Origin of the sequence: Mucilaginibacter lacusdianchii (genome assembly GCF_009770985.1) — a bacterium.
GTDB lineage: Bacteria > Bacteroidota > Bacteroidia > Sphingobacteriales > Sphingobacteriaceae > Mucilaginibacter > Mucilaginibacter lacusdianchii.
This window is the reverse complement of record NZ_WSRW01000001.1, coordinates 749,033-979,718: the sequence shown is the minus strand read 5'-3', so window position 1 is coordinate 979,718 and position 230,686 is coordinate 749,033. Positions and strand designations below refer to the sequence as shown.

Here is a 230,686-nt window from a genome sequence, read left to right as displayed (position 1 = left end):
TCAAGCTCCTGGTTTTTAAACTGGTTCTTAAAATCCTTGGAACGAATTTTATCGATGGCCAAATTTCGGGCGATGTTAAGCATCCAGGTAAACAAGCGGCCTTTGTCGGCACTGTATGAGCCGGCAGAATTCCATATTTTTACGAATACCTCTTGCAGTACGTCTTCGGCGGTAGTGGTGTCATTCACAATACGGAAAATAACGCCGTATAACGAGGCCGAATACATATCATACAAGGCTTCGGCCGCCACTTTTTCATGACGGCGCAAAGCTGATATCAGTTCATCTTCCGAAAGGTTTATTTTATGCTTCTTAGCCAACGTTGTAAATATATAGAATATTATGTTACAACTTATATTTCAAATAAGTGTTTTTCAGCATGATACGAAGAACGTACCAGCGGACCGCTTTCTACATATTTAAAGCCCATGTTTAAGCCAACTTCTTTGTAATAGTTAAACTGATCGGGCGTAATCCAGTCAATCACCGGATGGTGGTTGCGGGTTGGTTGCAGGTATTGACCTAGTGTTAAAATATGCACGCCTGCATTCAGCAAGTCTTGCATAGCTTCCAGCACATCCTCTTCGCGCTCGCCTAAACCCAGCATAATGCCCGATTTAGTGCGTAAACCCGATTCTGAAATATGCTTTAAGCATTCCAAACTACGATCGTATTTGGCTTGGATACGTACCTCACGTGTAAGGCGGCGTACGGTTTCCAGGTTATGTGAAACTACTTCGGGGCGTACAGCTAATACGCGGGCCAGGTTGTCCCAATTGCCTTTAAAGTCGGGCAATAAAGTTTCTAAAGTAGTTTCCGGGCTTTCGCGGCGGATAGCATTGATGGTTTCGGCCCAAATGGTAGAACCGCCATCTTTCAGGTCGTCACGGTCAACCGAGGTAATTACGCAGTGTTTTACCTGCATCAATTTTACCGAGGTAGCCACGCGGTTAGGCTCGTCCATATCTACGGCCAGCGGGCGGCCGGTGGCCACCGCACAGAATGAGCAGGAGCGCGTACAGATGTTACCCAAAATCATGAAAGTTGCCGTACCGGCCCCCCAGCACTCGCCCATGTTAGGGCAATTACCACTCTCGCATATAGTGTGTAGCTTGTGGGTATCCACCAAACTGCGCACATGTGCATATTCTTTACCCACAGGAAGTTTTACCCTTAACCAATCAGGCTTACGCTGAACCTGGTTAGCGGGAATTACCGGCAAATCTATCATGATACAAAAATAGGTATTTTAAAAGTAGAACCAAGAAACAAGCGCCAGGAGTCAAGACTTTTTACATTACAATCATGTACAAACTGTCCAAGTCAGTCTTGGCTCTTGGTGCCTGGCTCTAAAAGATTAAGCTATTACTTCCAGCGTTTCTTCAACCGAAATAGCGCCGTGCGATTGGTCTAATACGCACTCACCGTCTTTAATCAGCAGCAATTGTGGTGATTCATGGTGTACCTGAAAATCACTGGCAATCTGGTTTGACAGATCGCGGTTCTTGATCAGGTCCAAAAAGTATAAGGGCATATCGGCAGGCAGTTTATCCCAATCCAACTCAAAGCGGCGTTTAGCCATCATACTGATTGAGCAACGGGTGCTGTGCTTAAAAATTAAGCTATAGCCCGGTTGTTGTTTAATCTCACTTAACTGATCTGCCGAATTTAATGCGGTCCAATTCATATAAAAAATACAAAGTTATATCCCAAAATTACACTTAACGATTGAGATAGGTTTTGCTGATTTTATAAAATGACACTTTAATTAGCGTCCGCGGCGAGGGTAAGAGCCGTAAGCCGGGCACAGTTTGTTAGAACATGATGCAAAGCTGCTAAGCAGTGCGGCTACCAAACCAATGTAAATCACTTTTTTCATCTGTTGTTAATACTTGATGCTGTTTTCTCTTCTTTAACTCAATTTCAATTGTTTTGCAAAGTCAGCCATCTTGATTGCAGTAACAGCAGCTTCAACTCCTTTGTTCCCATGCTTCCCTCCGGCTCTGTCTATTGCTTGTTGCTCATTATCAGTGGTTAACACACCAAAGATAACGGGTTTCTCGTATTTTAACGAAACATTGCTTATTCCATTGGCAACAGCCTGGCAAATAAAATCAAAATGCCTGGTTTCACCTTGTATCACGCAACCAAGGCATATTACGGCATCCAGTTCTTTATGTTTCAATAAAATATCAGCTGCTGAAATTAATTCGTAGCTGCCGGCTACGCTATAGGTAAAAATGTTATCAACCAGTACACCGTTATCAACCAGGCTTTGGTAAGCACCTTCGTATAGTGCGCCGGTAATTTTGGCATTCCACTCGGCTACAACAATGCCAAAGCGGTAAGGTGCAGCATCTGGTATGGTAGTATTCGAAAAGTCGGAAAGGTTTTTAAGTTGGGTAGCCATAATGTGTTAAAAGTTTTATAAGAGGCAAGTATTATAAAAAGGCAAAAGCCAGCTTTTATAGGCTGGCTTCTGCACGTGAAATGTATTCGTCAATGTTTTGTGCTTCGGCACTTTCCGGATATTCATCCTTTATTTTCTTGTAGCTTTCGGCGGCCGATTTGTTGTCCTTCCTGGCCTCGTAAACCAGTCCTAATTTTTTCAGGTAAAACGGAGAAAGGAATTTATTTTGTGCTTTATCTACCGCTTTTTTAAAGTAGGTTTCCGCTTTATCGTAGTCTTTTAATTCTACATAGGCATCACCGGTGCTGCCTAATGCTTCTGCCGCAACCATATTATCATCGCCGCGGTAGTTGGTCAGGTTTTCAATAGCTTTACGGTACTCGCCTTTATTCAGGTAAGCAGTACCGGCATAATAGTAAGCCAGGTTTGCAGCTTTGGTATTGCTGTATTTATCAATGATGGTTTCAAAGCCAGGGTAGCTGCCGTCGCCTTTTAATGCTTTATCCCAATCCTTATTTTTCCACGATTCCTGCGCAACATGCATCTGGTCGGCTGCTTCAACTTCGCGCGGAGCCAAGTAAAGTTTCTGGTAAGCAATATAGATTACTACAAGTGCAACAATGGCCGCACCAATAAATAAAAGGCTTTTTTGGTTCTCTTTTACAAAGCCGCCTGTTTGCCCATAAATCTTTTGCTCGGCTGCAACTTTTGTATTCTCCTCTGTCTTTGACATTTCCATGCTAAAATTAAGTTTGCAAAAATACAATTTTCAAAATGTTTTAACAATTGTAAAATTTTAAAATATTTCGGCTGCTTTTAAATTCACAATGTTAATAAATGCACGCCGCTAAGTGCTAACTTTGAACCCGCTTTATGTATCTGCAACAGCTATCCATTATCAATTTTAAAAATTACACCGAGGCCGAACTGGTTTTTAGCGATGGCGTAAACGCCTTTACCGGTAATAATGGCGCAGGCAAAACCAATTTGTTGGATGCTATACACTATCTGTCGCTGTGCAAAAGCTATTTTAATACGGTAGATAGTCAGCAGATAAAGCAGGGGACCGACTTTTTTATTCTCAACGGTACGTTTGATAAAAACGACGTTCGTGAAACAGTAGCGTGTTCCGTAAAGCGTGCCCAGAAAAAGATTTTTAAGCGTAATAAAAAAGAATATCAGCGCCTGGCCGACCATATTGGTCTGTTCCCGCTAGTAATGGTATCTCCGTACGATGTAAGCATTATCATGGAGGGTAGCGAAGAGCGGCGTAAGTTTATCGATAACGTAATCTCGCAAACCGATAATCATTACCTCGACGAGCTGATTGCTTATAATAAGATACTAGGCAACCGTAACGCCCTGCTTAAAAGTATTGCTGATACCGGTCGCTTTGATCCCGGATTGCTGGAGGTGCTGGATGAACAGCTAGTAGCATCAGGCAATGTAATATTTGAAAAGCGCCGGGCTTTTATGGAAAGTTTTACCGGTACTTTTAATAAATACTACCAATTTATTACCGAAGAAGCCGAGCGCGTAGAACTGGTTTATGAATCGCAGTTGCTGCAAGGTAGCTTTGCGTCATGGTTGACTAAAACTACTGAAAAAGACCGTGTGCTGGAGCGTACCACCGCTGGTATACACCGCGATGATCTGGTATTCAGCATCCACGGTATGCCGCTTAAAAAGTTTGGTTCGCAAGGGCAGCAAAAATCTTTTTTGATTGCTTTGAAGCTGGCGCAATACAGTTATTTGCAACAGCAAAAGGGATTTAAGCCGCTGTTGTTGCTGGATGATATTTTTGATAAATTAGATGAAAGGCGTATTACTAAACTGATGCAAATGGTATCGGCCCATGAGTTTGGGCAGGTGTTTATTACCGATGCCAGCATCAGCAGGGTAGAAACCATATTTAACCAGATACAAGTAGACGTAAAATTATTTAAAGTAACCGGAGGGGAAGTAGATGCGCAAGCCGAACGATAAGACCATGAAAGAAGCTATTGAGCAAATGCTCAACGTTTATAAAATTAAACGCCGGTTTGATGAAACAGGTATCATAGCCGCCTGGCCCGATATTGTGGGCAAACCTGTAGCTAACCGTACCAGCGAGCTTTTCATCAGCAACAAAAAGATGTTTCTGCGTATCGAGTCGTCTATTGTTAAAAACGAGCTGCTGATGATGCGTTCGCAAATCATCGAAAAAATAAACGCTGAAGCCGGCGATAAATTGGTTGAGGAAATTATTTTTCTTTAACGTGAGCACGCATAGCCCGCAAAGCGCTCAAATGATGTGGCCTGGCAAACAGATCATCATATATTACGGCATATAAAACAATTAAAACGCCGGGAATATAAAAAACGAATTGCACTTCGGGGTGTGCTTTAATTAAAGCAAAGCTGCCTAAAACGAATAATACGATAGTAACGGAATATAAGAAATACTTTAACGCGGGTTTCATATAGCTAATATACCTTATTAGCTAGTGGAGATAAAATATTAAGCCAGTTTTAGAGCAAAAAGCGCTCAAAATTATCTATAGGCTAAAAATGGCTTGCGCTAAAGCTAAAAGATGCCAGAAACAGCTAAGTCCAGCTAAGTGACACTGCTTCTGACATCAAAGAAGTTACAATTAGAATTTTTCGAAAGCTGAGAAGAAGAAGCTGCCTTCGATAGCTGCATTCTCGTCAGAATCTGAACCGTGAACGGCGTTTGCGTCAATTGATTTGGCAAACAGCGCACGGATAGTGCCTGCCTCAGCTTTGCTTGGGTCAGTAGCACCAATCAGTGTACGAAAATCAGCTACTGCATTTTCTTTTTCCAGTATAGCTGCCACAATAGGACCTGATGACATGAATTTAACCAAATCAGCGTAAAAAGGACGCTCTTTATGCACTGCATAAAATTCGCCGGCTTTTTCTGGGCTTAAATAAGTGTATTTCAGAGCCGTGATTTTGAACCCGCCTTTAGTGATGTGGTCAAGTATTGCACCGATGTGGCCGTTGGCAACAGCATCAGGCTTAATCATGGTAAAAGTTTTGTTGGTTTCCATTTTTCTTAAAGTTGCCGCAAAAATAAGTTTTGTTACTGAAACTTAAAGCTTTTTACAGAAATTACATGATTTGTATTTCAGTAATTTAATTAAATTTGCCACTTCTTTTTTTAGTTGATGTTAGATACAGCCGCGCTTAATCAGTTATTAAACCAGCCCCAAAAAATAGTAATTACCACGCATCATAAGCCAGATGGCGATGCATTGGGATCATCATTGGGTTTATATAACTACCTGATTCAGCAGGGCCATCACGCCAAAGTGATTGCACCTACTGATTATCCTGAATTTTTGGCTTGGATGCCCGGAAACGAGGAAGTGCTTATTTATACCGAGCAAACAGAGCAGGCTGCCAGCCTGGTAGCCGGGGCTGACATAATTTTTTGCCTGGATTTTAACAACCTGAGCCGTATTAACCAAATGGGCGAACTGGTGCGTCAAAGCAGTGCCGTTAAAGTGATGATTGACCATCACCTGGAGCCAGAGGATTTTGACGATTACCGCTATTGGAACATCAATGCCTGTGCTACTGCGCAATTGGTGTACACTTTCATCGCTACAGAGCTTAATCGACCTGATCTGATTAATGCTGATGTAGCTACCTGTCTTTACACTGGTATCATGACTGATTCGGCATCGTTTCGTCTGCCCAACACCACATCAGCCGTGCACCGTATTGTAGCCGATTTGATTGATGCCGGCGCTGTAAACTGGCGTATTCACGAGTTGGTATACAATAATTCGTCCGAAATGCGTTTACGCTTTTTAGGCCACTGCTTAGCTAATAAGCTGGAAGTGCTGCCTGAATACAATACCGCTATCATTACCGTTACGCACGAAGAACTGAAAAAGTATGAAGTAATTACCGGCGATACCGAAGGAATTGTAAATTATGCACTTTCTATAACAGGTATACGGCTGGCCGGCTTTTTTGTAGAGCGGCCCGATCGCGTAAAACTTTCGTTGCGTTCAAAAGGTGAGTTTCCGGCTAACGATATTTGCAAGCGCTATTTTAACGGTGGCGGTCACCGCAATGCGGCCGGTGGACATTCGGACGCAGGCTTGCAGGAAACCGTACAGAAATTTAAAGACATATTACCCGAATATAAAACACTATTAATACAGTAAAAATGAAAAAAAACTTAATGTTTTTGGCTGTTGCGGCTATTGGACTGGCCAGTTGCAACAGTGGACTTAAAAAAGGTGAAGGCGGCATGCTGTACAGCATCCATGAAGATAAAGAAGGCCCTACTGTTAAAGAAGGCGACTTTGTAGCCGTTAACCTGATTGCTAAAAACGATGCAGATTCGGTATTGATCAATACTTACGATAACGGACAAGCAAGCCCAAGCCTGATGCCTAAGCCGCAATATAAAGGTGATATTTATTCAGGTATAGCGATGCTGAGCGAAGGCGATAGCGCTACCTTTAAAATCAGTGCCGATACTATGTTTGCACACATGGGCCAGCGTCCACCAAACTTCAAAGGCAAATATGTAATTTATGAAGTTAAAGTAGCTAAAGTAATTGCTAAAGGAAAACTGAGCAATGAGGTGTTTCAAGGCCGTATTACTGATTACTTTACCGCTGAGAAAACCCGTATGAAAAATGCTGAGTCAGGTAAAATGGCTAAATACGCATCTGATAAAGGTTTGAAACTGACTAAAACCGCTTCTGGCTTAATGTACGAGATCAAAACACAAGGTTCTGGTCCTAAAATTATGCCTGGCGATAGCGCGGTAATTAATTATACTGGCCAGTTATTAACCGGAAAAGTGTTTGATAGCAGCGTTAAAGACGTGGCTCAGAAAAACAAAATTTTCAACCCAATGCGTCCTTACGGCCCAATTCACATTGCGGTAGGTGCCGGTGCGGTAATTCCGGGTTGGGATGAAGGTGTGCAGTTGCTGAACAAAGGTTCAAAAGCTACGTTGGTTATTCCATCTAAGCTGGCTTATGGCGAGCGTGGTGCGCCAAACACAATTCCGCCGTTTGCGCCAATTGCTTTTGATATTGAGTTGGTTGACATTATCCATGCTAACCCTAATGCGCCAAAACCTGCAGCGCCACAACTGCCGCAGGCCGCGCCTCAGCAATAATACTGATAAGGCCTTCTGCATTACTACAGAAGGCCTTTTTACTGATACAATATGAATAAACTAATTGCTTCTGTAATCTTGTTTTCTGCTGTAGCGCTGAGCGCAAAAGCACAAACAGATTTTGCACAGACACCTAAAGGTGCCCGTTATCGCATTATTACTCATGGCAACGGTGCCAAAATCAAGCAGGATGATATCATTACTTTCCAGTTCACTGTAAAAACTGATAAAGATTCGGTGTTGGAAAGTTCGTACCAAGCTGGTCGGCCGGCGCAAACCAAAGTGCGCCCGTCACAAAATGTGATGGATTTAATGGAGGTTTTTCCGCAGTTAAGCGTAAAAGACAGTGCGCTGATCAGGATACCCGCTGATAGCTTGTTTGCCAAACAGGAAGACCGTCGCCCGCCATTTTTTCCAAAGGGAAGCTTTTTGAATTTTGTGGTAAAAATTGAAAGAGTACAAACCCTTAACGAGGTAATTGCCGAAAACAATGCCGCCATGGCAAAAATGCGTGGCAATGATTCAACATCACGACTTAAATACATTGCCGATAACAAACTGGCACCTAAAACCACCACTACCGGTTTGCAATACGTAGTTACCCGTGCTTCGGCTGGCCGTAAACCTATGGCTGGCGACAGTGTGTGGGTAAACTATACCGGCAAATTGCTGAACGGTACCGTGTTTGATACCAGTGTAGAGCCGGTTGCCAAAACATCGGGCGTATATCAGGCTGGTCGTAAATATGAACCTATTGCGCTGGCCGTTGGCATGGGGCAGGTTATACCCGGCTGGGATGAAGGTTTACAGTTGCTGAATGAAGGTTCTAAAGCAACATTCATTATTCCGTACAAATTGGCTTATGGCGAGCGTGGTACGCCCGATGGTAGTATACCGCCGTTCAGTTCGCTGGTTTTTGATGTAGAAGTAGTGAAAGTTAAACCCATGAATAAAGCGGTAGCTAAAACTGCAAAGCCGGCCACTAAAAAGGTTGTGCGCAAAGCGCCGGTGAAAAAGAAAGTCACACATAAATAATTTTATCAAAAAGCCTTCTGCCAGCAACAGAAGGCTTTTTATTTTCGCAGCATGGTACTAACCGACACACATACCCACCAGTATTATGAATCTGACCCGGCAAAGAAAGCTGAACTGATGCAACGCTGCCTAGATAACGGGGTAAGCCGCCTGTTTTTACCGAATGTAGATTCGGGCACGATAGCCCTGATTGAGGGCATGGTTAATACTTATCCGCAAAACTGTTTTGCCATGTTGGGGTTACATCCTTGTGATGTTAAAGAAAGCTGGCAGCAAGAGCTAGACACAATATATGCAGCTTTGCAGCGTACTAAGGTATACGCCATTGGTGAGATAGGTATTGACCTGTATTGGGATAAAACCTTTATTGCCGAGCAGCAGCAGGCTTTCAGGCAGCAAATAGCCTGGGCTAAGGCAGCCGATTTACCTATCGTAATACATTGCCGCGAAGCTTTTACCGAGGTGTATGAAATATTACAGCAAGAACAAGATGAAAAGCTGCGAGGCATATTCCATTGCTTTTCGGGTACGCTGGAGCAAGCCCAACAGGTAATTGATTTAGGTTTTGTGCTGGGCATTGGCGGGGTAGTTACCTATAAAAATGCTGGTTTGGATAAAGTAGTACAGCAAATTGATTTAAAGCATCTGGTTTTAGAAACAGATTCTCCTTATCTTACGCCTGTGCCTTATCGCGGAAAGCCTAACGAAAGCTCGTATTTGGTACACATCGCGCAAAAAGTAGCCGATTTGCATCAAACCAGTTTGGAAGAGGTGGCCCGCATAACTACTGCAAACTCTAAGCTGGTTTTTGGCGTATAAGCACAAACCTGATAAACACGATTTTTAATTTATAGCTTAACCAATTATATAATACATGTGCCAGATACTGATCATTTATACCGGGGGGACAATCGGTATGATGAGCGATCCCAAAACTAAAGCGCTCGTACCTATCAACTTTGATCAGATTATGGAAAACGTTCCGGAGCTGGAACGCCTTAATTGCCGTATCAAAGTACACTCTTTCGACGAAGTTATTGATTCATCTAATATGAGTCCGGAGATATGGGGACGTTTAGCTGGATTAATAGAAAGTAATTATGACGAAGTAGACGGTTTTGTGGTTTTACACGGATCGGATACAATGGCCTTTTCGGCATCAGCTTTAAGCTTTATGCTCGAAAATTTAGCCAAGCCGGTTATCTTCACCGGATCCCAATTACCCATCAGCGCTATCCGTACGGATGCCAAAGAAAACCTGATGACGGCTATTGAAATTGCCAAAGCCAAAAAGAACGATAAAGTGCGCGTGCCCGAAGTTTGTATTTATTTTGATTACAAGCTCTTCCGCGGTAACCGTGCGTTCAAATATAATTCTTCTAAATTCGAAGCTTTCCGCTCGCCAAACTATCCGGTGCTGGCCGAGTCAGGCGTGCATCTTCGCTTTAGTATCAATGATATTCGCCAGCCAGGCGATGATCCGCTGATTGTGCATAAGGGCATGCAAAATGATATTGCGGTATTGAAGCTTTATCCGGGCATTAGTCCAAAAGTGGTAGAAACCATTGTTAATTCCGACGTGCGTGGCATTGTGATGGAAACTTTTGGTTCGGGCAATACTACAACCGACCAGTGGTTTACCGACCTGTTAAAAGGCGCTATTGATAGCGGAAAGGTAATTGTCGATATTTCGCAATGTAAAGTAGGTACCGTAGAGCTGGGCCGATATGAAACCAGTAAACAGTTAAAAGATATCGGCGTAGCCAATGGTTACGACATGACTTTTGAGGCCGCTGTTACCAAAACTATGTACCTGCTCAACATGTTCGATGATCCGAATGAGGTACGGAGATGGATTGAAACAGATATTCGTGGCGAGCTAACGGTATCTTAAAAAAGGATTACAAACTTCATCTAATAAAAAAGGCTGGTATCATAGTACCAGCCTTTTTTATATTCGTTTTTCGGTAACTTATCTAACTACTTGTTGGCTTACATTCCAACCGCCAACTGTAATAATTGGTGTTTGGTTGCCGATTTTCGCTACCGGGGCACTTACCGTTAATGTAGTGGTTTCTTTAGGCGCAAGGGTAATATAACTGGCAGTCCAGTAACTTGGTCGCACCTCATCGTTTTTTATTACTAATTGCGGGCGCACAAAAAATGCCAGCTGATTACTAGTGTTAGTGATCTTGATAGTCCAGCTGTTTTCAGTTTTGCCTTTAGTAGTTTTAACTAATGCGGTTTGTAACTGGGCTTTGGGCATGGTGTTCAATGCGGTATAATCATTACCAGGCGCTGTCCAGTAAGCGTTGCGGGAGATGATATTGCCTTTGGTGTGTTTCAAATTTAATACCACAAAACTTAGCTCTTTTAATGGTTTCAGCACATAAGCCAAAGGAATAACATTTTTCACACCTTCATCTGTAAAGTTGGCGGTTGCTTCCTGGTGGAATACCCGCTTGGTATGGATGTCGTAAACATCTGCCTGCAACATTAAAGTACCGGTTGGTTTATGAGTGCGGTTCAATACAGCTACAGTGGAGTCGTTTAAGTTAAATTGAATATGAACTGGTTCCACGGCATTTTGCATGGCATAGAAACCGGCATTAGGTTGCAGGTACCAGTCATATATTTGCCAGATAACGCTTGGGAAGGCAGCATTTAATTTCCATAGCATTACCCCGCCGGTTTCAGTCAGTTTATGACCGGCGGCTTCAAAAATGCCCTGATAGCCGGTTGCATTCATCAACTGCATTTTATTTGAGAAATCGCGACGGGTACTAGGCTTGCCATAACGGCTTACCATATCTTTATAATACTCATCATATTTGCCTGCACCGGTGGCGGCATCGTGGTAGCCCCACATATGGTTTAACGGAAACGGTAGGCTTTTATCCCAGGTAGTATCCGGAATGTTTTTAGCTAAAGTATTGTATGGCGGCTGCGACGGTATACCGGTTTCATCTTTAAATACCCAGTCTTTACCGGCATCGGCCAGTTTATAATATTCTTTCGGATCTTTCCAAGCATAAGGGCCGCCGCTGTAAACGCCACTAGGCTTGTTGTCAGGCCATGAACCTTCCCATCCAGCAGGCAATTTGGCAAAACCCGATGAACTTGGAATGAATGGGCGAGTACCGTCAAGTGTGATAATACTATTGCGCATCACATCGTACAACTCTTTACGGGCATGGCCTTCGTTGCCGCCGGTCCATACCAGTAAGCTTGGGTGGTTACGGATACGATAGATGGTGCTGATGACATTGCGGGTAAACACATTACCTTCCAACGGATAATCGGGCGAGCCTTTAAATTCCCCTTGGGTATCACCGGTAATCCAGAAATCCGACCATACCATCAAGCCATATTTATCACAAGCATTCCAAAAATGATCGGGAGGGGTAACGCCACCACCCCAAATACGAACCAAGTTTACATTGGCATTGCGGCACAGGTGTAATTCATAATCATACCGTGCCGAATCGCGGTTTACCATCATATCGGGTACCCAGGCACCGCCGTTCAAGTGAACGCGTTTGCCATTTACATAAAACTCGCGGCGGGTAAAGCCATTTACATCAGTTGCACGGCTGCTTACCTTGCGTACACCAAATACAAAAGTCGTGTCATCAGTAATGCTATTGCCATTGGCATATTGTAAACGGATACGGTACAGGTTGGCACGGCCATAGCCATTGGGCCACCATAATTTAGGATTGCGCAGGTATAATTCGCTTACTTGCGCGGGAGTTAGTTTAACATCTTTGGCTTCGCCCGGATTGACATCAATTGGGCGGCTAAATTGTACTGCGGCACCGGTAAAATTTTCAGGTTTGATACTTACCGTTAATTTACCTTTAGTGGTTGTAGCACTATGATTAGATAGCGTTAAATTTAAAGAAACGCTAGCAGTACTGGTATCAGGTAGCGCTAAGTCGGTCACCAACTTTGGGCGACCAATAGTTACTGCACCTGTGGTACGCAAGTAAACCGGTTGCCAAATACCCATGTTTCGGTCGCGCACGGGCGGCATCCAATCCCAGCCCACAGAACATAGCATGGTTACGTTTTTACCAATGTCGCCGGTTGGGCCACCGTTCAAAAAGAATGAACCCAAAGCCTCTAATTGTTCTTTATCAGGTAAACCAGGATAATCTAATGGATAAATTTTTACGGCCAGCACGTTTTGTCCGCCGGCTACAATTTGTTTAGATACCTTCAAACTGTATTCGGCAAACATACCAGCCATTTGGGTCGAATCGGCAATGCGTTTGCCGTTCAGCCAAACTTCGGCCCGGTAATTTATACCTTTAAATATGAGTTGGAATATCTTGCCCTTATCAGCTGCAGGCACATTGAAGGTAGTGCGGTACCAGTAAGGCTTTTCCCAAGGGTTAACTTTACCGGGCAAGTGGCTGAATTTATTTAAATCATATTGCTTATTAAACTCGTCTGATGCATCTGGAATGCGCATGTTGTTCAGTGCCTGGTAAGGGTCAGGATAAACCTTGTTAGCTACCAAACCTGTTAATACAGTTGATGGTACTCGTACGGGATACCATTTGCCGGTTGAGCGATAGCTTTTGCTGGATAATTGCTGTCCGCCGGTTTTAACAATAGCAGATGACTGTAGTTGGAACTGTGAAAGCTGCACCTGTTTCACTGTGCCGCTTTGCGCTTTCAGGTAAGTTGGAAGCGCTAATGCAACTAATGCGGTCAGTGCGGTAGCACGTAACATTTTCTTCATAAACAAAACTAATAATATATCGATACAAAGCTTATGAAGACAGGTTTTTGTGGTGGCTATATTATTGCAAAGCTTTTTTGGTTTAATACTGTTTTTAACTACTACTCCTTGTTTCTTGGTGGATATTTTTTTAACGGCGATTCATTCATCTGCACTATTTTGTATAGTCAATAAAAAAATTCTGAACTTAGCACCTTCAATAAAATAGATCGTGATTCATAAACTTATTGCATCCTGGTTCGGGATTGGTTACATAAAAGGTGGCGGTACCATTGCAGCGATAGTTACTTGTATATTAATATACTTACTGCAAAACGGACACTTATTAGACAGTACCTGGATGTTGCCGGTGCTAGCAGGGATAATAACGCTTATTGGTATTTATGTAGGGAACCAGGTGGAGCCCGATTGGGGGGAAGATAGCTACCGGGTAGTGATAGATGAGGTGTCCGGCCAAATGATAGCCCTGTTATTTGTGCCTATAACTCCCGTTTTTTTAATAGCCGCACTGATTTTTTTTCGTTTTTTTGATATCCTGAAGCCGTTGTATATCCGCAGGATGGAGAAGTTGCCGGCAGGTACCGGGGTAATGATGGATGATGTGCTGGCGGGTGTTTATGCTAATATTTGTATGCAGGTATTAGTGGTATTAAACAACCAATATCATTGGGCTTAATTATGCGGCTAACTGCGTCTCAATTTTTTCCAGCAGATAACTAATATCAAACGGTTTAGGTATAAAACCGTCGGCCTTGTCGTATGAAGATGACGCAAACTGGTAATGTGCCGATATCAGGATAACAGGAATGTGGCTGGTTTCGGGCATGGCTTTTAGTGCCGAGCATATTACAGTGCCGTCCAAACCGCCCAGCATAATATCCAGTAAAATTAAATCGGGCTGGTACGCTTTAATAGTTTTAAAAACTTCTTCTGCACGAGCAAGGGTTTGCACCTCGTAATCATACTCGGTTAACACCGTTTCTATAGCATCGCGTATACCGGCGTCATCATCCACAACTAATATCTTCTTTATCATAGCAAATATAAATAAGTATAAGCAATCAATATGCCACTCGAAAGCAAGCGGGTTAATTTATGTGAAATAAGTGATATGTAAAATATTATTTTTAACAAAAAAGCCGCTAGTTTAACGCAAGCGGCTTTTAAGTACAAATAGTTTAATAATTATATGCGGATAAATAAGTCATCGGCTGGCTTACGCACTTTAGCAAAATGAGCATAAGCATCATCTTCTGCACGGAAACCTATACAAGCAATTACTGAAGTAGTTAAACCTTTTTCTTTCAAGCCTAATATTTCATCAAACTTACCAGCGTTAAAGCCTTCCATCGGGCAGTTGTCAATGCCCATTTCAGATGCAGCACTCATTAAAACGCCTAAGGCAATGTAAGCTTGTTTATGTGCCCAGGCAATCTTTTGATCCTCAGTGTAACGACCAACAGCACCCAACATACTTTCTTCAAACGGACGTAGTTGTTCACGCTCTACACCACGCACGCGGGCTACTTCATCAACATATTTTTCTACATACGCTTCGTTGATTTCTGTTTCGGCAGCAAACACAATTATTTGTGAAGCATCAGTCAACTGAGTTTGCCCGTAAGCGGCTTCGCGTAATTGCTCGCGAACAGCGGCATTTTCTACAACCAATATTTCATAATGTTGTAAGCCGTATGACGATGGGGATAAACGTACAGTTTCCAGTAATTCGTTTAACTGCTCATTGCTTAGCTTTTTGTTAGCATCAAATTTTTTGGTAGCGTAACGCCACTCTAGCGATTGTTTTAGTGACATAGAATTATTTTTGATGTAAAATTACATGTTTAAACATGTAATTGTGTAACGGGTGTGTCAAGTTTAACCTAAACCTCTGTCATGCAAAGCTTTCAGGCGTTCTTTCTCTAAGCGCTTTTGTTCTCTGCGGGCTTCACGTTCGCGTTTACGATTAGCTTTGGCCGAGTCGTCGGGAGATGCTTGCACTTTAGAGGTGTCTTTCTTTCCAAACAAACGCTGGAAAAATCCGGGTTCTTTAGGCGCTTCGGTAACACCTGGCGGTACTACTTGTTCATCACCCTCTGCAGCATCGGGGTTGGCCAGTATGCTGTCGGCCACGGCTGTATCAACAGGCGCTATGCGTTGCCTTAGTCCTTCGCGCAGGCGTACGTTGTAAAACCCATAAGCGTTAGTATCGCGTTGCGCCCAGCCTCGGCTGGCCATCAGGTTGCCTATCAGCCTGAAATAACCATGTAAACGGTAGCGTAGCGTGCCATCGGGCTCAAAGGCATATAAGCCTGCTTTAGGGTTAGGTACTATGCTAGCCAGATATATACTTTCGCCAATAGTTAAATCGGATGGTGATTTCCCGAAATAGAAGTGAGATGCCTCACCAATGCCATAAATATTGCGGCCCCATTCAATGATGTTAAAGTACACCTCCAGCATGCGTCTTTTGCTCATCAAACGGGTGTTTTCTATCATCCATACAATAATAGCTTCTTCCACCTTGCGCACCAGCGTTTTTTTACGGCTTAAAAAAGTGTTTTTCACCAGCTGCATAGATATGGTACTGCCACCACGCTTAAACTTCTTCTCTTTTAAGTTGGTAGCAATTGATCTGCGCAACGATTCCTGAACAAAGCCGTGGTGGGTATAAAAAGATGGATCCTCGGCTGTCATTACTGCATGTTGCAGTTCTGGTGCTATTTGATCAATAGGGGTGAAGTTCGGGTTGCTTGGCCCAATAAAACGTGCCGGCATGGGCTTGCCCTTTTCATATGGCACATAAGTAAAGGGCTTGTTTAGCTTATCAAAATCAGTCTTTCCAAACTGCACAATCCGGAAGCCCTGCTGCGCCATGCCCGATTCAAACTGTACGTCATCGGGGCGCGAAGTATCTAAAAATAGATGCAGGTTATAGCGTACTTTACCGGTTACCTTTATACCTTCAAGCGTAGTAAATAAGCCTTGCGGAAAGGAGTCAAATACATCTTGCGCTGGCAACCAGTCGGTATGCATTTTAACCGCAAATATTTTGGTAGGGCGCATGGTATATTTCACATATGGATGCGCAGTAATCTTTTTTAAGTGGATAACCGACGAACTATCCAACGAAACATAACGGCCACCTACAAACAGGTTGGCATCAATAGACCCTACCGGTACAGTTACATTGCTGTCGGAAAGAGCCGGGTGATTGATAAGCAGGTTGCGAACGGCTAAGTAGGTGTATATCTGTGTTTCGTCGTTACCGTGCTCTACTTTATTTAGCCGGGTGGTTAATGTGTCAAAGTTCAGCTTCAGCTTAAATTTGCTTTCCAGAAAAGGCAGTTCAAATTTGCGGCCCTGGGCATACAGCTTTACGTCAATCTCTTTATCAGAAGGGTTTAGCTTGCCGGCCAGGTGCCAAGTGGCATAATTATCGTTCACTACAATGGTCGACATCAAATCGCCATCTTTAATAATAGCCGAGCGCGTAAATAACTTTACCTGATTGCTGTCGTCGGTAAAAGTAGTATTGAAATTAGTCAGGTTTAAATTGTCCGGAATTTTATAAAGCACCTGGTTAATCAGGTTATCGGCCAAATCATTCAATCCTGTTGTTGATTTTTTATTACTGTTCTTCTTCTTTTTAAACAAGAAATCGAAATTGCGCACACCGTTTTTGCTCACCAGGTTTAAATGCCCGTCGTGCAAACCTACATCAGCCAGTTTAATATCCCCAATAATAAGCGGCATCAGCTTAACGCTTATCACAAAATAGCGAATACTCAACAGGCTGTCGCGCTGCTCGGGCACTACACTTATATTACTGAAAGCCACGGTGCTTAGACCTGTAAAATGAGCTTGACCTATTTTTACATCTAAATTATACTCCGCTTTCGCTTTTGCTTTAGCTTTGTTAATGGCCGACTGCAATATGGCTTCGCGTTTAGAATAAGCCAGATAGCCACCAATAAGAGTAATCAAGAGAAGAATGCCCAGGACGATACTGGCAATACGTATATACTTAGGATTAAGGCGATGCATGTGTAAATTTCTCCAAAACTAAATCTTATCGGCTATAAAACGTTTCCGCAAAGTAAATTATTTCTCTAACAAAAGCATTGCGCGCCTGTTTTTGTAATTTTGCACTCACCCTATTATTATGCAACTAAATAAAGAACAAGTATTACAAGCCCTGAGCAACGTTGAGGAACCTGACTTGAAAAAAGACCTGGTTACCTTGAACATGATACAGGATATACATATTGAAGGTAATAAACTGAGCTTTTCGGTTATACTAACCACACCGGCCTGCCCATTAAAAGGTTTAATTGAAAATGCCTGCCGCAATGCCATCAGCCATTTTATCAGTCCGGATGTGGAAGTGAGTATCAATATGACATCGCGCGTAACAACACAAAAAAACACTGGTGTTCCGGGTGTTAAAAATATTATTGCTGTGGCATCAGGTAAAGGTGGCGTGGGTAAATCTACCGTGGCAGCTAACCTGGCGTTAGGCTTAGCCGCTACTGGCGCAAGCGTAGGTTTAATTGATGCGGATATTTATGGCCCATCGGTTCCTATCATGTTTGGATTGGAAGGTGCCCGCCCGCAGGCCAGCCAGGTAAATGGCAAAACCCGTATCGAGCCTATTGAAAAATATGGCATCAAGTTGCTATCTATCGGTTTCTTTACCGACCCTAACCAGCCAGTGCCATGGCGTGGGCCAATGGTTTCTACAGCCGTAAAACAACTATTCAACGATGCCGACTGGGGCGAACTGGATTACTTAGTGGTGGATTTGCCGCCAGGTACTGGTGATATACACATTACGGTTACCCAAAGCTTCCCGATTGCCGGTGCGGTTGTTGTAACTACACCGCAGGATGTTGCTTTGGCCGATGCCAAAAAAGGGGTTGGCATGTTTATGATGGATGCCATTAATGTACCTGTACTGGGGGTGATTGAAAATATGTCGTACTTCACACCGGCCGAATTGCCCGAAAACAAATATTACATTTTTGGACAGGGTGGTGGCTTAAAACTGGCGCAAATGATTGATGCACCCTTCTTGGGCGAAATACCTCTGGTGAAAAGTATCAGCGAATCGGGCGATGCAGGTAAGCCGGTGGTACTATCAGAAGATGGCATTATGAACAAGGCTTTTATGCATATTGCCGAGCGGGTGGCACAACAGGTTTCCATCTTTAACGCCAAGGCACCCGATGGCGTGAATGTGGTAAATCACTAAAAAAAATTAATATCTTTACGTAACTAAAATTATAAACATGAGTTTGTTTGAGCAGGTTGAAGCAGCATTAGATACCATCAGGCCGTATCTGGAAGCTGACGGTGGGAATGTTTCAATTGAAGAGATTACGCCAGATAATGTGGTGAAATTGAAGCTGCTGGGTTCATGCGGCTCATGCCCAATGAGTATTATGACCCTAAAGGCCGGTATTGAGCAAGCCATTATGAAAGCCGTGCCCGAGGTAAGCGCTGTTGAGGCACTTAACCTGACTGATATGGACGACCCTAATGCGGTTTTGCCGGCCAACATGCGCTAATGTTAAGTAATGTTAAATATTAGCGTATATCAGCACCTTAGCATATTTTTATCTCGTTAAAACCTTTTTAATTATAGCCGGGTAAATACAGTTACAACTGTTTAGAGCTAATGATGAAGCGTGTAGTTGGATTATTATTTTTTTTGTTTGCCACAGTAGTTGCTTTCGGACAGCAGCAGGAAAAACCTTTGCTGCAATTTTCGGGAATCACGGTAAATGCTGATAGTAACAAGGTAATTGTCCCTTACGTTTCTATTGCCAATGCAAACAGTAAAAAAACAGTTAATATATCTAATTACAAAGGCTACTTCTCATTCGTGGTTCACGAACAGGATACCTTGCTGTTTACCGCAGTGGGTTTCGCGCCGCAGGAGATTGTTATTCCGGCTAATACCAATAAAAGCTATACCGTTCATGTGAAAATGAAACCGCAGGTTATCAACCTGCCTGCTTTCCATGTGTTTCCGTGGGCTACTACGGATGAATTCAGGAAAGATTTTTTGACGATGAAAGTGGCTAGTGACGACCTGGAAAATGCCCGTAAAAATTTGAGCAAAAGTTCGTTAGCTGCGGCTAACAGTACATTGGCACGTGATGCCGGTGAAATACAATCGGCTATAGGGCAGGATATGCATACGCGTATACTGAATTCACATTCATTAATTCCGAACCCGCTGCTTAACCCTATAGCCTGGGGATCGCTTATTAAATCTATTGCTGCCGGCGATAAAAGCCGGAGCAGCAATGATTAATAATTATGAGCGGCCTTTTTTAGCTGCCGGGAATTTCATTTTATAATCTACTTTCACTACCCCGCGCGAAATATCATTCAGTCTTTTTTCAATTAAACGCTTGCGTAGCGGACCTAATTTGTCGGTAAACAGCTTGCCTTCAATATGGTCATACTCGTGCTGAATAACCCGTGCAGCCAAACCTTTAAAGGTATCCTCGTGATGTTGCATGTTTTCATCATAATAGGATATACGCACGGTAGGCTTGCGGTAAACATCCTCGCGAATGTCCGGAATGCTCAAACAACCTTCATTAAAAGGCCATTCTTCACCGGTTTCTTCCAGTATCTGGGCGTTGATAAATACTTTTTTAAAGTCTTTCAGTTCCGGTTCATCGTCATCAAACGGAGATGCATCGATTACAAACAAACGTAAAGATTTACCCACTTGCGGAGCTGCCAAACCTACGCCACGGGCAGCATACATGGTTTCAAACATGTTTTCCACCAATTCTTTTAAGTCGGGTTGTTCTTCAGGTATAATGTCAACCGCCTTTTTTCTCAAAACCGGGTCGCCGTAGGCTACAATGGGTAGTTTCATAGCTGCAAAATTACGAATTTAACTTTTGTTAAAAAAAATGCGGCTTAGTTCCCTTGTCATGAATGAGCCATATCAAAATCTGCTTCGGTATAATCAACTTTGTAAAAAATCGAAATTAAAAGTTCGAAATCCGAAATCATATTCTACTTTTGCTGCATAATTTCTTAAGGGGTGCCTTGCTTTGAGCAATCAAACTGAAAGACAGGCTGAGATCATACCCATGGAGAAGTGTTGTTAGTTATCTGTTGTCGGTTATGTGAAATTATTATTCACAACGATCAACCCGCCACTCACAGCACACTCCTACACCTGATCCGGGTAATGCCGGCGTAGGGACAGAGGTAATAAGTTAAGTGTACTGCACGCAATTTACACCCTTAGCGGGCAGATGGTTTAACATAATGTTCTATTCATCATTTTGAAAAATTTACTTTCGGCACTTGTTGCCCTGCTGTTGCCATTTTGGGCAGCGGCCCAGTTCTCCGTATCTGGAAAAATTGTTGATCAGCAAACAGGTCAGCCTTTACCCGGTACTACTGTTATTTTACAGGGGTTACAGGTGTCGCCCAGTACGGTTACCACTAATAGCGGTACCTATCAGTTTAACAATGTAAAAGCCGGTAGCTATGTATTAAAAGTAAGCTACATCGGTTATCAAAACGCACAAAAGGCATTCAGCCTCAGCAGCAATCAAACTATTAATCTGAGCCTTACTGCCAGTACATTACAAGCAGAAGAAGTTACGGTAAGTGCCACCCGCGCGTCTAATAACTCGCCAACAGCCTTTACTAATCTGCGCCGTAAGGACATTCAAAAAAATAATCTGGGTCAGGATTTGCCGCTTTTACTGAACCAAACTCCTTCAGTGGTAACTACATCTGATGCCGGCGCGGGCGTGGGTTATACCGGTATCCGCATCCGTGGATCGGACGGTACGCGTATCAACGTAACCATCAACGGTATTCCGTATAATGATGCCGAAAGCCAAGGTTCATTCTTTGTGGATATGCCCGATTTTGCTTCATCAGTAGATAATATACAGATACAACGTGGTGTGGGCACATCTACCAATGGCGCCGGTGCTTTTGGGGGTAGCATCAATATATCTACTACCACCCGCCGGGATAGTGCTTACGCGGAGTTGAACAATTCAGCCGGTTCATATGGTACGGTAAAAAATACGGTACAATTAGGTACAGGTTTGTTGGGCGGTAAGTTTACGTTTGATGGCCGCTTGTCGCGCATTGCGTCAGACGGGTACATTGATATGGCTTCATCCAATTTGCAATCGTATTTTCTAAGCGGTGCTTACTACGGCAAAACCAATGTGATTCGTGCCAATGTATTTGCCGGGCACGAGCGTACTTATCAAGCATGGAACGGTGTTCCGGATAATATCATCGGCGATCCGGACTATGCAGCGTCAATTGGCGAAAACCCTCGTCGTTACAATGAACTGGGTATTATGCCGAATGGCGACCGTTACCGAGACCAGGTAGATGATTATACACAGAAGCATTACCAGTTGTTGTATGACCAGACTATTTCCCGTGTGCTGTCTTTCAGCGGAGCCTTGCATTATACCAAAGGTTCTGGCTATTATGAAGAATATCGTGAAGACGATGATTTGCAGAATACTTATGGTATAAAGCCGGTAACTATTGGCGGTACCACCATTAAGAATACTAATCTGGCTCGTCGCCGCTGGCTGGATAATGATTTTTATGGCGTAACGTACTCCCTAAAATATCACCCCAGCAAACTAAACCTGATTATTGGTGGTGCATATAATAAATACGATGGCGACCATTTTGGTAATGTATTATACACTGAGCAAAGTGCCGGCATCATTCCGAACTACGAGTACTACCGCAACAACGCTAAAAAGAACGACTTTAACATTTATAGCCGTGCCGAGTATCAGTTGGGTAAACTGTTATTGTATGGCGATTTGCAGTACCGCCATGTGTACTACAATATTTTCGGCTTGGAGAACAAGATGCAGCAGATTAACAATCAGGCAACCTTTAATTTCTTTAATCCCAAAGCCGGTATTACTTACGAGATTGACGCTAACAATAATGTATATGCCTCATTTGCTATTGGTAACCGCGAGCCTAATCGTAATGACTTTACCGACCGTGTGGCCGGTCAGCCGCTGCCTAAATCAGAAAATCTGAAAGATATCGAGTTGGGCTACCGCATCAATCAGGCTAACTTTAATGGAAGCATCAATGGCTTTTACATGATTTATAAAAACCAGCTGGTACTAACCGGGCAGTTGAATGATGTAGGCTCACAAGTGCGTACTAATGTAAAAGACAGCTACCGTGCCGGTATAGAAGCCGAAGGGCGCGTGCGTATTACCCGTGCATTAACGTGGGGTGCCAATGCTACTTTAAGTACCAATAAGGTAAAGAACTTTGTTCAGACGTTAAATGCATCAGATGAGAATTATGATCCGCTGCCGTCTGTGGTGCAAACCCTGGCAAAATCAGATTTGGCTTTTTCGCCATCGTTGATTGCAGGTAGTGAGATTACTTTTTCGCCGGTCAAAAATGGCAGTATTGCGTTTTTAAGTAAGTATGTAAGCAAGCAGTACCTGGATAATACATCCAATATCAACCCAACTGGTGTAACTACCTCGCCGGATGTAGCGGCTAACCCTTATGCTGTTAACCGTTACCTGAAATCGTACTTTGTGAACGATGTTCGCCTAAATTACAATTTTGCCATTAAAGGGGTTAAAAACATTGGTGTTACTTTATTGGTAAATAACATCTTCAGCAAAAAGTATGAAGCCAACGGTGCTACTTACCCGGATGTAGAAAGTGGCTACTTGGTAAATTACAATTATTATTTTCCGCAGGCTACCCGCAACTTCCTGGCTTCTGTTAACCTGAGATTTTAATAAGTTATGCAGCAGTGGCTTGATTTATTAATAACGCAAATACGGCAAACTACTCCTTTGGAGTGGTTGGCCGTATTTTTTGGCATGTCCGAAGTATTGCTGGCCCGTAAAAACAAGGTATGGTTGTACCCTGCAGGTATCGCCGGCTCGGCTATCACCATATTTCTGCTACTTAAGGCGGGCCTATATGCCGATTCGGCCCTAAACGCCTACTATGTAGGCATGAGTATTTATGGCTGGATGTTATGGGTACGCCGTAAAAATGCAGCACCAGTGCAAATTGCCTATGCCACAAAGCAGGAGTGGGTTATTACCATACTGATTGCATTTGTTGGCTGGGGAGTAATTTTTGTACTGCTTAAGTATTTTACCGATTCAACCGTGCCGGTTTGGGATGCCTGGGTGTCGTCATCGGCTTGGGCAGGTACCTGGTTACTGGCACGCAGGCGGATAGAAAACTGGGTGGTGCTTAACGTTTCCAATCTATTTGCTATTCCGCTGTTGTTCCATAAGCACTTGCCGCTATTTGCGCTGCTAACTGCGTTTTTATTTATAGTGGCCATTTTTGGCTATTTTGACTGGCGTAAGCTATACCGGCAAAGCCAGTTAAAACCTCAATTGAACTAATATGCTTGCCATACCTCATCCTTCTGTTCTATTGCAGCCTGAATGGGTAACTGTTATCCGCAAAAATGCTTTTGCTGCCGAGCAAGCAGGATTATTGCAATCTGCACAGCTTGAGCTTATTTATGAGCAGCAATGGTTTAAGCTATTAATACCTGCCGCTTATGGTGGTGTGGAAATGCCTTTGCCAGATCTAGTTCGCTTGGAAGAAGCATTGGCTTGGGCTGATGGCAGCCTGGGCTGGGTAGTTACCTTATGTGCCGGAGCAGGCTGGTTTGGCGGCTTTATAGCGCCCGAAGCAGCTCAATCGATATTTGCCGACCCTAGGGTTTGCCTGGCAGGTAGTGGTGCTGATTCGGGTACGGCTACTATAACTGATGACGGTTATGTGCTTAATGGTAGCTGGAAATATGCCAGCGGCGTTCGGCATGCAACCCACTTTACGGCCAGCTGTCAGATTATTGATAATAATAAACCAGTAATGGATTCCAGCGGTAAGCCAATGATATTATCGTTTGTGATTGATAAAGACGCTGCTAGCTTGGTACCTGCTTGGAAATATATAGGTATGATGGGTACCGGTAGTCATGCTTTTACACTGCACGATGCTGGGGTAAGTGCCAACCGAAGTTTTAAAATCAATGCAGAAGATACCTTAATTGACGGACCTTTATACCGCTATCCATTCCTGCAACTGGCCGAAGCTACCCTGGCTGCTAACCTTTCGGGGATGGCTATACATTTTGCTGATTTATGCGAGCCTATATTTCATGAGAAATTAAAACAGAAGCGTTTAACCGATGTACACCGCGAAGTGTTACTGAATACACTGCAAGGGGTAAGAGAGAATATACAGGCCATGCGCGATAATTTTTATCAGGCACTTGACGCTTCCTGGCAGGCCATGGAAACAAGTCATCATATTGAAGATGTGCAGCTACAAGCTGTTAGCCGCGCTAGTCGTTTGTTAGCCCAGATTGCACGCGAAAGTGTCGATACTTTATATCCATACTGTGGCTTACAAGCTGCTTCGCCCGATACGGAGATTAACCAGGTATGGCGGGATTTGCATACGGCTGGTCAGCATGCTTTGTTGACGTTTAGTGAATAGGAGAGCGTCTTGTGTTTTTTTGTGCTTTGACTTTAGGTTGTGCCTTGTTAGGATAAGGATGTTGTTTGACCACTGCCTGTGGAAGTCACTTTTTTTCGTATTGTTTAATTGTTTTTATAGGCACTCAAGAGGGCTTCGCCGTTCTTTTTTACCGCAAAAAAGAAAAGTAACCAAAAGAAAACTTAGCGTTAGCGATCTCATGAACACCGTTAAAAAACTAACATTAAGTGAATAACGCTCTCGGCCGCACCTTCTTTCTACTTAGGTCAGTACTTATACTTAAGTTAGAAGCTACCGAAAGAAGCTGAATGCCGATTCTTTTTTTAAGCTCGTTCTGGTAGTGCTTTACGTTGAAGTTAACTCCTGCGAGATAGATATATGAGAAGCGCAGTGGCCCGCTGTTGCGCCCGGGCCAGCGACGGCCTTGCGGGCAGACAGGTGATCGCAACAGCTAGGCTTTTTTGGTTCTTTTGTAGCTATGACAAAAGAACTAGCCCCTGCGGCAATGAGCAGACGAAGTAGGTTTAAAAACACTAAAGGATGTTAAAAACGCATTAGCTAATTAGAAAAGCACAAATTTAAAAGCATAGCCTAAAGCATAAAACCCTATTTTCTTCATTCCATAACAAAAAAATCACACTGCCTTTTATTTACATTGCTGATATTTGCCCCCTTAATATAACAGCTATAATGAAATTTAAGAACTGGGTATTAATAGGCATGGCAGTAATGCCAATGCTTTCATCAGCACAAAAAGCTAAAACTCCCGTAACAAATGCTACAACCTTGCCTCGTCCTAAACTGGTGGTGGGTATTGTGGTTGACCAAATGCGTTGGGATTATTTGTATCGTTTTTACGACCGTTACCAAACCGGCGGTTTTAAACGGATGTTAAACGAGGGTTTTACTTGTGAAAATACCCATATCGATTACCTGCCTACCGAAACCGCGCCCGGCCATAGTTGTATTTACACCGGCTCGGTACCGGCCATTCATGGTATTGCGGCTAATTCATTCTTTATACAGGCAACCGGCCGGTATACCTATTGTACCGAAGATACCACCGTACAAACGGTAGGAAGTCCGTCAAAAGCCGGACAAATGTCACCACGTAATTTACTGGCCAGCACTATTACAGATGAATTGAAACTGGCAACCAATTTCCGTTCAAAGGTAATTGGTATTGCTTTAAAAGACCGGGGCAGTATTTTGCCTGCCGGCCATACACCTAATGGTGCTTACTGGTTTGACGATGCCAGTGGCCGTTGGATTACCAGTACCTACTACATGGGTGATTTGCCTGCTTGGGTAAAACAGTTTAACGATCAAGGGTTGGTAAATAAGTATTTGAGCCAGCCTTGGAATACGTTATATCCAATTGAAAGCTATGTGCAAAGCGCACCGGATAATTCTCCGGCCGAAACATCATCAAGAGGTGAAAAAGCACCGGTGTTTCCGCATGATTTGCCAACTATAAAAGGTAGTGATTTTGGTGCCATTCGGGCTACGCCTTTCGGTAATACATTAACACTGGAATTTGCCAAAACAGCTTTAGATGCCGAACAGTTAGGCAAGGGGCCCGTTACTGATTTTCTGGCGGTTAGCCTTTCATCAACCGATTATGTAGGTCATCAGTTTGGCCCTAATTCCGTTGAAGCAGAAGATGTGTACCTGCGCTTGGATAAAGATCTGGCAGCCTTCTTTTCATATCTGGATGCTAAAGTAGGTAAAGGTAATTACACTGCTTTTTTAACAGCCGATCATGGTGCTGCTCATAATGCAACTTTTGCCAAAAGTCATAATATTCCGTCCGGTCTTTGGGATTCAGGTGCAGCTACTAAAGCTTTAAATAATTTATTGGAAGATAAATACAAAATCAGCCCATTAATCAGAGGCATCGATAGCTATCAGATAAATTTGAACAATAAAGCCATTGCGCAGAAAAATCTTAATAAAGAGGCCATCAAAAAGGATTGCATAGACTGGCTGACGCAGCAACTCGGTGTATTATATGCCGTGGATATGCAAAAAGTGCAACTGGCCAGCGTGCCTGCCGAATTGCGCGAGCGTATTATTAACGGTTACAATGCCGATCGTAGCGGCGAAATTCAAGTAATACTACAGCCCGGATGGTATGCAGGCCGTTCGGCAACCGGCGCTTCGCATGGGGTAAGTTCGCCGTACGATACGCACATTCCATTTGTATTGATGGGATGGGGCATACAGCACGGTAGCCTAAACCGCGATACGCATATGACGGATATTTCGGCCACTTTAGCTGGCTTATTGCACATTCAAATGCCAAGTGGCTGTATAGGTAAAGTAGTACAGGAAGCTCTGAAAAAGTAATAATAAATAAGGCCTGCGCAAAAATGCAGGCCTTATTTATTTAATAACCAATTTTTAATCTTTTTAAAGATGTCTTCCTTTCGCGGCTTAGGTAAGCCATCGTGCGTGAGCTGGTTTTGATAATGATATTCTAGTTGTGCAGCGTAAGTTTGTTGCTCAGGCGTTCCTTGTAATAGTGCTGTAATATAAGGTTCCACACGGTTTTGCAACATGCTGTTGCCCGATATGGTATAATATGCACTGCGTATGGCGTTCGGCTGATTGTTGTTAATGGTACCCTGACCATTTTCGGCAAAGTAGTCGACATGGAAAATTTGAGGATTTAATTTTTTGAGACGCTTGGTGCCCCGCCTTTCGTTACGCCAGGGATGTTCCCCTTTATGTAATTGTTGAATCAAAAAATCTTTATTCCATAACGTAACCTGGTGCGACATCAGATAATCTGATGCTTGGTTATCGAGCAGCGTTACATTGAACCCTTCTATATAATAAGGTGTAGGCTGCGTTTTGTACAAACTGGCGCTTCCTAATTTTATCTGTTGCCAGTTGTTGGCTTGTGCCAGCGCAAACAGTTTGTTAAAAAAGCTTCCGCTGGTAGGTTGGTTTAACCACATATCTTCCTGAAAGTATAGTACATACTGTTCTCGAATAATATGTTCCAATAAATAACGTAACCGGTCGGCCCACTCACCATTGCCCGACTTGATATTGGTGAAATGTGGTAAAGCCGTTTCTGCTTCTTCGGTAGCGAAATAATAGTTGCAATGTGCCCCAAAATCCCAGTATTTGTCAAAAAAGTAACTAAAGCCCGGATACAAAAAGCGATACCGGTCGCAAGTATGTACCAGTAAGGCAAATTGATTTTGTTGGCTATCGTTATTATTCATTATACCTTTGTATAAGTGGGCTATGAAAGTGAATTAACACTTTTGCAAACATACTACTTGAGTATGAAATGCGGTCTAGCAAACCAATTAAATTATGTCGTCACATCATATTGTTCGCGAAAAGCAGGAACCGGCTTTATTAATATTAGGCCTGGATCAATTTACAGACGAAGAGCTAGGGCAATTGCTGGAATGGAGCCCAACAGTGATAGCCGTTTCTGCCATGGCCGAACAGTTGGCCATTTATGATATTAAGGTAGATTACATAATAGGTGATGAAGGCTTTAGTATTGCACAATCTGATGTGAAAACTCTTAAGAGTGCAGGTAAGCCGCTTTTGAATGCGGCACTTGAATTTTTAATAGAGCAGGGTTATCCAGCTGTAAATATCGTTACCAGTGGGTTTGATTTTAAAACGTATCAAGCTTATGTTGGTAAAATTGATTGGGTGGTTTTTTGTAATCAGCAAAAAATATATCCAATCATGTCGGGTTTCAGCAAATGGAAGCCAGCTGGTGAATTAATTGAAATACTAGGGCCATCTATTGAGTTGTTGGAAGAAGGTCTGGCACCGTTAACGCATAATCAATATTCAACTACCAATGATGGGTTTTTTAAATTGACTTTTAAAGAGCCTTATTTGATGATAGCAGAAAGATATTAATGATATATTTAAGACGGAGGACAATCAAACTTTAATTAACTGTCATACGCTAGCCTTTAATTCTAGTATATAATCTAATCTTTTAATGTCAGGCAATAAGCAATGCCAGTTGCTTACTTACTTGCTGATCTTCAATACCAGTATTGCATTTTGCTTCAACCTTATCTTTTACAACCAATGGTTGTAAATAAATGTAACAAGTTTTTTACATTTTAATATTAAATCTATATTTTAGGCCATGAATGGTATTCCAATCCATTTCATCTAAAAAAAACAGCCACTTTTTCTAGGAATTCTTTTATCTGCATTCGTTTTCTAGCGAAATGAGGTTTTTTGTGGCGTAAAAATCCGATTATCTCAAATTAATTAATCAAAATGATGCTATTAGGGTAAATTGTTTAGTATTTATAAAATAAATTAAAAAATATGACCGATTATTTAATAAAAAATCATCATTTAGTACTTTGAAGTAAATATTTATTATAAATTGCCCTTAATTAATCAAACTATTAGCGAATGAAAAAAGTTCTACTCAATTTTTTATGGGTTTTGCTCCTGCTAAGCACGCAAGTTTATGCGCAAACCCGCACAGTAACCGGAAAAGTAACCGGAAAAGATGACGGATTAGGTCTTCCAGGTGTAAGTGTTATGGTTCAGGGCTCAAAATCCGGCACGCAAACAGGTCCCGATGGTTCTTATTCCATTAAAATAGCTTCAGGTCAGGTATTAACATTCAGTTTTGTTGGGTTTACCTCGCAAAGTATTACACCAACAGGTGATAGGGTGGATGTGGTGATGTCTGGAACTGCCAGTACATTAAACGATGTGGTAGTAGTAGGTTACGGCACGCAGGTTAGACGTGATGTGGTTGGTAGTATTGGCACTGTAAAAGGAACAGATATTGCTCAGCAACCAGTGCAAAACATTCAGCAGGCTTTAGGTGGACGTGTAGCTGGTGCTCAGGTAAACATTCCGACAGGTGTGTTAAACTCAACTCCGGTAATCCGTATTCGCGGTACCAATTCGATTAATGGTAGTTCTCAACCTTTGTATGTGATTGATGGTGTGCCAAGCTTTAGCGGTAATCAAAATGGCGGTACAGCTGCTGCCGGCGATGCTTTGGCTAATATCAATCCGGAAGATATAGAAAGTATAGATGTCGGAAAAGATGCTGCAGCAACAGCTATTTATGGTAGCCGTGCCGCCAATGGCGTAATATTCGTTACCACTAAAAAAGGTAAAAAAGGTAAAACGGTTGTTACTTTAGATAGCTGGATTGGTATGAACAAGCCTTATCGTTTACCCAAATTGTTAAATGCAGCTGATTACACCATCATCAAAAACGAAGGCTTAGTAAATGCTGGTACTTATCGCAGAACAGGTGCTACTAATGATTTGTATTACGAAAACACTTTGGATGCTAACGGTAATATTGTTAATACCAATTGGTTTGACTATATATACAGAACTGCAACCTCTTACAATAGCACTATGAGTTTATCTGGTGCCAATGAAAACACTAGCTACTATTTATCGGCAAACTGGAGTAAACAGGAAGGTTTAATTCAAAAAAACGGTTTTGAAAGAAAGCAGATGTTGGCCAATTTTGATCATAAGGCCAGCAAAATCATAACTGTAGGCGGAAAACTATCATACAGCAATAGTTTAAACACTGCTGCCACCAGTTCTGGTTCACAAGAAGGTGAGGCATTTGGTATCACTGGTTTAGGTCGTATCGGTTTAGTATTGCCCCCCAATATCAGCCCTTACAATGCAAACGGTACTTATAACATCAACGGTAATACCCTAGGCTTAGGCGCAAACAAAGGCTTGGGTATTGGTTACTACAACATTGTTCCACTATTGGATTTGAACCGCTCAAGTAATGAGATAAACCAAGTTTCATCAAATTTGTATGTACAAATCAAGCCATTATCTTGGGTTACTTTTAAATCACAGTACGGTATTGATTATTTGTATCGGAATATTGATACTTATCAAAACCCTATACAGGGCGATGGTAATCCCACAGCCTCGGCAACAGGTACTTTCTATAAAAATCAAAGATGGGTTTGGGATAATACCTTGCAGTTTGACCGCACTTTTGCGGCCAAACATAGCGTAAGCTTGTTGTTGGGCAACGAGCAGCAACGTACCGCAAGCCGTGGTTTTGGTATAAACCGTACTGTAATATCTGATCCGGCATTTGATGTTGTACAGGCTGGCTATGCAACCAATGTCCCTTCAGGTATGGCTTATTCTGAAGATTACCTAGTATCGTTCTTTGGTCGTTTGAATTATGATTTTGATAAAAAATATTATATCAGCGGTACTTTAAGAAGGGATGAGTTCTCGGCATTTGGTGCTAATAATAAAGCTGGTTACTTTCCGGGCGGTGCAGTTGCTTATGAAATTGCACGAGAAAAATTCTGGAACTCTATAAATGCAGACAAAATTTTTAGCAGCTTCAGATTACGTGCCAGCTATGGTCGTGTAGGTAATGCCAACAATATAGGTGCATATGATTCATATGGTTTATATGCAACAGGCTTATATAATACCGCAGGTTCTTTATACTTCAACCAGACCGGAAATCCTAATTTGCAATGGGAAACGATAAGTAAATTAGATTTAGGCGCTAATTTTGGCGTCTTAAATGACAGGGTTACTGCCGAAGTTACCTACTATAAAAGTAATATTACAGATTTGATTCTTCCGGTAGAGACTGCTCCATCAGCGGGTTTACCATCAAGACCGGTAATTAACATCGGTTCAATGTTTAACAAAGGCGTAGAAATTGGCTTGAATGCTGAAGCTATCCGCTCAAAAGATTTCAGCTGGAACTCTTCATTCAATATTTCATTCAACCGCAACCAGTTGGTGAGCTTGGCAGAGGGGCAAACCAGAATAACCTCTACTACATCAGGTAGCGAAACTGCAAGTATCAGCGAAGTTGGGCATTCAATAGGTAGCTTATACATTGTACGTACAGCCGGTGTAGATCCAGCATCCGGACGCCGGATATTTTTAAATGCGGCAGGTCGCGAAGTTTTATATAGCCATGTTCCGGCAACAGGTCGCTTCCAATGGGAATATACCGATGGTACACGTGCACCGGCAATCACACAAAGCGCCGATGCTGTTAACTACAAGCAAACAGCACCTAAAGCGTTTGGTGGCTTCAGTAACACGTTCCGTTATAAAAGTTTTGATCTAAATGTATTACTTACTTATCAGTTGGGTGGTTATACCTATTATGGTACTAACGCAGGGTTGCACGATCAGCGTTTTTGGAATAATAATGTAGATATCTTAAACCGTTGGACTACCCCAGGCCAGGTTACCAATATCCCTCGTGTGGTGGCTAATGATAACGTATCTAATGGCTCAACATTGCCTATGTCTGCCAACGTGTTTAAAAGTGACTTTTTAAAAGTGAAAAGCTTTAATTTTGGATATGCTTTACCGAAGCCACTATTAAGTAAAGTAGGCTTATCTAATTTGCGCTTTTATGTAAGTGGTTACAACTTATTTGTCTTTACAAAATATCCGGGTTCAGATCCTGAGGTTTCTTCAAATGGTGCTGGTTCTGCTGGTAACACTACGCAAGGTATCGACAGGAATTCAGCTGCTAACCAGCGCACCCTTACTGCCGGCTTTACTGCTAAATTTTAATGCTTGATTTAAATTAGAATGAAAAAGAAACTTTTAACTATCATATTAGGCGTTGGAGTAGTGCTAAGCTCCTGCCAAAAAAACTTATTAACGCCCGAAAATCAAACACAGGTTGCGGATGCCGATGGGCAGCCATTTAGTACCGCGGGGCGTATTCAGAGTCAGGTGCTAGCCTTGTATGCACAAGGCTTAAGAGGCAATTCCTCTGGTTTTTTGAGCGGTAGATATCAGATTTACAATGATGTAAAGGCAGAGAACTGGCTTAATCTATCAAATAATGGCTTTACCGCTTACAATACATGGTCGCAAAATGTAACGCCAACTACCGATGAAGTTATTAACGTATGGCGGCAGGCCTATTATGCCATTAATAGCGTAAACTTGTTTTTGGAAGGTATGGAAGCTACTGGTAAAGCAACTTTGAATAATCCGGTACTGGCTGAAAGCTATATTGGCGAAGCTAAATTTGTTCGGGCGCTGAGTTATTATTGTTTATTGCAACTGTATGCACGTCCGTATACCGAAAATAATGGCACAAGCCCTGGTTTGCCATTGCGTTTAACCGGAAATTCCTCTTACGAAAACTTTGATATGGTCAGAAGTACTGTGGCTCAGGTTTATAACCAAATTTTAAAAGATTTGAATGAAGCTGAAATGCAAGTTCCTTTGGCATACACTACTGCGGCTGATAATACAACCCGTGCTCATCGCAATACTATTATCGCTTTAAAAACACGAGTTTACTTAACCATGGGCCGTTACGCAGATGTAATTACTGAAGCTAACAAAATGGTAGGCGGTACTACCTTTACCGCTGCTGCTGGTTCTGGTCCTGCTGGTAGGGTGGCCAACGCTTTACAGTCAAATATTGTTAATGTATTCAGAGCGCCGTATACTACAACAGAATCTATATTTTCAATGCCATTTGTTGCAGGTACCGAAAATCCCGGAACGCAAAATCAGTTAGCTTACTATTTTTATCAGAATGCAAGTACACAGGGTGCGGCTGAATATTACTTAAATCCAACAGGTGTGCTGGCCGATCCAAACTGGAAAGCAACGGATGCCAGAAAAACGGGTTTGTTGTTTACCAATGCGTCAACCGGACGGGTTTATATTACGAAGTATAACCAGCCAAGTCCATACCCGGACTGGGCCCCTGTAATGCGCTATGCTGAAGTATTATTAAACTTGGCAGAAGCACGGGCACGTACGCAAGGCATAGATGCACAAGCTATTGCATTGTTAAATGCAGTACGTGGTCGCTCCGATGCAAGCACCGTTTTTACAGCTGCTAATTTTGCAGATGGTACGGCTTTAATAAATGCTATTTTACAGGAAAGAAACATTGAATTTTTGGGAGAAGGTTTACGTAATATCGACTTGATGCGTACACAGCAAACTATCCCGGCTAAAACCAGTGGTAATACGGTGTTAGTACAGGCTATTGCGCCATCTGATCCAAGATACATTTGGCCAATTTCAAATAATGAGCTGTTGTATAATAAGCTTATAACCAATAATTAAGTATTGGTGCTTTCGTAAAAAGCCCAAAAGGATATCCTTTCGGGCTTTTTACGTTTTTGGATTTGCTAGCTGTATGTTATGTTCATATCAGTGGTAGTTATTTGCAAATTTACCTCTTTCCCAAAAAGCATTGCCCAATTATCGGCCACATGGCCAGCCGGAAAATTAAAACAAACCGGGTAATCAAATTCATCCACTACACTACGGATAATTTCTTCCGCTGTTTGTCCGAACGGAATGTCGTTATCTTTGATATCTGTAAAGCCACCTACAATTAAACCAGCCAGGTTTTTGAGTTTGCCAGCTCGTTTAAGCATACGCATCATTCGGTCAATTGCATACAGGTATTCACCTACATCTTCAATAAACAATATCTTACCATCGTAATCATAATCAGATACCGAGCCGGCTACTGACACCAAAATGGCCAGGTTACCGCCTATAAGTGTGCCTTGTGCAAAGCCTAGGCGGTTTAAAGGATGTGGTACAGGTTGGTAACTTAAAGTTTCGCCAAATAATACTTGTCGTAAAGTTTCTACCGAAGCAGCTGTGCCATCAGGAATATTGATGGGCATTTGTCCGTGTATGGAGCATATTTGCAATGTGGTGTATAAATGAGCGTGCAATACGGTTATATCGCTAAACCCGACGATCCATTTAGGATTGGTGGTCAATCGGTTGAAATTAACCCTGTCTATAATACGTACGGTGCCATAGCCACCTCGGGCGGCAAATATGGCCTTAATACTGTCGTCGTTAACAAAGCGTTGCAAATCGGCCGCACGTAAAGCATCGTCCCCGGCAAATTGGTAGTAATCGGCCGTTACCGTGTCGCCTAAAATTACTTCCAATCCCCAGCTTTGTAATAGCCTTACGGCATCATCCATGGGCTTGGGTAATTTTTTTGCCGGACATATAATCGCCACGCGATCACCTTTTTGAAGATATGGGGGAGTTATGCTCATATTGACTTATCTTTGCCAAAATAAACAAAGCTGATTGATATTTTGGAAGCTCAAAAATATAAACGATATACCATAACTGCGGCATTACCTTATGCCAACGGCCCCAAACACATTGGTCATTTAGCCGGTGCCTATATTCCGGCCGATTTATATGTGCGCTATCTGCGCCTTAAACGTCGTGATGTAGTGTTTGTCTGCGGATCAGACGAACATGGAACCGCCATTGCCAACCAGGCCATGAAAGAAGGTACCACACCACGCGCCATTATTGATAAATATCATGAGCTGATTAAGTACTGCTTTGAAAAATTAAGCATCTCGTTTGATATCTATCATCGTACCAGTGAACCTATTCACCATCAAACAGCACAAGACTTTTTCACGGTACTGAATGATAAAGGCGATTTCATCGAAAAAGAATCAGAACAATATTTTGACGAGCAAGCCGGCGTTTTCCTGGCCGACCGTTACATAGTGGGAACCTGCCCGGTTTGCGCTAACGAGAATGCGTATGGCGATCAGTGTGAAAAATGCGGAACATCATTAAGTCCTGAAGAATTGATTAATCCCCGCTCTACCCTAAGCGGAAACCAACCAATATTGCGCCCTACCAAACACTGGTATTTGCCGTTGGATAAGTATGAAAACTGGTTGCGTGAGTGGATATTGCAAGGGCATTCACATGATTGGAAAACTAACGTGTACGGCCAATGCAAAAGCTGGATTGACGGTGGCTTGCAGCCCCGTGCTGTAACCCGCGATTTAGATTGGGGTATTAAAGTTCCGGTTGCCGGAGCCGAAGGTAAAGTGTTATATGTTTGGTTTGATGCGCCTATAGGCTATATATCGGCTACCAAGCAGTGGGCTTTAGATCATAACAAAGACTGGAAGTTATACTGGCAAGATCAGGAAACCAAACTGGTGCACTTTATTGGTAAAGATAATATAGTATTCCATTGTATCGTGTTCCCGGCTATGCTTAAAGCGCATGGCGAATTTGTGCTGCCCGAAAATGTACCGGCCAATGAATTCATGAATCTGGAAGGCGATAAAATGTCGACCAGCCGGGGATGGAGCATTGAAATGCACGAGTACCTGGAAGACTTTCCGGATAGGGTAGATGAGCTGCGTTACTACCTGACCGCCATTGCACCAGAAACCAGCGATAGTGAATTTACCTGGAAAGATTATCAGGCACGAGTAAATAACGAGTTGGTGGCCATTTTGGGCAACTTGGTAAATAGGGTAATGATATTAATGCACAAGTTTTTTGGTGGTAAAGTAGAAATTAGTGCAGATAAAATAACGCTGACAGATGAAAACGTTAAAACGGAGCTAGGCAGGTTATATGAAGAACTGGAACAAAGTTTCGAAAGCTATAAATTCCGCCAGGCGCAACAGGTAGTAATGGATATGGCCCGTTTAGGCAACCGTTACTTAACTGAAAAAGAGCCTTGGAAAACTATCAAAACCGATCCTGAAGCTGCACGCGACGCTCTGCACAACTGTTTAGTGCTGATTGGCCATATCGCCACTGGTTTGCAGCCATTTTTACCTAATACGGTTAACAAGATCTTAAATATGTTAAACTGGCCTGCCCAAACTATTCATTTTGATGAAGAGATTGTGTTTGCCAACGGACATCAATTAAACGCTGCTTCGTTGTTGTTTGAAAAACTGGAAGATGAAGTAATTGAAAAGCAGATTCAAAAATTAATTAACAAAAAACAGGCTATTGAAGCGCCTGCCGAAGAAGTTGAAGTATCAGCTCCGGCAGTTTTACCGGCTAAAGAAAACATCAACTTTGAGCAGTTCGCTGCTATGGATATCCGCATCGGTACCATATTAACTGCCGAGAAAGTGACCAAAACTAAAAAGCTGCTAAAGCTTACTATTGATACCGGTATAGATCAGCGTACGGTAGTGTCAGGTATTGCCGAGCATTTTGAGCCCGAAGCTATTATTGGCAAACAGGTATCTATGCTGGTAAACCTGGAACCGCGTGAAATTAAAGGCATTCTTTCGCAGGGTATGATTTTAATGGCCGAAAACGCCGAAGGTAAACTCACCTTTGTATCGCCCGGAGAGGGGATGCACAATGGCTCGGTAGTACGATGAAAAAAGTTGGCTGGTGTTTAAACCTTTAGTTATATTAGTAGTCTAAATAAACACCAGTCAACCTTTACATTAATTAAACCGAGTTTCACAAATGAAAAAGTACATCTTACCTTTTGCCAGCATATTGTGCTTATTGGCATCTTGCAGTCGTTACCAGGCCAGTACTATCAGCAGTACTAATATTACTAAAGATGAGCGTACAGGAACATTTAATATGGAAAATGATTCTGTAAAAATATCTTACTCATTTTATGGTATCAACGCCCCGGTTGAAATTCAGGTTTATAACAAATTAGATAAGCCTTTATATATAGATTGGCAAAAGTCGGCCGTAATTGTTGGCGATAATGCGGTAAGTTATGCCGGTAAAGATGTACACATAAACGGTGATATCAGCACAAGCGGATACCGGTTTGGTTCTGTAAGTTCAACATCCGGTAACCTTAATGCTGTGGCAACATTACCTACAGATGTCACTTTTTTGCCACCTCATTCGCGTATAAGCAATGTGCCACTTACGGTAGTAAGCGGATTGTTAAACGTTCCAGACAGTGCATTGGCTGTTACACAGGTGTATTACGTTGATGCAGACAACGGCAGTTCAATGGCTGTGAGAGCTAAACAGGCCAAATTTACGGCAGAAACGTCTCCTTTAAAGTTTAAGAGTTATTTAACCCTATATACAACCGAAGGCGAAAGCAAAAAAGTACAAACTTACCAGCAAAACTTTTTTGTATCGCAACTCATCAGCACAATGACCAACCCTAAAAATTGGGAAACCTATCGGGACAAGCGGGGCGATGTATTTATCACTGCAAAAAATATGAGCACTGCGTCAACCATCAGTAGTGCATCTGGTTCTTCGTCGGATGATGATAATTAACATTTAAGCCTATTTTTAGGGAACCTGCAATATTTATCTGCTTGATTGCTACTATGCCTTTAATTTTGCATTTTTGCAAAACATCAGGCCCTGTAGTTCAACGGATAGAATAGAAGTTTCCTAAACTTTAGATATGGGTTCGATTCCCGTCGGGGCTACTTATAAAATGGTTTTTCTATAATATAGAAAAGCCATTTTTTGTTTGTGTTGATTTGAATGCATCGTAGGCTATAAGAAACACATCGCTATTGTGCGTTTTAAATGATATAAGCTATAAAATTGATTTCTTTTGCTGAGGTTGTCTCAATGAGGCTCTGATGTATCTTTTTTCGCTTACAGGTTTCTCTTTACATTCAAAGTAAGCAAATGAAGTAAACTTATACTACAAATCGGAGTAAGGTCGTGCAAACAGAAGGGCTGGTTGTGAGTTTACTGTTAAGTTTGCTTAGCAAAGCAGAAAAACAAACAGTTTTTAAAGTTACATCAAACTTATAGTGCCAAATTTTACCCTATCTTCTGCTGATATTTCTCCCTTTTATTCTTTTTGGATGGCGGGTTATGAATGTTCAGATAAATTGAACATTCACCGTAAGCGTGTTGATCTGCTTTCAGAAACAGGCCATTTACAACAAATAGATGCCGACTATGATCTTCTAAAACCTTTTGGCATAAAAACAGTGCGCGAGGGTATCAGATGGAGTGTGGTTGAAACTCAACCTTACTGTTATGATTGGTCGGCCGTAAAGCACATGCTACAGAGCGGTAAAAAGCAGGACATTCAGCAAATTTGGGACATCTGTCACTTTGGTTTTCCGGATGACTTAGATCCGTTCAGTCCTGAATTTACAGACCGGTTCGTTGCTTTGTGTTGCGCTTTTGTGCGGTTTTACCGTTCACAGTTGCCGGATGATACGCTAATAGTAACGCCTATTAACGAAGTAAGCTACCTGTCGTGGTTAGGGGGCGAGTGTGCCGGTACGGCACCTTACTGTAAGGGAAAAGGCTGGGATGTTAAGTATCACCTGATGAAGGCTTATATAAAAGGTGTTGCTGCCATGCGCGAACTGGATCCGTCTATACGCATTTTAACCACAGAGCCACTAGTAAACATGGTGCCTCCCTTGAATCCTACATCAGCGGAAAGTGAAGAGGCAATTCAAGAGCATGAACTGCAATACCAATCGGTAGATATGCTTTGTGGTAAAATTTGTCCTGAATTAGGTGGCAAGCCGGAATATGTTGACATACTAGGATTTAATTTTTATTATAATAACCAATGGGTAATTGGGCAGCAAGGATTTTTACCCTGGGCTAACTTGGAACCCGATCCCAGATGGCGATCTTTAAGCAGTTTGTTGAAAGAGGCTTATAAACGATACCAACGACCAATGGTTATTACAGAAACCAGTCACTCGGGTATCGACCGCCCTAACTGGATAAGCTTCATTGCAAAAGAATGTCAATTATTATTGGAAACTGAATTTCCATTGTGGGGTGTATGCCTTTATCCAATTATTGATCGTCCGGATTGGGACGATTTAAATTATTGGCACCATTCTGGTTTATGGGATCAGCTATCTGATAAAAAGGGGTTGCATCAACGCATATTGCATGTGCCTTATGCCGATGCTTTGCAAAGGGCTATAGAATTAACAAACGCGGCTACTGCAAGTAGTAATGATTCAATTTAAAACGCTAGTTATTAATACTTATCTTAACATTTACTTTACCTGCGTTACCAAATCTTAACATAAACTTAACTAACCTTTTTTCGGCTGCCTAAAAACGTAGCTTACCTTTGTAGGCGTTATGAATTCCGCGTTGGCTACTCCCGTAATTGATTTGCAGCAGTTTGAGTGTGTGTTTAAGGAGCATTATTCGTCATTGTTCCGGTATGTTAAATCTATAGTTAAAGATTCCGATTTAGCTAAAGACGTGCTATCTGATTTGTTTCTGAATTTATGGATGCAAAAAGATAAACTGGATATTCATAATTTGAAGTCCTATCTTTTTCGTTCTGCGCGCAATGGTGCCGTTAAAGCCATCAGCGCACAATCATCCACACCACTATCCGAAAGTTTTTTGGATATATCCGAAGAGTCTTTCAATCCCTTTGAGCGCATTGTGGCCAAAGAATCAATCAAAATTGTAGAACAGCTGATGCAAAAGTTGCCGGCCGTTCGCAAAGAGATGATTCAGCTGCGTTTGCACGGGTTAAAAAACCATGAAATTGCTCGTATACTGGATGTTACCGAAAAAAAGGTAGAATACCACATGCGTGAAGCCATTGAGCAGTTAAGCTATTACATGAACCAGAGTAACTTTGACCGCGCTACCATAGCCGGTGGTTTGATGTTGGTTAATATAATCTTAACAGTTTTTTAACCTTTTGTTTTGGGGGTTTAGCCGGTTCAGTTACTCTTCTTTAAAAGTATATCCTTCAAAATTTATATATGGCTAACAGAAGAGATTTTATTAAAAACCTGGGTTTAACAGGAGCGGTGCTCACCGTTCCGTCGGTAGTACTGGCGGCTGATACTTATGCTGAATCAGCTAAGGCAGATATTGCTAATATTACGCTTAAAGGCCGGGTGCTGGCCAATGGCACAGGCGTTGCTCATGTGGCCGTTACCGATGGCTTTAACATAGTGTATACTGATAAAGGCGGTAATTACCAGTTGTTAAGTAACAAAACCGCTCAGTTTGTATACATCAGTGTTCCGGCCGGATATGAGTTCCCGCACAACCAGGGTATTGCCGAGTTTTACAAAACTATTCAAAAAGGTAAACCCGTTTTTACTGCAGATTTCAAACTAACCAAATTAAAAGGAGATGACCGGAATCACACGTTCGTAGTTTGGGCCGATCCGCAAATGATTTCTAAAAAAGATACTCAAATATTAATAGAGCAATCAGCGCCCGATCTGCGTAATCTGGTAAGCACTTATCCTGCAGGTTCGCTGATACACGCCATTGGCTGTGGCGATTTAGTGTGGGATCATTTTGAGTTATATGAAGATTATAAAAAAGCGGTAAGCATTAGCGGTATTCCGTTTTTCAACGTGATAGGTAACCACGATATGGACCTTACCGCCCGTACCGACGATTACTCGGCGCAAACCTTTAAAAGTCATTTCGGTCCTACTTATTACTCTTACAATCGTGGTAATATTCATTATGTAGTACTGGATGATGTGTTTTTTATCGGTACGGCTAAAAAGTACATCGGTTATTTAACCGAAACACAGCTGCAATGGCTAGAGCAGGATTTAGCTCATGTAAAACCAGGCAGCACCGTGGTTGTAGCGTTGCATATACCTACCAACACCGGCTCTATGCGTCGTAACAAACTAAAGGAAGAAGAGTTGGGTGGCACGGTATCTAACCGCGAACAACTATATAAAATCTTGGCGCCTTATAAAGTGCATATTATGTCGGGCCACACCCATATGAATGAAAAATGGGAAGACGGTAACGTTATAGAACACGTGCATGGCACAGTTTGCGGCGCCTGGTGGACGGGCCCCATTTGCAGCGACGGTACGCCCGAAGGTTACGCCGTATATGATGTAAAAGGCAATGACATTAGCTGGTATTACAAATCAACCGGTAAGCCTAAAGATTACCAGTTGAAGATTTATCCAAAAGGTTACTTGAAAACATCGCCCGATGAGGTTGTAGCCAATGTTTGGAACTGGGATAAAACCTGGAAGGTACAATGGTTTGAGGATGGCAATGCCAAAGGTGAAATGGAGCAACGTGTTGATTTCGACCCTTGGTCTGTTGAATTATATGAAGGCCCGCAGTTGCCTAAAAAGCATAAGTTTGTTGACCCTACTTTAACTGATCATCTGTTTTTTGCCAAGCCCTCGGCAGGTGCAAAAGCGATCAAGGTAGTGGCTACCGACAGGTTCGGTAAACAGTACTCGCAAGAAATCAGTCTGTAAAAAAAGCACTCAGGATATATCACAAAAGCCGCTTGTTCAAACCAAGCGGCTTTTGCGCTTTAAAATCTGGGGGTGTTAACATAATCTTCATAAACACTTAACGATTTCTTTTGGTGGAAAACGGGTTGGCAAACCTCTTCCAGTAAATAATCACACGAGTGAACTGGGAGATTTTAACCAAATACATTGTTAACGAAACTACCCCCGGGCAAAATGCCGAGGTAGAGAAATGGCTGGAAGAAAAGCCCGCCAATAAACTATTGCTTAAGCAACTGCAGGAAAAGCATGAGCAGCTGAATCAGCCGCTTAAAGACGAAGCCGTACACAACGAATGGACCAAGCTGCTTGATCGTATTTTAGAAACCCCTAAGCCAGAAACCATCAATAAATCGGTACGCATGTTTTGGGGGCTGGGCATTGCAGCAACTCTTTTGCTGGCCAGCTTGCTAACCTGGCTCTCTTTAAGATCTTCAGTTGGCATTAACCAAGAATATACCGTTTTAAAAACATCGGCCCACCAGCGCCGCGAATTTAAATTGCCTGATGGTTCTGTGGCTTACCTGGGGCCTAAATCTATTTTAAAGGTAAGTGGCCAGTATGGCCAAGGTACCCGTAAAGTTAGCCTTACAGGCGAAGCCTTTTTTGATGTGCAACATCATGCGCACGTACCTTTCACGGTAACTACAGCTAATAACGCCGTTGTGCATGTGCTGGGTACTTCCTTCAATGTACTTACCCAAAAAGAAAAAAATGAAGAGATTAAGGTAGCTACCGGTTTGGTTGGTGTGGTTGTTAATGGTAAAACGCACTACATCAAAGCCGGTAACGAGTTGAGCTATCAGGTTGCCGGCCAAAAGCTGCATATACAGCGGGTGGATGTACGCGAAGCATCAGCCTTACAAAACGGCACACTGTATTTTCATGACAGCCCGGTAGATGAAATAGCCCTTAAAATACAGCGCTATTATAATGTGGAGGTAGAGGTATTGCCTTCAGCTTATCAGCATGCCCGTTTCAGCGGCGAAATGAAAGACACCGGTATCAGCAACCTGCTCGACGGCCTGGCTTATGCCACCGGCATTCAATACCGATTTAAAAACGAAAATAAAATCATCTTATACTAATTCCATTTAAATTATGTACTCAAAACCTCTACTAAACTTGTGTAAGCTGTGTTTGGGTGTGCTGTTAAGTTTGAGCCTTGTGCCTGCTTACGCACAAAGCCAAAGCAATACCACAGTAACGTTTAGCAGCAAACAAGTGCTTATAGCCGATATTATAGACCGGCTGCAATCTGTGTACAAATTCAAAGTATCGTATGATGCAGATTTAAACACGGCACGTTCCATTACATTGCCGTCTACCAGTTTAAGCTTGTCTGATTTACTTAAACAGATAGAACGGCAGGCATCAGTAGGTATCCGCAACAATAATGGCAACTTAATCATCAAAAGGCTACAATCGGTGGTATTAAGCGGCACCTTGGTGTCTGCCGATGATAACCAGCCTTTGGCCGGCGTTACTATTACCGATAGCAAGAAACGCAATTATGGCGTAACCAGTGTAAACGGCAATTTTTCGGTACGGGTAGAGCAGGGCGAAACCATTAGCTTTTCAATGGTAGGCTACGATAGTTTTACTCGCCCTGCCAGCAGAAACGAATCGGGTATTATCATTAAGCTGCAACCTTCTAATACATCATTAAACGAAGTAGTGGTGACCGCTTTAGGTATTAAGCGCGAAGAAAAAGCTTTGGGTTATGCCGTAACTAAAATTAAAAGCGAGCAACTCACCAATGCGCCTTCCAACAACTGGACCGACGCCCTTTCGGGTAAAGTGGCCGGTTTAAACCTTATCCGCTCTAATGGTGGCCCGGATGGTTCTAACCGCATTATATTACGGGGCGAGAGCAACCTTACCGGCGAAAATGATGCGTTAATTGTGGTTGATGGTGTGGTAATTAACCACGGTAGCGGCCGCAGGGTAAGTAACGGCAACAATGCTTACTTAGATGGCGAATCGCCGGTTGATTTTGGTAGTGGCTTAAACGACTTGAATCCCGAAGATATTGAAGATGTAACGGTACTGAAAGGTCCGGCTGCTGCGGCTTTGTACGGGCAGCGTGGTGCCAACGGTGCTTTGGTTATCACCACCAAATCGGGCAGGGTACGCAAGGGTATTGGTGTAACCATCAATTCCAACACCAGCATCGAACAAATATCACGCTGGCCCGATTATCAATATGAGTACGGGCAGGGCGCAGCCGGCGAAAATTATTATTCATTTGGCAACACGGCCGATGGCGCCAGCACCCGCAGCACCAGTTCGGCATGGGGGCCAAAGTTCGACGGGCAATCCTTTTTTCAGTATGATCCGGTTACGCACACCGGAGGTACTACCCGTACGCCTTGGGTTGCTTATCCCAACGCTCGCAAAAACTTTTTTGAAACCGGTAAAACGTTTACCAACAGCGTAACGCTGGATGGTGGAACTGATAAAACCAGCGTTCGCTTTTCGGCCACTAACCTGAAAAATACCTGGATTATTCCTAATACAGGTTACACCCGTAACAGCATAGCTTTATCGGCCAATCAAAAAACAACCGATAAGCTGCAAATTTCGGCAAAAGTAAACTACACTAACCGTTCAAGCGATAACCTGCCGTCTACCGGTTATAATAACCAGTCGCTCATGTACTGGAATATGTTTTGGGTGCCCAACGGTAATAGTGAGTGGTTGAAAGATTACTGGCTGCCAGGTAAAGAAAATATTTCTCAAAGTTATCCTTTCAGTAGTTTTCCGGACAATCCGTATTTAATTACCTACCAGATGCTCAACAAATCAAACCGGAATGATTTGGTGGGTAACGTACAGGCCACTTACAACTTTACAAAAGATTTTAGTTTTATGGTGCGTACTGCATTAACCATGTCATATGATCAGCGCTCGCAACAACGGCCTTACGATACGGAAAAGTTTAGAAAAGGCATGTTCCGTACGCAAAACATTTTTTCGCAGGAGATTAACAACGATTTCTTATTGCGTTATAACAAAAAGGTAACTAAAGATTTTACGGCCACCATATCAGCCGGTGGTAGTATGCTGGCAAATAACTATAATCAGGATGAAACCCGTGCCGACTCGTTGCTTTACCCTGGTGTGTTCACTTTAGCCAATTCGGCTGGTGTGCTGGTGGCTCTACCCAATAAGCAGAAATATAAGATCAACAGCTTTTATGGCTTGTTTAGCGCCAACTATAAAGATTACCTGTTTTTAGATGTAACCGCCCGTAATGATTGGAGCAGTATTCTGGCTAGTCCAACATCAACAGGTAACGTGTCTTTCTTTTACCCTTCGGCAAGTGTGAGCGCTATTATATCAGATATGGTTCATCTGCCTAAATTTATAACGTTTGCTAAACTGCGCGGTTCAATTGCCGGTGTAGGCAGCGGCGATCAAACACCGTATTTAACGTCTTACACCTATAGCAAACCAACTACCCCGTTTCCGGGTGGTTTGGTAAATCCAACTCTGGTAGCTAACCCCGATTTAAGGCCATTATTTACCAAGAGTTATGAAATTGGTGCCGATTTACGCTTTTTTGGCAGCCGCCTAGGTATAGATATTGCCTTATATAAAAGCAACACCAAAGACCAGATTCTGCGCAACGGCGTAGACCCTTCGAGCGGTTACAACGAGGCTGTGATCAATGCCGGTAATGTTGAAAACCGTGGTATCGAAATACAAGCCAATGGTACACCAATTAAAACCCGCAACGGCTTAAGCTGGACCATCAACGGCACTTTTTCGGCCAACCAAAACAAAGTCATTTCCTTGCCCGATAATATGCCGCTGATATTGCAAGGCGGCCCGGCCAACCGCGGTTTGGTAATAGCACAGGTAGGCGGCAGTATGGGATCGATGTATGGCTTAGGTTATAAACGTTCGCCCGACGGTCAGATTGTTTATGAAAACGGCCTGCCTAAATTAACCGATACCAGTATTTATATTGGAAACACTATCCCAAAATGGAAAGCTAGTTTAGGTAACCAATTCCGTTACAAACAATTTAGCTTCAGCTTTTTGGTAGATGCACAATATGGTGCTGTAGGATATTCCTTAACGGCAGCAGTATTGGCCGAGCAAGGCAAAACCAAAAATACTTTGCCTGGCCGTTACAATGGTATCATCGGCAATGGTGTAATTCAAAACCCCGACGGAAGCTTCCGTCCTAATGATGTGGTAGCACAGGATGTTTGGAGTTACTACACAGCGCATTATGGCCGTGATAACGTAGAGGGCGCAACCTACTCAACCGATTTTATTAAACTTCGCGAATCCAGGCTGGATTACACCCTGCCAACCCGCTTGGCCAACAAGCTGGGTATGCAAAGATTAACCGTAGGTGTTTACGGCCGCGATTTATTAATCATCACCAAATGGCCTGCCTTTGATCCGGAGTTTGGTACCATCACACTTAACAGCCAGGGCAATTCTACTATAGCGCGTGGGTTTGAACTGGGGCAGTTCCCATCTACCCGAACCTTTGGCTTTAACTTAACTATAGGTCTTTAATCTGACAACGATGAAAGCAAAAAGATACATAACTTATTTAACAGCAATAACATTAACCGTTTCGGCATCCTCTTGTAAAAAAGGATTTGAAAAGCTGGCGGTTAACCCCAATACCAGTGATCATGCTTTGCCACAAGCCTTGCTGGCACCGGCTATTACCAATATTGTAAGCGCCAACATGAACCGTAGCCAGCGTATTCAGAATGAGCTGATGCAGGTAACCGTAAACATGGGCGATGTAGAAGGTAAAATATTCAGGTACGAAATACGCCGGTCGGAGTCAGAATACTTATACCGTAACTGGTATCTGCAACTCACCAATATTAACGATGTGTATAATGGCGGTGTAGAAACGGCCAATAACACCTATCAGGGCATTGCTTTAATTTGCCGTTCGTGGGTATTTTCACTACTGACGGATACTTATGGTGATGTGCCATACTTTGAAGCCAATAAAGGTAAAGAGGGAGAATATACCCCGGCGTTTGATAAACAGCAGGTTATTTACACCGAACTGTTCAAGCAACTAGAGCTGGCCAATACCTTACTTAAAACAGGCACCAACGTAGCCTCATCGAGCGATCCTATTTACGGCGGCGATGCTGCCAAATGGCGCAAGTTCGGTAACTCGCTATATTTGAGGTTACTGTTAAGGGTTTCGGCAAAAGCCGAAACTAATGCAGCTGCCAAGATCAAGGAGATGATTGACACTAATCCGGCTAACTATCCTATCATCGCCAATAACAGCGAGTCGGCTATCTTAAAATGGTCGGGTACGGCACCTTATGTATCACCGTTTGCTACCTGGCGTCCGGCCGATTGGTATACACCAAAACTGGGTAGCTTTTTTGTGGATAACCTGAACGAGATGAGCGATCCGCGCATTGGCCGCTGGGCTACGCAATATCAGGGCGAGTATGGCGGCGTACCTAGTGGTTACCTGCCTGGTCAACCGCCCGAGGCAAGATCAACCTTATTAACCTCATTGCAGGTTGAGCCGCTTTTAGGTAACGTAATGAATTATGCTGAGGTTCAGCTTATCCTGGCCGAAGCGGCTGCTAAAGGTTGGATTGCCAGCTCTGGACGGGGGTATTATGAATCCGGCGTAAGCAATGCCATTACTTTATGGGGTCTTACTGTTCCGTCGGGCTATCTGAGTTATCAGATGGTAAAATGGGATGACAATTATACGCTTGACCAGAAAATGGAGCTGATACACCGTCAAAAATATTACGCCCTATTTTTTACTGATTTGGAACAATGGTTTGAGTATCGCCGCACCGGGCATCCTATATTGCCGAAAGGTCCGGGCTTGGATAATAATGGTATGATTCCGGCACGGTTAGCCTACCCAACCTATGTACAATCAACCAACACTCAGAATTACAACGCCGCTGTTGCCGCACAAGGTACCGACGATATTAACACACTGGTTTGGTGGCAAAAACCATAAGCATTCATTTTCATTAAGGCATACATACATGAAAAAGATATTTCTATTAGTTTCAGTTTTAGGTGTAGCCCTGCTATGGGCCGCCTGTAAAAAGCACAATTTTGCCGATGGGCAGTTGAGCCCTATTATGGCTATTGGTGATGTGCGCGCCATTTACAAAGGCACAGACGTGACCTTAAACCAGCAAAATATGCTGGGTGCACATCAAATTATTGGTACTGTAATTTCCAACCCCGATTCGGGCAATGCGCCTTCGGGCTTTGTGGTGTTGCAAAACACCCGTAATGGAAAATCGCGCGGTATTTTACTGCCGCTGGGGGCAACAGCAGTTAACTATCATGCAGGTGATTCACTGGTGGTAAATGTAGAAGGTGGGGTACTGAAACGTCAGGATGGCGCTTTGCAAATCACCGGGGTAACAGAATCGGCTATTAAAAAGGTATCAACTGGTAACGCGGTTAAACCGGTGAGTGTTTCCAGTTACTCTATCAAACAAAATCCTGATTTGTATGAAAGCACGCTGGTACAGGTTAAAACGGCTACCGTAGCACCCGCTCCTAAATTTGGCGACTCATATGCTGGCGAAAAGTACCTGGTTAACGGCGCTGACAGTATTGTGCTGCATGTAGAGCCAACTGCGCATTTTGCAACGGCTGCCGTACCCGCAACAGCAACTTTTGCCGGAATTTTAGTAGTTAAACAAAACACCGGCGGTAACCGCTCATTGCAGGTTTGGCCACGCGTGTTATCAGATATCAGCGAAATTACTGCTCCACTTGATCCTAACGCAGCAGCGTTGCAAACAGGGGATATCATTATTACAGGTATTATAAACGATACCAAAGGCGGCGACGGTAACTATGAATATTTCCAGTTTAGAGCTACCCGCGATATAGATTTTTCTAAAACGCCGGCGGCTGTGGTAACTTGTACCAACGCAGGCAGTGCCGAGCCTAATCCGGGCGATGCACCGGGTGCCGGTTGGGTAACGGGCGGTGGCCGTACGTATAAGTTTAACCTTACATCGGGAATTGTTAACAAAGGTGAATTCTTTTATGTAGGTGGCAGCAATAAAAAAATTAACGGACCTAACTCAACAGACATCAGCTCGGCTAAATGGATCAGGGCAATTGCTTATGTAACTAATGATGGTGATGGCTTTGGTAATAAAACCTCTGGCTTACTGCCTAACAGTGGTAATGCCGGTGGGGTGGCTGTGTTCTCGGGCATTGTACTGGAAGAAAAATCAGTGCCAATGGATGCCGTGTTTTTTGGAGGCACAGGTGTAACTACCCTATACAATGCTACAAAAGGCACTGGTTACCGTATCCCGAATAACGATCATTATAGCATTACTGATGCCACTACCGGTACAGCGCAGCCATTTTTTAGACAGGGAACCAATAATTATATCATTCCGCATCAAGCAGTAGCCGATTTAGGTAACTTTATGAGACTTGGTGGTGAGTTTAATACTACAACCAAAAGTTGGGTTACTCCACGTGGTAATAGTTTTATAATTCTTATCATGACATCTACGTTGGCCGATATTGAAACCGGTTCGGATGTAACAAAGTTGTCTAACTAGATAATAAAAACTGTGTATACGTAACCTCGCCGCATTATAGCGGCGAGGTTATTTTAATTTAACACAAAGTTCACATTTAATAATTCCTTTTGTAAAAAAAGGATAGCCAAGGGATATGCATAAAATAACGGCAATATTGTTGACAGTAGGTTTTGGGGCCTTACAAACTTTAAACGCAATGGCGCAAACCACATTTGATAAGCAAGGCCACCGAGGCTGTCGCGGACTGATGCCTGAGAATACTATTCCGGCGATGAAAAAGGCTATTGATTTGGGTGTAACTTTGGAGCTGGATATTTCTTTTAGCAAAGAAAAACTACCTATTGTATCGCACGACCAGGTACTGCTGTCTAAAATTGCGTTAAAGCCTAATGGCGATACCATCAGTAAAGCTGAAGAAAAAACTTTGTTGCTGTATTGTATGCCTTATGCCCAGATCAGGCAATATGATGTGGGTAAAAAGTTTAATCCATCGTTCCCGACGCAGCAAAAAATGGCTGCTTATATTCCGCTGTTAGCCGAATTGATAGATAGTGCAGAAACCTACGCCAAGCAAAAAGGTGTTGCCTTGCCACATTATAATATCGAAACTAAAACTACGCCCCAAGGCGATGGTATAGAACACCCGGCTCCGGCCGAATTTGTAAAGCTGCTGATGCAGGTGATCAACAAAAAGAAGATTCAGAATCGTGTAATCATCCAGTCGTTCGATCCACGCACGCTAGAAATTGTGCATCACAATTATTCTGAGATGCCTACGGCCTTACTGGTATCCAATAAAGATGATTTGCAAAAGAACCTAGCTGTGCTCTCTTTCAAACCAACCATTTTCAGTCCCGACCATAAAATGGTTAATCCAGGTATGGTTGCCGCTTGTCACGAGGCGGGTATCAAAGTAATCCCGTGGACGGTAAACGATCCGCGCCAAATTGCAAAAATGAAACAACTAGGTGTGGATGGTATCATTTCCGATTATCCCGACCGGCTCTAATGTTTTTCATCACTCAAATTAATTAGACATTAACTTTTTGCTTATGAAAAAGCGCTACTTTATTTCACTAATGTTACTGGGCCTTGTACTTGGTGCAAAGGCGCAAACGCCTGGTATGGGTACCGGGCAGGTAACTAACCTGTCGCAGCCTTTTCTGTTTTCGGTAAATACCCTAACTGCCGAAAACCCACAATGGAATTTAAACTACTCGGGCAGCTATGGTGAGCGGGTAGCCGGTCCCTTTGGTTATAGTGGGGTTGACCAGCAATTTGCCGTCAAAGGTTATTTGGGTAATCGTTTTACACTGTATGCCAATGCGGCGTTCGGCTTTGCTAATTCGGGCGGTGTTACCAGCTCACAACAGGCCGAAGTGATTCGCAATTTTATTGGCGGTAAACAGTGGTTTGGCCCTGCTATAGGTGTGGGCCTGGGGGTAAGCAGAGACATGAGCAATGTGAAAGCGATATTTAGCCGGGTAACGGCCTTTTACAATAAAGCCCAATGGCGTATTGGTGGCAATATGCGTTTCGAAAAAGCATTTGCCAGCTCGCGCGATGATATTGATTTGGTAACCAGCGTTGGTTTTCATCATCGCGTATGGGGCAGTTTGTACGCTGGAGTAGAAGCTGTAGGGCAGGATTTGGAAGGCTTTTGGGAGGCAGATGAAGCTGAAGGTGGTGCACGGTTACTGGTTGGTCCATCACTGAATTATGTACCTATCCGTTCCCGGTTTGCGTTTTCGGTAAGTGGCGGTCCGGTTTTTTATGCCACCCGTAGTACGGTTATACCTTCGGCTGCTATTCGTGACATTGGTACTGTGGCTTCACAAAACGGGTGGACACTTAGAGCCATGGCTACTTTTAATCTGCATCGATAAAAATCTGTCTATGAAAAATAAATTTATAAAGCTATATGTATTGCCAATTGCTATAGGTATTTTCTATAGTGTGGAGAGTAAGGCGCAAGTGCCCGGCAAACTAAAGCCAACTGGGCAAATACTGCTACCTAATGGCTGGAAGTTGAGTCCGGCCGGGCGCTCACTACAGTTGGGCGATTTGCCGTTGAATATGCAGTTAAGCCCGTCGGGTAAGCTGCTGGCTGTTAGCAATAACGGGCAAAGCACACAGTCTATTCAACTCATCGATCCGCAACGCGAAAAGTTGCTTGATGAAAAAGAAACCGGCAAAGCATGGTACGGGTTAGCTTTCAGTAATGATGAAAAGCATTTATATGCATCGGGCGGTAATGATAACTGCATTTTGGATTTTGATTTGAAAGGGAATAAGCTAAAGACGCCGGATACCATTTCATTAGGAAAGCCCTGGCCTGATGCAAAAATCAGTCCGGCGGGTATGGTGGTAAGTAAAGACAACAGCCGCCTATACACCGTTACTAAAGAGGATAGTTGTATTTATGTGATTGATCTGAAAACGCGCAAAGCCATCAGCAAAACGCAGTTGACAACTATAGCTTATAGCTGTGTGTTGTCGCTCGATGAAAAAACACTGTATGTATCCTTATGGGGAGGTAACCAGGTGGCTGCATTTAATACAGCCAGTCAAACTATAACAGCAACCATTACTACCGGTAGCCACCCCAATGAGCTGCTGCTAAATAAAAAAGGAAGCTTGTTGTATGTGGCCAATGCTAATGATAATACAGTTTCGGTGGTTAATACCACAACCAATAAAGTAATTGAAACGTTATCAACCACTTTGTACCCAACTAATCTGACTGGCTCTACCACCAACGGACTAGCCTTGTCGGATAACGAGAAGACGCTTTATATAGCTAATGCTGATAATAATTGCTTGTCGGTTTTTGATGTGTCAAAACCGGGAAACAGTCAAAGTCAGGGTTTTATTCCGGTGGGTTGGTATCCAACCAATGTGAAAGTATTGGGTAAAAAAATATTGGTTACCAACGGTAAGGGTACCACATCATTGCCCAATCCCGAAGGGCCGCAACCCATATCCAAGTTTGATGATAGCGGCATCCACATGGGTAGCACAGCCAACAGCCGTTTGCAATATATTGCAGGTTTGTTTAAGGGTACCCTGTCGTTCATCGAAACACCCGACGAATTGCAGCTAAAAGCATATACCAAACAGGTGTACAGCAATACCCCGTTTACCGATAAAAGGGCTGCTTTGGCAGATGGGGAAGACGGAAATCCAATACCGCGTAAGGTGGGTGATAAGTCGCCTATCAAGCATGTGTTCTACATCATCAAAGAAAACCGTACTTACGACCAGGTGCTGGGCGATATGTCAAAAGGTAATGGCGATAAATCATTGTGCTTGTTTGGTAGCGAGGTTACACCTAACCATCATGCCTTAGCCAATGATTTTGTGTTACTAGATAATTTTTATGTAGATGCCGAAGTAAGCGCCGATGGGCACAACTGGAGTATGGCCGCCTACGCTACCGATGTGGTGGAGAAGACATGGCCTACCAGCTATGGCCGCCGCTTTGGTACCACCAGCTATGAAGGTGGCCGACCGGCTACTTACCCGCGCGATGGTTTTATATGGGATTACTGCCAACGTGCCGGTTTAACCTATCGTAGTTATGGCGAGTTTGGCGAGTACAACAACGCCCATCTTAAATCTTTAAAAGGGCATATGGGGCCGCACTCGCCGGGCTTTGATATGGATATTAAAGACCAGGTGCGTGCCGATGCCTGGATGCATGATTTTGATTCGCTACTGGCTATTAAGGCCGTGCCGCAACTGAGCACCATCCGTATATCTAACGATCATACCAGCGGCCAGCGCAAAGGTGCGTATACCCCAATGGCTGCTGTTGCGGATAACGATTTGGCTATAGGCCGGATGATACAACACTTGTCCGAAAGTCCGATTTGGAAAGAATCGGTGGTGTTTATTCTGGAAGATGATGCCCAAAACGGGCCCGACCATGTGGATGCGCATCGCTCGCCTGCATTTGTAGTGGGGCCGTATGTAAAACGCAATGCAGTGGTGCATAGCATGTATTCTACATCAAGCATGTTGCGTACTATTGAATTGATATTAGGTTTACCGCCCATGAGCCAGTACGATGCTGCTGCTTTGCCCATGTACGAGTGCTTTACCAACAAGGCCGATGTAGCACCGTATCAGTTTAAGGCCGCCCGGGTAGATATCAACAAACGGAATATAGCAGTTAACAAAAGCAGTAAGATTTCTGAAACCTTCAATTTTAAAAAGGAAGATGCCGCCCCCGATTTGGTGCTTAATGAAGTGGTTTGGAAATCCATCAAAGGCGAAGATTCGGTAATGCCAGCACCTAAGCGAAGTGCATTCGTTATTTTGGAAAAGAAAAAGAAAGACGATGATGATTAATTAAAAAAATATTGTTTCATAAAAAAAGCAGCACCAAGTAAGTGCTGCTTTTTTTATTTATAGAGATGCAGTACCATCTTTTGTTGGAAAATTAAGATAGTAAGTTATCCGGATTTGGAATTAGATTCAAGAATGCCTGGAATTTGGAGTAATAATTTTTCATATCCAGCTGGTAATAAAAGGCTCCCCGTTTGGATGATGCTTTATCTTTATAAGATAACTTGATCAATAAGCCGGTTGCCAGCAATCGCTTACTAAAATTCCGTTTATCTAAAGTTGCATTAAACACACTTTCGTACAAAGCCTGCAACTGCGGTATGGTAAATTTGCTGGGTAAAAGCTCGAATAAAATTGGATGCAGGGCAGCTTTGTATTGTAGCCTTTTTTGGGCTTCCAGCACCATGCGCTCGTGGTCAAAAACTAATTTAGGCGCTTTCTTGAGTGAAAACCATTCAGCGTGATAATCTTCATTCAATTGCGCTTCGTATTTATTGATATCTATGAGTGCAAAGTAAGCGATGGAAACGGTACGTTCAAATGGGTCGCGTTTGGGGTCGGAGTAAGTATGGAGTTGTTCCAAATAAACGCCCTCTAAGCCGGTCAGTTCTTTTAAAATCCGGTTAGAAGCTTGTTCTGCGCTCTCATCTGGCTGTACAAATCCCCCCATCAAGCTCCAGTTGTTTTGTTCGGGTTTAAAGCCGCGTTTAATGAGCAGAATTTTTAATGATTCGCCGTCAAAACCAAAAACTATACAGTCTATTGCCAGTAAGAGTCGGGTTTGTTTTGAATATCTGTTCATCTGAATGTTATGTGCAGCCTTAAGAGGCAGGTAAATATAGGTGATTGTGTACACAATGCCATAAGGGTACTCTGCTGCATCAGCTAAAACAATTATACAACCGTAACCCTGTTTTATGCGTTAAATATTTCATATTTGAATGTATGTATACCATATTGCTGGTTGAGGATGAAGAAAAAGTATCGGCCTTTATACGTTGGGGGCTCGAAGAGCATAATTATGCTGTAGTGATTGCCCATGACGGCGCCGAGGCTCGTTCTTTGTTCACCACACAAAAGTTTGACCTGATTATACTGGACGTGATGCTTCCGGACGCTACCGGGCTGGAACTGTGCGACGAAATAAGGCAGGTAAATAATCGTGTGCCTATTTTAATGTTAACTGCCCTCGGTGAGGTGGAAAATAAAGTGGCCGGACTGCAAGCCGGTGCTGATGATTACCTGGTAAAGCCTTTTCATTTTATGGAGCTGACAGCGCGTCTTAAAGCTTTATTGCGGCGGAATCAGCCCAAACAGGTAGAAAGCCATGTACTGAGCTATGCCGATTTGAAGCTAGACCTGTGGACTAAAACTGCCGAGCGTGCTGGCCAGCAAATTGTATTAACTGCAAAAGAGTATGGCTTGCTGGAGCTTTTTTTGCGCAACCCCAACAAAACGCTCTCTCGCGATTATATTGCCGAAAAGGTATGGGGTATTGAATTTGATACCGGTACTAATTTTATTGATGTGTATGTAAACTATCTGCGTAATAAAGTTGAAAAAGGCTTTCCAACAAAGCTGATACATACGGTAATTGGTATGGGGTACATTCTTAAAGCTGAGAAAATAGCATGAAGATTAAAGACCGTCTGTCGATGAATTTTACGCTAATTAGCTCGGCAGTGATGCTGGTGCTGATGGCGGCTATTTACATTACATTCGGCGTATATTTTCGGGAAGATTTTTATGACCGCCTGGGTGACCGTGCTAAAGTAGCCGCTCAGCTATATCTGAAAGCCGATGAAGTAAGTCCAGATTCCTTGAGTAATATTCGCGAACGCTACCTGCAGCGCTTACCTCAAGAAGTAATCCGGATTTATAACAATAGAAACGATGCCTCTTTCATTAAAGACAATCAGCAATACTGGCCTGATAACACCATCGAAACCGTTCGGCGCAAAAAATATATTGAACTGGCAGAGGGTGACCGGCAAACGGTAGGTATTTACTTTAAAGATAACCAGGGCAACTTTGTTATTCTTACCTCGGCTTTTGATATGCAGGCACAACGGCGTCTGCACACCTTATCTGTTATTATGCTGATACTTTTTGTAGTGGTATCGGCTGCATTGTATTTCATCAGTAAATGGTTTGCGGCTAAATCATTAGAGCCTATCCAAGTTGTTATTAGTCAAATGCAAAACATCAGGGCCAGTAGCCTAAGCCAGCGGGTAGACGAGGGGAGTGGTAAAGACGAAATCAGTGAACTGGCTACGAACTTCAACAAGCTGCTGGAGCATTTGGAAAATGCTTTCGATTTGCAGCACGCTTTTGTGATCAATGCCTCGCACGAGTTGCGCACACCGGTTACCAGCCTGATGGGCGATATTGAGGTTGCCCTGCAGCATCAGCGCAGCCAGCAAGAGTATGAGCAGATATTACACCGCCTGCTGCATGATTCTAAGCGCTTGCGCGATACGGTGAATATTTTGATGGAGATAGCCCGTGCCGACCGCGATTATACCCGCGCCAATTTGAGTTCGGTTGCTATTGACGAGCTGCTTTGGGAGCTGCAAGCACAATGGACTGCCGAAATAGGTAAAGGTGCTTTAAAGCTTGACTTTAAACAGTTGCCCGAAAATCAGGAGCATTTATTAATCAATGCCAATAAGTCGTTGCTGATTATAGCCATCAACAATATTATTAGCAATGCCTTTAAATTTTCGGATAACCGGCTGGTAACCTGTACGCTTCTTGCAGATGATAAGCAGGTGCAATTGGAGATCCAAGATCAGGGTATTGGTATATCATCGCAAGAGCAAGCCAAAATATTCAATTCTTTTTATCGTGCGCCTGGCGCTAAAGCTTATCCGGGTAGCGGCATAGGTTTATATGTCACCGAAAAAATAGTTCGGCTGTTTAACGGCACTATTCGTTTGCAGTCTGAGCCCGGCAAAGGCACCACTTTTATCATCGTATTTGCTCATTAAAAACACATTAATAAATCCTAATCTGCTTCTAATGTGAGCCTAATTTGGCTCTAATGCTGCCACTATAGCTTTGTGTTAGATAATTCACATAAAGCTATGTATACAAAAGTTATTCGAGCATTAATTTATACCCTGCTGCCCGCAGTATGTATAATAGTGGGCGGTGCGGCACAAGCACAAACCGTAAATGCCGATACGCTGCAAGTTACGCTGCCACAGGCAGAAGATCTTTTTCTGAAAAATAACTTAAGCTTAATTGCGCAGCGCTATAATATTGCCGATGCGCAGGCCCAAGTAATAACCGCCAAATTATTTAACAACCCGCAGATTGAATTACAACACGGTTTATATAATGGTGATAGTAAAAAGTTTTTTGACACCAGCCACCAGGGTCAGGAATATGAAGCTGATTTTTCGCAGCTGATTACTACAGCAGGCAAGCGTAACAAAAATATTCAACTGGCTAACCTGAATGTTCAACTGGCACAATACCAGTTTTTTGACTTGCTGCGCACCTTGCGCTATACCCTGCGTACCGATTTCTTTCAGATTTATTTCCAGCAGCAATCAGTCAAAGTTTATGCTGAAGAAATTAATTCGCTAAGCAAAACGCTAAAAGCATTTCAGCAACAATATGCCAAAGGCAACATCGCCCAAAAAGAAGTACTGCGCATACAATCGCAACTATACTCGTTACAAACCGAGCAGGCTAACCTGCAAAACCGTATCGACGATATACAAAGTGAATTTAAGCTGCTGTTAAAAACTGATCCAAAAGTTTATGTGGCAGCGGTTTATCAGCCTGATGGGTCTACAGCCGATACACTGCAAAAATATCCATATCAGCAATTACTTGATTCGGCTTATACCAACCGTGCCGACTTAAAAGCCCCGCACCGCAGTTGATTATAGCAATACAAACCTGAAACTGCAAAAAGCCAACGCCGTGCCTGATATTACGCTGGAAGCTGGTTATGATAAACAGGGTAACTACATCCGTAATTACAATTATGTAGGTATATCTATGCCGCTGCCATTTTTTAACCGTAACCAGGGCGCTATTAAACAAGCCCGCATTGCGGTTGATGCAAGCAAAACTCAACTGGAGTTACAGCAAGATCAGGTGCAAAGCCAGTTAGCTAACAGCTATCAAAGCGCAACTCGTTTGGATAGACTGGCCAATAGTTTTGACCCCGCTTTTAAAGGCGACTTTAACCACCTGATTGAAGAAGTAGCCAAAAACTATCAGCGTCGCAATATTAGTTTACTGGAGTTTTTAGACTTCTACGATTCATATAAAAACAATACCCTTCAAATTAATGCCCTACAGCAAGATCGCTTAAACGCCTTAGAGCAATTGAACTACGTAACCGGAACATCATTCTTTAACAAATAATATTCACCCGTCATGAATACAAAATATAAATTTTCATACCCTGTTTTAGTGGCTGTATTTGGGCTGGGTATTGGTGCCCTGAGTGCCTGCACGTCACACCCTGCTGAAGCACCTAAAAGTGACAAATTTGAGGTAACCGATACCTTACTGAATAGCCTGCTGATTGATACGGTAAAAGACGGCAGTGCACTGGCCGAAACCAACCTGAGCGGTAAAATTACGGCTGATGACAGCAAGATCGCTAAAATATTCCCGATGGTAAGCGGCGTTACCCAGAATGTGCACGTGCAGTTGGGCGATTATGTAAACAAAGGCCAGTTGTTGGGCACCATGCGAAGTGTGGAAATGGCCGGCTTTTCAAAAGATGTAATTGCGGCCGATGCTGACGTACGCAATGCCAAACGCAGCTTACAGGTAGCACAGGATTTGTACAAAAGCGGTTTGGCTGCCGAAAAGGATGTAGAGGCAGCACGTAGCGACTATCAAAAAGCACAAGCTGAAGCCAGCCGTTCGCATACGGTTTTAAATATCAATAAAGGTAACGCGGGTGGGTATGATATCATTTCGCCAATTGCAGGTACCGTAATTGAAAAGAATGTTACCAGTAATTCTGAAGTTCGGGCAGACAACAACCAAGCTATGTTTACCGTGGCCGACTTGTCGTCTGTTTGGGCAATGATTAATATTTATGAGTCGGATGTTGCCAGTATTCACACCGGTGATAATGTAAATATTACCACCTTGTCTTATCCTGATAAAGTATTTAAAGGGCATATAGATAAAATCTATAGCACTATAGATCCTGATAATAAAGTAATGCAGGCTCGTGTGGTTATCAACAATGCCGGTAATTTATTAAAGCCCGAAATGTTTGCCAACGTACAGGTGCAATCGCACAGCGGCGAAACTTTGCCTAAAGTAAACACCCGCAGCCTAGTGTTTGATAACGATCGCTACTATGTGGTGCTGGTGGATGGTAAAGCTCATGCCCGCATTCAGCCCATAACCATTGCTAAAAAGATTGATGATTATGCTTACATCAGCAATGGTTTAAAACCCGGCGACAAGGTAGTGGCTTCACGTCAGGTATTCCTGTACGAGTCGTTAAAAGACTGATTTTTTTACGCCCTTAGAAATTGAACAATGAACAAGATTATCAAATCCGTTCTGGCGTTTGCCTTAAAAAATAAATTCTTTATATTTTTTGTTACGCTGTTGCTGGCTGTAGCCGGTTATGTCAGCTTCAAAAATATAGCCATTGATGCTTTTCCGGATGTGACTAACACTTCGGTTACCATCATCACTCAATGGCCAGGTCGTAGCGGCGAGGAAGTGGAAAAATTCGTAACCCGTCCGCTCGAAATTGCCATGAATCCTGCCGAGCGCAAAGTTAGTATCCGCTCATCATCGTTATTCGGTTTATCGGTAGTGAAAATTACCTTCGATGATGATGTGGATTACAACTTTGCCCGCGTGCAGGTGAATAACCATATAGTAGATGCCGATTTACCTGATGGTGTAAAACCCGACATTTTACCACCATACGGCCCAACCGGCGAAATTTATCGCTTTACCCTAACCAGTAACCGCAAATCTGTTCGGGAACTGAAAACCATTATGGATTGGGTGGTTGATCGCGAAATTCGCTCTGTTCCTGGTGTTGCCGACATAAACAGCTTTGGCGGCGAGGTAAAAACTTACCAGATTACCGTTGACCCACGCCGTGCTTTGCAATACAATGTAACACCGCTAGAAGTGTACAATGCCGTATCTAAAAGTAACATCAACGTAGGCGGAGATGTAATTAAGCAAAGCGGTCAGGCATATGTGGTGCGCGGTATTGGTTTGTTAAATGATATCAACGATATCAAAAACATCATTGTTGATAACATCAACGGCACACCTATTTATGTAAAAAACATTGCCGACGTGGATGAAAGCAGTTTGCCACGCCTAGGCCAGGTTGGTCGTGATTTAGACCCTGATGTGGTTGAAGGCATTGTAGTAATGCGCAAAGGCGAAAACCCAAGCGTGGTTATCAGCGCCTTAAAAGATAAAATCAAGGAACTGAACACTTCCATATTGCCCGACGATGTAAAAATCAAAACCTTTTATGATCGCGAAAAGCTGGTTGATTTTGCTACCCACACCGTATTGCATAATATGTGCGAGGGTATCATCTTCGTAACCGTTATTGTGTTTCTGTTTATGGCTGATTGGCGTACTACCTTAATTGTATCGCTCATTATTCCGCTGGCTCTGCTGTTTGCCTTTATCTGCCTAAAATTAAAAGGTATGGCGGCCAATCTGCTATCCATGGGTGCTATCGACTTTGGTATTATCATAGATGGGGCGGTGGTAATGGTCGAAGGTATTTTCGTTGTGCTAGATCATCGAGCCAAAGAGGTAGGGATGGAGAAATTCAACCGCCTGAGCAAATTGGGTATGATTAAAGAGGCCTGCTTAACCAACGGTAAAGGTATCTTCTTCGCCAAGCTGATTATCATCACCGGTTTGTTACCTATTTTTAGTTTCGAAAAGGTGGAAGGTAAAATGTTCTCGCCGCTGGCCTGGACGTTGGGCTTTGCCCTGCTGGGTGCCTTACTGCTTACCTTTACTTTTGTACCGGCTATGGCCAGCGTGTTGCTGAAAAAAGATGTTCGCGAAAAACACAATAAGTTTTTAGAGGCCATTATTCGTAACGCCATGCGCATTTATGCGTTTTGCTTTAAAGCTAAGCGCCGTGTACTGCCGGTAGCCTTAATTGCATTGGTAGCAGGTTTGTTCTGTTTTAAATTTTTAGGTACCGAGTTTTTGCCAGAGTTGAATGAAGGTTCCATTTATGTACGGGCAACTGGTCCGCTGAGTACGTCACTGGATGAATCGGTTAAGATGGCTAATGAAATGCGCCGCATATTCCTGAGCTTTGACGAGGTAAAGCAAGTGTTGTCGCAAACCGGTCGGCCTAACGATGGTACCGATGCTACCGGCTTTTACAATATCGAGTTTCAGGTAGATATCTATCCACAATCAGAATGGAAACGCAAAGAAACCAAAGAGCAGTTGATTGAGCGTATGCAGGAAAAGCTGAAGCGTTTTCCTGGGCTGGATCTGAATTTTTCTCAGCCTATATCAGATAACGTAGAAGAAGCAGTATCCGGTGTGAAAGGCTCCATCGTGGTAAAACTGTTTGGTGATGATTTTCATTTCATCGAAAATAAAGAAGAGTCTATCTACAAAATCCTGAAAGGTGTTAATGGTATTACCGATTTGGGCATACTACGCAATTTAGGTCAGCCTGAACTGCAGATTAATCTGGATGAAAGTAAAATGGCCGTATACGGTGTAACCACTGCCGATGCCAATGCTGTAATTGAAATGGCGCTGGGCGGTAAAGCCGCTACTCAGATTTACGAAGGCGAACGCAAGTTTGATCTGCGCATCCGCTACCCCGAAGATTTCCGTAACAACGAAGAGTCTATTGGCGATTTGCGGGTGCCAACTCTTAACGGTAGTCGGGTACCACTGCGTGAAATATCCAGCATTCGTAAAATTATAGGTCCAAGTTTAATTTATCGTGATAATCATGAGCGTTATGGTGCTATCAAATTCTCTATCCGTGGTCGCGATATGGGTAGCACTATTCAAGAAGCGCAGCAAAAAGTAAATGCACAAATAAAACTGCCAAAAGGCTATCACCTGCAATGGGCCGGCGATTTTGAGAACCAGCAACGCGCTACTAAACGTTTAGCTCAGGTAGTGCCTATCAGCTTGTTAATTATCTTTTTCATCCTGTTCATATTGTTTGGCAACTTTCGTGATTCCTTACTGGTATTAAACAATGTGCCGTTTGCCATTGTGGGTGGTATATTGTCGCTGTTGATTACCGGTATCAACTTTAATATTTCGGCAGGTATTGGCTTTATTGCCTTGTTTGGTATTTGTGTGCAAAACGGGGTGATCTTAATTACCAAATTCAAATCTAACATGAAAGAGATGAGGCATCACCCCGAGCGCATGACTTTTGCCCAGGCCCTGTATCAAAGTGTGGAAGACCGTATGCGCGCCGTAATTATGACAGCCATGATGGCAGCCATTGGTTTATTACCTGCGGCGGTATCATCAGGCATCGGTTCCGAAGCCTCAAAACCTTTAGCTATTGTGGTGATAGGCGGTTTAATCACCAATACCATTTTCAACCTGTTTGTATTCCCAATAGTGTTTTATTGGGCGTATAAAAAACGAGTAGAAAGCGGCGTAGCTATACGCTAATATTTGTGTGGATATTAGCAAAGCCGGTACCTGCGGGTATCGGCTTTCTTTTAAAATAAAGTGTTTTTACAGAGTGGTTAATCGGAGGTTTCTCCTAGGTTAATTAGCAATTAAAATCATCAATTATAACTAAAGGGTGTAATAAGTTTATTTTATATTTGCCGAAAACAGTATCTTACGTTCTTATAAATCAATCTTAAATGCCACAAGCAGCTGAAGTTTTTAAAAATAAGCAAAGCGTTATTCTCGAATTATGGATGAAAAACCAATTATCTGATATTGGTTTACGTGACGATCTGATGAGCAATGAGGATTTGCGTGTTCAGTCGGAAGAATTAGTAGATGTTTTAGTAAGTAACCTTACAGAAGCAAATCTAAATGACCCACAGTCAATGGACTTTGAGCCGGTGCTGGAAATTTTAGCTGGAATATCGGTATCTCGGGCTAAGCAAGGCTTTAGTCCGCGCGAAACCGGTGCTTTTGTATTCAGTTTGAAAGAAGCTTTGTTTGAAGTTTTGCAGAATGAATTACAAAATGATGTGGCTACTTTGTATGAGCAAACTTTAAAGATCAGCCGTTTGGTTGATAACTTCAGTACTGTGACGTTCGAAACTTTTATCAGAGGACGTGAAGAAGTAATTTTGCGTCAAACTGACGAGATTGCTGAAATATCGACGCCGGTAATTCGTGTTTGGGATGGCATCTTGGCCTTACCTATCATTGGTACCTTAGATAGTGCCCGTACACAAGTTGTGATGGAAAGCCTGTTGCAGGAAATTGTAGAAACCAGCAGTAGTATTGCTATTCTGGATATTTCTGGCGTTCCGGCAGTTGATTCATTAGTGGCTCAGCATTTAATTAAAGCCGTAAGCGCTACCCGCCTCATGGGTGCCGAGTGTATCATCAGCGGTATCCGTCCTGAAATTGCCCAAACCATTGTGCATTTGGGTATCGATTTATCTAACATAGTTACCAAAGCCTCTTTAGCTAGTGCCTTGAAGTTTGCCTTCAATACTATGCGCCTGGAAGTGAGAAAAAAAGCTGGAGTAAGCGCTGAAAAATAATTTTAATGGACAGAATTCCTATCTTAAAAATGGGTCACTTTCTGTTGGTGACCATACAAGTTGATTTATATGACCGTTTGGCTATGGATCTGGAATCAGATTTGATTCGGATGGTTAATAAAACTGGAGCCAAAGGGGTATTAATCGATATATCTGCTGTAAGCATCGTCGATTCTTTCATGGGCCGCATTATAGGTAACATCGCCAGCATGTCTAAATTGCTGGACGCCGAAACCGTGGTGGTAGGTATGCAGCCGGCTGTAGCCATTACACTGGTTGAGTTAGGTTTGGATTTACCCGGCGTACATACTGCACTTAACGTAGAAAAAGGTATGGACTTATTAAAGGGAATGATTGTTGCCGATGATGTGGAAGAACTAGAAGAAGATGACGATACTGCCCTTAGCTAAGGACATATTAAAGGTTTATAAAGAACAGGATGTGGTTTTGCTGCGCAACCGGGTAAAAGAGCGTGCCGTAAAAATTAAAATGGGATTGGTAAACCAAACCAAGCTTATTACGGCAGCTAGTGAACTGGTGCGCAACATGCTAAGATATGGGGGCGGCGGTGAAGTTGTTGTTGAAGTGATTACCCGTGGCCGCGATAATGGTGTAAGGCTGGTATTTAAAGACCAGGGGCCTGGTATACCAGACATTAAAAAAGCAATGGCTGACGGTTTTTCGACCGGTAGAAGCTTAGGCTTGGGGTTGCCCGGAACTAAAAGGCTGGTAAACGAGTTTGACTTGAAAAGTGAAGTTGGTAAAGGTACTACGGTTACCATAATTAAATGGGCAAATGGTTGACGCTACACATATCAGCTATCCGGCTGATGATAGAAGTTACTACTCTTTATTAAAAAAAGAAATTCATAACAAGGCACAGGAAGCAGGCTTCAGCGAAAAAAAGTTGAATACACTTGATTTGGTACTGGCCGAAATGACATCAAACCTGCACAAGTATACCATTGGTGGCGAAATATTAGCCGGCATTTTAACGGATGCACAAGGCGATTACATGGAGCTGATTTGCATGGATAGCGGACCTGGTATTGCCGATATCAACAAAATGATGGTAGATGGCTTTTCAACTACCAACACTTTAGGTAATGGGCTTGGCAGTATAAAGCGGTTATCAGATAAGTTCGATATATTTTCTGTAAAAGGTTGGGGTACCATTGTATTAAGCCGCGTTTATAAAACTGAAGTTATTAATAAAAGATCTGGCGGTACCAATAATTTAGAGATCAGACCGCTGGTGATTGCCAAAACAGGTGAGCAAGTAAGCGGTGATGCCGTATTCTATCGGGCATCGGGCAAAAATTTGAAACTAATGCTTGCAGATGGCTTAGGGCATGGCAAGGAGGCTAACCAGGCTGTAAATGGAGCCGTCCAGGCCTTTATAGAATCTTACCAAGACAATCCGATTGAGCAGCTTCGTTACATTCACCAAAAAATTCGTAAAACCAGGGGGATGGTAGGCACGGTTGTTAATTTTAATCTGGAAAGTAAAACTCTGGAAATTGCCGGTATTGGAAACATCTCTGCAAAATTTTTAGGTTTAGGTGGCGATAGTAAAAATCATATTTCTTATAATGGTATTATAGGGCACAATATTCCCAATACCATGAATAGTCAGCAAATAACATTTTCAGATTATAATTTGCTGATTTTGTGTTCAGACGGAATCAAATCCAGATGGGATATTGCTAAATACCAGGGTATACATAAATGCGATTCTTCTATATTAGCCGCTGCCATTTATAAAGATTATTCCCGCCGGACAGATGATACATCGGTGGTTGTAGTAAAATTGAAATAAACATGCTCGAAATATCAAGTATAACCCTGGATAATGAAATGGATTTGCCGCTTACGCACAAAAGAGCGGTGAGTATAGGCCAATATCTGGGGTTGTCTATATCAACTCAAACCACGTTTGCTACATCTGTTGCCGAAGTTTGCCGGGTAGTGTTGGAAAAAACGTTTGATAATGTTTTATCTTTTTATCTTGAATCAGATTCGGTTCGCTGGTTTTTGATTGCTTCTATCAAGTCAGCCGACCAAAGTATAACCGAAAGAAGTGAAGAGCTGAAATATGCCCGACGCCTTATTCCTGTATTAAATGTAAGCACAGCCGGAGAGCATACGGTGATAGAACTTCGATTAGGCATGCCGCGTAATTTACAAATTAGCAGAACAAAAGCTAATCAACTCATTCAATACATGAAAGAGGCAATGCCGGTATCGCCCTATGAAGATATTAAACAACGTAACCAGGAATTATCTAACCTGGCCGAAGAACGTGAAGAGCAGTTGCGCTTATCTACTATCTTAAATAATAAAAAGTCAGAATTCTTATCCATTGCCAGTCATGAACTGCGCACACCGCTTACCGTAATCAAGGCTTATGCTCAGGTTGCCAAATCTTTGCAAAATAAAGACCCGGAGCGTTTGAGTGAGTATCTGGATAAAATTAGTCAGCAGGCCAGTAAGGTTAATGTGCTGATACAGCAATTGATGGATTTATCCAAAATTGAAAATGATAAGGTAGATTACCGGATGGAAAATGTAGAATTTAATAAATTCTTGTCTGATGTGTTGTCTACTATTGAGTTTTCTTATCCTAATCATTCCATTGCACTGCATTCTTCTAATCCTATTTATCTATCACTCGATAAACTCCGTATCGAGCAGGTAATTATTAACCTAGTTGGTAACGCTGCCAAATATTCGGCTGCTGGTAAAAGCATTACTATTAATGTTGATATAAGTGTACCTAATAAAGTTACCGTATCTGTTGCCGACGAAGGGATGGGTATTTCTAAAAAAGATTTAGCTAAAATATTTGATAAGTTTTTCCGGTCTGATGATGTTACCCAAAAAGTAGCTGGTTTAGGCATGGGGCTTTACATTACCACAGGGATTATCAAAGAGCATAAAGGAAAAATTTGGGCCGATAGCGTAGAAGGGCAGGGCTCAACCTTTTATTTTTCATTGCCATTGGCCGGATAAGGCCAGTTTTTAACCACTTTACACATACAGGTAATACATTGTAAGTGTGTATGTTTTAAGTGTATTAATTTATCTTTACGAAAGGAACAAAGTGTTTTGTTTTTCGTATAAGGCAAAAATACGCTTAGTTAACAATCCATTATACATCATTATAATAAAAGCTTGTATGATAAAAATTTTACATTACATTGCTGTAGGGTATCAGCAATATTCCGAACATCTTACTGAAGCAAACTCCTTTTGCTGTAACAACTAGTTGTGCTTTTTAACTATTAGTTACGCTTAATACATAGCCATATAATAAGCTTGTGCCCCGTAATAATCGTTGGTCACAGCATGCAACTGTAACTTCAGGATATGATAAAAAACTACTTACTTAAGGTAGCCTTATTGCTTGCTTTATTATTGCAAGTATTTACCAAAGCATCCGCACAGTATGCCATTGGCGGATCGGCTGGTCCAAACCTATATAATTCCGTTTACTGGCTTACTTGGGACAAAAATTTAACCGGCTCTACACTGATATCATCACCCGATGGGGCAGATGCTCAGCATGTGTTGGAAGGAAAGTATGTATGGCAGTTTTCGCCCACAGTACGCATTACAGCAACCATTAGTAATTTAACAACTACTAATGGCCCCATGATGTCCTATACTCCCGGCGACTACTACGCCGACGGACTGGATTTAATTTATTCCGGTAACAACAAGCCCAAACCTGATTCCAGAGGTGTTCCTGCCTCCGGACTGGCTGCAAGCTATGGCGGTACCACCAATTTTAACATTGATATTATTGTTGAAATTTATATCAACAACCAGTGGACGAATGTCTCATATCCAGGTATGATCATTGCCGACGCGGAGTCGATTGATATTGGCGGCGAATACATCACAGGTACCACCCCTAATCCTATTGCCTGGCAATTGCTGAATAAAAGAACGCAAAACATGTCGGGTGATGACCATTATAAAATGGAACTGTCTAACGGTGGCAAAACGTTCAGATTGTTTGCTGATCTGGCTCCGGGTAACTTTGGGGTGCAGGCCGTAATGTTTGCGCGCGGTGCACATACTTTAAACAATGTAGGTATGAAGGGATCGGGTCTTACAGCAATGGCTATTGGCTTTGTATTACCTTTTGATTTGGGCGATGATCCGTTGGGCTATGGTATAACAGGCAACTACATCGACGATTTTCAAATGACGGATTACTTTGCTGGTGATGGCATTTACCCGGTTGTAACCTATAATACCACCGATTTGATACCCAAAGCCAATGTATACATCGGCGCCAATAATCTGGATCCCGACGGGCAACCGGTAGGTACAGAGAGTGCCAATAATGATGACACTGTTGGCAATAATGACGAAAGTACGCTTACCCCAACTACTTTACCTACTGTAAAGGTAAACCAGGCTGGCGATATTGTATTAAGATTGCCGGTTACCAATAATAAATCGGTACCGGCCACACTATATAGTTGGCTTGATTTTAATGGCGATGGCATATTTTCAATTGATGAAGCGCTGCAATATACTGTTCCTGCTAATACAGTTAACCAAACTATTACAGTAACTTACCCTAATGCCCGCTTTGCCGGTAAAATAAAGGTTGGCACGTTATATACACGTTTCCGCATCACTACTACACCTTTGCTGGATAACCCGACAACAGCTGCCGACGAGCGCAGCACTTCATTTGCTGCCGATGGCGAAACGGAAGATTATCGTTTTAAAGATATTACTGGCATAACTATTTCCGGTACTGTAGTAAACGACGGTAATGGTGCGTCTGATGGTGCTATTGCCGGCACAGGTATTCAGGCTGTTGCAGGTGCACCTTTATATGCCTATCTGGTAGATAACACCGGATTGGTTATTGCTCAGGTACCTGTTGGAACTGATGGTACTTATGCATTTCCAAATGTTAACAATGGTAACTATACCGTAGCTATATCTACCAATAACGCACCTGTGGGTAGCCCGTTATCAGCAGTAGCGGCAAATTTACCAAACGGTTGGCAACCATCGGGGGCAAGTTATGGCGTTAACAACGCTGGTCATACCGGTATTCAGGCCGGAACACCAAACTTGCAGGTTCAGGTATCTACACCAGGTACTAGTTTAGATATAAGCGGCATAACTTTGGGCGTGGCGCAAGGGCCAACAGCAAAATCAGATACTGCAACCACTGCCGTTGGCAGGCCAGTGGTAATTAACGTGCCGGCCAATGATACCGATGCCGACGGTAGCATTAACGTAACTACCGTACAACTGGTTGACCCTGCTGACAATGCAAAGAAAAATTCGGTAACCATCCCTAACCAGGGAACATACACCGTAAATACAACTACCGGCCAGGTAACCTTTACACCGTTACCAACCTTTGTCGGTAAAACTACGCCGATAGCTTATACTGTTAAAGATAATTTAGGCAATGAAAGCTTAAATACATTGATTTATGTAAACGTAAGACCAGCTGGTGTGAACGACAGCGGTATTACACCACTAGACGTACCCATAACTACTACTGTTAAAGCAAATGACGGTGTAAGTGCAAACGGCACCACGGTTACTGCAACTGCAGGAGCACATGGTACCACAGCGGTAAATGCTACCGGTCAGCTGGTTTATACACCGTCACTTGGTTATGTGGGTTTAGATACTTATACCTATACGCTTACTACTGCCGATGGATTGGTATCAGATCCTATCACCGTAAACATCACCGTGAAGCCGGTTGGTGCAAATGATATTGAAACCACACCTATTAATACGCCCGTTACCACTACTGTAAAAACAAACGATGGGCCAAGCGCAACAGGTGCAACAGTTACAGCAACCCCCGGTACGCATGGCACAGTTGTAGTTGATGCTACAGGCCGTATCACTTACACGCCAAACCCTACTTATATTGGTAAAGACATTTACACTTATGTGTTAACCACCCCGGATGGTGCTGTGTCGGATCCCATCACGGTAACGGTAAACATTAAGCCGGTTGGGGTGAATGATCAAATAAGTACCTTGGTTAACACACCTGTTACTACCGAGGTAAAGAACAACGATGGGCCAAGCGGCATTGGTACTGTTGTTACACCAACACGAGGTGCGCATGGTGCTACAACAGTTGATGCCTCAGGACATGTAATCTACACGCCAGATGCTGGTTATACCGGTATAGATACGTATACTTATACCCTGACTACACCCGATGGCGTAGTGTCTGATCCTATCACGGTAACGGTAAATATTTATTCTTCAACACTAAGCTTAACCAAGGTAGCTACCAATGGTGTCAGTAAAGCGGGTGATATAATAAATTATAACCTGGTGGTAAGAAACACCGGCAGTGTAGTGTTAACAAATGTATCAGTAACCGATATTGGTGCCGATGCCGGCTCTATTACACCTGCCACAATAGCCACTTTGCAACCGGGGGCCAGTACAACGGTTACCGCCAGGCACACTGTTACCCAAGCCGACGTAAATGCAGGTAGCTTTAGTAACCAAGCCAGCGTAAGCGGCCGCGATCCGAACGGTAATGTTGTTACTAAAAACAAATCGGATAACCCTGCTACCACAGCGGTTGATGATCCAACGGTGGTGGTTATCACTACTCCAGGCGCTATAAGCTTAACCAAAACCAGTGTGTTTAATGCGTATTATATTACGTATACCTTCACCATTAAAAATACCGGTAACTCGGTTTTAAATACGGTTTTACTTACCGACGCCAAACTGGGGATGAATAACTTTCCGGTAACTATACCGGCCAGCGGTTTGCAGCCGGGTGCTACGGTTAGTCTTACATCCAACTATACCCTTACTCAGGCCGATAAAGATGCGGGTACTGTAGTTAACACCGCATCTGTAACCAGTGTGGATGCGGGTGGTAACACCGTTGGCAATACAGCGGGCACTACTACTACCTTTGCCAAATCGCCAACTGCTGGTAATGATGCGGCATTTACCAGCGTAAACAAATCAGTTGTTATTCCAGTGCTCACAAATGATAATTCGGGCAACAGTAATTTCGATTTGACGGGCATTGAAATCATTACGCAGCCTGCACATGGTACTATTACCACCAATGTTAACGGAACGGTTATTTATACGCCTAATCCGGGTTATTCTGGTGCCGATATCTTTACTTACCGCGTAAAAGATTTATATGGTTTTTACACCAATGTGGCTACCGGTACCATTACTATCAACTCGGTATCATTGCTGAATGTGCCTACATTGTTTACACCAAACGGTGATGGCGCTAACGATACTTTCGAAATTAGGGGGCTGGAACAGTTTTCGGAAAACGAGTTGGTGATTGTAAACCGCTGGGGTAACGAGGTATACCATTCTACCAATTACAAAAACAACTGGACAGGTGAAGGCCTCAACGAAGGCACTTACTATTACATCTTAAAAGTTAAAGAAAACGACTGGCAAGTAATAAAAGGTTATATAACACTATTGAGAACGGTAAAAAGATAAACGATGATGCTTTTCAATTGGTGCGATAAATACAACTATATGAAACGGATTTTAACACTGGTTATCCTGATGCTGAGCGCCCGGATGCTGTATGCACAGCAGGATGTGCAACAAAGCCAGTATATGTTCAACGGCATTTATATCAATCCGGCTTATGCGGGTTATAAGCAAAATTTGAACCTACACAGCTTTTACCGTTCACAGTGGACGGGTATGCCCGGCGCTCCGGTAAGCATGTCATTGGCGGTAGATGCTATTGCCAATGATGGTAACGTGGGTTTGGCCCTGCAACTGGCCAGCGACAAATTGGGTGCCCAAAACTTTTTTACAGCTTACGGTAACTATGCCTACCGCCTGCGCATGAATGCCGATGGCAGTTCGCGCCTGGCGCTGGGTTTTGGCGTAGGTGTGATGCAGGTAGGCATAGATGGCTCTTTGCTTACTACCAATGATCCGGAACCTTACCAACCTACTAACACACAAAGCAAGTTATTGCCCGATGCGCGCCTGGGGGTTTACTATTCGGACGATAAGTACTATGCTGGCCTATCGGCCGATAATTTGGTGGCGCAGTTTATTGATGTACGCATCAACAGCTATTTAGCACAGCCTAAGCCACATTTTTATTTAACGGCAGGTATGCTGGTACCCCTTTCGGAAGATATCTTGATTAAGCCCAGTGTTTTGTTGAAAGATGACCGCGGCGGGCCAACCAGTTTAGATTTGAACGCTTTTTTATTGTTTGGGCAAAAGCTTTGGCTGGGTGCATCATACCGCACGGGCGTAAAATTGTATAGCAAAGATTACTTACAGCGCGATTTAAGCAACCTCAATTCAATAGTTGGAGCCGTAGAGTTGTTTCCGCTCGAAAATTTGCGGGTAGGTTACGGCTACGATGTATCTATAGGGCCATTGAAAGGATATAGCGGTGGTACGCACGAAATATCAGTAGGCTTTTATCTGAAATCGCCTAAAACCCGTATGTTGACCCCTCGATATTTTTAACCCGACGCTTTAATAAGTGAACAGAACAACATGAAGAAGCTTTTTACTACATCTGCCATTGCCTTAAGCTGCGTGTTATTGAGTGTAAGTAGCCGGGCACAGTATGCGTTAAAACAGGCCGATGAGCAATATAACCTATTTAATTATACCAAAGCTGCAGAGCTGTACACCGAGGCCTATAAAAAGAACCCAACCCTGCATGCCGCCGAACAACTGGCCAACAGCTACCGTTTGATGCATGATTATTTGAATGCCGAAAAATGGTTTGCCACTACCGTGGGTATAACAGGCAGTAAGCCCGAAAATCATTTTAAATATGCTGAGGCGCTTAAAAATAACCTAAAATATGCCGAAGCCAGGGCCGAGTATACCAAGTACTATACCTTAAGCCGACCTACCGATACCGCAAAGCTGCATTATTGGACATCATCGTGCGACTCGGCATTGAAGTGGATGAAAAATCCGGTTCCTGCTGATGTTAAAAATGAAGCGGCTTACAATACCGCACAGTCTGATTGGGGAGCTATGCCTTTGGGTAATGGCATTGTTTTTACATCCGACCGCGGTAGTAAAGCAGGTGAGGAGCAAGGGAAACGGAATAAACCATTTTTACGCTTTGATCATGGCGTTGTGCCCGACAAGGAAGTGTATGGTTGGACGGGCCGTACCTATTTGAAGTTGTATCAAACGGCAGCAGGCACGAACGCAGCAACGCTTTTTCCGGTGGATGCACCAACAGATTACCACGTAGGCACCGCCTCTTTTTCGGCAGATGGTAATGAGATGTATTTTACACTCACCCGCATTCCATCTAAATGGGCCGGTAAAAGGGATACTGTTAAAACCGTAAATATCGAGATATATAGTAGTCGCAAAGATGTAGGCAGCCAAAAGTGGCAAAAGCCAGTTCCATTTAAATATAACAATGTTCAGCAATGGTCGGTAGGTGATCCGTTCATTACTGCCGACGGGCAAACCTTATACTTTGTATCTGATATGCCGGGTGGCCTGGGCGGCACTGATATATGGTATTGCACCCGGGCAACCAACGGCGAATGGGGACAACCGGTTAATTTGACCGAATTAAATACCTCAGGCAACGAACGTACGCCTTTTATGGATGCTAATAACTACCTGTATTATTCCAGCGATGGTGCAAAAGGTATGGGCGGATTGGATGTGTTTAGGGCCGTGCGCCGAAGCAAAGGCTATCAGAAGCAAAACCTGGGTTATCCGTTCAATTCTCCGCAAGATGATTTTGCTTTCGTAGCGTTAAAAGATGATGCATCGGGTTATTTATCATCAAACCGTAGCGGTGGTTCGGGTAGCGACGATATTTATAGTTTTAGTTATAAACCTGCACCTGCATATGTTTTGGCGGGTATTGTATATGATAAAACAACTCGTCAGCCCGTTACCAACAGTACAGTAACTTTAACGCAGTTGAATGGCCGTGATATTAAGGCGAAAACTGATGCAGCCGGTGCTTTTCGCTTTACGTTGTATGATAAGGCAACGTATCGCCTTAGGGGCGAAAAAGAAGGTTATTTGAGCGATAATGACGAAAAAGCAATTACCACAGCCGGCCTTGCGCCTGATCAGGTGGTTCGAAAAGATCTTTACCTGGACAAGATTGTGCTGAAAAAGGCTATCCGGTTAGAAAATATTTATTATGATCTGGATAAATCTGACATTCGTCCTGATGCCGCTGTGGAACTAGATAAGCTGGTTAAGATTTTGAAAGATAATCCTACCATCATGATTGAGCTGGGCTCGCATACTGATAGCCGTGGTGATGATGATTATAACAAAGCGCTATCTGAACGGCGGGCTAATGCGGCAGTTGACTATATTACCACAGTTGGCGAAATTGACGACTATCGGATCATAGCACGCGGATATGGCGAAACCCGTCTGTTGAACCGCTGTGCCAACGGTGTAAAATGTTCCGAAGCCGATCATCAACTTAATAGGCGTACCGAATTTACTATCATCAAATATTAACCTAACTAAGGTTATACCCACCATCTGCATAATGTTCCACTAGGCTGCCACTGCAACAAGCGCCAATTTTAATTGTATATAACATAGCAAATTAAAGTTGGCGCATGAATTGGATTGACTTGTTGTTAGTGTTAGTAGTACTGGTATCGGTTTGGGCAAGTGTACAACGGGGTTTCATTATTTCGTTGTTGGAGCTGCTTGCTTGGGTGGGCAGCCTGCTTATTGGTTTTGTAGCCTACCAGCCGCTGGCTACACTGCTGCAAAGGTTTATTCCGTCGCTGGGTATTTGGGCGTCTCCTTTGTCATTCATCATCATTGTTACTATAGTCAGATACTTGCTCACCGCGCTGGCTAATCGTATTATAGTGGATGTGCCCGATCGGGTACACGACAGTTCAGTTAACAAATTATTAGGCATTATTCCGGGGTTGGTAAATGGGGCTATATGGGCTGCCTTGGTAGGAACGCTTTTACTTTTGCTGCCTATTACCAATCCGTCATTTAATAAATCGCGCGATAGTAAGCTGGCTAATCAACTGGTAGGAGGCGTTACCTGGATGGAAAATAAGTTATCACCTATATTTAGCGAAGCCCTAAGCCATACTGCGCCCAAAATAACCGCCGAGGTAAACAATGAAAAGTCGGTAAGCCTGCCTTATAGCGTTAAAGATGCAAAAGTTCGTGAAGATTTGGAAGTACAAATGTTGGATCTGGTTAATCAGGAACGGATAACGCGCGGGTTAACCGCCCTGCAGCCTGATCCTGAATTAGCTGCGGTGGCTCGCAAGCATTCAGTTGATATGTTTGCCCGCAGTTATTTTTCGCATTATACACCCGAAGGGTTGGACCCCTTTGATCGTATGCATAAAGATCATATCCGGTTTTTAACCGCCGGCGAGAATCTAGCGCTGGCCCAAACATTATCCATTGCACATACTGGGTTAATGAACTCGCCGGGGCATAGGGCCAATATCTTGAACCCAGCTTATGGAAGGGTGGGCATCGGTGTGCTGGACGGTGGTATTTATGGCTTAATGATTACCCAGAATTTTAGAAATTAAGCTACAGGTAAAACAGCGCGTAACGCTTAAATTTGCTGGTATAAATCCTTTAACGTACTTACCAATAGTTCCAGATTGATGGGTTTGGATATATAATTATCCATGCCCGCTCGCAGACAGTTTTCTTTGTCCTCGGTCATGGCATTAGCTGTCATGGCCAAAATGAGCGGTTTGGCACCGTAGGTGTTTCTGATGATGCGTGTAGTTTCTAACCCGTCTAACTGCGGCATTTGCACATCCATCAAAATAAGATTATAAGCTTTTTCGGCCATCATATCCAACACCTCACGACCATCGTTGGCTATATCAGGCTGGTAGCCCAGCTTGTTTAGTACACGCATGATCAGCTTCTGGTTCATCAGGTTATCTTCGGCAACTAACAAGCTAAACGGATATTCAGAAGCGAAGTCGTCTGATAGTACGTTCTTTCGTTGGGTAGCAGCAGCCGGCTCTTCTCTAAGGGCCGATTCTATCACCTTAAACATCTGCTGTTGCTTAACGGGCTTGGTAAGCATTGCACTAAATAAATGCGCACCGTCGCGTTTGCTTTCATTACCGATAGAACTAAGCAGAATGATAGGAAGTAACGGATGAACACCTTTAATGCTGGTGCCCAGTTCAATACCATTCATGTCGGGCATCTTCATATCAGTAATTACCAAATGGTAATCAGGTCGGTCTTTTAATAATGATAACGCTTCTTGACCGGATGTAGCTACCGAAACTTCTATATTGCGTTTGTGAAGTTGAGCCTGTAAAATGCGCAGATTAGTAGCATTGTCATCTACCAGTAGCACTTTCTTACCTGCCCATATGGCGGCGTCAATAGCTAAATTGTTAGGGTGTACATCTTTCCCACTTCTGCAAAGAATGGAAAAGCTAAAAGCACTTCCTTCTCCTTCCTTACTTTCAACAGATATACCGCCACCCAGCATCTTGGTAAGCCGTTCACAAATTACCAAGCCTAATCCCGAGCCGCCATATCTGCGGGTGATAGAGGAGTCAATCTGATTAAAGGCTTTAAATAAGTTTTCAAGTTTATCTTCGGCAATTCCGATGCCGGTATCTTTTACTTCAAACTGCAGTTCCAGTTGCCCATCAGCAGCAGGTTTGCAGGTAACACCTACGAATACTTCGCCCTGGTGCGTAAACTTAGTGGCATTTCCAACCAGGTTAAGTAATATCTGGCGCAACCTTAACTCATCCGAATATATATAAGCCGGCACATCGTCATCAATATGGTAAATAAGGTTTATGCCAGTTTGCGCTGCTTTAGCGGCAAATAGTTCCAATACATCTTCTATACTTTTATGCAGCTCAAAATCATGACAGTCAAGCTCCATATTGCCCGATTCAATTTTCGAAAAATCGAGCACATCGTTAATTACATTCAGTAATGATTCGCCGCTATTTAAAATTGCTTCAGTATATTCCCGTTGTTCAAAGTCCAGTTGGGTTTCAGACAATAAAGAAGCCATCCCCAGCACACCATTCATGGGCGTGCGTATTTCGTGACTCATGGTAGCTAAAAAGGTACTTTTAGCCTGATTGGCCCGGTCGGCTTCCTTGCGGGCTTTTTCTGCTTCTAAACGTGCTTGTTGCTCATCGGCTTTCTGTTTTTCTAATTGCGCATTTAGTAATTCAAGATCGGCAGTCTTTAGCCATAACTCTTCCGATTGTGCCTGCATTTCTTCGGCCTGCGATTGTAGTTCTTCTGATTGTACCTGTAACTCTTCAGCTTGAGATTGCAGTTCATTATTAAGTTCACGCAAGGCTTCTGCTTGTTCAGTTATTTCCTGAGTACGGTCCCAAACCATTCTTCTCAGTTTAACACGTTGCTTGTGCAGTAACCTTACCCGGTATCGGTAGAATGCGTAAAAAGTAGCAGAGATGATAAGAACTAACCCCAGGCGGAACCACCAGGTCATCCAATAAGGTGGCTTAATGGTAATTTTAAGAGTAGTGACATTATTGTTCCAAACACCATCATTATTGGCCGCTTTTACTTTAAACGTATATACGCCCGGATCCAGGTTGGTATAAGTAGCCTTGCGCTGGGTGCCAACATAACGCCAATTGTCATCAAAACCTTCTAATTGGTACGCATAAAGGTTCATTTCGGGCACGGTATAATCCAGTGCTGCAAATGAAATGGTAAATACCGATTGACTATGGTTTAAACGGATCTCTTTACTGGTTAAAATATTTTGTTTAAGAGGAGAGCCTGATGCCCCAACAATAACCGGTTTGTTGAAAAGCTCAAAATCAGTAAGTACAACATTCGGCTTGTTAGGGTTGAAAGATATTTTATCCGGATCAAAAATATTGGCACCATTGATACTGCCTAAGGCAATTTCTCCGCTATGTAATGTAATACCAGAGCCAATATTAAATTCTAGTGTTTTTAGCCCGTTGTAGAAGCCCAGATTTTTTAACGTTTTTTTCTTTGGATTAAAGCAAATAATACCTTGATTGGTAGTTAGCCATAAACAGCCTTTTTTATCACTTAATATGGAATGAATGGTATTGTCGGGTAAACCATTTTCTTCTGTAAGAGCAGTAAAAGTTTTTGTTTTTGTATGATAGCAGTTAAGCCCGCCTTCCATGGTTCCTATCCAAATGTCGCCGTTGGTGTCTTCATAAAAATCACTGATTACATTGCTGGTTAGGCGGCTGTTTTGGGTGTTAAGCTGCGTAAATTTTTGTGTTACAGGGTTAAAAATGCTGATACCTTTAGAGTATGTACCAATCCATATATCGCCATTTTTAGATTGCGAAAGGGTCTGTATGGTATTATCGCATGTAGAATTATTATTTTTAGGATCGTTCAGGTATTTAGTAATAATGCCCGTTGATGGATTAATAACATTAATACCACCATTATTGGTACCAACCCATATATTGCCATTTGTATCTTCCATTAGTACACCAATAGAACTGCTGTTCAGTTGGGTAGCACTGTTTCCTTTTATAAAATGTTTGAAAATGCCTGTTTCAGGATCCAGGCAATCTACACCGCTACCTGATGTACTTACCCAAACTTTTCCTGTTTTTCTACCGACAATAACGTCGGTAGTGTAGTTGTTCACTAAACTTGTGGATACCGCATTATTGTGCTGGAAAGTGGTGTGTTTACCGCTGTTTCTGTTAAAGTAAACCAACCCTGCATCGGTAGCCAGATAAAGGTTGCCCTTATGGTCTTCTGCTAACGAACGGATAATGTTTTCGGCAGATGGCAGTGTTGTTGTTGCTGCATTATATGAAGGAATGTAGGGTAGATTTTCATCATATTTTAAAATACCCTGGCTGGATGTGCCAATCCATAATATGTCTGTTTTGTCTTGCAGTATTGAATAAATAGCATCATTAGGCATCACATTATGGTCAACTGTTTTTTCACTAACAGGTACCAGCCGCTTTTGCTGCGGATCAAAAAGTTGTAGTGTAGTGTTGGTGCCCAGCCAAAAAAGATGGTTGCTGGCTTGGGTTATGCAAAAAACGGGGTTGGCTCCGTTGCTCGAATTTTTATCCGGAGCAACTGCGAAAGATTCAAAGGTGCCGTTATGGGAATCGAGGCAGGTTAGCCCTTTGTTAGTTCCCATCCATAAATTATGCTGTAAATCTTCTGTAATGGTCCAAATCGCTTTTCCCGAAGAATTATTATTACCTGTTTTGTTCAGGAAATGAGAAAAGCTGGTATTTTTTGGATTGAATAAATTCAATCCATTGTTGGTACCTACCCATAAGCGGTGGTTGCTATCTTGAAAAATAGAATATACCGAAGGATGACTTAAGCCATTGCCTGCATCATCTAAAAAGTGTTTAAACTTACCGCTTGTATTATCAAGCAAATTCAGTCCATTATCTGTTCCTATCCATAGCCGCCTTTGTTGATCCAGGTAAATATAATTGACGTTGTTATTGCTTAAAGATGTGTTATCACTATCGGTATGCTTATAGTTGGTAAAACAGTCGAGCTTAGGATCATATTTACTTAGGCCGCCAAGACGGGTGCCTACCCACAAGTTGCCATCAGCGTCTTCACAAATGGTGGCTATATAATTAGCCGGAAGTGATTTGTTGTTATTGTTGCGATGTTTGTAAACCGTTATTTTGTAACCGTTATACTTATTCAACCCATCCTGGGTACCAAACCACATAAAGCCATAATGGTCTTTATAACATACATTTATAGAATTTTGCGACAGCCCATTGGTACTATTAAGTGTAGTAAACCTGATTGGCGCATACTGGGCAAACGTATAATAATTGTGAGCAAAAATAAAGGCAGCACAAAGCGATATGAATTTGTTAATCTTGCTCATTTAGTGTGTCGAATGTGCTTATACGTTAGGCACCATATAAATGTTTAAACACTATGTAATCTGTTACATAATATAAATAAACAAAAGGCAATTAAATTTACCTGAAATTATTATCGTTAAACGCTGGTTACAATTGCTCTTGTAAGCAAACCTATCAAATTAAATAATATCAGTTAACAAATTATGTTGTTTAAAATAAAACTAAATAAAGGTTTAGTGAAGTTTAAGGGAAGTCAACTTAAAAGCGCTTCAGCTTGGTTATAACATAAAAAGCCGCCCTTGATTACTCATAGAGCGGCTTCTAAAAACACACTACAATATATAACACACAACCCGTTTCCCGGGATGAAACGGTTGTTTTGAAGGGCTGTCATCTTTGATTACTAACCCATTTTTTAAAGCAATTCTTACAAAATTTCATCTATTAGTGTGGCATCAGGCGGTGTGGTAGCCTGCACCTCTAACGGAAGACAACTTACTTTCACTATCGGTACCTGAGCGCGATTAACCAGTAACGAAGGCGGTATGCTGTTTTTAGCTAGTTGATGATACTTGTAATTTTCAAACATCACAATATTGTCTACACTGTTAGCTTCTAAAAAATTATTAAAAACGGCCAGCGTACTACCGTAAAAAAATTCAAGCCGCATATCGGCAATTTGCGGATAGCTTTGTTTCAGCAACGCACAAGCCTGGTGAAACTCATCCGATATCATCCGGTATTCGCTCGAGCGTCTGGACAGCATCATCAATTCTTGTATCGAATCGGTAATTTTTAGCATGTGCACTAAAATAATGTTAACCCGATTAGGTTGATACTGTTGCAGCAAACGATGCAGGGCCGGCAGACATGATAGTTTAAAGTCTGTTGGGATGAGCAGCGTTTTCATAACTTACTAATTAATGCATTTTCACCTCTGTTATTAATTACAAGAATAACCTGCACTTATTAGTAACTTTTAAGAAACTTATTAAAAAAATGTTAGAATTTAGCTTTGGCCCATAGGGAGAGAAACTTGTATTTCGGTACCTGTATTTTCTTCCGACCGGATGTTGATGGTTCCACTATGTAAACGGATGATGTTAAGTGTTAAAGGTAACCCTACGCCGTGCCCTACATAGTTATACGTGTTGGAGGCCCGGAAAAAAGGCTCAAATATATGTTGTAATTCGGTGGAGGGAATGCCGATACCATGATCAGTAATAGCTGTAATAATGGTTTTATGCTGGATGAACAGCTTGACATTAACAAGTTGATTTTGCGAATATTTGCAGGCATTATTAATGAGGTTGGTAAGCGCCAAGCAAAGTAGGTTGTTGTTACCAAAAGTTATCAGCTGAGTTTCGTCATCGGGTAAAGCGGCAAAATCAACTTGAATATTACTATCAGGCTGAATTTTTTTAACCGATTCAATGGCCTGCCAAATTAATTCATCTACCCGTACGGGTTGCCAGTTTTGCTTTTTGCCGTCATATCCCGATTGTGCCAGGGTAAGCAAACTGTTCAATATTTGTGTAAGCTTATCAGCTTCGGCTGATATAGTGCTTAATACCTGCCGGGTTTCATCGCGCAGGTTATCTTTATGCAGAGCCAGTTCCACCTCGCTGTTGATAACAGTAAGCGGGGTCCGTAATTCGTGCGAGGCATTGCTTACAAAATTGGTTTGCGTTTCAAATGCTGTTTCCAGCCGCGTAAGCATGTTGTTAAAAGTATATGTTAATTCTGCAATCTCGTCTTTACCTTTCGGGTCGTCCAGGCGCATGTGCAGGTTATTAGATGTGATGCTTTTTACTTTTTCGGTAAGCTTACGTACCGGCATAAATGTATAATACGAAAATACTTTACCTACAAAAAATACCACAATCAACGAACCCACCAAGCCAAACAGCATCAGCCGCTGCAATTCCTGTAATTCACTAAAACCATAAGGGTTTAACGCGGTAACAATAACTAAATAATCCTGACCTGCGGCATTAACTACTTTACCGGCAAAAAATTTATTCCCCATCTTAAAACGGGCCCGCCCATTAGCAAACAAATCCTGGTAAAATTCCTGTGGCAGGCCTGTGGTGTTAAACCGGCCTTGCGCATCAGCCCTGATAATTTGTTCGTTCTCTTCTTCCAGCTTTTCCAGGTATTTGGTACGAACTTCCTGATATGCCCTGCTTCTTTCACCCGGAAACAAGCGGGTTTGAGCGGTGAGATTAACGCGGGCCTCTAAGCGTTTAAAAAAATCTTCATAGGCAAAGCGGTAATCAAAGTACAAAATAAAGGCATTCAGCAACAGCAGTATACCTGCCGTTATACAAACAAACAACAAAGTTATTTTGCGCTGAATGGTCATTTAGTCGGCCTCTTTCATCATGTAGCCCATCCCAAAAACGGTGTGTATAAGTTTAACATTCCCGGCTTTATCCAGCTTTTTACGCAGATAGTTAATGTATACATCAACCACATTGGTGCCCATATTAAAGTCAATGTCCCAAACATTTTCCAGTATCTGTATGCGCGATAACACTTTACGCTGATTTTTAATGAAATATTCCAGCAAGCGATACTCTGTGGCCGATAAATTAAGCGGCGTTTTGTTACGGGCAGCTGTTTTGGCATCGGTATTCACCTCCAGATCGGCAATGGTGTAAATGTTTTTGATTGAAGCTGCATCAGGGCTGCGGCGTCTTAAAAGCGTTCGTAAACGGGCCGCAAGCTCTGCTATCTTAAAAGGTTTAACTAAATAATCATCAGCGCCGCTATCTAATCCCATCACTACATTCTCGGTAGAATTAAGGGCTGTTAGCATCAAAATAGGAATATTAGGATTTTGCTCTCTAATGCGTTTACAAACCTGTATACCATCCATGTGCGGCAGCATTACATCTAAAATAATGATATCGAACGGCTGTTCTGTAGCCATTTGTAAGCCGGTAAGGCCATTGGTGGCTGTACTGCTTTCAAAGCCATACTCGGTTAAGCCGCGCTTTAAAACCGATACCACGTTAGGTTCGTCTTCAACAATTAATACTGCCATAAGCCAGATAAGTATTAGTCAATAAGCGTAAATATAGTATGGTTATGGTGTGCTTGTCTCAGATTTTATAAAAATTCTAATTGTAGGATTGTTATTTAACTTTAAAGAAAACTAATCAATTAGTGTACTGTTACCAATTATAAATCCGCGGGGCTTTCTTTGCTTCTACCTTTCATACTTGCTGTTCAGCGAAAATATTTGTTTAATTAGGTTAAGCTCATTGTATATCAATCAGCTAAGCTATAACTAATTATTTTTTATACCTATGAATCAATTTATTTCAACCAAAATGCATGGAGTTGCCGATTATCTGGCAGGTATCGTTATTACTGCCTCGCCCTGGCTGTTTGGCTTTTCAGATACTAACACTGGTGGAGCCGCTTTATTTTTTCCGGTAGTATTGGGCGTATTGCTTACGCTCATGACCATTTTTACCCGACATGAACTGGGGCTTATCCAAGTTTTGCCATTACAATTGCATTTAGTATTGGATATGATTGCTGGCTTTTTGCTGCTGGTGTCGCCATTTTTGTATGATTTTTACCCAAAAGTATGGTTGCCGCATGTGTTGCTGGGAGCACTCTTATTTGGCAGTGCTTTATTTACAAAAGGTTCGCCGTTTACCGGCCCGCTTGATTTGTTGGATGAGCGTGGAATGCTTAAAACCGGTTTTTAACATACATACCGAACAGCACTTATAAAAGTCAAATCAACTATCAATTGTAATAGTAGCCAAACAGGGCAAACGCGCGAACAAGTATTAAGTAAAATACGGTTTACCAATGCCCATGGTATACTTACCATTGCCCTGTTGTATAAAGAAACTGATAACCTGCTTTTGCACACAGGTGGTGCTTACTGGAACCCAGACTTGTGTTACGGATATTACGACCGCTTTTAGACGTATTATAACAACTGGTACCCAGCGTTGTACGCACCAGGCTATTACGACGAACGACGGGTATATAGCTTGGAAACCATACAACTGCATCCAGGTAATTTCAATTTGCACTAATGCAAAAAGCCTGATAGTGAATACTACCAGGCTTTTGAATTTATGGTTTATAATTATATTGGTTTAACTGATGGATCTTTTTCGGACGAAAACTTTTCGCCTGTAAAATCACTGTTGCGGCCTAAAAGCGTAAAGTTTTCGGCCAATATTTCTGTAGTGTATTTCTTGACGCCGTTTTTGTCTTCAAATTGGCGGGTTCGAAGCTTACCTTCTAGGTAAATGAGTTTGCCCTTACTTAAATATTTGATAGCAACTTCGGCTAACCCGCGCCACATTACAATATTATGCCACTCTGTTTGCTCCTCACGAACACCTTTATTGTTAATTATTTCAGAGGTAGCCAGCGGAAAGCTCACTACAGCTACTTGATTTTCTAATTGCCTAAATTCAGGATCTTTGCCTAAATGCCCTACTAAAACAACCTTATTAATTCCCGACATATCCATAATTAGTATCTACACCTTCCATTGCGGCAGATATAAGTTATAATGTACCACAAATATGGAGGAATATTAAAACGTACTTATAAGTATTAATACGTATTATAGGTTGGGTTTATACGTAATTTTCATTTAATTAAATGACATAAGCAATAAAACCGGTATAAAGCCAAATGGCCCATACCGGTTTAAGTACAAAAATAAAATCAACAATTGCTTATATAAGTTAACCCCAAAAGTTGTAAACCGTTTTAAGCAGTAACATTTAATGTGTTGCCATTAACGGTAACTGTATATTTTTTTAGCGCAGTAGTTGCTGGTCCTAATAAAACAGCACCCGTTGTACTGAACTGGCTGCCGTGGTTGGGGCATATAAACTTGCCTTGTGCATTGTTGTAGTTAACAGCGGTGCCTTGGTGGGTACAGGCTACCTGCACTGCTGTAAAAGCATCAGCAGTGTTACCTGTTGCCAGTCTTACTATAATAATACCGCTAGCTACTTTAAAGTCGCCTGTGCTTTTTAACTCGCTGTTTAAGTCAGCACTTAACAAACTTCCGTTAGGCGGATTGTTGTTATCATTATCTGACGGGGTAGGGTCATCTTTAGGCGAACTGCCGCATGAGGCAATGCCACAGCCTGCACATACAGCGGCCATGCTAATGCCAAATTTGGTTAAAAACTCTTGTCTGTTCATAATAGTATGATTATGGGTTGGTTAATAGGTGCTTTTTTGTTTTTTGTTAAAACTAAATACCCGGCTAATAGTGAAACCTAAACGGTACTGACCTTTACCCCAGCCGGAGGTAGTTCCACTCAAGTAATTGATGGGTGATATGGCTTGTGAATTAGAGAAGTTGATGGTAAATACGTGTCCGCCGGTTTCTATTTCTATCCCTACGCCTAGTGGGTCATAAAACTTGGGGCTGTCGCTGTTATTCCGAAAGCTGGAAAACGGGTGGGCATAATCAACCACAATGCCCATACGCTTACTAAATTTAAGACGGCCTGCGGCAGATAGTGCAAAGAAGTTCCGTTCATTGCCCGCCAGGTAAGGGAAGGGTAAGTTGTTGCGCAAGTACGATGGCGAAATTTGTAAGGACAGTGCCGACGAAAATTTACGTGCTATTATAAGTTGCGCAAAGTAATTGAGCCTGTTGGTGTAATCGTCAAAAACATTAGTACTAACACTGTAAGGTTTTAAACCGGTTTTACCTATCACCGTTAATGCTACCGGAATGCGATCATCGGCTGTTTGGTGTAAAAAGTTATATTTTAAACCCAGTTCCAGCAATTGCTCATATTTGCTTCGGCCAAAATCTATATCCAGGTTGTTGGTAAGTCCGTATTCAAAACCAATATAGATGTCTGAGGAGTTATCTAATCCCCAAAATGTTTTGCCGCCACCATCTGCACCTGCAATATCCCCAAAACGGTGAATTACCATAAAGTTCAAATTGTTCTTTTTGATAGTTTCCGAGGTTTCAGATAAAATAAGCCGGGTAGATTTGAAGGTAGCCATTACAGGGTCTGACTTGCTACTTGCCGAAAGGCTATTAAGCAACGAATCTGTATTGGTGCTGTCACGAGTAGTAGTTTGCTGGGCTATGGTAGTGCCTCCGGCCAACAGCAGAAGGCTTAAAAACAAGGCTTTTTTAATCATGATTATAAGGTTATAAGAAATTGGATGCTATTTTTTGTATGCTGCATAAGTAGCCGCTACTTTGATCTGTATGCTCTCGGCAATCTTTTTAAATACCAGCTGCGGTATATCAATACGATGATCTTTGCATTGCACCATAAAGTCTGACGCCATGCTTACGGTGCCTTTATTTATGGTGATAGTGCCTTTAATACTGCGGTTTTGCTTTACGCCGTGTACATCCAGCACGCCATTAACATTTACGGGATAAGTGCCGTCTTTTTCGGTGTCTATCTTCTCCTGTATGCGTCCTTTAAAAGTAGCGTTGGGGTACTTGTCGCTTTCCATATAGTTTTCATTGAAATGCTCTTGCATCATCGATTTTTGAAACTGAAGGGAACGAATAGGTAAGCTAAAGGCTAAATCGCCGGTGGTGGCATTGTAAACGGATGTTCCCTGGGTAGAGGTAGCATCAATATCCTCCAATGGCGCTTTAGAGAAAAGGCTGATTTTAGCGTTTTTACAGACATAGGTTTCCTGTTTTGCCTGGTTATTACCTAACCAGACAAGTAAAATAAGGGCGATATATTTCATATGGCTATTTTGGTTTTCCGAAAGGATTGATATTAAAACTGGCACCCACTGCAACCCCGGCCGACCGTAAATCTACTCTGCCATTACCTATACCGGTAAGGGGCAGTTTGTAATAAGGCTGTACCAAAAGATTAAAGCGGTTGTTTAGTTGCCGTTGATAAGTCACGTTTAAGTTGAGTACGCCAAACCAGTGCCGGCTGCCGTTGGTGATATTCAAATTAAAAGGTTGCATTTCAGGGTTTAAAGCGTAATCAAACCGGTAACGCTCACGCAGCATCAGGTATGATGATAAACCTGTGCCTACCGTAAAAGCATCTCTGCCACGCGAAAACAGCTGGTAGGAAACATTTACCGGTATATCCAAAACCTTGCAGTTGGCTGCAATATTGGTAGGCGGAACGCTTGGCTGAAAACTGCTGTTGTAATCGGCATTGTAAGTGTCGTATGGTTTTATAGCGTAGGCTACCCCCGTGCTAATAGCCAGTTTTTTAGTTAATTGCACACCTGCTAATACACCAAAATTAGTACCTACCTGGCTGCGCCCAAATGATCCGACACCGTTAACATCAGGCGCTGCCAATATGCTCAGTGTAACCTGCGGACGAGAATGAACAATAGGTTTTAGCTTTTTCTTTTCCGTTTCTTTAGGCATCGGCTTGTTCGCCATAGCTGCGGCTGTATCCTTATGCGGAGTATGAGCACTGTCGGCAATTGCAGGTTTGGTAATAGCTAAGAGTATCGGCTCTTGCTTTTTGTGGATACTATCTGAAAAAGTAGCCTGCACAGAATCTGTGATACCGGCACTACCACTTTTAGGCAATTTGTTATGATAACGACCTATCCGGGCAGCAGATAAGGATAAGAACGGATTGCTGTTTCGGCTAAGTACACGTTGGCCTCCTGGCACTTTTCGGTTAGCCGAAAGTGATGCAGCAGGGTTTGGTAATTGCTGCCCGGATGGGTCGTTATTTGTTTCGAGTTTATAATTGTTGTTTGGCGTGATTTTTTGTTTAACAATTTTAGGTGGTTGCGTTGACGGCTTATTTTTACGAATCAACAAAAACATGCCAACAGCCAGTAATAGCATAGCCGCAATACCGGATGCATAATACATCCACCTAAAAGCAATTACTTTTCTTTCCGGCTTTTTGTCCAGTAGCTTTTCCATAGCCTGCCAGTCATCCTCACGAAAAGGAACATGGTTTTCAGAGCCGGTTAAACCGTCTTTGAATAACTTGTCCAGTTTGTTTTCGTCAGGCCGTTTCATTGCATTATGGTATTAATTAAAACAGTAACCCCGATACTTACTGCCGATATGGTTACAATTCTAAAATCACCTTCACCAGGTTTTATATCTGCGCGGCTTTCGGCATTCATGATCATGCCTTTCAGCTTTTCGCGGGCTTTAAACAAATTTGATTTAGAGGTACCAATACTAATACCCAGCATCTCTGCAATTTCTTCGTGCGAGTAACCCTCAACAGCAAACAGATTAAAAACTGTTCGGTATGCATTGGGTAAGCGTTGTATCATGTCAATTAAATCGTTGTACTTCAGTTTTTGATCAGGCAAATCATCATGGGCTATATTATCCGCCAGTTCCAGCTCACCGGTACGGTTGGCCTTCAAGTTACTCCGGTAGTAATCAACCGATGTATTCATCATAATGCGTCCAATCCAGGCAGCAAAGGGGCGGTCGGCATTATACTTTTCCAGGTTGGTAAAAACCTTTAAAAACCCTTGGTTCATAATTTCGGCAGCCTCATAGCGGTTGCCGGCATAGCGCAGGCAAATGCTCATGGCAAATCCGTAAAACGCTTTATACAGCATTTTTTGATCGTGCCTGTTCTGCTGCAAGCAGCCTGAAATAAGCCGGTGTAACTCTGCTTCTCCCATATACGGGCCTCCGCTTCCTTAATTATTTGTCCTTATCTGTGTGTATCACGTTGGGTTGCGCTTATAGGTTGCCTGTGTGCGAAAAAAAATTTAAAGATTATTTTATTTAACTGATTAGGGATAGTTTTATCATTCATTATCAATGCAATAAAGGCTATCACTGTAAAAATACAATTTAGAAATACATATCAAAAAAGAAAGGCCCCAGCTGTATAAGCCAGAGCCTTAGATATATATGATGGAGTTAATGAGCTTAAAAATCGAACTTCACGTAAGTACGTATACCCCACTCCGGAGCGTTTGGATGATCGAGGTATGAAAAACGTCTTACCAGATCAACACGTAGTAATTTAAAGATATTGGCTACCCCAACGCTGCCTTCCATATAAGCGCCATTGTTTAATGAGTAGGTAGTAGCTAAACCTTGCGTATTGGTTGGGAAACGCAGTAATGACGCATCATTGGTTGGGTTGTTTTCGCTACGTACGCCACCCCAGATACTTTTAAAGTTTACCACCTCGCGCCATTTTAGCTTTTTCAGTAACGGTACTTTGTTAAACAAAAAGCCATTGAAGTTATGGTCGATAGTTATGCTCGCATAATGGTCGCTCACAAATTCCTGGAAATTCATCATGTTAAATGACTGGAACTGGAAAGCGTAGCTTTGGTTGGCACGGTGAATATCAAGCAATGGAAAAGGCACCCGGCCAAACAGGTAACCACCTTCGGTGCTTACATCGGTAAAGCCCAACTGTGAGGCATAAAAGCGCTTGCTGATGTTAGCGGTTACATTTTGGTAATTGTAATCGCCGCCCAGCAGGCCTTTAATGCCCTGGTTGTAGCGTAAGGTAAATATAGGGTACTTGTCTGGAATAGGTGTGCGGTATAATTTGCCCTGATAGAACTTCTCTTTCGGCGCATAACGTAGCTCTAACGATACCTCGCTGGTACGGATCCAGTTTACATTGTTTAAGGTTCCGTTAGGCAACAAGTTTTGGAATACCAGTGAACCAGCAGGGCTTTGGTTCCATTTTTTGAATCCAACTCTGTATGAAAAATGGTTCAGATACTCTTTTACATAATCTAACCTGAAAATGTCATTGTACAACCACTGGTCATTTTCGCCACGTTTAAAGGATAGCAAAAAATTGTCTTCCTGTACAAACTGCAGTTCCTGACCCGGAACTTTGGTGTCGTGCTGAAAGCTGGCCCGGATATAGTTTTGTGGGAACGAGTATATAGATTTGTTGTTCAGTGAATACGTAGAGCTTAAGAAATATTTGAACTTTTGGTCGCGTGTGCCGTAGGCTCCGTATGTTTCAAAGTAATACCGTTTGCTTAAAGACGGTGTAGTACGCCCACCTAAACGGCCACGGAAACCTTCAACCGGGTTAAAGCTGTAAAAGGTATTTACCGGGCCCATTTCAAACGGCCCAAAGTTTTTGTATCCGGCAATAAACAGTGTAGCTATATCCATCGTTCTTTTAAAAGATGGGATAGTTTGCAAGCTATCAATGTTTTTGTAAATACCTGCAGAAGATGCATCCAATGTATCTGGGCGGCTGCGTAGCCAGTAATCGTCATCTTTACCGTCAGAATTGTTGGCATATACCAAAGATGCGCCTTCATAAGTTTGCTTAGGCCTTGGCGAGTTGATGACATAGTTGGTAATAGTTACCAACCGTTCGCCGTATACGCCACCACCGTGTCCGTCTTTATTTAGGCCAAACTCCATTTTAAGATCACTTTGGCTTAGGTGATAACGGCCGTCAGCATTTTTATCGAATGATAAAGCCGCCTGCATCTGGCGCACAAAGTTAAGGTTGATGTTTTTATTAACCGTAAGCAATGCGTTTTGAACGGCGTAGTTGCCATCCATGGTAATGTATATCTTACCCTCAAACAACATATCGGTAGTGTTGCGCGGGGTAAAGCTCAGCTCAATCAGTTGCGGCGATTGATCTTTGATGGTATCGGTAATAAAAAATTTATAAAAAGTTGGTGCACCATCTGCAATAGGGCTTAGCAACTGGTTGCTCAACAACGATACATTGTTATCGTAGATATTGATATCCTGATACATGCGGTTAAAGTATACATTCAAACCTTGGTTGTCTACAAAGTTTTCATCATATTTAACCTGCTTGTGGGCTTCAATAACCTGCTTTTTAGTAAAAGGTGCTTTGCGAAAATAGTTTTCCGAAAGCTTCTCTTCCTGATATATAGGCAGCATATTTTTACCACCCATAGCGGTTGTGTCTTGCTGTTGGCGAAATAAAAACTGGTAGTTTTTAAAGATGCGCTTGTTTCTAAACTTGTCCGACAGGTTGCTTAGTGCTACATTCATGCGTTCGTACTGGCGGTACTCGGCAAAATTGTAGTTCTCCATCTGGTTTTGCTTTTTATGGGCAATTACCTGGCGAATCAGTTCAACAGCGGGGTTGTTTTTGTTAGTGTATTTTTTCTTTTTAGCACTTTTTACCACTACATCGCTCAGTATCTGGTTGTCGGCGGTTAGGGCCACATTAATTACCTGTTCGGTACCTGGGGTAATGTTGCGAACTACGGATCTGTAGCCTACAAATGATACCTTGATTTGGGTATAGCTGCCGGTGGTGGTCAAGCTATAACGGCCCTGATCGTTAGTGTTGGTGCCTTGAGTGCTGTTTACAAAGGAAACGGTTACATAGGGTAAGGTTTCTTTAGTTTTAGCATCTGTAACCGTACCTTTTACAACAGTATTTTGGGCATACAGTAAATTAAAAGCGCTGGTAAGCAGAACTAGTAATATGGAAAATTTCTTAAACGTCTTCATTGTCTTGTGAGCAAAAGTGATAGTGCAAAGGTGGGGCTATGACCAGCAGCCATCCATTAACATATATCAAGAAGTGCTATTGACGTTTGTCAAGCTTACCTGTTACAGGGGCAGGTAAATTAATATATGAATGGGCTTAGATAAGTACAGCCTTTTTTTGAACACGTCAAAGTTGCATCAAACAAAAAAATAGTACAATATCAAACTATTGGAATTACAATTCGCTTATAATACTATTACATTAAGCTTACAATTATGGCGAGCCTTTTTAAGGCGTTTAATTTTTAATATAATTTTTAAATTATTGAGTATTGAAGTAGCCCGGCAAAAAATTGTGTTAATGCTAAGTGGCGGCACGTTTTCTAGTAAGGTTGAGATTAATTATTGGATTTATCATCCTTATTAGTTCGGCTTATGCGCAACAGACAGTGGTGTTGCCTATGTTGGTGGTTATTGCGGCAACTTAGTTAATCATCAGGCCATTAAGGCTAATAAAATCACTCATCATTGTATGCTTCTGCCGATGTTTACAAAAGCTAGCTGTATCATGAATATTATAAATACAGGGATTCGGTATTTGTAAAAGCTTAGCGCTCCATTTTATCTGTAAGTGGTCTAACTTCTTGACTAGTTTGTATTTTTTTTCCGGATAGATCATACCAGTCATTCAGGCACCGGTTGCAAAAGTATCTGCGTATAGGTATAAAAAACAGGATGTATTTTGTAAAGAAGCCTCTGGGGATACGGGAGTAATCTGCTGCTGTGCAATGAGGACAAATTATGCTAGGCATAGATGCTACATTAATATTAGGTGAAGTTGTTTAACCAATTTGAAAATAATTTGTTTTCTTATATTAAAAAGTTGCGTAGTGTTTGGTGTAACGCAGTTTTTTGTAAATTACATCAAAAATGAAAAGGGAGCGTTTATAAAACACCCCCTTTTTATTTACCACTGGTTGTACGGACGTACAGACAGCGATGAGTTATAATACCGGTTATCGCCGGTTACTTCCTCGGTTATCCAGGGTGGAAATTGTATTTCTTCGTCTTCACTGTGCAATTCAATTTCGGCTACAATAAGGCCTTGATTGTCGCCGGCAAATTCATCTACTTCCCAAACCTTACCCATAAATGGAAAACGCACACGGGTTTTCTCTATGCACTTGTCGGCAAAGTTGTCTAATAACTCAGCTGCTTCGGCCACAGGTATTTCATACTCATACTCTTTGCGCGAAAAGCCTTCTGTTGCGCCTTTGATGGTAATGTAACCTTTAATGCCAGCCACCCGTACTCGCACCGTTTTTTGCGGGCTACTCAACAAGTAGCCTTGCCGGTAAGGTACGGCTTTCGGCTTTTCGGCCCGATGCCATAGGTTGTGGTCCACTAAAAATTTACGCTCAATTTCTACACCCATTATCGTTTATTTTTGATTGGCTTGCTGCTTCTCTTCTTTTGGTTTTTTCGGTTCAGGAGCGGTTACTTTAGCCCTGAAATTTTCAACCAAAGATGTAATTTCTTTTCGCAGTTGCTGATCGGTACGGTTTAATTTACTTAATATCGCTTTATTTTGGGCTTGCTCGGTTTTAAATAATTCTATAGCCAAAATGTTATCATGCCAACGGCCAATGCTATCTTGTAACTGATTTAGGTAGGTATGGTTAAGCTGCAGCTTTTTGGGTAAAGCCTTACCTGCTATTTTCTGATTATACATCAGCAGCTTTATTTTTTTACGGCAGTCATGCAGGCTTTCATCAAACACAATATTTTCAAAAAAAGCTTCGATGGCATCCAGGTTGTTCACATAAAATTGACGGATGGCTTTATTGTCCAGCCGATGAACATCACGATTAATTTGCGTGTGCGACCGCTTTATCTTTTTAATATGCTTAAAGCCTTTGGCTTTAAACTCTTCGGTGCCATTTTGCATTATCTGCTGCTGATGTTGCTCAAAGTCGGCGCTTTTTAAATGATATTGTTCGCTTAGCTGCAGGTTTACGTAGGCATTGCGAATATCACCGGCCTCGCGGAAAATTTGCTTTACCGGTTTAAAATCTTTCATTAATTTATGGTTTTTATTGCCGCATTGCAGCATTTGTATTAAAGCTTTTAGCTTTTTAACCTGTACCCTAAATTGATGCAACTCTTCCTGGTCAGCTGATTTTAAGAAACATTTTACATGCGCTTTCAATCCCTTCCACTTTTTATTAATCTGCTTCTTCTCTTCCTTCTTTTTCATGTAAAGCTATGTTATTCCGTTCCGCTCCTAAATTTAAGCAGATAACGGTAGTGATATAGGAAAATTAATTATTATGTAATAAACAAATGTTTGTGATGGGGTATTTGTTTAAGTATTAGTATCTTCAATTTATAAACCACCTAATAAACCTTACCGTATGAAACCTTCTGTTTGTAATAAATATACCAGTTATATAACTAACGCTGGAAGTATAGCATTACTTTTTATGCTGTTGCTTTGCAATAACAGCATGGCGCAAATGCAAAAAAACATGCTATATGGTGCTCCGGTTATGAGTGCCGAAAAAGCAACCAGCAGTTATGAGAACTGGCTTTTTTATGAAAGCCACTATCTAAATTTATCACCCAACTTTTTGCCTCTTGATGTTGACTACCAGATTATTTCAAAAACGAAATTTTTAAAGCAATTAATGACACGGCAGTATTTGCCGCTTAAGCTAAACCCGGCCAACGGTAGAGTTACCTATCAGTTAGTGCAATTAAAACCTAAGGTGGGCAATGGCTACCGGGCAGTTATAAAGCAACTGGCTGAGCAAGAATATCATGATCATGTACAGGCTTTCAGAAAAATGCCTGCTTTTAATTTTGTAGATGTTAACGGCAAGGTGTATAACAGCGAAACTACCAAAGGCAAGATATTAGTATTGAAAACCTGGTTTATAAAATGTGAAGCTTGCGTAGATGAAATGCCCAACTTAAATGAGCTGGTAAACCGATATCATAACCGGAAAGACATACTTTTTTTAAGTCTGGCGTTGGATTCTAAGAAAGATTTGCAGGCGTTTTTAAAAAATACACAGTTTAATTATGCTGTTGTACCTAATCAGGAAAATTATATTCAGAAACAACTTTCTGTGAATGAGTATCCAACGCATTTGCTCGTAAACAAGCAGGGGGTAATCACTAAAGTAACTAACTATATAGGTCCGCTCGAAGCCGCTTTGAAAGGCGAGCTAAGCCGGTAGTAATTTGATTAGACACACCTAACCACACAAACTCATATTCTGCTTGTTTAATTGCGATATGCGCCGGTTACTGCAAAAGCTTTTTTCTAAGCCGCTTATTCGGCTGGCCGATAAATATTCATCGCGGCCAGATAAACAGCGGGTGCATGATGCGCTTTCTGAGTTGTATCAAAAAGTTAATAATAAGCCCGGTGATAGGGGTGTGGTTATTCCGTTTCAACCAGAGAAAGATAAATTTATCATCTTATCTGATCAGCACAAGGGCGCTCGTGATTACTCTGATGATTTTACTTTGTCTGAAAAGAACTATCTGGCTGCTTTAGATTATTACAATCAGCAGCAATACCATTACATCAATTTAGGAGACAGTGAAGAGTTATGGGAGAATGGCCTTTCCTCTGTTATAAAACATAATCGAAATACTTTTGATAAAGAACGGCAGTTTTTAGAGCGAAGTGCCTTTATTAAAATATTTGGTAACCATGATTTGTACTGGGATAACGACCCGCTGGCCGCATTAAACTTAAAATTAATTTACAAAACCAACGTGAAAATTTATGAGGCCGTTGTTTTGCAAACTAATGTAAATGGCGCACCCTTATCAATTTTTTTAACCCACGGCCATCAGGGTGATTTGCAAAGCGATGGTAATTGGTTTAGCAAGTGGTTTGTGGCCAACGTATGGGGCCCTGTGCAATCCTACTTACGCATTAATCCAAACACACCGTCCTCCAATGATCATCTAAAAACAGTGCATAACCAGATTATGTACGATTGGAGCAGTTGCCAGCATAATTTGCTGCTGATTACCGGACACACGCACCAGCCCGTATTTCAGTCTTTAACACACTTAGAACGGCTGTACATTGATTTAGATAAAGCTAATAAGGCAAACGATCAAGCTAAAATAGAGCAGTTACGTAAGCAGATTAGTGTGCTGAATGAGAAAGGTGAGAACAAATTCAATTTTCCGGGCTATCAGCCAACCTATTTTAATACCGGCTGCTGCTGTTTTGATGACGGCGATATTACCGGTATTGAAATAGCTGATGGATACATGCGCCTTATTAAATGGGAATATAACTTACAAGGCGCATCAGAAAGGATAATTTTGGATGAAGCCCGACTGACAGATATTGCCGCCGGTTTAACCACGGAGGTTAACCCTCCAGCAAAAATACAAACAGTTCTTTAGGTCCGTGGGCGCCCATTACCAGTGTTTTTTCGATGTCGGCAGTGCGGCTTGGTCCGGTTACTGTAGTAACCATGCTAGGCAACCTGTTTTGGTATTTGTCTTTCAATACTTTAAACCCGTCTTTTAAATCCATAACCAGTTGCGAGGTGTAAGCCAGTACAATATGCACAGGTGGGTAAATGCTTAACCGTCTACCTGCCATACCAGCGTTAGATAACAGGATACTGCCATTACGTGCTATTAACGCTTCGCATAGTGTGAAACCAACATCGGCCAAATCAAAGTCTTTGTCAGTTTGATAGTAAGGATATTCGTATTGGTCTAGCAATTGTTGCAGGCCGCTTTCCCAGCAATATATTTTATGCCATTTGCGTTCTTCAGCAAGGTTTAGCAACGATTCAATAAATTGTATTTCATCTTCACAAAAAACAAACTGCCCGCCGGTAGCAATAAAGGCTTCAGCAAACATTACTTCCGGAATGTCGTCCTCTGTAGGTGCAGGGTATAAGGGCTGTTCCTCTAAATTTGGGTAAGGATTATCGCGACGTTCCAGTAAAGCTTTACGTACTTTTTTTAGTAATCTTTCTTTGGGCGTAGTGTTGTCTTTCATGGATAAAAATAAAAAGCCACTATGTTAATAGTGGCTTTAAAGATAAAAAGAATTATTTTCTTGATTGATTATTCTGCTGATTTGCCTTCAATGCGGGCAGTTTCAGGGTTCGTCAAGCTCTCCGGAATAGCATTGTTGTCAGTTTCCGGATTTAGCGCTGCTTCGCCGTTTACAAATTTATCATATGTAGTACGGTTATCAAACGGACGTTTACCCAACAGTTCTTCCAAATCGTGTTGGAATAATACTTCTTTTTCCAGCAATTTGGCAGCTAACAATTCTAAGCCTGCACGTTTCTCGTTCAGCAGGTTTTTGGTGCGCTGGTAAACATCGTCAATCAACTTGCGTACTTCAGCGTCAATCAGCTCAGCAGTAGTGTCAGAATAAGGTTTGTTAAACTGGTACTCGCCTTGCGGATCGTAGAATGACAGGTTACCTACCTTTTCGTTCATACCGTATATTTTTACCATGGCATAAGCAAGTTTGGTAATACGTTCCAAATCGCTTAACGCTCCGGTTGATATTCGGCCAAATACGATATCCTCAGCTACACGGCCACCCATAGATACTACCATTTCATCGTGTAACTGCTCAGTTGTATGTAAGAACTGCTCACGGGGCAGATATTGGGCGTAACCCAAAGCAGCAACACCACGCGGTACAATAGATACCTTAACCAGTGGATCAGCATGTTCCAGGAACCAGCCCGCAATAGCATGACCGGCTTCGTGGTAAGCCACAATCCGTTTTTCTTCTGGTGATATGATTTTGTTTTTCTTTTCCAAACCACCAATTACACGGTCAATGGCGTCTTGGAAATCTTGCATATCAACTGCCGCTTTGTCACGGCGGGCAGCAATCAGGGCAGCCTCGTTACAAACGTTGGCGATTTCGGCACCGGCAAAGCCAGGAGTTTGGGCAGATAATTTTTTTGCATCTACACCTTCGGCCAGTTTTAACGGACCTAAGTGTACTTTAAATATTTGCTCACGACCAATTAAATCCGGTTTGTCGATAGAAATCTGTCTGTCAAAACGACCTGGACGCAGCAATGCAGAGTCTAATACGTCCGGGCGGTTGGTAGCAGCCATGATGATGATACCCGAGTCGGTACCGAAACCATCCATTTCAACCAGCAACTGGTTCAAGGTGTTTTCGCGCTCATCATTACCACCTACAATATTGTTTTTACCACGGGCACGGCCAATCGCGTCAATCTCATCAATAAAGATGATACATGGCGCTTTGTCTTTAGCCTGACGGAACAAGTCACGTACACGTGAAGCACCAACACCCACAAACATCTCCACAAAGTCAGAACCTGAAAGGGAGAAGAATGGTACTTGTGCTTCACCGGCAACGGCTTTCGCCATCAGGGTTTTACCGGTACCCGGCGAACCTACCAACAGGGCACCTTTCGGAATTTTACCACCCAAGTTGGTGTATTTTTTAGGGTTTTTCAGGAAATCTACAATCTCCATCACCTCTTCTTTAGCCTCCTGTAAGCCAGCTACGTCATTAAAGGTAACGTTGATTTGTGCTTCTTTATCAAACAGCGTAGCCTTTGATTTACCGATGTTGAATATCTGACCGCCAGGGCCACCAGCACCACCGCCCGACATGCGGCGCATGATAAACAACCACAAACCTGCAAAAAGCACAACCATGATTACACACTGTACTAAAGTGTTTGACCAGATGTTTTCATGTGTTCCGGCGTACTCAACACCTACTTTCTGATTTTCTGGTATATCTTTTTGTGCAACTGCCAGCGATTGCTTTAAGCTTTCAAAAGAAGCATCGGTAAAGGTATACTGCGGACCGTCAGACGATACGTTGATTGTACGCTGCTGTTTCAGGTCGTTGTATTGCGATTTTTTTAAGCTATCTTTTTTAATATATACCTCAGCCACAACCCGGTCGCCGTCTTTGTAAGCAACCAGTTTATTTACGTCGCCACTGCGCAGCATATTTACAAAGCGCGGGTTAAAGTCAATTGGCTTACCGCCGCCACCGCCCCAAATAACGGGCACTACTAGAAGGGCCAAAATTACAATGGCATACAGCCACATAAAATTGAACCTGGGCGGGCGTGGACTTGATTTTCTGTTCGGGATCCGTCGGAAGGATCTCGGTCTATCTGGTTTACTATCTTTCATTTTACAAGCTCAAACTTATTATCTTATTGTTATATTTTTGCGGCTGCTAATTAAGCAAAATTAAGCGCTTTGGTAGTACTTAATTTCCGCATCGCCCCACAAATCTTCCACTCCATAAAATTCGCGCTTGTCAGTTCTAAATATATGAACCACTACGTCGATGTAGTCTAAGAGTATCCATTCGCTGTTTTGTAAGCCTTCCTTGCGCCAGGGCTCGGCGTTGGTAGCTTTAAAAATTTCCTCTTCCACACTATTGGCAATGGCCTTTACCTGCGTGCTGGAGTCAGCATGGCAGATGACAAAATAGTCGGATACGGAACTATTGATATTACGGAGGTCTAACCTTACAATTTCATTTCCCTTTTTTTCCTGAATACCGTGTATAGCTAGTTCAGAAATATAAGCGGATTCATTTAACACTTTGTTTTTTACCATTAAAAACTTTTAATTTTGAACGATTGATTATATAATCTTAGTACACTTTGCAAAATAACATTTTTTCAGGAGTATTTGTTGGACAAAATTTAGTTACCCTAAAAGAAGTTGACTCTACAAATACATTCCTTAAAAATATATTGGCAAAATCTGAGCCAGTATCCGAAGGAACGGTCATTATGGCAGAAAGCCAGATAGCCGGTCGCGGGCAGCAGCAAAATCGCTGGTACAGTTCAACTGGCGAAAGTTTGGCTTTCAGCATTCTGCTCAATCCCACTTTTTTGAAACCCGATCAGCAGTTTGACCTTACACGCGCCATAAGTTTGGGCGTGTATCAGGCACTTAACCCGCTGTTGGGAACGTCTCTTCGTATCAAATGGCCAAATGATATTTATATTGATAAACGTAAATTGGGCGGAATTCTTATTGAGAACCAAATACAGGGCAGCATCATCAAAAACAGCGTTATAGGTATCGGACTAAATATTAATCAGGCAAGTTTTCCAGAGTGGGTGCCTAATGCCGTGTCGCTGAAGCAAATCTTACATACAGATTATGATTTGAAAGCGATATTGTTTGAAATTTGCCGCGGTATAGCATACTGGTATGTTAAACTAAAAGCAGGTGAAATAAGTCTGATACGAGAGCAATACCTTAAAGCGCTTTACCGTTTTAATGAACCTGGCAAGTTTAAGGCGAATAGCGTAGAATTTGAAGGGACTATAAAGTCAGTACAGCCTAATGGATTGCTTGAAGTTTGGCATAACGATGAGCCCAAGCTTTATAATTTAAAAGAAATTGAATTTTTAAACAAATAACCTTTATGAAGAAATTACTATCCGTAGCTGTGGCGTTATTTTTTACCGTAGCAGCATTTGCACAAATTGAAACGCCGGTAAAATGGGCCTACGCTGCTAAAAAGATAAGTGCAACAGAAGCGGTTGTGTTTGTAAAAGCAACCATTGATGAAGGTTGGCATGTATACTCACAGCATGTGAAAGAAGACGGCCCATCGGCAACGGTAATCACTTTTGCTCCATCTAGTACTTATACGTTAATTGGTAAGCCTGCCGAGCCAAAGCCTATTACTAAATTCGAAAAAAGCTTTGGTATGAATGTGGGTTACTTTGAAAAATCGGTTGTTTTTCAGCAAAAAGTTAAATTGAAATCGCCAGGCCAAACTACCGTTAAAGGTAAAGTGGAATTTATGACCTGTAACGACCACAAATGTTTACCGCCCGACGATGTTGAATTTGCTGTTGCCGTTAAATAACTATACCACTGATGAAAACATGGCATAGCCGCACAGCGGTTAGATTTCTTTTTGTTCTGATACTTTGTATTTCGGCTTTTACACTGGTTGGTACGCAAACTGCCTGGGCGCAATCGTCAACAGCAGATACGCTGTTACCTACCAATGACGTTGATTTTACACCGGCTACCCCAAGTGGGCAAGAAACAGACGTAAAACCAACAGTAACCAAGCCTACCGAAAAAAAGGCTGTGGCCGCTACCGTAGTTAAAGCCACCGAACAGCCTAAAACCTTATGGCAAATATTCATCAAAGGTTTATTGGGAGGATTTGCGGCACTGATAATGCCTTGTATTTATCCTTTACTGCCATTAACGGTTAGCTTTTTTACCAAAAAAGCAGGTAGCCGCAATAAGGCGGTGCTGCATTCTTTGATATACGGTTTGTCTATCATTGTTATTTATGTGGCGCTGGGCTTTATTATCACTTTGTTGTTTGGGTCGGATGCCTTGAATTCATTAGCTACAAACGGCATATTTAACTTCTTTTTCTTTTTGCTATTGGTTGTATTCGGTGCATCATTTTTGGGCGCTTTTGAATTGGTACTGCCTAGCTCGTTAGCCAATAAGCTCGATGAAAATTCGGATAAAGGCGGCATGGCTGGTATCTTCTTTATGGCGGCTACATTAGTGGTGGTTTCCTTTTCATGTACCGGACCCATTATTGGTACATTGCTGGTTGACGCAGCATCTAAAGGCGAGCGTTTAGGTCCGGCTATTGGTATGCTGGGCTTTTCTGCAGCTTTAGCTATTCCGTTTACTGTATTTGCGTTATTTCCTTCAATGCTGAAAAGTCTGCCTAAATCTGGTGGTTGGTTAAATAGTGTTAAGGTGTTTCTGGGATTTCTGGAACTGGGCTTTTCACTTAAATTTTTATCCAACGTAGATTTGGCTTACCATTGGAACTGGCTGGATCGTGAAGTGTTCCTGTCTGTATGGATTGCGCTGGGTATTCTGTTAGGATTATATCTGATAGGCAAAATCAAATTCTCTCATGATAGTGATGTAGCCTACTTAACCGTTCCGCGTACTTTCTTTGCCATAGGCGTTTTTGCTTTTGTAGCTTATATGATTCCGGGCTTGTGGGGTGCTCCGTTAAAAGTGTTAAGCGGATTTTTGCCACCGCCTGCCACACAGGATTTTTATTTAAGTAATGCTGGTGGCGGTGCCGATGCGGCGCCTGTTCAGAAGGTTTCTATCAAAGAAAAGAAATACGAAGATGTGTTTTTACGGGGTAAACATCCTGGTTTAAACGAATGGTACGACTATGAGCAGGCTTTACAAGTTTCAAAAGAACTAAACAAGCCTGTTTTGATCGACTTTACTGGCTGGGTATGTGCCAACTGCCGAAAAATGGAGAATGAAGTTTGGAATGATCCGCAAGTTCATAAACGATTAGCTAACGACTACATAATGCTTGAGTTGTATGTTGATGAAAAAAAAGAACTTCCAGCTAATGAACAATACGTGTCTGACTTCAGCAAAAAGAAGATCAAAACGATAGGGAATAAAAACAGTGATTATGAAGCTAAGAATTTTAATGTAAATTCGCAGCCGTATTATGTCATTATCAACGCCAAGGGAGATGTATTGGTACCACCCCAGGGCGCCAATTATGATGTAAGTAATTACATAAAATTTTTAGACAGCGGCAAAGCCGCCTATCAAAATAACAATGGCCGAAATTAAAAATATTGGAGTTTATACTTCGGGAGGTGACTCACCCGGAATGAATGCTGCCATACGTGCCGTAGTGCGTACAGCTTTATATTATAATCTGGAAGTAACCGGTATCCGCCGTGGATATGCTGGTATGATCAGCGGTGATTTGTTTCCGATGGATCGCAAATCGGTAGCTAACATTGTGCAACGTGGTGGTACTATTCTTAAAACTGCCCGTAGCGAAGAGTTTCGTACACCCGAAGGCCGTCAGCAGGCTTACCGTCAGTTAAAACGCTATGGTATTGATGCCTTGGTAGGTATTGGTGGTGATGGTACTTTTACCGGCGCCAAAATTTTCAGCAACGAGTTTGATATTCCAATTGTAGGCTTACCTGGTACTATTGATAACGATTTGCAGGGAACCGATTTTACCATCGGTTATGATACTGCTATTAATACTGTTGTTGAAGCAGTAGATAAAATACGTGACACTGCCGAATCGCACGACCGTTTGTTTATCGTTGAGGTAATGGGTCGTGATTCTGGCTTGATTGCCTTACGTACCGGTATTGCATCAGGTGCCGAAGCTATTTTGATTCCGGAAACTAAAAACAACCTCGAAGCGCTGTATGAGCGTTTAGATCATGGCCGTCGTGATAAATCATCAAAAATTTTGATTGTGGCTGAAGGTGATGAAGCTGGTGGCGCATTTGAGATTGGTCGTTTGGTAAAAGAAAAATATCCTAACTACGATACTCGTGTATCTGTACTGGGCCACATGCAGCGTGGTGGTCATCCAAGCTGTATGGACCGCGTACTGGCCAGTCGCGTAGGTGTTGCCGCCGTTGAAGCGCTGATGCAAGGCCACAGTCATGAAATGATTGGTATCATCAACAACGAAATATCTTATACTCCGTTTGAAAGTGCTATTAAACACACTACCGAAGTGGATAATAACCTGATGAAAATTGTAGAGATTTTGTCTCTGTAATTTAATAAATAATAAACGAAAAGCCTGCAGCATTATCGCTTGCAGGCTTTGTTATTTTTACGGTATCCTAAATTTGGATACCGTAAAATAGCTGAATTGATTAGTTTATTCTTTCTAAATTTTTAAGTGCAGATGTTGGCACAGAATGGATGTCCATAATGTTCAACTCGGATGCTTGAGCAGTGTTTGTATTTTGCTGTAAGCTTTCATTAACAGCCAAATCGTTAATCTTGTACATAGCGCCACTAGCCGGATCAATAATGAGCATGCCAATTAAACCGCCAAGTAAAATATTGCCAAAATACCAGCCGTTAAGCTTGCTATTTAAAGTAACCACGCGGTCTTCATAGCCGTTCATGTGAAATTTAACCTGGTACTGGCCTTTAGCAAAGTAACCCGAGCTTGATTTTAGCTTAACTGTAGCGGGAGTGTTTCCCTGATAAACGGTCACGCCTTTTTTGTCTGTAATGGTAATGCTTGAACCAACAGGATTGCTATTAATAGCGACACTGTAATTGCTGCGACCAAAAATAGTAGCACAGCTTGAATTTAACACAGCAATAGCCATGAGCACGCACGAGATGCGTGAGAAGGATTTAATCATGATAAAGTTTAAATTATTCTACAAAGATAATTAGTTTTTTAAAAAGTGAAATAGCTGCTATAGTGGCTGTTAACTATTTAATTGTTATTGCTTGAGATATATTTAATTGTTTAAATATTTTCTTATCTTTGCGTCCCCGCAGAAGAAGCTCCGGGGGAATGTTGAATACATAACAAGCTAAAGAAAAAGAATGGCAACTAAAATCAGATTGCAAAGACACGGTAAAAAAGGTAAACCTTTTTACTACATTGTAGTGGCAGATGCCCGTGCACCACGTGATGGTCGTTTTATTGAGCGTTTAGGTTCATATAACCCAAACACTAATCCTGCTACTATCGACATTAACTTCGATAAAACTTTTGAATGGGTAAACAACGGTGCTCAGCCTACTGACACTTGCCGTGCTATCCTGTCATACAAAGGTGTACTTTACAAAAAACACTTACAAGGTGGTGTTAAAAAAGGCGCTTTAACGCAAGAACAAGCAGACGCTAAATTTGCTGAGTGGGTTGATCAAAAAGAAGGTAAGATTACCGGTAAAAAATCAAACTTAACCAGCGCTAAAGACGAAGCTCGTAAAGCTGCTTTGGCTGCCGAAGCTAAACGTAACGAGGACAGAGCTGCTGCTATAGCTGCTAAAAATACACCTCCTGCTGAAGAGGAAGCTCCAGCTGCTGAAGAAACAACTGAAACTGAATCAGCTGAGTAATCAGATACTATTTTACATCAATAGCGAAACAACTTTAACCAGTGTTTCGCTATTGTTATTTAAAGGCATTTGCAATACATGAAATCTGAAGAATATTTCAAAATAGGAACCATCCTGAAAACCCGCGGACTTAAAGGTGAACTGCAGCTTTATGTTGATTTTGATGGGTTGGAAAAAATAAAATACAATACTGTTTTTATTGACGTCGCCGGCAAACTGGTTCCTTACTTTGTAACCTCGGTTAAATATCCGCAAGCCAACACGGCTTACCTGTTTCTGGAAGAGGTGGATCATGTGGATAAAACCGCCCAGTTGGTTAAAAAAGAAGTGTACCTGCCTAATAAGCTGAAGCCTAAAAAGAAAAAGGAAGAGTTTTCACTGAGTGACCTAAAAGGCTTTATTGCTATAGACGAAACGCATGGCGAATTAGGCGAAATTACAGATGTAATTGAATACCCGCAGCAAACCATTGCTTCTGTACATTACCAGCACCGGGAGGTATTGTTTCCGCTTAATGCAGCCTTTATAAAAGGCATTGATGTAGAAGGCGGCGAGATATACCTTGATTTGCCCGAAGGGTTGCTGGATGTTTATTTGGGTTCTTAATATGGGTGTGTAACAGATAAACGAAAAGTCTGTATTCTTGATTTTTATATTCTATACTTTAACCAAATGCGTTTCGATATTCTAACTGTACTACCTGGCTTGCTCGAAAGCCCTTTTGCGCATTCTATATTACAAAGGGCGCAAAAAAAAGGCATCGCCGAAATACACGTGCATAACCTGCGCGATTATTCATCCAGCAAACATAAAAATGTGGATGATTACCCTTACGGCGGTGGTAGCGGTATGGTGATGATGATTGAACCGTTTGCAGCTTGTATCGAGAAACTGAAAAGTGAACGGGAGTACGACGAGATTATCTTTATGTCGCCCGATGGTGTAACGCTTAACCAGTCGATAGCTAACGAACTATCCATTAAAAAAAATATTATCATTTTGTGCGGGCATTACAAGGGGATCGATCAGCGCATTCGCGACTTGTATGTAACGCGAGAAATATCGATAGGTGATTATGTACTGTCGGGTGGCGAACTGCCGGCAGCAGTGTTGGTAGATGCCGTAGTAAGGTTAATACCCGGTGTGCTGTCTGACGAAACCTCGGCCTTGTCAGACTCCTTTCAGGGCGAATTACTGGATGCGCCAGTGTACACCCGCCCGGCCGATTGGAACGGACACAAGGTGCCCGCCATATTACTAAGCGGCAACACGCCCAAGATTGAAAAATGGCGTTTTGAGCAAGCCTTGGAGCGCACCCGCAAACGCCGGCCAGACTTGCTTGAATAGTGCTGAAAATAAATGTGGAAAAAAATAAAATACACTTTTAAAAATCAAATAAAATCCCTATTATTGCAATCCGATTTTTACGGGCTAAAAATCGCTTTAAGAGCTAAAAATCATGGATTTAGTAAAATTTGTTGAAGAGCAATCGGTAGTTAAAAAAGAAGTTCCTGCGTTTAAAGCTGGTGATACTGTAACCGTACATTATAAAATCAGAGAGGGTAACAAAGAGCGTATCCAGCTGTATCAAGGTGTAGTTATCCAACGTAACAGCGCTGGTAGTACTGAAACTTTTACCGTGCGCAAAATGTCAAACGGTATAGGTGTTGAGCGTATCTTCCCTATCAATTCTCCTAATATCGAGAAAATAGATGTAAACAGCCGCGGTAAAGTACGTCGTGCAAAATTATTTTACCTGCGCGAACTTACTGGTAAAGCTGCTCGTATTAAATCAAAAAGAGTTTAAGTTTTATCTCACGATATTGCAAAAGCCTTTTCAGCTCTTACAGTTGGAAAGGCTTTTTTGTGCCTTGCGGTGTGTAAGCGTTGGGTACAAGTACTTCTCTATATCTAATCTGTTATGCCGAACTTATTTCGGTACACCACAGGGAAGGTGGGGTTAGTTCCTTACAATTTTTGTTTTAGTATGTGAGGTATTGAAACAAGTTTAGCACGGAACAAACAGTATTTAAACTAAAAAGCCCGCTTGCATAAACAAGCGGGCTTTTATCATATTACCAGTTAAAGCCTTAAGCTTTCTTTGCATCAGCGCACATTTTAGCGCATTTTGCTTTGGTTGCAGCAGTAGCTTTAGTCATTTTTTTGCAGCAGTCTTTACCGGCTGTACATTTTTCTTTGCCTTTGCCCTTATCATGCGCAAAAGATTGGGTAGCTGCTACCGAGCATACTAACGCCATCATTAAGGTTAATCTTTTCATTATTGTTGGGTTTAAAAAAATTAAACGGGTTATGCTTGTTTAACGGGTAACTCAGCTAAAATGGTACGCCCACCTTTAACTTTTTCGCCTAAGCCAACAGTTACCTTTGAACCTAAAGGTAAGAAAATATCCACACGCGAGCCAAATTTGATAAATCCAAACTGATCGCCTTGGTGTACGTTTTGTCCTTCTTTTACATACCATACAATACGGCGGGCCATAGCACCTGCAATTTGGCGGAACAGTACCGGAATGCCCACTTGGTTTTCGATAACTACCGTAGTGCGCTCGTTATCGGTAGATGATTTAGGATGCCAGGCCACCAGGTATTTTCCCGGATGATATTTAAAATATTTAACCACACCCGAGATAGGGTTGCGATTAACATGCACGTTAATTGGCGACATGAATACCGATATTTGTATACGTTTGTCTTTTAAAAATTCTGGTTCTTCCACTTCTTCAATTACCACTACCTTGCCATCGGCAGGGCAAAGTACCATTTGCTCATCCTGACTAATGGTAATTCGGGGGCTGCGGAAAAACTGCAGAATGACAATAAACAAAAAAGCCGAAAGGGCATAAACAAACCAGCGCAATGCGTCTGAGTCAGGATAAAAGAAATGTACTGCTGCATTCAGTATAAAAATTACCAAAATGCACAGTGCCATTGAGGTATATCCTTCTTTATGAAAAGTCATGTTTAAATATAAAGTATGTAAAGTAACAAAAATACTAAATCGGTCACATTAGCCAATGTAAAAATTGCATAAAGCTTCGGCTACATTGATTATCTTTATGGTGTGCGGGTAGCTTTTACCGAAATTGTTCCTATTGCAGCACCCAGGCTTCCGGCCATATCTGCTCCTTCCAAAATATAGGTGTAAGTGCCAGCATTGTCGCTTGTATAAAAATTAATTGATGCTTTACCGTCTTTATCTGTTACAATGTTTGCGTCCCAGTGTATGGTAGATCGAATATCGGTCATGTCGGGCATGCTGTCGGGTTTATACCGTGGGGCATACAACGGTTTATATAGTGTAAAAGGTGTAGGCCTGAATACATAAGTGCCTACTGCTTTCTTCACAAACGGCCCGTGCCCGCTACGGGTGGTTACTTCGATAAAAGAATGTTTCCAAGATGTGGCAAACGGGCCTAAAAATTCTGAAGTATAGCGGCTGGTACGTGATGGATTACTCATTACTTCTATGCCCTTTATTTCTTCAGCGTCGTAATATTCAAAGTATTCATTTAAAAATTCAAATCTCGATGCGCCTTCAGGTAAAAAGAAGTCGGTGTTAATTCCGTCTATAACTAAATGTAATAAAGTGCCGAAAATGTGGTAGTAAAGTTCCCCTTCTTTAGTAGGTTTAACACCAAAGCCTTTAACCCGATTTCTTAACAAATCGCCTAAGGTGGTTCGGCCAGCTCTATTTAATTCCTCCTCATCAATTATCAAATCGGCTTCACCAGCACCGTTTAGGTTTTTAGAATCTTTTATGATGCGCTTACTTTTAATAACTACATCCCGAAGCAGGTTAGCTCCGGTAAGTTTTTCAAAGTTTTCTTGTAATACCACCTGCTTTTTAATAGCTGGTATACTATTGTTATCAATGTTCACATACCAAGGTATCAGCCGCTCGGTAGGTGGTGTAAAGGTGGGCGATTTAAATTCGTCCATTTCAATCCCCACATTAAAGCTTTTCCCTTTTTTGTTCTTGGCCTGCAAAAAGTAAACGGTAGTATCAGCAGGCGTAATTCCTTTAAAAGTAAAAACGCCCTCACTGTTGGTAACGGCGTCGGTTAGCGTTACTGGTTTTTTGGAAAATAGCGTTACGCCCGAGTTGGCAACAGGTTTATTAAACATGTTGGTAACGCGGCCCGATATGGTAAACTCCGGTTCGGCAATATATGCCAATGGCTTGGCAGGTAAAAATGCATCGTTCCAGTTATAATTAACCCATCCTTGTGCTAAAAGCAGGTTATCTAATTTATGCCATTTGATGCTATCTGCCGTGAAATTGTAATAATAGCCCGGATCTTCTACCGTTCCGCTTAAATCAGATGTAAGCAACATATGGTTAATTAATGAAGCATGGCTTATACTGTCTGTATTGACCTGAGTGTTATCAGTTACAGCCAATGAAAAACTGCCTTGCACTGGTGCTCCGCCGGCATCTGTTACCTGAATGTTTACAGCCACGCTATCCCGTTGTTTATACACTGGTTTATTGGCGCTAATGTTTATTCGCAAGTTGTCATTATGATCTATAAAGACAATTCTTTCATTCAGCGCTTTTTTATCAGTACTGGTTAGTGTGAAATGCGCAACGCCACTGGGGAAGTGCTTTTTACTTACAAAAACTTTTTTATGTATTGAATACATGCGTATGGCAGCGCCATAATATACCACACCGCGTGTGTGGCCTATCAAATAATAAGTACTGCTAACTGCTGCGATATCGGGCGTGGCGTTGAGTGTTATTTCAATCGAATCACTTTTAAAATGATTGTCTGCCTTCATAGTTATGCCCGAGGCTTGTACACCCGGTAAAGGATACGTTTTATAAGAGCCATCAGGTAATTTGATTTTAGCATGGTAAGTTTCGTTTGCTTGGGGCAATAGGTAGAAGGAGCCTATGCCTTTATGTATGGAGTTAAAAGCGGTAATTTTATGCTGCTGGCTGTCAAAAATTTCTCCGGATACGTCCGTGCCAGAGCCATCCTCATTTAATGCTTTAAAAGCTATAAGGGCAGGAAGACCGGCAACCAGGTGTCCACCTTCGGGCATAAATTGCAGGTCTATATAGGCTGGCCGGTTAAGTATAAAGGGTATATATATCTTTCTGTCGTTTTCGCCTTTGCGCAAATCTTGTATCATCAGCGAAAGGCGTTTGCTGTTGGCTTTTACCGGTAAGTCAAAATTAACAGCTAACTGGCCGCCCAAGTCAGTTTCCATCTCATTTTTCAATAGCGTTCTTTTTCCGTCGGTAAGCCTCAATTGTAATTTGCGTAACCCGGCGGGCGACTGGTCAAACTGATTAACCTGAAGGTTAAGCTGAATTTTACTTTTATCTGCATTGGCTGTAGCCTGCGCTTTGTAATTAATCAACCAATCCTTACTGCTCATATGACTTACCAGAAACTGCTTTCTGAAAACACTGGCTTCGCCAAAGTTGCGCATCCAGTTGGTATAAGCGCGTAAAATATATACACCTTGCGGAAAGCTCTTGCTATCCAATGCTATCTGTCCGGCGGCTAATCCGTTATAAACAGGATGAACGGTGCGTGTCATTACCCGGTTACTATCATTGGCTATTTCTATGTACATCACCCCGCTTTTTGCTGATGCATTTAAGTTTGAAGCCTGTAGCAAATAGGCTTTAAAGCGAAGGGTATCGTCCGTGGCATAATAATTTTTATCTGTGTGCAGATATAATCTTTCGGAAGCCCGAGTGGCGCTGAATTTATTTACTGCCGAAAAGATTTGGTTGATATGAGCCCTTGCCGAATCCTGGCCAAAAGCTGAGAAAAGGATACCCGCTAACAGAACATATGTGTGCAATAAGTACTTCAATATATTTATTGCGAATTGCTTAAGGCGATGTTGGTGCATAGGCTATGCGGTGGTAGGTTAGCCACTAATCTAATATAGCATTATATGCACCAATAAAAAAAGCCTCGTGAGAGGCTTTTTGGAATATTTTAATGAAGTATAAAATAGAGGTACGTAAACACTATAGGTGCGGCCAGGAGCAGGCCATCAAACCTATCCAGCAAGCCACCGTGTCCGGGTAGTATACCGCCCGAGTCTTTAACATTGATGCTGCGCTTAAACATCGATTCTACCAAATCGCCGCCGGTGCCCACTATGCCAATAATAATAGCGATAGATACCCAGTTGCGCCAAGGCAGCTCGGTAAAGTAAATGCCGATAATGTAGCCTACCACCGCGCTGATAAGGATGCCGCCTATAAAACCTTCCCAGGTTTTTTTGGGTGAATGGCGTTCAAATAGCTTGCTGCGGCCAAACTGTCGTCCCGTTAAGTAGGCGCCAGTATCATTAGCCCAAAGCATCAGTAAAAAAGCCATCGGAAAATGCGCGTTGAACCCCGCCGGACTAATGAATGCCAACGCGTGGAAAAATGTAAAGGGGATAATAGTAAAAATCAATCCTAAAAAGGTGTATCCAATATTAGTAAAAGGAGCAGGGCTTGTTCTATATAGCTCTTGAATGAAAATAGAGCCTAACGTAGGTACCAGGATAAATAATAATTTATGGCTTAAATTGGCCTCTAAGTAAAAAGTGCCGGCAAATGCAGCAAAGATGAATAGTCCATTCAATAAACCTGTAGCCAGGTTAGGTTGCTGGCCGCTTTGTTTCAAAAGCTTATAAAACTCTTGCAGGCAAAGCAAGCTGAGCAGGCCGTAAAATAAGGTATATATAACAGGTCCGGCAAAAAACGAACCCAGCATAACGGCTACAAAAAATATCCCGGTTATAGCACGTGTTTTCATAAAGCAATCTGGTTCATCACCATCAGTTCAATGGCATTGGCAAAATCCTCTTGGTGAATGTAAACTTCAATATCGCCAAAGGTGCGGTGTGATGAAGATTGGCGGTTGAGCAGTACGGCGCCAATTTCGTGTTCCAAAAGTACCTGCTTAATAATTTCGGCCTGGTAATAGTTGGTAGAGCTATATATTTTAACCCAATTTCTTTCCATCAGTAGTTGTTGGTGCGCGGCCGGTGCAAGGCGGCGGTGCGGTAATTCAGCATCAAAAATAATGTAATTATTACGCTTAATGCATACGTTGTGTAATTAAAAGACGGCTGAGCATTAGGATCAATGTTAATTTGCTTATGCTGATACAAATAAGTTAATAACACTGCACTGCCATTGTTAATAAAGTGTGCTAAAACCCCCGGCCATATACTACCGCTCCAAGCCACAAAGTAACCAAAAAATATACCCAGCACCATGCGTGGCACAAACCCGTAAAATTCTAAATGTATGGCACTAAAAACAATTGCAGTAATCCATATAGCGGTGTGCTGGTTGCGGGTCCAACGGGTAAGAATAGTTTGCAGGCAGCCTCTAAAAACCAGTTCTTCGCCTAAAGCTGCTAAAAAGGCTATTACCAGCATATTGGCTATTAAATCGCCTATGCTGTTCATTTTCAGCATAGCTTCAATTTGCTGCTGGGCAGTGTTCTCGCTTTCGCGCATCCATTTTTCTAGGCCTTTTAATGATTCGGGCAGTACCATTTGCTGGTTCATATTAATTAAGGCTTCCATAAATGGCTGGGATGCAATCATCACTACGAGCACCATTAGCAACAGCAGCGGCGAAAAGCGGATGTTCATTTTTAGGTAGCCGTTTGGTTCGCGCACTACAACATAACTATAAAATATAGCTGCCCCGGCAAAACCAAAAGCTGCACTTATGCCTTGAACCAGTCGCAAAGCGTTTACCACATTGTCTGTAACATGTGGGCCGGCATCTCTTAACTGCGACAAAATGTCTAAACCATATATGCCTGCTGCTAAACCCATTGCAATAAAACCGCCGGCCGCTATGCCGCTTATACAGCATAATAGGAGTATAGCAATTTGTATGGCCGGATGGAGTGGCTGATAGGGCTTAACCGTCATGATATAAATTTAATTTTTCGTATTTTTGCAGCCTTAAAGATACGCATGTCTGTACAAATAGGAAATATTGATTTAGGTGAGTTTCCGCTGCTGCTGGCTCCTATGGAAGATGTGAGCGATCCGCCGTTCCGTTACGTTTGCAAGCAAAACGGCGCGGATATGATGTATACCGAGTTTATCTCATCAGAAGGATTGATACGCGATGCTGCCAAAAGCCGTCAAAAGCTGGATATATTTGAATATGAGCGCCCAATTGGCATCCAAATTTTTGGTAGCGATATCAACAGTATGCGCGAAGCTACGGAGATAGCTACGAAGGCCGGTCCTGATTTGATGGATATTAATTACGGCTGCCCTGTTAAAAACGTAGCTTGCCGTGGTGCCGGTGCCAGCTTGTTGCAGGATATTGACAAAATGGTAGCCATGACCAAAGCGGTAGTAGAGGCAACCCATTTGCCGGTAACCGTAAAAACCCGTCTGGGATGGGATGATAATACCAAAAATGTTTATGAAGTGGCCGAGCGCCTGCAAGATGTAGGTATAAAAGCCCTTACCATACATGGCCGTACCCGCGCGCAGATGTATAAAGGTGTGGCCGATTGGACGCTGATCAAGGAGATTAAAAAGAATCCGCGTATTCAAATTCCCATTTTTGGGAATGGCGACATCGATTCGCCCGAAAAGGCAGCCAACTGGCGCCTGGAATATGGTGTGGATGGCATGATGATAGGTCGTGCTGCCATTGGTTATCCCTGGATTTTCAGAGAAATTAAACATTTTTTTGCCACCGGCGAGCATCGTGAAAAGCCGACTATTGCCGAACGAATTGAGGTTTGCCGCACGCATTTGGAAAAATCTATAGAATGGAAAGGACCCAAAACCGGCGTTTTTGAGATGCGGAGACACTATTCAAATTATTTTAAAGGATTGGAGAACTTTAAAGAATTTAGAACAAGGTTGGTACAAACTGAAAATATACAGGAGCTGTATGATATTTTGTGGCAGATAAATGAGAAATACGCCACTGAGATGGCTTGATTATTGACATGTTTTAGTATAGCTTTAAATATGGTTACTACTACAATTACAGACGGGGTGAAAGTGTCGGTTGAGACGCAGTATCAACCAGAGTATTCAAATCCGGCCAACGAACATTTTATGTTTGCCTATAAAATTAATATAGAAAATTTAAGCGATTACAGCGTTCAACTGTTGCGCCGCCACTGGCATATATTTGATTCGAACGGTACACGCCGTGAGGTAGAAGGAGAAGGCGTGGTTGGCCAGCAACCCGTAATTGAACCGGGCCACTCGCACGAATACATTTCGGGCTGCAACCTCAAAACAGATATGGGCAGTATGAGAGGTGAATACCAAATGCTTCGCCTAATTGACAACTCGGTATTTGATGCACAAATTCCTGAATTTTACCTGATTGCGCCGTTCAAGTTGAACTGATTACACTCATGTAACATGATTTTAAAAAGCCCGACCTATTATAGGTCGGGCTTTTTTGTGTGAACAAGATAATTGAAGATAACTATCATAATTGTCAAACAAAAAAAGGGTGTCACTTTTAGTAACACCCTTCTTTGTTTGGATTATAGCTTAACTTACTTATTTAGGGTTGTAAGTTTTTGGTTTGCTTACGCGGAAATGTGTTTTACCTGCCGGGTGAATTTCTGGTGCACCAACCATCGTCATGGCGCAGCGGAAGCCAACTTCGGCACTGGCGTCGGTTTGGTCCATAAAGCGGCGGGTAGCCGGGTTTAACCACATAGCACGATCGTTCCATGAACCGCCTTTATATACTTTAGAATGGTCGTTCACCAAAGTGGTTACACCATACAGGCTGGTGTTTACCGAGTCGGCAAAACCACGCTGGTCGGCCTTGTAAGGTTTACCGGCTAAAGCAGCGTTACCACCCGGAGCAGCTGCACCATTTGCAGCATTGCCATTGTTGCCGGCTGCGTTAGCTTGGCCGCCTTGCTGTTGCGCTACAAATTCAGCCCATGATAATTTGCGGTTAGATTTGGCAGCATCTTTAATAGGGCGGCCATATTTATCTTTTGCATATAAACCTTTTTCCGGATCGGCCAAGCGTTTGTTGGTATACTCGTTACCACGGAAAGGGTTAAAATCTTCAAAGTCTTCGAATGACGTTTGGCGATAAGTATCACCAGTCCACTCGTTAACGTTCCCGGCCATGTTATACAAGCCAAAGTCGTTAGGTTCATATGAACGTACAGGTGCCGTAATGTCAGCCTTATCATTCAATGAATTACCCACACCCATGTTGTCACCTTCGCCACGTTTAAAGTTGGCTAAAATCATACCGCGGGTTCTTTTGCTGGCCGAGCGTACGCCCAAGCCGTTCCATGGGTAAATTTTACCGTCGGCTATGTTTTCGTATTCGGTATTGCCCGATAAACCTAAGGCTGCATATTCCCATTCCGCCTCGGTTGGCAAACGGTAGCCTGGTTTCAAAATACCATCCTCAATACGTACCGGACGAACAGGTTTACCTTTATTATCACTTGCCTGTGCACGAGGGTTCAGGTCGCGAATCATTTTCTTGCCATCAACGCCCTGACCTCTGATCTGGCCATTTAAATACATGTCTGTATTGAAAGGATCGGTCATGGCTGGTTTGTTACCGGTGTTGGCTGTAGCCTGTCCTTTACCATTGCCCGATGCATCTTTCCAATTAGCCAGGCGGCCGGTTTCACGCAAAATGTTTTCATTCATGCGGTCTGTACGCCAGGTACAGTACTCTTGTGCCTGTTCCCAGGTAACACCTACTACCGGATAGTCCTGAAATGCGGGGTGACGCAGGTAGTTATCTACATAAGGCTCATTATATGATAACGGCCGGCGCCATACCAGGGTATCTGGTGTAGCATTGTAGTATAATTCGCGGTCTTCCGGAAAAGTAATGCTGATCCAGTGCAGGTAATCTAACCAATCTTGGTTAGATACCTCGGTTTCGTCCATATAAAAAGAGGCTACCGTAACCCGGCGACGAACGTTATTATAATCGTAAGTAACATCCTGGTCGGCACTGCCGCCCATTACAAAGGTACCACCCTCAATAGCAATCAGGCCAGGGCCTGGCGCCGGGTGCGTTTGCTTAAAGCGAAGGTAACCGCCGTTGTTACGATCATTGTAAGCCATGCCGGTTTTTTGCGACCGCATCGGTTTACTGCAGCTGCTTAACAACGCTCCTAACCCCATTACCACTAAAGCAGTTTTAGTAAAATACTTGCTCATCTTTGAATAACTAGTCAATAAAAATACAAAATTTGTTTGAACAGTAATTTGCTCTTGGTTGACAAAAAAGTTTTGATAATCAATTTTGGATATTTTTACGTGAAGTACAGCAAATTGGTTATGCTCAAACAACGAAAATTTGTTGCGTTTTGGTAATAAACATTTGCAAACTCCTTTCGTACTAGGATAGGTATTTAACAAAAATACAGCTAATTTGCAGCAATGAAAATTTTTACGCTACGTTGTTTTCTCTTTACGCTATTATATATTCCGGTAGTTGCATTGGGGCAAACGGTAGGTTCGGGTACGGCTACCAATACCAACGGCAGCAGCAATAATGCTATTACTACCGCTGTTCCGTTTTTAACCATAGCACCCGATTCGCGCTCTGGAGCTATGGGCGATGCAGGTGTAGCCTTATCGCCCGATGTAAATGCTACTTACTGGAACCCTTCTAAACTGGCTTTCATTGAAGGGCAGGATAATTTGTCGTTGTCTTACAGCCCTTGGCTGCGCCGTTTGGTATCGGATGTAAATTTAGCTTACCTGGCTTATGCCCGTAAGCTTGATGATAGGAATGCAATTGGCGTATCTTTACGTTACTTTAATTTGGGGGCTATCCAGTTAGTTGATGCCAATCAAAACGATCAGGGCACCTACCGGCCCAGCGAATTTTCGATAGACGGCTCGTTTGCCCGCAAGTTTGGCGAAAACTTTTCATTAGGTTTAACCTTTCGGTATATTCATTCGGGCTTAACCAACGGCGCTTTTGTATCGGGCCAGCAAACAAAATCTGGTAATGCCTTTGCCGCCGATGTTTCTGCTTATTACACCAAGCCATCGCGGCAATTTGGTAAAGATGCCACCCTGTCTTTTGGTATTAACATTTCTAACATCGGTACCAAAATAAGCTATACCGACGCAGGGCAGCAATACTTTTTACCCACCAACCTGCGCCTGGGTGCGGCCAATACTTGGAACTTAGATGAAGCTAACCAGTTAACACTGGCTTTTGATATTAATAAACTGCTGGTACCTACGCCTCCCATTCGCGATAATGAAGGTAATATTATCAGCGGAAGCGATAATAACGTAACGGTGCCGAGTGGTATATTTCGCTCCTTTGGTGATGCACCGGGCGGTTTTAGCGAAGAGTTGAGAGAAATTAGCTTTGCACCCGGACTGGAATACGGCTACAATAAACAGTTCTTTTTACGTACCGGCTACTTTTATGAAAACCCCAGCAAGGGTAATCGTCAGTATGTAACCTTGGGTACCGGATTCAAATATGATATCTTTAATTTGGATTTAGCTTACCTGGTAGCCACACAGCAAAGAAGTCCGTTAGCCAATACCTTACGTTTTAGTGTAAGTGTTAACTTTGGTGCCAATAAAAAGCCATGAGTAAAATACGTGTAGGGTTTGGTTTTGATGTGCACCAGTTAAAAGAAGCACATCCATTTGTTATGGGCGGTGTTACCCTAGAGCACCACTCGGGTGCCTACGGGCATTCGGATGCTGATGTGATGGTGCATGCTATTTGTGATGCGCTGCTGGGCGCCGCTAATCTGCGCGATATCGGCTATCATTTTTCTAACAAAGACGAACGCTGGCGCGGCATCAGCAGTTTGGTATTATTACAGCATGTAGTAGCGCTGCTAAAAGAAAAAGGCTGGAGCATTGGTAATATTGATGCCATGATTTGCCTGGAAGCCCCCAAAATCAATCCGCATATTCCGGCCATGAAAGCCAATATTGCCCCGGCGGCCGGTATATCCGAAGATGATATATCTATTAAAGCTACTACTAACGAGCAGATGGGTTTTATAGGTAGGGAAGAAGGCGTAGTAGCCTATGCGGTTTGTTTAATTGAAAAGTAAGCCCTGCCTAAACCCTCACTTAAAGGGAGGACTTTTGAACCTTCTTTAAAATAAAAATGTCATTTCGAGTGATAACGAGAAATCTTTTAAGAGCGACTGGTCAACCTATCGGCTCCAAAAGATCTCTCACTATCGTTCGAAATGACATTTTATTTTTAGCCCTTTTCCTTGAGGATAGCTACTTCAACAATCCATCAAACGTAACAGCCAGATAGTATAGCGCCCCAATGGTTGGGCCACCAGCGTATTGAATATAACGCTTGTTGAAAACGTTGGTACCACCCAGTTTAAGGTTGGCCTTATAAGCCGGAACACGTAAAGTTACCTGTGCATCAAACGTGGTAAATGCCGGTACGGTACCGGTTACCAGCGGGCTTTCCCATAAAAATGATTCTTGCCATTTGTACACCACGCTAAACCCTAAGTTTTTTACAATCTCACGGTTACCGAAAGATACGTTGGTTGTCCATTGTGGCGTGTTAAAGCCGGTTACAAAAATATCGTCGGTTTTATTGCTTTTCAGCTTGTTGAAGCTGGCGTTACCTGCCAAAGCAAATCGTTTGTAAAAGTTATAAGTAATACCCAAAGCCGAGCCATAGTTTACGTAATCATTTTTAGCATTGGTGTATACCCTGTATCGGTCTTGCCCTTGGCTGGCAGCATTAGGGGTTGTTGCATTTGGCGTTCTGGGGTCGCGGTTAATGTCCAGCATGGCTAGAACAGCGGCATCGGTACCTACAGTGGTTCCGTGGGGTACATATACCTGTACTTGTCCTAAAAATCCATTGTATTTATTGGTATAAGCATCCCAGTCTATAACTACTTTTTGGTTGGCTAAAATACTTTTGTAGCCTACCTCGAACGAATTAATTTTTTCGGGACGAGCTTTGGGCAGATTAGCGACTTCCAGCAAGTTACGGTTTTGCAGGGCTGCCGCATCAGTATTGCCGGCAGCACTTACGGCTGCATTGAAGTTGATTACCGAAGCTTGGGTATAACTGTTTTCCAAATAGCCCAACCCCTCGTTGATGTACGATAAACTACCCACACGTTTAACGCGGCCGTTGTTTACATACGATAAAGCTTCAAACAATGCCGGAAAGCGGTAGCCCTGCTGGTAAGTGAACCGGAAATTATGGTTCTCAGTAGGCGAATATACAGCGGCAATGCGTGGCGTAAATTTAGGATCAAACTCAGGGTTGTAGTCAAATCTTAACGAGCCGAACACTTTCAAGGTGTTATCAAAAAAGGATTTAGTTATCTGCGAAAACCCACCAAACTTTTTGTAATAAACGTTATCACCAAACGAGCCGTCGGCTAACGGTTTGTTACGGTCAGCAATCGGTCTCGAAAAATCGACGAAGTTGTTACCATCTGGGATAATTTGATAAATGCGAGCATCGGCGCCTACCAGCAAGTCAAATATTTTTACCTGTTTAGATAAATCCCATTGCCCTTCGGTATGGTACATGCGGCTGCGTTGCAGTAAAGCAGCGCCGCCTGTTTCGGGTGCATCCGGTATCTGGCTCGATTTAATATCCCAGTTGTTGATGCCAATAATAGTTTGTTTGAGCTGGTTAAATGCATCAGTGCCTGGCACTACACGACTGGCATCCGCAATTTGGCGGGCGTAGTTGTTGGCTGCTGCTAAATTGCTTGATGTTAACGCTCCGCCATTGGCCGTTGCATAAGCAGTTAAAGCATTGCGGTACTTAGTACCCCATGCGCTTGATGAACCGCCGCTGTACAAGTCCAGGTTATCGGCCAGTGGTTTTACGTTGTACGAATTGCCGGTATTTTCCAATGAAACGTAGCTCAGTATCTTGAAATTGCTGCCTTTTACTTCCAGGCTATGGTTTTGCACCGTCACGCCATCCAGCCTGATTTTGTTGCCGCGTTGAAATACGCCGCCCATTTTACCATATCGGTAACCGTAAGATATCTGTACCTTCTCGTTCAGTTTATAATGTAATGAACCATCAAATTTTAGGTTAGATACATCCGGGTTCACCAGTTCATTTTCCCAATAGCCGGTGCGGGCTACACGAAGGGTTTGATTAGCTTTTCCATCAATGTTCAGACCGCTGATGGATACCAGATTACTGCCGGCCAATGCATCATCGCCATATTTGTTCCAGCCGTCAAAAGCGGCGTTGGCATCATTTAGCGCCGGGTAGCCTGGGTTAGCGCTTTTTAAATTATTGGGGTTTTGATCCAGGCGGGTGTTAGATATCCAATCGGTACCCTGCATATAGCTGGCGTTAACCTTAAAGGCAAATTTGTTGTTAAATGATTTGGCGTAGCGGATAGCCGATTCGGTTAACACACTTGCGCTATGATCTGGATCATTCACATGGTTAACGCCGGTTTTATGATAAATGCTTAACCCTTGATATACAAAAGGATCTTTGGTAAGCAGGTTGGCCATACCGTTAATGGCGTTCATGCCGTAGAGGGCCGATGCTGCGCCAGGCGTAATTTCTACGCTGGCAATATCCAGTTCGGTTGGGCCAATGGCGTTACCCAGCGGCACACCTAACGTGGCGGCTTGCATATCTACACCATCAACCAACTGCATAAAGCGGAAGTTGTTAGGAATGTTAAAACCACGGGTATTGGGCACTTTAAAGGTTAAGCTGGAGGTAGTCATTTGTACGCCCTTTACATTTTCCAGCGCATCATAAAATGAAGGGGCAGGCGATTCGCGAATAGTGCGGATATCCAGCTTTTGAATAGCTACAGGCGATTTCAATATGTTTTCTTCTACACGTGAGGCGGTAACTACCACATCTTTTCCCAGCATGGTTTGCGTTACCAGTTCAATGTTCAGTTTAGAACTGGCATCTTTTATAACATATTCCTGCTGTTGGAACCCTATGTAATTAAATATTAAAGTGATGGGGAATTTAAGGCGGGTTTTAATTGAAAAATCGCCTTTTTCATTTGTAGAGGTACCGGCTACCGTTCCTTTAATTTTAACGCTTACGCCCGGAAGCGATTGCTGCGAGGTTTGGTCTACCACTCTTCCGGAAATTACTACCAGGTTGCTTTCTTGTGCATAGCCAATGTTGCCCGAAATCAAAATTAAAATTAATGCCGCAGTTAGGCGGAGCCATAGTGATGTGTGTTGCGTATAGATTTTCATTCAATAAGATTCAGATTTGAAATATTCAAGTTTTGGAATTGCTGTTTTGATAATTGTTCAGCAACAGTGGGCAAAACACATCAGGTGTATAGATGGGTGATACATAGTGATAATGTTAAACTATATAAAGTCTATCAAATAAGTAGACAAATATATAGAAATTATTGTTTTACCAATACGGGATAGTGAAATTTTAATAAATTGCTGTCAAATGCTATCTATCCTATAGGGTAATTTGTATTATTGTTTTTTCCAGAATATCATAATAATATGTCTTTTAATTATCAGCGAGTTGTTGTTAAGGTAGGGTCCAACGTGCTTACTCAGCCCGATGGGTTACCTGACATTAACCGGATCAGCCATTTGGTAGAACAGCTCACTGCCTTAAAAAAACAAGGTATCGAAGTGATACTGGTATCATCAGGCGCTGTAGCATCGGGCCGTAGCTTGATACAGGTAACTGATAAGGTAGATAGTATTTCCGCGCGGCAACTGTTAGCCTCAATAGGGCAGGTGAAACTTATTAATACCTACGCCCGGCTGTTTGAGCAGCAGCAGTTATTATGCTCGCAGGTGCTGGTTACCAAAGAAGATTTTCGGGACCGGGTGCATTACCTGAACATGAAAAACTGTTTGGAAATATTGCTGCAGCATCAGGTAATACCTATTGTTAATGAAAATGACGTGGTATCGGTAACTGAGCTGATGTTTACCGATAATGATGAGTTGGCCGGCTTGGTAGCCTCTATGCTGAATGCAGATGCATTGATCATTTTAACTAATGTAAACGGTATTTACACCGGCGACCCCAAATTGCCAACATCAGTATTATTGGAAGAAATTACAGATGCTGATACCAACTTTTCATCATTTGTAAGCACAGGCAAATCGCAGTTTGGCCGAGGCGGGATGATTACCAAATCTACCATGGCGCAAAAAGTGGCGCAGTTGGGTATAGCCGTTCACATTGCTAATGGCACAGTTGATGGTATTTTGGAAGGCGTTTTACAAAACACCATTAAGCATACCCGCTTTAAACCGCAAAAAAGCAAATCAGGCAAAAAGAAATGGATTGCCCATGCTGTGCATTACGCCACCGGAGCCGTACAAATGAACGAGGGAGCTAAGCTGGCTTTGCTGTCAACTAAAGCCACCAGCTTATTGCCGGTTGGCTTGATTGCCATTTTAACCGATTTTAAAAAAGGCGATATTATTAAATTGCTCGATGAGAATAACAATGCGGTAGGACAAGGAATTGCCGAATATGGCTCAGACAAGGCTCGTGAACGTTTAGGTCAAAAAAATCAAAAACCCTTGGTTCATTATGATTATCTGTATTTAAACCATTAAATTATATGGAGTATACCAGCTATTTTGAAAACGCTGTAAAAGCAAGTCGCAGTTTAGCAGGTTTGCCGACTGATATCACCAACAGAATTTTAGTAGCCGTAGCACAAACTGCCGTAGCGGAAACAGATTTTCTGCTAGCCGAAAATCAAAAAGATTTAAGCCGGATGGACGTTGCTGACCCTAAATATGACCGGTTAAAACTTACCCCCGGCCGAATACAGGATATTGCTGATGATATGATTAATGTGGCCGGTATGAAAAGTCCTTTAGGTAAGGTGCTTTTGCAAAACGTGTTGCCTAGTGGCCTGGCTTTATCTAAAGTACGAGTACCATTGGGTGTGGTTAGTGTGATATATGAGGCCCGGCCTAACGTTACTTTCGATGTGTTTTCCCTGTGTTTTAAAACAGGGAACATTTGTGTATTAAAAGGCGGCAGTGACGCCATGTATTCTAATAAGGCTATAGTTGCGTTAATTCATAGCGTATTGGGGCAGTTTGGAGTTGATATTAACGCAGCTACGCTTTTGCCTGTCGAAAGAGAGGCAACTGCTGCGTTGTTAAATGCTGTTGGATATGTAGATGTATTGATACCCCGAGGTAGCCAGCAATTAATTGATTATGTTAGGCAAAATAGTAAAGTGCCAGTTATAGAAACCGGTGCTGGTATTGTACATACCTACTTTGATGCCTCTGGCGACGCCGAAAAAGGGAGTGCTATTATTTATAATGCAAAGACCCGCCGGGTAAGTGTTTGTAATTCGTTGGATTGCTTATTGATTCACGAAAGCCGTTTGGAGGATTTATCTCGATTAGTGGGTACACTGGCCGAAAAACAGGTTGAAGTTTTTGCAGATGAGCAGGCTTATCAGGCTTTATTTGGTTACTATCCAAATAATTTGCTTCATCATGCCAGCGTCCAGCACTTTGGTACCGAATTTTTATCTTACAAAATGGCCATCAAAACAGTGAGCGGTTTAAATAAGGCCTTAGATCATATTGCCACATACAGTTCTAAACACAGTGAGGCTATTATTACAGAAGATGATGCCGCTGCTGAAATTTTTTTGACCCAGGTGGATGCCGCCGCTGTATATGTAAATGCTTCAACCGCTTTTACCGACGGTGCCCAATTTGGTTTAGGTGCCGAAATTGGTATCAGTACCCAAAAACTGCACGCCCGTGGCCCAATGGGTTTGGAAGAGCTGACAAGTTACAAATGGCTGATTAAGGGTAATGGGCAGGTACGAAACGCTTAATTGCCAGTTACCAGTTTGTGGTATTTACTTTTTTAAGTGCCGGCTTGTTCTCTTTACTGGCTAAAGGATTTTGCAGGTAAGCTTCCAACTGCTTATCAAAAGCAGCACTGTAAGCGCCAATTTGATTTAAATAGTTGTCTGCTTGCTTTGCGCCAATACTTTTACCAGGATTATCTAGCGATACCACTATGCCTGCCACCGGGGCAAAGGTGCCAAAACGTGTACGCTTATATGGGGTGTAATTAAAGTTGGTTAATAAAAGGCGGTATTTGCCATTCTTAAAATCTATTCTTAGTTGATAGGTAACTTCACCATCTTCCTGACCGGATAACATGGATTTTTTATATAGCAGTACCTTACCATTTCCTTCGAGTGTGCTGTCCTTAACATCATCTTTATATAAGGTGATGCCTGGATAGTTGCGCTTTAAAAAATCAACTGTATAATTCATTGATTCAGTAGAACTGTTGGCCGGTATATTTTTAATTTGAAAATACGTTAGCTTATTCTGTTCGTTTAAAACCAGTAATTCCTTTTGTGCAAAAGCAACAAGGCTCGCACAGAGTAGCAGAAGTAGTGATGCGATTTTCATCATAAGCAAAAGATTGCCACGTTGTAAAGTGGCAATCTCTTAAAGTTATTAAAGTTTTGTGTATTAAAAAGCATAAACGGCAGCGAAAAGAAACTGCCCGGCCGATTTACTTGGATTACCGTTGCTTTTTACAAAGGTGTCTTTACCGGCTTTATCTAACCGTACTTCGGGTATAAAAGTTAATGGACCTGCTTTTACGTTTGCTGTTAGGGTGAATGCTTTTACATTATCGTCTGGAGCAATACGCGAATAGGTATTTACACTGGCCGATTTCGACTTAAAGTATTCGCCTCTTAAACCCAATGTTACCGCACTTGATACTGCTACCTGTGGATACAACGCTACGCCCGTAAAGCCACCTGAGCTGTTGGGGGCCGAAAAAGATGCTGCGTTAAGTCCTAGTTTAAACATATTGGTTATCTGGTAGGATGTGGTTAAATCAACCTCGGTACCCGATGCATAGCCGGTTAGTAAATTCAAATAAGCATTCCACCCTTTAACCGGACTAACAAATATCTGTGCGCCAAAGGTTGATACATCACGTGATGATTGATAGTAATTCCAGGTGTCGTTAAACAATCCGGCCATTACACTAAATTTATCGCTTACCGTATAAGTAAATTTAATACCGGCATTTTGGAATGGGCCGTTGGTGAACAAATAGGAAGTGGAGTAATTAAAGTTACCTGCCGGTGATATTACTTCATAACCCACAAAGGTAGCCATATAGCCTGCTGTTACGTTCAGCTTGTCGGTCAAATCATATCCTACATATAGGTTTTGGATGTGAAAACTGTTTACCGCTTCATCATACAAGCCGGCCGCATTTGGGAGGGATTGTGATTGCCCCCTGGGGCCAAATGAAAGTTCGCCTACAAATAGGGCTTTGTTGTACTTCTTTTTTACGCCTAAATCAACCATGCCAATAGATATTGAATTTGGTTCGTTGGCAAAGCTGGTAGCAATATTTGCGTTTTTTTTGCCCGCAAAATCATACTTGTAATAAGTATCTACCGAGCCAAAAATAGTTAGTCCGGGATCGGCCGGGGCAGGGGTGGTTTTGGTTGTGTCTTGCGATCGGGCCGTTAACCCTGTAATAAGCAGTGATAAAAGTAAAAAGGTTGTCTTCATGAGTGTGAAATAATTAAGGTTGATTAATCAAAACAGGTCAGTTTAAGCACAACAATGGCTTGCAGGTTGAAAACTAGCAACCTGTAAAAAATGGTCAGTAAATCTATATATGTCGACAAGGCTTACTAAAGCCTTGGTATAATTAACAAAGGAATATGCGCAGGCTGCTTAAGCCTTTGCTGTTACAGTTAAATAGTGTTAAGTATTAATATGTAGCATACAGCGCCTTTACTTAATTAAGCTTTTATTTATGCTGTAAGCGGTTTGTTCGATACACCGTTAAGCAAACAATTGATGCTGGTCGCGTTATCATCTCTTGCGTAAATAGGAGTGTTATGTTTAAAAAAGTCTGATTCGCTTTTACTCAATTATCCATGTTGTTTGACCGTAAATAATTGAGATTAGTAGCATTTTATAATGATATAATAGTGATATATTATGTTTTATTTTTATTTACTTAAAAATTATTAGATAGTGAGGTGTAAATATTGGGTTAGCGCAGCTTTTATATAAATTTTAAATGTTTATGAGCTAAATATATAGCAAAATAATTTAAGAAAGAATTTTATATGACAAATATGATATGTTTATTCATTTACTGATGTGAAAAACTGAGAATTAGACAAAAAAAGTAATGTTATTGAAGGTTTATTTGAAAAAAGAGTTTTACTTTGTGGTAGATTATTGTAGTAATAGATATAAAGAAGAAAAAAATTTATAAATGTTTGCTTCAGTACAACTATATAAGGAAGGTGTTAAACTTTTGCGATTAATAGTATTCAAGCATTGCTTATAAAGTATTTTGGTTGTTGTAACGGTTTGCAGAGGTAGGCCGTTTTAACGGCTAGATTATATAATGCGCAGTAGTTTAAGATAAGTAAATTTCTATATCGTGGTACGATTTAAGTAACGAAATCCTGATAAAAATTGAAAATTGTAAAAAAGCAGTTATAAATATTGCATATTTCATTAAAAAAGGTGTAATTTCACACACTATAGGTAATTATTATAAATTAACCCAATTCAAAATTGTCCCAATTAATTAAATAATCACAATGGCAGCAGCTAAATTAGAGTACATCTGGCTTGATGGTTACAAACCCACTCAAAGCTTACGTAGCAAAACAAAAATTGAAAAAGATTTTAGCGGCAAATTAGAAGATTGCCCTAACTGGAGCTTTGATGGTTCGTCAACTGAGCAAGCACCAGGTGGTTCATCTGATTGTATATTAAAACCTGTTTTTATTTGTGAAGATCCACAAAGGAAAAACGGTTATTTAGTAATGTGCGAGGTTTTAAATTCAGAAGGAGCGCCGCATGAATCAAACGGCCGTGCTACTATCGAAGATGACGATAATGATTTCTGGTTTGGCTTTGAGCAAGAGTACTTTTTGTGGGATCCGGAAACCAATAAACCATTGGGTTTCCCTGTAAATGGCTATCCAGCTCCGCAAGGTCCATACTACTGCTCTGTAGGTGCTAACAATGCATTCGGTCGCGAAATTGTTGAAGAACATTTGGACGTTTGTTTAGAGGCTGGCTTAAACGTTGAAGGTATTAATGCCGAGGTAGCTGCCGGTCAGTGGGAGTTCCAAATTTTTGCCAAAGGTGCCAAAGAAGCTGGCGATCAAATTTGGGTTGCCCGTTATTTACTGGAAAGAATCGGCGAATCATACGGTGTTTCTATCAACTGGCACTGTAAACCGTTAGGTACTTTAGACTGGAACGGTTCTGGTATGCACGCTAATTTCTCGAACACTTTATTGCGTACTGCAGCCAGCCAAGAAACTTATACCAAAGTTTTAGAAGCTTTCCGTCCGGTAGTAGCCGAGCATATTGAAGTTTACGGTGCCGATAACGAGCAGCGTTTAACCGGTAAGCACGAAACTGCTTCTATTCATGACTATAGCTACGGTGTATCTGACCGTGGTGCTTCTATCCGTATCCCGCTGTTCACTGTGCAAAAAGGCTGGAGCGGTTATCTGGAAGATCGTCGTCCAAATTCAGCTGCCGATCCATACAAAGTGGCTGCCCGTATTATTAAAACAGTTAAATCTGCACAAGTTTAATTCAAACTTATATAAAGCCAAAGCCTTCGGATTTTCCGAAGGCTTTTTTGTTTAAAATAGGTTCGCGTAATGGCGCTTTATCATCAGTATGATAATCGGAAAGGTGCAGATTTAACGCTTTGTACGCTTAGTGTAAATTTTACATTAAATAATCATCGCATTAGAATTATTTCGGTTTGTTGTTGGTAAATAATATTATTTTTGTGCAAAAGAAGTCGTCGTCAATCTTTGACACGGTTGTTTCTTTAAATTGTGCTTGTTTTTGTTTGTTGTGTGAAAATATTTTAAACAAAATTTAGCATAGTTGCTTTATTTGAAGGGAATTGTTTTAAAATTTATACTCCTTTTATTTAAAAGCGAAATTATATTGCACCGGGATACACAATTACAATACACTGCTACCATCTGGCCCAAAAAGTTAGATGGTTTTTTGTTTTCTGAGCTTTTTTGGATTGTTTTACTATACTGATTTACTTATTTAACTTTAAAAGTTGGCTAAAAAGGATCATCATCTGTAAAATCTATAAATTCTATAGAATTTAAATAAAATATTACAAAAGCTTGCTTATCTGAAAATTATCACTTTAATTTACAATCGTTAGCACAACGCAAGTACATGACTATTAACAACACCATTATTACCATTATTATTACCACCGGCATAAAGCTAGGAGGAAGGTAACCGTATGGTGTAAACAATAACAAAAACCAGCAAAGCGCCTTCCTCTAAAACAGGAAGGCGCTTTTGTTTTAACAAACGTTTATGAAAGTCTTAAAATTTGGAGGTACTTCAGTAGGTTCGGTACAAAGCATTAGTGCCGTAATGGACATTGTAAAGCACGAACATCAGGCAGATCAAGACCTGGTAGTAGTATTATCGGCTATGAGTGGCGTTACTAATTTGCTCACCGAAATGGCCGAACTGGCTGCATCTGGTCAGGAGTTTACTGCGCAATTGGCCGAACTGGAAAGCCGGCATTTTGAGGTAGTTAAACAGTTGCTGGAAATTCCGCATCAAAACCCGGTATTTACCCGTCTCAAAATCTATTTTAACCAGCTAGAGGATTTATTGCAAGGGGTGTATATTTTGCGTGAGCTAACCGCTAAAACACGCGACCTTATTTTAAGCTACGGCGAACGTTGTTCAACATTGATGCTGAGCCGTATGGCTTTGCAGTATTTCCCTGACGTGTTATTTGTAGATGCTGTAGAAGTAATTAAAACCGACAGCAGTTTTGGGCAGGCAAAGGTAAATACTGCATTAACCGAATTATTAGTTCGAAATTTGGCCGCAGAAAGTAAAGACAAACTGTTTTTTGTAACCGGCTTTATTGCCAGTAACGATGCTGGACAAGTAACTACTTTAGGCCGTGGTGGCAGTGATTATACCGCTGCTATTTTGGGTGCAGCCCTTACCGCCAGTGAAATTCAAATATGGACTGATGTGAACGGCATGATGACTGCCGACCCGCGCATTGTTAAAAAGGCTTTTTCACTGCCCGAGTTATCATATACCGAAGCTATGGAACTATCATACTTTGGCGCTAAGGTTATTTATCCGCCAACTATGATCCCGGCATTTTTGAAGAAAATTCCAATTGTAATTAAAAATACTTTTGAACCAAGCTTTGAAGGTACTGTTATTCGTCATGATTGCCGTAACTCCAATTTGGCTATTAAAGGTATATCTTCTATCAATAGCATTAGTATCATTAATTTGCAGGGAAGTGGTATGGTAGGCAAGGCAGGTTTCAGCGGTCGCTTGTTTTCACTGCTTGCCCGAGAGCAAATTAATGTGGTGTTAATCACGCAATCCTCGTCCGAGCATAGCATCACGTTTGCTGTTAATCCGGTAGATGCCGAACGGGCTTGTCAGTTAATGGAGCAGGAGTTTGAGTTGGAATTGGCCGCCAATAAACTGGATAAACCTGTTATTGAAGGTAATTTAGCTGTATTAGCCATCGTGGGCGAAAATATGAAGCAAACGCCGGGCATGTCGGGGCGGTTGTTTCATGCCTTGGGCCGTAATGGTATCAATGTTCGGGCTATTGCGCAGGGCTCATCTGAGTATAATATATCGGTAATCATATCTGCTACCGATTTGGCCAAGGCGGTAAATGCCGTGCACGATGCCTTCTTTATTCAATTCAACAAAACACTGCATGTATTTTGTTTGGGTACCGGCAACATTGGTAAAACACTTATCAAGCAACTTAAACAGCACACCGAGTTTTTAGAGCAGAATAACAGTATCCAGGTAAAAATTGCAGGTATCAGTAATACCCGAAAGATGCTCTTTAACTCCGATGGCTTATCATTAGACAGCTGGCAGGATGAATTAGAGCAGTACGGTCAGCCAGCCAATTTGCAAGAATTTGTGGCCCGGATGAAAAGCATGAACCTGCCTAATTGCGTGTTTATAGATAATACCGCCAGCCCAGTGCCGGTTACTGTTTACGAAGAGGTTTTTAAAGCTACTATTTCTATCGTTACCTGTAATAAGATTGGTAATTCAGCTTCGTACAGCCAGTACAAAATGTTTAAAGAAACTGCCCGCAAGCATGGCGTCGATTTCTTTTACGAAACAAACGTGGGTGCAGGGCTGCCTATCATCCGTACTTTGAAAGATTTAATGGTAAGCGGCGATCGTGTGCAAAAAATTGAAGCCATTTTATCGGGCACTATCTCTTTCATCTTCAATAACTTTAAAGGCGAGGCAAGTTTTCATGACGTGGTAAAAACCGCTCAAGAAAAAGGTTATACCGAACCCGACCCTCGCGATGATTTAAGTGGAAAAGACTTTATGCGCAAAATTTTAATATTGGCCCGCGATGCCGGTTATCAAATGGAAGCCGAAGATGTGGAAATTGAAAATATACTGCCACAAGCATGTTTAGACGCGCAAACCGTAGACGAGTTTTATGCTGCCCTGTTGGCCGAAGATGCATATTTCAATAACATTAAACAACAAGCCGAAAATAGCGCCAAAGTGTTGCGCTATATTGGTAAACTGGACGATGGAAAAGCTTCTATCAGTTTACAAATGGTAGATGAAAGTCATCCGTTTTTTAGCATGTCGGGCAGCGACAATATTATTGCCTTTACCACCGACCGTTATAAAGAGCGGCCAATGGTGGTAAAAGGGCCTGGCGCCGGTGCCGAAGTAACTGCAGCTGGTGTATTTGCAGATTTGATTAACGTAGGTGCGAATTAGAGACGAGAGCCAAGAAGTAAGATCAAGATTTTCTTTTAAAATGGAACAAGAAATACAACAGGGAACTTCATTTATCCAAAATCAAACTTCAGCTTTTAGGAAGCACGGGAGCGATAGCATCCAAGTATTTGCTCCGGCTACCGTGGCCAACGTGGTTTGTGGATTTGATGTGCTGGGCTTTGCCGTGAACGAGCCGGGCGATGAGGTGATTATGCGGTTGACAGATAAGCCCGGCATCACCATCAGTAAAATTACCGGAGATGATGGCCGGTTGCCACTTCATCCGGCTAAAAACACGGTAAGTGTAAGTGTACAGCATTATTTAGAAAGCATAGGCCGTACAGACATTGGTTTGGATATCGAGCTGCATAAAAAAATGCCGATAGGCAGCGGATTAGGTTCCAGCTCGGCCAGTACAGTAGCAGGTTTGTTTGCCGTTAAAACCCTGTTAGGCGATGAAACGGATGTAGCTAAATTATTGCCTTTTGCCATGAAAGGCGAGGAGATGGCTTGCGGAAACGGCCATGCTGATAACGTAGCCCCAGCCTTGATGGGTGGTTTTGTATTGATTCGTAGTTATGATCCGCTGGATGTAATTCGTCTGCCGCATCCTAAAGATTTGTATTGTGCCGTGGTGTTCCCAGAAGTAGATGTGCCCACCCGCGAGGCTCGGCAAATTATCCGCAAGCAAATTAACATGAAAGACGCCGTTACACAGTGGGGTAATATTGCAGGTTTGGTAAGCGGTTTATTTATGCAAGATATTGACCTGATTGGCCGTAGCATGCAGGATGTGCTGGTAGAGCCGGTGCGCTCTATTTTGATCCCGGATTTTTACAAATTACGCGAACTGGCTATGGAAGCCGGTGCGGTAAGCTTTGGTATATCAGGTTCAGGTCCGTCTGTTTTTGCCTTTGCCCGGAATGAAGAAATTGCAAGGCAGATCACTCAAAAGCTGCAGCAGCATTTAACCGGTTTAAAAATTGGCTCGCAGGCTTATGTATCTACCATTAATGATACTGGGCCTAGAGTGATAGGATAGGGGAGATAGAGACAAGAGTCGAGAAACAAGAACCAAGATAGAATAGCAATTAAAAACGGTGATCAATCCGAAGTTGAACATCTGAATTTTACGTCCATAATGAAACTTTACAGCACCAATAATAAAGCGCACTTAGTAGATTTTAAAGAAGCTGTTTTTAACAGTATGCCGCAAGATAAAGGCTTGTATATGCCGGTAGAAATACCACACCTTAGTGATGATTTTATCAATAACCTGCACCAATACACTTTGCCCGAAATTGCATTTACGGTAGCCAAAAACATTTTGAGTGATGCTATTCCCGAAGCCGATTTAAAAACGTTGATTGAAGATGCCGTAAACTTTGATGCACCTGCTGTAAAATTGGAAGAGGATGTGTATGTGCTGGAATTGTTTCATGGTCCATCGCTGGCTTTTAAAGATTTTGGCGCCCGGTTTATGAGCCGCGTGATGAGCTATTTTTTGCAACCCGGCGAAAAGCAGTTAGATGTATTGGTAGCTACTTCGGGCGACACTGGCGGGGCGGTGGCTTTAGGCTTTTTAGGCGTGCCCAATACACGGGTAACTATTCTGTACCCTAAGGGCAAGGTAAGTAACATTCAGGAGCTGCAACTAACTACTAATGGGCAGAACATTCGGGCGCTGGAAATTGACGGTACATTTGACGATTGTCAGGCACTGGTAAAGCAGGCATTTACTGATGCCGAGCTGAATAATGCGTTTCGATTAACCTCAGCCAATTCTATTAATATTGCACGTTTAATTCCACAAACCTTTTACTATTTTAATGCCTATGCGCAGTTGCAGCGCGAAGGGAAAAACAATATAGTATTCGCGGTGCCCAGCGGCAATTTTGGTAACATAGGCGCTGGTTTACTGGCCTGGAAAATGGGCTTGCCTATACAGCAGTTTATTGCAGCTACAAATGCTAATGATACCGTTCCGGCATTTTTAAAAACGGGTGTTTATGAAGCTAAAACGTCGGTACAAACCATTGCCAATGCCATGGATGTGGGCAACCCCAGCAACTGGCTGCGTATTGCCGATATGTTTAAAGATGAGCCATCGCAACTGAATCAGTTAATGGCTGGGTATAGCTACACAGACGAGCAAACGCGTGAAGCTATGCAACAGGTTTACGACGAATACCAATATGTGGTATGCCCGCATACCGCTATTGCCTGGCGTGCGCTAAAAGCATGGCAACAAGAGCATCCGGGCATTGCGGGGGTATTTTTATCTACTGCGCATCCCTGTAAGTTTCCAGATGTAATTGAAAAAAACATTGCGCAGCATATTAGTGTACCTGCACCGGTAAAAGAACTGGAAAGCAGAGTAAAACAGGCGGTTGAACTACCAAATAGCTTTGATGCCTTCAAACGGTTTTTGTTGTATCAGTAGGCTGTATATTATTTAAGTTTAATTCGTTTTCTACTTTTTGGGTGATGTTGTGTATAATCTCGTCTAACTCGTGTGCACAGTTATTGATATGAGCAATGCATTCCTGCTTTTCCTCTTCGTTGGTGGTATGTTCCAATAAGTTGATAAGCCCTAGTATAGATGCAGCGGGCCGGCGTATTTCGTGCGAGCTTAACCAAGCTACTTCACGCAAGGCTTCGTTTTGTCGTTCCAAGGCTTCTTCGTGTTCTTTGCGTTGAGTGATGTTGTCGCACACAACAATGTAACCTGTAAATTTTTCGCATTCGTTGTAGGTAGGAGTGAATTCAACATTAGCCCAAAAAGGTGTTCCTGCCTTGGTGTACTTTACAATGTCTACCGAAAATGCTGTTTGCAGGGCTTGTTGTTGTTTAATGTAGGCTAAAGTTTCTGCAGAGGTATTTGGCCCATGCATAATAGTACCAAGTGGTTTTCCAGAAATTTCTGCTAAGGTAAAGCCGGTAAAATTTTCAAATGCCTTGTTAACCCAGGTAATTATATCGTTGGTATCAACAATGGTAACCATATTGGTAATGCGCAATACAATGCTGGCCAGCCGCTTGTTGTCTTCGTTTGACCGTCTGATGTCTTCAATGTCTTTAATAGCGCCGATTAATCTTACGGGTTCTTTTTGCTCATTAAATAAAAAGTAGCCTTGGTCAAGCACATAATGATAAATGCCGTTACCACGGTATACGCGGTACTCCATGCTCCAGGTAGTGCCTCTTTCAGCAATTACACGTTGCTGGCTGGTAACTACGCCATCTACATCTTCAGGGTGTATATGGCTGTGCCACCATTGCGTCATGTTGCTGCCAGGTTGTGGCGGGTCGTTAACCCAGTCGCTGGCACTGGCATCATAGGTAAGATGGTTTTCAGGGATATGATAATCATAAACAGCTAGCTGGGTTGCCTTTTTAACAAAATCAAAACGTTCAACAGTTTCTTTAAGTTGTATATCTTTTGTTTTTTGTTCGGTAATATTAGTCAGGTATATAGCTGCGCCTTCTTGTGTAGGGTACCCCGACATTCTTAGCCATTGGTTAAGCTGCTTTGAGTAATCTTCAACCGTTATGGTTATTCTCTCTTTAATTACTCTTTCATAAGCATGGTAAAAGTTTTGATTAATCATATTGGTTGGAAACAGATCAATTATTTTTTTACCAATTACATCACTGGTCAGTAAGCCGCATTCCTGCTCAAACTTTTTGTTGGCCAGTGTAATTTCCATGTCGTGGTTAAGTGCAAAAAATATTTCGGTAATGGAGTTTACCGTATCTTCTAAATTGAACAGGTATTTGTTTTTTTCCTGCTCCAGTATTTTAAGTTCAGTAACGTCTTGTAAAGAACCAATTACTTTAATGGGTTTGCCGTCTTTATATTCAACATTGCCCAATTGCCGCATGTATTTTACTTCGCCATTTGCACCCTGCAATCTATAAACCATATCCATGGGCTTGCCCGAATACAGCGTCTCTTTTGAAGTTTGCTTTACTGCCTCTACATCATCAGGATGTACATAGTCTAAAAATATATCCAGTAACTTTCTGTCATTTTCAGGCTTTACACCGGTAATAAAATATAATTCTTTTGCCCATAACAATTGTTTTGTATCAATGATATATTCCCAGCCAGCCAGTTTGGCAACGCGCTGAGTTTCATTAAGGCGGCTGCGCTGTTCAAGCAGTGTTTTGTTAATTATTTCCAGCTGTTTTTCAAATACCAATTTCTCGGTAGTATCCCGTGCCACCACCATCATGCAAGCCCGGTTATTGAAGGTGATTTTTTGAAGCGCTATATTGGCATAAATAATGGTACCGTCTTTTTTTATGTGTCGCCATACGCCTTGCTTATTTGGGTTGCTGTTCAATTCTGCAACATCCTGTTTTAGCAAACGCCAGTCTTCGGTAGGTCTTATGTCTAAAATACTTTTCCTCAAAAACTCCTCTTCAGAATAACCATAGCTTGTAATAGCCGCACTGTTAACCGATACAAACTGAAGCGTAGCAACATCATAAATCCACATCGGGTTGGGATTACCCTCATACATGTGGCGGTACTGCATTTCACTTTCCAGCAATTTGTCTTGATCTAATCGTGTAAGCGTGAAAATTAGCCATGCGGTAGCCAGTATAAAAATAAAACCCTTACCGCTGCTAATTAGCAAAAAGATGCGGTGGGAGAAGTTTCCTTCAAGCGCAAATAAAATCTGATCGCTCAAAGTTATCCATAGCAAACTGATCAGAATGTAATAAGCAACAATCTTAAAAGGGCCATATTTGGTTTTTTTAGCTTTATCTTTTACCTGCATAGTAAACCAGTAATCTCATGATAATAAAACAATGCGGCCGCTAAAATCTAGCTATATAGCGGCAAGAAAATATAAAAGAGGAATGGTAATCATGTTAAGCTTCGGCTAATATGATGGTTCTGTGAAAGGACAATTGGTATAGCTATAATCATATCAAGATATTGAAAAAACATATAATAACGAAATGTCAACTGTTTAAGTATTAATACAATGTTAAAATCAATTAAATGTTGCAACACTTATGAATTTCTATCTAAAACTACGTGTATAGTTTAGCCCTTAATTTATAAAAGACATCATTTATGATGTCTTTTATAAATTAAGGGCTATTGGTCGCATTGAATTATTTGCCTTTCTTACTAGGATATGTGTTGTTGCGCTAATAATTTAGCTAACTGTATTTCCAACCGATCAAAGTTTTCTTCGTTAGCGGGTACAACAATATCTTTAATTTTGCTGAATACATCGGCGCTGTCAAATAACTGAGTAAACGTCACTCTGGTTTGTTCGCCCAAGTCGTCAAACACAAAGGTTGCCAAGAAGTAGGGTTGGCAATCATGCCTCAGCACTATTTGCTCAGGCGCTTTAATCTCTTCAAAAATGTTTTGATTAGGGTAGTCTTTTCCATCCGGCCCATGCATAGTAAAGCGCCAGTTACCGCCTTCGGTAAAATTAAATTCATGAAAAGTGTTGGTAAAGCCCTGAGGCCCCCACCATTGTGCCAGGTATTCTGGTTCGGCCCACGCCTTAAACACTATATCTCGGCGGATATGGAACACGCGGGCGCTGATCACCTGGCGTCCGGTAACTTCGGATGTAACTTTACTTGACGGTTGCATAAAGTTTAAAGTTGTGTTTTAGGTGCTACCAACGTTACATAATGCTTGCGATAAGCATAGGCTAAAAACAGATTACCCAACAACAGTAAAACCGCCATCAATAACCCTTCGGGACCAATAAAAGCGTGGTATAAAAATATGTTCAAGGTAATAGGAAATAATACAACCGTAGCCAGCGGTGCAAAGCGGCCTATAAGTAAAGCAATGGCGCAAACCAGTTCGGTTACTTTAATTAACGTCATGAGGTAACCGGTAGCCATCATGCCTTCCATAAAAATTTTGACCTTACCCTGTGGCGCGGGTTGCTTAACCAAGTGAAAAAGGACGACAACAGAAGCAAATAAAAACATTAGTCCCATTAGGATGCGGACTATAATTACGGCAATTTTCATTGTATGATAAGTTTTAGTGATTTCAGTTATTAATTTATCTGAGCCATTTGGGCATTGTTTTCTATGATGCCTTTTAAGTTGGTAAGGCCCACTTGTAAATCATCGCCAATCATTTTGTTCATGTCCATAAATAATAACATCAGGTTCATGGGATAAGTCATGGTGCCGGCAAATGCCCATTTTACTTTGGTTTGATGAGCGTTTAGACTTTCTGTTATCATGTATGATGGAGCAGTTGACGGAAAAGGTTTAATAAAGCGGATTTCATAATCAATTCGCTCTCCGGCAGTGATTTTCTTAATTTCCTGTTCGCCTTTGCCAACGTTTTTCTGATTGCTGTTCCAGGCAGATATAAAGCCAGGCGTTCCGTCGGTACCCCGAAATGATGTTTGCATGTTCGGATCCATATTGGCCCATTTGCTGTATTTATTCTGGTTTTTAAGATATTTTACATAATCAAAAACTTCGTTTTTAGGCTTGTTGATAACAATTTCCTTTTCAACAAAATAAGATTTTTTGGTGAACAGCGCAGTAATTAAAAGTGCAGCAATTATAACTACCAGCACTATAACTACGTTAATTAAGATTTTCATGAAAATTGATTTAAGGCGTTGGTATTAAGGTTGTATTGGTTTGATAAAGTTAAGATATTACAATTTTGTATAAAAGATAAATTATTGTTTGTTTTTATCGTAACTCAACATCCACCGTATCCCAAACTTATCGGTAAACACACCAAATAAGGCACCCCAAAATTGCATTTTCAACTCATCGATGATTTGCCCTCCGGCCGATAAACTGCTATAAAACTGATTAATTTCTTCTTCGCTGCTACAATTTAAGGATAAGGCAAAATTGTTGCCCACAGTCAAACTTCCAGGCATCACCATATCTGAGGCCATAAGCCATAAAGCATCTTTGATTAAGCAGGCATGCATAATTTGATCGTGCACGGCAGTAGGGCATTGCTGCGCCATGGGCGATTGCCCAACAGGTAGCATTTCCAAATGGCCGCCCAAGCATTGCTGGTAAAAGCTCAAGGCTTCGCGGCAGTTACCGTTAAAAGTAAGGTAAGCGTTAATTTGTGTCATGATGTGAAAATGTAATTGATTATGACAAACTTATGCTTTGCTGCTTTCGACGGCCGGGTATAAAAACGACAAATTGGGGGTTGATAACGACAAGCTTTTCCGTTAGATTTGATAGTATGAAACATGTCTCTATCCTGATTCCGGCAGGCGAAACCAGCTTAAGTAACATCGAAGCCACATTCAAAATGTTTTCGCGTGTAAACGATGCGGTTATGCGTGCCGGGAAAGCGGCTTTGTTTGATATCCATGTGGTGGGCCTTACTAAAGAAGCGCGTTTGGGTAATGGTGTTTTTACTATTAATCCTGACAGGGTAATAACCGAGGTAGAGAAAACAGATTTAATTATTATTCCGGCAGTGCATGGCGATATGCAACAAATACTGCCTGCCAATCAAGCCTTTTTGCCTTGGATTGTGGAGCAATATAAAAATGGGGCCGAAGTAGTTTCACTCTGTATCGGCGCATTCATACTGGCGTCTACCGGTTTACTGAACGGTAAAAGCTGTACAACGCACTGGCTAATGGCCGAGGAGTTTAAAAAGATGTTTCCGGAGGTAAATCTGATGCCCTACAAAATCATTACTGATGAAGGGGGTATTTACACCAGCGGCGGCGCATATTCGTCATTGAATCTGATTTTGTACCTGGTAGAGAAGCATGCAGGTAGGGATATGGCTATTTTATCATCCAAGGTTTTTGAGATTGATATCAACCGTAACAGCCAGTCGCCATTTATTATTTTCCATCGCCAAAAAGAGCACGAGGACGATGCCATACGTAAGGCGCAGGAATTTATTGAACATAACTTTCAAGACCGGATCACCATTGATCAGCTGGCCGATATGCTGGCCATTGGTCGGCGCAACTTAGAGCGCAGGTTTAAAAAAGCTACCTCCAATACGGTGCTTGAGTATATGCAGCGTGTGAAAATAGAGGCGGCCAAAATGAGCCTCGAATCATCACGAGAAAATATAAACGAGGTAATGTACAACGTAGGCTATACAGACCCTAAAGCGTTCAGAACCATCTTTAAAAAAATAACCGGACTTTCGCCGGTCGAGTACCGCAACAAGTATAATAAACCATTGGTGGCTTGATTACTTTTCGTGGTTGTAATAAGTAGCGTCTTTTATAATTTTACCGTTCTTTAAAGTTAGCACGGCACTAACGGGTAGCTTCCAGTGCTTTTTATCGGCAGTGATACCACTCGATATAAATTCAATTGCTACTTTATCGCCTGCGGCAATCATAGTAGTAATGCTATCCTTTATATCCGGCGAAAACTTTTCCAGGTTAGCATGGTTGTCCGCTGATTCTTTTTGCGTTTTGTTTACATATTCGGTCCCGTATTCCGGATCCAAAAACACTGCTGGCTCGGCGTAATAACTGGCCATTTTGCTCCAATCATGCTGATTAAATGCTTCGAATGCAGCTCTTACAATGGCTTCGTTTTCTTTGGTTGAAGAGGTGTTTACAGTAGCTGCACTTGGCCGGTTGCAGGCAACAAAGGCAAGCCCGATTACGGGGAATAACAGCAGATTGATCTTTTTCATGCTTTAACGTTCAGGTAATGATAAATATAGAGATCATCATTTTCCTGCCCGTCATTCAACTGTAACTAAAATTTATTTAATACCTCCAGTATATCAGCCTCGGTTCCTATAAACGGACCAGCACATCCTACTTTAATGCCCGCCATAGCTGATGCGAATCTGCCGGCCAGATCTGCATTTGCACCTTTTGCCCTTTGGTATAAATAGCCTGCCATATAAGTGTCTCCGCAACCGGTAGCATCAGCCACTACGGTCGGTACATATGCAGGAATGGTGTAAAAAGCATCGTGGGCATAAATAACCGATCCTTTACTGCCTAATGTAACCACCACTTCTTTAACACCCCAGTTGTGTAACATCCGGGCGGCTTCTTCAATGTCGCAGGTGCCGGTTAAGGCTTCCAGCTCAAACTCATTGGCTTTTAATATGCTGATGTAGGGCAGGGCCTGTAGCTTATCAGACCAGTCGGTTGTAACTACATTTTGCTTTTGTACATCGCGTAAATAACCTTGCACATCTAAAGACACCTGTCCTTTACTGGCTAGGTGGCGAATAGTATCAACAGAGATATCATCAGCCAGAAGCGGACCTAAATGGAATATTTTTGCCTCAACATTAGCTATATCGTCTATACCAAAAGCGTCTGCTTTTTGCAAAACCCGCTGGGTGCGATGATCCTGATTACTACTGTAGATGTTTTCAAAGTAAACAGAATGTGTGCTGGGTAAGGCTTGTACAGATATGCCTTTCTGTTGCAAATCGGTTACTGCATCTGTTTCGGTAGGACCTACAGCCGTTATTAAACCAAATTTTACAGGTAAATGGTGAATAGCATTAGCAAAATAAAAAGCAGTGCCGCCAGCCATATGCTTTTCACCAGATGGATTTACTATTTTGTCTAATGTGATATGACCTATGCAGCAAATGTCGTACATGTGATGTAGTTAAAATAATAAAGCTATAATAGAAAATATAAAGGTTATATAATTACTGACAGTAATATTTTACCAAATTATTTGCTCATTAACATTTATGTTTATAATTTCGTAGTTAATTACGTAATTATTTAATGTTATGGATTTTTATAATAAAGTTGGTAAAATGGCTTTGGGTAGCCGTTTAAGAAGGCTTAGTGAAAAGCTTACTGAGCAGGCCGGGGAAGTATATAATTTGTATGATATAGATATGCAGCCAAAGTGGTTTCCTGTGTTTTACTCACTTGCTGGGAGTGAAGAAAAATCTATCATGCAAATAGCACAGGAAATAGGTCATTCGCATCCTTCGGTCAGTATAATTGTAAAAGAAATGACCAAGAAGGGATTGGTAACCGAAAGCCCGAATAAAAGCGATGGCCGTAAAAACTATATCCGGCTTACCGAGGCTGGACAGTTGATTAACAATCGAATACAAAATCAGTATACCGATGTAAACGCTGCCATAGAAACTGCCCTGCAAGAAACACAACACAATATTTGGAAAGCGATTGAAGAATGGGAGTTTTTGCTGGAGCAAAAAGATTTATTTAAACGGGTACAGCAAGAAAAAAAATTGCGTGAAAGTGAGCATGTGGAAATTGTGGCTTACCATCCGCAATATAAAGCGGCGTTTAAGGCATTAAATGAGGAATGGATTACTACCTATTTTAAAATTGAAGAGTCCGACTATAAAGCGCTTGACCATCCGGAAGAATATATATTAGATAAAGGCGGATTTATACTTTTTGCCTTATATCATGGCGAACCACTAGGTACCTGTGCGTTAATTAAAATGGATAATCAAACTTTTGAACTGGCTAAAATGGCTGTATCGCCCAAAGCAAAGGGAAAAGGCATGGGGTGGTTGCTGGGCAATGCTGCTATAGAAAAGGCTAGGGCGGAAGGTGCTACACGTGTTTATTTAGAGAGTAACACCATTTTAAAACCGGCAATTAACTTATACCACAAGTTAGGCTTTAAAAAAGTGACTGGTATTGTATCCCCTTATGAGCGTTGTAATATACAAATGGAATTATGCTTATAAGTAGTGGTATTATTTATTATAGGCTAATTTATTTCGTTAATAGCAATTGCAATAGCTTGTTATTTAATCATTTATTTCTTTTACAGAAAAAAATAATATGGTTGTGGTAAATTATGGCAAACTCTTTGAAACAGTGCTGCCGTAATGATAGCCAAAATGAAAGATTACCAGAGGTATTTTAAATATAAAACGTTTATTCTGGATAAACAAAGTCGCTTAAACAGCTTGAAAAATGCAGCTTTGAAAGCTGGCGATACCGCTGCCTATCTGAAACTGGCTACCGAGCTTGTAAAGCTAAACAAACGCATATTGGCGCTCAATTACAAAATGAAGCAGCTGATGGATGATATGAATAAGGCGATGAAAAACCGGTATAATAAGTTTTTGAAAAAGCCGAGCATTGATGAGATAAGCGTATAATAGTGTAGCTTCATTACTATACAGCCTATTAAAAAAATAAGAATATAACAAAAAAGGCTTCAGCATTGCTGAAGCCTTTTTTGTTTGGTAGTCCATAGGGGAATCGAACCCCTGTTTCCAGAATGAAAATCTGGCGTCCTAACCCCTAGACGAATAGACCAAGTTAGAATCTTTGTTTTAAGTTTGAATAACAACTTAAAGTAGTCCATAGGGGAATCGAACCCCTGTTTCCAGAATGAAAATCTGGCGTCCTAACCCCTAGACGAATAGACCATAATATAAAGAACTTTCCCTTTGTTTTGGGAATGCAAAGATATATGTTTATCTGTAAATCAAAAAATATTTTAAGCAAAAATTTTCAGTTTTTTTAGGCATAAACTTCAATGCTCAGGTTTAAAACAAAATAAGAAATATTGTTATTTTAAATACGTCATTCAGCCACAGCTAAATAGCCTGTTAAAAGTGAATGACATCATATCCATGAAAGCCGTTTGGAACAACCAAATAATAGCCGAAAGTAATGATACCATAGTGGTCGAGAACAACCACTATTTTCCTAAAGAAAGCGTTAAAGCAGTATTTTTAAAACCAACCGATACACATACCACCTGTCCTTGGAAAGGCTTAGCCTCTTATTATACTTTGGAAGTGGACGGTCAGCAAAATAAAGATGCCGCCTGGTATTATCCCGAACCTAAATCAGCGGCGGCACAAATTAAAGATTATGTGGCGTTCTGGAAAGGTGTAAAGGTTACCGAATAAATGAAACAGTATGATGTAATTATTATCGGCTCAGGGCAGGCTGGTAACCCTTTGGCGCGCAAAATGGCCAAAGCTGGCAAGAAAGTGGCCATGATTGAAAAGCGCCTGGTTGGCGGTACCTGTATCAACGATGGTTGTACCCCCACCAAAGCCATGGTGGCCTCGGCCCGGGCGGCTTACCTGGCCGGCCGCTGCAATAATCTTGGTGTGCATATAGATGGTTATCGGGTAGACATGCCGCAAATTAAAAAGCGCCGTGATGCCATTGTTGAACATTCGCGCAGCGGTAACGAAAAAAGTTTGCAAGATGATCCGAACATCGATTTGCTGATGGGGGAAGCTAGTTTTACCGGGCATAAAACTGTACAGGTAAAATTAAACGCTGGCGGCACAGAAGAATTACAAGCCGGGCAGATATTTATTGATGCTGGTACGCAACCCACGGTGCCTGATGTTGAAGGCTTGCAGGAAGTAGGGTATTTGACTTCAACCACCATTCTTGATCTGGATTATGTGCCGGAACATATTCTCATCATCGGCGGCAATTATATTGCGTTGGAATACGGCCAGATGTTCAGGCGTTTTGGCAGCCAAATTACCATACTGGAGCGTGGCCCGCGTATCATGTCGCACGAGGATGATGATGTGGCTACTGAGATACACAAGATATTGGAAGAAGAAGGCATTGCCATTCATGGTAATTCGCAAGCTGTTAGGTTTGAAAAAGACAGTAATGGTAAAATACTGGCTACAGTAAATTTAAATGGAAAACAAGAGGAATTGAATTGTTCGCACATACTTATTGCCGCAGGGCGTGTTCCGCAAACTAAAGTTTTAAACTTACAAGCCACCGGTGTAGAGGTAGACGAAAAAGGCTATATCAAAGTAGATGACCAATTGCAAACCAACATGCCGGGTATCTATGCTTTGGGCGATATTAAAGGCGGACCGGCTTTTACGCATATTGCTTATAACGATTTTACTATTGTATACCGTAATTTGCTGGAAGGTGATAACTTGACTACAGCAGGCCGTCCGGTGCCTTACTGTATGTTTACCGACCCGCAACTGGGCCGCGTGGGTATAACTGAAACTGAAGCGCGCAAGCAAGGCCTTAACATCAAAGTAGCTGTGCTAAAGATGGAAAACGTAGCCCGTGCGGTAGAAGTAGGCGAAACCCGTGGATTAATGAAAGCCGTGGTAGATGCCGATACCAAGCAAATACTGGGCGCTGCTATATTAGGCGAAGAAGGTGGCGAAATTATGTCGGTGCTGCAAATGGCGATGGAAGGCGGTATTACGCATGATCGTATACGGTATTGCGTTTTTGCTCATCCAACGTATTCCGAATCATTAAACAATCTGTTTATGAAGTTAGATTCGTAAATTACCTGCATGATTCAGGTTCGGCAACTTAGTAAGCACTACGGCGCAACCCGCGCGGTTGATGATATATCATTTGAAGTGTCCGAGCACGAAAACCTGGTTTTGCTGGGCACCAGTGGCTGCGGCAAAACCACCACACTTAAAATGCTGAACCGGTTAATTGAGCCTACCCATGGTCAGGTATTAATTGATGGTCAGGATATTTCTCAACAAAAGCCAGAATTGCTAAGACGTAACATTGGCTATGTGCTGCAAAACAACGGTTTGTTTCCGCACTATACTGTGGCCGAAAACATAGCCACTGTGCCGCAGTTGCTAAATTGGGACGTTGGTAGAATTACCAAACGAATGCACGAGTTATTAGAAAAGCTGCATTTGCCAGCTGATTTATTAAAGCTATATCCACAACAATTGAGCGGCGGGCAGCAACAGCGTGTAGGCCTGGCCCGTGCGTTGATGGCAGACGCGCCGGTTTTGTTAATGGACGAACCTTTCGGCGCGTTGGATACCATCACCCGTACTAAAATACAAGCTGAGTTTAAGGCGCTTGACGAGTTACAGCGTAAAACCATTGTGATGGTAACGCATGATGTGCAGGAAGCTTTTGAGCTGGGTAACCGTATTGCCTTGATGCATCAAGGCCGCATTGTACAAATAGGTACACCTGCCGAACTGTTGTTTAACCCGGCCAGCGCCTTCGTGAAAGAATTTCTGCAGGCACAGCGGTTGCAATTAGAACTTAAATCGGTAAAGCTTACTGATGTTTGGGATAACCTTCCAACACCAATAGTAAGCGGCATGCAGCCTGTGGCCTGTAATGAACAAAGCGTATGGTGGGCAATGGAACGTTTTAAAGAACATGCTATACAAAACATCGCTGTACAACATCCGCAAACACATCAGGTTAAAACTATTACCTTCGAACAGTTAATGTCGGCCTATTACCAATACCAAAATGCCCTCCAACCCCATGAATGAGCAGTCGCAAACTTTATGGCAATTTATGCAGCAACAGCATGATAAGCTGCTTACCCAAACATTAGAGCATATAGGGCTCACTTTTATTTCATTGTTAATTGCCGTTTTTGTTGGTTTGCCGCTGGGTATTCTTATCGCGCGTAAACGGCCGTTGTCTGGTCCCGTACTAGGCATTGCTGGTGTACTGCAAACTATCCCGAGCATTGCGTTGCTTGGTTTTATGATTCCGTTGCTGGGCATAGGGGCCAAACCGGCTATCGTTGCCTTGTTTTTATATGCACTGCTGCCTATTATCCGTAATACCTATACCGGTGTTACCGGTGTAGATGCGTCGGTTAAAGAAGCAGCCTTGGCTATGGGCATGAGCCTTAAACAGGTGTTATTTAAAGTGGAATTGCCGTTGGCTATGCCAGTAATTCTGGCTGGTATTCGTACCGCAACCGTTATTAATGTAGGCGTAGCTACCCTGGCATCTTACATTGCGGCAGGTGGCTTGGGTGAGTTCATCTTTGGCGGTATATCGCTCAACAACAGTAACATGATTTTGGCTGGGGCTATACCGGCGGCTTTGCTGGCTATTTTGTTTGATCTGTTACTGTCCTTTGTTCAAAAACTTAACTTTAAAAAAGTGAGAACTGGCGCTTACACACTGCCAGTTATTTTATTGGTGCTGGCCTCGTTTTACTTTGTGCCATCAGCTTATGGCGGTAAGCTTACCGCCGGTTTTACCCCCGAGTTTATGGGACGGCAGGATGGTAACCTGGGTTTGCAGCAAAAGTATGGTTTAAAAATTCATACCATTGTTATTAATGATGCGGTAATGTACAACGCCGCTTTTGAAAAGCAGTTGGATGTCATCAGCGGCTATTCAACCGATGGTCGCCTTAAGGCTTTTAATTTAGTGGTGCTAGATGATGATAAAAAGATTTTTCCGCCTTATTATGCTGCGCCCATCGTGCGGGAAGATGCTTTGCGTAAGTTTCCGGAATTAGAAAAAACCTTAAATCTACTGGCCGGTCACATCAATGATTCTATCATGACGGAACTGAATTATCGTACCGATTACCTGCATCAAACACCCGAACAGGTAGCCAAAGATTTTTTGGCAACACATCATTTGTATAAGCCTGCCCGTAATGGTAACGGTGGCACTGTACGCATTGGGTCTAAAATATTTGGTGAGCAGTACATTTTGGCCAGTATGTACAGTATGCTTATTAAAGGGTATACTAATTACAATGTAGCTACCAAAACCGGTTTGGGCGGTACCAAAATATGCTTTGATGCACTTACTAATAACCAAATAGATTTTTACCCCGAGTATACCGGTACAGGTCTTTTGGTAATCTTGCAACCATCTAAAAAGGTAGTGGATACGGTAGGTTTGGATAAGAATAAAACCTATAGCTATGTTCAGCAATCGTTTCAAAACAAGTACGGCATAAAATGGTTAAAACCCATAGGGTTTAACAATGCCTACGCCCTGATGATGCGGCGACAGCAAGCCGACGAACTGCAAATACATACCATATCAGATCTGAAAAATTATCTGAACAGCGCCCAAAAGTAAATGACCTTAGCCGAACAATATAAAGCTGTACGTCAGCGAAGTGAGCAAATTTGTTCCCCACTGCAAATTGAAGATTATGTAGTGCAGCCTGTAGTAGATGTGAGTCCGCCCAAATGGCACATTGGGCATACCACCTGGTTTTTCGAAACGTTTATCCTGAAGCCTTACTTTATGGGCTATCAGGAATTTAATCCTGAATATAATTATGTATTCAACAGTTATTACGAAACCGTCGGTGCACGGGTAATCCGTACGGATAGGGGAAACCTGAGCCGGCCTACGGTTAAAGATGTGTACCAGTATCGTGAATATGTAGATGAGGCCATGTACAGCTTTTTGTGTCATGAGCCATCGCCCGAAGTAAAAGAGTTATTTGTTTTAGGGCTCAATCACGAGGAACAGCACCAGGAACTGCTATATTACGATATCAAATATATTTTGGGCCATAATCCTTTATTCCCGGCTTATGATAAAAGCTACACAACGCAGCATGCAGAACCTGTTGAAGGCTTTGTAAGCATCAGCGAAGGCGTATACGAAGTGGGTTTTAAGGGAGAAGGATTTTGCTTTGATAATGAGCTAAACCGCCATAAAGTTTATTTGAGTGCCTATGAAATCAGCAAAGCAGTGGTAACCAACGCCGAATATCTGGAGTTTGTTAAGGCTGGCGGCTATCAAGATTTTCGCCATTGGCATGCCGAAGGATGGGCCTGGGTGAACGAAAATCAAATTACAGCACCGTTATACTGGCACCAGATAGACGAACAATGGTTTGTATATACCCTGCGTGGACTGGAACCTATAAATTTAAACGAACCTGTACAGCATGTAAGTTATTATGAGGCTTATGCTTATGCTTCTTGGAAAGGTATGCGCCTCCCTACCGAGTTTGAGTGGGAAGTAGCAGCCACGCAGTTTAACTGGGGTAACAATTGGGAGTGGACAGAAAGTGCTTATCTGCCTTATCCAGGTTTTAGCAAGGCACCGGGCGCCATCGGCGAGTATAATGGCAAATTTATGGTAAGCCAAAAAGTGCTGCGCGGCGCATCTGATGCTACACCGCCGGGGCATAGTCGTATTACCTACCGCAATTTTTTTCATCCTAACCTGCGCTGGCTATATTGTGGTATACGTTTAGCAAGATAACTCTATCCAATCCTTATGAAAAACACCGATAACTTTACCACAATGACGCAGCCTCCTCATGTGGCCAATTTTAATCAGCAATTTTGTGATGATGTGCTGACTGGTTTGCAGGCCTCACCAAAATACATGCAAGCCAAATATTTTTATGACGCGGCCGGCGACGAGCTGTTTCAGAAAATTATGAACTGCGAAGAATATTATCCTACCGATTGCGAGCTGGAAATATTTACCGAGCAAACCGAGGCAGTTGCCCAGGCGCTGATAGCGGACGGGAGTCCGTTTGATTTAATTGAACTAGGGGCCGGTGATGCCATGAAGTCTACTCATTTGCTGCGCTGCCTACAGCAAAAGCAGGCTGATTTTACTTATATGCCCATTGATATTTCGGGCCATGTAATTAACCTGTTGAATGATACCTTGCCAAAAGCACTGCCTGGCTTGCAACTAAATGGCCTGACAGGCGAATATTTTGACATGCTTAAAAAAGCAGCTAACTTATCGGATAGACGTAAGGTAGTTTTATTCATGGGGTCTAATATTGGTAACATGCCAGTTCCAGAAGCAGAAGAGTTTTGTAAAGAATTGCGCCGCCATTTATCTATAAATGACAGTGTGTTGATAGGAATAGATCTTAAAAAAAATCCTAAAACTATATTGGCGGCTTACAATGATAAAGAAGGTTTTACGCGCGATTTTAACCTGAATTTATTGAAGCGCATCAACCGCGAACTGGAAGCTAATTTTGACTTAACGCAGTTTGAGCATTATCCAATGTACGATCCTGAAACAGGATCATGCAAGAGTTATCTCGTCAGCTTAACTGATCAGGAAGTGCATTTATGTGATACCACAGTGCAGTTTCATAAAGATGAATACATCTTTATGGAAGTGTCTCAAAAATACACGGTACAACAAACCGATCAAATGGCTACTCAGGCAGGCTTCACACCTGTACAGCATTTTATGGATAGCAAGGGCTGGTTTTTAGATGCAGTTTGGCAAGTAAGTCAATAATTTGTCTCAAGCAGATTAGTTTTGTTGAAATCGATTTCATTATTTGATTTAAGTTCCTGAAAGCTGCCGGAATTTTATTTGATTTGTACAAACTGAGACGCACAAACACATGGAAAATTTCTCGTTAAAGGATAAGGTCATTATTGTAACCGGTGGTACAGGTATTTTGGGTGATGCTTTTATTAAGGGTATTGCAGCAGCCGGCGGTACGGTAGGTATATTGGGCCGTAATCAAGCTATTGCTCAAGAACGCGCAGATGCTGTAAATGCCAGTGGTGGCAAAGCTATTGCCCTGGTAGCCGACGTAATGAAAGAGGCCGACCTGGAAGTCGCCCGTGATAAAGTACTGGATGCTTATGGCCGTATAGACGGCTTGGTAAATGGTGCTGGCGGTAATATGCCCGGCGGTATCATTCAGCCCGATCAGGATATATTTACAATGAATATGGATGGCATGCGCCAGGTGATGGATTTAAACCTTTGGGGTACGCTTATTCCTACACAAATATTTGGTCAGGTAATGGCTAAAGGTGGTAAGGGCAGTATAGTTAATATCTCATCTATGGCGGCACAGCAGGCCATTACCAAAGTGTTAGGTTACAGCATGGCCAAAGCCGCTATTGATAACTATACTAAGTGGTTTGCCATGGAACTGGCCAACAGGTATGGCGATACTATGCGTATGAATGCCATTGCACCAGGCTTTTTCCTGACTGAGCAAAACCGTGCCCTGCTTACCCAGCCCGATGGCAGTTACACCGAACGTGGTAACCTGGTAGTGAAAAACACGCCATTTAAACGCATGGGTAAAGCCGAAGAATTAATTGGCGCATTGGTTTGGCTGTTAAGCGATGCATCAGCCTTTGTAACCGGAACAGTAGTTGCTGTTGACGGGGGCTTCTCTATCTTCAGTGGCGTTTAAACCCAGACCCTTATAAAAACAAAAAAGCCGTTAGCGATACACTAACGGCTTTTTTGTTTTATTTAGAATGATCTATGAACAATAGATATGCCCAGGTAATGATAAAGATAATTGGTATAGCTATAGGGGATATCCGCTGAAAGCTACGGTCAAATTTATTGCCGTTTAACATAGGGTAGTAACCCTCGTGCGAACTGCCATCGGTAACCTTTTTGTAGTTTAGTCGAAGCTTACGCATATAATACATGCCAGCCATTACATCTACCAAAGTAAAAATGGCAACCAGTAAGGCGGCTATCGGAAAGATAATGCCCAGCATTTTTTGCTTAGACAGTAGCTCGGGGGTAGGTGCTTTGGCTGTTACCAGCATAGCGTAAACGTTAAAAAAGAATGATTGCCCAATAGATAGCCATATTACCCGCTGATTTACGGCATTATCATGGTGCTCTATTTGTGCCCGGCTTACCCGGTATATCTCTGTCAGTTGCTGTTCTTGCTCTTGTGTTTCTAATGGCATAAGTGTTATTCTGTAACCTATTTTTAAACATGATGTTACGACATTAGTTTTTGACGATCAACAATTTAATATGATTTGCAACCCAAATGTTACAACCATATACCCGTATGTGATGTTAATCATTTAACAGGTAGCAAAATCTACTCAAATTTGGATATGGCTTTTGTAGATTATTATAAAGTTCTGGGCATAGACAAAACAGCAAGCGAAAAAGATATTAAAAATGCTTATCGCAAACTGGCCCGTAAATATCATCCCGATTTAAATCCAAACGATCAGGAGGCGAATAAAAAGTTTCAGGAGATAAACGAGGCCAACGAAGTGCTGACGGATCCCGAAAAACGGAAAAAGTACGATCAGTACGGCGAGAACTGGCAGCATGCCGAGGCTTACGAACAGGCCCGTCAGCAACAACAGCAAGGCCGTGCGTACAGTGGTTACTCGGGCGGCGGTTCGGATGGCGGCTTCAATTTTGAATCGTTTAATAACGAGGGCGGAGATTTTTCCGACTTTTTTCAATCGATGTTTGGCGGTGCAGGCGGCGGCGGTGGCCGTAGGCAGGCACGTTACCGCGGGCAAGATTTTAATGCCGAACTACAGCTTAGTTTGCAGGATGCGGCTACTACACATAAGCAAACGCTTACTGTTAACGGCAAAAATATCCGAATTACCATACCGGCTGGTGTTGAAAACGGGCAGACTATTAAAATTGCCAGTCATGGCGGTGCAGGGGTAAACAATGGGCCTAACGGCGATTTGTATATCACCTTTATAATAACCGATGATCCTCGATTTAAACGCAGCGGCAACGATTTGCTGGCTACGCAAAAAATTGATTTATATACCGCAGTACTAGGCGGCGAAATCACAGTAGATACCCTAACCGGACAGGTGAAGCTGAATGTAAAGCCCGAAACGCAGAACGGTACCAAAATAAAGCTGAAAGGTAAAGGCTTCCCGGTGTATAAAAAAGAAGGTGAATTTGGGGATTTGTATTTGACCTATGATGTGCAGATACCTACTAACCTTACCGAGCAACAAAAAGAATTATTTAAACAACTGGCTAATTCTTGATTTAAACCATGGCAACCGATAATTTAACCGAAGCAAATGAATTTTGCAGCTACCACCAGGTAGAATATACATTTGTGCAAACCCTGGCTGATGCCGGTTTGGTAGAAATAACTGTATTGAATCAAACCAGCTATATACCCGGTCACCAGTTGCCCGAACTGGAGCGTATGATACGTCTGCATCAGGATTTGGATATCAACGTGGCAGGCATAGAAGCTATTACTCATCTACTACAGCGCTTGCATAATACGCAGCAAGAATTGTTAACCCTAAAAAACAGACTGCGGATTTACGAATAAGCTTAAAATGCGCAGCCTACTACAGATTGGTTGGTAAATCTGGCGTGTGTTGTTATTTTGCCAATGAATAGCGCTCTTTGCGTCCGTCTTTTTCGGCATTTACCTGGCCCCTCTCTTTTAATGTAGCTAACGGACCAGTTATTTGCCTGCTTAGTTTCTTTGCGTCCGATTTAGGCTCGTACTGAGCCATAGTGTTGGCAATATCATCGCTAAAGCCCGAACCTATTTCATTTAATGCAAATGCTATACGGGCCTCAAGTGGTAAGCTGTCTGTATACTTAGTCGGTATTTCAAGTGATGAGGGTTGAAGGGCTGGCTCTTCTTCTGTAACCGCAATGGGTGCGGCGGGCTTAGCTTTGCGGGCTGTAGATTTAGTTTCTTCTTTTGCTGGTAACGGGTCTATCGCTTCGTCAACCGCTTCCAGCTTGGCTTTGCGACTTTTTGGGGTATTGCTGTCGCTTACAAAAGCAGTAAGCAAGTTTTCCAGTCGTTTAGCTTCTTTTTGATAAAACTTGATTTTTTCTTTCAGGTGGTCTATAATATCCTGTTCAGTAACATTTGCCATAGGTTGATGAATTGGATGTGTTATCCTTTCATACAATTGTAGCTTGCAAATTGTTTAAAAGCGCCTGTTATGGAAGCGCTTTTAAACAATTTTTTACATGGCAATACTTTCGCCCATCCGAGGGTCTTCGGGTAGTATCTCCATATCCGGACAATCAATGTAGTCGGCATACCATTGTATAGCGCCAATTACATCCAGTGCATCATCGGGCGTAATGTCGATAGTTTCAAAAGCATATAATTTTTTCCCGGCATACCCAAACAACTGTATCTCATTCGGATTAGGTGAAAAGTTTTCTTCGCTTACGCAGTACACCTTTACTTTTAAGGTGGTATCACGTGAGTGTATCACGTCGCGGCAAGCGTCATTCGGATCGGTAGCTAACAAATACACATTGTGGTCCATAAGCTTTTAAACGCTGTGTGTTGTATATAGTTTAACTTAGGTAAAATTAAATGTTAAATCTTGCTGTCAGATTTAACAAGTCACAAAAAACAATTAACAACCAATGGTTGTCTTTTAATTTACGATGAAACGTGCAGGACAGATTTTAGTTACAGGATTTATAATATTTATGCTGGCAAGCTGCGGCGAAAACCCACACAATACTTTTGGTGGTCCAACAGAAGCTAAAGACACGGCCAGTATCAACCGTGATACTTCATCAGTAGGTACCCGTACCGACCGGTAATGTACAAGGTTGTTTTGCATCAGGTAAAATGGGGAATTCTTTCACCATAAAATCCACACTTTGTGGTGTGTTTTCCTTGTGGTTAAATTTGATTGGACTCAAATGGCGTTAATTTAGGTTAAAAACGAGGTTTTTAACCATTGGTATAAAGTTTGTCTATGTATTAATGCCCTACTCAAAGGGCTGTTTTTCATAGGTAGATGTAGGGTCGGAAATACTGCGAGAGTAGTTCCGACCTTTTTTGTTTTTAACTACCGGCGTAAGCCTTCTTCACCAAACCTAATCAAATCTTTGGCACCAATAAAGCCTACGGTTTTAAGTACCAACTGGCCTTTAGCATTAAATACAAGCAGCGTTGGGTAGGCTTGCATTTGCCACTCTTGCGCTAATTGTGGCCCTAGGCCTTTTTCCATATCCATAGCCACGTTGATATAATGCTGGTTAAAAAATGCAGCGGCTTTATTGTTTTTAAACGTAATAGCCTTTAACATTTTACAGGGCCCGCACCAGGTGGCGTAAGCGTCTACAAAAATATATTTGTTTTGTGCGGCAGCTTGTTTAAGCGCCTGCGGCCAGGCATCTTCCATAAAATTGATTTGCTTATTGGTGCTTTTATTTTGGGCACAGGCCGATATTGTAAAAAGGCAAATAATAAGGGCAAGGTTATGCAGGTATTTTAACATAGATTTCATTTTCTGGTAAGGGCATAAAAATAGCACCTTATAATTAAAGGTGCTATTATAGATATGTTTAAATAATTACATAATCCTGTCTGGGCGTCCACCACGTGGCGGGCGTTGTTGCCCTTCCTGTCGAGGTTGGTTTTGTTGTTGCTGTTCGCGCTGTTGCTGCCATTGCTGACGCTGTTGTTCTCGTTGTTGCTGCATTTGTTGCCGTTGCTGATCCTGCTGTTGGCGTTGTTGATCCTGCTGTTGGCGTTGTTGATCCTGCTGTTGCTGCCGCTGCTGTTGCATCTGCTGGCGTTGTTGGTCTTGCTGTTGCCTTTGTTGCTCCATCTGCTGTTGCCGCTGTTGCTGCATTTGCTGACGTTGCTGTTCTTGTTGCTGCTGGCGCTGTTGATCCTGTATCTGTTTTTGCTGATCCATTTGTTGCTGGCGTTGCTGCATTTGTTGTTGACGCTGTTGTTCTTGTTGCTGGCGTTGTTGCATCATTTGCTGTTGCTGCTGTGCACGTTGTTGATCTTGTTGCTGACGCACCTGATCAGCCTGTTGCTGTTGCATACGCTGCTGGCGTTGTTGTTCCATTTGCTGTTGGCGTTGCTGCCACTGCTGCCTTTGCTCATCGGACTGCTGAGGCTGACCATTGTTTTGCTGTTGCCAGCGATTGTTTTGCGGCTGACGTTGATCGGGCTGTTGTTGGCCTTGCTGTTGTTGCTGACGCCATTGCTCCATGCGCTGTTGCCGTTGCTGATCGTTGTTTTGCGGCTGGTTACCTTGCTGTTGCGGAAAACCTTCTGGCAACGCTACACGGTCTGGCTGGCCAGGCTGCGAACGATGATTTGGTGCCGGGCTGTTGTCGCGATTTCGCCAGTCAGAACGGTTATTTTGGCGGTTGTCATCACCAGTATTGGGTTGGGGCTGATTATTGCCATTTGGCCTGTTTTGCCAGTTGTTGTCATTGTTTTGCTGCGGCCGATTGCCGTTATTTTGCCAACCATTGTTATTTGGTTGAGGACGGTTGCTGTTATTTTGCCCAGCGTTGTTGTTATCGGGCCGAGGGCGGTTACCATTGTTCTGCCAGCCGTTGTTACCAGGTTGAGGACGGTTACTGTTGTTTTGCCAGTTGTTGCCACCGTTCCAGTTGTTACCGCGATTACGGTTATCACCGTTTATACGTACCACATTCCGGTTAGCGTCATTATCGCTACGATAAATACGTGCCAGGCGGTCGGCATTGTTACGGTTATAGCCATTGCCCGAATTACGGTTGCCGATTCTAAAATCAGGATTCGCATTGCGGTAAGCGTTGCCATTAATTACCCGGTTAGGGCGTGCATCAAATGTGCGGCGTACCATAGGTCTAAAAATATTCACCTGGTTATTATAGATACGGGTTGCCCCCGGCCTGTTTATATTATTGATGCGATACACTTGCACACGGTTTCGGGTAATACGCTCAATGTCATAAGCACGTGGTCCGGCTATATAACGGCGGTTGTTGTTGGTATAAAAGTTACGAAGGTAACTGGTGCGGCCCAAAATGATGTTGATACGGGTACGAGGCACGTAATAATCATATATACGCGGGCTGGTAATGTATGCCTGTGGTGCAAACACCCAGTAAAAATCGGGCACATTGTAGCCGCCGTATGATGCATCTATGCTGATACCTGGTTCTAACGGAGCCCAGCCATAGTAACCATCGCCGCTGCGCCAGTCAACCCAAGCCGGTCCCCATTCGTAGTCGGGTATCCATTCCCAGCCATAGTAGTCATCAAAGTGCCAGCGGCCATAATGGAAAGGCGCCCAGCCCCATTCATAGTCAGATACCCAGGTGTTACCATAATCGGTAACTACCCAATGCCCGTTGGTGGCATAAGGTTTAAAATCCTCGTCAACATCAGGTACCCATACGCTGCCATATTGCGGGTCATCTACCCAAACGCCGTAGGGTTCTAGTGCATCATAAAAATCTTGGAAAGATATTTCATCGCCGTAATCCTGCGCTTTGGTATAGTTGGGTATGGCTAGTAGCATCAACAATGCTAAGCCACACAGTTTAATGCTATTTATAATCGGTTTCATTTATCCTTGTGTGTTATAATAATCAGACTTGTATAAACCAAAATCGTTTAATGTAGGTTAAATGTTTTATAGGGCTAATATTCTGAAAATGAAATTTGTAAAAGAAATTTTGCAGAAGCTGCCAGTAAGTAGTCTGAATTAAATAATTTTACCAAATTTTACTTAAAAGCGTATCTTTTATGAGTACTGTAAATATTCCGAGACTCGACTTAAATACTTATGTGAACGGGGATGCCGAAAGCCGCAAAAAGTTTTCGGATGAGATTGGTAAAGCCTTTAACGAAACCGGTTTTGTAACCATTACCAACCACGGTTTAAGCAAAGAACTGATTGATAGTTTGTATGCGCAGGTAAAGGCCCTTTTTGCCCTGCCCGAAGACGTAAAACTAAAATATGAAAAGCCTGAACTGGCCGGTCAGCGTGGTTACACCAGCAAGGGTAAAGAAACTGCCAAAGGTTTTAAAGTGCCTGATTTAAAAGAGTTTTGGCAGATAGGCCAAACCGTTACCGATGGCGACCCGGTAAAGAATGAATATCCTGAAAACGTGTATGTAGAGGAGTTGCCGGAGTTCAACACCGTAACCCGCGAAATATATCAGAAGTTGGAAGCTGCCGGTAAATCATTACTGGAAGCCATTGCTACTTACCTGAATTTACCAACCAACTACTTTGACGATAAAGTACACAACGGTAACTCCATTCTGCGTACCCTGCATTATTTCCCTATTGAAGATCCGGATGCTTTAGCGCCTGACGCTGTACGTGCCGGAGCCCACGAGGATATAAACCTGATTACCCTTTTAATTGGCGCCAGCGCCGATGGTTTGGAAGTACTAACCCGTGATAACGAGTGGTTCCCGATCAAAGCACATGGCGAAGACGTAGTGGTAAACGTTGGCGATATGTTACAGCGTTTAACCAACAACAAACTAAAATCAACTACCCACCGCGTAGTAAACCCGCCGCGTGAGTTGATGAAACAATCACGTTTTTCTGTACCATTCTTCCTGCACCCGAAATCAGGAATGGATTTAACCAGCTTGGAATCATGCATTGACGAGCAGCATCCGAAATTATACAGCGACATGACTGCCGGCGAATACCTAGATGAACGTTTACGCGAAATTGGTTTGAAAAAATAAATCCAGCTTATCGTTTAAATAAAAAGAGCTTTAAATAGAAAAGCCGGTTCAGTACGAACCGGCTTTTTTTATATAGTACAAACAGTTACTTAAAATATATCCCGATGTTTTAACTATTCATCTCACTTTCAATAGCCTGTAACAATTCGTTAGGGCGTTGCGAACCGATGATATATACCAAACCGTCACGGTCTGTAAGGTAAATGGCACAGTTGCCTGCTGTATAAAATCGGATAGTTCCTTTTTTGTGCAGGTTATAAACGGGGTTATTGAATAAATAACGGCTGTAATCGCCTTGTTCTGCTTTTACAATGCTGTTCAGGTCAATTTTTACCAGGCGGGTAGTCCACAAACCATCCAGCAAAATGCTTTTGTTTTGCACCCGTGTACGGAAATGCAGCAAAAAGCCCATAACTATAGAGATGATAATGATGCCAAAGCCAGCTACAGCCAGTAAATCAGCATTTCGGTCGTTCTCATAATCGGTAAAAAAGTAAACGGCAAAGCAAATCATGGCCAGTACCAGACGGATGGTTACAGGTATCCATTCGCGGCCTAAATATTGTTTTTCGGTGTATACCGGTTTTGCAGTGGTGGTCATGATAGTTTCGATAGTTCGAATATAGTAACTTTTTTAGTTTGCGGGGTTACTTTGTACCGGTTATCCAGCCGGTAACCGGCAACCCAAATAATGTCACCATTGCCGTTAACCAACAACGGCACCTGCAATTTGTGCGTAAGTGGTATCTTTTGATTGATCAGAAAGTCGCTTAACTTTTTGCGGCCTTGCATTCCCAGCGGTATAAAATAATCGCCCTGCTGCCAGCTACGCAGGGTTAACGGATAGATAAGCAGATCTTCATCCATCGCAGCCTGCATAGGGGTGCTGTTTAAGTTTTCGACAGTATTGTTTTTGCTGATCTGAATCAAATAATCACCATAATGAACTTTGCTATCACTGCTTTGAATTTCTACAACTGCCCATTCATCTGCACGTTTGGCTGATAAAATCAGATGATCTCGGTCCAGCAGCAACGTATGGCTCAACGATTCAAATTGCCGGCCTGCATGTTTATTTAATGAATTGATGATATTATCAACCGTAGTTTCATTAAAGCCGTACGGCTTTAGTAAGCCATGCAGTAATAAATGCTGCGGCATTAGTTTTTTTACACCGTTAATGGCTATACGTATTGCATTCTCCTGATAAGTAAAAATAGTTTTTTTTAACGCTTCAAGCTGACTATTAAGTAGCAGTTCCAGTTCTTTAAAATGCTTGAGGTTTCGTTGAAAAGTATTCTCCAAATTTGGATTCAACTCTCGCAGCTTCGGAACCACCTCATGGCGCAGTTTATTGCGGGCATATTTGGTAGATGCGTTGGAACTGTCTTCTACATACGGCAATTGATTTTGCACTACAGCGTCGGCCACCTCTTGTCGGGTAAAAGCCATCAGCGGCCTTACCAATAAACCGTTTTTGGGTTGTATACCATGCAATCCGGCAATGCCAGTGCCGCGGGTAAGGTTTAACAATATAGTTTCAATTGTGTCGTTTTGGTGATGAGCCAACGCAATAACTTCATATTGATGCTGTTGCCGTATTTGTTCAAACCACTGATAGCGCAATTCGCGGGCAGCCATTTGGATAGAAACCTTGTGATGTTGCGCATAGGCCTGCGTGTCGAAGTTTATAGTATGGAAAGGAACCTGCAACCTATTTGCCAACTGGCTACAAAACTGCTGATCGGCATCGGCTTCGTGACCACGTAACTGAAAATTGCAATGGGCTATACCAAAGGTGTAACCAGCAGCTTTTAGTAAATGAGCCATTAGTACCGAATCCATACCGCCGCTTACGGCTGCCAGTATGCGGCTTTGCGGCTCAAACAGTTGGTTCTGTTGTATAAAATGGGTAAAGCGTTCAACCGGCAGCATGGCCAAAATTATTTAATTTAATTACCGCAACCAAAAAACTAATTTTGTAGCGTGAGTAAATATATCTTATTCTGTATAAGTGTGCTGATGTCTGTATCTGCTTTAGGGCAAGTAAGGCAGGGGGGGACTGTGGGACGACCACAACCGCGTAATAATCCGGGACAAAAAAAGTCGAAGGTTGATTTGATTAGTTCGCGTAGCAGCCAAGGCTTTAAACGTAACGGAGAGGATGTGGTTAAAGTTTACCAAGGCGTTTTTAAGCAAGATTACTCACGCCTAAGTTCAGACAGTGCCTACTTCTATCCAAACAGAAATTCGTTTGATGCTTTCGGTCACGTGGTTATTAATCAAGGCGATACCTTAAATGTGTATTCAGACAAGTTAAATTATAACGGCAATACGCACATTGCTATTCTTACTGATAACGTACGTTTGGTAGACAGGGATGCTACGCTATCTACCAATTACCTTACTTATAATACCGCTACGCGCATTGGTACCTATACCGGTGGTGGTACGCTGGTTAACAAAAACAACACGCTGGTAAGCCAAAACGGCTATTATTTTGCCAACTCGCGCGATTCTTATTTTCGTTACAATGTGGTGCTTACCACTGATGATGCAGTAATTAAAACAGACACTTTGCGGTATAATACTGGCGTGCGGATAGCTTACTTTTACGGTCCAACACGCATTTTAGGTAAGAAGGACAAAGATACTTTGTATACCGAAAACGGAACATATAATACCATTACAGAACAGGCTTTTTTTGGCAAACGTAATTTGTACACGCAAGGCACCAAATCATTAAAAGGCGATAGTTTGTTTTATGACCGGCTTAAAGGATATGGGCGCGCCGTAAAAAATGTGCTTTTCAATGATAATGAACAAAAAATAACCTTAAGAGGAGATTTGGGTACCTATACCAAGGCTGATGACCGTATGGTGATGACCCGTAATGCTTTTGTGGTAATTGTTACCGAGCAAAAAGACACTACCAAGGCCAAAACGGATACTATAACATCTTCGCCTTTAACCAAAGGCAAAACTAACAAAAAGCCCACTGTAAAAAGTGCACCGCCCAATACCGTGCCGTTAAAGAAAATGCCCGGAAGCAACAAGCCGTTACTGGCGGCTAACGTAACTGACAGTTTGAAAACGCGTACTGACAGTATCAAGCCACCGCAAAAGGTAACGCGCGACTCTATCTTTATAGCTGCTGATACCTTAGATACGCGAATCATGACTTTTAAGCAGCAAAAGGAACTGCAAGAACGCATGCGCACTGCCCATATTAAAGATACAGCTGCTATTGCCCGCGCGGTTGCTATGAAAAAGATTCCGGTATCTACATCAAAGCACTTGATTATGGCGCCTTATGCAGGTTTGCCAAAAGATACCAGCTTTTTACACCGTGATTTTTTTGGTAAGCCTAGGCCGCGTGATACTACTAAAAGTAAAGCACCTGTAACTAAAATTGCTAAAAAGCCGGTTAAGGTCACCCCCAAATCATTAAAGACCGACTCAGTTTATATGACGCGGAAGTTTGAATTGAGCGATACATCGCGCATCAGGGTATTGAGTGCGTACCATAATGTCAAAATTTTTAAATCGGATTTACAGGCTAAGTCAGATTCTATGTTTTACAGTTACAGTGATTCCATTATGCGCTGTTATGTAGAGCCAATATTCTGGACACAAAACTCTCAATTGTCGGGCGATACTGTTTACCTGCAGTTGAAGAATAAGAAGCTGGATAATATGGAGCTATATCCAACGGCGCTGATTGTGAATGTAGACAAAGCCGATTCGGTTAATTTTAACCAGGTGGCCGGTAAAAAGATGCGGGGCTTTTTTGTGGACAATAAAATGCAGCGGATGTTTGTAGATGGCAATGCCGAAACCATTTACTATGATCGGGATAGTATTAAAATCAATAACCTTACCCGCTCGTTAAGCAGTCGTATCCGTGTCAACTTTAAAGATAATAAAGCCATTAACGTTACCAATTATACCAAGGTCGAAAACCACATTATTCCTTTTGAAAAAATTAAGGAAGAAGACAAGTTGCTTAAAAGCTTTAAATGGAAGCCTAAGGAGCGGCCCACCTCTAAAAACGATGTGATATATTCGGCCACCCGACGACGCCAGCAGCAGACCAAGAAAGCAACAGCCAAACCTGCAATTGCAGTTAAAGGCCTACCGGGCGCTAAATCAGTTGGTAAAGACTCAACGGCCATTAAGCCAGCTGTTAATGATTCGATATTAAAAAAGCCGGTACAAGATACTTTGCGTGTAAAGCCAGTTAAAGATACCGTTACTGCAAAGCAGTCGAAATAGATACTAGTTGTTCAGCCTTCAAAAGCTGAACAACTAGTATCAGGCTTTTATAATCTTGAGATAGGAAACTGTAAGTGAAAGGTTGTACCCTCATCTGTTGCCGTGTCAAACCACACTTTACCGCCGGCATTTTCAATAGAGTTTTTTACAAAGGCCAATCCTAAACCAGTGCCCGAACTTTTAGTAGTAAAGTTGGGTTCAAATATCTTTCCGCGCAAATTTTCGGGGATGCCGTTGCCATTGTCCTTAATGTGCAATACAATGTTATTGGTATTTAAGATATAAGTTACGTCAATAATCCCGTGTCGGCCCAGTGGCATGGCTTCTATGGCATTTTTAAGTAGATTGTTAAAGCAGCGCAATAACTGATCGCGGTCGGCCTTGATGAAGAAAGGCCTATCGGGCCGGATAAAGTTGATGCTGATATTATCCATATGCTTAAATATGATAATAGCTTGCCCCAAGGTTTCAAAAATATCCAGCTTTTCCATCCGGGTGTCCGGCATTTTGGCAAAGGCCGAAAATTCGGAGGCAATAGATGATAAACTCTCAATCTGCTCAACAAACGACTTGCTGAAACGCTCAAACTTTAAATCAAATTTAGGGTCTTTGTCTTTCCATGATTTTTCGAGCAGCTGCAAGCCCAGCTTTAATGGTGTAAGCGGATTCTTGATTTCGTGAGCTACCTGCTTGGCCATTTCGCGCCAGGCGCTTTCCCGTTCCGATTGTGCCAATCGGTTAGCGCTATGCTCCAGTGCAGCAATCATTTTGTTGTACTCAGTAACCAGCGCACCAATTTCATCATTGCGGCGCCAACGGATAGGTTCATTCTTTTTACCGTATATAGTTTTGCTCAAATTATGCTGGATAAAGCTTAGCGGTGTGGTAATTTGCTGAGCTACTACCACCGCAAAAAGGCCGATAGCAATAAAGATCAGCGCGTAAATGTTGATCATATCATTCAAGAATACACCAATACGATCGTTGTAATCAGCCTCATCCGAGAATGAAGGTAACTGCATATAGGCAACCGTCTCATTTTTTGAGTTACGAATAGGCGCATAGGCAGCTTTGTAGGCCAGTTCGCCTACCTTTTCGTCATTCACATAAACTGACTTTTGCAATTGATGCATCATAATATAAGCCGTAGCATTCATTTGCTTTTCTAAAATGCCATAGCTGTATATTTTGGGCTGAGTAGAATATAGCAAAGAGCCATTTTTATTGAACAGCGTCAAGTCGGTCGAAAAATCGCCAGCCAGTGTGTTAAACTTTACCTGTGCTTCTTCACTTGGTTCGTTGATATTTCCTATAAAGGTTGTTTCCAGCTTTGAAGCAACACGAATAACTTTTTCGCTTATCAACTCATTTTGTTGATCCTGGTATTGGTCTTGAATTGACAGGAAAGTAACCAAACCTACCAACGCCAGGGTAACTACTACCGCAAATATCATCGAAAACTGAATGCGGGTTTTGTACATTATGCGGTCTAAGTCTAAATGCAGATTCCAATGAATGCTTTCAGCTGTTATTTTAACAATGCTTAACCGCGCCCAAAACCATTTGAATATGATAATACAAGCACTGAATGCAAGCAGCAGCACAAAGAAAAACGTGAGCGATGCTACATTATTTATTAAACTGTTTTGCTGGCGGGTTACCACAATAAGCTTTCGCGGGCTTGGTTGATAAATCATATGGTTATAGCGGTTCAAGCGCTGTATCCACGAGTTTGGTGCTTTTGTTTCCTGCGTAGTTTTGAATACGTATTTTTTCAGTTCACCTTTAAACTCATTGTTTACCACATTGTAATCATAGTTGCCGTTTTGGCTTAGCAAGTGGCCATCATCATAAAAGGCGTACGAATAATCTTTAAAGTTGGTGTTCAGTCTAAACCGGTTATCCAATAGTAGTTCCGGAAATGTGCTGGTAAAGTGAAAAGGTCGGGATTTTGCCTCTACCACTAGAGTGCCCAAATTATCCTCGCCTTTGTAAACCGGAAAAATGCCAAAGTATTTTTGTGAGCCAAAGCTGTCATTTTCACGATAAAAATAATCAGACACTTTAAGTAAGGAACTGTAAAGCACCATGTCTTTAAAGTCGTTTAAGGCAAAGTCCTGATCGCCTGCTATTGGGGTGCCATTAGGTCCAAATGAATATATTTTAAAGTCGTAATCAGAAAGGTAACCATCAAAATATAACTTTTGAAGCCGGTTTCTTAAATAATCTGGATTAGGATTTTTACTGTCAAAAAACGCAATCACTTGTGGGTCTTTGATAATCTGTTTTTCAACTGACCTGTAAATTAGTTTTATATTAGGGTTTGTGCCGTTCTGCAACTGTGAAATTAGTTGTTTACGAACTCGTTGCTCTTTTACCGATTCAAAATGATTAAGATTAATTGAGGCAATTAGTGAGCAAACTAATATGATAACAACATATGATACGGCATTGATAACGCCCTGTCGGTAGCGGGCCGAATAGGCACCTATTAAAACTAATCCTCCCCACAGTACATAAAACGGCGTAAATTCATCATAAAAAGAAAATATTAGGGTTGCTAACAAGATGCTAACAGCGTACACCGTCAGTTTAACCCGGTCGTTTATATTTACCTTTAAATCAATGGCCAGCACTATTTCAGTCAATAAATAAAATATAAAGAAACTAAAGCAGGCCATTAATACGCCCAAAAAGCTATATACTGATAGGTTGAGCACATTATGTACATCAAAGCTGATAGATGAATCGGCTACCAGTTTTTTAAATAAATAATATAATGCTGTAGAGGAGGTTAGCAAAAGTATGAGGCTGCCTAAAAATATGGCATAACCGGTAATTTTATTTGGTGTTTGCTTTAATATTTTGAAGCGGTAACCATAAACAAAAACGGAAAACCAGCACAAGCCTAGTACGTTAAGGCACAAATCGCCTATAGAAGGAAATGCCGGGTTTAAGTAATATAATGATGGATTGAAAAGCTTAAGGCTCGGACTAAAGTCAGGAAAATGGAAGTATATGTGAATAAACCTGATAAGCAAGATAGAAACAGCCAATAAAGCAATAGCCCATCCCAGCTTTTGATTACTTGCCAGATAGTGGCAGATATTGCTAATAAGCAGACATAAGGTGAGCAGGCATAAAATCCATAAAACAATTTCGGCAGTAAAATAGCTATGATTGTAATTGTTTGCGCCCGATTTTACTGAGAATAGATAGCTACGGTTAATGTCATGAATATGAAAAACATCTTTATCCGTAAAGTCGGCAATTTCAAGGTTACCTTGTGTAAGGAGGGTGCGGTCTACGTTGTTTTTTAAATACTTGTTTTGAAGCGGATAATTGTTTTTAACCAGTATAAAAGCAATCGCTGTAAAGTTACCCTCTGATTTTTTGATGGCCTCGTAATACCCGTTGTTTCGTTTAATGAAAGAATGGCCTTCACCAATGCCAACGTAGTTATCGGGTAAAATCCGTATACCACTCCAAAAAGAAAGCTTATTGTTTTGGAGCGTTACAAACCAAATACGATGCTTTTTAGTATAGGTGTTAATAAAGTTTAACCCTTGGCGCTCGTTTTGAGCCAGTGCTTTTAACTGTTGATAGTTAGCTGGTTTAAATAAGTCGTCTATTACAGCTTCTTTTTCGTGCAAACTGTTTTCGAGCGTGCGGGCGGCTTGTGTAAAGCTGTATTGCGGCGTGTATTTATGATGTATAATTACCGCAGTTAATAGTAAGCTGGCAAACAGCAGGGCCAGCAATAAACGGATCTTGGCAAATGTGGTCAAAGTTGTTTCAGATAGATAGCATGTAAATATCATAAAAAAATTAAAGCCACTTTAGTTTGTGGCTTTAATTTTTTTATGATGTTAAACAGCTAAACTAGCTGTAGCGGCGCTGCGGTCAACTTTTTTGACCAGCCCTTGCAATACATTGCCGGGTCCAACTTCGGTAAAAGAAGTGGCTCCGTCTTGCAGCATATGCATTACGGTTTGGGTCCAGCGTACCGCGCCGGTTAGTTGGGCAATCAGGTTTTGTTTAATTACCTCAGCATCTGTATGTGGTTTAGCATCAATGTTTTGGTAAATGGGGCATACCGGGCTTTGAATGTTGGTATTCACAATGGCATGCTCTAATTCTACGCGTGCAGCTTCCATCAGCGGTGAGTGGAAAGCGCCACCAACATTTAGTACCAGTGCGCGTTTAGCGCCAGCAGCTTTCAGCTTTTCGCAAGCCAGTTCCACGCCGGCAACAGTACCTGAGATCACCAATTGGCCAGGGCAGTTGTAATTGGCGGGTACTACTACCTCGCTTACCTGCTGGCAAATATCCTCAACGGTAAAATCATCCAAACCTAAAACTGCAGCCATGGTAGATGGCTGAATTTCGCAGGCTTTTTGCATAGCATTGGCACGGGCCGCCACCAAACGCAAACCATCCTCAAATGATAAGGCACCAGCCGCAACCAAGGCAGAGAACTCGCCAAGGGAATGGCCGGCTACCATCTCGGGCTTGAAATCGTCACCCGCTATTTTAGCTAAAATTACCGAGTGTAAAAAGATGGCAGGTTGTGTAACGTTGGTCTGTTTCAGATCTTCGTCGGTACCGTTAAACATCATGTCGGTAATACGGAAACCTAAAATTTCATTAGCCTGCTCTAATAATTGGCGGGCTTGTGCATGATTATCGTACAAATTTTTGCCCATGCCCACAAACTGGGCACCCTGACCTGGAAATATATATGCTTTCAATGTTAGTTGTTAATTGATTAAGATTACTGGTTATTTCGAATTTATATGATTCTGTAATGCCGAAAATTCAAATTCAGATTACGACAGCTTCGAGCGGATCAAATCCAAAAACTCTGTACGGGTTTCTTCCTTAAAAAATTCACCGCTAAAGGCCGAGGTAGTAGTTACCGAATTTTGTTTTTGTACACCGCGCATACTCATACACAGGTGGCGGCATTCAATAACTACACCTACGCCCAAGGGCTGTAAAGTATTTTGAATACAATCCCGTATCTCGTTGGTTAAGCGTTCCTGTACTTGCAACCGGCGCGAAAAGACATCCACTATACGCGGTATTTTACTTAACCCAACTACATGCCCGTTAGGGATGTAAGCTACGTGTGCTTTTCCAAAAAAAGGCAACATATGGTGCTCGCACATAGAGTATACTTCAATGTCTTTCACAATCACCATTTGGCTGTAGTCTTCCTTAAACATAGCCGATGTCAGGATTTCTTTAGCATCCAGATCATAACCATGCGTAAGGTACAGCATTGCTTTGGCCATACGCTCGGGTGTTTTTAGTAAGCCTTCGCGCTCTGGATTTTCGCCTATGTTTTTCAGAACCTCGCGGTAATGGCCCGATAGGTTAGTGATCAGCTCGGTATTGTAACGGTCTATTTTATGGTAGCCGTTAATGCCTTGTTCTCTGTCAGGGATGTCGTTATCGTCAATCATGATTTCGGATTAATTGCCAAAGTATTCGGCACTATTGTTTTCGGTTTCAAAAAGCTTTACTGAGTGTAAAAATACACCTTCATAAGCTTCGATAGGGCCTTTTAACTGGTTGAAAATTTCGATGCAAAGTATTTCGGTTGATGCCATTTTCCCCTGCATAAAATCCACATCCTTGTTCAGGTTCATGTGGTCAAGCTTATCTATCACATACTTATTAATGATTTCTTTAAGCTCTTTTAAGTCAATCAAATAGCCGGTAGCGTGGGTAATTTCGCCTTTTACTGTTACAAACAGATTATAGTTGTGGCCATGCCAGTTGGGGTTAGCACATTTGCCAAATACTTCTTGGTTTTTTTCTGCGCTCCATTCTTCGCGGTACATCCGGTGTGCGGCGTTAAAATGTTCTTTGCGCGTAATATGTATCATCATAACAAATATTGGTGCAAATATACAAAACAAAAACAGGTGAGTTGTTTTATCTTAGTTGCTATGAATATATTGGTAGTAGCCGCCACCCGGCCCGAGATTGCCCCTTTGTTAGAGATGCTTAACTTTGGCGGCCAGCCATTGCATGCGCCTGCCGAGGATTGTATCAAGGGGATTTTGTATTCGGGAACAGATAATGACGAGGCAGAAATTCATAACATCACCTGTTTAATTACTGGCGTTGGTATGGTAGCTACAGGATATAGCCTAGGTAGGCACTTGGCTATTAATCATTACGATTTAGCTATTAACCTGGGCATTGCCGGTAGTTTTGACCGCAGTATTGAACTGGGAGACGTAGTGGAAATAACCGATGATACATTTGCCGAGTTGGGTGCCGAAGATGACGAGACCTTCTTAACCATTGAAAAGATGGGATTTGGCGAAAGTCGGTTCAAATCCTCTGCCAAATTAGCAAAATTGTATTCAAAAACCACTCTACAGCAGGTAACTGCCGTTACTGTAAACACGGTTCATGGCAACCAAAAAAATATCGATAAGCTAATAGATCGCCTACCAGTGCAGTTGGAAAGCATGGAAGGTGCAGCCTTTTTTTATGCCTGTACACAAGCAGGCGTACCATCGCTGCAAATCAGGGCAGTGTCAAATTACGTGGAAAAGCGCAACCGCGACGCCTGGAAAATAGGGTTGGCTATTAAAAATCTGAATAGCTTTGCAGAAAAACTGTTGTCAGTTATCGGTTCTCAGTTGTGAGTAATACTGCGCCGACAACTGGCAACCCACAACTACAAGATATGAAACTAACCCTTGGCTTTTCGCCCTGCCCTAATGATACGTTTATATTCGACGCGCTGATACATCATAAAATAGATACCGAAGGTTTGGAATTTGAGGTGTTTTACGATGATGTGGAAACCCTTAATCAAAAAGCCTTTCGCGGCGAACTGGATATCACCAAACTGAGCTACCATGCCTTTGCCTATGTAGCCAACCAATACGTGCTGCTGGATGCTGGTAGTGCTTTAGGTTTCGGTGTAGGCCCCATGCTGATTTGCAAAGGCAATGAAGATGAGCTGCGCACGAAGCTGGAAACCAACGGTGCTAATGTAAAAATTGGTATACCCGGCAAATATACTACCGCCAACTTTTTATTAAGCTTAGCTTTTCCGCAGGCTATAAATAAACAGGAGATTGTTTTTTCCGAAATTGAAAGCTCTATTCTGGAAGATAAAATTGATGTAGGTTTGATCATCCACGAAAACCGCTTTACCTACCAGGATAAAGGCTTGAAAAAGATTATTGATTTAGGCGATTACTGGGAAAAGCGTACCGGCTGCGCCATACCGTTGGGTGGGATTGTAGCCAACCGTAATTTGCCGGAGGATATACAGCACAAAATTAACCGTGTACTGCGTAAATCAGTTGAGTTTGCTTTTGCTAATCCTAAATCGGGTCTGGAATTTATCCGCTCACATGCGCAGGAAATGAGCGAAGAGGTGATGTATAAACATATCGATTTGTATGTGAACCAATACTCTCTCGATTTAGGTGCTGAAGGAAAAAAAGCCATTCAACTGATGTTTGACACGGCTAAGGAGAAGAACATTATTCCAGAGATTAAGGAGACGTTGTTTTTGAATCCAATCACCCTATAAATATTCTCAGTTAAGGAAACTATGAAAAGAATGTCATCTCGAACGATAGTGAGAGATCTTTTTGAAAGCAAATAGTTAGCCAATCGCATTTGAAAGATTTCTCGTTAGCACTCGAAATGACATTTTTATTTTTATGTGAATTTAAGCCCTCCCTCCCGGAGAGGGTTTAAGAGGGGCTATTTCAACTGCTTCATAATCTCATCGATTGCCTTGTCCAACTGTGGGTCATTTCCGGTCAATCGGTCGGCAAAGGTGGTTTTAACATAGATGTCGGGTTTAACACCTTCTTTTTCCAAATCCTTGCCATCCAGTGTAAAACAACCCCATGCCGGTAGGCGTACGCTCGATCCATCAACTAGTCCTTTAGCGCTGGTAAAAATAATCCAACGATAAGTTTCGGTTCCAATGATTTTTCCTAGACCCAATTGCTTAAAGCCAGCTGCGGTCATTTCTGCATCACTCAAGCTTTGCTCGTTGATGAGCAGAACAATAGGCTTAGCTGCCGGCGAAAAGTTAGGCTGCTGCGTACGTTGGCCGTTGCGGTATTGCCATTGCAGGTAGGGGCGTTGCGCTAAAAAGTTCAATACTGCATCGTGCACGTTGCCGCCGGTGTTGTAGCGCAAATCCAAAATCAGCGCGTCTTTTTTATAAGCATCATCCACCATATCCTGCATAAAGCGCTCTAACGAGCCGCCGCCCATGTCCTTCATTTGTGCGTAAGCAATGCGGTTGCGGCTTTTTTGGGTAACTACTGTGCGGTTGTTATCTACCCATTCGTCGTACAAGTTAGCTTTAAACTCGGCATTGCTTTCCGGGTGAATTTTTACAACAATATTACGGCCTGCACGTTCAAAGGTTAGTTCCAGTTCGGCATCCAGCGATGGTTGCGTAAAGTAAGTGTTGCGGTCTTTGCTCTCATCTACAGATACGCCATTAACCGCTTTTAAGTGGTCTCCGGGTTGTATGTCTACGTTTTTGTAGTCGGCATTGCTATGCTTTAATACTTTGGCTACCACATATGGGCGCTCATTGTCAAACACAATACCGGTTTCCATGGTGCGGTAACGCAGGTTGGTGCGTTCTTCGGGGCCACCAGTATTAAAGCCCATGTGCGATGAGTTTAATTCACCCAACATATCGTTCAGCATAATGCGCAGGTCGGCCCGGCTGGTAACGTAGGGTAAAAAGGTTTGATAGTGATCGTGTACTTTTACCCAATCTACGCCATGAAATTTTGGGTCGTAATAGTTTTCTTCCAAATCGGCCCAGGCTTCATCAAACACCTGTTTAAATTCACCGTCCAGGTTACGGTTAAAGGTATAGCCTAGATCAAGTTTGTCAACCTTGTTTGCGTCCAAGCTGAGCTTGTATACGTTGCCACCGGCTAACAGATAATAGCGGTCGCCGCTGGGAATAATGCTATAGCCCCACGCATCTGCACCGGCTACTTTTTCGGTTTTATTATTTTCAAAAGGCTCAATGGTGGTACGGTAAACACCGGGGCGGCCCTCCATCTGATCGGACACGTAGTATACCATAGTTTTGGTGCCTCTTTGAATAACATAGGGATTTCCCTGACGACCAAACTCCGGACTAATGCGTTGCAGCCTGTCCATCACATCCTCGGTATCAATACCAATACTGGCCGGTGCTTTGGGCACAGGTTGGGTTGAAGTTGGCTTCGGCGCATTTTCGGGCTTTTTGTTTTTGTTAATATTAGTAGGAACCTGATCTTTTTTCTCTTCTTGAAATAAATCGCGGAATTTATTCAGCTTAAAATCTTCATCCGTTTTTTGCAGCGGCAGGCGGTAAATATGGGTATTGCCCGATCCCATCGGGTATTGTGCCTGCGTACGCGAAGTAGCAAAATACAGGTATTTGCCATCGGGCGACCAGAATGGATCTGACTCGGTAACACCTGTATTGGTCAAATTGGTAGTTTTACCGTTGTTTACATTATATACAAAAATATCCAGCTCAAAATTGCGGCGGGCGGCATAGGCCACATACTCGCCATTGGGCGAAAAGTAAGGCTGTGAGTTTTGGAAGCCCCATAGCTCATCCTTTGCAATAGTTTTGCTGTCTAAAGTTTTCAGGTCGATGATGCGAACCTCGTCACGACCGCTCAGATATACGCCTTGGGTATGCGCTTTGTTAACGGTGAGCTGGCGGTTGCTGCGTTTTTCGCTGGTAATTTGCTTGGGCTTGCCTGTGCCATCGGCCGGCATAGTATACCAGTTTACGTATCCGCCAAACGTCTGACTAAAAATCAACGACCGATTATCCGGTAACCATTTTACTTCAGTTACACGCTCACTATTGTTCCGTTCCAGACGTTGAATAAATTTGCCTTCTATATCGCTCACAAATATTTCGCCGCGTGATACAAAGGCTATCTTTTTGCCATCCACCGAGGCGTCCATCGCTTCAACACGGCCGGCCACATCAAACTCCTGCTCCTTAGGCAATACGTTGTTGCGATACAGGTTGAAGTTTAGCTTGCGGCTTTGCTTGCTGGCTACATCATATACATAAATCTGGTAATCTTTCTCAAACACTATGCGGTTACCCGATGCGCTTACAAAAGGCCTTTTAATGGAGGATGTAAAGCTGGTTAATACTGATTTTTTGCCGTTGGCCAAGGTGTAAAGGTTATACTCTTCGTTAGCCTCGTCAGACACAAAATAAATATTTCCTTTGCTGTCTATGGTAGTCCAAAAATCTTTACCTATCCAGTTGGTGTATTGCTTGTAAGCTTTGGTTTTGAGGTTGTATGATTGAATGTCGGGATTATAATCGCCTTTGTAATGCTTGCGTTGCGAAAAATTGTAGCTCTCCCAGGTATTGCTGAAAAATAGTTCGCCGGTTTGCGGATGCGGCACCACCCCATGTATGGTGTTGAAATAATTGCCGAACAGGCGTAGCGGCGTGCCACCATTGCGGCCTACACTATAAGCGCCAAACATGTTATACCGGCCCGAAGTAAAGTATATGGTTTTAGAATCCCAGCTCCATGAATCTACTTCATCACTAGCCTCATGGTAAGTAAGCTGCTTAATGTCGCCGCCGGCCAGGGGCATCACATATACATCGTTATTGCCAAACTGGTTGGATGAAAAAGCCAGCCATTGCCCGTCGGGCGATACGCGTGGGTTGGTTTCCTGTCCCTGCATGGCGGTAAGCCTAACAGAGGTTGGATTGTTGACATCGGCTTTCCATAAATCGCCTTCGTAACTGAAAATTACGGTGTTGCCGTCGGGTGTTAAAGTAGGGTAGGCCGTAAAATAAGCCTCCTGACTTTGTGCCTTTAGTGCTGGGGCGGCAGCTAATGCAGCTAAAAACAACAAGTAAAGTTTTTTCATGTTATGGATTTAATCAATTGTGTGTATAGATAAGTGTATTTTTGAACCATGCTAAAAGTAGTGCATTTAAATACTTATGATGGCAACGGCGGTGCTGGCCGGGCCTGTTTGCGCCTTAATAAAGCGTTGCTTGCCGAAAATATTAATTCAAAAGTAATTGTGCACTATAAATTCGGTAAAAATCCGGATATAAATACGTTCAATACTACGGTGTTGCAAAAAGCTTATGCCGCGGCGACTATTGTACTGGAACGCATACTGGCCAAGCGTTTTTTAAAGCCGATGAAACGTACGCCGTTTTCATTTACTTGGTTCGGGCGTTCGGTAATTCATCATCCCGATGTGCAGGCTGCCGATGTAATTCATTTGCACTGGGTTAATCATAGCTTTTTAAACCCTGCCCACCTAGCGGAGCTGGCACAACTGAACAAGCCGATTGTATGGACTTTTCATGACAGTAATGCCTTTACCGGCGGCTGCCATGTACGTTATACCTGCGATCACTATATACGCCAATGCGGTTACTGCCCACTGCTAAAAAAATCGGACGCCGAGGATGCCTCGCACCAAATATGGAAGCAAAAGCATGAAGCCTATCAAAAGCTGAATTTTACGGTAGTAGCTCCTAGTTCATGGATGCTGAATTCTGTATTGATGAGTAGCTTGATGAAAGATAAGCCGGTTCAGCAAATACCTAATACACTCGAAACGGGTATTTTTAAACCTCAAGATACAAAAACTGCTAAAAAGCAATTAGGCTTGCCTGATGATAAATTCATATTCCTGACCGGCTTTATGCCATCGCGAAAAGACTTACACAAAGGCACCAGCTACCTGATGGAAAGTTTAGAGTTATTAAAAGAGCGTTTGGGTGTAAATGCTGCCAATGTAGAACTGGTGGTATTTGGAAACCGCGATGCCAAGAATGTGCCCGACTTTCCATTTAAAACCACCTTTTTAGGTACCATCAGTAATGATGAAAAACTGGCCATCTGCTATGCAGCGGCCGATGCCTTTTTGATACCATCGCTTGAAGATAATTTACCTTACACCGTAATGGAAAGCTTATCGTGCGGCACGCCGGTAATCGCTTTTACTACAGGGGGTATACCCGATATGGTAAAACACGAACAAAATGGTTACTTGGCCGAATATAAGTCGGCCAAAAGTTTTACCGACGGCATGGAATGGATACTTAACCATGCTAACCAAGCATCGGTTCAGGCCGAGGCCCGCCAAACGGTTATGACTTATTATGCTGAGCAGCGTATTGCGCAGCAACATGTGCAGGTTTATAACCAGTTGCTGCAACGTGCCGATACGCAAGGAGGTGCCAGTGTTTAAGCCCAAGCTTTCGGTCATTACCATTGTGTATAATAATGTGCGTGATATTGAGCGCACGGTACGGTCTGTAATCAATCAAACCTACACCAATATCGAGTATATTGTAATAGATGGTGCTTCGAATGATGGTACCCTGGATGTATTGTACCAATACCAGGCAGATATTGATCAACTCATCAGCGAAAAAGACAAAGGTATTTACGATGCCATGAACAAGGGACTGGCCTTAGCTACCGGCGACTATGTGCTGTTCATGAACTCGGGCGATGAAATCTATGCGCCAGGCACCGTATCACATGTTTTTTCAACCGCTGAGGATGCTGATATTTACTATGGCGAAACAGAAATGATTGATGATGCAGGCAATAGTCTTGGTCGTCGTCGACATCAGGCCCCGGCTCAATTTACCTGGCGCAATTTCAAGTATGGCATGAGTATCAGCCACCAAGCTGTTTATATCCGCCATTCGCTGGTACAACCGTATAATCCCCAATACCAGTTAAGTGCCGATATTGACTGGATACTTACGGCTGCTAAAAAGGCCCGCAAAATTGTAAATGTAAACCGTTATGTTGCCAAGTACCTGGTAGGGGGGATGTCTAAAAAGAAGCATCGCCAAAGTTTGCTGGAGCGGTTTGATATCATGAAGCGTCATTATGGCTTGCTGCCCACGGTGTTTAATCATGCTGTTATTGCTTTTAATTTGGGTTGGTATTGGTTGAAGCATCGGCGAACGAATGATTAATTTTCTGTTGCTCTCTGTTAGAATATTTTCATTGTTAGTGCTTGAACTTGTTTTAGTGTTTCATTAGGATACGTAAAGTAATTGAACCACAGCCTGTGGATGTTACTTTTTCTTTTACCGGAAAAGAAAAAGTAACCAAAAAGAAACCTCTCGGCCGCACCTTCTTTCTACTTAGGTCAGTACTTATACTTAAGTCAGTAGCTACCGAAAGAAGCTGAATGCCGATTCTTTTTTGTAGTTGTTCTGACAGTGCTTTACGTTTGTTAGATTTTTTAAAAAAGCGCAGCGGCCCGCTGTTGCGCCCGGGCCAGCGATGGCCTTGCGGGGGGAGAGGTGATCGCAACAGCTAGGCCTTTTTGGATACTTTTGTGGCTATGACAAAAGTATCTAGCCCCTGCGGCAATGAGCAGACGAAGTAAGTTTAATAGCACCAAAGGAAGTTCAACTAATAGCACAAATTCAACATCAGTACCAACTAATTAAATCCAAAATCCTTACCTTAACCTCAATAAACCACCTTCATCATGTCAACCACCTTTCCCGAAGGCTACAATCAGGTGATGCCTTATTTAATTATAAATAACGCAGCCGGCTTTTTTACTTTTATGCAAACCGTTTTTGGCGCAACCGAAAAAATGAAAACCATGCGTGATGAAGAAAAAATTATGCATGCCGAGTTGCAAGTAGGCGAAAGCACCATGATGTATTGTGATGCAACAGATAGTTTTCCACCGCAAAACGCCGGCTTATTTATATATGTGGCCGATTGTGATGCCGCTTACGAACGAGCATTAGAGCAAGGTGCAACATCCATTATGGCACCGGTTGATCAGGAATATGGTCGTGGAGCAGGTGTGCGGGATGCTTTTGGTAATACCTGGTGGATAACGAGTGCATTGTAATGCAATAAAGGAGAGGGCATAGTACAGGCTTTTACCGCTTTAAAGCTTTTTGTATCAAACCTGTTGCTTATCCAAAGTTTACACGCGCTTAACACATTTGCCATAAAATGCTGTTAAACTTGCAGGCGTAAAGCCTCCCGTGCCTTATCATTTACGGATTGCTTTTTGCACCTTACATATATTATTGAATGAAAATCGGAATTGTATGTTATCCAACCTTCGGCGGTAGTGGCGTGGTAGCTACCGAGTTGGGCAAAGCCTTGGCCGATCGTGGTCACCAAATTCACTTTATCACTTATAACCAGCCCGTTCGCTTGGACTTCTTTTCCGAAAATTTGTTCTACCACGAGGTAAGCGTCAGTAAATATCCATTGTTTGAGTTTCCACCGTATGAACTGGCTCTGGCCAGCCGTATGGTAGATGTGGTACGGTTCGAGAAGCTGGATATATTGCACGTACATTATGCCATTCCGCATGCATCGGCTGCGTATATGGCCAAGCAAATATTAGCCACTTATGGCATTCATATACCGTTCATCACTACGCTGCACGGTACTGATATTACTTTGGTGGGTAACGACCGTACCTATAAACCTGTAGTTACTTTTTCTATCAACCAAAGCGATGGCGTAACCTCGGTATCCGAACATTTGAAGCAGGATACGTACCGCTTTTTTGAAGAAGTAAATCGTGAAATCAGGGTAATTACCAACTTCATCGACCTGAAACGCTTTAGTCATCAACCCAAAGGGCACTTCAAAAAAGCAATTGCGCCTGAGGGTGAAAAGATACTGGTGCATACCTCTAACTTTAGACGCGTAAAACGTACGCCCGATGTGGTGCGTATTTTTGCCAAAGTGCGTGAAAAGATACCATCTAAGTTACTAATGGTAGGCGATGGGCAAGACCGGCCCGAGTGTGAACAAATGGCGCGCGATTTAGGTGTGAGCGAAGATATTCGCTTTTTAGGTAAACAGGACGCGGTGGAAGAAATCATGTCGGTATCCGATTTGTTTTTAATGCCGTCGCAATCTGAAAGTTTTGGTTTGGCTGCGTTGGAAGCCATGGCCTGCCGGGTTCCGGTAATCAGTAGTAATGCTGGAGGTTTACCTGAGCTAAATGTAGAAGGTAAAACCGGTTTCTTGTGTGACGTAGGTGATGTAGATACTATGGCCGAGCGTGCTATTTATATACTGGAAGACGAAGAACGCTTGAATACTTTTAAAGAGAACGCCCTGAATCATGCCCGTGTATTTGACTTGGCCAACATTTTACCTCAGTACGAAAACTTTTATCAGGAAGTAATTGCAAACAGCAAGCCTGTAAAATCTGTGTAGTTTTATAAATACGTTAAACGACATATACAGTAATGTCATCTCAAACGCCAGTGAGAGATCTTTTAAAACTGATAGGTGAGCCAGTCGTTTTTAAAAGATCCTTCGTTAGCACTCGAAATGACATTTTTTGTTTTTTAACCCCGCTAATTAAAAATGTTTTATAACGGGAAGGACTTAAGTGAGCTTAAAGATTGGCAAGATTTATGTACACTTACCACCAACATCATACATTAATATTATGAAAAAGATACTTCAATCTACATTACTTATTGCCGTTATTGCTTTAGTTGTTTCAGCATGTTCATCTACTAAAAATGCCGCTACTGGTGCATCTACAGCTTCTCGTGGAAAATTTACCGGTACCTGGACGGTTACCAATGTTAACTTTGAAGGAATATTGGAAAGCGCTGTAACTTCAGTATTTGATCAGGCTCGTCCATCTGATTTTGTGGGTAGTACCTGGAAATTAACCAATAGCGGTAATGGTATGTATACCTTAACCAACGGCGCATCGCAAAGCATTTTTTGGTCTACTGCCAATGACGCATCTGGGCAGGTATTTCAGTTTAAAAAGATATATGAAGGCGATAAAGCCAAAAATGTACAGACCGGTTACCGCTTAATTGTAGGCAACAACGATGGTAATACTATGGTTTTAAGAACACCCGTAAGCTTAGGTACGGGTACTGGCTATGTAGTATATACCTTTGCTAAACAATAAAAATTAAGTTATAAACAAAAAAAGCCTGCATATTTATGCAGGCTTTTTTTGTTTACTCTATTGTGCTAAACTTCAGGCAAACCGGACTATCAATGGTAATGCGGTTGGTTGTGGATTTTAGCTGACCTGTAGCCGGATCAATTCTGAAAACCACAATGTTATTGCCTTTTTGATTAGCTACCAGCAAAAATTTACCGGTAGGATCAATTACAAAGTTACGTGGTGTGCTGCCTTGGGTCGATTGGCGATCAACTACCGTTAGCTGGCCGTTTTCTTTATTGATGGCAAATGCTACAATCTCATTGGCATCGCCGCGGTTGGTGGCGTATAAAAAACGTCCGTCGGGTGTAATGTGAATATCGGCGGCTCCGGTTTGACCGGTGTAACCATCGCGTACCATACTGATAGATTGGAAAGGCTTCAGTTTGCCACCATCATAATGATATGCATAAATCTTTCCGGCCATTTCGGTGATCAGGTACAGATATTTATGGTCTGGGCTCATCTCCCAATGACGCGGACCATCGCCGGCATCAACGTTAACACTGGCTGGTGTGGCTGGAGTTAACGGTGGGTTTTGCGAGGCTTTGTAACGCTGAATGTTTAGTTTGTCTGTGCCTAAATCGGTATACAATAAAAACTTGTCATCAGGTGTTAACTGTGCCATGTGGGCGTGTGGCTTTTCCTGTCTTTCTTTGTTTGGTCCCAAAGGCTGGTTTTGGTCAGATAGTGTTTGTATGGATGGCTTTAAAGAGCCATCGGCATTTAACGGAAATACACTAACACTACCACCGCCGTAATTAGCAGTAAATACATTCTTCTGGTCTTTATCAACAGATACATAACAAGGGCTGTCGCCGGTAGCCTGTTTGTTGATAAATGTTAATTTACCCAGTTTAGGGTCAAAAGCAAAGGCGCTTACACCGCCTTGGTTGCCTTCATTTGCGGCATAGACAAACTTACGGTTAGGTGATACGCATAAATACGAGGGATTATCTACGCCGTCTGCTTCGCTCAGATAAGCCAGCCGGCCACTTTCGGTATAAAAACGATAAACATAGATGCCTTTACTTTCGCCGCTGGTATAAGTGCCAATCAATAAATCTAATGATTTGGGTGGCTTGGGTTGCGCTTTTACCAAAAACGGCAATAACGCTATTAGTAATAATGTTCTTTTCATGGGTATTTTATTTTGAACATTGCAAGGTAACAAAAAAGCCCTTTTAAAATAAAAGGGCTTTTCAAGTATGAATACTTAACTCTTTATAATGAGTTAGTAAATTATTGTATCAAATGCTTTAATTGAACAATCTCTTTCTCGTCCAGGTAACGCCATCTGCCGCGTGGTAAATCTTTTTTGGTTAGGTTGGCATATACCGTACGGTCAAGTTTAACCACTTCGTAGCCTAAGTGTTCAAAAATACGACGTACAATTCGGTTTTTGCCGCTGTGTATCTGGATGCCTATTTCACGCTTGCTGCCACCTTGTACATAAGTAACCATATCAGGCTTAATCAAGCCGTCTTCCAGTTCCAGGCCAAATTGAATTTTGTTCAGATCGCCTTGGGTTAGGCTTTTGCTTAACTCTACCTGGTATATTTTAGTGATGTTGTTACGTGGGTGCGATAATTTATCGGCTAAATCACCATCGTTAGTCATCAGCAACAAGCCGGTAGTGTTGCGGTCTAAACGGCCAACAGGATAAATGCGCTCGCGGGTAGCCTTATCAACCAGGTGCATTACTGTGCGGCGCTCTTGCGGATCGTCGGTAGTGGTGATGTAATCTTTAGGTTTGTTCAAAAGCACATACACCATCTTTTCGCGCTTCAAAGTTTCGCCATTATAACGAATTACGTCTTTAGATGGATCTACTTTAGCACCTAACTCTGATACCACTTCACCGTTTACGCTAACCACACCAGCAGCAATTAGCTCATCAGCCTTACGGCGTGAACATATACCTGCATTAGAAATATAGCGGTTTAAGCGAATTAAATTACTGTCTTCTTTTTTCTCAGCAGCATTTTTGCGGCCACGCATTACACGTGTTGGACGCTCGTCGTTGGCATCGCTACGTTCCGGACGGCTAAAACCTGTTCTGGATTTTTGCTGGTCGCCACGTTCACGGAATGACTTAGCTTTGAAGCCATCGTCTTTAGAAGCATTACCTTTGAAGCTGCCGCTTCGTGATGCGCCGAATTTTTTTTCGCCGCCTTCACGGGCTGCACCAAACTTCTTGTCGCCACTTACACGGCCTTCGCCCGAACGTGGTTTAAAAGAGCCTCTTTCAGTGCGGTTATCACCGTCTGTATTTCTTTTAAATTTATCTGATCCGCCATTTTCTGATCTTCCACGGGATGAAAATGGTTTTCTGTCGCCCGATGATGAGTTTCCACCAAAGCTTCTTTTTGGTTTATCGCCGGCATTAAAACCGCCGTTTTCCCTGCGCGAAGAAGAAAATGATTTTCTCTCCGAACCGCCATCGTCGCCAAAGCGCTTTTTAGGTGCGCCGGTGTCTGACTTTTTAAAATTTGATCCTGAATTTCGGGTGCGTGGAGAAGAGCTGCTACGTGGATTATCGCCACTGCCGGCACGCCTGCCGGTTGATTTGTTGGACTTGTCGTCGCGACTGTTCCCTGGTTTTTTAAATACCATATATATTATTTAACGCTTTAAAAGCAAGACAGCAAAAGTACGTAAAAGTTAAAGAATAATAAAAAAAATTTCCACAGCAAAAAGTGTGTTTAATACACCAAGAACCGCTGTTTTTAAAAGTTATCAACATGTTAATAAACACTAAGCCTACATAAGTGCTTGACATACTGTATGGTTTTGTTACCTTTGCAACACATCTAAACCTGTTTGTTGAACTAAAAAAATCAGAATGATTAAAAAACACTTAATTACGTGCTCCGTAATCTTAGTGCTGTTTATCATTTCTAAGCTTTTTATTTTCAGTGTTCCTGATAAAAAGCCTTTGAAAAACAGTGGTGCGATTTCTACCTTTACTAACTTCTTAGCCGGTGTAAAACCCGTTGAAGAACAAATGAATTTTGCCGATGAAAAAATTCCTTTACACAACGCAAAAGTAAACCGTAAAATCAGGCATTCCATCTGGAAACATCATGTAGCTCATCCCGAACCGGCCAATTTGCAGGCAAAAGCCAAAAAGTGGTTCCCGGTTATCGTTCCTATTCTGCGTGCTTACGGTATTCCCGAAGATTTTAAGTACATTCCTTTATTAGAGTCAGGACTCAACAATCGAAGCGTATCGCCAAAAGGCGCTGCCGGCTTTTGGCAATTTATGCCACAAACCGCCCGCGAGTATGGTTTAAGGGTTGGCAAACGCCGAGACGAACGCCTGAACGTGCGCAAATCAACCATCGCAGCATGCAAGTACATTAAAGAACTGTATGCGCAGTTTGATAGCTGGACGCTGGCAGCAGCGGCATATAATGCCGGCTCGCCAAGAGTGCAGCATGCCATCAACCGCAAAAATGGCGGTAATTACTATTATATGCGTTTAAACCGCGAAACCGGTACTTACGTGTACAAATTGTTAGCCATAAAACAGGCTGTAAAAAAATCGGAAGAGCAACATGCTTACGATACCGAATACAGCTTGATGCGGCCTTTGCAAACATTGGCTGCAGCTAACTAAAATACATTAGATTACGGAGCAACGAGGGCCGGTCAACACTATGTTGGCCGGCCTTTTTTTCGTATATTTGTACCTCTTTTTGAGAGAATTATGGCAGCGTAAAAACTTAGCTGCCCGTTACAAGTTTAATACTTGTTTCCTGATTAAAATATGAGCACAAAACCTGTTGATCTGGGCGAGCAAAGCGAAGTGGAAGTGTACGGAGCCCGGGTACATAATTTAAAAAACATAGATGTTTCTTTTCCGCGCAACCAGCTGGTGGTTATTACCGGCTTAAGTGGCAGCGGCAAATCTTCGCTGGCGTTTGATACCATTTACGCCGAAGGGCAGCGCCGCTATATGGAAACTTTTTCGGCCTACTCACGCCAGTTTATGGGCGGTATGGAACGGCCGGATGTGGATAAAGTATCGGGCCTGAGCCCGGTAATTGCTATTGAGCAAAAAACCACCAGCAAAAATCCACGCTCAACTGTGGGTACCATCACCGAGATATACGACTTTATGCGTTTGCTGTTTGCCCGTGCAGGCGAAGCTTACTCGTACGTAACCGGCCAAAAGATGGAGCGCATGAGCGAAGACCAGATTTTGCGCACCATCATGGAAAAGTTTGATGGTCAGCCGGTAAACATCCTAGCACCAGTAGTAAAAGGGCGTAAAGGTCATTACCGTGAGTTATTTGAGCAGATACGTAAGCAAGGTTATCTAAAGGTGTACGTAGACGGTGCTATTATGGACGTAGAACCCAAAATGCAGGTAGATCGCTACAAAATACACGATATTGATATTGTGGTTGACCGTTTGGTGATCAGCGAAAAGGATAGCAAGCGTTTATACACCTCGGTTCAGTCGGCCCTTAAAACAGCTAAAGGCATTATTCGGATTGCTGATAAGGATAATAACGTATCGTACTTTAGTAAATTCCTGATGGACCCGGTATCGGGTATATCCTATGATGAACCACAGCCCAACACCTTTTCGTTTAACTCGCCTTATGGTGCGTGTGATAAATGTGATGGCTTGGGTTATATTTTTGTGGTGGATGAATCGTCGGTAATACCTAATCCTAAGCTGAGTATTATCAACGGCGGTTTAGCACCAATAGGAGAGTACCGCGAAACCTGGATTTTTCATGTGCTGAAAGCCTTGGCTAAAAAGTATGAGTTTTCGTTATCGGTACCTATCGAAAAAATTCCGCGCGAAAAGCTGGACATCATCCTTAACGGTTCGCACGAGATTATCAATGTTGAAGTTGCATCTAACAAATGGAACGTACAAAAATATCAGGTAACGTTTGATGGCTTGATACGCATGCTTGAAGAGCAGCAGGAGCGTAAAAGCGAAGAAATATCGGACGACCTGGAAGCTTACCGCATACTCAAAACCTGCCCGGTTTGTGAAGGGGCTCGCCTGAAAAAAGAATCCCTGCACTTTAAGGTTGACGAGAAAAATATATTCGAGCTGGCTACGATGGATATTCGTACCCTGCAAGACTGGTTCACCGGGTTGGAAGAACGCCTGAACGAGAGGCAGAATGTTATCGCGCGTGAAATATTAAAAGAAATTCGTGCGCGCATTGGCTTTTTGCTGGATGTAGGTTTGAGCTATTTAACGCTAGATCGTACCGCGCGTACTTTATCGGGCGGCGAGGCGCAGCGTATCCGTTTGGCTACGCAGATTGGTTCGCAGTTGATGAACGTGATGTACATTCTGGATGAGCCCAGCATCGGTTTACACCAGCGCGATAACGATCGTCTGATTAACGCCCTGAAAAATTTGCGGGATTTAGGCAATACGGTATTGGTAGTGGAGCACGATAAAGACATGATACTGGAAGCCGACCACGTAATTGACATGGGCCCGGCAGCCGGTGTGCATGGTGGTACCGTTGTGGCCGAAGGCACGCCACAGGAATTAATGTTGGCTCACACTTTAACAACTTCATACCTAAATGGCGAGCGCGAAATCGCCATACCTAAAAAGCGTCGTGACGGGAATGGTAAAGTGCTGACACTAAAAAAGGCAACCGGCCATAATTTGAAGAAGGTTACGGTGCAGTTTCCGTTGGGTAAACTGATAGGTATTACCGGTGTATCGGGCAGTGGTAAATCCAGCTTAATAACTGAAACACTGTATCCAATATTAAATCATCATTTTTTCCGTGCTAAAAAGCAGCCTTTGGCTTATGATAAAATTGAGGGGCTGGAGCATATTGATAAAGTAATTGAGATAGACCAAACACCTATCGGTCGTACACCGAGGTCTAACCCGGCTACTTATACCGGTGTGTTTTCGGATATTCGTGCACTGTATGTACAATTGCCGGAATCTAAGATACGGGGTTACAAGCCGGGTCGTTTTTCATTCAACGTAAAAGGCGGACGGTGCGAAACCTGCCAGGGCGCAGGCCAAAAGGTTATTGAGATGAACTTTTTGCCTGATGTACAAGTGCCTTGTGAAGAGTGTGGCGGCAAGCGCTACAACCGTGAAACCTTAGAGGTACGCTACCGCGGCAAATCTATCAGTGATGTGCTGGATATGAGTATTGAAGATGCTACTGCATTTTTTGAGCATATACCGGCCATTTACCGCAAGGTAAGAACACTGAACGATGTAGGTTTGGGTTATATTACTTTAGGTCAATCATCATTAACCCTATCGGGCGGCGAGGCGCAACGGGTAAAACTGGCTACTGAGTTGTCCAAAAAAGATACCGGCAATACTTTCTATATTTTGGATGAGCCGACTACGGGTTTGCACTTTGAAGATATCAACGTATTGCTGGGCGTATTGCAGCAGTTGGTTGATAAAGGCAACACCGTGCTGGTAATTGAACACAACCTGGACGTAATTAAAGTGGTAGATCATGTGATTGACTTGGGGCCCGAAGGCGGCTCAGGCGGTGGACAAATTCTGTTCAAAGGTACGCCCGAAGGTTTGTGTAAAGTGCCTGAAAGCTTTACAGGACGTTTTTTGGCCAAAGAAATGGGCGTGAAGATTGGTGCTAAAGTATAAATTTCACCTTTAATTTTCTTTGCGTTTAAGAAAGCTTAAATATATTATAACATAAAAACGGCTGCCAAATATTTGGCAGCCGTTTTTATGTTATAATTACTTGTCGTCTTTGCCCACTAGCTTTTCTACTAGTTTTGATCCTTTAAGTAAAGTTTTGCCTAACTTTTTAATGGCGGTGTTCTCTTTGCCGTCTGCCTTCTCGGCTGCTTTTACGGTTTCGTTACCCAGTTTTTCTAACAAGGTATATACTTTTTTACCATCCTTATCGGCAATGGCTTCTTTTAATTTTTCCAAATCATGCACGATGGTTTGGTAACCTTTATGGTCTGACAGGGTTTTGATCCAGCTGTTGATGCTGGTAGACGAACCTGTGGCCGATTCGTTCTCGATGCTGTGTTCTAAAGCTTCAATTGTTTTTTCTAAATGTTGTTCTTCCGACTTAGTTTCTGACATGGCGTATATGTTTTGTGAGTAAGTACAACCGCCATGACGACGCTATGTTTAACTATTGAGAAAACTTATTATCAACAATTTGTAGATAATTAATAAGAACAAATCGGCGTAAAACCGTGTGCTCTAAAGCGTAAATAATTACACGAAGTTTTGGGTGTGAGGCATGCATGCCGGTTTAAGTTTTGCGCCTCTTTTGCTAGTTGCTAATTAAACCAGATACTATATGTTTGTACTCAACCAACTTAATCACATGAATAAATATAAAGAAGACCTGAAAACGATATTAGGGGTTTCATCCTATATGTTGTTTATATTTAGTGTTAATTACATTGATGTCCCTATAATAAATCAATGCCTTTTAGCCATCTGGCTGTTAACAATTATCTATGCTATATACCAAAATATTAATTACCGCCTTGGTAAGGCGGGTTATTTATTATTTCCCACCTATAATGATGGATATACAAAAATAACGGCTATTTCATTGGTGTAATTCTATTAATTACATGTATGCTATTATGCTATTTTAAAGTGTTGATCAACGCTTACTTTATTATAGTTATTTTTCTTGTAGGCGTACTTATTATTTTAAATGGCATTTACCATTTACCAAATGGACGTTTAGAAATTAAGGCAAATAAGATGTTTGTTACAGGCCATCAAAACGCATTTGATTTGCTAATGGTAAAACAAGTTGAAATTCATCATAATAGGATTCTTATTTATGATATCAATGATAAATTAATTAGAGTGGACAATCTAGATATTGACAAAATTTGGGCACAAAAGATAATAGATTACCTATTTGCAAGCATAGGTCATATTAAAATAAAGGTTGTAAATAAAGTATTACCAGCTCTTTAAAATTTTAACTCATGAGTGTTGTATAACTAAATAATTAGTTTTAACTTTACCTAAGTTTTTAGTTAAAATCTTAATTATGAAAGCAAAAAACATTAATCGGGCCCTGATTGCTAAATATGCATTCTGGGTATTATTTATCGCCGGATTTTTCAATTTTAACATGAGCTACGCTCAAGAGGCAGATAGTGACCACAACGAAGTATTTACATCGGTAGAGCATACGCCCGAGTTTCCGGGTGGGATGAATGAGTTTTTTAAGTATGTAAGCACCAATATTAAATACCCGGCTGAAGCTCGTGAAAAAAAGATGGAAGGCAAGGTGATTGCTACATTTATAGTAGAAAAAGACGGTGCCTTATCAAATGTTAAGATATTACGCTCGTCGGATGAATCTTTCGCTACCGAGGCTGTTCGTGTGGTGTCAGCCTCACCTAAATGGAAACCTGGAACACAAAATGGCAAAATGGTTCGGGTACAGTATACAGTGCCTATTGTATTTAGCTTGGATGGGAAAATGCTTAAACCTTCTGGCCAAAATAAATTAACTAGCAAAATGCCTAACGCTTATTATGTAATTGATGGCAAGCCGGCTACTTCTGAGCAGGTTACATCACTTGATGTGAACAAAGTACAAAGCGTCAACGTGCTGAAAGATACAATGGCTACCGACAAGTATGGCGACAATGGAAAGAACGGCGTCATTGAAATTATAACCAAGCAAAACTAAAACGGTAAGCTATTAAAACGGTGAGTGCTCATTGCAGGCACTCCCCGTTTTAGTTAGTAAACAAAGCGGTTATTTATTCTAGTTCTATTTTTTGATGTTGATATGGTATTTCAACATTGGCAAAACCATTTTCTGCTAAACGTTCGGCAAAATTCTGTTGGGTATCATATTCGCCGTGTACCAAAAACACTTTTTTAACCTGTGCCGGATCCTGGCATGATAAAAATCGCAGCAAATCTTCGTAATCGCCATGGGCGCTCATGGATTTAATGGCGCAAACTTGTGCTTGTACCTGGTACTTATCGCCAAAAATGTACACTTCGTTGTCGCCACGAATAAGACGACCGCCTAATGATGTAGGCTCGCAGTAACCTACCATTAAAATAGTATTCTTCGTGTTGCTGATATTGTTGCGGATGTGGTGCCTTACCCTGCCTGCCTCGGCCATACCTGATGATGATATGATAACGCAAGGGCGAGGATCATCATTTAATGCAATAGATTCTTCAGTAGATTGAATAAATTTAAGTCCTTTGAAAGCAAACGGATCGTCGTCTACTTCCATAATTTTATTTACCCGGCTGTTATATTCTTCCGGGTGATCTTTTATTACTTGTGTGGCTTTTTCCGATAGCGGGCTATCTACATAATAAGGTACATCAGGCAAGCGATTTTTCAACTCCAGGTTATTCAAGGCAAACAGAATTTCCTGCGTACGGCCTACGCTAAAGGCTGGGATAATAACTTTACCGCCTCTGATGATACAAGTTTCGTGTATGATTTGCTGAAGAGCGTCTTCGATAGGCTCCAGATCTTTGTGCAATGAATCGCCGTAAGTTGATTCGAGCAGAATGTAATCGGCTTGGGTAAACTTTTGCGGACTGCGCAATATCAAATCGCCGTAGCGCCCAACATCACCACTAAAAGTAATCTGCGTAGTTTTGGCATCCTCAAAAATAGTGAGATGGATGGCTGCACTGCCAATGACGTGGCCGGCATCTGTCAGCATAAATTTGATGCGCGGCGTTATTTCATACTCCTCATTATACTCAACAATTTTAAACAGGTGCATAGCTTCTATTACATCTTCTTCGGTATATAAAGCTTCTTCATGGTTTTGTTTGCCTTTGGTGTAATCGGCATCCTGTTGCTGTATCTTGGCCGAGTCGAGCAGTAAAATCTGCGCCAGTTCCATAGTAGGTGCTGTGCAATATATAGTGCCTTTAAAACCTTCGGCTACCAGTTTAGGAATAAGCCCGCAATGGTCAATATGCGCATGCGACAAAATCATATAATTCACCTTAAGTGGGTTAAAGCCCAAGTGGTCGTTATAATCATCTGTTTTTTCGCCCAAGCCTTGGAACATGCCGCAATCCAGTAAAATACTAGTGCCATCGTTCAGTTGTACAATGTGTTTGCTGCCAGTAACATTTCTGGCACCGCCGTGAAAAGTAATATGCATTTATGTCGTTTGTATCTGGTTAACACAGTAACAACTATTGCCTACCTTAAATGTTCAGTTCTCGAAAAAATTTGACTACTAAGAAATTAGTTGTAGCTTTATAAGTATAAAAGTGTTTTTGCCCGTATAGATAAGTTTTTAAGGGCTATCAAATTAAATTTAAATATGGAAATTAAAGAGCTAACCCGTGCAGAAGAACAGATTATGCATGTGCTTTGGCAGCTAAAAAAAGGCTATGTAAAGGATGTAATTGATTTATTACCCGAGCCTAAGCCTGCGTACAATACCGTATCAACCATTATTAGAATACTGGAAACAAAAGGTTTTGTGGGCCATACGGCCTTTGGCAAAAGTCACGAATATCATCCCATCATTAGCAAAGACCAATATCAAAATTTTGCTACCGATAAATTACTGACCGGCTATTTTGATAATTCGGTAAAACGGATGTTCTCGTTTTTTGTGCAGAAAGAAAAGATTGATGTGAAAGAGGCTGACGAGATTATGAAACTGATAGAAAAGTTTAAAGATAAATAACTTAAGCTTATGACCTGGTGGCATTACCTACTGCTGTCTAACCTGTACCTGATTTTATTTTTCGGGTTTTACGCTTTATTGTTGCGGCGCGAAACGTTTTTTCAGCTTAACCGCATTTACTTGGTGGGCTCAGCGCTGCTATCCTTTGGTATACCACTGGTGCAATTGGATCGGGTAAAGCAATGGTTGATAACGCAACAAGTAAGGGAAACCATTTACCAGGCAAGTCCTCAATTTATATACGCCATAACGCCCGGTCAGGGCAATCAGCATATTACCTTAGGGCAAGTGATGCTGTTTATATATATCGCCGGCATTATTGTACTTACTTGTAAGCTGTTATGGCAGTTGTTGGCTTTAAGGCGTTTTATTCAAAGCGGCGATGGTGCCTGGTCTTTTTTTAAAAAAATAAAAGTAGATGAAGCGCTTGCACAGCATAATGTAATAATGGCACATGAGCAGGTGCATGCCCGCCAGTGGCATTCGGCAGATGTATTACTGATTGAGGCTGTGATGATTGTAAACTGGTTTAACCCTATAGTGTACCTGTATCGCGGCGCCATCAAAAACATTCATGAATATATTGCTGATAGGGATGCGCTTAAAGACGGTGCCAGCAAAGCCGAATATGCTATGCTGCTACTGAGCCAAACCTTTAATGCGCCTGTACATGGTTTGTTAAATCCGTTTTTTAATAAAAGCATGTTGAAGCAACGTATCTTGATGTTGCAAAAAAGCCGGTCAAACCGCATGGCATTGGTTAAATATGGCTTTTCTGCACCGTTGTTTGCTTTAATGGTTATCCTGTCATCAGCTACTATAAGCAACAGCGGCGTAGTTAAAGACATTCATCAAAAAGCAGAGCAGGTATTCGAGCTACCAGCCAATGCTTCTTTGCTGCCTGCAGAAGATATAGTAAATACAGCGCCTGCTAGTATTATACAACGTTCGTGGCCGTCAGTACTGACTAGTGGGCATATACCAAAACGCAACATAAAACAGCCTGCCGAAAGTTTAATTAATAAAAAATCATTGTCAGTAAATAAGTCTGGCAATATAGAGGATCAGCACAACGAAGTATTTACCTCGGCAGAACATACACCGGAATTTCCGGGGGGAATAGAAAAGTTTTACCAATTTTTAGGGCAGCAAATAAGGTATCCTAAAACTGCACGCGATAATAATATTCAAGGCAGGGTTATTGTGACCTTTGTGGTAGAAAAGGATGGCTCATTGTCTGATGTGCATTCACTGCGTGGACCGGGCAGCGGATTGGAAGAGGAAGCGGTGCGCGTAATTGCCCGTTCGCCTAGCTGGATACCCGGCGTGCAAAACGGTAATAAAGTAAGAGTGCAATATACGGTACCTGTCCTTTTCACTATGGCAAACGATGATGTGCCTAAACCAGATACTACAATTAAAAAGATTCGGTTTGCAACAAAGCAAATCACATTTAAGAACGATCAGACTGAAAATGAAAATACGGGTCATTTAAACGAACTGGAAAAAAATAATTCAGCAAAGTTTAACATCAACCCATCGCCGTTGGTTATTATCGATGGTAAAGAAATGCCATCCGGTATAGAGCTTCAGAAGTTAGAACCTTCAAAAATAAAAAGCATATCAGTACTGAAAGATAAAACAGCAACAGCGCTTTACGGAGCGAAAGGCGAAAAAGGAGTGATACTTGTCATCACCAATAAACAATAAATAGAAGCCGGTTAACGCCGGCTTTTTTTATGCTCAATAATTTTTCGCTGTTTAAACTCAGTGGTATCTCCTCAATCTTTCATTTACCTTGTTTTGCTATATATCATACTTGTTATTAATATATAGTTATAGGTAATTATTTTACACGCATTAAGAGTAATAGTAACCTGAACGTAAATGTAACCGTATAAAGGTGTGTAATTGATCAATTAAGTCATCTATAGTAAATAAAGTTAACTATAAAGAAATAGCAATTATTAATACACCGTTTATATGAAAAAAGCTTTACGTTTTTATTGCTTAAAAGTTCAACAGCATCTGGTTGATCTTTCACTGTGTCTGTCTGTAGCAAAATTGCAAACAGGTTATATTTTGGTGTTAAATAAGCGCCATTCTTATCCTAATAATCTGCAAAATGTAATAAACTAAGTGGATATGTGTTCCCACTATATCTCCCCATCCCGTGGGAAAAATACCCCAAAAATAACTTCAAAAAATTAAAAAAAATATTTAAACAGCTTGTAATCAACAGATTATATGTTTGGAACACAAGTTGCCTAATGAGTAATAACTATTAATTATTGCATAAATAACAATTCTATATGAACAAACTATTTACTTATACCTTGTTAGCGGGTATAGTTGGGCTTTCTGCTTGTAAGAAAGAGAACTCAAGGACAGAGGAGGGGATTACTCCACAAAACAAAATTGCGCCGGATGGCTTCAATTTCTCTACTTCTAAAAACGTAAATCTGAATGTAGCTTTAAAAGCCAACAATGATCAGGCTTTACCTGGTGTAGTAGTAAGTGTAATGCTGCCAGGTACAGACAACGTAATTTTTAAAGGTGTAACCAACAGTAACGGTGTATTGCAAGGTACAGTTACTGTACCGTCATCAGCCGGCCAGTTGGTTATCGATGCCGCTTACGTAGGTGTAATGCGCAATGCACTAGCCAATATTGCAGGCGATAACACCATCAGCGCTACAATTGGCGGTAAAGATGGTTATAGCGGTTCTATTGTTCCGGATGCTATCAATTCAAAAGAAACGCCTACTGGTACATCTTCTGCTAAGTACGCTGCTCAAAGTTATTTAAGTACCGATTATGCTTATCCTGGTGCTTATACATCAACCAATGCTTTTGTTACTACTAGCCCATATACCAAAAGCTTAGGCCGTCCGGTATATTTGGAAAATACACCAGACGCAATTGATGCTTCCTTATTATCGTACATCAACGCATCGTTACCAGAAGGTAAACCATTAACTGCCTCACATCCTGAGTATCTGTCAAATAGCGCCGTATCTACTATCAACGTTACGTCTAAATCAGATATTTATGTAACTTTTGTGGCTGAAGGTGCTGGTTATCAGAGCACATTAGCTTATTATACTTACAGAACCAACAATCCGCCTACCAGAACTTCGGGTGGTACGCTTTATAATGCAATTGATAAAATTACTTATGTATTCCCTAATGCATCAGGTTATGGTTCTGGCGGTGGCTTAAGAGCTGGCGACAAAGTTAAATTAGGCAACTTTGATGCCGGTACTACTATTGCTTTCGTGTTAATTCAAGATGCCTGGACTGGTAGTGGTGTTGATTATACCGCACAAAAATTCTATAGCCAAAATAGCTTAAACCCTGAAAGCTCAACCAGCGGTAAAAGACAACATGCTGTTGTATTATATGATGATGTGCATAAATTGTACCTAACCGGTTTTGAAGATTGTAACCGTACTACGCCTAGTGCTAACGTTAACGGTTATACATCAGATGAAGACTTCAACGACTTGGTATTCTACACTACTTCAAGCGTTACGGATGCAATTTCAAGTGTTGATGTACCTGCTATTGATAAAGGTGGCGATACTGATGGTGATGGTGTACAAGATGAACAAGATGCTTTTCCTAATGATCCAACCCGTGCTTATGTAAGCTACTATCCTTCACAAAACACTTATGCCAGCATTGCATTCGAAGATAACTGGCCTAAAAAAGGTGACTATGACATGAACGATATGGTGGTTAACTGCCGCTACACTTTTACCAGTAACGCTAAAAATGAAGTGGTTGATCTAAAAGCTGATTTTGTACCACTGGCTTCAGGTGCTTCTTTCCAAAACGGTTTTGGTGTACAATTGCCAATTGCTTCATCAGCAGTTAAATCAGTAAGTGGTCAATTAACACCTAAAGGTTACCTTACTTTTAACGGTAATGGTACCGAAGCAGGTCAAAGCAAAGCAGTGCTTATTGCATTTGACACCCAGGATGCCGTGTTGAAAAATGCTGATAACTCATTCTTTATCAATACTTATCCAGACAAAGCTAAAGTAACCGGTACTACTGTAACACTTAACGTTAGTTTTGTATCGCCAGTTGCACAATCAAGCTTACAGCCATCAACATTCAATCCGTTCCTGATCAGCAACATGCGCCGTGGTTATGAAATTCACCTGCCAGGTTACGCACCAACTGATAAAGTAGATAGCAAATTGTTTGGTACCGATGATGACGCTTCATCACCAACTACCAAATATTATGTATCCAAAGAAAACTGGCCATGGGCTATCAGCTTCACCAGCGAATTTAAATACCCTGTTGAGCTGCAAAGCATTGATAAAGCTTATCCTCACTTCCTGGATTGGGCTCAATCAGGCGGCTTAAGCTATACCGACTGGTACAGCAACACCACAACCGGTTTCCGTGACGTTAGCAAAATTTATTCAAAATAATTATTAGCTGATCCTAACAATATATTAGCAGTAGAGCCGCCTGTTTACAGGCGGCTCTTTTTGTTTTTAGTCTGCGTTTTTAATAATTCCCCTTGTAAGGTTGTTTACAGTGCTTAAATAATATTTAATGGCTTTTGGGTAGGTAAGGCATAGCTACGTTAAACTGTTAGCGGATACTGTAGTCTTATCTGGAACAAAATAACCATAGCTATGGGCATTGTACAGCTTTACTGGCACTATCATTTCGGTAGTATACACAAGTTGCGGACGCAGGTTTGCGTAGCAGCTGTGTATTAAAAAAGGCCGCTTAATTAAGCGGCCTTTCATTTTTTATTCAGAATTACTTATTCAACAATAGTAACTTTTAGCATGTTGGTTTTGCCTTGGTTAGCAATTGGCACTGCTGCAGTATTAATTACTACATCGCCGGTTTGTACCAGATTTTCTGCTTTCAAAATGCTGTTCACATCACTAATGGTTTTATCAGTGCTTTCCAACTCATCGTAATAAAAAGCTTTAACCCCCCAAACTAAACTTAAAGCATTTAGCAGGTTTTTGTTAGAAGTGAAAATATAAGTTGGCGCTTTAGGGCGGTGGCTTGAAATTTCAAACGCTGTGTAGCCCGAGAAGGTCATGGATACAATACCCATTGCATTGGTATGGTTAGCCAAGTGTACTGCCGATTCACATACCGCATTGCTCAGGTAATTAGGATTGGTAGGGTCAACATCTACAGCTACTTTAGGAGCATTGAACGGATAGCCACGTTCTTCAACGTTGCGCACAATTTTAGCCATTGTTTCAATTACAATCAGCGGAAACTCGCCTACGGATGTTTCGCCGCTCAACATCACTGCATCGGCACCGTCTAACACAGAATTAGCTACGTCGTTCACCTCGGCGCGGGTTGGGCGAGGAGTGGTAATCATGCTTTCCAGCATTTGAGTGGCTACAATTACCGGTTTAGAAGCTGCACGGCATTTGCGGGCAATCATTTTTTGCAGCAATGGCACTTCTTCTAAAGGCATTTCTACACCCAGGTCGCCACGGGCTACCATCACGCCATCGGTTGCTGCTATAATAGCGTCAATATTATCAATAGCTTCAGGCTTTTCAACTTTTGCAATTACGCGGGCTGCTTTACCACTTTGGCTAATAATACGTTTTAATTCTACGATATCTTCACCGGTGCGCACAAATGATAAGCCTATCCACTCAATATCGTTTTTCAGGGCAAATTGCAGGTTGTCTAAATCCTCTTCGGTTAAGCTAGGTATAGAAACTTTGGTATTAGGCAGGTTAACACCTTTACGTGATGTTAAAATACCGCCATGAATTACCTCGCACAGTACATTGTCTTTGCGGTTGGTTTCAATAACTTTTAGTTGCAGTTTACCATCATCCAATAAAATGATTTCGTTAGCCTGCACATCCTGCGGAAAAGTTTCATAAGTGATGTAAATCTGGTTGTCATCACCAATGCACTCTTTGGTGGTCATGTTAATGTGTTTACCATTAACCAGGTGAATACCGCCATCTTTAACTAAACCAATACGAATTTTAGGGCCTTGTAAATCGGCCAGCATGCTCACGTTGGTTTTATATTGTTCGTTGATCTCGCGAATCAAGTCGATAGTTTTTTGGTGATCTTCCTGTCTGCCGTGCGAAAAATTAAGGCGGCAAACATTTACACCAGCTCTGATCATAGCCAGCAATACATCTTTTTTTGCAGATGCCGGGCCCATGGTGGCCACAATTTTAGTTCTGTTGTAAGATAGTTTCATATAGCGGGTTTAACTGTCTCTGTCTTTTTATATATTATAATATACTATATAGTGTAACGTCAACACTTTGTAAAAGTGCGCTAAAATAATAGATTTTCACGTGATTTCATTTTTTTTGGCTCAATCTTTACTGCGGCGAGTATTTCCGGAATTCGATTTAACGAGCTGATAATGTGATTTAAATCGGTTTCATCAATAAAATTGCGAATCATTAAAAAATAATCTACTTCGCGCATTTCGGGTATCAGCAAGCCATCTGAGCCTTTGTTGGCAATCAAATAAAAGTCGGTTTCGGTAGCTTCCCACTGGTGGTGGTAAATAGAAAAATGAGCGGGCTCAACGGTGCCCTGATAGATATCAACGGCCAGATCGGTTATTTTAGTAAAGCCAAAGTTAAGGTGCTTATTAATAAAATAGCACAGCCGGTAATCTTTAAGCGGCGTAGTAATGGCAATGAGCGCAAAATCCAGATCGATTTCGAATTTTAGAATCTTCTTCGTCAAAATCAGTATTTTTGAATTACAAAATTACAAACTGAAACCGTTGCAGTGAAATTTTGTTAAAACATTGCGTAAGATTTTAGATTTGATATTTAACTAAATTTATTTTTCTTTGCACAGAAATTTATTTAATCATTAAACATAAACTGTTATGTCTGATATCGCTTCAAGAGTAAAGGCTATTATCGTAGAAAAATTAGGTGTTGACGAAAGTGAAGTAACACCTGAAGCAAGCTTCACCAATGATTTAGGTGCCGACTCTTTGGACACCGTAGAATTAATCATGGAATTTGAGAAAGAATTTAACGTAGCTATTCCTGATGATCAGGCAGAAACTATTGGTACAGTAGGTCAGGCTATTGCTTACCTTGAAAAAAACGTTAAATAAAACTCCCTTCAATAAAGTTAGATGGAGTTTAAACGAGTTGTTGTAACCGGGCTAGGTGCGCTTACTCCAATTGGTAATTCTGTTTCGGAATATTGGAACAGTTTAATTAATGGAGTGAGTGGTGCTGCCATGATTAAAAGTTTTGATACGACGCATTTCAAAACCAAATTTGCATGCGAAGTAAAAAACTTTGATGCCGATGCTTTTTTAGGTCGGAAAGATGCCCGTAAGCTCGACCCTTTTGTTCAGTATGCTTTATACTCTACCGAAGAGGCGGTGAAAGACGCTCAGCTTGATTTTGATAAGCTGGACGTTAACCGTATAGGCGTAATATGGGGTTCGGGTATTGGTGGTTTAAAAACATTTTTGGATGAAGTGGTAAACTTTGCCAAAGGTGATGGTACGCCGCGCTTTAACCCGTTCTTTATCCCTAAAATGATTGCGGATATTGCACCGGGCCATATTTCAATTAAATATGGTTTGCGTGGTCCAAACTTTACCACGGTATCTGCATGTGCCTCTTCTAACAACTCGCTGATAGACGCTTTTAACTATATCCGTTTGGGTAAAGCTAATATGTTCATCAGCGGAGGGTCTGAAGCTATCATAAATGAAGCCGGTATTGGTGGTTTTAACGCCATGCACGCGCTCTCTACCCGTAATGATGATCCTGCAACCGCATCCCGGCCATTTGACCTGGATCGCGACGGCTTTGTAGCCGGTGAAGGTGCCGGAACCATTATTTTAGAAGAGCTGGAGCATGCTAAGGCCCGCGGCGCAAAAATTTATGCCGAAATGATGGGCGGTGGCATGAGTGCCGACGCTTATCACATGACAGCCCCACACCCTGAAGGATTAGGAGCTGCCCTGGTAATGAAAGCTGCTTTGGAAGATGCAGGCATGACACCGGCTGATATTGATTACGTGAACGTACATGGTACATCCACCCCAATAGGCGACCCGCAGGAAGTGAAAGCTATCCAGCAAGCTTATGGCGATGAAGTGTATCGTATCAACATCAGTTCAACCAAATCCATGACCGGTCACTTATTGGGTGCCGCTGGTGCGGTTGAGGCTATTGCGGCAATTTTGGCGGTTAAAAATGATATGGTTCCGCCAACTATCAACCACTTTACCGACGATCCGGCTTTTGATCCGCGTATTAATTTTACTTTTAATACTGCTCAAAAACGTGAAGTACGTGCGGCACAAAGCAATGGTTTTGGTTTTGGTGGCCATAATGCTTCTGTAATTTTTAAAAAATACCAGGAATAAGCATCTATTAATGCCCATTACAAGGTTATATAAGCTTTACTTATCGCCTAACAGGAAATACGTAAAAACATTAAAGAATTTGCTCGGCTTCGTGCCGGGCAATTTGTCTTTATACCGTTTGGCTTTCCGGCACAAATCGGTGGCGCAATCTGTAAAAAAAGGTGTTAAGAACAGCAACGAAAGGCTTGAGTTTTTAGGCGATGCCGTGTTAGGCAGCGTAGTGGCCGAGGTGCTTTTTAAATTGTACCCTTATGAAGACGAAGGCTTTTTAACGGAGCTGCGTTCTAAAATTGTAAGCCGTGTAAATTTAAACCAGCTTGCCCGTAAATTAGGTTTAGATAATTTACTCGAATATGATGCCCGCATGGTAGGTTCGGCTCGCCAGGGTTCACTGATGGGGGATGCTTTTGAGGCGTTAATTGGTGCCATATATCTGGATAAAGGCTACGAGTTTACCAAAAGTTTGATTATCAATCGCATCATCAAATCGCATATTGATATTCATACGCTTGAGCAAACCGAAACCAATTTCAAGAGCAAACTCATTGAATGGTGCCAGCGCCACGGCAAAGATGTAACTTTCGAAGTGGGACAGAATCAGGAAGGTGAAAGTAATAAGCTGTTCACTATTCAAGTACAAATTGATGGCGAGGTAATGGGCCTGGGCAAAGAGTTTAGTAAGAAGAATGCCGAAAAGCTAGCGGCCGAAAAGGCTTGTGAGGCGTTGGGAATCTGATTTTGCTTGGTAGAGATTAGCGTTAGTCTGCATTAATTTCTGCTTTTTTCCAATCTGTCATTTAGAGTGATAGCGAGAAGTCTTTAAAAGCGATAAGTTTTCGCTGCTTATTTAAAAAGATATTTCACTGCGTTCTATATACGATATCATTTTTGGAGCGTTTTTACCCGGATGATTGCAACTGACTGCTAATATAACCTTTGCAGGCCCGGCGTATCTTTAGCGTCTTTATAGCTTGCCGCCGATTTTTTGATGAATACAATCAAATCGTAATCCGTCCACTTTTTCAAATCATCATAAGCCGGGCGGTAGGCCAGCATAAATTTATCTACATCCTCGTCAGGCAGTTCGGTAATTCGTTTCACCAGAGCTTTATTGTAACGTTTATCAATCTCTATTTCTTTACTTTCTTTTTGCATGTAATTGCTAAAGCGCCTGGCTTGACCAGGGCCTTTGCCAAACAACTCATACAAGCCTGTGATGGGCGATGCTACCGCCGCCAGTGCCGGTGGCTTGCCATTGAAGTAAATACCTTTGCTGCGGTATATGTCCATCGTTTCCTGCATTTCCTGCTTTTTGGTGGTGCCGCGTATTACTACAGGGCCAAGCTCTGTGTTAGTCATCATACGTACAATCAAGTCTTGCGTAGATGTAATAGCTATCTTCTGATCAGCATAACCGGTTTTGGTAAATAAAAGGGTATCACCCACATTTGCCAGAATGCTGAAAAAGCCTAAGTTATCGCTTTGTACAATGGCTTTATTTTGTAAGTTGGTTACCCTTACTTCGGCAGCTCTGGTAGTGGTACGCTCTTTTAATATTACACCTTTTAAAGCGGTGGCCAGCTGTGCGGAAGCCATTAATGGGCTGGTTAATAGAAGAAGTATGATGTATATGAGACGAGAATCATGCATTTTCAGTAAAGATACAAATAGCTTTGCCAACTAAATGTTAAAAAAGGTTAACGCTAATTATTGCCTTCATTGTACAAATGAACCAGCAAACTAATAAATCAAATACCTATCTTTGCACATGATAAAATCCATGACAGGGTATGGAATTGCTGCTTTTGATTCGGGCAGTACCAAATACACCGTTGAGATCAAATCCCTGAACAGCAAGTTTCTGGAGCTTTCGCTCCGTCTTCCCAAGTCTTTTTCTGATAAGGAGTTTCAGTTGCGTACCGAATGCAGTAAGCAGATTGAACGTGGTAAAGTAAATTTAAGCATTAACGTAGAACAAACCGGCTCGGCTGTAAAAGCAGCAGGCATAGATACTGTATTGCTTAAACACTATTACGAGCAACTGAAAGCGGCTAGTGCCGATTTAGGCGAATCATCAAATAATCTGATGCAATTGGCTTTAGGGTTACCAGAAGTGGTTAAATACACCGAAGATACCGTAAGTGAAGAGGAGTGGAAACAGGTTGAAAGAACCTTTCAGCAAGCTTTGGCTAATTTTCAGCAATTCCGTACCGATGAAGGTAACGTATTGCAACAAGAGCTGACCAACCGCATCAACATGATAGTGGCTAACCTGGAGCAGGTAATTTTGGAAGATCCGAAACGTGTGCCCGTTATCCGTGAACGGTTAAACCAGTTTTTGGCTGATGCGGTAGGCACCGAACATATTGATCAGAACCGTTTTGAGCAGGAGCTGATTTATTATATTGATAAACTGGATATTACCGAGGAAAAAGTGCGTTTACGGACGCATTGTGAGTATTTTATTGAAACCTTGAAGTCGGCCGATGCCAATGGTAAAAAGCTGGGTTTTATTTCGCAGGAGATAGGCCGCGAAATTAACACGCTGGGTTCAAAAGCCAATGATGCTACCATTCAAAAATTGGTAGTAGGCATGAAAGAAGAACTCGAAAAAATTAAAGAACAATTATTGAATGTATTATAGTTGAGTAGTTAGGTAGTTGATTGGTTAAATGGTTAACAGAAGCCAGTCAACTACTCGCCACTCACTACTCACTTGTAAGCAAAATGGGTAAACTCCTTATATTCTCAGCTCCATCGGGTGCTGGTAAAACAACCATCGTTCATCATCTTCTTACTAAGTTTCCAGAATTGGAATTTTCTATATCTGCCACTACCCGGCAGGCGCGTGGTGATGAAGAGAATGGTAAAGACTATTATTTCATCAGTAAAGAAGAGTTTTTGCACCGCATTGCCAAAAAACAATTCGTAGAGTTTGAAGAGGTATATTCGGGCACTTTTTACGGCACTTTGCGCCAGGAAATTGAGCGCATTTGGGCAAACGGTAAAACGGTTATTTTTGATATCGATGTAGAAGGTGGTTTGCACCTGAAACGTAAATATCAGGACCAAGCACTGGCTATATTTGTTCAGCCACCATCTTTAGAAGTACTAATAGAACGTCTGACCGGTCGCGGAACGGACAGCGAGGAAAAGCTAAAAGAGCGCTTTGCTAAAGCCGAAAAAGAATTGAATTATGCTCCGCGTTTTGATGTCATCCTAAAAAACTACGATTTGGCAACTGCCTGCGCAGAGGCTGAGAAATTAGTGGGTGATTTTTTATATAAATAAATTACTTATTTGTAAATAAACAAAGCCCTGTCATATTCAAATGGCAGGGCTTTGTTGTTAATCAATTCTTGATTATATCCGCATGGCATCCTGCTCTTGATAATTTTGCACAATCTCAACCGCATCGCCTACAGCATCACTTAAAGTGGTAATAAATGTACCGGGTTTGGCCAGGCTAATGGCATAAGCAACGGCATCCACCTCGTCGGGCAAAATTTCGTAAGGCATGTCGGGTTTTGCTGATTTGATACCTTGCTCCATTAAGCTGATCATGTTTTCGCGCGAGCGGCCGCGCAAATGGTCGGCTTGCCGTAGTAAAATATAATCGAACATATTGGCGGCAAGGCGGCCCAGTTCAATGATGTCTTCATCGCGTCGGTCGCCGGTGCCGGCAATCAAGCCAATTTTTAGTGGCGAATCAATGGTGCGCAAAAACTCTCCTATGCCAACATAGCCATCAGGGTTGTGGGCAAAATCAACCATAAACCTAAAATCGCGGAAATTGAAAATATTCATCCGACCGGGCGTTTGTGTGGCCGATGGTACAAAGGTTTGCAATGAGGTTTTGATATCCTCAGTTTTAAAGCCGTATAAGTAAGTGGCTAATGTAGCGGCCATTACATTTTCAATCATAAAGCTAACCACACCCCCAAATGTGATAGGTATTTGGCTAATGCGTTGCACCCGGATTTTCCAATCGCCCTTTTTGATGGTAATGTAACCATCCTCGCAAATGCAGGCAATGCCGCCTTTTTTGCAATGCGCCTGTATTACAGGGTTATTCTCGTTGCGGCTAAAGTAAGCAATATTACAATCGGCATTTTTACCAATACGTACGCAATGTTCATTGTCTGCATTCAATACGCCCCATCCGTCTTTTTTTACAGAGTTGATGACCACGCTTTTTACACGAGCTAAATCATCCAAGGTATGGATATCAGATATACCTAAATGATCGGGCTGGATGTTGGTAATTACACCAATGTCCGATTTGCCAAAGCCCAGTCCCGAGCGCAAAATGCCGCCGCGGGCCGTTTCTAATACGGCAAAATCTACTGTAGGATCTTTCAAAATAAACTCAGTGCTTTGCGGACCGGTGGTATCACCTTCTACCATCAGCGTATTTTGCACATAAATACCATCGGACGTGGTAAAGCCTACGCGATAGCCGTTGTTTTTTATAATGTGTGCAATCAGTCGGGTAGTAGTGGTTTTACCGTTGGTGCCGGTGGTAGCAATAATTGGAATACGAGCCGATTTACCCGGCGGATACAGCATATCCAATACATTGCCCGCTACGTTGCGTGGTAAACCCTCGCTTGGTGCCACGTGCATACGGAAACCCGGAGCTGCATTAACCTCCAGTATAACGCCGCCATTTTCGGTAAGGGGCTCAGTCAAGTTCTCGGCCATGATGTCGATGCCGCAAATATCTAACCCAATCACACGTGATATCCGCTCACAGATGAAAATGTTTTCGGGGTGTACCTGGTCTGTTACGTCAATAGAAGTACCACCGGTGCTCAGGTTAGCGGTAGATTTCAGGTAAACTATTTCATCTTTAGCCGGAACCGTCTCCAGTGTATAACCTTTTTTATCGAGTAGATCGCGTGTATCGCGGTCAACTTCAATCAAAGTCAATACATTTTCATGGCCGTATCCACGGCGCGGATCGGTATTTTCTTTATCAATCAGTTGCTGAATATTCAACTCGCCATCACCTTTTACATGGGCTGGCACGCGCAGGGCCGCCGCTACCATTTTATGGTCGATGACAAGCACCCTAAAATCATATCCGGTCACAAACTTTTCTACTATCACCTTACGCGATATGCGGGCCGCATGCTCAAAAGCGGCAATAGCTTCTTCTTCAGTTTTAACGTTAATGGTGGCACCGCGTCCGTGGTTGCCGTCAAGCGGTTTAAAAACCAGCGGAAAGCCAACCTTGCGGATAGCGTCGGACACTTGCGATGCCGATGTAATGGTTACACCTTTAGCCACAGGTATCGCCTGCTCTTGCAAAATGCGTTTGGTTTCTTCCTTATTACTGGCCAAATCTACCGCAATGCTGCTGGTATGCTCGGTCATGGTGGCACGGATGCGTACCTGGTTTTTGCCATAGCCCAGTTGTACCAACGACTGGTTGTTGAGCCTGATCCATGGAATATCTCTCGATATAGCTTCTTCTACAATAGAACCGGTACTGGGGCCTAAACGTGTCCGTTCGCGTATTTCGCGCATTTCCTGTATGTCTGCTTCAAGCGGATACTCTTCACCGGCTATGAGCGCTTCGGCAATGCGCACGGCCGATTCTGCAGCAAATACACCTACTTTCTCTTCAAGGTAGTTAAATACCACATTATATGTGCCTGGTGTTTTGGTTTCGCGGGTACGGCCATAGCCGCAAAACATGCCGGCCAGTGTTTGTATCTCTAAAGCAATATGCTCAATTACGTGTCCCATCCAGGTGCCTTGTTGCACCCGTTCAAAAAAGCCTCCAGGTACGCCCGGCGAACAGCGGTGCCCATACATGCTGGGAATTAATGCTTGTAACCTTTCATAAAAACCATCAATGGTATTGGTAGGGCGGTGTTCCATTTCTTCGAGATTCAACCGCATTTGTATCAGTTTTTTTCGGCTAATGCTCCAGATGTTAGGTCCGCGCAGAACTTGTATTTTTTCTATCTTCATAGGTGTTGTTTCTCAATATCAGATGGGCGTATGTTTTTGTTTTATAAATCTAAAAGGTGTAACAATGTAATGTAATTTTTAAGGATATTATGGCCGTTATGATATGATAAGTGCAGAATTATCACTTTTTTATTTACTTTGTATTAACTAATTGTTTAAAGTAATGATTGTCCCGAAAGGTAAGTTAATAATAATAGGCGGTGCGGTTGATATGGGGACCAATGTTAGTGCCGAAGAACATATTCTTAAGCCCAATTATATTAAATTTTTTGAACGCGGCATACTCAAAAGAATAATTTTAGAATCGGCCAAGCAGCAGGGTTCACAGGTAGAGGTTATTACTACGGCTTCTCAAATTCCCGAAATTGTAGGGCATGAATATATCAAGTCTTTTACTGCGTTGGGTGTAACACATGTAAACGTGTTAGATATCCGCAGTCGCGAAGATGCTGCAAATCCTGAATATTTGGAACGTGTTCGTAATGCTGATGTAGTGATGTTTAGCGGGGGCGATCAGCTGCGTTTGAGTTCTATATTTGGTGGGACTGAATTTTTACAGATTCTGAAAAAGCGTTATTGCCACGAGCATTTTGTTATCGCCGGAACATCAGCCGGTGCAGCAGCAGCATCAACCAATATGATTTACCGTGGCGAAAGTAATGAGGCACTGGTAAAAGGCGAGGTGCAAATTACCGCCGGATTGGGCTTTATTGATCATATGATTATCGATACCCATTTTGTACAACGCGGACGCATTGGCCGTTTGTTTTATGCAGTGGCCAGCAATCCCGGTATTTTGGGTATTGGTTTGGGTGAGGATGCCGGTTTACTGATTACTGAAGGCAGTATGATGGAAGCGATAGGCTCGGGCTTAACCATCGTAGTAGATGGTAAAGGAATGGTAGGCACCAATATTTATGAAGTAGAAATGGGTGCGCCGGTTTCTATTGAAGGATTAAAAGTGCATGTAATGTCGATATTTGACCGGTACGATCTAGCGCAGCACCGTATGATTATGAAGAAAAGAACCAAGGTAGAAGAAGGCGTTTATGTACAGGTGCCGGATAGGGATTGAGCGATATCTTATTGAGCAAGACCTTACGCTACTTTTTGCTTGTTATTACCAAATAATTAATTCCTAATTATACTTTTGTAGAGGCACGATACTTTGTGTCTCTTTGCATATATAACCAACCACCCAATTATGAAAATAATTATTCACGGCGGCTTTTTCAGCGAGTCGGGAACCAATCAAGAAGTAAAGCAGGCCAAACAGGATGCTTTAAAGCGTATTGTACAGCAAGGATATGATTACCTGCAAAGCCATACAGCTGTTGAAACTGTAGTATATACTGTAAGTTTGTTAGAAGATTGTGATCTGTTCAATGCAGGTATTGGTTCTCAAATTCAAAGTGACGGTGTAATTCGCATGAGTGCCTCATTGATGGATGGCAAAACACTGGGCTTTTCCGGAGTTATCAACATTGAGGATGTGAAAAACCCCATTTTTGTTGCGAAAAAGCTGATGGATTATGAAGACAAAGTGCTAAGCGGCAAAGGAGCCTTGCAGTTTGCCCGCGACAACGGTTTTGATTACTATAACGTTGAAACGCCGCAGCGCAAGCAAGAGTATGAAAAGAAACTGAATGAATCTATCCGCCTCGGTACTGTTGGCTGTGTAGCGTTAGATGAAACAGGTAATCTGGCTGCGGCTACATCAACTGGGGGTAAAGGATATGAAATGGTAGGCCGGGTAAGTGATTCGGCTACAGCTGCCGGTAACTATGTAAATGCTTATGCAGGTATATCCTGCACAGGTGTGGGCGAGGATATTGTAAGTGGTGCAGTAGCTGCCAAAATTGTTACACGTGTAACTGATGGTATGAGCCTGGAAGAAGCTACCCAAAAATCACTAGCCGAAATGAAACCCTATGACGGCTTTGCCGGTACCATAGGCATTGCTGCAAATGGAGATATATACCACGCTGATACACATCCATATATGGTTTGGGCGTTATGTGATGGCGATGTGAAAGTTTTTGAGTAGATTGCAACTAATTGTTTCTGAGTAGCGTAATAAGCGGTATATTTGCTTACTGATTAATTTAATTAAACTCATACAAAATAAAGCATGCGCATAACCTTACTCGTTCTGTTGTGTTCTATCAGTTTATCGGCGTCGGCACAGTGGTATAAATTGAATATCAGCAATTACCGCCGTTTGCCGCAGTTGGTGCAACAGCCTTCGGCTGGTATTAAATTACGGCCAGTTTCCTTTACCAATACTTCCGTTACACCATTAAGCGTTCTGGAAACGGCTTATGGTTTATCGCTTAGCGAGCGTTCGGTGATGAAAGAAGCGCAGCATCATATGCGTTTCAGAGAATATGCCGAAGCTAGCTACGGATTTAGAGATCTGGCCAAGATATACATCAGGCAAAATAAACTTACCCAAGCCAAATGGTTCTTTTTGCAAAGCAACAATTTGTCGCGTCAGCAAAGCAACGATCGGTTAACTATAGCCAACCTGATTGATTTGGCAGTTATTAAATCTACCATTGGCGATTTTGCCTTGGCCCAGCAGGATTTGGACGAAGCGCGCAGCTTGGCCATTAACCACAACTGGAAAGACGACTTGACACATGTTGACTTTGAACTGAAAAACCTGCAACGCGATAAGTTAGCGGCTATTAAACCCGGCACCACTTATGCCGGTAATACACAAAGCGCTTTGTAACTATATAACAGTTAATAGGGTGTATAGCATAATGTTGTGCAAATGCCATAAACTATACAAAGTCTGTTAAAACATTATTATTTATATTATTATTGTAAGTAAGAGACAGCTTAAATTGCTGTCTCTTTTTTATTTACTTTGAGAAATTAATAATACAGGCACCAATATTGATGTTTTATTTAGATACAGATTTAAAAACCATAAAAGAGATGTTCAAAAAGTTTTATATACTGCTGGTGCTCAGCGCAGCGCTGGCGTGTAAGGCTTCTCCCAGCAAGCCTGCAAAAGTTGGTCCTGGTGATTTGCTGCCCGATCAAAAGCAGAGCCTTGTATGTAAGGAGGTAGCTTCACTGATTAGCCAGTACAACTACAAAAAAGTAAGTTTGAACGACTCTCTTTCCAACGCGGTGTACGACCGTTATTTGAAAGCACTTGACGAAAACCGCAATTATCTGTTAGCATCAGACATTAAAGATTTTGACCGTTTTAAAAATGAGTTTGACGATGATTTAAAAACCGGAGATTTAAACGCCGTTTTTTACATTTTTAATGTTTACCAAAAGCGTTACCTGGAAAGAATCAATTATTCTTTAACGCAATTGAACAAAAGCTACGATTTTAATACCAACGAAAGTTTTACCTACGACCGGGAAAATCAACCTTGGGTGTCATCGGCCACAGCCATGAATAAGTTGTGGAGCCAACGTGTTAAATACGACTTACTGAATTTGAAACTGGCTACGCCGGACATGACCAAAAACAAGGAAACTTTGCGTAAGCGTTATCAAAACCTAGTATCGCAAGCCAAAAAGCTTTCTAACCAAGACGTGTTCCAGATTTTTATGGATTCGTTTACTGAAGCTGTAGATCCGCATACTAACTACTTCAACCCGGCCAATGCAGCGAATTTTAATATCGAAATGTCTCGTTCATTGGAAGGCATTGGTGCTTCATTAGCTTCTGAAAATGAGTATGTAACTATTAAAACCATTGTGGCCGGTGGTCCGGCAGATAAAAGCCGCCAGATTAATATTGACGACCGTATTATTGGTGTATCACAAGGCCAAACGGGAGAATTTCAGGATGTTGTGGGCTGGCGATTGGAAAATGCTATTGCGCTAATTCGTGGCACTAAAGGTACTGTAGTTAGATTAAAACTATTGCCTAAAGGTACCGGTGCATCAGATAAGCCAAAGATTGTGTCGATGACACGCGAAAAAATTGTGTTGAAAGATCAGTTGGCGAAAAAAGAAATTCGTACTTATAATGCAAACGGCCGAACTTATAAAATAGGCATTATCAATGTGCCAGCTTTTTATATAGACTTTAATGCTTACCGTGCTAAAGATCCAAATTATCAAAGCACTACCCGCGACGTAAAACTGATATTAGATACCTTGAAACGTGAAAATGTTGATGGTGTGATAATGGATTTACGTCAAAATGGTGGTGGTTCATTAATTGAAGCTATTGAGCTAACCGGCTTATTTATTAAACAAGGCCCGGTAGTACAAGTACGTGACACCCGTAACCGTGTAGAAGTTAACGAAGATGAAGACCCGATGGTGGCTTATAACGGCCCAATGGCTGTAATGGTTGACCGTTTCAGTGCATCAGCTTCCGAAATTTTTGCCGGTGCTATTCAGGATTATGGACGTGGATTGATTTTAGGTACCCAAACTTATGGTAAAGGTACCGTACAAAGCGCTATTGAACTGGATAAGGTAATCAGCACTTCTTTGCGTGATATGATTACCTCTATGACTAAAAAGTCGAACGGTACAGGTGCTGAAACCAAGTTTGGTCAATTGAATTTAACTATTGCCAAATTTTACCGTGTCAGCGGCAGTTCAACTCAGCACAAAGGCGTAACGCCTGATGTGGCTTTCCCTTCAGTAATTCCGCTGGATAAATATGGCGAAGACACTGAACCATCGGCATTGCCTTTTGATATGATTGCCAAAAGCAATTTTGTAAAAGTGGCCGACCTGAGTGGCGCAATTCCGCAGTTGAACCAGATGCACAACCAACGCATGGCTAACAACGACAGTTATAAATATTTGCTGGAAGATATTGCTGAGTTCAAAAAACGCCAGGACGAGAAAAGCATAACACTTAATGAGCAGCAGTTGAAACAACAACGTGATGCAGATGAGCAGAAAAGCTTTGAGCGCAACAACCTGCGTCGTGCGGCATTGGGCTTAACACCTTTGAAAAAAGGCGAAACCCGTCCAAAAAATGAAGATCTGGACTTTTTGAAAAGGGAAGCTGGCCAGATATTAACAGACTTTATTATGTTAGACAAAGGATCGCGCTATACAGGTGTGATGTCGCCTTCTCAACCTAACTAATTCGTCAAAACATACTTCAAAACAAGAAAGGCCCGGTTAACGGGCCTTTCTTGTTTTATTTAACTGATAATAATAAATATTTTACTTTTTATGCAACCTTGCTGTAACAGCTTCCGTATAACTACCCGGAGCGTTTGATTACATAATTAATTGGCGGGGATATTCTTGAAAAAGGTATCCCTGTTTTTTTTTTTATTCGTGCTGGTAGTGGCTTAGCTTATCGTACAGCACTTTGGGATCAAACGGCTTTAATACATAATCATTCATGCCGGCATCGCCAATCTCATTCATTTGGTTAGTAAGCATAGATGCTGTTAAGGCAATAATAGGCACTTTTTTAAAGTAGTCGCCTTCTTTGCTGCGTATAGTACGTGATGCTTCTAAACCATCCATCTCGGGCATATGGATATCCATCAATACCACATCATAGTTTTGATTTGCCACTACTTTATCAACAGCTTCAGCACCGTTTTCAGCAAAGTCGGGTGTGATACCCCATTTTTTTAATACCTTATTAATCAGCAAACGGTTAATTTGGTTGTCATCAGCAACCAGTACGTTTACCTTTAATCCTATCTCCGTTCCGTTATGAGTTGTCACAGCTATGCTATCTGCTTTTTTAAATGTAATGCTAAACCAAAAGGTAGAGCCTTGGCCAACTACACTGTCCACATTAATTCTTGAGTCGTGCAGCTCAATCAAACGCTTGGTAATGGCTAAGCCCAATCCGGTTCCACCATATTTACGGGTGGTATCTGCCTCAGCTTGTTTAAACGACTCAAATATAGTGTTGATTTTGTTAGAAGCAATGCCAATGCCCGTATCAGTAACAGCAAAGCGTATGCGAGCTTCGGTAGGTGTTTGCTCTAATACCTTTAAATCGATAATGATGCCGCCGGTTGCAGTAAATTTAATGGAGTTGCCTACAATGTTTAATAGTATCTGTACCAAACGGGTACGGTCGCCTATCACTAAAGCTGGAACAGCCGCGTCAATAGTGTTCTTTAAATATATCTTTTTATCTACGGCCTTAAACTGCATAGAGCTGGTTACACTTTGTACCAGTTCGCGCAAGTCTACCTTTGCTTTTTCCAGTTCAATGTTACCGGTTTCTATCTTGGTAAAGTCAAGCACGTCGTTAATCAGCGTCATCAGGTTTTCTGCCGAAAACTTTAAGATGCCTAAATTCTCTTTTTGAGATTCTGACGGATTATCTTCCGACAGCAAGTGCGACATCCCAATAACGGCGTTCAGTGGCGTACGTATCTCGTGGCTCATTACAGAGATGAACATATCTTTAGCCCGGCTCAGCTGCAATGCTTCTTCTTTGGCAGCAATTAGCTCCAGTTCAACTTTCTTTTTGGCGGTGATATCAATAACCACCTCAATGTATTTTTTAACATTGCCTTGTTCATCCAGTATTACCGAATTAATGACCGACACCCATATAGGTTGCCCGTCTTTGCGATATACCAGTACATCGACCTCAAACGATTGTTTATTTTTAGATAACTCGCGCGCCTTCTCAATGCTCGAAAAGTCGGTCAGCTCACCTTTTAATACGTCCCCCAGGTGGCGGCCCTGTATATCGTCAATCTTATAACCGGTGATTTTTTCAAAAGCGCTGTTGGCCCACTCTACAGTACCGGCATTATCGTTGATAACCACACCACTTAAGGTGTTGCTGGCTACCATGGAAAGTAAGGTTAGCTCTTCTTCGGCTTTTTTACGCTCTGTGATGTCAACACAAACCGTTACCTGCCGTTCTACATGCCCCTCGTCATTAAACAATGGGCTGTTAGACAGAAATACCCAGCTTGGCTCACCATCTTTTTTATAGAGCAGTATCTCAATTTCGTATGGTTTGTTATTGATAAAAGCCTTCAGGGCGTTTTCATAAACGCTTACATCGGTATTGGGGCCTATCAAAGTTCGGCCAAATGAGTGGCCCTCCATTTCGGTTAATGTATAACCTAAAATAGTTTCCAACGCCTCATTCATCCATATAACCCTTCCTTCACGGTCGCGTATCAGTACACCGCTTGGCGATTTACGTGAAGCAAAGGATAAAATTTCAAGTTCCTGTTCTGTTTTTTTGCGGGCGGTTATATCAATAATTACCTTGATATACTTTTCAATTTTACCAGCCTTGTCAAAAACAGGCGAGTTTAAAACGGATATCCACATGTGATTTCCGTTTTTGTGAAGTATTCTTATTTCTAGTTCAAAAGCCTTGTGCGTTTGCAGGTAGCTCTGTAGCTTGCCGCTTACATCCTCACGGGTATAATCGGGGTTAAGTATATTGATTAGTTCTTGGTTTTTAACCTCGTCAAACGTAAAGCCGGTAATTTGCTCAAAAGCCTCATTAATCCAAAGCACTTTATTATCGGCATCGCTTATAGCAACACCATTATGTACTTTGCTGGCTACCAATGATAGTTGCTCCAATTCGTCCTGAACGCGCTTTTGTTCGGTGATATCTCGGCCACTGGCATACCATTTACCATCGGCATGAATGGCTGTCCAGCTTATGCATTTAACTTCGTTATTGGAGGTCACTATGCAGGTTTCCAGCTCAAAAGATTTTTGCGTAAGCAAGCCATGTTCAATCAATGGTGCAAACTGTTGGCGGTCTTGGTCTACTACAAACTCCCATAACGAGCGGCCAATCACTTGTTCGGATTTATAGCCCAAAATGGTTTCAACCGCGTTGTTGATGGATTCTATCTTGGATGTTTCGTCGGCGATGTAGTGAATTTCCGACGAGCTGTTGAAAAGGCGGTAAAAATCTTTATGGCGTTCCAGGTTACGTTCCAATTCCTTTTTTTGCCTGCGCAAAGCGAGGTGCGAAATTACTTCGCTGGCCAGGGTTTGGAGTGCGTCTTTCTGCTCGTCGGTTAGGTGCTTGGGTTGCTGATCAAACACACAAAGCGAACCGAGGCGGTAACCATCCGGGTCAATAAGCGGGGCACTGGCATAAAAACGGATGCCTAATCCGCTTTTTACATTTTCATCATCTAAAAAATGTTCATCCAGCCTTGCATCGGGTACTTCTACCAGTACATCATCCATTATGGTGTACCGGCAAAAAGCCTTAGCGCGCGGTATTTCTTCAATAGGCAAACCTACCTTAGATTTAAACCACTGTCTGTTTTCATCAATAAAGGTGATAAAAGCCAACGGAACCTGGCATATATATGAAGCCAAGCGTGTAATCGCATCGTATTCTTTTTCAGGAAATGAATCCAGAATATCATAAGAACGGAGTGCATTTAAACGCTCAGCTTCATTATCAGGAACTTGGTCAACCACCATTAATGTATATTCTTAATTATATAACGGAAACTTTTCCGCTAATGCGTGTACCTGTTTACGTACTTTCTTAACCGAATGTTCGTTTTCAGGATCTTTAATCACCGCATCTATTAAATCAGCAATCTGTTCCATTTGTTTTTCTTTCATACCACGAGTGGTAACGGCAGCAGTACCAATACGGATACCTGAAGTTACAAACGGTGACTTATCATCAAACGGCACCATGTTTTTATTTACGGTGATATCTGCCTGTACCAGTGCATTCTCGGCAGCTTTGCCTGATATGTTTTTGTTGCGCAGGTCAATTAAAATCAAGTGATTGTCGGTACCGCCCGAAACGATTTCATAACCACGATCTAATAAGGCCTTAGCAATAGCCTGAGCGTTTAGTTTTACCTGCAATACATATTTCATGTAATCATCGCCCAGCGCTTCATAAAATGCAACAGCTTTAGCAGCAATGATGTGCTCTAGCGGACCGCCTTGTGTGCCTGGAAATACGGCAGCATCCAATAAGGCCGACATTTTTTTGATTTCGCCTTTAGGTGTTTTTAATCCCCAAGGGTTGTCAAAATCTTTACCCAGCATAATCATGCCACCGCGTGGGCCGCGAAGGGTTTTATGGGTAGTGGTGGTTACAATATGGCAATGCGGTAGTGGGTCGGTTAACAAACCGCGGGCAATCAGTCCGGCCGGGTGCGAAATATCGGCCAGTACCAGCGCGCCAATCTCATCAGCCACCTGGCGAATGAAAGCATAATCCCAATCGCGCGAGTAAGCCGAAGCACCGCAGATAATTAGTTTTGGTTTTTCTTGCAGGGCGGTAGCACGCAGTTGCTCGTAATCAATCAATCCGGTTTCTTTTTTTACGCCATAAAACAAAGGCTGATAAAGTTTACCCGAAAAATTAACCGGCGAACCGTGGGTTAAGTGACCACCATGCGACAAGTCGAAACCTAAAATTTTGTCGCCGGGCTGCAATATGGCCAGCATTACTGCCGCATTGGCTTGTGCGCCCGAGTGTGGTTGTACGTTTACCCACTCAGCATTAAACAATTGCTTGGCACGCTCAATGGCTATAGTTTCAATCTCGTCAACCACCTGGCAGCCGCCGTAGTAGCGTTTGCCGGGCAAACCTTCAGCATATTTGTTGGTAGCGGCCGATCCGGCAGCTTCCATTACTTGCTTGCTTACAAAATTTTCGGAGGCAATCAGTTCCAGTCCTTCTTCCTGGCGCTGTTGCTCATCGTCGAGTAGCTTAAAAATCAGTTTATCTTTTTTCATGATGCTTAACAGGCGCCTAAGTTAGTCAAAATCAATGGGCTGTTTTAGGCGCAATCCAAAAATTATTAAATCCCAAACCCAGCTGGATGTCTATCAGCTCTTGCTGTAACATCTCGAGCATGGCTAAAAAGTTGTATATAAAATGTACCCTGTTTTCAGAGTTTTGCCTGATGGATGAAAAGTCCATCCGGCCGTTAATGCGCAGTAATTCGTCAATTACCTTTTTTTGCTGTTCAATGGTGTAAAGGTATTGTACCACGGTGTGCTTTACCTCTTCGGTGCGGTTCAGGTAGCGGCGGTGTACGCGCTCATAAACCTGCATCAGGCGGTACAGGGTAAGCTCAGAAAGTTCTTCGCCTGGTAAAGTAACGGCCTCAATTTGCGATAGCTCGTCGGCTATATTGCCTCGGCGCTCTTGCTTTAAGCGTTCTTCTTCCAGCGGGCGTAGCTGCTCGCAGATGTCTTTAAACTTTTTGTATTCGATGAGTTTCCGAATCAGGTCCTCTTTCGAGTCAACCTCCGCCTCGCCGCTTTCGGCCTCAAAACGGGGGAGCAGCATTTTGGCTTTGATGCGCATTAGGGTGGCCGCTACAAAAATGAACTCGCTGGCCAGCTCCATATTCAGGCTGTTCATCTGGTGAATGTAAGCCAGAAAGTCGTCGGTGATACGCGCAATGGATACCTCGTGAATATCCAGCTCATCTCGTTCGATAAAGAAAAGCAGCAAATCAAACGGGCCCTCAAACTGCGGCAACCTGATTTCAAAACTCTCTGCAGCCATAGCAATTCAAAGATAGGGAATATAGATGACCGGAAAAAAATAAGCCGCCAATAAGATGATAGGTAATTTTTTTGATCAGCTATTTCACCCGCTCTATCATCTCAAAACTATCAACCGCCTTGTGGTAATTAGGCATCTCATTATAAGCGGTATAATACACATACTTTTTATCCTGATCAATACCCGGTATGGCTTGACCAATCACTTGCTGTATCATTTCGTTTTCGCGCTTTAACGCAGTGGTATCGCTCACTTTTACGGTTGATAAGTAATATATGACAGGAAAAGTACCCTCGGACGTTATTTTGTTAGAAATGTGAATAATACGCGGATGAGTAGGTGCCTGAGTTAGCGTAAATGGGAATTTATATGCTTGATTAGCTTCTGAAATAGCTTTACCTAGTGTAGCGTGTGTATGATCATCAATAGGATAGTGCCACATTTCGTTGGGACGCAAACAGTCATGGGCCATATTGGTGGTCAGAACGGCATCAACCAATTGATGCTTGTTGTACTGGCTAAGCGCACGTTTCAATAATTGAGGTGCCGTTTGGTTGTTTTCGGTGTAACGTCCCTCATTTAATAAAAATAGCTTCCAGCCGTAATTGTACTTGTAGTACACCGCTGTAATCATCATTTTTTCGACTGCCTTTTGTGGTACAAACATAGCTATGTACATGTCCTGCATCAACGCATCGTAACTAAGTGTGAACTTGTTGCCGTCTATATTGCCATCAACTTGGTTTAAGCCGCGCTTTTCGTGCACTATATAAAAATCTGCTAATAGCTTATACGTATCGTTTTTCATGCGCAGGCTTAGTAAGTGCGCTTCACGATATAATTGGCCGCTTTCCAATAATTCGGCCGATAACATTTCATCCATCTGCTTCGGGTCACCAGCTTTCAAAGCAGTCAGTAACTCGTCGTTCAGTTTATGCAAATCTTTGCGCAAACCATTTTGTATCTCATCATTGCGCCAAACGCCCGGTTCATGGCTGCAGCTTTGCAGCAACAGCATCAGGCTTAATAGAACGCATAGGCAAGTTAGCGAAAAACGGTATTTAAGAATATTCATGATAAAGTAACAGATTGCAGACGCGATAATAGGACTTTGGTTATAATCCTCAAAAGAGTTGCAAAATTTGACAAAATCCAAATGTCGTATTTAACCCTCAAATTGCCGTATATGCACCTGCTTGTTTGCTGCATTGGCCAGTAAATTTGATTTACCTGACACTTAAATCAATTACAACTATGTTTACAGAAGTTATTTCGCAATGGCAAGCCACCAGCGAGCGTTTGCAGGAAGTGCTTAACCGTTACAGTGCATCACAACTAAATACTAATCCTTTTACCGGTAGCTGGACGGCCGCTCAGGTAGGGGAGCATTTACTTAAATCGCAGGAGATTATACCGCTTATTTTTAAAGGTCCGGTAATGCCAGTGCAACGCTCACCCGACGAAAAAAGGCATATGCTGGCACAGGTGTTTTTAGACTTTAATGCAAAATATGAGGCTGCCAAAACGATTGTACCCGGCAACGCGCCTTTGCTTAAGGATGATTTACAATGTAAACTAGCGCATGTTAAAATAGCCATTGCTAATGCAGCCCAAAGCTTTGATTTGACAGAGGTGTGCCTTGGGCAAGAAGTGCCGGTTTTTGGTATGCTTACGCGATTAGAGTGGATGTATCTAGCGATTTATCATACACAAAGGCACATTTATCAGATCGAAAAAAATTATGAAATCGTCATTGCACTCTCGTTAGCAACTCGATGATCTCAGTGCAGGTTGTGATAAAACATGCTTGTTTTGTTGAATTAAAGCTGGTGGTAAATATCAAAAATGGGTGTAAATACTACCTCATTTCATAGTTGGCGAAACAACATTAGTGTGTAATTTGTCAATTAATTTACCAACTAAAATGACTTACTTTGTAAGTTAATTTACCCGAACAGAATGTCAATGCAAGTACCGGCCGGTGATTTACTGAAAAGAATCGATTCGCCCTCTGATTTAAAGAAGTTTAATGAGGACGATCTGGAGCAAATCTGTCAGGAATTACGACAGTATATTATTGACGTGGTATCGGTAAACGGTGGTCACTTTGCGGCCAGTTTGGGCGTGGTTGAGTTAAGTGTTGCCTTGCATTATGTACTGAATACACCTTACGATCAATTGGTTTGGGATGTAGGCCACCAGGCTTACGGTCATAAAATTTTAACCGGTCGCCGCGATAATTTTCATACCAACCGGGTGTACGGTGGGCTTAGTGGTTTTCCAAAGCGCGCTGAAAGTGAGTACGATACTTTTGGGGTAGGACACTCATCTACCTCTATCTCCGCGGCGTTAGGCATGGCTGTAGCCTCGCATTATAAAGGCGAGAAAGACCGCCAGCACGTAGCCGTTATTGGTGACGGTGCTATGACGGCTGGTATGGCCTTTGAAGCGCTAAACCATGCAGGTATTGCCAACAGTAATCTGCTGGTTATTTTAAACGATAACTGCATGTCGATAGACCCCAACGTGGGGGCTTTGAAAGAGTATCTGACAGATATTACCACATCAAAACCATACAATACTTTTAGGGCTGATATTGGCTATGTACTTTCAAAGCTATCGGCTATAGGGCCTGACGCTTTGAAATATGCTAAAAAGATAGAAAAAAGCATTAAAGGCACTTTGCTTAAACAGAGCAACCTGTTTGAGTCATTAAAATTCCGGTATTTTGGACCTACCGACGGGCATGATGTTAAGCATCTGGTAAAGGTATTGCGCGATTTGCGCGATATTCCCGGACCTAAATTGTTGCATTGTGTTACCGTAAAAGGTAAAGGTTATGCACTGGCCGAAAAAGATCAGACTAAATGGCATGCGCCCGGTTTGTTTGATAAAATTACTGGCGAAATCAAAAAAACACATTATGAAAAGCCCCAGCCGCCTAAGTTTCAGGATGTGTTTGGGCATACGATGATAGAACTGGCCGAGCAGAACGCTAAAATAATGGGTATTACGCCGGCTATGCCGTCGGGCAGTTCATTGAACCTGATGATGAAGGCCATGCCCGAACGTGCTTTCGACGTAGGTATTGCCGAGCAGCACGCTGTTACTTTTTCGGCTGGTTTAGCATCACAGGGGTTGGTACCCTTCTGTAATATCTATTCCAGCTTTATGCAGCGGGCGTATGACCAGGTGATCCATGACGTAGCCATTCAAAAGCTGAACGTGGTATTTTGCCTGGACCGTGCCGGTTTGGCTGGTGCTGATGGGGCAACGCACCACGGTGCTTATGATTTGGCATATATGCGCTGCATTCCAAATTTGGTAGTATCATCACCCATGAACGAGGAGGAACTGCGTAACCTGATGTATACCGCCCAATTGGAAAATGCGGGCCCATTTGTAATTCGCTATCCACGCGGAAACGGTGTGATGGTAGACTGGCGCCGTCCGTTCAGAGCCATTACCATTGGTAAAGGCCGTAAAATATGCGATGGTGAAGAAGTGGCTATCCTTTCTATTGGTGCAATAGGTAACGAGGTGGTTAAAGCTACCGCCCAACTAAACACCGAAGGTTATTACCCTGCCCACTACGACCTGCGCTTTGTAAAGCCACTAGACGAAGCTTTATTGCATGAAGTGTTTACCAAATACAATAAAGTTATCACCGTTGAAGACGGCTGCCTGGAAGGTGGTGCCGGCAGTGCTGTACTGGAGTTTATGGCCGACCATAAATACCAGGCTGAGGTGATCCGCCTGGGTATTCCTGATGCTGTTATTGAACACGGTGAACAACCTGAGCTTTGGGCTGAGTGCGGCTACGATGCCGCCGGCATTGTGAAGCAGGTGAAAAGCATGGGTGTGCAACAGAAAAGGCATACTATCGCTTCTTAAAGTTAGATTCAAGAGTATATAGTCAGGAATTAAGAATTTTAAAACACATATAATAAGAAAGGCTAACCATTTGGTTAGCCTTTCTTATTATTAAGCAAAACTAAAGCCTTGCCGTGGCTATATCATTATAAATGTTTCTGAATGAACTACGCAAGCCTATGCTAACCAATGATGTTTTTTGATTGAATACATCGTTCTTTTCTACCCTAAAAATACCTCCTAATTCAATACGCAAATTGTATTTTGGATTAAGCAAAAAGGCAACTTTAGGTTCCACATAATACAGGTTGGTACGTAGGCCCTGACCAATGCGGTTATCCAGTAGTTGCACTACTGTGCTGTATGGTTTAAAGATGTCTTTACCGTAATTCAGTCCGTTGATGTCTAAGCCATATAAGCCATAGTTACCTTGCAGGCTAAAATCAAAACGCTGGTAGCTGTAATTAAGGATACCCACAAACTCGCGGAAGTTAGCGCCAAAGGGGTGAGCCAGTGGTTCGCGCTGGTGGGCATAATTGATGATAGATGAACTGCGTTCAGTAAAGGTATATGGCCTTGCACTGTTGTACTCAACCAAATAGTTTAAAGAACGTACATGGAACAAATCGGCCCCTCTGAAACCCAGCTGCCAGCCATATTTGTTTCGCCAGCTGCCATTGCTCGAAAAAAAGTTTTTGGCTTCAAATTCATCCAGCGATAATTGTGCATAAGCGGTTACCTGGTCGGTGATTTTGTATTTGCCGGTAAAACCAAGGTTCACGTTATCGGGCGAACGATTAGAGGATGATTCGAGTGGACGTAAAAAGATGAATGGGTTAACGTAATTAAAGTCAAACCCACGTGAGGTACCGTTTTCATTTTGAGCTGCCCAAACTACCGATTGGAAAAAACCCAGCGACACGCGGTTAGATACATTCCAGTCTGCATATTGGAAAGCGCCCCATTTGCGACGGAAGTCGTCGGGATTGAAACGTGTAGCGGTTGGGTCGCTCATGTAAGTCCACATGGCCATGTAGCGCACATTGCCCAAGTTGGCAGTTAGGCGTAATAACGGATAAGGTGCGGCAAAATCAGACAAAAGCATTGAACGGTAACCGTCACCAATAAAAGTTTTATCCATACCCAAGCTGATGTTCAGGTATTTGATAGGGGTATAAGACAGCAATGCCGTCACGTACGACCAATCACGTGTACGTTTGTTCAATGAATTTTGGGTTAAATTACCCTGACCGCTCACCATTTCCATTTGCTGGGTGTAGTTGTCGTAATAGTTTGGGAACCGGGCCTGGTTTTCATATCCGCTGGTGTAAAATGAAAATTTATTGCCAATGGTACCGCCTAGCTGAAAGCCACGGGTGTTAAGCCAGGTGGTGTTTTTACCGGAAATATCACGGCCAACAGTTAAGTCAGGCAGAAAGTCGGCATAGAAAGTGTACTCGTCGTTTTGTACATCAATTAAGTGTTCATTGAAAATTTTCCGGTGCAACCAGCTGCGTTTCACCAGCGGATCAGTACCATAATTCATCAGCGAGTCGTACCGGTCTTTCAATAAACTGTCATCCACAAAGTAGGGCTTAATAGCCGTATGTGCTCGCGATTGTGTTGAGTATAAATCGCGGCTAAACTTTTGGTAAAACTGAAAAGAATAAGGCTGGTACTGCGATTGTGCATAAGCACTGCCTGCAAGTACGAGCAATAAAAATAAATTAGTAAGCAGTTTTTTCATAGATGTTAAAGTTATATGCAGGTGCTTATTCTAAATGGTTGAGCGTTGAATATCCCCGCTGTTGTAAAAAGTTATTTTGTTTAGCTGTCTCTAAATCGGCTTGTACCATGTCAGTAATCAGCTCTTGTAAAGTGTGTTTGGGTTGCCAACCCAGTTTTTGGTTAGCTTTTGTCGGATCACCAATCAGTAAATCTACTTCGGTTGGGCGGTAGTAACGCAGATCGACCTTCACAACGGTTTGTCCGAATTTAAGGTTGTCGGGGTTAAGGCCCAGTTCGTGCATGCGGTCTTCGTCCATATCTATTACTACGCCACGCTCATGTGTACCTTTGCCGCTAAATTCTACCTCAATGCCTAACTCTAAAAATGCCAACCGCACAAACTCCCTTACACGGGTGGTTACGCCGGTGGCAATCACAAAGTCTTCTGGGGTGTCCTGTTGTAAAATCAGGTACATGGCCTCTACATAATCTTTGGCATGTCCCCAGTCGCGCTGTGCATCCAGGTTACCCAGATATAATTTATCTTGCAAGCCCATAGCTATCTTAGCTACTGCACGGGTGATTTTACGGGTAACAAAGGTTTCCCCTCTTAGCGGGCTTTCGTGGTTAAACAAGATACCGTTGCAGGCATAAATGCCATAAGCTTCGCGGTAGTTGACGGTAATCCAGTAAGCGTATAGCTTAGCTACAGCGTAAGGTGAGCGAGGATAAAAAGGTGTGGTTTCTGATTGCGGTACAGCTTGCACCAAACCATACAATTCTGAAGTAGACGCTTGATAGATGCGGGTCTTTTTTTCTAAACCCAGGATGCGGATAGCTTCCAACAGACGCAAAGTACCGATGCCGTCGGCATTCGCCGTATATTCAGGGGTTTCAAAGCTTACCTTCACGTGCGACATTGCCCCCAGGTTATAAATCTCGTCTGGTTGAATTTCTTGTATGATGCGTACTATATTGACGGAGTCGGTCAGGTCGCCGTAATACAGTTTAAACCTCACATTGGCTTCGTGCGGATCATGGTATAAATGGTCAATACGGCTTGTGTTGAACAATGACGAGCGCCTTTTTAGGCCATGCACCTCGTAACCTTTATTCAATAATAACTCAGCCAGGTAAGCACCATCCTGACCGGTGATGCCCGTGATTAAAGCTTTTTTCATTGATTGATTGCAGAAGCAAAGGTATACCTTTTGTCTTACAAACAATTAGTCATTTTGTTGCATATAGTGGCTAACCTTACACTGCATAAGCAATTGTGGCAATGCTTAATTTAATATTGGGTACCGTTAGCAATGCCTGGGCACAGGCTTCAAGTGTTGAGCCGGTAGTTACAATATCATCCACCAGCAAAATATGTTTGCCTGTTAGTTGCTCGGGCTTATGGATGGCAAATACTTCCTTCATGTTCTCGAACCGTGCAAAGCGCGATTTAAGGGTTTGGGTTTCTGTATTTACTTTTCGGATTAAATTAGTTTCAGATACCTGTGCTTGGAGTTTTTTGGCCAATCCTTCAGCAAAGCAGGCGCTTTGATTATAACCGCGTTTTCTCAATCGCTTTTTGTGCAGCGGTACAGGTACAATGGCATCTACAGTATTATAAATTGGGTTTTGTACCAGTAGCGAACCGGTTATTTCTCCAAGTTTGTTGCCAATTTGAGGTGCATTATTGTACTTAAAGTTGTGCATCAGTTCCTGCACCTTGCCGCCTTTTTCAAAATACAGTAATGCGCAAGCAGCCTGCAAATCTACTTTGCCCCAAAACTGTTTGGCTACAATATTATCGGGCTGGTTGTAAAAGTTGGTGTAAGGTAAGTGGTAGAGGCAGTCTGTACAAATTAAATGCTCGGTACCCAGCAATGTAGTTTTGCATGCCTGACACAATTGCGGAAACAGCAAATTGATGAAGTTGGCCAGGTAAGTATTGCGCAGGTTCACGTTGAACTTATAAATTGAAATGTACCATAACAGGTAGTACCTGTTTGATAGTAAGTATTAAATACTTACTCCTAATTAAGCCAGATAAACAGCGTCTTCCTCACCGTTTTCGCTTAACGACACGTACACATGCTCTTTTAAAACAGTAGAAAGCGCAATGCCTGCAAAATCCGTATTTACCGGAAAACTTTTGTGATTGCGGTCAACCAGTACTACGGTGCGCAGCTTTTTAAGCGGCACATCTAAAAATATGCCGAAACCGTAAGCCATGGTTTTACCGCTGTTTAATACATCATCCACAATAATCACTACTTTATTATTGCATTCATTGATGTCAGTATCAGTGCTGAATTGTAAAGTGGTGCTTTGCTTATCCAATTCAATGTTGATCATTTTACAGGTAAAAGGAGCGATGCCTTCTAATATAGTTTTCAGGCGTTTGGCCATCAGGCTACCTTGTGGTAAAATGCCGGCAATTACAATTTCCTGCTCCTCATAATTGTCTTCCAATATCTGGTAAGCAATGCGGTCTATCTTTTGCTGAATTTGTTGCGGATTAAGTATTAAAAGCTTTTTATCGGGCATGGGATAGTTGGTTGTCAGTTATCTATAGTGAGTTGTCGGTTATCTGTTGTGTAACTATGAAACCGAAATTCACTACTCATCAAATATATAGATTATTCTTTCCCATAAGGGAAAAATACAAAGTTGGCACCTTCGGGCACTATGGCAAATACGCACATATAATCATGCGGACTTTTATAGTTATCAATAAAGCGCTGCTTTAATTCTTTTTTTATGATGCCGCGCTCTACAAATTCTTCCAAAGTAGAAGCGTTTATTGTCCATTCTGTGTTCAGCTCTTCTTTGTCTAGCACCAACTCACCTAAACTTACCTCATGCTGGTGCGCCACAAAAATTGGGTAGGCCGATAAGCCCTCCACCATAATTTCTACCGCAACTTCACGTAACGATTCACTGTATAAACGTAAATCTATCTCGAGGCTTTTCAAAGGGCTTTCGCCTTTCTGATGGCCATTTTCATTTAGTAATTCTTCCGGATTCATTCAGGTAAAAATTAAGTATTAAACATCAAGTTCTCAATAAAAACCTTGTCATTGCGAGCGATAGCGTGGCAATCCCGTCGCTACCATATCATGAGATGAGATTGCTTCGTTCCTCGCAATGACAAAAAAGAAACGCTCTTTAATTGCCGCTCTCCGCTCTTTCACTACTTTCTCAAATGCAGCAACACCACGTTTTCCACATGTTGTGTATGCGGAAACATGTCTACCGGCTGTATTTGTACCACATCATACTTTTCTTTTAATACAACTAAATCGCGGGCTTGTGTGGCTACGTTGCAGCTTACGTACACAATTTTATTGGCTTCAATTTCCATCAGCCGTTCAACCACATCGGCATGCATACCGGCACGTGGCGGGTCGGTGATGATCACATCTGGCTTACCATGCTCTGCTACAAACTCGGCATTCAGCACATCTTTCATGTCGCCGGCGTAAAACTTAGTGTTGCTGATGTTGTTGATTTGCGAATTGATTTTGGCATCTTCAATAGCCGATGGCACGTATTCCACGCCAATCACCTCGCGCACATGGCTAGCTACAAAGTTAGCAATGGTACCAGCACCTGTATATAAATCGTACACTAGTTCGTTGCCGGTAAAATTGGCAAAATCGCGTGCTATCTCATACAGCCGCTGGGCCTGTATGGCGTTGGTTTGATAGAATGATTTAGGGCCAATGCGGAACTTAATATCATTCATCGCCTCAAGTATATATTCGGGGCCTTTCCAGGCAATTACATCCTGGTCAAATATGGTATCGTTTTTTTTCTGATTCAGGATGTACAACAGCGAGGTGATTTCGGGGAATTCGCTTTCTACAAAGCTCATTACCAAGTTCACTTCTTCCTCACTGGCATAAGCAAAAACCACAATCACCATCAGTTCGCCGGTGGCAGCGGTACGGATAATCAGGTTGCGCAAGGCACCCTCGTGTGCTTTTAAATTATAAAAGCTGATGTTGTGCAGCTTGGCAAAGTCGCGTATTTTAAGGCGCAGATCGTTTGACGGATCGGCCTGTAAGTAACAATGGTTGATGTCCAGAATCTTATCAAACCGGCCGGGAATGTGAAAGCCTAAAGCATCCATATTCACCGCTTCATCGCTGCGGTTCTCGCCGTCGTTAAGCCAGCGTTTGTTCGAGAATGTATATTCCAGCTTGTTACGATAATAACGATCGGCAGGGGAGGCCACAATAGGTAAAGCATGGCTTACCTCTACCTTGGCCAAGCGGCTCAGGGCATCGGTTACTGTTTTTTGTTTGAACAGCAATTGCGCCTCATAAGTCATGTGCTGCCATTTACAGCCGCCGCAGGTACCAAAGTGCTCGCAAAAAGGCTCGGTACGGTGGGCCGATGCTTGTTTAAGACTGGTGATTTTAGCTTCGCCAAAGTTTTTCTTTTTGCGGTATACCTCAACATCCACTACATCGCCGGGCACGGCTTTTTCCACAAACAGTACAAAATCTTCGGCTTTGCCTACGCCTTTACCTTCTTCGGCAATATCAATTATCATTACGTCTTCGAACCTTTTGTTCGGGGCAGAATTTCTCCTCATCAGGCTGCAAAGTTAACCCTAATTATTGAAATCGTAAATGTAACTTTTAAGGCAAAACACAGCCATTTACCCTGCAAGCAGGGTAATAGTGGCGCAACTACAAAACCAGCCTATTGAAATATGCTGAGGATGAAAAGCCAAAGGTTTTCGGTATCCACATCGGCTACATCAAAGCGCTCTTCTATCTGGTCTGAAAATTCGGTTAATTCGCGGCTCATAGGATGTTGGGGTTGATTTACCCAAATATAGCAACATATTATACCAAAAACCAAATTGGTATACAGATTAAATTTGCAAAAAGGATTTGTTAAGGGAAGATAATCCGCAACGGAATAATGTTAAATCGTAATAGCCGCTTTAACTAAATAAGGAAGAATTTCCTTTTGAAAAGAAACGAAGTTTTTACGCACATCCGAGTCGCTTACCGAAGTAAAAGCAAAGCTGAACACGATGTTTTTGCTGCATTTAATCAAAAAGCGGATGCGTTGCTGGTACCCTTCGTGTTTGCGGATACCGCCATAGGTAGTGAATGAGCTTACCAGCAAATCTTCCAATTCGTTTGACAGGTTACGCAAAAACTCCTGCGAGTTGGTTGATTCGCGGATGAAATCCCAACCAATAAATTCGTTACATACGGTGTACGATAAACGGCAGGTTTTCATGATGAGGTTGGAAAGATGTGTTTCTTCGTCCAGCTCCGGCGAGTCGGTGTGAATCAGGTCGTCAACACTTACCTGGATATAATCCATCAACAGCGAATGCAAAATGGCTTCTTTGCTGTCAAAGTATTTATAAATGGTGGCCTTTGCAATTTTGGCCTTTTTGGCAATCTCGTTAACGCTGGTTTTGTGGTAACCGAATTTGCGGAAAAGCTCCTGTGCTGACCGTTTTATGCTTTCTCTTATTTTATCGGCTTCCATGTATCAATTAGATACAAATATGTTAAAATTATTCGAAACTGTAACCGTGTAAGCCCTTAATGAACGTGTAGCAGGGGCTTTTACCGGTGATCCATCTTCTAACGAAAACTTAGAGCCGCTGCAAGGGTCGGTTACGGTAAACCCGGCTGCATCTAGTGTTACGGCACACTTTTTTTCGGGTTGATAGCTGCTGCAACGGTCATACGCAGTATAGCCACCGGTAAGTTTATGGTAAATAACCAACCCGGCAATGCCATAGCCGTTCACTATGGCGGCATTGCCGGGACTGGATAATCGGCTTAAATTAGGATCAGCAAACGTTGAACTGAATTTAACGTTAACGCTGGGTATATAACTCTGGTCTCCTTTTCCACAACTCACCAAACCCACTATCACTAAAAAGAGAAAACAGAACTTTTTCATTTACACAATCTCGGTTTTAAACTGCTTCAAAAAGCGTACATCATTTTCAGAAAACAGGCGCAAATCGCGTATCACATATTTTAAGTTGGTAATACGCTCAACACCCATACCAAAAGCAAAGCCGGTATATTTTTTTGAATCGATGCCGCAGTTTTCCAACACATTCGGGTCAACCATACCACAGCCCAAAATTTCAACCCAGCCGCTGTGCTTACACATGTTGCAACCGGCACCTTTACAAATGGTACATGATATATCCATTTCGGCTGAAGGTTCGGTGAACGGGAAGTAAGATGGACGGAAGCGCACTTTGGTACCTTCGCCATACAACTCTTGTACAAAGTGATATAAAGTTTGCTTCAGGTCGGCAAAAGATACGTTTTCGTCGATGTACAAACCTTCAATCTGGTGGAAAAAGCAGTGTGCACGGGCCGAAATAGCCTCGTTGCGATACACGCGGCCGGGCATAATAGCACGGAACGGCGGTTTGCCGCTTTCCATCATGCGTACTTGTACTGATGAGGTGTGGGTACGCAGGGCGATACTATCTGTACCATCATCTTTGGTGATGAAGAAAGTATCCTGCATATCGCGCGCCGGGTGTTCTTCCGGAAAGTTCAGGGCGGAGAAATTGTGCCAGTCGTCTTCAATCTCCGGACCTTCAGCTACCACAAAGCCCAGGCGTTTAAAAATGTCGATGATTTCGTTACGCACCAGCGATAGTGGATGGCGCGAGCCTACAGCAAAACCTTCACCCGGCAGGGTTAAGTCCTGCTGTGTGCTTTGCGTAGTTAGTTGAGAGTCGAACTGTTCTTTCAACTCCTGGTATTTGCCTTCCGTTAGCTGTTTGAATTGGTTTAATACTTTACCCAAGGTACGTTTCTCTTCGGGCGTGGTACTCTTAAACTGTTCAAAAAGGTCTTTGATGATACCTTTGGTACCTAAAAACTTAATGCGGAAGGTTTCCAGCTCGTCGGCATTAGCTGGCGAAAAGCTGTTTACTTCCTCCGTATATTGATTGATTAAATCCTGCATGTTTCAGGGTTATAGCTTACATTAAAGGGCTAGTATGCCCATGTTTTTGTTATAGCAAAAATAATTTGTTAAGTGCTATTTTAATACACCTAACTCTTTACCCACTTTGGTAAAGGCGGCAATAGCCTTGTCCAAATGCTCAACCTCATGTGCGGCCGAAATTTGAACCCGGATGCGTGCTTTGCCTTGCGGTACTACCGGATAATAAAAACCGATCACATAAATACCTTCTTCCAGCATACGGGCGGCAAATTCTTGCGATAGTTTGGCATCATACAGCATCACCGGTACAATAGGGTGAACGCCTGGTTTAATATCAAACCCAGCCTCGGTCATTTTCTCACGGAAGTACTGGGTGTTATTTTCCAGCTTATCGCGCAGATTGGTAGTTTCGCTTAACATGTTCAACACCTCGATTGATGCGCCGGTAATAGCTGGAGCTAAGGTGTTAGAGAATAGGTAAGGGCGAGAACGCTGACGCAGCATGTCGATAATCTCTTTACGGCCCGATGTAAAACCACCCGATGCACCACCTAAGGCTTTACCCAATGTGCCGGTAATAATATCTATACGGCCCATCACGTTGTGGTGTTCATGTGTACCGCGACCTGTTTTGCCCATAAAACCCGAGCAATGGCTTTCGTCAATCATCACCAAAGCTTTATATTTATCAGCCAGGTCACAAATCTTGTCTAATTGGGCAACTGTACCGTCCATGGAAAAGGCACCGTCGGTAACGATGATGCGGTGACGTAAATCCTGCGTAGCTTTCAGTTTTTCTTCCAAATCGGCCATGTCATCATGTTTGTAGCGATGGCGTTGTGCTTTACACAAACGTACACCATCAATAATTGAAGCATGGTTCAGTTCGTCGGATATGATTGCATCCTGATCATTAAACAATGGCTCGAATACTCCACCATTGGCATCAAATGCTGCAGCGTATAAAATGGTGTCTTCGGTACCTAAAAACTCGGATAGCTTATTTTCCAGTTCTTTATGAATATCCTGCGTACCGCAGATAAAGCGAACAGATGACAGGCCATAGCCACGTTCGTCCATTGTAGCTTTAGCAGCTTCAATTACCTTTGGGTGTGAAGACAGACCCAGGTAATTGTTGGCACAAAAGTTAATTACTTCCTTACCACCTTGTACCGTAATGTCGGCACCTTGTGGCGAAGTAATAATACGTTCTCTTTTATATAAGCCGGCGTTTTCTATATCAGCTAACTCTTGCTGTAAAACCGGTTTCAGGGTATCATACATAGCATGTGGTTAAAGCGCAAAAGTACACATTATCGAGCATTTAGGGTATGTATCTGAGCATCAGAAATAAATTTATAAGGTAAAACAAACATTTTGCGGGTTATTGCTATATGTATATCAATACACCCCCATGAAAAAAATTTATTTACTGTTCCTGCTTTTATGTACTGCCGCTCAGGTATTTGCCCAAACCTACAGGTTGTCGGGCCGCATAACTGATGGTAAAAACACACCTGTTCCATTTACGTCTGTATATATCCGCAATACTACTTATGGTACTACTGCCAATGAAGATGGTGAGTATGAGTTTAAGTTGCAGGCCGGTACTTACAACGTAGTTTACCGCTATGTAGGCTACCTGGAACGGGTAGAGAAAGTAACCATCGCTAACGGTAATGTAGAGCGTAATGTACAGCTGGTGAACGAAGAATTTGTTCTAGAGCCATCTGATCCTAATGCAGAAGCTAGTAAAGATGACCCTGCGGTAAATATTATGCGCCAGGTAATTGCCAAACGCGAACATTATTTAAATGAGGTTAACACCTTTTCGTGCGTGGCTTATGTAAAAGGTGTACAACGTTTGGTAAGTGCACCCAAAAAGCTTTTGGGTCGTGATGTGTCTAGCACTTTGCAAATTGATACCAATCGTCGTAGCTATTTGTACCAATCTGAATCACTATCTAAATATAATTTTCAAAACCCCAACAGGGTGAAAGAGGAAATGATTGCCTCTAAAACTGCTGGTCAAAGTACAGCTTTCAGTTACAATAAGGCATCTGATTTGCAGGCTAACTTTTACAAAAACAAGTTTGAAATACAAGGGGTAAGCAGCCGGGCATTTGTATCGCCTTTTGCTGATAATGCACTTAAATTTTATGATTTCAAGCTATTAGGTACGTCTGTAAAAAGTGGACGACGGGTAGATAAAATACAGGTAATTCCTAAACGTGAGCGCGATGCCGTGTATAAAGGTAACGTGTATGTTGTGGAAGGCGACTGGCGCATTTACGGTGTAGATTTGTATCTGACTAAAAAAGCGAACCTTAATTTGGTTGATACACTCCAAATCAGCCAGCAATATATACCGGTTACTGACAGCGTTTGGATGCCGATTTCAGTTCAATACACTTATAATGGCGATGTATTAGGGTTTAAATATCAGGGGTACTACCTGGCGGTGTATAATAACTATAAAATCAATCCAACTTTTCCGAAAGGATATTTCAATGGCGAGGTAATGCGTGTTGATACGCAAGCTAACGCCAAAAGCCGTAATTACTGGATGGCTAACCGGCCTGTGCCATTAACCGATCTAGAGGCCGTAGATTATAAGATTAAAGATAGTTTGGCGGTTGTTCACAGTAAAAAGCCCTATTTGGATTCATTAGAGCGTTCCAGAAATTCTATTAACTGGCTTACTTATGTTGTTTTCGGTTCCCAGTTTTATGACCGTAACACGCGTCAATCACTTTACTTGTATCCGGGTCGTGAAGCCATTTATTATAATACGGTAGAAGGTTACGGTATTAATGCTAAGGTAAGTTATATTAAGGGATTTGATAACGGGCAATCGTACACCATTGTGCCTAACCTGCGCTATGGTTTTGGCAACAAAACGCTGAGTGCAAATATTGGTGCTACATATAATTATGACCCAACGCATCAAGGCGCTTTTTACACCCGCTTTGGTAGTGATATTTTGGACTTGAACTATGTAAGTACCCGTTCGTTGTTCTTCAACTCGTTAAGTACTTTATTGAGCGAAAATAACTATGTAAAGCTTTACCGCACCAAATTTGGTTTGGTGGGCTGGCAACGCGAACTGGCTAACGGTATATTATTTAATGGCCATTTGTCATATGCCGAGCGTCAGCAAATGTATAACACATCTTTTAACCATTGGAAAGATGTGCCGGACAAACGTTACACCGCCAACAATCCGCTTGCTGATCCGCCTGAGGTGGAATCGCAATTGTTTCCAACCAACCAGGCGCTTACTTTACGGGCATCACTTACGTTTACATTCCGTCAGCAGTATATTACCCGTCCGGATGGTAAATACTATGAACCATCCATCTTCCCGAAAGTGCGCCTTAACTACCGTAAAGGTATTAACAGTGTATTTGGCTCAGATGTAAACTATGATTTTGTATCGCTGGATGTATTTGATGATAAATTACCCATTGGGTTAATCGGAAATTCGGCTTTTAAAATTACTGCCGGTACCTTTTTAAACCACAAGCAATTGTACTTTGTAGATTATAATCACTTTTTGGGTAACCAGGGTACGGTATTTAATCCGACTATCGGTAACTTCCATTTCCTGGATTTTTATGATTTTAGTACCGACCGCTCATTTATTGAAGCACACTACGAGCATAATTTTGCCGGAAATTTCCTGAACCACGTTCCGCTTATCCGCAAGTTAAAGCTGGAAGAAGTAGTTGGTGTTAACTATCTGGCACAAGCTAGACATGATAATTATTCAGGTGTTGGCAACAACCCCAATTTACAAAGTATCAGAAGTAATTACTCTGAATTTTATATAGGTGTGCAGCGCTTTATATTCCGTATAGATTATGGTGTTTCCTTTGAAGGTAGCCGTAAGCTGATGCAAGGATTCCGTATATTTTACGGTATCCGATAACCTGACAATGTGCAGATGTACACCTACATCTGCACATCAAAAAAATCTGTATCTTTGCCGCTCATTTAACGCTGTTTGAAGCAGTATCGATGTATTATGGCAAAATATAACACCCTACTTTATTATTGTTATTCAACAATAACTGATGCGGAGCAATTTGCTGCCGATCATCTCAGATTCTGTAAAAGTTTAAATTTAACCGGACGCATTATCGTTGCTGATGAAGGCTTGAACGGTACGATATCGGGTACACCCGAAGCTTGCAAAGCTTACATGGATGCCGTACATGCCGACGAGCGTTTTGCGAAAACCGATTTCAAGATTGACGAGGTAGATGAGCCGTCGTTTGTGAAAATGCATGTACGCTACAAATCCGAAATTGTACACTCCGGTCTGCGTGATCCCAACATGATTAATCCGCAAAAACAAACCGGTAAGCATTTGGAGCCGGCTGAGTTTTTGGCAATGAAGGACCGTGATGATGTGGTTATCCTAGACGTACGTTCTAACTACGAGCATTCGGTAGGTAAGTTTAAAAATGCTGTTACGCTGAATATTGAAAACTTTCGTGATTTTCCGGCCAAAATCAATGAACTGGCTCAGTTTAAAGATAAAAAGATATTGACCTACTGTACCGGTGGCATTAAATGCGAAAAAGCCTCAGCCTTATTGTTGCACGAAGGTTTTGAGAATGTATACCAGCTGCACGGCGGTATCATTAAATATGGTAAAGAAGTAGGCGGTCAGGATTTTGAAGGTAAATGTTACGTATTTGATAACCGATTGACGGTTGATGTAAATCAGGTTAATCCTACGGTGATCTCTACCTGTTTTAACTGTGGCAAAACTACCGATAAAATGATTAATTGCGCCAACCCCGAGTGTAACGAGCATTTTACCCAGTGCGACGAGTGTGGCTGGAAAATGGAAGGTTGCTGCTCAGATACCTGCCAAACACATCCGCGCAAGCGCGAGTACGACGGTACTGGCTATTATGTAAAAGTACCTCAACCGGTAAACGTGACTAAGAAAAGCAAGGTGTAGTTGGCGGAATAAGAGGTTAATTTTATATTCTTAAAACATAGAGAAGCGCTTTAGTTATTTAAAGCGCTTTTATTCTTTGTGTATTTTTAATATATTATTAAAAATACCATTGTTCTTATAGATTACTAATTTTGAAACAAACCGGATTTATTTCCTCTGGAATTCTTAAATATCTACCTTTAGCAAAGAGAATGATATAGATTCATTTGACTTATAATTGATATACTAAGGTTGATATGTTACGATCACTCAAGTTAAAAGCTTATACTTTAAGACAATACATTGCTGGCATTAAGACTTACATCAACTACTCAAAAGCACTTGAAAAAGGCGTAAGTAAAAAGAGTATTTTTATTGATATACAAAGTAATGTTTACAATAGATACTTATATACATTACTCAAATTCTTAAAACTTGAAGGGTTTACAATATACTTGCCTAAAAAGTTTTCGTTAGTAAATCAAATAAGTAAAGAGCTATATGCATCTTATATCTTGAAAGATAAGTTAGTTATCTTTAAGGATTTAGTAAACATAAAGGAGCGGTCTAATCTTATAACAATTGGCAGAGATGTATTGAGTGCAAATTATTTTGAAAGTTTATTAAAACAGCAACAAAAACGAAAAAGTTATTATATCCCAATATCTCAGCATCCTGCATTGTATTATAAAAATCTATGGAATATACCAATTGACCGGTCTCAAGAGCGTATTAATTCAATACTACTTTTAGGCAACTTTGATAAACAATTATATAGTAAGATATCTCATGACGGGGTATTTAATATTTTATCAAGGATAGAGGTTTTGAATGTTATTGAGAATACTTGTTTAAATACAGAAGTTCACGGCTTAGAGGATTTAAATATATACTTAGCAAAATCTCCTAATAGTGAGGTTGTCATCATAAAAAGTAATGAAAAAGGCATTCCTGCAGAAGCGTTGAGAAGTACATTAGTTAAATTTAATTACTTTTTTGCTGTTCCTGGAGTAGTGATGCCGTTTTCACATAATATAGTGGAAGCAATGTCTGTAGGGTGCATACCTATATTACAAGATACTTACGCGCAACTATTTTCCCCTCCTCTAAAACATCATATCAATGCATTAATATTTAAAGATAAAGATGATTTAAGTGATTTAATTTCTTATGCTTTCAATTTATCGGAAAATGAAATCGCTATTTTAAGAAAAAATGTAGACGACTACTATTCGCACTATTTAACACCTCATGCTGTAGTAAGTATGTTGCTTAGGGATAAGCATGAGCATGTTTTTTTACAGGCAGAACATCATAGTGTTAATTTGGTTAAGAAGATGTAATGTTCGGTATTGGTGCCACTGACTTGATATCATGTTTTTAGTTTGAAAACGCGAGTATGATGGCACTGGCTATTATGTAAAAGTGCCTCAACCGGTAAACGTTAGCAAGAAAGCTAAAATTCAACTGGCTGAGTAATAAATTGGACGAACAGGTAAAATAATTGCATATTCGTATGCCTATTATTTTACCTGTTTCTATCTATGAAAAAGCTAACCTTTGTAATTGTATTGCTTATTTCTCTATCAGGCATACAGTCACTTTCATTTGCACAAACCGTAGCCGATTACCGTAAAGAGGTATATCAAGCCAAAGGAGATACACTAGCTTACCGTGTATTGCTCCCCGAAAACTTTGACGCTACAAAAAAATACCCTTTGCTGCTGGTTTTACATGGTTCGGGCGAGCGGGGCAACAATAATGAAGCCCAGTT

Annotated in this window: 195 protein-coding genes and 3 tRNA genes (2 of these 198 cut by a window edge); 112 read left to right on the top strand and 86 right to left on the bottom strand. The window is 42.1% G+C overall.

The features are described from left to right. The 5 genes from GPM24_RS04430 to GPM24_RS04410 form a co-directional block, all read right to left on the bottom strand. Nucleotides 1–320 carry the 5' portion of an RNA polymerase sigma factor gene (locus GPM24_RS04430; protein WP_158825518.1) on the bottom strand. Its footprint begins 232 nt before the window's first position, so the window shows 320 of its 552 coding nt (coding positions 1–320); the start codon lies at nucleotides 318–320; its stop codon lies off the left edge, out of view. A gap of 32 nt (nucleotides 321–352) precedes the next feature. After that, on the bottom strand, nucleotides 353–1,231 hold the full coding sequence (lipA, locus tag GPM24_RS04425) for a lipoyl synthase (protein ID WP_158825517.1): 879 nt from the start codon (nucleotides 1,229–1,231) through the stop codon (nucleotides 353–355). Between the two features lie 126 nt (nucleotides 1,232–1,357). Then, on the bottom strand, nucleotides 1,358–1,687 hold the full coding sequence (gene ytxJ / locus GPM24_RS04420; protein WP_158825516.1) for a bacillithiol system redox-active protein YtxJ: 330 nt from the start codon (nucleotides 1,685–1,687) through the stop codon (nucleotides 1,358–1,360). Nucleotides 1,688–1,912: 225 nt separating this feature from the next. After that, nucleotides 1,913–2,410: a 6,7-dimethyl-8-ribityllumazine synthase gene (gene ribH, locus GPM24_RS04415; protein WP_158825515.1), complete on the bottom strand. Its 498-nt coding sequence runs from the start codon at nucleotides 2,408–2,410 to the stop codon at nucleotides 1,913–1,915. A 55-nt stretch (nucleotides 2,411–2,465) separates the two neighbouring features. Further along, nucleotides 2,466–3,143 (bottom strand): tetratricopeptide repeat protein, encoded by a 678-nt coding sequence (locus GPM24_RS04410; protein ID WP_158825514.1) that lies wholly within the window; start codon nucleotides 3,141–3,143, stop codon nucleotides 2,466–2,468. Between the two features lie 140 nt (nucleotides 3,144–3,283). Between GPM24_RS04410 and recF the strand changes: the two genes are divergently transcribed. Beyond that, nucleotides 3,284–4,396: a DNA replication/repair protein RecF gene (gene recF / locus GPM24_RS04405; RefSeq protein ID WP_158825513.1), complete on the top strand. Its 1,113-nt coding sequence runs from the start codon at nucleotides 3,284–3,286 to the stop codon at nucleotides 4,394–4,396. Further along, on the top strand, nucleotides 4,377–4,667 hold the full coding sequence (locus tag GPM24_RS04400; protein ID WP_158825512.1) for a DciA family protein: 291 nt from the start codon (nucleotides 4,377–4,379) through the stop codon (nucleotides 4,665–4,667). The genes recF and GPM24_RS04400 overlap by 20 nt, the downstream gene beginning before the upstream one ends. On the opposite strand, the gene GPM24_RS04395 is transcribed toward GPM24_RS04400, so the two are convergent. Then, nucleotides 4,654–4,872: a hypothetical protein gene (locus GPM24_RS04395; protein ID WP_158825511.1), complete on the bottom strand. Its 219-nt coding sequence runs from the start codon at nucleotides 4,870–4,872 to the stop codon at nucleotides 4,654–4,656. The genes GPM24_RS04400 and GPM24_RS04395 overlap by 14 nt on opposite strands. 171 nt (nucleotides 4,873–5,043) lie before the next feature. Next, on the bottom strand, nucleotides 5,044–5,463 hold the full coding sequence (locus GPM24_RS04390; RefSeq protein ID WP_158825510.1) for a nucleoside-diphosphate kinase: 420 nt from the start codon (nucleotides 5,461–5,463) through the stop codon (nucleotides 5,044–5,046). A gap of 117 nt (nucleotides 5,464–5,580) precedes the next feature. Between GPM24_RS04390 and GPM24_RS04385 the strand changes: the two genes are divergently transcribed. From GPM24_RS04385 to GPM24_RS04365, 5 genes are read left to right on the top strand one after another with little or no spacing between them, the layout of a single operon-like run. Next, nucleotides 5,581–6,591 carry a DHH family phosphoesterase gene (locus GPM24_RS04385; RefSeq protein ID WP_158825509.1) on the top strand — a complete coding sequence of 337 codons (1,011 nt, stop codon included), beginning with the start codon at nucleotides 5,581–5,583 and terminating at the stop codon, nucleotides 6,589–6,591. A gap of 2 nt (nucleotides 6,592–6,593) precedes the next feature. Continuing rightward, a complete protein-coding gene (locus tag GPM24_RS04380; RefSeq protein ID WP_158825508.1) occupies nucleotides 6,594–7,562 on the top strand; it encodes an FKBP-type peptidyl-prolyl cis-trans isomerase in 969 nt (322 codons plus the stop codon). A 51-nt stretch (nucleotides 7,563–7,613) separates the two neighbouring features. After that, nucleotides 7,614–8,597, top strand: coding sequence for an FKBP-type peptidyl-prolyl cis-trans isomerase (locus GPM24_RS04375; protein ID WP_158825507.1), 984 nt, complete (start codon nucleotides 7,614–7,616; stop codon nucleotides 8,595–8,597). Between the two features lie 51 nt (nucleotides 8,598–8,648). Beyond that, complete coding sequence (locus GPM24_RS04370) at nucleotides 8,649–9,416, top strand: TatD family hydrolase (RefSeq protein ID WP_158825506.1); 768 nt, start codon at nucleotides 8,649–8,651, stop codon at nucleotides 9,414–9,416. A 55-nt stretch (nucleotides 9,417–9,471) separates the two neighbouring features. Next, nucleotides 9,472–10,491 (top strand): asparaginase, encoded by a 1,020-nt coding sequence (locus GPM24_RS04365; RefSeq protein WP_158825505.1) that lies wholly within the window; start codon nucleotides 9,472–9,474, stop codon nucleotides 10,489–10,491. A 78-nt stretch (nucleotides 10,492–10,569) separates the two neighbouring features. Here GPM24_RS04365 and GPM24_RS04360 read toward each other — a convergent pair whose 3' ends face one another. Then, entirely contained in the window at nucleotides 10,570–13,347 is a 2,778-nt protein-coding gene (locus GPM24_RS04360; protein ID WP_158825504.1) for a glycoside hydrolase family 2 protein, read from the bottom strand. 211 nt (nucleotides 13,348–13,558) lie between these two features. Here GPM24_RS04360 and GPM24_RS04355 point away from each other — a divergent pair, with 211 nt between their 5' ends. Continuing rightward, nucleotides 13,559–14,023 carry a phosphatidylglycerophosphatase A family protein gene (locus GPM24_RS04355; protein WP_233268733.1) on the top strand — a complete coding sequence of 155 codons (465 nt, stop codon included), beginning with the start codon at nucleotides 13,559–13,561 and terminating at the stop codon, nucleotides 14,021–14,023. On the opposite strand, the gene GPM24_RS04350 is transcribed toward GPM24_RS04355, so the two are convergent. The 3 genes from GPM24_RS04350 to GPM24_RS04340 all read right to left on the bottom strand — a co-directional run bounded on the left by GPM24_RS04350 (nucleotide 14,024) and on the right by GPM24_RS04340 (nucleotide 17,394). Beyond that, the gene (locus tag GPM24_RS04350; protein WP_158825503.1) at nucleotides 14,024–14,383 is read right to left on the bottom strand and encodes a response regulator transcription factor; all 360 of its coding nucleotides are present in this window, start codon (nucleotides 14,381–14,383) and stop codon (nucleotides 14,024–14,026) included. Between the two features lie 149 nt (nucleotides 14,384–14,532). Next, entirely contained in the window at nucleotides 14,533–15,162 is a 630-nt protein-coding gene (locus tag GPM24_RS04345; protein WP_158825502.1) for an NAD(P)H-dependent oxidoreductase, read from the bottom strand. 63 nt (nucleotides 15,163–15,225) lie between these two features. Further along, on the bottom strand, nucleotides 15,226–17,394 hold the full coding sequence (locus GPM24_RS04340; protein WP_158825501.1) for a transglycosylase domain-containing protein: 2,169 nt from the start codon (nucleotides 17,392–17,394) through the stop codon (nucleotides 15,226–15,228). Between the two features lie 118 nt (nucleotides 17,395–17,512). Here GPM24_RS04340 and GPM24_RS04335 point away from each other — a divergent pair, with 118 nt between their 5' ends. The 3 genes from GPM24_RS04335 to GPM24_RS04325 all read left to right on the top strand — a co-directional run bounded on the left by GPM24_RS04335 (nucleotide 17,513) and on the right by GPM24_RS04325 (nucleotide 19,669). Beyond that, the gene (locus GPM24_RS04335) at nucleotides 17,513–18,601 is read left to right on the top strand and encodes an Mrp/NBP35 family ATP-binding protein (protein WP_158825500.1); all 1,089 of its coding nucleotides are present in this window, start codon (nucleotides 17,513–17,515) and stop codon (nucleotides 18,599–18,601) included. 37 nt (nucleotides 18,602–18,638) lie between these two features. Next, nucleotides 18,639–18,917 carry a NifU family protein gene (locus GPM24_RS04330; RefSeq protein ID WP_158825499.1) on the top strand — a complete coding sequence of 93 codons (279 nt, stop codon included), beginning with the start codon at nucleotides 18,639–18,641 and terminating at the stop codon, nucleotides 18,915–18,917. Between the two features lie 110 nt (nucleotides 18,918–19,027). Further along, nucleotides 19,028–19,669, top strand: a complete 642-nt coding sequence (locus tag GPM24_RS04325; RefSeq protein WP_233268732.1) for a hypothetical protein — start codon at nucleotides 19,028–19,030, stop codon at nucleotides 19,667–19,669. A 3-nt stretch (nucleotides 19,670–19,672) separates the two neighbouring features. Here GPM24_RS04325 and def read toward each other — a convergent pair whose 3' ends face one another. Further along, nucleotides 19,673–20,248: a peptide deformylase gene (gene def, locus GPM24_RS04320; protein WP_158825498.1), complete on the bottom strand. Its 576-nt coding sequence runs from the start codon at nucleotides 20,246–20,248 to the stop codon at nucleotides 19,673–19,675. A 418-nt stretch (nucleotides 20,249–20,666) separates the two neighbouring features. On the opposite strand from def, the gene GPM24_RS04315 reads away from it, so the two are divergent. The 4 genes from GPM24_RS04315 to pafA all read left to right on the top strand — a co-directional run bounded on the left by GPM24_RS04315 (nucleotide 20,667) and on the right by pafA (nucleotide 27,243). Then, a complete protein-coding gene (locus GPM24_RS04315; RefSeq protein WP_158825497.1) occupies nucleotides 20,667–23,159 on the top strand; it encodes a TonB-dependent receptor in 2,493 nt (830 codons plus the stop codon). Between the two features lie 6 nt (nucleotides 23,160–23,165). Continuing rightward, a complete protein-coding gene (gene pnuC, locus GPM24_RS04310) occupies nucleotides 23,166–23,786 on the top strand; it encodes a nicotinamide riboside transporter PnuC (RefSeq protein ID WP_158825496.1) in 621 nt (206 codons plus the stop codon). A 1-nt stretch (nucleotide 23,787) separates the two neighbouring features. Beyond that, on the top strand, nucleotides 23,788–24,894 hold the full coding sequence (locus tag GPM24_RS04305) for an acyl-CoA dehydrogenase family protein (RefSeq protein ID WP_158825495.1): 1,107 nt from the start codon (nucleotides 23,788–23,790) through the stop codon (nucleotides 24,892–24,894). Between the two features lie 690 nt (nucleotides 24,895–25,584). Then, a complete protein-coding gene (gene pafA / locus GPM24_RS04300) occupies nucleotides 25,585–27,243 on the top strand; it encodes an alkaline phosphatase PafA (protein WP_158825494.1) in 1,659 nt (552 codons plus the stop codon). Between the two features lie 32 nt (nucleotides 27,244–27,275). On the opposite strand, the gene GPM24_RS04295 is transcribed toward pafA, so the two are convergent. Next, a complete protein-coding gene (locus GPM24_RS04295; protein WP_158825493.1) occupies nucleotides 27,276–28,130 on the bottom strand; it encodes a hypothetical protein in 855 nt (284 codons plus the stop codon). Nucleotides 28,131–28,224: 94 nt separating this feature from the next. Between GPM24_RS04295 and GPM24_RS04290 the strand changes: the two genes are divergently transcribed. The 3 genes from GPM24_RS04290 (at nucleotide 28,225) to GPM24_RS04280 (ending at nucleotide 33,996) form a co-directional block, all read left to right on the top strand. Beyond that, nucleotides 28,225–28,794: a motility associated factor glycosyltransferase family protein gene (locus GPM24_RS04290; RefSeq protein WP_158825492.1), complete on the top strand. Its 570-nt coding sequence runs from the start codon at nucleotides 28,225–28,227 to the stop codon at nucleotides 28,792–28,794. A gap of 516 nt (nucleotides 28,795–29,310) precedes the next feature. Continuing rightward, complete coding sequence (locus GPM24_RS04285; RefSeq protein ID WP_158825491.1) at nucleotides 29,311–32,469, top strand: SusC/RagA family TonB-linked outer membrane protein; 3,159 nt, start codon at nucleotides 29,311–29,313, stop codon at nucleotides 32,467–32,469. 18 nt (nucleotides 32,470–32,487) lie between these two features. Further along, nucleotides 32,488–33,996 carry a RagB/SusD family nutrient uptake outer membrane protein gene (locus tag GPM24_RS04280; protein ID WP_158825490.1) on the top strand — a complete coding sequence of 503 codons (1,509 nt, stop codon included), beginning with the start codon at nucleotides 32,488–32,490 and terminating at the stop codon, nucleotides 33,994–33,996. A gap of 65 nt (nucleotides 33,997–34,061) precedes the next feature. Here the strand turns inward: GPM24_RS04280 and GPM24_RS04275 are convergent, their stop codons facing one another. Beyond that, on the bottom strand, nucleotides 34,062–34,961 hold the full coding sequence (locus GPM24_RS04275) for a S66 peptidase family protein (protein WP_158825489.1): 900 nt from the start codon (nucleotides 34,959–34,961) through the stop codon (nucleotides 34,062–34,064). Between the two features lie 42 nt (nucleotides 34,962–35,003). Between GPM24_RS04275 and metG the strand changes: the two genes are divergently transcribed. The 13 genes from metG (at nucleotide 35,004) to GPM24_RS04210 (ending at nucleotide 53,860) form a co-directional block, all read left to right on the top strand. After that, nucleotides 35,004–37,079, top strand: coding sequence for a methionine--tRNA ligase (gene metG / locus GPM24_RS04270; RefSeq protein ID WP_158825488.1), 2,076 nt, complete (start codon nucleotides 35,004–35,006; stop codon nucleotides 37,077–37,079). A gap of 91 nt (nucleotides 37,080–37,170) precedes the next feature. Next, complete coding sequence (locus GPM24_RS04265) at nucleotides 37,171–37,962, top strand: hypothetical protein (RefSeq protein WP_158825487.1); 792 nt, start codon at nucleotides 37,171–37,173, stop codon at nucleotides 37,960–37,962. Nucleotides 37,963–38,048: 86 nt separating this feature from the next. After that, nucleotides 38,049–38,120: transfer RNA gene (locus GPM24_RS04260), tRNA-Arg, on the top strand. A 336-nt stretch (nucleotides 38,121–38,456) separates the two neighbouring features. Further along, entirely contained in the window at nucleotides 38,457–39,653 is a 1,197-nt protein-coding gene (locus tag GPM24_RS04255; protein WP_233268731.1) for a glycoside hydrolase family 1 protein, read from the top strand. A 118-nt stretch (nucleotides 39,654–39,771) separates the two neighbouring features. Then, on the top strand, nucleotides 39,772–40,347 hold the full coding sequence (locus tag GPM24_RS04250) for a sigma-70 family RNA polymerase sigma factor (RefSeq protein ID WP_158825486.1): 576 nt from the start codon (nucleotides 39,772–39,774) through the stop codon (nucleotides 40,345–40,347). Between the two features lie 68 nt (nucleotides 40,348–40,415). Continuing rightward, nucleotides 40,416–41,909 (top strand): calcineurin-like phosphoesterase C-terminal domain-containing protein, encoded by a 1,494-nt coding sequence (locus tag GPM24_RS04245; RefSeq protein ID WP_158825485.1) that lies wholly within the window; start codon nucleotides 40,416–40,418, stop codon nucleotides 41,907–41,909. A gap of 158 nt (nucleotides 41,910–42,067) precedes the next feature. Then, the gene (locus GPM24_RS04240; protein WP_158825484.1) at nucleotides 42,068–43,033 is read left to right on the top strand and encodes a FecR family protein; all 966 of its coding nucleotides are present in this window, start codon (nucleotides 42,068–42,070) and stop codon (nucleotides 43,031–43,033) included. Nucleotides 43,034–43,046: 13 nt separating this feature from the next. Next, complete coding sequence (locus GPM24_RS04235; protein WP_158825483.1) at nucleotides 43,047–46,484, top strand: SusC/RagA family TonB-linked outer membrane protein; 3,438 nt, start codon at nucleotides 43,047–43,049, stop codon at nucleotides 46,482–46,484. Nucleotides 46,485–46,494: 10 nt separating this feature from the next. After that, complete coding sequence (locus tag GPM24_RS04230; RefSeq protein ID WP_158825482.1) at nucleotides 46,495–47,937, top strand: SusD/RagB family nutrient-binding outer membrane lipoprotein; 1,443 nt, start codon at nucleotides 46,495–46,497, stop codon at nucleotides 47,935–47,937. Between the two features lie 28 nt (nucleotides 47,938–47,965). Continuing rightward, nucleotides 47,966–49,525: a DUF5689 domain-containing protein gene (locus GPM24_RS04225; protein ID WP_158825481.1), complete on the top strand. Its 1,560-nt coding sequence runs from the start codon at nucleotides 47,966–47,968 to the stop codon at nucleotides 49,523–49,525. Nucleotides 49,526–49,703: 178 nt separating this feature from the next. Further along, the gene (locus tag GPM24_RS04220; RefSeq protein ID WP_233268730.1) at nucleotides 49,704–50,516 is read left to right on the top strand and encodes a glycerophosphodiester phosphodiesterase family protein; all 813 of its coding nucleotides are present in this window, start codon (nucleotides 49,704–49,706) and stop codon (nucleotides 50,514–50,516) included. A 43-nt stretch (nucleotides 50,517–50,559) separates the two neighbouring features. Beyond that, on the top strand, nucleotides 50,560–51,393 hold the full coding sequence (locus tag GPM24_RS04215) for a hypothetical protein (protein WP_199269683.1): 834 nt from the start codon (nucleotides 50,560–50,562) through the stop codon (nucleotides 51,391–51,393). 10 nt (nucleotides 51,394–51,403) lie between these two features. Continuing rightward, nucleotides 51,404–53,860, top strand: a complete 2,457-nt coding sequence (locus GPM24_RS04210; protein ID WP_158825479.1) for a bifunctional YncE family protein/alkaline phosphatase family protein — start codon at nucleotides 51,404–51,406, stop codon at nucleotides 53,858–53,860. A gap of 91 nt (nucleotides 53,861–53,951) precedes the next feature. Here GPM24_RS04210 and GPM24_RS04205 read toward each other — a convergent pair whose 3' ends face one another. Beyond that, nucleotides 53,952–54,659, bottom strand: coding sequence for an NUDIX hydrolase (locus GPM24_RS04205; protein ID WP_158825478.1), 708 nt, complete (start codon nucleotides 54,657–54,659; stop codon nucleotides 53,952–53,954). Between the two features lie 143 nt (nucleotides 54,660–54,802). Here GPM24_RS04205 and GPM24_RS04200 point away from each other — a divergent pair, with 143 nt between their 5' ends. The 15 genes from GPM24_RS04200 to GPM24_RS04130 all read left to right on the top strand — a co-directional run bounded on the left by GPM24_RS04200 (nucleotide 54,803) and on the right by GPM24_RS04130 (nucleotide 75,155). Further along, entirely contained in the window at nucleotides 54,803–55,492 is a 690-nt protein-coding gene (locus GPM24_RS04200; protein WP_158825477.1) for a response regulator transcription factor, read from the top strand. Then, nucleotides 55,489–56,847 (top strand): sensor histidine kinase, encoded by a 1,359-nt coding sequence (locus tag GPM24_RS04195; protein ID WP_158825476.1) that lies wholly within the window; start codon nucleotides 55,489–55,491, stop codon nucleotides 56,845–56,847. Before GPM24_RS04200 ends, GPM24_RS04195 begins: the two co-directional genes overlap by 4 nt. 96 nt (nucleotides 56,848–56,943) lie before the next feature. Beyond that, nucleotides 56,944–57,753, top strand: coding sequence for a TolC family protein (locus tag GPM24_RS04190; RefSeq protein WP_158825475.1), 810 nt, complete (start codon nucleotides 56,944–56,946; stop codon nucleotides 57,751–57,753). 40 nt (nucleotides 57,754–57,793) lie between these two features. Next, nucleotides 57,794–58,243, top strand: a complete 450-nt coding sequence (locus GPM24_RS04185; RefSeq protein WP_158825474.1) for a TolC family protein — start codon at nucleotides 57,794–57,796, stop codon at nucleotides 58,241–58,243. Between the two features lie 12 nt (nucleotides 58,244–58,255). Then, complete coding sequence (locus GPM24_RS04180; RefSeq protein WP_158825473.1) at nucleotides 58,256–59,359, top strand: efflux RND transporter periplasmic adaptor subunit; 1,104 nt, start codon at nucleotides 58,256–58,258, stop codon at nucleotides 59,357–59,359. Between the two features lie 27 nt (nucleotides 59,360–59,386). After that, nucleotides 59,387–62,515, top strand: a complete 3,129-nt coding sequence (locus tag GPM24_RS04175; RefSeq protein WP_158825472.1) for an efflux RND transporter permease subunit — start codon at nucleotides 59,387–59,389, stop codon at nucleotides 62,513–62,515. Nucleotides 62,516–62,715: 200 nt separating this feature from the next. After that, nucleotides 62,716–63,579 (top strand): STAS domain-containing protein, encoded by an 864-nt coding sequence (locus tag GPM24_RS04170; RefSeq protein ID WP_158825471.1) that lies wholly within the window; start codon nucleotides 62,716–62,718, stop codon nucleotides 63,577–63,579. 5 nt (nucleotides 63,580–63,584) lie between these two features. Next, on the top strand, nucleotides 63,585–63,989 hold the full coding sequence (locus tag GPM24_RS04165) for an STAS domain-containing protein (RefSeq protein WP_158825470.1): 405 nt from the start codon (nucleotides 63,585–63,587) through the stop codon (nucleotides 63,987–63,989). Further along, entirely contained in the window at nucleotides 63,967–64,383 is a 417-nt protein-coding gene (locus tag GPM24_RS04160; RefSeq protein ID WP_158825469.1) for an anti-sigma regulatory factor, read from the top strand. The genes GPM24_RS04165 and GPM24_RS04160 overlap by 23 nt, the downstream gene beginning before the upstream one ends. Further along, entirely contained in the window at nucleotides 64,376–65,398 is a 1,023-nt protein-coding gene (locus tag GPM24_RS04155; protein ID WP_158825468.1) for a SpoIIE family protein phosphatase, read from the top strand. The genes GPM24_RS04160 and GPM24_RS04155 overlap by 8 nt, the downstream gene beginning before the upstream one ends. Before the next feature lie 2 nt (nucleotides 65,399–65,400). Next, on the top strand, nucleotides 65,401–66,591 hold the full coding sequence (locus GPM24_RS04150; RefSeq protein WP_158825467.1) for a sensor histidine kinase: 1,191 nt from the start codon (nucleotides 65,401–65,403) through the stop codon (nucleotides 66,589–66,591). A 357-nt stretch (nucleotides 66,592–66,948) separates the two neighbouring features. Beyond that, a complete protein-coding gene (locus GPM24_RS04145; RefSeq protein WP_158825466.1) occupies nucleotides 66,949–71,085 on the top strand; it encodes a CshA/CshB family fibrillar adhesin-related protein in 4,137 nt (1,378 codons plus the stop codon). Nucleotides 71,086–71,124: 39 nt separating this feature from the next. Beyond that, nucleotides 71,125–72,090 carry a PorP/SprF family type IX secretion system membrane protein gene (locus GPM24_RS04140; protein ID WP_158825465.1) on the top strand — a complete coding sequence of 322 codons (966 nt, stop codon included), beginning with the start codon at nucleotides 71,125–71,127 and terminating at the stop codon, nucleotides 72,088–72,090. A 30-nt stretch (nucleotides 72,091–72,120) separates the two neighbouring features. Continuing rightward, on the top strand, nucleotides 72,121–74,094 hold the full coding sequence (locus tag GPM24_RS04135) for an OmpA family protein (RefSeq protein WP_158825464.1): 1,974 nt from the start codon (nucleotides 72,121–72,123) through the stop codon (nucleotides 74,092–74,094). 104 nt (nucleotides 74,095–74,198) lie between these two features. Further along, nucleotides 74,199–75,155, top strand: a complete 957-nt coding sequence (locus tag GPM24_RS04130) for a CvpA family protein (RefSeq protein ID WP_158825463.1) — start codon at nucleotides 74,199–74,201, stop codon at nucleotides 75,153–75,155. A 26-nt stretch (nucleotides 75,156–75,181) separates the two neighbouring features. Here the strand turns inward: GPM24_RS04130 and GPM24_RS04125 are convergent, their stop codons facing one another. The 4 genes from GPM24_RS04125 to GPM24_RS04110 form a co-directional block, all read right to left on the bottom strand. Then, nucleotides 75,182–79,480 (bottom strand): hybrid sensor histidine kinase/response regulator, encoded by a 4,299-nt coding sequence (locus GPM24_RS04125; RefSeq protein WP_158825462.1) that lies wholly within the window; start codon nucleotides 79,478–79,480, stop codon nucleotides 75,182–75,184. Nucleotides 79,481–79,887: 407 nt separating this feature from the next. Further along, entirely contained in the window at nucleotides 79,888–80,370 is a 483-nt protein-coding gene (locus tag GPM24_RS04120) for a hypothetical protein (protein ID WP_158825461.1), read from the bottom strand. Between the two features lie 99 nt (nucleotides 80,371–80,469). After that, nucleotides 80,470–81,825, bottom strand: coding sequence for a sensor histidine kinase (locus GPM24_RS04115; protein ID WP_158825460.1), 1,356 nt, complete (start codon nucleotides 81,823–81,825; stop codon nucleotides 80,470–80,472). Continuing rightward, on the bottom strand, nucleotides 81,826–82,509 hold the full coding sequence (locus tag GPM24_RS04110; protein WP_158825459.1) for a response regulator transcription factor: 684 nt from the start codon (nucleotides 82,507–82,509) through the stop codon (nucleotides 81,826–81,828). A gap of 265 nt (nucleotides 82,510–82,774) precedes the next feature. Between GPM24_RS04110 and GPM24_RS04105 the strand changes: the two genes are divergently transcribed. After that, nucleotides 82,775–83,185: an SPW repeat domain-containing protein gene (locus GPM24_RS04105; protein WP_158825458.1), complete on the top strand. Its 411-nt coding sequence runs from the start codon at nucleotides 82,775–82,777 to the stop codon at nucleotides 83,183–83,185. A gap of 84 nt (nucleotides 83,186–83,269) precedes the next feature. Here the strand turns inward: GPM24_RS04105 and GPM24_RS04100 are convergent, their stop codons facing one another. The 10 genes from GPM24_RS04100 to GPM24_RS04055 form a co-directional block, all read right to left on the bottom strand. Next, nucleotides 83,270–83,521, bottom strand: a complete 252-nt coding sequence (locus GPM24_RS04100) for a hypothetical protein (RefSeq protein WP_158825457.1) — start codon at nucleotides 83,519–83,521, stop codon at nucleotides 83,270–83,272. Nucleotides 83,522–83,577: 56 nt separating this feature from the next. Next, nucleotides 83,578–83,964 carry a single-stranded DNA-binding protein gene (locus tag GPM24_RS04095; RefSeq protein ID WP_158825456.1) on the bottom strand — a complete coding sequence of 129 codons (387 nt, stop codon included), beginning with the start codon at nucleotides 83,962–83,964 and terminating at the stop codon, nucleotides 83,578–83,580. 251 nt (nucleotides 83,965–84,215) lie between these two features. Beyond that, entirely contained in the window at nucleotides 84,216–84,659 is a 444-nt protein-coding gene (locus GPM24_RS04090; RefSeq protein WP_158825455.1) for a QcrA and Rieske domain-containing protein, read from the bottom strand. 21 nt (nucleotides 84,660–84,680) lie between these two features. Further along, entirely contained in the window at nucleotides 84,681–85,625 is a 945-nt protein-coding gene (locus tag GPM24_RS04085) for a DUF5777 family beta-barrel protein (RefSeq protein ID WP_158825454.1), read from the bottom strand. Nucleotides 85,626–85,652: 27 nt separating this feature from the next. Beyond that, entirely contained in the window at nucleotides 85,653–86,198 is a 546-nt protein-coding gene (locus GPM24_RS04080) for a YceI family protein (protein ID WP_158825453.1), read from the bottom strand. A gap of 4 nt (nucleotides 86,199–86,202) precedes the next feature. Beyond that, a complete protein-coding gene (locus GPM24_RS04075) occupies nucleotides 86,203–87,465 on the bottom strand; it encodes a hypothetical protein (RefSeq protein ID WP_158825452.1) in 1,263 nt (420 codons plus the stop codon). Next, nucleotides 87,462–88,094, bottom strand: coding sequence for an RNA polymerase sigma factor (locus GPM24_RS04070; RefSeq protein ID WP_158825451.1), 633 nt, complete (start codon nucleotides 88,092–88,094; stop codon nucleotides 87,462–87,464). Before GPM24_RS04070 ends, GPM24_RS04075 begins: the two co-directional genes overlap by 4 nt. Nucleotides 88,095–88,347: 253 nt before the next feature. After that, a complete protein-coding gene (locus tag GPM24_RS04065) occupies nucleotides 88,348–90,909 on the bottom strand; it encodes a DUF5686 and carboxypeptidase-like regulatory domain-containing protein (RefSeq protein ID WP_158825450.1) in 2,562 nt (853 codons plus the stop codon). 946 nt (nucleotides 90,910–91,855) lie between these two features. Then, a complete protein-coding gene (locus GPM24_RS04060) occupies nucleotides 91,856–92,323 on the bottom strand; it encodes a CYTH domain-containing protein (protein WP_158825449.1) in 468 nt (155 codons plus the stop codon). A gap of 6 nt (nucleotides 92,324–92,329) precedes the next feature. Beyond that, on the bottom strand, nucleotides 92,330–93,145 hold the full coding sequence (locus tag GPM24_RS04055; protein WP_158825448.1) for a CHAD domain-containing protein: 816 nt from the start codon (nucleotides 93,143–93,145) through the stop codon (nucleotides 92,330–92,332). Nucleotides 93,146–93,302: 157 nt separating this feature from the next. Between GPM24_RS04055 and GPM24_RS04050 the strand changes: the two genes are divergently transcribed. Both GPM24_RS04050 and GPM24_RS04045 read left to right on the top strand, forming a co-directional pair. Beyond that, nucleotides 93,303–94,130, top strand: coding sequence for a TlpA family protein disulfide reductase (locus GPM24_RS04050; RefSeq protein ID WP_158825447.1), 828 nt, complete (start codon nucleotides 93,303–93,305; stop codon nucleotides 94,128–94,130). A 58-nt stretch (nucleotides 94,131–94,188) separates the two neighbouring features. Next, nucleotides 94,189–95,325: a metallophosphoesterase gene (locus tag GPM24_RS04045; RefSeq protein WP_158825446.1), complete on the top strand. Its 1,137-nt coding sequence runs from the start codon at nucleotides 94,189–94,191 to the stop codon at nucleotides 95,323–95,325. Here GPM24_RS04045 and GPM24_RS04040 read toward each other — a convergent pair. The 3 genes from GPM24_RS04040 to rsfS all read right to left on the bottom strand — a co-directional run bounded on the left by GPM24_RS04040 (nucleotide 95,291) and on the right by rsfS (nucleotide 98,529). Beyond that, on the bottom strand, nucleotides 95,291–95,935 hold the full coding sequence (locus GPM24_RS04040; RefSeq protein ID WP_158825445.1) for a LutC/YkgG family protein: 645 nt from the start codon (nucleotides 95,933–95,935) through the stop codon (nucleotides 95,291–95,293). The two genes, GPM24_RS04045 and GPM24_RS04040, sit on opposite strands and share 35 nt — an antisense overlap. A 68-nt stretch (nucleotides 95,936–96,003) precedes the next feature. After that, on the bottom strand, nucleotides 96,004–98,094 hold the full coding sequence (ftsH, locus tag GPM24_RS04035; protein ID WP_158825444.1) for an ATP-dependent zinc metalloprotease FtsH: 2,091 nt from the start codon (nucleotides 98,092–98,094) through the stop codon (nucleotides 96,004–96,006). A gap of 60 nt (nucleotides 98,095–98,154) precedes the next feature. Continuing rightward, nucleotides 98,155–98,529, bottom strand: a complete 375-nt coding sequence (gene rsfS / locus GPM24_RS04030; RefSeq protein WP_158825443.1) for a ribosome silencing factor — start codon at nucleotides 98,527–98,529, stop codon at nucleotides 98,155–98,157. 47 nt (nucleotides 98,530–98,576) lie between these two features. On the opposite strand from rsfS, the gene GPM24_RS04025 reads away from it, so the two are divergent. Genes GPM24_RS04025 through pfkA form a run of 4 tightly spaced genes read left to right on the top strand, consistent with a single transcriptional unit; the run spans nucleotide 98,577 to nucleotide 102,493 of the window. Further along, a complete protein-coding gene (locus GPM24_RS04025) occupies nucleotides 98,577–99,347 on the top strand; it encodes a biotin--[acetyl-CoA-carboxylase] ligase (protein ID WP_158825442.1) in 771 nt (256 codons plus the stop codon). A 5-nt stretch (nucleotides 99,348–99,352) separates the two neighbouring features. Then, nucleotides 99,353–99,802 carry a protein-disulfide reductase DsbD N-terminal domain-containing protein gene (locus tag GPM24_RS04020; RefSeq protein ID WP_158825441.1) on the top strand — a complete coding sequence of 150 codons (450 nt, stop codon included), beginning with the start codon at nucleotides 99,353–99,355 and terminating at the stop codon, nucleotides 99,800–99,802. A gap of 11 nt (nucleotides 99,803–99,813) precedes the next feature. Then, nucleotides 99,814–101,529: a protein-disulfide reductase DsbD family protein gene (locus GPM24_RS04015; protein ID WP_158825440.1), complete on the top strand. Its 1,716-nt coding sequence runs from the start codon at nucleotides 99,814–99,816 to the stop codon at nucleotides 101,527–101,529. Beyond that, entirely contained in the window at nucleotides 101,516–102,493 is a 978-nt protein-coding gene (gene pfkA, locus GPM24_RS04010) for a 6-phosphofructokinase (RefSeq protein ID WP_158825439.1), read from the top strand. Before GPM24_RS04015 ends, pfkA begins: the two co-directional genes overlap by 14 nt. 100 nt (nucleotides 102,494–102,593) lie before the next feature. Here the strand turns inward: pfkA and GPM24_RS04005 are convergent, their stop codons facing one another. Beyond that, nucleotides 102,594–103,097, bottom strand: coding sequence for a peptidase associated/transthyretin-like domain-containing protein (locus GPM24_RS04005; RefSeq protein WP_158825438.1), 504 nt, complete (start codon nucleotides 103,095–103,097; stop codon nucleotides 102,594–102,596). Between the two features lie 190 nt (nucleotides 103,098–103,287). Here GPM24_RS04005 and GPM24_RS04000 point away from each other — a divergent pair, with 190 nt between their 5' ends. The 4 genes from GPM24_RS04000 to rplS all read left to right on the top strand — a co-directional run bounded on the left by GPM24_RS04000 (nucleotide 103,288) and on the right by rplS (nucleotide 105,613). Then, entirely contained in the window at nucleotides 103,288–103,806 is a 519-nt protein-coding gene (locus GPM24_RS04000; protein WP_158825437.1) for a 30S ribosomal protein S16, read from the top strand. 78 nt (nucleotides 103,807–103,884) lie between these two features. Continuing rightward, nucleotides 103,885–104,412 (top strand): ribosome maturation factor RimM, encoded by a 528-nt coding sequence (rimM, locus tag GPM24_RS03995; protein WP_158825436.1) that lies wholly within the window; start codon nucleotides 103,885–103,887, stop codon nucleotides 104,410–104,412. Nucleotides 104,413–104,478: 66 nt separating this feature from the next. After that, the gene (trmD, locus tag GPM24_RS03990) at nucleotides 104,479–105,153 is read left to right on the top strand and encodes a tRNA (guanosine(37)-N1)-methyltransferase TrmD (RefSeq protein ID WP_158825435.1); all 675 of its coding nucleotides are present in this window, start codon (nucleotides 104,479–104,481) and stop codon (nucleotides 105,151–105,153) included. Between the two features lie 112 nt (nucleotides 105,154–105,265). Then, nucleotides 105,266–105,613, top strand: coding sequence for a 50S ribosomal protein L19 (rplS, locus tag GPM24_RS03985; protein WP_158825434.1), 348 nt, complete (start codon nucleotides 105,266–105,268; stop codon nucleotides 105,611–105,613). A 283-nt stretch (nucleotides 105,614–105,896) separates the two neighbouring features. Here the strand turns inward: rplS and GPM24_RS03980 are convergent, their stop codons facing one another. The 6 genes from GPM24_RS03980 to GPM24_RS03955 all read right to left on the bottom strand — a co-directional run bounded on the left by GPM24_RS03980 (nucleotide 105,897) and on the right by GPM24_RS03955 (nucleotide 111,741). After that, nucleotides 105,897–106,085 carry a hypothetical protein gene (locus tag GPM24_RS03980; protein ID WP_158825433.1) on the bottom strand — a complete coding sequence of 63 codons (189 nt, stop codon included), beginning with the start codon at nucleotides 106,083–106,085 and terminating at the stop codon, nucleotides 105,897–105,899. A 29-nt stretch (nucleotides 106,086–106,114) separates the two neighbouring features. Continuing rightward, nucleotides 106,115–106,786 (bottom strand): phosphatidylserine decarboxylase family protein, encoded by a 672-nt coding sequence (locus tag GPM24_RS03975; protein WP_158825432.1) that lies wholly within the window; start codon nucleotides 106,784–106,786, stop codon nucleotides 106,115–106,117. A 95-nt stretch (nucleotides 106,787–106,881) separates the two neighbouring features. Beyond that, nucleotides 106,882–109,650 carry a carboxypeptidase-like regulatory domain-containing protein gene (locus tag GPM24_RS03970; RefSeq protein ID WP_158825431.1) on the bottom strand — a complete coding sequence of 923 codons (2,769 nt, stop codon included), beginning with the start codon at nucleotides 109,648–109,650 and terminating at the stop codon, nucleotides 106,882–106,884. Nucleotides 109,651–109,790: 140 nt separating this feature from the next. After that, entirely contained in the window at nucleotides 109,791–110,603 is an 813-nt protein-coding gene (locus tag GPM24_RS03965; protein ID WP_158825430.1) for a phosphatidate cytidylyltransferase, read from the bottom strand. Beyond that, nucleotides 110,600–110,812: a putative signal transducing protein gene (locus GPM24_RS03960; RefSeq protein WP_158825429.1), complete on the bottom strand. Its 213-nt coding sequence runs from the start codon at nucleotides 110,810–110,812 to the stop codon at nucleotides 110,600–110,602. Before GPM24_RS03960 ends, GPM24_RS03965 begins: the two co-directional genes overlap by 4 nt. Beyond that, nucleotides 110,812–111,741, bottom strand: a complete 930-nt coding sequence (locus tag GPM24_RS03955; RefSeq protein WP_158825428.1) for a CPBP family intramembrane glutamic endopeptidase — start codon at nucleotides 111,739–111,741, stop codon at nucleotides 110,812–110,814. Before GPM24_RS03955 ends, GPM24_RS03960 begins: the two co-directional genes overlap by 1 nt. 45 nt (nucleotides 111,742–111,786) lie before the next feature. Between GPM24_RS03955 and dusB the strand changes: the two genes are divergently transcribed. Together dusB and apaG are read left to right on the top strand one after the other, a co-directional pair. Then, complete coding sequence (dusB, locus tag GPM24_RS03950; protein ID WP_158825427.1) at nucleotides 111,787–112,779, top strand: tRNA dihydrouridine synthase DusB; 993 nt, start codon at nucleotides 111,787–111,789, stop codon at nucleotides 112,777–112,779. A gap of 30 nt (nucleotides 112,780–112,809) precedes the next feature. After that, entirely contained in the window at nucleotides 112,810–113,199 is a 390-nt protein-coding gene (apaG, locus tag GPM24_RS03945) for a Co2+/Mg2+ efflux facilitator ApaG/CorD (RefSeq protein WP_158825426.1), read from the top strand. A gap of 159 nt (nucleotides 113,200–113,358) precedes the next feature. Here apaG and GPM24_RS03940 read toward each other — a convergent pair whose 3' ends face one another. Continuing rightward, entirely contained in the window at nucleotides 113,359–115,011 is a 1,653-nt protein-coding gene (locus GPM24_RS03940) for an SUMF1/EgtB/PvdO family nonheme iron enzyme (protein ID WP_158825425.1), read from the bottom strand. Between the two features lie 222 nt (nucleotides 115,012–115,233). On the opposite strand from GPM24_RS03940, the gene porV reads away from it, so the two are divergent. Together porV and ispF are read left to right on the top strand one after the other, a co-directional pair. Beyond that, nucleotides 115,234–116,415 (top strand): type IX secretion system outer membrane channel protein PorV, encoded by a 1,182-nt coding sequence (gene porV, locus GPM24_RS03935; protein ID WP_158825424.1) that lies wholly within the window; start codon nucleotides 115,234–115,236, stop codon nucleotides 116,413–116,415. Further along, nucleotides 116,412–116,891, top strand: a complete 480-nt coding sequence (ispF, locus tag GPM24_RS03930; RefSeq protein WP_158825423.1) for a 2-C-methyl-D-erythritol 2,4-cyclodiphosphate synthase — start codon at nucleotides 116,412–116,414, stop codon at nucleotides 116,889–116,891. Before porV ends, ispF begins: the two co-directional genes overlap by 4 nt. A gap of 178 nt (nucleotides 116,892–117,069) precedes the next feature. Here ispF and GPM24_RS03925 read toward each other — a convergent pair whose 3' ends face one another. After that, a complete protein-coding gene (locus tag GPM24_RS03925; RefSeq protein WP_158825422.1) occupies nucleotides 117,070–120,036 on the bottom strand; it encodes a TonB-dependent receptor in 2,967 nt (988 codons plus the stop codon). Between the two features lie 270 nt (nucleotides 120,037–120,306). On the opposite strand from GPM24_RS03925, the gene proB reads away from it, so the two are divergent. Continuing rightward, the gene (gene proB / locus GPM24_RS03920) at nucleotides 120,307–121,386 is read left to right on the top strand and encodes a glutamate 5-kinase (RefSeq protein WP_158825421.1); all 1,080 of its coding nucleotides are present in this window, start codon (nucleotides 120,307–120,309) and stop codon (nucleotides 121,384–121,386) included. Between the two features lie 5 nt (nucleotides 121,387–121,391). After that, nucleotides 121,392–122,642, top strand: coding sequence for a glutamate-5-semialdehyde dehydrogenase (locus GPM24_RS03915; RefSeq protein WP_158825420.1), 1,251 nt, complete (start codon nucleotides 121,392–121,394; stop codon nucleotides 122,640–122,642). 7 nt (nucleotides 122,643–122,649) lie between these two features. On the opposite strand, the gene GPM24_RS03910 is transcribed toward GPM24_RS03915, so the two are convergent. Together GPM24_RS03910 and GPM24_RS03905 are read right to left on the bottom strand one after the other, a co-directional pair. Further along, nucleotides 122,650–123,093, bottom strand: a complete 444-nt coding sequence (locus GPM24_RS03910; protein WP_158825419.1) for a DUF4468 domain-containing protein — start codon at nucleotides 123,091–123,093, stop codon at nucleotides 122,650–122,652. Between the two features lie 204 nt (nucleotides 123,094–123,297). Further along, the gene (locus GPM24_RS03905) at nucleotides 123,298–124,365 is read right to left on the bottom strand and encodes a porin (protein WP_158825418.1); all 1,068 of its coding nucleotides are present in this window, start codon (nucleotides 124,363–124,365) and stop codon (nucleotides 123,298–123,300) included. 1,055 nt (nucleotides 124,366–125,420) lie between these two features. On the opposite strand from GPM24_RS03905, the gene GPM24_RS03900 reads away from it, so the two are divergent. The 4 genes from GPM24_RS03900 to thrC all read left to right on the top strand — a co-directional run bounded on the left by GPM24_RS03900 (nucleotide 125,421) and on the right by thrC (nucleotide 132,091). Continuing rightward, the gene (locus GPM24_RS03900; protein WP_158825417.1) at nucleotides 125,421–126,434 is read left to right on the top strand and encodes a glutamine synthetase beta-grasp domain-containing protein; all 1,014 of its coding nucleotides are present in this window, start codon (nucleotides 125,421–125,423) and stop codon (nucleotides 126,432–126,434) included. 763 nt (nucleotides 126,435–127,197) lie between these two features. Beyond that, nucleotides 127,198–129,648, top strand: coding sequence for a bifunctional aspartate kinase/homoserine dehydrogenase I (thrA, locus tag GPM24_RS03895; RefSeq protein WP_158825416.1), 2,451 nt, complete (start codon nucleotides 127,198–127,200; stop codon nucleotides 129,646–129,648). Between the two features lie 40 nt (nucleotides 129,649–129,688). After that, entirely contained in the window at nucleotides 129,689–130,690 is a 1,002-nt protein-coding gene (locus tag GPM24_RS03890) for a homoserine kinase (RefSeq protein ID WP_158825415.1), read from the top strand. A 99-nt stretch (nucleotides 130,691–130,789) separates the two neighbouring features. After that, on the top strand, nucleotides 130,790–132,091 hold the full coding sequence (gene thrC / locus GPM24_RS03885; RefSeq protein ID WP_158825414.1) for a threonine synthase: 1,302 nt from the start codon (nucleotides 130,790–130,792) through the stop codon (nucleotides 132,089–132,091). On the opposite strand, the gene GPM24_RS03880 is transcribed toward thrC, so the two are convergent. From GPM24_RS03880 to GPM24_RS03860, 5 genes are all read right to left on the bottom strand, one after another. After that, nucleotides 132,066–134,438: a PAS domain S-box protein gene (locus GPM24_RS03880; protein WP_158825413.1), complete on the bottom strand. Its 2,373-nt coding sequence runs from the start codon at nucleotides 134,436–134,438 to the stop codon at nucleotides 132,066–132,068. The two genes, thrC and GPM24_RS03880, sit on opposite strands and share 26 nt — an antisense overlap. Before the next feature lie 359 nt (nucleotides 134,439–134,797). After that, nucleotides 134,798–135,277, bottom strand: a complete 480-nt coding sequence (locus GPM24_RS03875; protein WP_158825412.1) for an SRPBCC family protein — start codon at nucleotides 135,275–135,277, stop codon at nucleotides 134,798–134,800. A gap of 5 nt (nucleotides 135,278–135,282) precedes the next feature. After that, nucleotides 135,283–135,669 carry a DoxX family membrane protein gene (locus tag GPM24_RS03870; RefSeq protein ID WP_158825411.1) on the bottom strand — a complete coding sequence of 129 codons (387 nt, stop codon included), beginning with the start codon at nucleotides 135,667–135,669 and terminating at the stop codon, nucleotides 135,283–135,285. 29 nt (nucleotides 135,670–135,698) lie between these two features. Next, complete coding sequence (locus GPM24_RS03865; protein WP_158825410.1) at nucleotides 135,699–136,262, bottom strand: SRPBCC family protein; 564 nt, start codon at nucleotides 136,260–136,262, stop codon at nucleotides 135,699–135,701. Nucleotides 136,263–136,343: 81 nt separating this feature from the next. Then, a complete protein-coding gene (locus GPM24_RS03860) occupies nucleotides 136,344–136,760 on the bottom strand; it encodes a VOC family protein (protein ID WP_158825409.1) in 417 nt (138 codons plus the stop codon). A 116-nt stretch (nucleotides 136,761–136,876) separates the two neighbouring features. Between GPM24_RS03860 and GPM24_RS03855 the strand changes: the two genes are divergently transcribed. After that, nucleotides 136,877–137,857 carry a GlxA family transcriptional regulator gene (locus tag GPM24_RS03855; RefSeq protein WP_158825408.1) on the top strand — a complete coding sequence of 327 codons (981 nt, stop codon included), beginning with the start codon at nucleotides 136,877–136,879 and terminating at the stop codon, nucleotides 137,855–137,857. On the opposite strand, the gene GPM24_RS03850 is transcribed toward GPM24_RS03855, so the two are convergent. Beyond that, nucleotides 137,858–138,313 (bottom strand): nuclear transport factor 2 family protein, encoded by a 456-nt coding sequence (locus GPM24_RS03850; RefSeq protein WP_158825407.1) that lies wholly within the window; start codon nucleotides 138,311–138,313, stop codon nucleotides 137,858–137,860. Between the two features lie 65 nt (nucleotides 138,314–138,378). After that, on the bottom strand, nucleotides 138,379–139,248 hold the full coding sequence (locus tag GPM24_RS03845) for a PfkB family carbohydrate kinase (protein ID WP_158825406.1): 870 nt from the start codon (nucleotides 139,246–139,248) through the stop codon (nucleotides 138,379–138,381). A 139-nt stretch (nucleotides 139,249–139,387) separates the two neighbouring features. Here GPM24_RS03845 and GPM24_RS03840 point away from each other — a divergent pair, with 139 nt between their 5' ends. Beyond that, nucleotides 139,388–140,332 carry a bifunctional helix-turn-helix transcriptional regulator/GNAT family N-acetyltransferase gene (locus GPM24_RS03840; RefSeq protein ID WP_158825405.1) on the top strand — a complete coding sequence of 315 codons (945 nt, stop codon included), beginning with the start codon at nucleotides 139,388–139,390 and terminating at the stop codon, nucleotides 140,330–140,332. Nucleotides 140,333–140,488: 156 nt separating this feature from the next. After that, complete coding sequence (locus GPM24_RS03835) at nucleotides 140,489–140,752, top strand: hypothetical protein (RefSeq protein WP_158825404.1); 264 nt, start codon at nucleotides 140,489–140,491, stop codon at nucleotides 140,750–140,752. 85 nt (nucleotides 140,753–140,837) lie between these two features. Here GPM24_RS03835 and GPM24_RS03830 read toward each other — a convergent pair. After that, nucleotides 140,838–140,912, bottom strand: a tRNA-Glu gene (locus tag GPM24_RS03830). A gap of 41 nt (nucleotides 140,913–140,953) precedes the next feature. After that, nucleotides 140,954–141,025: transfer RNA gene (locus GPM24_RS03825), tRNA-Glu, on the bottom strand. A 189-nt stretch (nucleotides 141,026–141,214) separates the two neighbouring features. On the opposite strand from GPM24_RS03825, the gene GPM24_RS03820 reads away from it, so the two are divergent. From GPM24_RS03820 to GPM24_RS03790, 7 genes are all read left to right on the top strand, one after another. Beyond that, the gene (locus GPM24_RS03820; RefSeq protein WP_199269682.1) at nucleotides 141,215–141,514 is read left to right on the top strand and encodes a DUF427 domain-containing protein; all 300 of its coding nucleotides are present in this window, start codon (nucleotides 141,215–141,217) and stop codon (nucleotides 141,512–141,514) included. Continuing rightward, nucleotides 141,515–142,900: a mercuric reductase gene (locus GPM24_RS03815; RefSeq protein ID WP_158825403.1), complete on the top strand. Its 1,386-nt coding sequence runs from the start codon at nucleotides 141,515–141,517 to the stop codon at nucleotides 142,898–142,900. It begins immediately after the preceding gene. A gap of 9 nt (nucleotides 142,901–142,909) precedes the next feature. Further along, on the top strand, nucleotides 142,910–143,878 hold the full coding sequence (locus tag GPM24_RS03810) for an ABC transporter ATP-binding protein (protein WP_158825402.1): 969 nt from the start codon (nucleotides 142,910–142,912) through the stop codon (nucleotides 143,876–143,878). Beyond that, complete coding sequence (locus GPM24_RS03805) at nucleotides 143,871–145,448, top strand: ABC transporter permease/substrate-binding protein (protein WP_158826043.1); 1,578 nt, start codon at nucleotides 143,871–143,873, stop codon at nucleotides 145,446–145,448. Before GPM24_RS03810 ends, GPM24_RS03805 begins: the two co-directional genes overlap by 8 nt. Beyond that, complete coding sequence (gene egtB / locus GPM24_RS03800; RefSeq protein WP_158825401.1) at nucleotides 145,449–146,594, top strand: ergothioneine biosynthesis protein EgtB; 1,146 nt, start codon at nucleotides 145,449–145,451, stop codon at nucleotides 146,592–146,594. Nucleotides 146,595–146,609: 15 nt separating this feature from the next. Further along, nucleotides 146,610–147,608, top strand: a complete 999-nt coding sequence (gene egtD / locus GPM24_RS03795; RefSeq protein ID WP_233268727.1) for an L-histidine N(alpha)-methyltransferase — start codon at nucleotides 146,610–146,612, stop codon at nucleotides 147,606–147,608. A 109-nt stretch (nucleotides 147,609–147,717) separates the two neighbouring features. Continuing rightward, complete coding sequence (locus GPM24_RS03790) at nucleotides 147,718–148,530, top strand: SDR family oxidoreductase (RefSeq protein WP_158825400.1); 813 nt, start codon at nucleotides 147,718–147,720, stop codon at nucleotides 148,528–148,530. Between the two features lie 58 nt (nucleotides 148,531–148,588). Here GPM24_RS03790 and GPM24_RS03785 read toward each other — a convergent pair whose 3' ends face one another. Further along, complete coding sequence (locus tag GPM24_RS03785; RefSeq protein WP_158825399.1) at nucleotides 148,589–149,047, bottom strand: hypothetical protein; 459 nt, start codon at nucleotides 149,045–149,047, stop codon at nucleotides 148,589–148,591. Between the two features lie 156 nt (nucleotides 149,048–149,203). On the opposite strand from GPM24_RS03785, the gene GPM24_RS03780 reads away from it, so the two are divergent. Together GPM24_RS03780 and GPM24_RS03775 are read left to right on the top strand one after the other, a co-directional pair. Continuing rightward, nucleotides 149,204–150,121 (top strand): DnaJ C-terminal domain-containing protein, encoded by a 918-nt coding sequence (locus GPM24_RS03780; RefSeq protein WP_158825398.1) that lies wholly within the window; start codon nucleotides 149,204–149,206, stop codon nucleotides 150,119–150,121. An 8-nt stretch (nucleotides 150,122–150,129) separates the two neighbouring features. Continuing rightward, entirely contained in the window at nucleotides 150,130–150,420 is a 291-nt protein-coding gene (locus GPM24_RS03775) for a chaperone modulator CbpM (protein WP_158825397.1), read from the top strand. Between the two features lie 52 nt (nucleotides 150,421–150,472). On the opposite strand, the gene GPM24_RS03770 is transcribed toward GPM24_RS03775, so the two are convergent. After that, nucleotides 150,473–150,985 carry a hypothetical protein gene (locus tag GPM24_RS03770; protein WP_158825396.1) on the bottom strand — a complete coding sequence of 171 codons (513 nt, stop codon included), beginning with the start codon at nucleotides 150,983–150,985 and terminating at the stop codon, nucleotides 150,473–150,475. Nucleotides 150,986–151,078: 93 nt separating this feature from the next. Continuing rightward, nucleotides 151,079–151,390 carry a hypothetical protein gene (locus GPM24_RS03765; protein ID WP_158825395.1) on the bottom strand — a complete coding sequence of 104 codons (312 nt, stop codon included), beginning with the start codon at nucleotides 151,388–151,390 and terminating at the stop codon, nucleotides 151,079–151,081. A 124-nt stretch (nucleotides 151,391–151,514) separates the two neighbouring features. On the opposite strand from GPM24_RS03765, the gene GPM24_RS03760 reads away from it, so the two are divergent. Then, the gene (locus GPM24_RS03760; RefSeq protein WP_158825394.1) at nucleotides 151,515–151,676 is read left to right on the top strand and encodes a hypothetical protein; all 162 of its coding nucleotides are present in this window, start codon (nucleotides 151,515–151,517) and stop codon (nucleotides 151,674–151,676) included. A gap of 251 nt (nucleotides 151,677–151,927) precedes the next feature. On the opposite strand, the gene GPM24_RS03755 is transcribed toward GPM24_RS03760, so the two are convergent. After that, nucleotides 151,928–152,368, bottom strand: a complete 441-nt coding sequence (locus GPM24_RS03755; protein ID WP_158825393.1) for a thioredoxin family protein — start codon at nucleotides 152,366–152,368, stop codon at nucleotides 151,928–151,930. Between the two features lie 66 nt (nucleotides 152,369–152,434). Further along, complete coding sequence (locus GPM24_RS03750) at nucleotides 152,435–154,441, bottom strand: DUF6600 domain-containing protein (protein ID WP_158825392.1); 2,007 nt, start codon at nucleotides 154,439–154,441, stop codon at nucleotides 152,435–152,437. A 179-nt stretch (nucleotides 154,442–154,620) separates the two neighbouring features. On the opposite strand from GPM24_RS03750, the gene GPM24_RS03745 reads away from it, so the two are divergent. Then, a complete protein-coding gene (locus tag GPM24_RS03745) occupies nucleotides 154,621–155,583 on the top strand; it encodes an isopenicillin N synthase family dioxygenase (protein WP_158825391.1) in 963 nt (320 codons plus the stop codon). Between the two features lie 109 nt (nucleotides 155,584–155,692). Here GPM24_RS03745 and GPM24_RS03740 read toward each other — a convergent pair whose 3' ends face one another. Further along, on the bottom strand, nucleotides 155,693–156,184 hold the full coding sequence (locus GPM24_RS03740; protein ID WP_158825390.1) for a hypothetical protein: 492 nt from the start codon (nucleotides 156,182–156,184) through the stop codon (nucleotides 155,693–155,695). Next, nucleotides 156,181–157,518, bottom strand: coding sequence for a tRNA lysidine(34) synthetase TilS (tilS, locus tag GPM24_RS03735; protein WP_158825389.1), 1,338 nt, complete (start codon nucleotides 157,516–157,518; stop codon nucleotides 156,181–156,183). The genes GPM24_RS03740 and tilS overlap by 4 nt, the downstream gene beginning before the upstream one ends. 51 nt (nucleotides 157,519–157,569) lie before the next feature. On the opposite strand from tilS, the gene GPM24_RS03730 reads away from it, so the two are divergent. Then, nucleotides 157,570–159,858: an OstA-like protein gene (locus GPM24_RS03730; protein WP_158825388.1), complete on the top strand. Its 2,289-nt coding sequence runs from the start codon at nucleotides 157,570–157,572 to the stop codon at nucleotides 159,856–159,858. A gap of 47 nt (nucleotides 159,859–159,905) precedes the next feature. Here the strand turns inward: GPM24_RS03730 and GPM24_RS03725 are convergent, their stop codons facing one another. The 4 genes from GPM24_RS03725 to GPM24_RS03710 all read right to left on the bottom strand — a co-directional run bounded on the left by GPM24_RS03725 (nucleotide 159,906) and on the right by GPM24_RS03710 (nucleotide 165,752). Continuing rightward, complete coding sequence (locus GPM24_RS03725; protein WP_158825387.1) at nucleotides 159,906–163,646, bottom strand: ATP-binding protein; 3,741 nt, start codon at nucleotides 163,644–163,646, stop codon at nucleotides 159,906–159,908. Nucleotides 163,647–163,727: 81 nt separating this feature from the next. Beyond that, nucleotides 163,728–164,609 (bottom strand): ACP S-malonyltransferase, encoded by an 882-nt coding sequence (fabD, locus tag GPM24_RS03720; protein ID WP_158825386.1) that lies wholly within the window; start codon nucleotides 164,607–164,609, stop codon nucleotides 163,728–163,730. Between the two features lie 78 nt (nucleotides 164,610–164,687). Then, on the bottom strand, nucleotides 164,688–165,326 hold the full coding sequence (gene folE / locus GPM24_RS03715) for a GTP cyclohydrolase I FolE (protein WP_158825385.1): 639 nt from the start codon (nucleotides 165,324–165,326) through the stop codon (nucleotides 164,688–164,690). A gap of 9 nt (nucleotides 165,327–165,335) precedes the next feature. Continuing rightward, on the bottom strand, nucleotides 165,336–165,752 hold the full coding sequence (locus GPM24_RS03710) for a 6-pyruvoyl trahydropterin synthase family protein (protein ID WP_158826041.1): 417 nt from the start codon (nucleotides 165,750–165,752) through the stop codon (nucleotides 165,336–165,338). Between the two features lie 63 nt (nucleotides 165,753–165,815). On the opposite strand from GPM24_RS03710, the gene mqnB reads away from it, so the two are divergent. Next, nucleotides 165,816–166,526, top strand: coding sequence for a futalosine hydrolase (gene mqnB, locus GPM24_RS03705; RefSeq protein ID WP_158825384.1), 711 nt, complete (start codon nucleotides 165,816–165,818; stop codon nucleotides 166,524–166,526). A gap of 41 nt (nucleotides 166,527–166,567) precedes the next feature. Then, a complete protein-coding gene (locus tag GPM24_RS03700; protein ID WP_158825383.1) occupies nucleotides 166,568–167,428 on the top strand; it encodes a menaquinone biosynthesis family protein in 861 nt (286 codons plus the stop codon). 176 nt (nucleotides 167,429–167,604) lie between these two features. On the opposite strand, the gene GPM24_RS03695 is transcribed toward GPM24_RS03700, so the two are convergent. Beyond that, nucleotides 167,605–170,790 carry a S41 family peptidase gene (locus GPM24_RS03695; protein WP_158825382.1) on the bottom strand — a complete coding sequence of 1,062 codons (3,186 nt, stop codon included), beginning with the start codon at nucleotides 170,788–170,790 and terminating at the stop codon, nucleotides 167,605–167,607. 48 nt (nucleotides 170,791–170,838) lie between these two features. Here GPM24_RS03695 and GPM24_RS03690 point away from each other — a divergent pair, with 48 nt between their 5' ends. The 5 genes from GPM24_RS03690 (at nucleotide 170,839) to GPM24_RS03670 (ending at nucleotide 175,839) form a co-directional block, all read left to right on the top strand. Next, nucleotides 170,839–172,134, top strand: coding sequence for a glycosyltransferase (locus tag GPM24_RS03690; RefSeq protein ID WP_158825381.1), 1,296 nt, complete (start codon nucleotides 170,839–170,841; stop codon nucleotides 172,132–172,134). Continuing rightward, complete coding sequence (locus tag GPM24_RS03685) at nucleotides 172,103–172,879, top strand: glycosyltransferase family 2 protein (protein WP_233268726.1); 777 nt, start codon at nucleotides 172,103–172,105, stop codon at nucleotides 172,877–172,879. Before GPM24_RS03690 ends, GPM24_RS03685 begins: the two co-directional genes overlap by 32 nt. 524 nt (nucleotides 172,880–173,403) lie before the next feature. Beyond that, nucleotides 173,404–173,781 (top strand): VOC family protein, encoded by a 378-nt coding sequence (locus GPM24_RS03680; RefSeq protein ID WP_158825379.1) that lies wholly within the window; start codon nucleotides 173,404–173,406, stop codon nucleotides 173,779–173,781. Nucleotides 173,782–173,969: 188 nt separating this feature from the next. Beyond that, nucleotides 173,970–175,118, top strand: coding sequence for an N-acetyl-alpha-D-glucosaminyl L-malate synthase BshA (gene bshA / locus GPM24_RS03675; RefSeq protein ID WP_158825378.1), 1,149 nt, complete (start codon nucleotides 173,970–173,972; stop codon nucleotides 175,116–175,118). A 238-nt stretch (nucleotides 175,119–175,356) separates the two neighbouring features. Then, a complete protein-coding gene (locus GPM24_RS03670; protein ID WP_158825377.1) occupies nucleotides 175,357–175,839 on the top strand; it encodes a hypothetical protein in 483 nt (160 codons plus the stop codon). A gap of 52 nt (nucleotides 175,840–175,891) precedes the next feature. On the opposite strand, the gene GPM24_RS03665 is transcribed toward GPM24_RS03670, so the two are convergent. Next, a complete protein-coding gene (locus tag GPM24_RS03665) occupies nucleotides 175,892–177,019 on the bottom strand; it encodes a lactonase family protein (RefSeq protein ID WP_158825376.1) in 1,128 nt (375 codons plus the stop codon). A gap of 101 nt (nucleotides 177,020–177,120) precedes the next feature. Then, nucleotides 177,121–178,494, bottom strand: coding sequence for a pseudouridine synthase (locus tag GPM24_RS03660; RefSeq protein WP_158825375.1), 1,374 nt, complete (start codon nucleotides 178,492–178,494; stop codon nucleotides 177,121–177,123). Between the two features lie 229 nt (nucleotides 178,495–178,723). Here GPM24_RS03660 and GPM24_RS03655 point away from each other — a divergent pair, with 229 nt between their 5' ends. Both GPM24_RS03655 and uvrA read left to right on the top strand, forming a co-directional pair. Then, the gene (locus GPM24_RS03655) at nucleotides 178,724–179,500 is read left to right on the top strand and encodes a lytic transglycosylase domain-containing protein (protein ID WP_158825374.1); all 777 of its coding nucleotides are present in this window, start codon (nucleotides 178,724–178,726) and stop codon (nucleotides 179,498–179,500) included. Nucleotides 179,501–179,650: 150 nt separating this feature from the next. After that, entirely contained in the window at nucleotides 179,651–182,512 is a 2,862-nt protein-coding gene (gene uvrA, locus GPM24_RS03650; RefSeq protein WP_158825373.1) for an excinuclease ABC subunit UvrA, read from the top strand. A 96-nt stretch (nucleotides 182,513–182,608) separates the two neighbouring features. On the opposite strand, the gene GPM24_RS03645 is transcribed toward uvrA, so the two are convergent. Then, nucleotides 182,609–182,965 carry a hypothetical protein gene (locus tag GPM24_RS03645; protein WP_158825372.1) on the bottom strand — a complete coding sequence of 119 codons (357 nt, stop codon included), beginning with the start codon at nucleotides 182,963–182,965 and terminating at the stop codon, nucleotides 182,609–182,611. Between the two features lie 250 nt (nucleotides 182,966–183,215). On the opposite strand from GPM24_RS03645, the gene GPM24_RS03640 reads away from it, so the two are divergent. From GPM24_RS03640 to GPM24_RS03630, 3 genes are all read left to right on the top strand, one after another. Continuing rightward, nucleotides 183,216–183,458, top strand: a complete 243-nt coding sequence (locus GPM24_RS03640) for a hypothetical protein (protein WP_158825371.1) — start codon at nucleotides 183,216–183,218, stop codon at nucleotides 183,456–183,458. A gap of 41 nt (nucleotides 183,459–183,499) precedes the next feature. Beyond that, on the top strand, nucleotides 183,500–183,829 hold the full coding sequence (locus tag GPM24_RS03635; RefSeq protein WP_158825370.1) for a hypothetical protein: 330 nt from the start codon (nucleotides 183,500–183,502) through the stop codon (nucleotides 183,827–183,829). Between the two features lie 76 nt (nucleotides 183,830–183,905). Then, nucleotides 183,906–184,556 carry an energy transducer TonB gene (locus GPM24_RS03630; RefSeq protein ID WP_158825369.1) on the top strand — a complete coding sequence of 217 codons (651 nt, stop codon included), beginning with the start codon at nucleotides 183,906–183,908 and terminating at the stop codon, nucleotides 184,554–184,556. Nucleotides 184,557–184,629: 73 nt separating this feature from the next. Here the strand turns inward: GPM24_RS03630 and GPM24_RS03625 are convergent, their stop codons facing one another. Next, entirely contained in the window at nucleotides 184,630–186,018 is a 1,389-nt protein-coding gene (locus GPM24_RS03625) for an MBL fold metallo-hydrolase RNA specificity domain-containing protein (RefSeq protein WP_158825368.1), read from the bottom strand. Between the two features lie 165 nt (nucleotides 186,019–186,183). Here GPM24_RS03625 and GPM24_RS03620 point away from each other — a divergent pair, with 165 nt between their 5' ends. From GPM24_RS03620 to GPM24_RS03610, 3 genes are all read left to right on the top strand, one after another. Further along, a complete protein-coding gene (locus GPM24_RS03620) occupies nucleotides 186,184–186,555 on the top strand; it encodes a BlaI/MecI/CopY family transcriptional regulator (RefSeq protein ID WP_158825367.1) in 372 nt (123 codons plus the stop codon). 9 nt (nucleotides 186,556–186,564) lie between these two features. After that, the gene (locus GPM24_RS22180; protein ID WP_158825366.1) at nucleotides 186,565–188,265 is read left to right on the top strand and encodes a M56 family metallopeptidase; all 1,701 of its coding nucleotides are present in this window, start codon (nucleotides 186,565–186,567) and stop codon (nucleotides 188,263–188,265) included. 602 nt (nucleotides 188,266–188,867) lie between these two features. Further along, on the top strand, nucleotides 188,868–191,003 hold the full coding sequence (locus tag GPM24_RS03610; protein ID WP_158825365.1) for an LruC domain-containing protein: 2,136 nt from the start codon (nucleotides 188,868–188,870) through the stop codon (nucleotides 191,001–191,003). A 344-nt stretch (nucleotides 191,004–191,347) separates the two neighbouring features. On the opposite strand, the gene pyk is transcribed toward GPM24_RS03610, so the two are convergent. Both pyk and GPM24_RS03600 read right to left on the bottom strand, forming a co-directional pair. Next, nucleotides 191,348–192,787 carry a pyruvate kinase gene (gene pyk, locus GPM24_RS03605; protein ID WP_158825364.1) on the bottom strand — a complete coding sequence of 480 codons (1,440 nt, stop codon included), beginning with the start codon at nucleotides 192,785–192,787 and terminating at the stop codon, nucleotides 191,348–191,350. 80 nt (nucleotides 192,788–192,867) lie between these two features. Continuing rightward, nucleotides 192,868–193,290 carry an IPExxxVDY family protein gene (locus GPM24_RS03600; RefSeq protein ID WP_158825363.1) on the bottom strand — a complete coding sequence of 141 codons (423 nt, stop codon included), beginning with the start codon at nucleotides 193,288–193,290 and terminating at the stop codon, nucleotides 192,868–192,870. Nucleotides 193,291–193,438: 148 nt separating this feature from the next. Here GPM24_RS03600 and GPM24_RS03595 point away from each other — a divergent pair, with 148 nt between their 5' ends. From GPM24_RS03595 to rnc, 3 genes are read left to right on the top strand one after another with little or no spacing between them, the layout of a single operon-like run. Then, a complete protein-coding gene (locus GPM24_RS03595) occupies nucleotides 193,439–193,675 on the top strand; it encodes an acyl carrier protein (protein WP_008508386.1) in 237 nt (78 codons plus the stop codon). A gap of 21 nt (nucleotides 193,676–193,696) precedes the next feature. Then, nucleotides 193,697–194,950 carry a beta-ketoacyl-ACP synthase II gene (gene fabF, locus GPM24_RS03590; RefSeq protein ID WP_158825362.1) on the top strand — a complete coding sequence of 418 codons (1,254 nt, stop codon included), beginning with the start codon at nucleotides 193,697–193,699 and terminating at the stop codon, nucleotides 194,948–194,950. A 10-nt stretch (nucleotides 194,951–194,960) separates the two neighbouring features. Beyond that, entirely contained in the window at nucleotides 194,961–195,686 is a 726-nt protein-coding gene (rnc, locus tag GPM24_RS03585) for a ribonuclease III (protein WP_158825361.1), read from the top strand. A gap of 188 nt (nucleotides 195,687–195,874) precedes the next feature. On the opposite strand, the gene GPM24_RS03580 is transcribed toward rnc, so the two are convergent. Further along, the gene (locus GPM24_RS03580) at nucleotides 195,875–196,546 is read right to left on the bottom strand and encodes a hypothetical protein (RefSeq protein WP_158825360.1); all 672 of its coding nucleotides are present in this window, start codon (nucleotides 196,544–196,546) and stop codon (nucleotides 195,875–195,877) included. Nucleotides 196,547–196,730: 184 nt separating this feature from the next. Between GPM24_RS03580 and GPM24_RS03575 the strand changes: the two genes are divergently transcribed. Beyond that, the gene (locus tag GPM24_RS03575) at nucleotides 196,731–197,594 is read left to right on the top strand and encodes a YicC/YloC family endoribonuclease (RefSeq protein ID WP_158825359.1); all 864 of its coding nucleotides are present in this window, start codon (nucleotides 196,731–196,733) and stop codon (nucleotides 197,592–197,594) included. Between the two features lie 83 nt (nucleotides 197,595–197,677). Next, nucleotides 197,678–198,241, top strand: coding sequence for a guanylate kinase (gmk, locus tag GPM24_RS03570; protein ID WP_158825358.1), 564 nt, complete (start codon nucleotides 197,678–197,680; stop codon nucleotides 198,239–198,241). 72 nt (nucleotides 198,242–198,313) lie between these two features. On the opposite strand, the gene cphA is transcribed toward gmk, so the two are convergent. Then, on the bottom strand, nucleotides 198,314–200,932 hold the full coding sequence (gene cphA / locus GPM24_RS03565) for a cyanophycin synthetase (protein ID WP_158825357.1): 2,619 nt from the start codon (nucleotides 200,930–200,932) through the stop codon (nucleotides 198,314–198,316). A 163-nt stretch (nucleotides 200,933–201,095) separates the two neighbouring features. Here cphA and GPM24_RS03560 point away from each other — a divergent pair, with 163 nt between their 5' ends. The 4 genes from GPM24_RS03560 to GPM24_RS03545 all read left to right on the top strand — a co-directional run bounded on the left by GPM24_RS03560 (nucleotide 201,096) and on the right by GPM24_RS03545 (nucleotide 206,020). Beyond that, nucleotides 201,096–202,007, top strand: a complete 912-nt coding sequence (locus tag GPM24_RS03560) for a cyanophycinase (protein WP_158825356.1) — start codon at nucleotides 201,096–201,098, stop codon at nucleotides 202,005–202,007. A gap of 129 nt (nucleotides 202,008–202,136) precedes the next feature. Next, a complete protein-coding gene (locus GPM24_RS03555) occupies nucleotides 202,137–202,979 on the top strand; it encodes an isoaspartyl peptidase/L-asparaginase (protein ID WP_158825355.1) in 843 nt (280 codons plus the stop codon). An 84-nt stretch (nucleotides 202,980–203,063) separates the two neighbouring features. Continuing rightward, on the top strand, nucleotides 203,064–203,669 hold the full coding sequence (locus GPM24_RS03550) for a hypothetical protein (protein ID WP_158825354.1): 606 nt from the start codon (nucleotides 203,064–203,066) through the stop codon (nucleotides 203,667–203,669). Between the two features lie 170 nt (nucleotides 203,670–203,839). Beyond that, nucleotides 203,840–206,020 carry a carboxy terminal-processing peptidase gene (locus tag GPM24_RS03545; protein WP_233268725.1) on the top strand — a complete coding sequence of 727 codons (2,181 nt, stop codon included), beginning with the start codon at nucleotides 203,840–203,842 and terminating at the stop codon, nucleotides 206,018–206,020. A 192-nt stretch (nucleotides 206,021–206,212) separates the two neighbouring features. On the opposite strand, the gene GPM24_RS03540 is transcribed toward GPM24_RS03545, so the two are convergent. The 4 genes from GPM24_RS03540 to GPM24_RS03525 all read right to left on the bottom strand — a co-directional run bounded on the left by GPM24_RS03540 (nucleotide 206,213) and on the right by GPM24_RS03525 (nucleotide 212,475). Next, nucleotides 206,213–209,335, bottom strand: coding sequence for a PAS domain S-box protein (locus GPM24_RS03540; RefSeq protein WP_158825353.1), 3,123 nt, complete (start codon nucleotides 209,333–209,335; stop codon nucleotides 206,213–206,215). A gap of 12 nt (nucleotides 209,336–209,347) precedes the next feature. Then, complete coding sequence (gene glyA / locus GPM24_RS03535; RefSeq protein ID WP_158825352.1) at nucleotides 209,348–210,619, bottom strand: serine hydroxymethyltransferase; 1,272 nt, start codon at nucleotides 210,617–210,619, stop codon at nucleotides 209,348–209,350. Nucleotides 210,620–210,650: 31 nt separating this feature from the next. Further along, entirely contained in the window at nucleotides 210,651–211,400 is a 750-nt protein-coding gene (locus GPM24_RS03530; RefSeq protein WP_158825351.1) for a segregation and condensation protein A, read from the bottom strand. 79 nt (nucleotides 211,401–211,479) lie between these two features. Further along, nucleotides 211,480–212,475, bottom strand: coding sequence for a hypothetical protein (locus tag GPM24_RS03525; protein ID WP_158825350.1), 996 nt, complete (start codon nucleotides 212,473–212,475; stop codon nucleotides 211,480–211,482). Between the two features lie 179 nt (nucleotides 212,476–212,654). Between GPM24_RS03525 and GPM24_RS03520 the strand changes: the two genes are divergently transcribed. Further along, nucleotides 212,655–213,179, top strand: coding sequence for a DinB family protein (locus tag GPM24_RS03520; protein ID WP_158825349.1), 525 nt, complete (start codon nucleotides 212,655–212,657; stop codon nucleotides 213,177–213,179). A 186-nt stretch (nucleotides 213,180–213,365) separates the two neighbouring features. Beyond that, nucleotides 213,366–215,294, top strand: a complete 1,929-nt coding sequence (gene dxs / locus GPM24_RS03515; protein WP_158826039.1) for a 1-deoxy-D-xylulose-5-phosphate synthase — start codon at nucleotides 213,366–213,368, stop codon at nucleotides 215,292–215,294. Between the two features lie 100 nt (nucleotides 215,295–215,394). Here the strand turns inward: dxs and GPM24_RS03510 are convergent, their stop codons facing one another. The 10 genes from GPM24_RS03510 to kbl all read right to left on the bottom strand — a co-directional run bounded on the left by GPM24_RS03510 (nucleotide 215,395) and on the right by kbl (nucleotide 225,242). After that, nucleotides 215,395–217,020 (bottom strand): gliding motility protein RemB, encoded by a 1,626-nt coding sequence (locus tag GPM24_RS03510; protein WP_158825348.1) that lies wholly within the window; start codon nucleotides 217,018–217,020, stop codon nucleotides 215,395–215,397. Between the two features lie 25 nt (nucleotides 217,021–217,045). Next, on the bottom strand, nucleotides 217,046–218,182 hold the full coding sequence (gene gmd, locus GPM24_RS03505) for a GDP-mannose 4,6-dehydratase (protein ID WP_158825347.1): 1,137 nt from the start codon (nucleotides 218,180–218,182) through the stop codon (nucleotides 217,046–217,048). Between the two features lie 76 nt (nucleotides 218,183–218,258). After that, nucleotides 218,259–218,957: a ComF family protein gene (locus tag GPM24_RS03500; protein WP_158825346.1), complete on the bottom strand. Its 699-nt coding sequence runs from the start codon at nucleotides 218,955–218,957 to the stop codon at nucleotides 218,259–218,261. A gap of 75 nt (nucleotides 218,958–219,032) precedes the next feature. Continuing rightward, nucleotides 219,033–219,542, bottom strand: a complete 510-nt coding sequence (locus tag GPM24_RS03495) for a phosphoribosyltransferase family protein (RefSeq protein WP_158825345.1) — start codon at nucleotides 219,540–219,542, stop codon at nucleotides 219,033–219,035. A gap of 92 nt (nucleotides 219,543–219,634) precedes the next feature. Beyond that, nucleotides 219,635–220,024, bottom strand: coding sequence for a hypothetical protein (locus GPM24_RS03490; protein ID WP_158825344.1), 390 nt, complete (start codon nucleotides 220,022–220,024; stop codon nucleotides 219,635–219,637). Between the two features lie 164 nt (nucleotides 220,025–220,188). After that, nucleotides 220,189–221,598 (bottom strand): 23S rRNA (uracil(1939)-C(5))-methyltransferase RlmD, encoded by a 1,410-nt coding sequence (rlmD, locus tag GPM24_RS03485; protein ID WP_158825343.1) that lies wholly within the window; start codon nucleotides 221,596–221,598, stop codon nucleotides 220,189–220,191. 338 nt (nucleotides 221,599–221,936) lie between these two features. Continuing rightward, on the bottom strand, nucleotides 221,937–222,518 hold the full coding sequence (locus tag GPM24_RS03480) for a TetR/AcrR family transcriptional regulator (RefSeq protein ID WP_158825342.1): 582 nt from the start codon (nucleotides 222,516–222,518) through the stop codon (nucleotides 221,937–221,939). A gap of 3 nt (nucleotides 222,519–222,521) precedes the next feature. Next, a complete protein-coding gene (locus GPM24_RS03475) occupies nucleotides 222,522–222,941 on the bottom strand; it encodes a Rieske (2Fe-2S) protein (protein WP_158825341.1) in 420 nt (139 codons plus the stop codon). Further along, nucleotides 222,942–223,976 carry a phenylalanine--tRNA ligase subunit alpha gene (gene pheS / locus GPM24_RS03470; protein ID WP_158825340.1) on the bottom strand — a complete coding sequence of 345 codons (1,035 nt, stop codon included), beginning with the start codon at nucleotides 223,974–223,976 and terminating at the stop codon, nucleotides 222,942–222,944. A gap of 75 nt (nucleotides 223,977–224,051) precedes the next feature. Continuing rightward, a complete protein-coding gene (gene kbl, locus GPM24_RS03465) occupies nucleotides 224,052–225,242 on the bottom strand; it encodes a glycine C-acetyltransferase (protein ID WP_158825339.1) in 1,191 nt (396 codons plus the stop codon). Between the two features lie 130 nt (nucleotides 225,243–225,372). Between kbl and GPM24_RS03460 the strand changes: the two genes are divergently transcribed. The 4 genes from GPM24_RS03460 to GPM24_RS03445 form a co-directional block, all read left to right on the top strand. Beyond that, nucleotides 225,373–227,889 carry a DUF5686 and carboxypeptidase regulatory-like domain-containing protein gene (locus tag GPM24_RS03460; RefSeq protein ID WP_158825338.1) on the top strand — a complete coding sequence of 839 codons (2,517 nt, stop codon included), beginning with the start codon at nucleotides 225,373–225,375 and terminating at the stop codon, nucleotides 227,887–227,889. A gap of 96 nt (nucleotides 227,890–227,985) precedes the next feature. After that, nucleotides 227,986–228,933, top strand: a complete 948-nt coding sequence (trhO, locus tag GPM24_RS03455; protein ID WP_158825337.1) for an oxygen-dependent tRNA uridine(34) hydroxylase TrhO — start codon at nucleotides 227,986–227,988, stop codon at nucleotides 228,931–228,933. 236 nt (nucleotides 228,934–229,169) lie between these two features. After that, on the top strand, nucleotides 229,170–230,255 hold the full coding sequence (locus GPM24_RS03450) for a hypothetical protein (RefSeq protein ID WP_158825336.1): 1,086 nt from the start codon (nucleotides 229,170–229,172) through the stop codon (nucleotides 230,253–230,255). 201 nt (nucleotides 230,256–230,456) lie between these two features. Continuing rightward, a protein-coding gene (locus GPM24_RS03445) for a carboxylesterase family protein (protein ID WP_158825335.1) crosses the window boundary here: on the top strand, nucleotides 230,457–230,686 show its 5' end (the start). 574 nt of this gene lie beyond the right edge of the window; 230 of the gene's 804 nt are visible here — the first part of the coding sequence; it begins with the start codon at nucleotides 230,457–230,459; its stop codon lies off the right edge, out of view.

What these genes read in the sequence shown, in the direction of transcription:
- egtB (WP_158825401.1), top strand. Translation starts at nt 145,449, where the DNA reads ATGACCTTAGCCGAACAATATAAAGCTGTACGTCAGCGAAGTGAGCAA.
- GPM24_RS03490 (WP_158825344.1), bottom strand. Translation starts at nt 220,024, where the DNA reads ATGAATCCGGAAGAATTACTAAATGAAAATGGCCATCAGAAAGGCGAA.
- GPM24_RS04075 (WP_158825452.1), bottom strand. Translation starts at nt 87,465, where the DNA reads ATGAAACGGCCTGACGAAAACAAACTGGACAAGTTATTCAAAGACGGT.
- GPM24_RS03555 (WP_158825355.1), top strand. Translation starts at nt 202,137, where the DNA reads ATGAAAATAATTATTCACGGCGGCTTTTTCAGCGAGTCGGGAACCAAT.
- GPM24_RS04290 (WP_158825492.1), top strand. Translation starts at nt 28,225, where the DNA reads ATGTCGTCACATCATATTGTTCGCGAAAAGCAGGAACCGGCTTTATTA.
- GPM24_RS03695 (WP_158825382.1), bottom strand. Translation starts at nt 170,790, where the DNA reads ATGAAAAAACTTTACTTGTTGTTTTTAGCTGCATTAGCTGCCGCCCCA.
- GPM24_RS04245 (WP_158825485.1), top strand. Translation starts at nt 40,416, where the DNA reads ATGGCTAACAGAAGAGATTTTATTAAAAACCTGGGTTTAACAGGAGCG.
- GPM24_RS04375 (WP_158825507.1), top strand. Translation starts at nt 7,614, where the DNA reads ATGAATAAACTAATTGCTTCTGTAATCTTGTTTTCTGCTGTAGCGCTG.
- GPM24_RS03480 (WP_158825342.1), bottom strand. Translation starts at nt 222,518, where the DNA reads ATGGAAGCCGATAAAATAAGAGAAAGCATAAAACGGTCAGCACAGGAG.
- GPM24_RS03775 (WP_158825397.1), top strand. Translation starts at nt 150,130, where the DNA reads ATGGCAACCGATAATTTAACCGAAGCAAATGAATTTTGCAGCTACCAC.
- GPM24_RS03560 (WP_158825356.1), top strand. Translation starts at nt 201,096, where the DNA reads ATGATTGTCCCGAAAGGTAAGTTAATAATAATAGGCGGTGCGGTTGAT.
- GPM24_RS04275 (WP_158825489.1), bottom strand. Translation starts at nt 34,961, where the DNA reads ATGAGCATAACTCCCCCATATCTTCAAAAAGGTGATCGCGTGGCGATT.
- GPM24_RS04280 (WP_158825490.1), top strand. Translation starts at nt 32,488, where the DNA reads ATGAAAAAGAAACTTTTAACTATCATATTAGGCGTTGGAGTAGTGCTA.
- rlmD (WP_158825343.1), bottom strand. Translation starts at nt 221,598, where the DNA reads ATGAGGAGAAATTCTGCCCCGAACAAAAGGTTCGAAGACGTAATGATA.
- GPM24_RS04390 (WP_158825510.1), bottom strand. Translation starts at nt 5,463, where the DNA reads ATGGAAACCAACAAAACTTTTACCATGATTAAGCCTGATGCTGTTGCC.
- gmk (WP_158825358.1), top strand. Translation starts at nt 197,678, where the DNA reads ATGGGTAAACTCCTTATATTCTCAGCTCCATCGGGTGCTGGTAAAACA.
- porV (WP_158825424.1), top strand. Translation starts at nt 115,234, where the DNA reads ATGAAAATTTTTACGCTACGTTGTTTTCTCTTTACGCTATTATATATT.
- ftsH (WP_158825444.1), bottom strand. Translation starts at nt 98,094, where the DNA reads ATGAAAGATAGTAAACCAGATAGACCGAGATCCTTCCGACGGATCCCG.
- GPM24_RS04085 (WP_158825454.1), bottom strand. Translation starts at nt 85,625, where the DNA reads ATGATTAAAAAAGCCTTGTTTTTAAGCCTTCTGCTGTTGGCCGGAGGC.
- GPM24_RS03700 (WP_158825383.1), top strand. Translation starts at nt 166,568, where the DNA reads ATGAAACTAACCCTTGGCTTTTCGCCCTGCCCTAATGATACGTTTATA.
- GPM24_RS03755 (WP_158825393.1), bottom strand. Translation starts at nt 152,368, where the DNA reads ATGAAATCTATGTTAAAATACCTGCATAACCTTGCCCTTATTATTTGC.
- GPM24_RS04265 (WP_158825487.1), top strand. Translation starts at nt 37,171, where the DNA reads ATGAAAAAGTACATCTTACCTTTTGCCAGCATATTGTGCTTATTGGCA.
- GPM24_RS04385 (WP_158825509.1), top strand. Translation starts at nt 5,581, where the DNA reads ATGTTAGATACAGCCGCGCTTAATCAGTTATTAAACCAGCCCCAAAAA.
- GPM24_RS03975 (WP_158825432.1), bottom strand. Translation starts at nt 106,786, where the DNA reads ATGACTTTTCATAAAGAAGGATATACCTCAATGGCACTGTGCATTTTG.
- GPM24_RS04285 (WP_158825491.1), top strand. Translation starts at nt 29,311, where the DNA reads ATGAAAAAAGTTCTACTCAATTTTTTATGGGTTTTGCTCCTGCTAAGC.
- egtD (WP_233268727.1), top strand. Translation starts at nt 146,610, where the DNA reads ATGAAAAACACCGATAACTTTACCACAATGACGCAGCCTCCTCATGTG.
- ytxJ (WP_158825516.1), bottom strand. Translation starts at nt 1,687, where the DNA reads ATGAATTGGACCGCATTAAATTCGGCAGATCAGTTAAGTGAGATTAAA.
- GPM24_RS04350 (WP_158825503.1), bottom strand. Translation starts at nt 14,383, where the DNA reads ATGATAAAGAAGATATTAGTTGTGGATGATGACGCCGGTATACGCGAT.
- GPM24_RS03580 (WP_158825360.1), bottom strand. Translation starts at nt 196,546, where the DNA reads ATGGCTTCCGCACAGCTGGCCACCGCTTTAAAAGGTGTAATATTAAAA.
- GPM24_RS04235 (WP_158825483.1), top strand. Translation starts at nt 43,047, where the DNA reads ATGTACTCAAAACCTCTACTAAACTTGTGTAAGCTGTGTTTGGGTGTG.
- GPM24_RS03765 (WP_158825395.1), bottom strand. Translation starts at nt 151,390, where the DNA reads ATGGACCACAATGTGTATTTGTTAGCTACCGATCCGAATGACGCTTGC.
- GPM24_RS03865 (WP_158825410.1), bottom strand. Translation starts at nt 136,262, where the DNA reads ATGAAAATCTTAATTAACGTAGTTATAGTGCTGGTAGTTATAATTGCT.
- GPM24_RS03630 (WP_158825369.1), top strand. Translation starts at nt 183,906, where the DNA reads ATGAAAGCAAAAAACATTAATCGGGCCCTGATTGCTAAATATGCATTC.
- GPM24_RS03625 (WP_158825368.1), bottom strand. Translation starts at nt 186,018, where the DNA reads ATGCATATTACTTTTCACGGCGGTGCCAGAAATGTTACTGGCAGCAAA.
- mqnB (WP_158825384.1), top strand. Translation starts at nt 165,816, where the DNA reads ATGAATATATTGGTAGTAGCCGCCACCCGGCCCGAGATTGCCCCTTTG.
- GPM24_RS04325 (WP_233268732.1), top strand. Translation starts at nt 19,028, where the DNA reads ATGATGAAGCGTGTAGTTGGATTATTATTTTTTTTGTTTGCCACAGTA.
- tilS (WP_158825389.1), bottom strand. Translation starts at nt 157,518, where the DNA reads ATGCTGCCGGTTGAACGCTTTACCCATTTTATACAACAGAACCAACTG.
- ribH (WP_158825515.1), bottom strand. Translation starts at nt 2,410, where the DNA reads ATGGCTACCCAACTTAAAAACCTTTCCGACTTTTCGAATACTACCATA.
- GPM24_RS22180 (WP_158825366.1), top strand. Translation starts at nt 186,565, where the DNA reads ATGACCTGGTGGCATTACCTACTGCTGTCTAACCTGTACCTGATTTTA.
- GPM24_RS03855 (WP_158825408.1), top strand. Translation starts at nt 136,877, where the DNA reads ATGAAACATGTCTCTATCCTGATTCCGGCAGGCGAAACCAGCTTAAGT.
- GPM24_RS04015 (WP_158825440.1), top strand. Translation starts at nt 99,814, where the DNA reads ATGAAAACATGGCATAGCCGCACAGCGGTTAGATTTCTTTTTGTTCTG.
- GPM24_RS03545 (WP_233268725.1), top strand. Translation starts at nt 203,840, where the DNA reads ATGTTTTATTTAGATACAGATTTAAAAACCATAAAAGAGATGTTCAAA.
- GPM24_RS04365 (WP_158825505.1), top strand. Translation starts at nt 9,472, where the DNA reads ATGTGCCAGATACTGATCATTTATACCGGGGGGACAATCGGTATGATG.
- GPM24_RS03770 (WP_158825396.1), bottom strand. Translation starts at nt 150,985, where the DNA reads ATGGCAAATGTTACTGAACAGGATATTATAGACCACCTGAAAGAAAAA.
- GPM24_RS04065 (WP_158825450.1), bottom strand. Translation starts at nt 90,909, where the DNA reads ATGAAGACGTTTAAGAAATTTTCCATATTACTAGTTCTGCTTACCAGC.
- ispF (WP_158825423.1), top strand. Translation starts at nt 116,412, where the DNA reads ATGAGTAAAATACGTGTAGGGTTTGGTTTTGATGTGCACCAGTTAAAA.
- GPM24_RS03525 (WP_158825350.1), bottom strand. Translation starts at nt 212,475, where the DNA reads ATGAATATTCTTAAATACCGTTTTTCGCTAACTTGCCTATGCGTTCTA.
- GPM24_RS04050 (WP_158825447.1), top strand. Translation starts at nt 93,303, where the DNA reads ATGAAACCTTCTGTTTGTAATAAATATACCAGTTATATAACTAACGCT.
- GPM24_RS04060 (WP_158825449.1), bottom strand. Translation starts at nt 92,323, where the DNA reads ATGGGTGTAGAAATTGAGCGTAAATTTTTAGTGGACCACAACCTATGG.
- GPM24_RS04090 (WP_158825455.1), bottom strand. Translation starts at nt 84,659, where the DNA reads ATGAACAGACAAGAGTTTTTAACCAAATTTGGCATTAGCATGGCCGCT.
- GPM24_RS04040 (WP_158825445.1), bottom strand. Translation starts at nt 95,935, where the DNA reads ATGAAAGACAACACTACGCCCAAAGAAAGATTACTAAAAAAAGTACGT.
- GPM24_RS04165 (WP_158825470.1), top strand. Translation starts at nt 63,585, where the DNA reads ATGGACAGAATTCCTATCTTAAAAATGGGTCACTTTCTGTTGGTGACC.
- GPM24_RS03450 (WP_158825336.1), top strand. Translation starts at nt 229,170, where the DNA reads ATGTTACGATCACTCAAGTTAAAAGCTTATACTTTAAGACAATACATT.
- GPM24_RS03745 (WP_158825391.1), top strand. Translation starts at nt 154,621, where the DNA reads ATGAGTACTGTAAATATTCCGAGACTCGACTTAAATACTTATGTGAAC.
- GPM24_RS04190 (WP_158825475.1), top strand. Translation starts at nt 56,944, where the DNA reads ATGTATACAAAAGTTATTCGAGCATTAATTTATACCCTGCTGCCCGCA.
- rplS (WP_158825434.1), top strand. Translation starts at nt 105,266, where the DNA reads ATGGATTTAGTAAAATTTGTTGAAGAGCAATCGGTAGTTAAAAAAGAA.
- GPM24_RS04055 (WP_158825448.1), bottom strand. Translation starts at nt 93,145, where the DNA reads ATGAAAAAGAAGGAAGAGAAGAAGCAGATTAATAAAAAGTGGAAGGGA.
- def (WP_158825498.1), bottom strand. Translation starts at nt 20,248, where the DNA reads ATGAAACTACCCATTGTAGCCTACGGCGACCCGGTTTTGAGAAAAAAG.
- GPM24_RS03955 (WP_158825428.1), bottom strand. Translation starts at nt 111,741, where the DNA reads ATGACGGTTAAGCCCTATCAGCCACTCCATCCGGCCATACAAATTGCT.
- GPM24_RS03510 (WP_158825348.1), bottom strand. Translation starts at nt 217,020, where the DNA reads ATGAAAAAACTGCTTACTAATTTATTTTTATTGCTCGTACTTGCAGGC.
- GPM24_RS04175 (WP_158825472.1), top strand. Translation starts at nt 59,387, where the DNA reads ATGAACAAGATTATCAAATCCGTTCTGGCGTTTGCCTTAAAAAATAAA.
- pyk (WP_158825364.1), bottom strand. Translation starts at nt 192,787, where the DNA reads ATGAAACTATCTTACAACAGAACTAAAATTGTGGCCACCATGGGCCCG.
- GPM24_RS03980 (WP_158825433.1), bottom strand. Translation starts at nt 106,085, where the DNA reads ATGAAAAGATTAACCTTAATGATGGCGTTAGTATGCTCGGTAGCAGCT.
- GPM24_RS04250 (WP_158825486.1), top strand. Translation starts at nt 39,772, where the DNA reads ATGAATTCCGCGTTGGCTACTCCCGTAATTGATTTGCAGCAGTTTGAG.
- GPM24_RS03655 (WP_158825374.1), top strand. Translation starts at nt 178,724, where the DNA reads ATGATTAAAAAACACTTAATTACGTGCTCCGTAATCTTAGTGCTGTTT.
- GPM24_RS04215 (WP_199269683.1), top strand. Translation starts at nt 50,560, where the DNA reads ATGAAAAAGCGCTACTTTATTTCACTAATGTTACTGGGCCTTGTACTT.
- GPM24_RS03610 (WP_158825365.1), top strand. Translation starts at nt 188,868, where the DNA reads ATGAACAAACTATTTACTTATACCTTGTTAGCGGGTATAGTTGGGCTT.
- GPM24_RS04150 (WP_158825467.1), top strand. Translation starts at nt 65,401, where the DNA reads ATGCTCGAAATATCAAGTATAACCCTGGATAATGAAATGGATTTGCCG.
- GPM24_RS03925 (WP_158825422.1), bottom strand. Translation starts at nt 120,036, where the DNA reads ATGAAAATCTATACGCAACACACATCACTATGGCTCCGCCTAACTGCG.
- GPM24_RS03810 (WP_158825402.1), top strand. Translation starts at nt 142,910, where the DNA reads ATGATTCAGGTTCGGCAACTTAGTAAGCACTACGGCGCAACCCGCGCG.
- GPM24_RS04005 (WP_158825438.1), bottom strand. Translation starts at nt 103,097, where the DNA reads ATGATTAAATCCTTCTCACGCATCTCGTGCGTGCTCATGGCTATTGCT.
- GPM24_RS04305 (WP_158825495.1), top strand. Translation starts at nt 23,788, where the DNA reads ATGCTTGCCATACCTCATCCTTCTGTTCTATTGCAGCCTGAATGGGTA.
- GPM24_RS04400 (WP_158825512.1), top strand. Translation starts at nt 4,377, where the DNA reads ATGCGCAAGCCGAACGATAAGACCATGAAAGAAGCTATTGAGCAAATG.
- GPM24_RS03965 (WP_158825430.1), bottom strand. Translation starts at nt 110,603, where the DNA reads ATGAAAACACGTGCTATAACCGGGATATTTTTTGTAGCCGTTATGCTG.
- GPM24_RS04155 (WP_158825468.1), top strand. Translation starts at nt 64,376, where the DNA reads ATGGTTGACGCTACACATATCAGCTATCCGGCTGATGATAGAAGTTAC.
- GPM24_RS03530 (WP_158825351.1), bottom strand. Translation starts at nt 211,400, where the DNA reads ATGGCTGCAGAGAGTTTTGAAATCAGGTTGCCGCAGTTTGAGGGCCCG.
- pafA (WP_158825494.1), top strand. Translation starts at nt 25,585, where the DNA reads ATGAAATTTAAGAACTGGGTATTAATAGGCATGGCAGTAATGCCAATG.
- GPM24_RS03640 (WP_158825371.1), top strand. Translation starts at nt 183,216, where the DNA reads ATGAATAAATATAAAGAAGACCTGAAAACGATATTAGGGGTTTCATCC.
- GPM24_RS03815 (WP_158825403.1), top strand. Translation starts at nt 141,515, where the DNA reads ATGAAACAGTATGATGTAATTATTATCGGCTCAGGGCAGGCTGGTAAC.
- GPM24_RS03850 (WP_158825407.1), bottom strand. Translation starts at nt 138,313, where the DNA reads ATGAAAAAGATCAATCTGCTGTTATTCCCCGTAATCGGGCTTGCCTTT.
- GPM24_RS04170 (WP_158825471.1), top strand. Translation starts at nt 62,716, where the DNA reads ATGCCACAAGCAGCTGAAGTTTTTAAAAATAAGCAAAGCGTTATTCTC.
- GPM24_RS03875 (WP_158825412.1), bottom strand. Translation starts at nt 135,277, where the DNA reads ATGCAACCGTCAAGTAAAGTTACATCCGAAGTTACCGGACGCCAGGTG.
- GPM24_RS03550 (WP_158825354.1), top strand. Translation starts at nt 203,064, where the DNA reads ATGCGCATAACCTTACTCGTTCTGTTGTGTTCTATCAGTTTATCGGCG.
- GPM24_RS04125 (WP_158825462.1), bottom strand. Translation starts at nt 79,480, where the DNA reads ATGAGCAAGATTAACAAATTCATATCGCTTTGTGCTGCCTTTATTTTT.
- GPM24_RS04135 (WP_158825464.1), top strand. Translation starts at nt 72,121, where the DNA reads ATGAAGAAGCTTTTTACTACATCTGCCATTGCCTTAAGCTGCGTGTTA.
- GPM24_RS03520 (WP_158825349.1), top strand. Translation starts at nt 212,655, where the DNA reads ATGTTTACAGAAGTTATTTCGCAATGGCAAGCCACCAGCGAGCGTTTG.
- GPM24_RS03680 (WP_158825379.1), top strand. Translation starts at nt 173,404, where the DNA reads ATGTCAACCACCTTTCCCGAAGGCTACAATCAGGTGATGCCTTATTTA.
- GPM24_RS03860 (WP_158825409.1), bottom strand. Translation starts at nt 136,760, where the DNA reads ATGACACAAATTAACGCTTACCTTACTTTTAACGGTAACTGCCGCGAA.
- GPM24_RS04370 (WP_158825506.1), top strand. Translation starts at nt 8,649, where the DNA reads ATGGTACTAACCGACACACATACCCACCAGTATTATGAATCTGACCCG.
- GPM24_RS04160 (WP_158825469.1), top strand. Translation starts at nt 63,967, where the DNA reads ATGACGATACTGCCCTTAGCTAAGGACATATTAAAGGTTTATAAAGAA.
- GPM24_RS03495 (WP_158825345.1), bottom strand. Translation starts at nt 219,542, where the DNA reads ATGCCCGATAAAAAGCTTTTAATACTTAATCCGCAACAAATTCAGCAA.
- GPM24_RS03690 (WP_158825381.1), top strand. Translation starts at nt 170,839, where the DNA reads ATGCTAAAAGTAGTGCATTTAAATACTTATGATGGCAACGGCGGTGCT.
- GPM24_RS03540 (WP_158825353.1), bottom strand. Translation starts at nt 209,335, where the DNA reads ATGGTGGTTGACCAAGTTCCTGATAATGAAGCTGAGCGTTTAAATGCA.
- GPM24_RS03785 (WP_158825399.1), bottom strand. Translation starts at nt 149,047, where the DNA reads ATGCCATTAGAAACACAAGAGCAAGAACAGCAACTGACAGAGATATAC.
- GPM24_RS04295 (WP_158825493.1), bottom strand. Translation starts at nt 28,130, where the DNA reads ATGAATAATAACGATAGCCAACAAAATCAATTTGCCTTACTGGTACAT.
- GPM24_RS03575 (WP_158825359.1), top strand. Translation starts at nt 196,731, where the DNA reads ATGACAGGGTATGGAATTGCTGCTTTTGATTCGGGCAGTACCAAATAC.
- bshA (WP_158825378.1), top strand. Translation starts at nt 173,970, where the DNA reads ATGAAAATCGGAATTGTATGTTATCCAACCTTCGGCGGTAGTGGCGTG.
- GPM24_RS04210 (WP_158825479.1), top strand. Translation starts at nt 51,404, where the DNA reads ATGAAAAATAAATTTATAAAGCTATATGTATTGCCAATTGCTATAGGT.
- proB (WP_158825421.1), top strand. Translation starts at nt 120,307, where the DNA reads ATGTCTTTTAATTATCAGCGAGTTGTTGTTAAGGTAGGGTCCAACGTG.
- GPM24_RS03910 (WP_158825419.1), bottom strand. Translation starts at nt 123,093, where the DNA reads ATGAATTATACAGTTGATTTTTTAAAGCGCAACTATCCAGGCATCACC.
- GPM24_RS03740 (WP_158825390.1), bottom strand. Translation starts at nt 156,184, where the DNA reads ATGACCACCACTGCAAAACCGGTATACACCGAAAAACAATATTTAGGC.
- GPM24_RS04105 (WP_158825458.1), top strand. Translation starts at nt 82,775, where the DNA reads ATGAATCAATTTATTTCAACCAAAATGCATGGAGTTGCCGATTATCTG.
- GPM24_RS03940 (WP_158825425.1), bottom strand. Translation starts at nt 115,011, where the DNA reads ATGAGCAAGTATTTTACTAAAACTGCTTTAGTGGTAATGGGGTTAGGA.
- folE (WP_158825385.1), bottom strand. Translation starts at nt 165,326, where the DNA reads ATGATTGACGATAACGACATCCCTGACAGAGAACAAGGCATTAACGGC.
- GPM24_RS03670 (WP_158825377.1), top strand. Translation starts at nt 175,357, where the DNA reads ATGAAAAAGATACTTCAATCTACATTACTTATTGCCGTTATTGCTTTA.
- GPM24_RS03845 (WP_158825406.1), bottom strand. Translation starts at nt 139,248, where the DNA reads ATGTACGACATTTGCTGCATAGGTCATATCACATTAGACAAAATAGTA.
- GPM24_RS03710 (WP_158826041.1), bottom strand. Translation starts at nt 165,752, where the DNA reads ATGATACATATTACGCGCAAAGAACATTTTAACGCCGCACACCGGATG.
- GPM24_RS04130 (WP_158825463.1), top strand. Translation starts at nt 74,199, where the DNA reads ATGAATTGGATTGACTTGTTGTTAGTGTTAGTAGTACTGGTATCGGTT.
- GPM24_RS04140 (WP_158825465.1), top strand. Translation starts at nt 71,125, where the DNA reads ATGAAACGGATTTTAACACTGGTTATCCTGATGCTGAGCGCCCGGATG.
- dxs (WP_158826039.1), top strand. Translation starts at nt 213,366, where the DNA reads ATGCAAGTACCGGCCGGTGATTTACTGAAAAGAATCGATTCGCCCTCT.
- trhO (WP_158825337.1), top strand. Translation starts at nt 227,986, where the DNA reads ATGGCAAAATATAACACCCTACTTTATTATTGTTATTCAACAATAACT.
- GPM24_RS03660 (WP_158825375.1), bottom strand. Translation starts at nt 178,494, where the DNA reads ATGGTATTTAAAAAACCAGGGAACAGTCGCGACGACAAGTCCAACAAA.
- GPM24_RS03475 (WP_158825341.1), bottom strand. Translation starts at nt 222,941, where the DNA reads ATGAAAAAGTTCTGTTTTCTCTTTTTAGTGATAGTGGGTTTGGTGAGT.
- GPM24_RS04220 (WP_233268730.1), top strand. Translation starts at nt 49,704, where the DNA reads ATGGCGCAAACCACATTTGATAAGCAAGGCCACCGAGGCTGTCGCGGA.
- GPM24_RS03890 (WP_158825415.1), top strand. Translation starts at nt 129,689, where the DNA reads ATGGAACAAGAAATACAACAGGGAACTTCATTTATCCAAAATCAAACT.
- GPM24_RS04000 (WP_158825437.1), top strand. Translation starts at nt 103,288, where the DNA reads ATGGCAACTAAAATCAGATTGCAAAGACACGGTAAAAAAGGTAAACCT.
- cphA (WP_158825357.1), bottom strand. Translation starts at nt 200,932, where the DNA reads ATGAAGATAGAAAAAATACAAGTTCTGCGCGGACCTAACATCTGGAGC.
- GPM24_RS04020 (WP_158825441.1), top strand. Translation starts at nt 99,353, where the DNA reads ATGAAGAAATTACTATCCGTAGCTGTGGCGTTATTTTTTACCGTAGCA.
- GPM24_RS03870 (WP_158825411.1), bottom strand. Translation starts at nt 135,669, where the DNA reads ATGAAAATTGCCGTAATTATAGTCCGCATCCTAATGGGACTAATGTTT.
- GPM24_RS03900 (WP_158825417.1), top strand. Translation starts at nt 125,421, where the DNA reads ATGGCAGCAGCTAAATTAGAGTACATCTGGCTTGATGGTTACAAACCC.
- GPM24_RS03665 (WP_158825376.1), bottom strand. Translation starts at nt 177,019, where the DNA reads ATGAAAAGAACATTATTACTAATAGCGTTATTGCCGTTTTTGGTAAAA.
- gmd (WP_158825347.1), bottom strand. Translation starts at nt 218,182, where the DNA reads ATGAAAAAAGCTTTAATCACGGGCATCACCGGTCAGGATGGTGCTTAC.
- thrA (WP_158825416.1), top strand. Translation starts at nt 127,198, where the DNA reads ATGAAAGTCTTAAAATTTGGAGGTACTTCAGTAGGTTCGGTACAAAGC.
- glyA (WP_158825352.1), bottom strand. Translation starts at nt 210,619, where the DNA reads ATGAAAAAAGATAAACTGATTTTTAAGCTACTCGACGATGAGCAACAG.
- pheS (WP_158825340.1), bottom strand. Translation starts at nt 223,976, where the DNA reads ATGCAGGATTTAATCAATCAATATACGGAGGAAGTAAACAGCTTTTCG.
- apaG (WP_158825426.1), top strand. Translation starts at nt 112,810, where the DNA reads ATGGTTACTACTACAATTACAGACGGGGTGAAAGTGTCGGTTGAGACG.
- GPM24_RS03835 (WP_158825404.1), top strand. Translation starts at nt 140,489, where the DNA reads ATGAAAGATTACCAGAGGTATTTTAAATATAAAACGTTTATTCTGGAT.
- GPM24_RS04080 (WP_158825453.1), bottom strand. Translation starts at nt 86,198, where the DNA reads ATGAAATATATCGCCCTTATTTTACTTGTCTGGTTAGGTAATAACCAG.
- thrC (WP_158825414.1), top strand. Translation starts at nt 130,790, where the DNA reads ATGAAACTTTACAGCACCAATAATAAAGCGCACTTAGTAGATTTTAAA.
- GPM24_RS04095 (WP_158825456.1), bottom strand. Translation starts at nt 83,964, where the DNA reads ATGTCGGGAATTAATAAGGTTGTTTTAGTAGGGCATTTAGGCAAAGAT.
- GPM24_RS03880 (WP_158825413.1), bottom strand. Translation starts at nt 134,438, where the DNA reads ATGCAGGTAAAAGATAAAGCTAAAAAAACCAAATATGGCCCTTTTAAG.
- recF (WP_158825513.1), top strand. Translation starts at nt 3,284, where the DNA reads ATGTATCTGCAACAGCTATCCATTATCAATTTTAAAAATTACACCGAG.
- lipA (WP_158825517.1), bottom strand. Translation starts at nt 1,231, where the DNA reads ATGATAGATTTGCCGGTAATTCCCGCTAACCAGGTTCAGCGTAAGCCT.
- GPM24_RS03905 (WP_158825418.1), bottom strand. Translation starts at nt 124,365, where the DNA reads ATGAAGACAACCTTTTTACTTTTATCACTGCTTATTACAGGGTTAACG.
- GPM24_RS03805 (WP_158826043.1), top strand. Translation starts at nt 143,871, where the DNA reads ATGAATGAGCAGTCGCAAACTTTATGGCAATTTATGCAGCAACAGCAT.
- GPM24_RS03595 (WP_008508386.1), top strand. Translation starts at nt 193,439, where the DNA reads ATGTCTGATATCGCTTCAAGAGTAAAGGCTATTATCGTAGAAAAATTA.
- GPM24_RS04205 (WP_158825478.1), bottom strand. Translation starts at nt 54,659, where the DNA reads ATGAACAGATATTCAAAACAAACCCGACTCTTACTGGCAATAGACTGT.
- GPM24_RS03780 (WP_158825398.1), top strand. Translation starts at nt 149,204, where the DNA reads ATGGCTTTTGTAGATTATTATAAAGTTCTGGGCATAGACAAAACAGCA.
- GPM24_RS04120 (WP_158825461.1), bottom strand. Translation starts at nt 80,370, where the DNA reads ATGAAAACGCTGCTCATCCCAACAGACTTTAAACTATCATGTCTGCCG.
- GPM24_RS04180 (WP_158825473.1), top strand. Translation starts at nt 58,256, where the DNA reads ATGAATACAAAATATAAATTTTCATACCCTGTTTTAGTGGCTGTATTT.
- GPM24_RS04330 (WP_158825499.1), top strand. Translation starts at nt 18,639, where the DNA reads ATGAGTTTGTTTGAGCAGGTTGAAGCAGCATTAGATACCATCAGGCCG.
- GPM24_RS03790 (WP_158825400.1), top strand. Translation starts at nt 147,718, where the DNA reads ATGGAAAATTTCTCGTTAAAGGATAAGGTCATTATTGTAACCGGTGGT.
- GPM24_RS04410 (WP_158825514.1), bottom strand. Translation starts at nt 3,143, where the DNA reads ATGTCAAAGACAGAGGAGAATACAAAAGTTGCAGCCGAGCAAAAGATT.
- GPM24_RS04340 (WP_158825501.1), bottom strand. Translation starts at nt 17,394, where the DNA reads ATGCATCGCCTTAATCCTAAGTATATACGTATTGCCAGTATCGTCCTG.
- GPM24_RS04345 (WP_158825502.1), bottom strand. Translation starts at nt 15,162, where the DNA reads ATGTCACTAAAACAATCGCTAGAGTGGCGTTACGCTACCAAAAAATTT.
- pnuC (WP_158825496.1), top strand. Translation starts at nt 23,166, where the DNA reads ATGCAGCAGTGGCTTGATTTATTAATAACGCAAATACGGCAAACTACT.
- GPM24_RS04230 (WP_158825482.1), top strand. Translation starts at nt 46,495, where the DNA reads ATGAAAGCAAAAAGATACATAACTTATTTAACAGCAATAACATTAACC.
- GPM24_RS03960 (WP_158825429.1), bottom strand. Translation starts at nt 110,812, where the DNA reads ATGGAAAGAAATTGGGTTAAAATATATAGCTCTACCAACTATTACCAG.
- GPM24_RS04110 (WP_158825459.1), bottom strand. Translation starts at nt 82,509, where the DNA reads ATGGCAGTATTAATTGTTGAAGACGAACCTAACGTGGTATCGGTTTTA.
- pfkA (WP_158825439.1), top strand. Translation starts at nt 101,516, where the DNA reads ATGGCCGAAATTAAAAATATTGGAGTTTATACTTCGGGAGGTGACTCA.
- GPM24_RS03840 (WP_158825405.1), top strand. Translation starts at nt 139,388, where the DNA reads ATGGATTTTTATAATAAAGTTGGTAAAATGGCTTTGGGTAGCCGTTTA.
- rsfS (WP_158825443.1), bottom strand. Translation starts at nt 98,529, where the DNA reads ATGGTAAAAAACAAAGTGTTAAATGAATCCGCTTATATTTCTGAACTA.
- GPM24_RS04395 (WP_158825511.1), bottom strand. Translation starts at nt 4,872, where the DNA reads ATGAAACCCGCGTTAAAGTATTTCTTATATTCCGTTACTATCGTATTA.
- GPM24_RS04195 (WP_158825476.1), top strand. Translation starts at nt 55,489, where the DNA reads ATGAAGATTAAAGACCGTCTGTCGATGAATTTTACGCTAATTAGCTCG.
- GPM24_RS03460 (WP_158825338.1), top strand. Translation starts at nt 225,373, where the DNA reads ATGAAAAAAATTTATTTACTGTTCCTGCTTTTATGTACTGCCGCTCAG.
- GPM24_RS04115 (WP_158825460.1), bottom strand. Translation starts at nt 81,825, where the DNA reads ATGACCATTCAGCGCAAAATAACTTTGTTGTTTGTTTGTATAACGGCA.
- kbl (WP_158825339.1), bottom strand. Translation starts at nt 225,242, where the DNA reads ATGTATGATACCCTGAAACCGGTTTTACAGCAAGAGTTAGCTGATATA.
- GPM24_RS04045 (WP_158825446.1), top strand. Translation starts at nt 94,189, where the DNA reads ATGCGCCGGTTACTGCAAAAGCTTTTTTCTAAGCCGCTTATTCGGCTG.
- GPM24_RS04225 (WP_158825481.1), top strand. Translation starts at nt 47,966, where the DNA reads ATGAAAAAGATATTTCTATTAGTTTCAGTTTTAGGTGTAGCCCTGCTA.
- GPM24_RS03620 (WP_158825367.1), top strand. Translation starts at nt 186,184, where the DNA reads ATGGAAATTAAAGAGCTAACCCGTGCAGAAGAACAGATTATGCATGTG.
- uvrA (WP_158825373.1), top strand. Translation starts at nt 179,651, where the DNA reads ATGAGCACAAAACCTGTTGATCTGGGCGAGCAAAGCGAAGTGGAAGTG.
- GPM24_RS03645 (WP_158825372.1), bottom strand. Translation starts at nt 182,965, where the DNA reads ATGTCAGAAACTAAGTCGGAAGAACAACATTTAGAAAAAACAATTGAA.
- GPM24_RS04380 (WP_158825508.1), top strand. Translation starts at nt 6,594, where the DNA reads ATGAAAAAAAACTTAATGTTTTTGGCTGTTGCGGCTATTGGACTGGCC.
- GPM24_RS04145 (WP_158825466.1), top strand. Translation starts at nt 66,949, where the DNA reads ATGATAAAAAACTACTTACTTAAGGTAGCCTTATTGCTTGCTTTATTA.
- trmD (WP_158825435.1), top strand. Translation starts at nt 104,479, where the DNA reads ATGCGTTTCGATATTCTAACTGTACTACCTGGCTTGCTCGAAAGCCCT.
- GPM24_RS03750 (WP_158825392.1), bottom strand. Translation starts at nt 154,441, where the DNA reads ATGAAACCGATTATAAATAGCATTAAACTGTGTGGCTTAGCATTGTTG.
- rnc (WP_158825361.1), top strand. Translation starts at nt 194,961, where the DNA reads ATGCCCATTACAAGGTTATATAAGCTTTACTTATCGCCTAACAGGAAA.
- rimM (WP_158825436.1), top strand. Translation starts at nt 103,885, where the DNA reads ATGAAATCTGAAGAATATTTCAAAATAGGAACCATCCTGAAAACCCGC.
- GPM24_RS03760 (WP_158825394.1), top strand. Translation starts at nt 151,515, where the DNA reads ATGAAACGTGCAGGACAGATTTTAGTTACAGGATTTATAATATTTATG.
- GPM24_RS04360 (WP_158825504.1), bottom strand. Translation starts at nt 13,347, where the DNA reads ATGAAGAAAATGTTACGTGCTACCGCACTGACCGCATTAGTTGCATTA.
- GPM24_RS04070 (WP_158825451.1), bottom strand. Translation starts at nt 88,094, where the DNA reads ATGGGAGAAGCAGAGTTACACCGGCTTATTTCAGGCTGCTTGCAGCAG.
- GPM24_RS04200 (WP_158825477.1), top strand. Translation starts at nt 54,803, where the DNA reads ATGTATACCATATTGCTGGTTGAGGATGAAGAAAAAGTATCGGCCTTT.
- GPM24_RS04335 (WP_158825500.1), top strand. Translation starts at nt 17,513, where the DNA reads ATGCAACTAAATAAAGAACAAGTATTACAAGCCCTGAGCAACGTTGAG.
- fabF (WP_158825362.1), top strand. Translation starts at nt 193,697, where the DNA reads ATGGAGTTTAAACGAGTTGTTGTAACCGGGCTAGGTGCGCTTACTCCA.
- GPM24_RS03915 (WP_158825420.1), top strand. Translation starts at nt 121,392, where the DNA reads ATGGAGTATACCAGCTATTTTGAAAACGCTGTAAAAGCAAGTCGCAGT.
- dusB (WP_158825427.1), top strand. Translation starts at nt 111,787, where the DNA reads ATGTCTGTACAAATAGGAAATATTGATTTAGGTGAGTTTCCGCTGCTG.